Source organism: Enterobacter sp. DN (assembly GCF_046054285.1).
Taxonomy (GTDB): domain Bacteria; phylum Pseudomonadota; class Gammaproteobacteria; order Enterobacterales; family Enterobacteriaceae; genus Enterobacter; species Enterobacter hormaechei_C.
Genome location: NZ_JBJJTG010000009.1, coordinates 1 through 167,786, shown reverse-complemented (window position 1 = coordinate 167,786; position 167,786 = coordinate 1). Strand labels below are relative to the sequence as shown.

The 167,786-nt window shown below is 54.9% G+C and carries 163 protein-coding genes, 1 tRNA gene, 3 pseudogenes and 1 other annotated feature; of the genes and pseudogenes, 72 read left to right on the top strand and 95 right to left on the bottom strand.

Annotation, left to right across the window (positions count from 1 at the left end):
* Nucleotides 1-146 precede the first annotated feature (146 nt).
* Both yicI and ACJTMZ_RS19105 read right to left on the bottom strand, forming a co-directional pair.
* Nucleotides 147-2,465 (bottom strand): alpha-xylosidase, encoded by a 2,319-nt coding sequence (yicI, locus tag ACJTMZ_RS19110; protein WP_196358952.1) that lies wholly within the window; start codon nucleotides 2,463-2,465, stop codon nucleotides 147-149.
* Between the two features lie 12 nt (nucleotides 2,466-2,477).
* Entirely contained in the window at nucleotides 2,478-3,869 is a 1,392-nt protein-coding gene (locus ACJTMZ_RS19105; RefSeq protein ID WP_015570055.1) for a glycoside-pentoside-hexuronide family transporter, read from the bottom strand.
* Between the two features lie 287 nt (nucleotides 3,870-4,156).
* Here ACJTMZ_RS19105 and ACJTMZ_RS19100 point away from each other — a divergent pair.
* Nucleotides 4,157-4,251, top strand: a tRNA-Sec gene (locus ACJTMZ_RS19100).
* A gap of 161 nt (nucleotides 4,252-4,412) precedes the next feature.
* Nucleotides 4,413-5,591 carry a phage integrase central domain-containing protein gene (locus tag ACJTMZ_RS19095; protein ID WP_023323960.1) on the top strand — a complete coding sequence of 393 codons (1,179 nt, stop codon included), beginning with the start codon at nucleotides 4,413-4,415 and terminating at the stop codon, nucleotides 5,589-5,591.
* Nucleotides 5,592-5,607: 16 nt separating this feature from the next.
* Here ACJTMZ_RS19095 and ACJTMZ_RS19090 read toward each other — a convergent pair whose 3' ends face one another.
* The 5 genes from ACJTMZ_RS19090 to ACJTMZ_RS19070 form a co-directional block, all read right to left on the bottom strand.
* Nucleotides 5,608-6,252 (bottom strand): SLATT domain-containing protein, encoded by a 645-nt coding sequence (locus ACJTMZ_RS19090; protein WP_255343904.1) that lies wholly within the window; start codon nucleotides 6,250-6,252, stop codon nucleotides 5,608-5,610.
* A 191-nt stretch (nucleotides 6,253-6,443) separates the two neighbouring features.
* On the bottom strand, nucleotides 6,444-7,853 hold the full coding sequence (locus tag ACJTMZ_RS19085; protein WP_023323958.1) for a reverse transcriptase domain-containing protein: 1,410 nt from the start codon (nucleotides 7,851-7,853) through the stop codon (nucleotides 6,444-6,446).
* 331 nt (nucleotides 7,854-8,184) lie between these two features.
* A complete protein-coding gene (locus ACJTMZ_RS19080; protein ID WP_023323957.1) occupies nucleotides 8,185-8,748 on the bottom strand; it encodes a phage polarity suppression protein in 564 nt (187 codons plus the stop codon).
* 28 nt (nucleotides 8,749-8,776) lie between these two features.
* Nucleotides 8,777-8,995 (bottom strand): ogr/Delta-like zinc finger family protein, encoded by a 219-nt coding sequence (locus ACJTMZ_RS19075; protein WP_023323956.1) that lies wholly within the window; start codon nucleotides 8,993-8,995, stop codon nucleotides 8,777-8,779.
* Between the two features lie 2 nt (nucleotides 8,996-8,997).
* The gene (locus ACJTMZ_RS19070) at nucleotides 8,998-9,741 is read right to left on the bottom strand and encodes a hypothetical protein (protein WP_023323955.1); all 744 of its coding nucleotides are present in this window, start codon (nucleotides 9,739-9,741) and stop codon (nucleotides 8,998-9,000) included.
* 537 nt (nucleotides 9,742-10,278) lie between these two features.
* Here ACJTMZ_RS19070 and ACJTMZ_RS19065 point away from each other — a divergent pair.
* The 8 genes from ACJTMZ_RS19065 to ACJTMZ_RS19030 all read left to right on the top strand — a co-directional run bounded on the left by ACJTMZ_RS19065 (nucleotide 10,279) and on the right by ACJTMZ_RS19030 (nucleotide 16,803).
* Nucleotides 10,279-10,545 carry an AlpA family transcriptional regulator gene (locus ACJTMZ_RS19065; protein ID WP_023323954.1) on the top strand — a complete coding sequence of 89 codons (267 nt, stop codon included), beginning with the start codon at nucleotides 10,279-10,281 and terminating at the stop codon, nucleotides 10,543-10,545.
* Nucleotides 10,542-11,099 (top strand): host cell division inhibitor Icd-like protein, encoded by a 558-nt coding sequence (locus ACJTMZ_RS19060; protein ID WP_032627992.1) that lies wholly within the window; start codon nucleotides 10,542-10,544, stop codon nucleotides 11,097-11,099. The genes ACJTMZ_RS19065 and ACJTMZ_RS19060 overlap by 4 nt, the downstream gene beginning before the upstream one ends.
* Nucleotides 11,096-11,323 (top strand): hypothetical protein, encoded by a 228-nt coding sequence (locus tag ACJTMZ_RS19055; protein WP_017692848.1) that lies wholly within the window; start codon nucleotides 11,096-11,098, stop codon nucleotides 11,321-11,323. The genes ACJTMZ_RS19060 and ACJTMZ_RS19055 overlap by 4 nt, the downstream gene beginning before the upstream one ends.
* Nucleotides 11,320-11,640, top strand: coding sequence for a DUF5375 domain-containing protein (locus ACJTMZ_RS19050; protein ID WP_023323953.1), 321 nt, complete (start codon nucleotides 11,320-11,322; stop codon nucleotides 11,638-11,640). The genes ACJTMZ_RS19055 and ACJTMZ_RS19050 overlap by 4 nt, the downstream gene beginning before the upstream one ends.
* A gap of 14 nt (nucleotides 11,641-11,654) precedes the next feature.
* The gene (locus ACJTMZ_RS19045) at nucleotides 11,655-13,988 is read left to right on the top strand and encodes a primase-helicase zinc-binding domain-containing protein (RefSeq protein WP_023323952.1); all 2,334 of its coding nucleotides are present in this window, start codon (nucleotides 11,655-11,657) and stop codon (nucleotides 13,986-13,988) included.
* Nucleotides 13,989-14,367: 379 nt separating this feature from the next.
* Entirely contained in the window at nucleotides 14,368-15,066 is a 699-nt protein-coding gene (locus ACJTMZ_RS19040; RefSeq protein WP_023323951.1) for a hypothetical protein, read from the top strand.
* A 407-nt stretch (nucleotides 15,067-15,473) separates the two neighbouring features.
* Complete coding sequence (locus tag ACJTMZ_RS19035) at nucleotides 15,474-16,034, top strand: TIR domain-containing protein (protein ID WP_023315130.1); 561 nt, start codon at nucleotides 15,474-15,476, stop codon at nucleotides 16,032-16,034.
* 52 nt (nucleotides 16,035-16,086) lie between these two features.
* Entirely contained in the window at nucleotides 16,087-16,803 is a 717-nt protein-coding gene (locus ACJTMZ_RS19030; RefSeq protein WP_408626969.1) for a macro domain-containing protein, read from the top strand.
* A 133-nt stretch (nucleotides 16,804-16,936) separates the two neighbouring features.
* Here ACJTMZ_RS19030 and ACJTMZ_RS19025 read toward each other — a convergent pair whose 3' ends face one another.
* A complete protein-coding gene (locus ACJTMZ_RS19025; protein ID WP_032634623.1) occupies nucleotides 16,937-17,128 on the bottom strand; it encodes a toxin-antitoxin system HicB family antitoxin in 192 nt (63 codons plus the stop codon).
* 124 nt (nucleotides 17,129-17,252) lie between these two features.
* Here ACJTMZ_RS19025 and ACJTMZ_RS19020 point away from each other — a divergent pair, with 124 nt between their 5' ends.
* The 5 genes from ACJTMZ_RS19020 (at nucleotide 17,253) to ACJTMZ_RS19000 (ending at nucleotide 20,388) form a co-directional block, all read left to right on the top strand.
* Entirely contained in the window at nucleotides 17,253-17,594 is a 342-nt protein-coding gene (locus ACJTMZ_RS19020; protein WP_006812446.1) for a SymE family type I addiction module toxin, read from the top strand.
* A 58-nt stretch (nucleotides 17,595-17,652) separates the two neighbouring features.
* Complete coding sequence (locus tag ACJTMZ_RS19015) at nucleotides 17,653-18,681, top strand: virulence RhuM family protein (protein WP_071963934.1); 1,029 nt, start codon at nucleotides 17,653-17,655, stop codon at nucleotides 18,679-18,681.
* Between the two features lie 262 nt (nucleotides 18,682-18,943).
* Nucleotides 18,944-19,429, top strand: a complete 486-nt coding sequence (gene tssD, locus ACJTMZ_RS19010; RefSeq protein WP_017383637.1) for a type VI secretion system tube protein TssD — start codon at nucleotides 18,944-18,946, stop codon at nucleotides 19,427-19,429.
* A gap of 9 nt (nucleotides 19,430-19,438) precedes the next feature.
* Nucleotides 19,439-19,804, top strand: coding sequence for a tlde1 domain-containing protein (locus ACJTMZ_RS19005; protein WP_023302859.1), 366 nt, complete (start codon nucleotides 19,439-19,441; stop codon nucleotides 19,802-19,804).
* Nucleotides 19,801-20,388 (top strand): hypothetical protein, encoded by a 588-nt coding sequence (locus ACJTMZ_RS19000; RefSeq protein ID WP_225561440.1) that lies wholly within the window; start codon nucleotides 19,801-19,803, stop codon nucleotides 20,386-20,388. Before ACJTMZ_RS19005 ends, ACJTMZ_RS19000 begins: the two co-directional genes overlap by 4 nt.
* Before the next feature lie 32 nt (nucleotides 20,389-20,420).
* On the opposite strand, the gene ACJTMZ_RS18995 is transcribed toward ACJTMZ_RS19000, so the two are convergent.
* The 4 genes from ACJTMZ_RS18995 to ACJTMZ_RS18980 form a co-directional block, all read right to left on the bottom strand.
* Nucleotides 20,421-20,864 carry a GNAT family N-acetyltransferase gene (locus ACJTMZ_RS18995; RefSeq protein WP_017383639.1) on the bottom strand — a complete coding sequence of 148 codons (444 nt, stop codon included), beginning with the start codon at nucleotides 20,862-20,864 and terminating at the stop codon, nucleotides 20,421-20,423.
* 48 nt (nucleotides 20,865-20,912) lie between these two features.
* Nucleotides 20,913-21,683 (bottom strand): GlxA family transcriptional regulator, encoded by a 771-nt coding sequence (locus ACJTMZ_RS18990; protein WP_223230145.1) that lies wholly within the window; start codon nucleotides 21,681-21,683, stop codon nucleotides 20,913-20,915.
* Nucleotides 21,684-22,036: 353 nt separating this feature from the next.
* The gene (locus ACJTMZ_RS18985) at nucleotides 22,037-22,516 is read right to left on the bottom strand and encodes a hypothetical protein (protein ID WP_126340305.1); all 480 of its coding nucleotides are present in this window, start codon (nucleotides 22,514-22,516) and stop codon (nucleotides 22,037-22,039) included.
* A gap of 1 nt (nucleotide 22,517) precedes the next feature.
* Nucleotides 22,518-23,306 carry a winged helix-turn-helix domain-containing protein gene (locus ACJTMZ_RS18980; RefSeq protein ID WP_126340304.1) on the bottom strand — a complete coding sequence of 263 codons (789 nt, stop codon included), beginning with the start codon at nucleotides 23,304-23,306 and terminating at the stop codon, nucleotides 22,518-22,520.
* A gap of 834 nt (nucleotides 23,307-24,140) precedes the next feature.
* Here ACJTMZ_RS18980 and ACJTMZ_RS18975 point away from each other — a divergent pair.
* The 6 genes from ACJTMZ_RS18975 to ACJTMZ_RS18950 are packed head-to-tail and all read left to right on the top strand — an operon-like array spanning nucleotide 24,141 to nucleotide 30,176.
* On the top strand, nucleotides 24,141-24,743 hold the full coding sequence (locus ACJTMZ_RS18975; protein ID WP_015570068.1) for a helix-turn-helix transcriptional regulator: 603 nt from the start codon (nucleotides 24,141-24,143) through the stop codon (nucleotides 24,741-24,743).
* Between the two features lie 52 nt (nucleotides 24,744-24,795).
* Entirely contained in the window at nucleotides 24,796-25,380 is a 585-nt protein-coding gene (locus tag ACJTMZ_RS18970; RefSeq protein WP_015570069.1) for a fimbrial protein, read from the top strand.
* A 53-nt stretch (nucleotides 25,381-25,433) separates the two neighbouring features.
* Complete coding sequence (locus ACJTMZ_RS18965; RefSeq protein WP_032104018.1) at nucleotides 25,434-26,111, top strand: molecular chaperone; 678 nt, start codon at nucleotides 25,434-25,436, stop codon at nucleotides 26,109-26,111.
* Nucleotides 26,112-26,134: 23 nt separating this feature from the next.
* Complete coding sequence (locus tag ACJTMZ_RS18960) at nucleotides 26,135-28,660, top strand: fimbria/pilus outer membrane usher protein (protein WP_252011057.1); 2,526 nt, start codon at nucleotides 26,135-26,137, stop codon at nucleotides 28,658-28,660.
* Nucleotides 28,651-29,169, top strand: a complete 519-nt coding sequence (locus ACJTMZ_RS18955; protein ID WP_015570071.1) for a fimbrial protein — start codon at nucleotides 28,651-28,653, stop codon at nucleotides 29,167-29,169. The genes ACJTMZ_RS18960 and ACJTMZ_RS18955 overlap by 10 nt, the downstream gene beginning before the upstream one ends.
* On the top strand, nucleotides 29,169-30,176 hold the full coding sequence (locus ACJTMZ_RS18950; protein ID WP_017383645.1) for a fimbrial protein: 1,008 nt from the start codon (nucleotides 29,169-29,171) through the stop codon (nucleotides 30,174-30,176). The genes ACJTMZ_RS18955 and ACJTMZ_RS18950 overlap by 1 nt, the downstream gene beginning before the upstream one ends.
* Before the next feature lies 1 nt (nucleotide 30,177).
* Here the strand turns inward: ACJTMZ_RS18950 and ACJTMZ_RS18945 are convergent, their stop codons facing one another.
* Entirely contained in the window at nucleotides 30,178-30,702 is a 525-nt protein-coding gene (locus ACJTMZ_RS18945; RefSeq protein ID WP_015570073.1) for a lipocalin family protein, read from the bottom strand.
* Between the two features lie 117 nt (nucleotides 30,703-30,819).
* On the opposite strand from ACJTMZ_RS18945, the gene ACJTMZ_RS18940 reads away from it, so the two are divergent.
* The 4 genes from ACJTMZ_RS18940 to ACJTMZ_RS18925 all read left to right on the top strand — a co-directional run bounded on the left by ACJTMZ_RS18940 (nucleotide 30,820) and on the right by ACJTMZ_RS18925 (nucleotide 34,352).
* Nucleotides 30,820-31,545 (top strand): MerR family transcriptional regulator, encoded by a 726-nt coding sequence (locus ACJTMZ_RS18940; RefSeq protein ID WP_015570074.1) that lies wholly within the window; start codon nucleotides 30,820-30,822, stop codon nucleotides 31,543-31,545.
* A gap of 99 nt (nucleotides 31,546-31,644) precedes the next feature.
* Nucleotides 31,645-32,055: a hydroxyisourate hydrolase gene (gene uraH / locus ACJTMZ_RS18935; protein WP_017693985.1), complete on the top strand. Its 411-nt coding sequence runs from the start codon at nucleotides 31,645-31,647 to the stop codon at nucleotides 32,053-32,055.
* A 102-nt stretch (nucleotides 32,056-32,157) separates the two neighbouring features.
* Nucleotides 32,158-33,117, top strand: a complete 960-nt coding sequence (locus ACJTMZ_RS18930; RefSeq protein ID WP_252011059.1) for a DUF1722 domain-containing protein — start codon at nucleotides 32,158-32,160, stop codon at nucleotides 33,115-33,117.
* A gap of 146 nt (nucleotides 33,118-33,263) precedes the next feature.
* Nucleotides 33,264-34,352 carry an AAA family ATPase gene (locus ACJTMZ_RS18925; RefSeq protein ID WP_023295682.1) on the top strand — a complete coding sequence of 363 codons (1,089 nt, stop codon included), beginning with the start codon at nucleotides 33,264-33,266 and terminating at the stop codon, nucleotides 34,350-34,352.
* A 28-nt stretch (nucleotides 34,353-34,380) separates the two neighbouring features.
* Here the strand turns inward: ACJTMZ_RS18925 and ACJTMZ_RS18920 are convergent, their stop codons facing one another.
* From ACJTMZ_RS18920 to ACJTMZ_RS18855, 14 genes are all read right to left on the bottom strand, one after another.
* Nucleotides 34,381-35,334 (bottom strand): GlxA family transcriptional regulator, encoded by a 954-nt coding sequence (locus tag ACJTMZ_RS18920; protein WP_017383650.1) that lies wholly within the window; start codon nucleotides 35,332-35,334, stop codon nucleotides 34,381-34,383.
* A 25-nt stretch (nucleotides 35,335-35,359) separates the two neighbouring features.
* A complete protein-coding gene (locus ACJTMZ_RS18915) occupies nucleotides 35,360-36,139 on the bottom strand; it encodes an MBL fold metallo-hydrolase (protein ID WP_045338686.1) in 780 nt (259 codons plus the stop codon).
* Nucleotides 36,140-36,228: 89 nt separating this feature from the next.
* Complete coding sequence (locus ACJTMZ_RS18910; protein ID WP_017693988.1) at nucleotides 36,229-37,479, bottom strand: HlyD family secretion protein; 1,251 nt, start codon at nucleotides 37,477-37,479, stop codon at nucleotides 36,229-36,231.
* Between the two features lie 6 nt (nucleotides 37,480-37,485).
* Nucleotides 37,486-38,235: a hypothetical protein gene (locus ACJTMZ_RS18905; protein WP_017694789.1), complete on the bottom strand. Its 750-nt coding sequence runs from the start codon at nucleotides 38,233-38,235 to the stop codon at nucleotides 37,486-37,488.
* Nucleotides 38,232-40,328: a peptidase domain-containing ABC transporter gene (locus ACJTMZ_RS18900; protein ID WP_045339833.1), complete on the bottom strand. Its 2,097-nt coding sequence runs from the start codon at nucleotides 40,326-40,328 to the stop codon at nucleotides 38,232-38,234. Before ACJTMZ_RS18900 ends, ACJTMZ_RS18905 begins: the two co-directional genes overlap by 4 nt.
* Before the next feature lie 67 nt (nucleotides 40,329-40,395).
* On the bottom strand, nucleotides 40,396-40,581 hold the full coding sequence (locus ACJTMZ_RS18895) for a hypothetical protein (RefSeq protein ID WP_001196016.1): 186 nt from the start codon (nucleotides 40,579-40,581) through the stop codon (nucleotides 40,396-40,398).
* Between the two features lie 23 nt (nucleotides 40,582-40,604).
* Nucleotides 40,605-40,799, bottom strand: a complete 195-nt coding sequence (locus ACJTMZ_RS18890) for a hypothetical protein (RefSeq protein ID WP_013094846.1) — start codon at nucleotides 40,797-40,799, stop codon at nucleotides 40,605-40,607.
* Between the two features lie 73 nt (nucleotides 40,800-40,872).
* Nucleotides 40,873-41,526 (bottom strand): hypothetical protein, encoded by a 654-nt coding sequence (locus tag ACJTMZ_RS18885; RefSeq protein WP_047741041.1) that lies wholly within the window; start codon nucleotides 41,524-41,526, stop codon nucleotides 40,873-40,875.
* 6 nt (nucleotides 41,527-41,532) lie between these two features.
* Nucleotides 41,533-43,131, bottom strand: a complete 1,599-nt coding sequence (locus ACJTMZ_RS18880) for a hypothetical protein (RefSeq protein WP_032672168.1) — start codon at nucleotides 43,129-43,131, stop codon at nucleotides 41,533-41,535.
* Nucleotides 43,109-45,703 (bottom strand): CS1-pili formation C-terminal domain-containing protein, encoded by a 2,595-nt coding sequence (locus ACJTMZ_RS18875; RefSeq protein WP_015570084.1) that lies wholly within the window; start codon nucleotides 45,701-45,703, stop codon nucleotides 43,109-43,111. Before ACJTMZ_RS18875 ends, ACJTMZ_RS18880 begins: the two co-directional genes overlap by 23 nt.
* A gap of 6 nt (nucleotides 45,704-45,709) precedes the next feature.
* The gene (locus ACJTMZ_RS18870) at nucleotides 45,710-46,387 is read right to left on the bottom strand and encodes a pilus assembly protein (RefSeq protein ID WP_015570085.1); all 678 of its coding nucleotides are present in this window, start codon (nucleotides 46,385-46,387) and stop codon (nucleotides 45,710-45,712) included.
* A 45-nt stretch (nucleotides 46,388-46,432) separates the two neighbouring features.
* Nucleotides 46,433-47,056 carry a common pilus major fimbrillin subunit EcpA gene (locus ACJTMZ_RS18865; RefSeq protein WP_062938357.1) on the bottom strand — a complete coding sequence of 208 codons (624 nt, stop codon included), beginning with the start codon at nucleotides 47,054-47,056 and terminating at the stop codon, nucleotides 46,433-46,435.
* Between the two features lie 227 nt (nucleotides 47,057-47,283).
* Nucleotides 47,284-47,754, bottom strand: a complete 471-nt coding sequence (locus ACJTMZ_RS18860) for a hypothetical protein (protein ID WP_017383656.1) — start codon at nucleotides 47,752-47,754, stop codon at nucleotides 47,284-47,286.
* 18 nt (nucleotides 47,755-47,772) lie between these two features.
* Complete coding sequence (locus ACJTMZ_RS18855; RefSeq protein ID WP_015570087.1) at nucleotides 47,773-48,585, bottom strand: winged helix-turn-helix domain-containing protein; 813 nt, start codon at nucleotides 48,583-48,585, stop codon at nucleotides 47,773-47,775.
* A 374-nt stretch (nucleotides 48,586-48,959) separates the two neighbouring features.
* Between ACJTMZ_RS18855 and ACJTMZ_RS18850 the strand changes: the two genes are divergently transcribed.
* From ACJTMZ_RS18850 to ACJTMZ_RS18835, 4 genes and pseudogenes are all read left to right on the top strand, one after another.
* A complete protein-coding gene (locus tag ACJTMZ_RS18850; RefSeq protein WP_017383657.1) occupies nucleotides 48,960-49,544 on the top strand; it encodes a fimbrial protein in 585 nt (194 codons plus the stop codon).
* A 52-nt stretch (nucleotides 49,545-49,596) separates the two neighbouring features.
* Nucleotides 49,597-50,390 (top strand): annotated as a pseudogene (locus tag ACJTMZ_RS18845) (molecular chaperone).
* A gap of 15 nt (nucleotides 50,391-50,405) precedes the next feature.
* Entirely contained in the window at nucleotides 50,406-52,898 is a 2,493-nt protein-coding gene (locus tag ACJTMZ_RS18840) for a fimbria/pilus outer membrane usher protein (protein WP_252011061.1), read from the top strand.
* Between the two features lie 15 nt (nucleotides 52,899-52,913).
* The gene (locus ACJTMZ_RS18835; RefSeq protein ID WP_032103777.1) at nucleotides 52,914-53,978 is read left to right on the top strand and encodes a fimbrial protein; all 1,065 of its coding nucleotides are present in this window, start codon (nucleotides 52,914-52,916) and stop codon (nucleotides 53,976-53,978) included.
* A gap of 6 nt (nucleotides 53,979-53,984) precedes the next feature.
* Here ACJTMZ_RS18835 and ACJTMZ_RS18830 read toward each other — a convergent pair whose 3' ends face one another.
* Nucleotides 53,985-54,620: a LuxR C-terminal-related transcriptional regulator gene (locus tag ACJTMZ_RS18830; protein WP_015570092.1), complete on the bottom strand. Its 636-nt coding sequence runs from the start codon at nucleotides 54,618-54,620 to the stop codon at nucleotides 53,985-53,987.
* A gap of 570 nt (nucleotides 54,621-55,190) precedes the next feature.
* Here ACJTMZ_RS18830 and ACJTMZ_RS18825 point away from each other — a divergent pair.
* On the top strand, nucleotides 55,191-55,811 hold the full coding sequence (locus ACJTMZ_RS18825; RefSeq protein ID WP_015570093.1) for a LuxR C-terminal-related transcriptional regulator: 621 nt from the start codon (nucleotides 55,191-55,193) through the stop codon (nucleotides 55,809-55,811).
* 75 nt (nucleotides 55,812-55,886) lie between these two features.
* Nucleotides 55,887-56,567, top strand: a complete 681-nt coding sequence (locus tag ACJTMZ_RS18820; RefSeq protein WP_032646710.1) for an EAL domain-containing protein — start codon at nucleotides 55,887-55,889, stop codon at nucleotides 56,565-56,567.
* A gap of 33 nt (nucleotides 56,568-56,600) precedes the next feature.
* Here ACJTMZ_RS18820 and nlpA read toward each other — a convergent pair whose 3' ends face one another.
* The 4 genes from nlpA to ACJTMZ_RS18800 all read right to left on the bottom strand — a co-directional run bounded on the left by nlpA (nucleotide 56,601) and on the right by ACJTMZ_RS18800 (nucleotide 59,844).
* Nucleotides 56,601-57,401, bottom strand: a complete 801-nt coding sequence (nlpA, locus tag ACJTMZ_RS18815; protein ID WP_252011063.1) for a lipoprotein NlpA — start codon at nucleotides 57,399-57,401, stop codon at nucleotides 56,601-56,603.
* A 163-nt stretch (nucleotides 57,402-57,564) separates the two neighbouring features.
* Entirely contained in the window at nucleotides 57,565-57,963 is a 399-nt protein-coding gene (locus tag ACJTMZ_RS18810; protein WP_252011065.1) for a PIN domain-containing protein, read from the bottom strand.
* Between the two features lie 3 nt (nucleotides 57,964-57,966).
* The gene (locus ACJTMZ_RS18805) at nucleotides 57,967-58,227 is read right to left on the bottom strand and encodes an antitoxin (RefSeq protein ID WP_058677107.1); all 261 of its coding nucleotides are present in this window, start codon (nucleotides 58,225-58,227) and stop codon (nucleotides 57,967-57,969) included.
* A gap of 117 nt (nucleotides 58,228-58,344) precedes the next feature.
* Complete coding sequence (locus ACJTMZ_RS18800) at nucleotides 58,345-59,844, bottom strand: MDR family MFS transporter (protein WP_015570095.1); 1,500 nt, start codon at nucleotides 59,842-59,844, stop codon at nucleotides 58,345-58,347.
* 78 nt (nucleotides 59,845-59,922) lie between these two features.
* On the opposite strand from ACJTMZ_RS18800, the gene ACJTMZ_RS18795 reads away from it, so the two are divergent.
* Entirely contained in the window at nucleotides 59,923-60,570 is a 648-nt protein-coding gene (locus ACJTMZ_RS18795; RefSeq protein WP_032103773.1) for a TetR/AcrR family transcriptional regulator, read from the top strand.
* Here ACJTMZ_RS18795 and ACJTMZ_RS18790 read toward each other — a convergent pair.
* Nucleotides 60,567-60,986 (bottom strand): GNAT family N-acetyltransferase, encoded by a 420-nt coding sequence (locus ACJTMZ_RS18790; RefSeq protein WP_017383664.1) that lies wholly within the window; start codon nucleotides 60,984-60,986, stop codon nucleotides 60,567-60,569. The genes ACJTMZ_RS18795 and ACJTMZ_RS18790 overlap by 4 nt on opposite strands.
* A gap of 185 nt (nucleotides 60,987-61,171) precedes the next feature.
* On the opposite strand from ACJTMZ_RS18790, the gene ACJTMZ_RS18785 reads away from it, so the two are divergent.
* From ACJTMZ_RS18785 to ACJTMZ_RS18760, 6 genes are all read left to right on the top strand, one after another.
* Nucleotides 61,172-61,741 (top strand): TetR/AcrR family transcriptional regulator, encoded by a 570-nt coding sequence (locus tag ACJTMZ_RS18785; RefSeq protein WP_408626968.1) that lies wholly within the window; start codon nucleotides 61,172-61,174, stop codon nucleotides 61,739-61,741.
* A 148-nt stretch (nucleotides 61,742-61,889) separates the two neighbouring features.
* A complete protein-coding gene (locus tag ACJTMZ_RS18780) occupies nucleotides 61,890-63,011 on the top strand; it encodes an efflux RND transporter periplasmic adaptor subunit (protein WP_017383665.1) in 1,122 nt (373 codons plus the stop codon).
* Nucleotides 63,011-66,121, top strand: a complete 3,111-nt coding sequence (locus tag ACJTMZ_RS18775; protein ID WP_252011069.1) for an efflux RND transporter permease subunit — start codon at nucleotides 63,011-63,013, stop codon at nucleotides 66,119-66,121. The genes ACJTMZ_RS18780 and ACJTMZ_RS18775 overlap by 1 nt, the downstream gene beginning before the upstream one ends.
* The gene (locus ACJTMZ_RS18770; protein WP_017694001.1) at nucleotides 66,121-67,485 is read left to right on the top strand and encodes an efflux transporter outer membrane subunit; all 1,365 of its coding nucleotides are present in this window, start codon (nucleotides 66,121-66,123) and stop codon (nucleotides 67,483-67,485) included. The genes ACJTMZ_RS18775 and ACJTMZ_RS18770 overlap by 1 nt, the downstream gene beginning before the upstream one ends.
* 49 nt (nucleotides 67,486-67,534) lie before the next feature.
* A complete protein-coding gene (locus ACJTMZ_RS18765; RefSeq protein WP_045333530.1) occupies nucleotides 67,535-68,692 on the top strand; it encodes a multidrug effflux MFS transporter in 1,158 nt (385 codons plus the stop codon).
* Between the two features lie 82 nt (nucleotides 68,693-68,774).
* A complete protein-coding gene (locus ACJTMZ_RS18760; RefSeq protein WP_003861030.1) occupies nucleotides 68,775-69,071 on the top strand; it encodes a YicS family protein in 297 nt (98 codons plus the stop codon).
* A 48-nt stretch (nucleotides 69,072-69,119) separates the two neighbouring features.
* Here the strand turns inward: ACJTMZ_RS18760 and ACJTMZ_RS18755 are convergent, their stop codons facing one another.
* Nucleotides 69,120-70,070 (bottom strand): LacI family DNA-binding transcriptional regulator, encoded by a 951-nt coding sequence (locus ACJTMZ_RS18755; protein WP_003861033.1) that lies wholly within the window; start codon nucleotides 70,068-70,070, stop codon nucleotides 69,120-69,122.
* Nucleotides 70,071-70,363: 293 nt separating this feature from the next.
* Between ACJTMZ_RS18755 and ACJTMZ_RS18750 the strand changes: the two genes are divergently transcribed.
* The 6 genes from ACJTMZ_RS18750 to ACJTMZ_RS18725 all read left to right on the top strand — a co-directional run bounded on the left by ACJTMZ_RS18750 (nucleotide 70,364) and on the right by ACJTMZ_RS18725 (nucleotide 76,299).
* Nucleotides 70,364-70,678, top strand: a complete 315-nt coding sequence (locus ACJTMZ_RS18750) for a PTS sugar transporter subunit IIB (RefSeq protein WP_003861034.1) — start codon at nucleotides 70,364-70,366, stop codon at nucleotides 70,676-70,678.
* Between the two features lie 11 nt (nucleotides 70,679-70,689).
* On the top strand, nucleotides 70,690-72,015 hold the full coding sequence (locus tag ACJTMZ_RS18745) for a PTS cellobiose transporter subunit IIC (RefSeq protein ID WP_017694004.1): 1,326 nt from the start codon (nucleotides 70,690-70,692) through the stop codon (nucleotides 72,013-72,015).
* A 17-nt stretch (nucleotides 72,016-72,032) separates the two neighbouring features.
* A complete protein-coding gene (locus ACJTMZ_RS18740; protein ID WP_252011071.1) occupies nucleotides 72,033-73,409 on the top strand; it encodes a family 1 glycosylhydrolase in 1,377 nt (458 codons plus the stop codon).
* Between the two features lie 5 nt (nucleotides 73,410-73,414).
* The gene (locus ACJTMZ_RS18735) at nucleotides 73,415-73,717 is read left to right on the top strand and encodes a PTS lactose/cellobiose transporter subunit IIA (protein WP_014168006.1); all 303 of its coding nucleotides are present in this window, start codon (nucleotides 73,415-73,417) and stop codon (nucleotides 73,715-73,717) included.
* A gap of 136 nt (nucleotides 73,718-73,853) precedes the next feature.
* The gene (locus ACJTMZ_RS18730) at nucleotides 73,854-75,233 is read left to right on the top strand and encodes a carbohydrate porin (RefSeq protein WP_032103768.1); all 1,380 of its coding nucleotides are present in this window, start codon (nucleotides 73,854-73,856) and stop codon (nucleotides 75,231-75,233) included.
* Between the two features lie 160 nt (nucleotides 75,234-75,393).
* Nucleotides 75,394-76,299, top strand: a complete 906-nt coding sequence (locus ACJTMZ_RS18725; RefSeq protein WP_032103766.1) for an EamA family transporter — start codon at nucleotides 75,394-75,396, stop codon at nucleotides 76,297-76,299.
* A gap of 48 nt (nucleotides 76,300-76,347) precedes the next feature.
* Here ACJTMZ_RS18725 and nepI read toward each other — a convergent pair whose 3' ends face one another.
* From nepI to ACJTMZ_RS18710, 3 genes are all read right to left on the bottom strand, one after another.
* A complete protein-coding gene (nepI, locus tag ACJTMZ_RS18720) occupies nucleotides 76,348-77,538 on the bottom strand; it encodes a purine ribonucleoside efflux pump NepI (protein WP_023302830.1) in 1,191 nt (396 codons plus the stop codon).
* A 168-nt stretch (nucleotides 77,539-77,706) separates the two neighbouring features.
* Nucleotides 77,707-78,225 (bottom strand): SRPBCC domain-containing protein, encoded by a 519-nt coding sequence (locus ACJTMZ_RS18715; protein ID WP_017694007.1) that lies wholly within the window; start codon nucleotides 78,223-78,225, stop codon nucleotides 77,707-77,709.
* A gap of 97 nt (nucleotides 78,226-78,322) precedes the next feature.
* Nucleotides 78,323-78,775, bottom strand: a complete 453-nt coding sequence (locus ACJTMZ_RS18710; protein WP_017383675.1) for a DUF1198 domain-containing protein — start codon at nucleotides 78,773-78,775, stop codon at nucleotides 78,323-78,325.
* Nucleotides 78,776-78,874: 99 nt separating this feature from the next.
* Between ACJTMZ_RS18710 and ACJTMZ_RS18705 the strand changes: the two genes are divergently transcribed.
* Nucleotides 78,875-79,777: a LysR family transcriptional regulator gene (locus ACJTMZ_RS18705; protein WP_015570111.1), complete on the top strand. Its 903-nt coding sequence runs from the start codon at nucleotides 78,875-78,877 to the stop codon at nucleotides 79,775-79,777.
* On the opposite strand, the gene ACJTMZ_RS18700 is transcribed toward ACJTMZ_RS18705, so the two are convergent.
* The 12 genes and pseudogenes from ACJTMZ_RS18700 to ACJTMZ_RS18645 all read right to left on the bottom strand — a co-directional run bounded on the left by ACJTMZ_RS18700 (nucleotide 79,765) and on the right by ACJTMZ_RS18645 (nucleotide 91,034).
* Entirely contained in the window at nucleotides 79,765-80,769 is a 1,005-nt protein-coding gene (locus ACJTMZ_RS18700; RefSeq protein WP_032103764.1) for an alpha/beta fold hydrolase, read from the bottom strand. The genes ACJTMZ_RS18705 and ACJTMZ_RS18700 overlap by 13 nt on opposite strands.
* Nucleotides 80,770-80,958: 189 nt before the next feature.
* Nucleotides 80,959-81,423, bottom strand: a complete 465-nt coding sequence (locus ACJTMZ_RS18695; protein ID WP_032673080.1) for a hypothetical protein — start codon at nucleotides 81,421-81,423, stop codon at nucleotides 80,959-80,961.
* A 539-nt stretch (nucleotides 81,424-81,962) separates the two neighbouring features.
* Nucleotides 81,963-82,764 (bottom strand): annotated as a pseudogene (locus tag ACJTMZ_RS18690) (IS630 family transposase).
* Nucleotides 82,765-82,924: 160 nt separating this feature from the next.
* Nucleotides 82,925-84,316 carry a hexose-6-phosphate:phosphate antiporter gene (gene uhpT, locus ACJTMZ_RS18685; protein ID WP_006808805.1) on the bottom strand — a complete coding sequence of 464 codons (1,392 nt, stop codon included), beginning with the start codon at nucleotides 84,314-84,316 and terminating at the stop codon, nucleotides 82,925-82,927.
* A gap of 132 nt (nucleotides 84,317-84,448) precedes the next feature.
* The gene (locus ACJTMZ_RS18680; RefSeq protein WP_032103331.1) at nucleotides 84,449-85,759 is read right to left on the bottom strand and encodes an MFS transporter; all 1,311 of its coding nucleotides are present in this window, start codon (nucleotides 85,757-85,759) and stop codon (nucleotides 84,449-84,451) included.
* Nucleotides 85,752-87,257: a signal transduction histidine-protein kinase/phosphatase UhpB gene (gene uhpB / locus ACJTMZ_RS18675; protein WP_252011074.1), complete on the bottom strand. Its 1,506-nt coding sequence runs from the start codon at nucleotides 87,255-87,257 to the stop codon at nucleotides 85,752-85,754. The genes ACJTMZ_RS18680 and uhpB overlap by 8 nt, the downstream gene beginning before the upstream one ends.
* The gene (gene uhpA, locus ACJTMZ_RS18670; RefSeq protein WP_003861054.1) at nucleotides 87,254-87,847 is read right to left on the bottom strand and encodes a transcriptional regulator UhpA; all 594 of its coding nucleotides are present in this window, start codon (nucleotides 87,845-87,847) and stop codon (nucleotides 87,254-87,256) included. The genes uhpB and uhpA overlap by 4 nt, the downstream gene beginning before the upstream one ends.
* A gap of 125 nt (nucleotides 87,848-87,972) precedes the next feature.
* Nucleotides 87,973-88,260 (bottom strand): acetolactate synthase small subunit, encoded by a 288-nt coding sequence (gene ilvN / locus ACJTMZ_RS18665; protein ID WP_015570113.1) that lies wholly within the window; start codon nucleotides 88,258-88,260, stop codon nucleotides 87,973-87,975.
* Between the two features lie 3 nt (nucleotides 88,261-88,263).
* On the bottom strand, nucleotides 88,264-89,952 hold the full coding sequence (gene ilvB / locus ACJTMZ_RS18660; RefSeq protein WP_015570114.1) for an acetolactate synthase large subunit: 1,689 nt from the start codon (nucleotides 89,950-89,952) through the stop codon (nucleotides 88,264-88,266).
* Nucleotides 89,953-90,058: 106 nt separating this feature from the next.
* On the bottom strand, nucleotides 90,059-90,157 hold the full coding sequence (gene ivbL, locus ACJTMZ_RS18655; protein ID WP_057979964.1) for an ilvB operon leader peptide IvbL: 99 nt from the start codon (nucleotides 90,155-90,157) through the stop codon (nucleotides 90,059-90,061).
* Between the two features lie 146 nt (nucleotides 90,158-90,303).
* Complete coding sequence (locus ACJTMZ_RS18650) at nucleotides 90,304-90,723, bottom strand: type II toxin-antitoxin system HigA family antitoxin (protein ID WP_023302826.1); 420 nt, start codon at nucleotides 90,721-90,723, stop codon at nucleotides 90,304-90,306.
* Nucleotides 90,720-91,034, bottom strand: coding sequence for a type II toxin-antitoxin system HigB family toxin (locus ACJTMZ_RS18645; RefSeq protein WP_023302825.1), 315 nt, complete (start codon nucleotides 91,032-91,034; stop codon nucleotides 90,720-90,722). Before ACJTMZ_RS18645 ends, ACJTMZ_RS18650 begins: the two co-directional genes overlap by 4 nt.
* A gap of 486 nt (nucleotides 91,035-91,520) precedes the next feature.
* On the opposite strand from ACJTMZ_RS18645, the gene tisB reads away from it, so the two are divergent.
* The 4 genes from tisB (at nucleotide 91,521) to emrD (ending at nucleotide 94,377) form a co-directional block, all read left to right on the top strand.
* Nucleotides 91,521-91,610 carry a type I toxin-antitoxin system toxin TisB gene (gene tisB / locus ACJTMZ_RS18640; RefSeq protein ID WP_017383683.1) on the top strand — a complete coding sequence of 30 codons (90 nt, stop codon included), beginning with the start codon at nucleotides 91,521-91,523 and terminating at the stop codon, nucleotides 91,608-91,610.
* A 64-nt stretch (nucleotides 91,611-91,674) separates the two neighbouring features.
* The gene (locus ACJTMZ_RS18635) at nucleotides 91,675-92,121 is read left to right on the top strand and encodes a GNAT family N-acetyltransferase (protein ID WP_003861064.1); all 447 of its coding nucleotides are present in this window, start codon (nucleotides 91,675-91,677) and stop codon (nucleotides 92,119-92,121) included.
* A gap of 62 nt (nucleotides 92,122-92,183) precedes the next feature.
* The gene (locus ACJTMZ_RS18630) at nucleotides 92,184-93,017 is read left to right on the top strand and encodes a DMT family transporter (RefSeq protein WP_015570117.1); all 834 of its coding nucleotides are present in this window, start codon (nucleotides 92,184-92,186) and stop codon (nucleotides 93,015-93,017) included.
* A 175-nt stretch (nucleotides 93,018-93,192) separates the two neighbouring features.
* Nucleotides 93,193-94,377: a multidrug efflux MFS transporter EmrD gene (gene emrD, locus ACJTMZ_RS18625; RefSeq protein WP_015570118.1), complete on the top strand. Its 1,185-nt coding sequence runs from the start codon at nucleotides 93,193-93,195 to the stop codon at nucleotides 94,375-94,377.
* Here the strand turns inward: emrD and ACJTMZ_RS18620 are convergent.
* Both ACJTMZ_RS18620 and dsdC read right to left on the bottom strand, forming a co-directional pair.
* Nucleotides 94,283-95,368, bottom strand: a pseudogene (locus ACJTMZ_RS18620) (cellulase family glycosylhydrolase); the annotation flags it as partial. The gene emrD and the pseudogene ACJTMZ_RS18620 sit on opposite strands and share 95 nt — an antisense overlap.
* 84 nt (nucleotides 95,369-95,452) lie before the next feature.
* The gene (gene dsdC, locus ACJTMZ_RS18615) at nucleotides 95,453-96,379 is read right to left on the bottom strand and encodes a DNA-binding transcriptional regulator DsdC (RefSeq protein ID WP_023302824.1); all 927 of its coding nucleotides are present in this window, start codon (nucleotides 96,377-96,379) and stop codon (nucleotides 95,453-95,455) included.
* A 204-nt stretch (nucleotides 96,380-96,583) separates the two neighbouring features.
* On the opposite strand from dsdC, the gene dsdX reads away from it, so the two are divergent.
* On the top strand, nucleotides 96,584-97,921 hold the full coding sequence (gene dsdX, locus ACJTMZ_RS18610; protein WP_252011076.1) for a D-serine transporter DsdX: 1,338 nt from the start codon (nucleotides 96,584-96,586) through the stop codon (nucleotides 97,919-97,921).
* A 17-nt stretch (nucleotides 97,922-97,938) separates the two neighbouring features.
* Nucleotides 97,939-99,225 (top strand): D-serine ammonia-lyase, encoded by a 1,287-nt coding sequence (dsdA, locus tag ACJTMZ_RS18605; protein ID WP_252011078.1) that lies wholly within the window; start codon nucleotides 97,939-97,941, stop codon nucleotides 99,223-99,225.
* An 82-nt stretch (nucleotides 99,226-99,307) separates the two neighbouring features.
* Here dsdA and ACJTMZ_RS18600 read toward each other — a convergent pair whose 3' ends face one another.
* From ACJTMZ_RS18600 to ACJTMZ_RS18585, 4 genes are all read right to left on the bottom strand, one after another.
* Complete coding sequence (locus ACJTMZ_RS18600; protein WP_017383689.1) at nucleotides 99,308-99,655, bottom strand: DUF202 domain-containing protein; 348 nt, start codon at nucleotides 99,653-99,655, stop codon at nucleotides 99,308-99,310.
* Nucleotides 99,645-99,992, bottom strand: a complete 348-nt coding sequence (locus tag ACJTMZ_RS18595) for a YidH family protein (RefSeq protein ID WP_003861080.1) — start codon at nucleotides 99,990-99,992, stop codon at nucleotides 99,645-99,647. Before ACJTMZ_RS18595 ends, ACJTMZ_RS18600 begins: the two co-directional genes overlap by 11 nt.
* Before the next feature lie 92 nt (nucleotides 99,993-100,084).
* Nucleotides 100,085-101,407, bottom strand: coding sequence for a 6-phospho-alpha-glucosidase (locus tag ACJTMZ_RS18590; RefSeq protein WP_015570123.1), 1,323 nt, complete (start codon nucleotides 101,405-101,407; stop codon nucleotides 100,085-100,087).
* Nucleotides 101,404-103,026, bottom strand: a complete 1,623-nt coding sequence (locus tag ACJTMZ_RS18585) for an alpha-glucoside-specific PTS transporter subunit IIBC (RefSeq protein ID WP_252011080.1) — start codon at nucleotides 103,024-103,026, stop codon at nucleotides 101,404-101,406. Before ACJTMZ_RS18585 ends, ACJTMZ_RS18590 begins: the two co-directional genes overlap by 4 nt.
* A 222-nt stretch (nucleotides 103,027-103,248) precedes the next feature.
* Between ACJTMZ_RS18585 and ACJTMZ_RS18580 the strand changes: the two genes are divergently transcribed.
* Entirely contained in the window at nucleotides 103,249-103,995 is a 747-nt protein-coding gene (locus ACJTMZ_RS18580) for a GntR family transcriptional regulator (protein WP_017383690.1), read from the top strand.
* On the opposite strand, the gene ACJTMZ_RS18575 is transcribed toward ACJTMZ_RS18580, so the two are convergent.
* The 3 genes from ACJTMZ_RS18575 to ibpA form a co-directional block, all read right to left on the bottom strand.
* Nucleotides 103,963-105,624 carry a putative transporter gene (locus ACJTMZ_RS18575; RefSeq protein ID WP_252011082.1) on the bottom strand — a complete coding sequence of 554 codons (1,662 nt, stop codon included), beginning with the start codon at nucleotides 105,622-105,624 and terminating at the stop codon, nucleotides 103,963-103,965. The genes ACJTMZ_RS18580 and ACJTMZ_RS18575 overlap by 33 nt on opposite strands.
* 241 nt (nucleotides 105,625-105,865) lie before the next feature.
* Entirely contained in the window at nucleotides 105,866-106,294 is a 429-nt protein-coding gene (gene ibpB, locus ACJTMZ_RS18570) for a small heat shock chaperone IbpB (protein ID WP_100135028.1), read from the bottom strand.
* A 136-nt stretch (nucleotides 106,295-106,430) separates the two neighbouring features.
* On the bottom strand, nucleotides 106,431-106,841 hold the full coding sequence (gene ibpA, locus ACJTMZ_RS18565; protein ID WP_006177605.1) for a small heat shock chaperone IbpA: 411 nt from the start codon (nucleotides 106,839-106,841) through the stop codon (nucleotides 106,431-106,433).
* Nucleotides 106,835-106,909, bottom strand: a sequence feature (ROSE (Repression Of Heat Shock gene Expression) occurs in the 5'-region of heat shock genes and acts as an RNA thermometer to modulate expression.). (Overlaps the previous gene by 7 nt.)
* A 247-nt stretch (nucleotides 106,910-107,156) precedes the next feature.
* On the opposite strand from ibpA, the gene ACJTMZ_RS18560 reads away from it, so the two are divergent.
* Nucleotides 107,157-107,489, top strand: coding sequence for a YceK/YidQ family lipoprotein (locus ACJTMZ_RS18560; RefSeq protein WP_017383693.1), 333 nt, complete (start codon nucleotides 107,157-107,159; stop codon nucleotides 107,487-107,489).
* Here ACJTMZ_RS18560 and ACJTMZ_RS18555 read toward each other — a convergent pair.
* The 8 genes from ACJTMZ_RS18555 to ACJTMZ_RS18520 all read right to left on the bottom strand — a co-directional run bounded on the left by ACJTMZ_RS18555 (nucleotide 107,486) and on the right by ACJTMZ_RS18520 (nucleotide 115,710).
* Nucleotides 107,486-108,715: a DUF3748 domain-containing protein gene (locus tag ACJTMZ_RS18555; protein WP_252011083.1), complete on the bottom strand. Its 1,230-nt coding sequence runs from the start codon at nucleotides 108,713-108,715 to the stop codon at nucleotides 107,486-107,488. The two genes, ACJTMZ_RS18560 and ACJTMZ_RS18555, sit on opposite strands and share 4 nt — an antisense overlap.
* Nucleotides 108,716-108,766: 51 nt before the next feature.
* Nucleotides 108,767-110,104 (bottom strand): MFS transporter, encoded by a 1,338-nt coding sequence (locus tag ACJTMZ_RS18550; protein ID WP_015570129.1) that lies wholly within the window; start codon nucleotides 110,102-110,104, stop codon nucleotides 108,767-108,769.
* A gap of 117 nt (nucleotides 110,105-110,221) precedes the next feature.
* On the bottom strand, nucleotides 110,222-111,370 hold the full coding sequence (gene dgoD, locus ACJTMZ_RS18545) for a galactonate dehydratase (RefSeq protein ID WP_003861103.1): 1,149 nt from the start codon (nucleotides 111,368-111,370) through the stop codon (nucleotides 110,222-110,224).
* On the bottom strand, nucleotides 111,367-111,984 hold the full coding sequence (locus ACJTMZ_RS18540; RefSeq protein WP_023295663.1) for a 2-dehydro-3-deoxy-6-phosphogalactonate aldolase: 618 nt from the start codon (nucleotides 111,982-111,984) through the stop codon (nucleotides 111,367-111,369). Before ACJTMZ_RS18540 ends, dgoD begins: the two co-directional genes overlap by 4 nt.
* Nucleotides 111,968-112,846, bottom strand: coding sequence for a 2-dehydro-3-deoxygalactonokinase (locus ACJTMZ_RS18535; RefSeq protein WP_023295662.1), 879 nt, complete (start codon nucleotides 112,844-112,846; stop codon nucleotides 111,968-111,970). Before ACJTMZ_RS18535 ends, ACJTMZ_RS18540 begins: the two co-directional genes overlap by 17 nt.
* Complete coding sequence (gene dgoR / locus ACJTMZ_RS18530; protein ID WP_003861109.1) at nucleotides 112,843-113,532, bottom strand: D-galactonate utilization transcriptional regulator DgoR; 690 nt, start codon at nucleotides 113,530-113,532, stop codon at nucleotides 112,843-112,845. Before dgoR ends, ACJTMZ_RS18535 begins: the two co-directional genes overlap by 4 nt.
* A gap of 226 nt (nucleotides 113,533-113,758) precedes the next feature.
* Entirely contained in the window at nucleotides 113,759-114,571 is an 813-nt protein-coding gene (gene yidA / locus ACJTMZ_RS18525) for a sugar-phosphatase (protein WP_017383697.1), read from the bottom strand.
* Between the two features lie 113 nt (nucleotides 114,572-114,684).
* Nucleotides 114,685-115,710 (bottom strand): zinc-binding dehydrogenase, encoded by a 1,026-nt coding sequence (locus ACJTMZ_RS18520; protein ID WP_252011085.1) that lies wholly within the window; start codon nucleotides 115,708-115,710, stop codon nucleotides 114,685-114,687.
* Between the two features lie 113 nt (nucleotides 115,711-115,823).
* On the opposite strand from ACJTMZ_RS18520, the gene ACJTMZ_RS18515 reads away from it, so the two are divergent.
* Entirely contained in the window at nucleotides 115,824-116,759 is a 936-nt protein-coding gene (locus tag ACJTMZ_RS18515; protein WP_252011087.1) for a LysR substrate-binding domain-containing protein, read from the top strand.
* 29 nt (nucleotides 116,760-116,788) lie between these two features.
* Here the strand turns inward: ACJTMZ_RS18515 and gyrB are convergent, their stop codons facing one another.
* From gyrB to dnaA, 4 genes are read right to left on the bottom strand one after another with little or no spacing between them, the layout of a single operon-like run.
* Nucleotides 116,789-119,200, bottom strand: coding sequence for a DNA topoisomerase (ATP-hydrolyzing) subunit B (gene gyrB, locus ACJTMZ_RS18510; RefSeq protein WP_006808766.1), 2,412 nt, complete (start codon nucleotides 119,198-119,200; stop codon nucleotides 116,789-116,791).
* 28 nt (nucleotides 119,201-119,228) lie between these two features.
* Nucleotides 119,229-120,302 carry a DNA replication/repair protein RecF gene (recF, locus tag ACJTMZ_RS18505; RefSeq protein WP_000060091.1) on the bottom strand — a complete coding sequence of 358 codons (1,074 nt, stop codon included), beginning with the start codon at nucleotides 120,300-120,302 and terminating at the stop codon, nucleotides 119,229-119,231.
* Entirely contained in the window at nucleotides 120,302-121,402 is a 1,101-nt protein-coding gene (gene dnaN / locus ACJTMZ_RS18500; RefSeq protein WP_032672186.1) for a DNA polymerase III subunit beta, read from the bottom strand. The genes recF and dnaN overlap by 1 nt, the downstream gene beginning before the upstream one ends.
* Before the next feature lie 4 nt (nucleotides 121,403-121,406).
* Complete coding sequence (gene dnaA, locus ACJTMZ_RS18495; RefSeq protein WP_003861124.1) at nucleotides 121,407-122,801, bottom strand: chromosomal replication initiator protein DnaA; 1,395 nt, start codon at nucleotides 122,799-122,801, stop codon at nucleotides 121,407-121,409.
* Nucleotides 122,802-123,439: 638 nt separating this feature from the next.
* Between dnaA and rpmH the strand changes: the two genes are divergently transcribed.
* The 9 genes from rpmH (at nucleotide 123,440) to ACJTMZ_RS18450 (ending at nucleotide 130,959) form a co-directional block, all read left to right on the top strand.
* Entirely contained in the window at nucleotides 123,440-123,580 is a 141-nt protein-coding gene (rpmH, locus tag ACJTMZ_RS18490) for a 50S ribosomal protein L34 (RefSeq protein WP_000831330.1), read from the top strand.
* Between the two features lie 16 nt (nucleotides 123,581-123,596).
* Nucleotides 123,597-123,956 (top strand): ribonuclease P protein component, encoded by a 360-nt coding sequence (gene rnpA / locus ACJTMZ_RS18485; RefSeq protein WP_006808764.1) that lies wholly within the window; start codon nucleotides 123,597-123,599, stop codon nucleotides 123,954-123,956.
* Entirely contained in the window at nucleotides 123,920-124,177 is a 258-nt protein-coding gene (yidD, locus tag ACJTMZ_RS18480; protein ID WP_001307474.1) for a membrane protein insertion efficiency factor YidD, read from the top strand. Before rnpA ends, yidD begins: the two co-directional genes overlap by 37 nt.
* A gap of 2 nt (nucleotides 124,178-124,179) precedes the next feature.
* A complete protein-coding gene (gene yidC, locus ACJTMZ_RS18475; RefSeq protein ID WP_003861138.1) occupies nucleotides 124,180-125,823 on the top strand; it encodes a membrane protein insertase YidC in 1,644 nt (547 codons plus the stop codon).
* A 72-nt stretch (nucleotides 125,824-125,895) separates the two neighbouring features.
* Nucleotides 125,896-127,260 carry a tRNA uridine-5-carboxymethylaminomethyl(34) synthesis GTPase MnmE gene (mnmE, locus tag ACJTMZ_RS18470; RefSeq protein ID WP_015570136.1) on the top strand — a complete coding sequence of 455 codons (1,365 nt, stop codon included), beginning with the start codon at nucleotides 125,896-125,898 and terminating at the stop codon, nucleotides 127,258-127,260.
* A gap of 111 nt (nucleotides 127,261-127,371) precedes the next feature.
* Nucleotides 127,372-128,547, top strand: a complete 1,176-nt coding sequence (locus tag ACJTMZ_RS18465) for an MFS transporter (protein ID WP_045333542.1) — start codon at nucleotides 127,372-127,374, stop codon at nucleotides 128,545-128,547.
* Nucleotides 128,516-129,487 carry an HTH-type transcriptional regulator YidZ gene (gene yidZ / locus ACJTMZ_RS18460; RefSeq protein ID WP_006808760.1) on the top strand — a complete coding sequence of 324 codons (972 nt, stop codon included), beginning with the start codon at nucleotides 128,516-128,518 and terminating at the stop codon, nucleotides 129,485-129,487. Before ACJTMZ_RS18465 ends, yidZ begins: the two co-directional genes overlap by 32 nt.
* A 122-nt stretch (nucleotides 129,488-129,609) precedes the next feature.
* Nucleotides 129,610-130,356 carry a 4'-phosphopantetheinyl transferase superfamily protein gene (locus ACJTMZ_RS18455; RefSeq protein WP_032103312.1) on the top strand — a complete coding sequence of 249 codons (747 nt, stop codon included), beginning with the start codon at nucleotides 129,610-129,612 and terminating at the stop codon, nucleotides 130,354-130,356.
* A gap of 36 nt (nucleotides 130,357-130,392) precedes the next feature.
* Entirely contained in the window at nucleotides 130,393-130,959 is a 567-nt protein-coding gene (locus ACJTMZ_RS18450; protein WP_032103310.1) for an NADPH-dependent FMN reductase, read from the top strand.
* A gap of 88 nt (nucleotides 130,960-131,047) precedes the next feature.
* On the opposite strand, the gene adeP is transcribed toward ACJTMZ_RS18450, so the two are convergent.
* A complete protein-coding gene (gene adeP, locus ACJTMZ_RS18445) occupies nucleotides 131,048-132,385 on the bottom strand; it encodes an adenine permease AdeP (protein ID WP_137984248.1) in 1,338 nt (445 codons plus the stop codon).
* 165 nt (nucleotides 132,386-132,550) lie between these two features.
* On the opposite strand from adeP, the gene yieH reads away from it, so the two are divergent.
* A complete protein-coding gene (gene yieH, locus ACJTMZ_RS18440) occupies nucleotides 132,551-133,216 on the top strand; it encodes a 6-phosphogluconate phosphatase (protein ID WP_017383705.1) in 666 nt (221 codons plus the stop codon).
* A 44-nt stretch (nucleotides 133,217-133,260) separates the two neighbouring features.
* On the opposite strand, the gene phoU is transcribed toward yieH, so the two are convergent.
* The 20 genes from phoU to asnC all read right to left on the bottom strand — a co-directional run bounded on the left by phoU (nucleotide 133,261) and on the right by asnC (nucleotide 153,186).
* The gene (gene phoU / locus ACJTMZ_RS18435; RefSeq protein WP_003861153.1) at nucleotides 133,261-133,986 is read right to left on the bottom strand and encodes a phosphate signaling complex protein PhoU; all 726 of its coding nucleotides are present in this window, start codon (nucleotides 133,984-133,986) and stop codon (nucleotides 133,261-133,263) included.
* Nucleotides 133,987-134,012: 26 nt separating this feature from the next.
* Nucleotides 134,013-134,786 (bottom strand): phosphate ABC transporter ATP-binding protein PstB, encoded by a 774-nt coding sequence (pstB, locus tag ACJTMZ_RS18430; protein ID WP_003861154.1) that lies wholly within the window; start codon nucleotides 134,784-134,786, stop codon nucleotides 134,013-134,015.
* A gap of 47 nt (nucleotides 134,787-134,833) precedes the next feature.
* Nucleotides 134,834-135,724 carry a phosphate ABC transporter permease PstA gene (gene pstA / locus ACJTMZ_RS18425; RefSeq protein WP_003861156.1) on the bottom strand — a complete coding sequence of 297 codons (891 nt, stop codon included), beginning with the start codon at nucleotides 135,722-135,724 and terminating at the stop codon, nucleotides 134,834-134,836.
* Nucleotides 135,724-136,683, bottom strand: coding sequence for a phosphate ABC transporter permease PstC (pstC, locus tag ACJTMZ_RS18420; protein WP_015570141.1), 960 nt, complete (start codon nucleotides 136,681-136,683; stop codon nucleotides 135,724-135,726). Before pstC ends, pstA begins: the two co-directional genes overlap by 1 nt.
* Nucleotides 136,684-136,811: 128 nt before the next feature.
* Nucleotides 136,812-137,852: a phosphate ABC transporter substrate-binding protein PstS gene (gene pstS / locus ACJTMZ_RS18415; RefSeq protein WP_017383706.1), complete on the bottom strand. Its 1,041-nt coding sequence runs from the start codon at nucleotides 137,850-137,852 to the stop codon at nucleotides 136,812-136,814.
* A 277-nt stretch (nucleotides 137,853-138,129) separates the two neighbouring features.
* Nucleotides 138,130-139,959: a glutamine--fructose-6-phosphate transaminase (isomerizing) gene (glmS, locus tag ACJTMZ_RS18410; RefSeq protein ID WP_015570148.1), complete on the bottom strand. Its 1,830-nt coding sequence runs from the start codon at nucleotides 139,957-139,959 to the stop codon at nucleotides 138,130-138,132.
* Nucleotides 139,960-140,184: 225 nt separating this feature from the next.
* Nucleotides 140,185-141,555: a bifunctional UDP-N-acetylglucosamine diphosphorylase/glucosamine-1-phosphate N-acetyltransferase GlmU gene (gene glmU, locus ACJTMZ_RS18405; protein ID WP_023302808.1), complete on the bottom strand. Its 1,371-nt coding sequence runs from the start codon at nucleotides 141,553-141,555 to the stop codon at nucleotides 140,185-140,187.
* Nucleotides 141,556-141,693: 138 nt separating this feature from the next.
* A complete protein-coding gene (locus tag ACJTMZ_RS18400) occupies nucleotides 141,694-142,113 on the bottom strand; it encodes a F0F1 ATP synthase subunit epsilon (RefSeq protein ID WP_006177560.1) in 420 nt (139 codons plus the stop codon).
* A 20-nt stretch (nucleotides 142,114-142,133) separates the two neighbouring features.
* On the bottom strand, nucleotides 142,134-143,516 hold the full coding sequence (gene atpD, locus ACJTMZ_RS18395; protein WP_015570150.1) for a F0F1 ATP synthase subunit beta: 1,383 nt from the start codon (nucleotides 143,514-143,516) through the stop codon (nucleotides 142,134-142,136).
* Between the two features lie 31 nt (nucleotides 143,517-143,547).
* Nucleotides 143,548-144,411, bottom strand: coding sequence for a F0F1 ATP synthase subunit gamma (gene atpG / locus ACJTMZ_RS18390; RefSeq protein WP_003862364.1), 864 nt, complete (start codon nucleotides 144,409-144,411; stop codon nucleotides 143,548-143,550).
* Nucleotides 144,412-144,462: 51 nt separating this feature from the next.
* On the bottom strand, nucleotides 144,463-146,004 hold the full coding sequence (gene atpA, locus ACJTMZ_RS18385) for a F0F1 ATP synthase subunit alpha (RefSeq protein WP_003862367.1): 1,542 nt from the start codon (nucleotides 146,002-146,004) through the stop codon (nucleotides 144,463-144,465).
* A gap of 12 nt (nucleotides 146,005-146,016) precedes the next feature.
* Nucleotides 146,017-146,550, bottom strand: coding sequence for a F0F1 ATP synthase subunit delta (gene atpH, locus ACJTMZ_RS18380; RefSeq protein ID WP_015570151.1), 534 nt, complete (start codon nucleotides 146,548-146,550; stop codon nucleotides 146,017-146,019).
* A 14-nt stretch (nucleotides 146,551-146,564) separates the two neighbouring features.
* A complete protein-coding gene (gene atpF, locus ACJTMZ_RS18375; RefSeq protein WP_003862370.1) occupies nucleotides 146,565-147,035 on the bottom strand; it encodes a F0F1 ATP synthase subunit B in 471 nt (156 codons plus the stop codon).
* 48 nt (nucleotides 147,036-147,083) lie between these two features.
* Complete coding sequence (gene atpE / locus ACJTMZ_RS18370; protein ID WP_000429386.1) at nucleotides 147,084-147,323, bottom strand: F0F1 ATP synthase subunit C; 240 nt, start codon at nucleotides 147,321-147,323, stop codon at nucleotides 147,084-147,086.
* Nucleotides 147,324-147,372: 49 nt separating this feature from the next.
* Complete coding sequence (gene atpB, locus ACJTMZ_RS18365) at nucleotides 147,373-148,188, bottom strand: F0F1 ATP synthase subunit A (RefSeq protein WP_003862373.1); 816 nt, start codon at nucleotides 148,186-148,188, stop codon at nucleotides 147,373-147,375.
* Between the two features lie 8 nt (nucleotides 148,189-148,196).
* A complete protein-coding gene (atpI, locus tag ACJTMZ_RS18360; RefSeq protein ID WP_003862375.1) occupies nucleotides 148,197-148,577 on the bottom strand; it encodes a F0F1 ATP synthase subunit I in 381 nt (126 codons plus the stop codon).
* A 615-nt stretch (nucleotides 148,578-149,192) separates the two neighbouring features.
* On the bottom strand, nucleotides 149,193-149,816 hold the full coding sequence (gene rsmG / locus ACJTMZ_RS18355; RefSeq protein WP_017694037.1) for a 16S rRNA (guanine(527)-N(7))-methyltransferase RsmG: 624 nt from the start codon (nucleotides 149,814-149,816) through the stop codon (nucleotides 149,193-149,195).
* Between the two features lie 107 nt (nucleotides 149,817-149,923).
* Nucleotides 149,924-151,813 (bottom strand): tRNA uridine-5-carboxymethylaminomethyl(34) synthesis enzyme MnmG, encoded by a 1,890-nt coding sequence (gene mnmG, locus ACJTMZ_RS18350; protein WP_032668933.1) that lies wholly within the window; start codon nucleotides 151,811-151,813, stop codon nucleotides 149,924-149,926.
* 374 nt (nucleotides 151,814-152,187) lie between these two features.
* Nucleotides 152,188-152,637 (bottom strand): FMN-binding protein MioC, encoded by a 450-nt coding sequence (gene mioC / locus ACJTMZ_RS18345; protein ID WP_003862381.1) that lies wholly within the window; start codon nucleotides 152,635-152,637, stop codon nucleotides 152,188-152,190.
* Nucleotides 152,638-152,727: 90 nt separating this feature from the next.
* Nucleotides 152,728-153,186: a transcriptional regulator AsnC gene (gene asnC, locus ACJTMZ_RS18340; protein WP_003862383.1), complete on the bottom strand. Its 459-nt coding sequence runs from the start codon at nucleotides 153,184-153,186 to the stop codon at nucleotides 152,728-152,730.
* A gap of 151 nt (nucleotides 153,187-153,337) precedes the next feature.
* Between asnC and asnA the strand changes: the two genes are divergently transcribed.
* Nucleotides 153,338-154,330 carry an aspartate--ammonia ligase gene (asnA, locus tag ACJTMZ_RS18335; protein ID WP_003862385.1) on the top strand — a complete coding sequence of 331 codons (993 nt, stop codon included), beginning with the start codon at nucleotides 153,338-153,340 and terminating at the stop codon, nucleotides 154,328-154,330.
* Here asnA and viaA read toward each other — a convergent pair whose 3' ends face one another.
* Nucleotides 154,331-155,782 carry an ATPase RavA stimulator ViaA gene (gene viaA / locus ACJTMZ_RS18330; RefSeq protein WP_047364874.1) on the bottom strand — a complete coding sequence of 484 codons (1,452 nt, stop codon included), beginning with the start codon at nucleotides 155,780-155,782 and terminating at the stop codon, nucleotides 154,331-154,333.
* A complete protein-coding gene (ravA, locus tag ACJTMZ_RS18325; protein WP_214586686.1) occupies nucleotides 155,776-157,272 on the bottom strand; it encodes an ATPase RavA in 1,497 nt (498 codons plus the stop codon). Before ravA ends, viaA begins: the two co-directional genes overlap by 7 nt.
* A 222-nt stretch (nucleotides 157,273-157,494) precedes the next feature.
* On the opposite strand from ravA, the gene kup reads away from it, so the two are divergent.
* From kup to rbsR, 7 genes are all read left to right on the top strand, one after another.
* Nucleotides 157,495-159,363 carry a low affinity potassium transporter Kup gene (kup, locus tag ACJTMZ_RS18320; protein WP_006808744.1) on the top strand — a complete coding sequence of 623 codons (1,869 nt, stop codon included), beginning with the start codon at nucleotides 157,495-157,497 and terminating at the stop codon, nucleotides 159,361-159,363.
* Between the two features lie 196 nt (nucleotides 159,364-159,559).
* On the top strand, nucleotides 159,560-159,979 hold the full coding sequence (gene rbsD, locus ACJTMZ_RS18315) for a D-ribose pyranase (protein WP_003862392.1): 420 nt from the start codon (nucleotides 159,560-159,562) through the stop codon (nucleotides 159,977-159,979).
* A gap of 7 nt (nucleotides 159,980-159,986) precedes the next feature.
* Nucleotides 159,987-161,492 (top strand): ribose ABC transporter ATP-binding protein RbsA, encoded by a 1,506-nt coding sequence (gene rbsA, locus ACJTMZ_RS18310; protein ID WP_252011089.1) that lies wholly within the window; start codon nucleotides 159,987-159,989, stop codon nucleotides 161,490-161,492.
* A 4-nt stretch (nucleotides 161,493-161,496) separates the two neighbouring features.
* Nucleotides 161,497-162,462: a ribose ABC transporter permease gene (rbsC, locus tag ACJTMZ_RS18305; protein WP_003862395.1), complete on the top strand. Its 966-nt coding sequence runs from the start codon at nucleotides 161,497-161,499 to the stop codon at nucleotides 162,460-162,462.
* A 27-nt stretch (nucleotides 162,463-162,489) separates the two neighbouring features.
* Nucleotides 162,490-163,380: a ribose ABC transporter substrate-binding protein RbsB gene (gene rbsB, locus ACJTMZ_RS18300; RefSeq protein ID WP_003862397.1), complete on the top strand. Its 891-nt coding sequence runs from the start codon at nucleotides 162,490-162,492 to the stop codon at nucleotides 163,378-163,380.
* A gap of 108 nt (nucleotides 163,381-163,488) precedes the next feature.
* Complete coding sequence (rbsK, locus tag ACJTMZ_RS18295) at nucleotides 163,489-164,418, top strand: ribokinase (protein WP_015570155.1); 930 nt, start codon at nucleotides 163,489-163,491, stop codon at nucleotides 164,416-164,418.
* A gap of 3 nt (nucleotides 164,419-164,421) precedes the next feature.
* Nucleotides 164,422-165,414: a ribose operon transcriptional repressor RbsR gene (gene rbsR / locus ACJTMZ_RS18290; protein ID WP_074147639.1), complete on the top strand. Its 993-nt coding sequence runs from the start codon at nucleotides 164,422-164,424 to the stop codon at nucleotides 165,412-165,414.
* Here the strand turns inward: rbsR and mdtD are convergent.
* On the bottom strand, nucleotides 165,380-166,813 hold the full coding sequence (gene mdtD, locus ACJTMZ_RS18285) for a multidrug transporter subunit MdtD (RefSeq protein ID WP_048219301.1): 1,434 nt from the start codon (nucleotides 166,811-166,813) through the stop codon (nucleotides 165,380-165,382). The genes rbsR and mdtD overlap by 35 nt on opposite strands.
* Nucleotides 166,810-167,517, bottom strand: coding sequence for a FadR/GntR family transcriptional regulator (locus ACJTMZ_RS18280; RefSeq protein WP_045349586.1), 708 nt, complete (start codon nucleotides 167,515-167,517; stop codon nucleotides 166,810-166,812). The genes mdtD and ACJTMZ_RS18280 overlap by 4 nt, the downstream gene beginning before the upstream one ends.
* Nucleotides 167,518-167,786 lie beyond the last annotated feature (269 nt).

The following is a 167,786-nucleotide window of genomic DNA, read 5'->3' as shown; positions in this document are numbered from 1 at the left end:
ATCTTTAACGGAATAACGCTTGCGTACTACGACCGAAAAACCCAGAGTGTGCTCCGGATAGACTGAAAAGTGTTACCTATGTTCCCGGTCTGATCTGTCACCTATGTATCCGGTCATACAGAAGCGCCACCGGGCATTTTTCCAGCTCAGAGGTGAACCACCACCTCATCCCCCTCGGCTTTCACCACCACACCCCATTCGCTGCCCGCATGTGAACCGCCTTTTACGCCGCCGACCTTCTGCACGTTGCGCAAGCATACCGACCAGTTTTGCGCATCTCCCGCGCCGGTAAAGGTCACGACGTCGCCCTGACGTGACGCCTTCAGCGCAAACACTACAGAACCGTCCGCCGCAGGCACTTCACTCACCGCCGTTGCGCCATCGCTCAGGTTAAAGAGCTGGAAGGCCGTCCCCTCGTGCCACGCATAGTCCGGCTTCTGGTTATTATTGCCGAGCGCCAGCAGCGTGTTGTCGCGCACATAGACCGGCAGGCTCTGGAAATCGTGCTGCTGCTTATGCCAGCGGCTACCCTCGATTTCATCGTTGTGCCACAGGTGCGTCCAGCGCCCTTCCGGCAGGTAGAACTGCACGTCGCCCGCCTCGGAGAACACCGGCGCCACCATCATTGAATCCCCCAACATGTACTGGCGGTCGAGGTAATCGCACGCCGGATCGTCCGGGAACTCCAGCATCATCGCCCGCAGCATCGGCGTGCCGAACTCGTGCGCCAGCGCCGCCTGACGATACAGGTACGGCATCAGCTGGCATTTCAGCTGCGTGAAGTGGCGCACCACATCGCAGGACTCGTCATCGTACGCCCACGGCACGCGGTAGGATTTGCTGCCGTGCAGGCGGCTGTGGCTGGAGAACAGCCCGAACGCGCACCAGCGTTTGTAGACGTGCGCCGGAGCGGTGTTTTCGAACCCGCCGATATCGTGGCTCCAGAACCCGAAGCCGGACAGCCCAATCGACAGCCCGCCGCGCAGGCTTTCGGCCATCGACTCATAGTTGGCGTAGCAGTCGCCACCCCAGTGTACCGGGAACTGTTGCGCACCCACGGAGGCAGAACGGGCAAACAGCACCGCCTCTTCTTCTCCCACCGTCTCTTTCAGCACGTTCCACACCAGTTCGTTGTAGATGTAGGCGTAATGGTTATGCATCTTCTGCGGATCGGAACCGTCAAACCACTGGACCTCCGTCGGGATACGCTCGCCGAAGTCGGTCTTGAAGCAGTCGACGCCGCTCTCCACCAGGCCTTTCAGTTTGTCCGCATACCACCTGCACGCGTCCGGGTTGGTGAAGTCGTAGATCGCCAGCCCCGGCTGCCATTTGTCCCACTGCCACAGGGAGCCGTCCGGGCGCTTCAGCAGGTAGCCCTTCTCTTTCAGCTCCCGGAAGATCGGCGATTTCTGGCCGATGTACGGGTTGATCCACACGCAGACCTTCAGCCCTTTCTCTTTCAGGCGGCGGATCATGCCTTCCGGATCGGGGAAGGTCACCGGGTCCCACTCGAAATCGCACCACTGGAAGGCCTTCATCCAGAAGCAGTCGAAGTGGAACACGTGCAGCGGCAGGTCGCGCTCGGCCATGCCGTCGATAAAGCTGTTAACCGTCGCTTCGTCGTAGTTGGTGGTGAAGGAGGTGGTCAGCCACAGGCCGAACGACCACGCAGGCGGCAGCGCCGGACGGCCGGTGAAGCGGGTATAGCGGTTCAGCACTTCTTTCGGCGTCGGGCCGTCGATCACGAAGTACTCCAGATACTCCCCTTCCACGCTGAACTGCACTTTGGAGACCTTCTCGGAGCCGACTTCAAACGAGACATTTTCCGGATGATTCACCAGCACGCCGTAGCCGCGGTTGGTCAGGTAGAACGGTATGTTTTTGTAGGACTGCTCGGTGCTGGTGCCCCCGTCGCGGTTCCAGGTTTCGACCGTCTGACCGTTGCGCACCAGGGCGGTGAAGCGCTCGCCCAGGCCGTAGACCGTTTCCCCCACGCCCAGATCCAGACGTTCAAACACATAGTTGCGATCGGTATTGCTGTCCTGCACGTAGCCGTTGTTTTTCAGCTGGCTGCCGGTAATGCGCTGGCCGTTGCGCAGGAAATCCAGCCCCCAGAACTCGCCTTTGGCGACGCGCACGCTGACGCTGCCGCTTTTCAGCTCGGCAAATTCGGCGTTGTTTTCAATCTCAACTTTTACATCCTTCAGAACGTTCAGCGGATAGTGCGGGCCGTTGTTCAGCGCACCCTGGAAGTGCTCAATGCGCACCCCGACAATCCCTTCCTGCGGGGCAAACAGGCGCACCGTGAACATCAACGTGTCGAGCTGCCAGGTGCGTTCGCGCACGTCACGCGGCGCCACATACACCACCAGGTCATTGCCCTGCTGCTCCACGTCGAACACCTGCACCGGATAGGTCACATTCAGGCCCGGTTGAATAAGCCAGTTTCCATCACTGATTTTCATGCTTACGTCCTCTTAGTTCTGCAATTCTTTGCTGACCGGCAGGTTTTCAAACTCCTGCTGATTGCGGCGCGCGCCCTGCGCCAGCTCGCGCAGAATTTTGGTCAGGAAAGGGGTTTTCAGCGTGTAGTAGCGTTTGGCGATGATGGCGCTCAGCACGTAACAGATCGCCGGTGCCAGGGTAAACAGGCCGATGATGATGCTGATGGTCGCGCTGTTCTGGGTTTTGGCTGCCGCGTCGTAGCCGCCGCCTGCCAGCATCCAGCCTATCATCGCCCCGCCCAGCGCCAGGCCGAGTTTCAGCACGAACAGCGTGCCCGCAAAGCTGATGCCGGTCAGACGTTTGCCGTTGGTCCATTCGCCGTAGTCGACGGTATCGGACATCATTACCCACTGAATCGGCGTCACCAGCTGGTGCAGCACGCCGATAACGAAGATGAAGCCGAACATCAGGACGGTGGCATGCATCGGCACGAAGAACATCGCCACGCTGACCACCGCCAGCGCGGCGTTGGTCCACCAGAAGATGCTGACCTTGCACTTCCAGTCGGTGAGCGGTTTCGCCAGCGCGGAGCCAATCAGATTGCCGACGCAGTAGGTGGTGAGGAAGGCGACGAACACCTCCGGCGAGCCCATGATCCAGGTGCAGTAGTACATCATCGCGCCCCCGCGCACGCAGACGGCGAGAATGTTGAGGATGGTGAGCACGCCGACGATACGCCACTGGTCGTTTTGCCAGATATCGCGCAGGTCTTCACGCATGGAGGTGGTGCTCGGTGGCACCTGGATGCGCTCTTTGGTGGTGAAGAAGCAGAACGCCAGCATCAGAAACGCGACCACCGACAGCACGGCGATCCCGCCCTGGAAGCCGAACGCTTTATCGTCGCCGCCAATCAGGTTGACCAGCGGCATCATCAGCACCGTAGAGAGCATGCCGCCCGCCGTCGCCAGCACAAAGCGCCAGGACTGAAGGGAGATACGCTGCGTCGGGTCGTTGGTGATCACGCCGCCCAGCGCGCAGTACGGGATATTGACCACGGTATAGAGCAGGGTCAGCAGCGTGTATGTGATGGCGGCGTAAACCATTTTTCCGTTAAGGCTCAGGTCCGGCGTGGTGTAGGCCAGCACGCAGACGATGCCGAACGGAATGGCGCCGAACAAAATCCACGGACGGAACTTGCCCCAGCGGCTGCGGGTGCGGTCGGCAATCAGCCCCATGCACGGGTCGGAGATCGCATCCAGCGCGCGGGCCAGCAGGAACATGGTGCCGACAAACCCGGCGGGAATACCAAAAATATCGGTGTAGAAAAACATCATATAAAGCATGACGTTATCAAAAATGATATGGCTGGCGGCGTCTCCCATGCCGTAGCCAATCTTCTCTTTTACTGACAAGACTTCGCTCATATTTTTATCCTTCACGCTGTAGGGGGCGCTGAGACCGGTTACCGTTTTTTAAACCATTGTTTCAGGAGCGGGTATTGCGTTTTCTGGTTAAGAGATTACGTTTCTTGTTTTTTGTGATCGGGATAAAAGTTGATGAGCACGAAATGCTAACCTGAGGATTTTCTTAAGAATTAGCTGAAACAGGGGGATTCAGGTCAAAAGAGAGGTGAAAAAAGTGGTGTGGGGTATGTGGTAAATGCCTGAAAGTAGCTATAATGCGCCCCGCCTCCATGTAGCAATGCAGGCGCGGAAGATCGTCATCTCCGGTGAGGTGGCTGGACTTCAAATCCAGTTGGGGGCGCCAGCGTTCCCGGGCAGGTTCGACTCCTGTGATCTTCCGCCAAAGTTTTTCCACCACCATCCGAAAACGTCTAAAAAGCCTTTATTTTCAACACACATATTAAATCACTCATCCGGAACCGTCCGACAAGTTCTCCCTGAATCCATGAAAAAAATGTATAGTGATGTGTATAGATTTTTTATACATATTTTTGACTTATACACATGGCACTAACAGACATACAAATTAAACGAGCAAAGCCCCAAGACAAGCCATACACATTGAACGATGGGCAAGGCCTGTCATTGCTTATCAATCCCGACGGCTCGAAGGGCTGGCGCTTCCGCTTTCGTTTTGCCGGTAAAGCGCGGCTAATGTCATTTGGCAGCTACGACCTTGTGAGCCTCGCAGAAGCACGTGAGAAACGCGATACGGCCCGTAAGCAGGTCGCAAATGGCGTTGATCCAATCGAAGAACGTAAAGCCAAAAAGCTGGCACAGCAACTCTCAACAGAGAACTCATTCGAAGCCATATGTCGAGAATGGCACGCCAACAAAGCTGACCGCTGGACAGTGGCCTATCGCGAAGAAATCATTAAGACATTCGAGCAAGATGTGTTCCCGTTCATTGGTAAACGTCCTATCAGTGAAATCAAACCGTTAGAACTACTTGAAGTATTGCGACGAATAGAGAAGCGTGGAGCACTGGAGAAGACCAGAAAAGTGCGCCAAAGATGCGGCGAGGTTTATCGCTATGCGATCATAACTGGCCGCGCTGAATACAATCCAGCACCTGATTTAGCTATCGCTCTGACCGTACCTAAGCAAAAGCACCATCCTTTTTTATCCGCTGAAGAGATACCTCATTTTATTCGGGATCTTGAGAGGTATACCGGCAGCATCATCACTAAAAATGCGACTAAGATTGTTATGTTAACTGGTGTAAGAACGCAGGAAATGCGTTTTGCTACGTGGGATGAAGTTGACCTTGAGAAAGGGATATGGGAAATTCCTTCAGAAAGGATGAAAATGCGCAGACCTCACATTGTGCCTCTATCTGCTCAGGTGATTGACCTTTTCAAGCAGCTCAAGCCTATTACTGGCCATTATCCCTACATTTTTATTGGTAGAAATAATCGTAACAAACCTATATCCAAAGAAAGTGTGTCACAGGTTATTGAATTACTAGGCTACAAAGGTCGTGCGACAGGGCACGGATTTAGACATACCATGTCTACCATTTTGCACGAAAAGGGATTTGACAGTGCATGGATTGAAATGCAATTAGCTCATGTAGATAAAAACACTATTCGAGGTACATATAACCATGCTCAGTATTTAGAGAAAAGGAAAGATATGATGCAATGGTATGCGGATTTTTTATATAAGACATTGGAGCGGTAAACGCTCCAACTCATGATCAATACAGGGATGCTATTACCTTTAAAACTTTGAAGAAGAATATGGCAACAATTGACCAGATAATTAAGTATCCCCAAATACTACTAATGTAATAGTTAATTCTACCTTTTAACACTCGCCAAAAACTAAAGCTTTCAGAAGTATGGGCAATATAATATCTACTTTTTACTATTTTATGATACTCGTAGTCAACAGGGCTATGGTTGAAAGTACATGTTGATTTTATTTTTTCATACTCATCGCGAAGGTTATCTATGCATTTGTAATCGTCATTCGTTATTTCTTCTTTTAAGCAGTTTTTGAATAAAGAAATCTTCCTTTCATGCTCATTAAGCAACTCAGCATTTCTAAAGAGAGCCTCAGATTTAGCTCCTGATGCGACTCCCCATTCAATAAGGCTAATTATTATTAATAGCATGCTTAAGATAATGGAAAATGCAGTTATTAATATATTGAGCTTAGGATTTATATCTGTAATCCAAAAATATTGGATTAATGAGAGTATGATACCGGAAAGGCCAATTAAAGCGAGACTGATAGTCGAAAAAATCTCTCTAACCTTTAACCTACGGGATGCATTGTATCTTGCGCATGATGTTTCCCAGGCGGATTTGCTTAGGCTATCCAAAAAATCTTTCATCATAAGCTCCATGAATAGTATGAAGTGACGCAACGCCGGAGATATCAGTCCAATCCTCTTCACCAGCGGTTTCCCCCGATGAAGGTTTACTACCATTTTAGGTCAGGAGCACTTCTGCCCATCACGGCCTTACCGCGTGGGGTACGGCACCTGCAAGGCAAGTACCGTCGGCGTTGGTCAAGCTCAATATAGCATTACTTGGGATACACTTCACCTTCATCTGCATGCATGCTAGCTAAATTTTTAGCTTTATATCTTTCATAACGCTCTTCAACCTGTTCTTTAGTTAACCTCTCGCCTTCAGCAATCCTTCCACGTCGGTGCAAGAATTCAGTTTTTTGTTTAATAGTTTTAATCTGGTCATAATCTCTTATATAACCTCTATGTGGGCTAAACTTCATTTCATAATAAGCACGCGCTACCTTTTTCAATCCTTCTGGTGCACAATTATCAAAATCATCCAAGCGCTTAAACATTTCACTTATTATAAAATCTATTTTATGAAGAAGAGAAAGATCGTTAATATTTGAATAATAAGCTACCCACCCGTATCTTTTTTTCTCACTAATAGCTCCTGTTAACTTATCATTTAGCTCTTCCAGAAAAATGTCTTTTAGATCATTAGAGGTTAAATGTGTATACTTTTTTAACCTTTTGTTTTTATTGTGAAGATAATCACTGAACCTAGATGCAATTGATTTCATAAATGATTCAACAGTCGAATCTCGCACTGTTATAACATTTCCTTTAAAAACATATCCTAAAAAACTAAAGGACTCATTAAGAAAACCTAAATGTGTTTTTGGTGATGATGGCGGATGAGTGTTTAACCCCCTATACTTAAGCCTGCGCCTTAATGAATGATAAGCTGAGTTTACGTCATCATAATTACCATACATTAGTACATCATCAACATATCTATAGTAAGTCACATCAAATTTTAGCATTTCGTTATCTACACCTTGCAGATAAATCGCAGCTAAAATGTTAGATATTGACAAGCCTTGAGGTACTCCCTTTTCATTATCAAAAAACACCTTCCTCATTTTTTTATTAACATTATCACTTGTTGTTGGTGTTAAAAGAGAATGAACTATGAGATCTAGCGCCCTTTTACTTCTTATGTTTTTTGATAAGATTTTTTCAAGTCGATGTTTGTTTATGTTGTCATAAAAACCTTCGATATCACAACTACAAACATAAATATCCTCAGGAATCACGCCTTTTAAATCATCTGATATACTTCTAATATAAGTTGAAGCTATGCTTTTCGGTACACAACTAGGAAAAATCTCACAAAGAAAAACATTAAGCTGTTTTAATACAACGCGATCTCTAATGGTTGGTATAGAAATAACCCTGGGTTTTTTCCCTCTCCCTTTGCTTTTCAACTTCTCTAAGTAAGGAGTAAATCTAAAAGAACCGTTAAGACATTTTTCAGAGACTTTCTTTAATTCCTTTCTGGCTCTATTTGAATATTGCATGCCATTGATTCTATCGAGGCCTTTTGCTGCGGACTTACTAAATCTCTCGGTATATACATCAAATAAAGATTTTGGAGAGAAGAGTTTTTTAAATAACTTTTCTTGTGCTCGTTCATCCATTGCATCACCTTATATTGCGTCACGACTACTTCGCTTGGCTGCTTAACACCATTAATTCATCCAACTCTTATAGCAAAATTAAATAAAAACTGCATTAACCTTCCCAATTAATTTATCGCATTAAATTATTATGCGCGCAATGCTCTCCCCGCCCCGCCTGCCCGCTTAAGGGGGCGCTTTTAATGCGGGTGCATGACCGGCCTCAGGGCGTGCCAGTGCTGGCGCTGGCGGGGGATTCAGTGACGTTAAAACGCATGCAAAACCATGCACCTTATGCATGCATGGCTTTTATACGTAAAAATGGCGGGATTTTCGGGGATTTTTAAGCGAACTACTGCACAGTCAGTTCTGCACGGCGGCGGGTGTAATTCAGGTTCTGTGCAGGCGTGAATTTTTCACGACTATCATCGCACGAAGCCGCGTCAGGTCTGAATCCGATGGCCGTTAAAATGTCATTATCCTGCGCCGAATAATTAATTTTTTCACCGGCGACCAGCCAGAGCTGTAGCGCCTCACGCAGACAGTCGAGTGAGTGCTGCATGGCGCAGCGCTGAACGGCAGAGTGTTGCCCGGAATAATTCATCAGTTCAGGGGCAAGGGCGGCGGCCAGCTCCGCGCCGTGCACCTGCATAAAATCATTCAATCGGTCGCGGATGCTGATGCGCTGCACCTCCTCATGCGAACGGATATAGCGACCGGCAGCCTGATTGATTTCCCATTTTTTCACGTCGATAATCTCGCGCAGCGTTTGCAGGCTCCGGCCGCTGTGGCCGTTACCGGCAAGCTGTTCGCGGTATGCCTGTTCGGCCTGCTTCAGTTCATCCCGGCGTTGCAGCCATGCGGATTTGTTTGCCTGACAGGCCTCAAAGGCTTTCTGTAGCGTCAGTGTGGACACGTATGTTTCTCCTGATGTCTGGCCGTGCTCACGCACCGGCACGGTTAACGGTGGGCTCCGGTGCGGGTACAGGGATAACCGGCTCTGTCACCGGTGAACGAATAATCCCGTCGATGGATTCAAGCGTGCGGAACGTGGCCGAGCACTCGATGTTCATGCACTGGTGATAGCGCTGTTTGACGTTATCGGACAGATAGCGACTGGTGCGGGAATGCGCGCTGGTTTTGCAGAACGGGCAGTGAAACATGCTTACCCCTCCGCTTCTGTCTCGCCATTTTCAGCCAGCTTTCTGGCGAGCATCATTCTCTTCGCAGGGCTGCGTAACAGCTCCGTATCCACGCCTGTAATCTGCGGCCGGTGCATGCCCGTCACGGACAACACCGGCTCCTGCGTCATATCGAAGTGATACAGGCTGCCCTGACGGCTCAGCGCATCGCGCAGCTCGCCGGTGGCCACGGACTGAGGAGCGCTTTCTCCCTTCATTTCGAGGGCACGAATGCGCAGCAGGAAAGCGCGGATGAGGGCGACAGGAACCGCATTGACAGCCTGAGCCCATTCCGCACCGGCGTAAGCGGTAAAGGCATCTTCGTGCGCTGACAGGTATTTATTGCCGGTGGAGCAGGCATTCAGCATGGCGCGTGTCCGGTCAGTCTCCAGCTCCGCAATCAGGCCGGTGAACTCGTCGGCCAGCTCGCGACTGGCGATACGCCTGCTGTGCTCAGTTTTCATTTCAGGGGTGAGACTGCCGCGCAGGGTGCGAAAGCGGCTGCGCCAGTCCTGCTCCGCCTCAGTGCTCTCATCGAGGGCGGTCTGCCGCTCCTGCTTACAGCGTTCAATGGACGTATCAATCTCTTTCAGAACCTGCATGCTGGCCGCGTGGGTGTCTCTTGCCGCAGTGAATGCGCTCAGCTTGTCGGTGATGCGCTGGCTGTTCTCTGCGTACTGCCTGGCGGCAACGTCTTGCAGGGCGGTAATGACTGTTTCGGGTTTCATGTTCAGGCTCTCCGTTTATTCAACCTGAAATGATTCTGCCCTTCATCACACAACATCTCGATTCATTGCAGTTGTGGCAGTTCTGGCACAAACAGCACTCAAAACCCGGCTTGCCAGAAAAAGGTCTCAGCAAAACCTTACTCATCGTTTGTTTTTTTACTTATAACTGTTCACCACTGTTCACCTTAAATAAAAATATAAATAATACAGTAAGATAAAGGGTGAACAGTTGAGGACATGACTGTTCACCGTCTGTTCACCACTGTTCACCCTCCTGTTTTGCTCTGTCTATACCAATTAGACTTTATTTCGATTAAAAATGAAAAATATATAACTAAAAGAAATAGAAATTGCTGCATTGTAATGCAGTGGTTTGCATATCTTTGCCAGCGTTTGCCTTTGTTTGCCAGAGCGAAAAGTCAATGTTTGTTTCCCCGAAAATCTCACATGACCAGAGGAAAAATATAGACATAATAAGGAGCTACCCGAAGCCGGACGGACATGACCGGCACTGTATGGACTTTATGAGGTAGCCCGATGCACACCGCTTTTTCTTCCCCGTCTTCTGCCCCTGCCACCCCACTGATGCCGGTTTCTGATGCCGTTCAGGAGCGCTTTCTCCGCCTGCCCGAAGTGATGCATCTGTGCGGCCTGTCCCGGTCAACCATTTACGACCTCATCAGCCGCGAGGCTTTCCCGAAACAAATCAGCCTGGGCGGTAAAAACGTGGCGTGGGCGCAGTCTGAAATCACCGCATGGATGGCAGATCGCATTGCCGAACGCAACCGGGGCTATGACGCATGATGATGATCGTTCAGCAAACTGCCCCTTTTTCTGGCTTGCTTCCTGTCGCCGTTTCCAGGTATAGTTTTCCCGCTGTCGCAAAATCGGCAGCCGGAATTGGCGTTCCGTGTAACTTATTGGCGACTCCAGACGCGCCTTGCGTCTTTTTTTATGTCGTAGCTCAGGCACACCCATTTTCCGGGCTGTGGTGTCTATGTGTACACCATTGTTCCAGCAAGATAATGGCAGTCCGGGCGGGGCAGCCTTCGGGCTGGCCGGTTTCCAATAAGGCCGGTTACGCCAACCCCGTTCGGGCTGCCACCAGTGAAATTGGCGTTTCCGGTGGTAGCAGCAACCGCTACTTATTGGAGGCTGCCATCATGGCTACTACCCTCACTCCGTCACACCCGCAGTTTGTCTTTGTGTTTGCCGCCGTTCGTCGTGCAGACCGTAAACCCCGTATCTGTATGCTCCGCACCGTTGCCGGTGATGAACACGCCGCACGCCTGTCGCTCGTTCGCGACTACGTTCTGTCGTTCGCTGGCCGCCTGCCGGTTGCGGAGGTGCGTGCATGAGACATACCACCATTACCGCCCGTGACCTCGAATGTCTGGAGCATATGCGCAACGTCGGCCAGCTCGTCAATGAGCTGATGCAGGTGCAGGACTGCGCCACCGTTCGTCGTGACCCTGCGCAGCAGTCGCAACTCACCTCCGTGATTTACCTTATGACCGCCCAGCTCGACGGCGTGGTAGAGCGCTGCAATCAGCGCTGGCTGACCGGGGAGGGCAACGTATGAAAAAGCCATTACCGCCCGTATTACGCGCCGCGCTATATCGGCGCGCTGTCGCCTGTGCATGGCTGACGGTATGCGAACGCCAGCACCGCTACCCGCACCTCACCCTCGACGCGCTGGAAAGCGCCATTGCCGCCGAGCTGGAGGGCTTCTACCTGCGCCAGCACGGCGAGGAAAAAGGCCGCCAGATTGCCTGTGCACTGCTGGAAGATTTAATGGAAGCCGGACCACTCAAAGCCGCGCCGTCGCTGTCCTTCCTCGGGCTGGCCGTGATGGATGAACTCTGCGCCCGTCACATGCAATCGCCTGTTGTGCACTGAGGGAGAAAATAACGATGAAAATGAACGTAACAGAGACGGTAAAACAGGCGTGCGGCCACTGGCCGCGCATTCTCCCGGCGCTGGGTGTGAAGGTCATAAAAAACCGGCATCAGGCCTGTCCGGTGTGCGGCGGCTCTGACCGTTTCCGCTTTGACGATAAAGAGGGGCGCGGGACGTGGCTCTGTAATCAGTGCGGCGCGGGTGACGGGCTTAAGCTGGTTGAGAAAGTGTTCGGTATGACCGCATCAGAGGCTGCCGGGAAGGTGGACGCCGTGACCGGCAACCTGCCACCGGTTGCCCCCGAAGTGATTGCGGCCGCAGAGGCTGAAACCGAAGCAGACCGCAAAGCGGCGGCCGCGCTGGCCGTCAGACTGATGGAGAAAACCCGCACGGCCAGCGGCAACGCCTATCTGACCCGCAAGGGATTTCCCGGTCATGAATGTGTCATGCTGACGGCCACACATAAAACCGGCGGCGTGATGTTCCGCGCCGATGATGTGGTTGTCCCGCTGTATGACGATACCGGCGCACTGGTTAACCTTCAGCTTATCAGTTCTGAGGGGCTCAAACGCACCCTGAAAGGCGGGGCGGTAAAAGGAGCGAGCCATACCATCGAAGGGAAAAAACAGGCTGGAAAACGCCTGTGGATTGCAGAAGGCTATGCGACCGCACTCACCGTGCATCACCTAACCGGCGAAACCGTTATGGTGGCGCTGTCGTCCGTGAACCTCCTCTCTCTGGCGAGCCTTGCCCGTCAGAAACACCCGGCCTGTCAGATTGTCCTCGCTGCTGACCGTGACCTTAACGGCGATGGTCAGACAAAAGCCGCCGCGGCCGCAGAAACCTGTGAGGGCGTTGTTGCCCTGCCGCCGGTGTTTGGTGACTGGAATGATGCGTTTATGCAGAATGGCGGGGAGGCCACGCGAAAAGCGATTTATGACGCCATCCGGCCACCGGCACAAAGCCCGTTCGACACCATGAGCGAGGCGGAATTTACGGCCATGAGCGCCAGCGACAAGGCTCTGCGGGTGCATGAGCATTACGGCGAAGCGCTGGCCGTGGATGCGAACGGCCAGCTCCTGTCCCGCTATGAAAACGGCATCTGGAAAAATATCCCGGCAGCCACTTTTTCACGGAATGTGGCTGACTTATTCCAGCGCCTGCGCGCCCCGTTCTCATCCGGGAAAATTGCCTCGGTGGTGGAGACCCTGAAACTGATTATTCCGCAGCAGGCCGCACCGGCACGGCGTCTGATTGGTTTTCGCAACGGGGTACTCGATACCCAAAGCGGCATATTCAGTCCACATCATAAATCGCACTGGCTACGCACACTGTGCGACGTGGATTTTACCCCGCCGGTAGAAGGCGAAATGCTGGAGACTCACGCGCCGAATTTCTGGCGCTGGCTCGACCGGGCGGCCGGTAAAAATCCACAAAAGCGCGACGTGATACTCGCTGCGCTGTTTATGGTGCTGGCGAACCGTTACGACTGGCAGCTCTTTCTCGAAGTCACCGGTCCCGGCGGGAGTGGCAAAAGCATTCTCGCCGAAATCGCGACCCTGCTCGCCGGAGAGGATAACGCCACGTCAGCCGACATCGACACGCTGGAAGACCCGCGCAAGCGTGCATCCCTGATTGGCTTCTCGCTGATACGTCTGCCGGACCAGGAAAAATGGAGCGGTGACGGCGCAGGGCTGAAGGCCATCACCGGCGGCGATGCGGTCTCGGTTGACCCGAAATACCAGAACCCGTATTCAACACATATTCCGGCGGTAATTCTGGCCGTGAACAACAACCCGATGCGCTTTACCGACCGCAGCGGCGGCGTGTCCCGTCGCCGGGTGATTATTCATTTCCCGGAGCAGATTGCACCGGAAGAGCGCGACCCGCAGCTCAGGGATAAAATTGCGCGCGAGCTGGCCGTTATCGTGCGCCAGCTTATGCAGAAATTCAGCGACCCGATGACCGCGCGCGCACTGCTCCAGTTGCAGCAGAACTCCGACGAGGCACTCAATATCAAGCGCGATGCTGACCCGACGTTTGATTTTTGCGGTTATCTGGAAATGCTGCCGCAGACCAGCGGGATGTTTATGGGTAATGCCAGCATCGTCCCGCGTAATTACCGTAAGTATCTCTATCACGCGTATCTGGCCTATATGGAGGCCAACGGGTACAGAAACGTGCTCAGCCTGAAAATGTTCGGGCTGGGGCTGCCCATGATGCTGAAAGAGTACGGCCTGAATTATGAAAAGCGGCACACAAAGCAGGGGATACAGACCAACCTGTCGCTGAAAGAAGAAAGCTACGGCGACTGGCTGCCGAAATGCGATGAACCCGCAGCGACATAACCCACTCCAGACCGGCTAGAGCCGGTCTTTTTCTTTCCGGCAATTGCCATAAGGTGAACACTCCACTGTTCACCCTTCACCGTATATTCACCCCATATCATTATGAAATTATTGATAAAAAAAGAAAAGGTGAACAGTGTGAACAGTAAAACCGGAAAAAACTTTTTATCCCCCCGTGTATCGCCTGACCGGTCGCATTCAGAACGAGCAAAACAAACAAAGGTGAAGAGTCGACCGTTCACCCTTCACCAACTCATCACCACCTAACTACATGATATAAAATGATAAATAACCGAGGTGAACAGTGTGAACAGTTAAATGCAAAAAAAGTTTTTTTGCGTATGATGTCGGTATGAGGCTTCACAAGAGAATTTGAATAATGGATAAGACTAGAGACTTTATTCTTGGAGGGCTTTCTCGCTTTGGCTTAGCTGATTTGCCCGGCAGACCTTACGATTCTGCTTTTGAATTAATAGCCTCCCCACCTATACGCAAACGCCTCATTGTGATGGGCTTTAATGGTTCGTCAGCCGATTCCCATATGACCAACAGCCAGTCTATTATTCAGGATCATTCAAAGCCTCTTGTCTCGAATGTCCATTTAGGGACGCAAGGGGAATGGGGAATTACTCACCTAGCTAAGCGACTACAACAGATACCTATCAGCCTAGGTTACAGATGGGAAGACGTAGTATTTACGAATGCTCTAATGATGTGCTCAACCAATGCCTCAGAACTCAAACAAGAGGCGAGCCGGCACAAACTAACTGTCGAACAACTCGTAAAATACTCAACCAGATTTTTTGAGAATGTCACAATCCCTCTGTGTAAGCCTGAACTGATTATCGCTTATAGCAACAGTCTACAATCCCTTTCAGCAGCAAATATTTTGCTAAAATACTTCGGTGATCCAAGCACTCTCATCTATACGCAGCAGAAGGGTTATTACACAACTTTCGCTTTCTCAGCCGTACTAAATGATGTGAAAATCCCTGTAATATGTGTCCGTCATATGTCTAGATTTAAACCTTCAGAAGAGTTAATTGAAACAGCTCTAGAGACGATGAAGGAGCTTTAGCTTTATCCGTCAGATTGAACCTTACACTTGGAACAATGTGTATAGCGATGTGTATAACACAAACATCACCCTAAAATAAAATACAATAAAAACAGCAAGTTGAGACCAAACAAGAACTCCTGTGATCTTCCGCCAAAATCATTCTATTTTTCCTAATCTTGTTAATCCGTTCGGTTTATTAATTCCACTTACGTCTCTATGTTCCTTCTACTCTTAATGAAATTTAATATTTCCTATAATTGTTAAAAATGCACTATTTGTGCTCTTTTTTCACCCACCAGAATACAATATCAAATAAGCTTTGAAATTTTATTGGTAAAGGATTATTAATATCTATGCTCTGCTAACTGAACAGGACACGTAGCATTTAAAACAATCTGGTAACAGATTTAACATTAAGGTGAAATATGTCTCAGCAAAAAGGGAATTATTGTGCTTTTTATGTTTCTGAGCCTTTTAATCAGAGTTCATTAGGGGCACATGCAACTAAAGATTTTGTATATTATAATTTACTAAGATCATGGAAAGGTGCTGACGCCTCATTTCCATTTATTGATTCTCATAGCTCAACTTACAGTGTTCGGGATGGAAGTGATTGGGAAAAAACTCTTAAACCGAGATTACATCAAAGACTTAAAAATTCAAAAAACATAATTCTATTTTTAAGCTCTTCCACCATCAACTCAAGAGCGATAAGAGAAGAAGTTGATTATGCTATAAATGTTTTATCATTGCCTGTAATAGTAATATATCCAGAATTTGAAAATAAAGAAGATATACATGATGCTAATGGCTTCACGAAGAAAATAACTAATCTTTGGGATCTGCTTCCAATTTTCCGTGATTCTAAACACAAAGTTCCAGTAATGCACATTCCTCTAAAAAAGGAACTCGTACAATCAGCATTAAAAGATAAGGACTTCTTTTTAGGTAGCGCCGCTAAAAATATTGGATATTACTATAACTAATAACTTACCGCATTATGTTTTTATATAATGCGGTTTATTGGGACTCTTTATCATGAAGAAAGTAAAATTTTTCGATAGCAGAGTGAGAGATAAGTTCTCTAAGCATATATCAGCAATAAGTACACTCGCCTCTGTTTTATTAATTTTTTTTAATATACCGGAGAACAAAAAAATCATTTTATTCGCTGTTTTTTCGGCGTGTCTTTTTTTACTTTACTGCAAAATATGGTGGCACTTTAATAACCTTCAAGAGATTGAGTTGGATGTTGAAGGTAGTAAAGTTTCAATTAAGACTGGAGACTTATTTTTACAGCCCGGTTTGAAATGTATAGCATTTAACGAGTATTTTGATACCAAGGTTGACGAAAAAATCATATCATCAACATCTTTAAACGGCCAATATATTAATAAGTTCTTCCCTAACTCGGTTAATGAGTTAGACAAAATAATAACTGAGTATGAATTTGAAGAAGAAGAAAAAATAGGTATTAATGATGAGAGAAGAGTAGGGAAAAAAGTAAAGTACTCTTTAGGAACAACTTGCGTTATTGATGATTATTTACTTACTGCCTTCAGCCATTTTGATAAAAACAATAAAGCATATCTTTCTATGCCAGATTATTTATCTTTTTTAATAACCTTCTGGGATAAAGTAAATAAAGTATATGCTCAAAGGAATGTATCTGTTCCTATCTTTGGTTCAGGAATCACACGAATAAAAGAGCATAAGAACATTAGTGATGAAGAACTTTTGAAGATCATGCTTTGAACATTCAGAATAAGTGAAATGAGATTTAAATATCCAGCTAAACTTTCTATTATTATAAATTATGACAAGATAAAAACCATCAATTTATTAGATATCAAATCTGCACGAAATGGAATTTAATTACAGCTCGATATTATCCCTTTGGTTTGACACCTCGGGCGACTAGCGCCTCCCTCGCCAGTTCCTTCAACCAGCTGGCGAGACTCACTCCTTCCTCAGCCGCCACAGCATCCAACTGTTCCTTCAATGCCGGATCAATACGCATCTTAAACTGCGGAGACTGCCCGCCGCCTTTTGGTTTTTTTTCGCGCGATATGATTGACATGAGGCCACCTATCCATCTACTCTGATACATATAGGAGGCCACCTAAACCTCCTGTATTTCAACGCCCCGATGTGCGGGAACACAACCGGAGCGTCTAACCTCACCAACTATCAAGGAGTTGATTATGGCTGATTCGCATTCTACCCCAGACACCGACCAATCCGGAACCGAGCGTTCATTAATTGTGGGATACCGCCCGAATGTTTACGACAAATCTACGCCAAAAATCATCCTTTCCGGCAAGTGGCTGCGCGCGGCGGGGTTTGATACCGGACAGCAGGTCACGGTAAAGGTCATGAAAGGATGCATCGTTCTGGTGGCGTATAACGAGCAGGAGCAGCGTTTGCAAGATGATTATAAACGGACGAAAGCAAAGCTTATTGAGATAGAGGACGCGCTTGCAGCGATCCAAATTCCGCATGCTGGAAAGCGACTCGCAAAATCAAATACAAACCACCTGGCTTAGCGGCTGTTTCTGGCATACTACGAGCTTACAGGCATCAACCTTATGAAGCGGAGGCAGCATGACATATGAGGAATTAATAAATTCTCCAGCCGGTGAGTTCGTCATGTTTGCCAGCAAGGATGGAAAAGTTCGCATTGAATGCCGCTTCGAAAGCGATACCTTGTGGCTCTCACAGGCCACGATCTGTGAGTTATACGGCAAAGCCAAAGCTACGATCAGCGGGCATATCAAGAATATTTTTGATGAGGGTGAACTGGTCGAAAATTCAGTTGTTCGGTTTTACCGAACAACTGCCAGCGATGGTAAAGTATATAACGTTCAATACTTTAGCCTGCCCGTCATTCTCGCCATCGGCTATCGCGTCCGATCCACGCGAGGTACACAGTTCCGCCAGTGGGCCACCCAAACGCTACAGGAATACCTGGTTAAAGGCTTCGTTATGGACGACGAGCGCCTGAAAAATCCGCCTGTAGGATCTTCCGCCGTCCCTGACTATTTCGATGAAATGCTGGAACGCATTCGCGATATACGTGCCAGCGAACGCCGGGTCTATCTTCGCGTGAGGGAGATTTTCGCATTAGCTGCTGACTATCAGCCGTCGCTCAAAGAAACCACGCAATTCTTTCAGACCATCCAGAATAAACTGCATTTTGCCTGCACTGGGCACACCGCTGCTGAGTTGATTCACCAACGTGCGGACGCCACTCAACCGCATATGGGGCTGACCAGCTATAAATGCGAAGAAGTCCGTAAAAGCGATGTCACCACCGCAAAAAATTATCTGTCTCAGGATGAGGTGAGCGAGCTTAATCGCGTCGTTAATATGTGGCTCGATTTTGCCGAAGATCAGGCCAAACGCCGCAAGCAGGTATTTTTACGAGACTGGCAAACCAAGCTCGATCAGTTTCTGCAATTTAATGACCGGGACGTTTTAGAAGGAGCAGGCAAAATCAGCAAGAAAACGGCTGATGAAAAGGCGTGCTCAGAATACCTCGAGTTTGAAAAAAAGCAGCGCCTGCTGAAAGAAGCCGAAGGTAAGAAAGATATCGCCGGCTTATTAAAATGGGATAAGCAGGCTAAGCGCTAATCCCGGCATAGGTTCATTATTTAATGATATTCATCATTTCAATATTTGATGCTTTTTTAGTGACTATTATTCTTGCGATGGAAGAATAGTCATAAATCAACCTTATAAATTTTTAAACGTCAATTGATACCATCCATATCTCGCAACTACAACATTCTATTAAACCAACCAAAATTCTTTAACATTCCTGTTTTGAAATGAAAGTCACAATTTAAATCCATAATGAAGAGTAGTTTCCCTCAGTCTATAAAAGGAGATTGAGATGGCTATACCTGTTTACTTATGGCTCGAGGATGATTCAGGCCGGAGGATTAATGGATCTGTCGATATAAAAGATCGCGAAGGTTCAATAGAAGTGATTGAATTTATGCATTCTATAGAACAACCTATAGATAAATTCTCCGGTAAAATCACTGCAAAACGCATTTGTAGTACCTATGCATTCATGAAAGAGATTGATTCATCATCCTCTTATCTATACAAAGCCTTATGCACTGGGCAAACACTTAAAAAAGCAGAGTTCATATTTTACAGAATCAACTATAACGGACTTGAAGAGGCTTACTTTAAGACAACTTTAGAAAATGCAAGAGTAGTTCAAATTGAACCACTCATGTTTGACATTAAACTACCGCGAAACGAACGCTATACACATTGTGAATATGTAGATCTAACATATGAAAAAATAACATGGCATTACATAGATGGAAACATCATTCATTCTGATACCTGGAAGGAACGCGCTTAAGGAGAAAGTATGTCCTGGGAATATGATGTAAAAGAGCACAAATTTTATCTTGATGGTGTTTATCAGTTCGATGCAGATTATGCAGGAGCAAGTGGTTACAAAAACGATCCATCTCAAGAATGTGTAAAAAACAGTGGGCCTCTACCTCGAGGGAAATACACAATTGGTTCCCCTCATAATTCAGCCCACACCGGGAAATATACTCTCAGCCTCACGCCCTACTCGACAAATGAGATGTGTGGTAGAGACTCATTTAAAATACATGGTAAAAGCAGTTTGCACCCTGACGACTCTTCAGAGGGCTGCATCATTGCTCCTCTGAGTGCCAGAAGGAGTATCTGGAAAAGCAACGATACGGTATTGATAGTCAAATGAAGCGTTTATTTTGTTTATTGCCATTACTCGTTGCAGTCAGTTCGCACGTCTCAGCAACGGAAATGACCGGCTTCGCGACCGAGTATTACGATGAAGACGGATCATTGACGGAAATTTCTACAACAGTGCCCCTTTCACCGACCATCGCTATAGGCAAGCAAGCCGTACGAATGGAGGTTACTCACCTGTCAGATATCACCAGCACACCAGTTAACAAAGACAGCTCAGCACGCTGGGTCTGCCTTCATGACGACGATGGCACGAATTACTGGTTCATTTCTGATAACGAAATGGGTGCAGGATTGTTAACTGCGCTAGTTATTGCCAAAGATGGCATCCATAAAGAGTGTGCTAAAACAACGGAACCTGTCAGCGTCTCAGTCGCGAATGTTCCATTGTTGAATGCTACTCACAGGAATCTAATTGAAATGTTCGGCAAGAAAGGGATCGCCAAAAAGAAAGCGATACTTTTTTATCAGGAGACGCCAGTACAGAATGGATTCATCCAGAGTAATACGGTCTCGTATTACTTCGATGGCGAAAAAGTGCGTGGTGTAATCATCGGGCAAATTACCAGTAACTAGCTTGCAGACGCCCTCTCCAGAGGGAGAGGGCGTTAAGCCTGTCCACTCAACCGCATATGCAACAGCGGAAACGGATTCCCCTGCCCATCCAGTTCCGAGCGCCCGACCTGCTCAAACCCCATATGACGATAAAACGCCACCCCCTGCGGATTCTGCTCGTTCACATCCACTTCATTTACGCCGAATTCTGCAATGGCATATTGCAGCAGCATTTTCCCGATACCCTTCCCCCGGCTCGCATCATCCACAAACAGCATTTCAATGCGATTTTTATCCACGCCCAAAAAGCCGTGAATAATACCCACGTCATCCCGGGCAATCACAACCCTGAGATTAGGCAAATATGCGTTGAGCAATAACGGACGCAGCGCCGCGATATCGCTTTCCTGCAAAAAGCGGTGCGTGGCGCGAACGGACGACTCCCAGACTGCGACGAGGCGTTCAAATTGTGAAGGGTGTGCGGCTTCTATTTTCATGGTGATATTCCGGTTGAGTAAAGTTTCAGGGCAGCAATGTAATGATATTCAGCTCTGCGAAGTGCGCCACACGCCAGGCGTACAACCATACTCCGTCTGAAAATGACGAATAAAGTGCGCGCAGTCGCTGAACCCCATCCGCTGCGCAATATCCGTCACGCTTTGCTGTGAGTTCTTCAGCAGCCAGCAAGCATAGCGCAGTCTGGCGCTGCGGATAAATTCGCGGGCCGTTTTGCCGAATTCTGCGTGGAACAGACGGTTGAGCTGGCGTTCACTCAATGCCACTTCTCGCGCAAGCCCGGCGGTGGTGAGCGGCCGGGTCAGGAACTGTTCTATCAGCATGACGGCGCGGCGCAACCGCGAGTCAGGGATAAGCGCAAAATTCGCCGGACGCGGGGTGGCAATTTCATGCGGAACGAGCGACAAACGCTGACAGGTGGTGCTGGCGATATCATCCCCGGCATGGGCGCGGATAAGCTCAGTTGCCAGCGTCAGGGTGGAAATACCGCCCGGGCAGGTCAGCACATCGCCATCGTCGATGAAATCATACCCTTGCTCAGCATAAACCAGCGGGAAAGCCTGCCGAAATGCATCAAGGTGGAAAGGATGGATGGACGCTCGTCGTTCATTCAGCAATCCTTCCTGTGCGAGGACAAAACTGCCGGTGCCAATGCCAATGAGCGGAACCCCGGCATGGTGGGCATGTGCCAGATACGCTTTATCCCCCTGATACCCTAAGTCCAGATACTGCAATTCACCGCCGATAACAGCAAGGTAGTTAAAACTGTCCGGCGGCGCATGGGGAGAATCCGGTCTCATGATAATCCCCGCATTGCTGATAATCGGGATATCAGGAAATTCACTTATCAGGCTGATTTTAAATGCTAATTTATCCTGAGCTTTCGCTGCATAACGCAGCGCCTCCAGCAACCCGGAGACGGCCAGGAGTGAATAACGGGGCCATAATATCAACCCAATATGCAGACACTTTTCCGGTACTGATTTCCCCCCATCGGAGGAGTCAAATACACTTTTCATTTACTTGCCAAATTTAAAATTAATTACATTATCGCAACATGATCTGTCGCACTTTTTATTTCTAAGGTAATCCTGATATTTTAAATCAAACATAAATGAGACGGGAGGAAAATATAATGTTTTTCTCGTTTATATCATTCTTTTTTTGAACCACGACACACATATGTCGGTAATGTTCCTAAGGTAAAGATATAGTTACCATTATGTTGTTCATTGATCCGCATATAAATACTCTTGCCCGGATAGACAAAGAATTGCGGTTCATATTTTTCCAGCCAGCTGTCGTCGACATTATCGTCCGGGAACGTCATATTTTTTTCTGACGTCAGCAAATAGAGATGATCCTGTCTATCCACCCGAAAGGAAATTTTCCTGTCGATGGTTTTACCCGGATCGCTCTTTGCCCGGCCATTCATGCTCAGGGTGCCGAATTTCCCGTCGAAGATGTAATTGAGCCAGACCGTCAGCGTCTCATCCGGATGGTGCTGGACCAGATTAGCCTGGCATGAAAAAGGCTGAACGTAAGTTCGGTGCCACAGGTAATAGCCCGTCAGCACGCCTGCCGTGACGAGGCCCGTCACGATGATATACAGCATCTGCCGAAAACGAGTCATGCTAGCTATCCTTCAGGAAATAATCAGATATACAGCGGTTCGGTTCTTTCATTGGCCGGTCGCAGCGAATAACCGACGCACGAGGAAGCAGAGCGTACCAGCTGATGTAAACCCAGGGATATTGCGCGCATTCAGCCTTGAATTGTTCCACATAGGTCAGCGCTGAAGCGCGTTCAGCGTGAGTCTGAATGTCGTTCGCAAGATAAACGCGACAGGCTCCGACGGATGCCGCAAAACGGTAATCCTCAACAAAACGGTTTTCTGTGGCGTTCATATATCCCGTCACGCCTGCCCCGGCCAGGACGATCAATAGCCCCATGACGACAGCCAGCCAGCGCGTGGGCTTCCTGGCAACGGGCGTTGCTGGCTCGGAGGATGCAGAGACCTCCTCGATCGCTGGCGCCTCCCCACATTGTTCCTCTGCGGGTTGAGGCGCGACGGGTGAAGACTCTCTGACGGTTATTTGCGTGTCGCTTGCCAGCGTCAACCCAATCCGCGGAATGGTAACGATAGGGTCAGTTTCAAAACCAATCTTTTTGAGCCCTTTGCGCAGGATGGAGATGTTCTGGTAATAGGTATTGGAGGAGACAAGCATGCCGCGGCTTTGCCAGACAATATCAAGGAACTCTTGCTGAGTGACAATCGACCCCGCTCTGTCGATTAATAACAACAGGCATCGGCCTGCTGGCGAATTTAACACAACCACACGGTCAGGATTGTTGATATCACGTAACGTGCTGGCCGCAGGATGAAATTCGACGATATTATTTATAATGTAATGCTTATGCATAGGGGCAGTATGAATTCTCCGGTTAACAGATGTTGAACCTGGGTCACCGCATGTATGGGATGACATTCACGTCGGGATTAATGTGACTGATTAACGTCATGCTGTATATCTTCGCCATTGGCGAAAAATCTTAATTTATATTTCATCCCTTAAGCTTCACTGAACCTGCATAAGAACTCAACCCTTGTAGAATGCGGCTTGCAGAGCCGCTTCATCCGCGATCATCCTCATTATGATGTTTTGTGAAGTGAATTTCCGCTCCACAGAAGTATCTGACTACCGGCAGCATCTCATTTATCAGGGCCTCATCTTTTGGCGCACTCCTCGCCTCTTGACATTGACAAATATCTACATAAAAAAACATTGTACGCCACGGACATGCGTGTCTGAAATATTCAGCACCCTTAAGCCTTAAGTTTTCTCAACCTTACCAATATCAATAACTTACATGGTTTTTGTATGCTTTTAAGCCACCTTTCTATCAGTTTTTATCGATGATAACATTCGTAAATTGTTATTCCCCGTCAGCAACTTCACACCCGCACTGACACCAAAAGACAAACTCCTTACAAAACATTTATCAAAGCTAAATTTTCATTAAAAATAGCGGCTATCATAATTTACAGAAAGCGAAGCGGAATAAGACCAATCAGAGGGAAGCGTCGTAACCGGTCTCGATCTTAGTAATTAATACAATTTTAGATTAATTCAGATTACCTCTTTATTGGCCGACGTATAGTAGGCCTACAGTATGCAATACGTCATTGCTTCGAGAATACTGGCGATAACCTTATAAATAATTCGCCTGATTACTATTATAAATCGAGGAATAACATGACGAACAATAGCCAAATAACACAGCATATAACTGTTGCACTGATGGGCGGCGATCATTATGCAAGAAACGGCATTAAAACGTTATTAAGCAGCATCCGCGACGACCTTCACATCATTATCATCGAAGGAGGTTATCAGGAACTGGATAAGGCGCTGTCGTCGATTCGTATCGATATCTTATTTATATCCGGCGCAGAGAAATACCATACAGGGTATGACTCACTGAAATATTTAAAAAAAATCAAAGTCACGCAGCCTGAAGTGATTATCTGCCTGTACTCAACCTCTGCCCATTCCCTGTTATGGGTCCGGGAAGATATTGATGCCTATATCTCGCTACAGAACACGGTTTATCAGTGGCGGATAAAGCTAGCAAAAATGGTCGATAGCCATTATCGGCCCCAAAAGCAGCCAGCGGCGTTATCGCTGACGCCTGGAGAAAGGAGGGTATTAAAGGAACTCAGGAACGGACTGGATATACGTTACATCGCAGAACTGGAGAAACTTTCTTATCGCCGCGTGAGCGCCTTAAAAAGCTCAGCGATAAGGAAACTCGGGCTCAGGAATAAGACAGATTTGCTGGTCTTTTTAACCAGTTAGACCTGCCGCTTTCAGAGCAAATCTCGTAATAAAAAAATCAAGGAACTATGAAATGAAAGCACGCCTTACTTGCCATTCTCTGCTGGCATTAAGCATTGCCGCCCTGCTGCCAGCGGGCTCAGCACTGGCCGCCACCACCAGCGGCGGCACGGTTAACTTCAGCGGTAAAGTGGTGACCTCCGCCTGTGCCATCAGCGCCGGTAGCGCCAATATCGACGTCGACATGGGTGAAGTGCGTACCGCCACGCTGGCTGCCGCAGGCAGTGAAGCCAGTACCGCAAAAGCCTTCTCCATCACGCTGGAAGATTGCGAAATCGCCGATACCTCCGCGTCCACGGAAGATAACCCTATTGCCGCAACGACCGTGGCTATCACCTTCACCGGTACACCGGACAGTACCGATGTGAATAGCCTGGCCGCGGGAGTAAACGGCGGCGCGGGCTCGGCGCAGCATGTCGCTATCCGTCTTTATGACGAACAGGGCAACGTCGTCAGGCTGGGTGAGCCGGCAGCAGCGATCCCCCTGCGTGCAGGGGCGAACATCCTGAACTTCAGCGCGAAATATTACTCCCCACTGGGCAACGCCACGGCGGGTGATGCCAGCGCGGTCGCCACCTACACCGTGACCTATTCGTAATCTTCAGGCCCGGTCTGCTGGCCGGGTCTGACTCAGCTTTCAGGAGACGCACTATGCGCGTAAACACATGGATTTGTCTGGCTGGCACGTTATGTTCATCCGCCGTGTACGCAGGCGGCGTGGGGTTAGGCGCAACGCGGCTGATCTACACCGGCGCGGCTACGCAGACGATGATGCAGGTAAGAAATACCCACCCTGATGCCACGTTTCTGATCCAGTCCTGGATGGAAGACGAGAAAGGGAGCCGTACCAACGACTTCGTCATCACGCCGCCGCTGTACGTCATGAAGCCCGCCAGCGAAAGCGCGGTGAAAATCATGTTCAGCGGCGACGCCCTGCCAGCCGATCGCGAGACGCTGTACTGGATGACGGTCAAAGCTATCCCACAGCAGGTTAAAAACGGTTCCGGCAATTCGCTGCAATTCGCCTCTGCCAACCGCATCAAGGTCTTTTATCGCCCGGAGCGGCTCAGGGAAGGTGCAGGGGAGGCATGGAAAAACCTTGCCGGCGCCTACCGCGCGGGCAAGGTCACGCTGACCAACCCAACGCCATATTACCTCACCACCATTAACGTGAAAATTGATGGCAGGCCGGTGTCGCCCGTCATGGTGCCGCCGAAATCCAGCGTGACGCTGGCAGACACCTTCAGCCATGCGAGCAGCTTAAGCTACCAGACGATTAACGATTATGGCGCCTGGACGCCCGTTACCCGCACGTCATTGTCCCAATAATAAAAACAGTAAGGCGTGACCACATGAAAATTAAAATCCTGTGCGCCACGGCGATCGCCCTGGTGATTCGGCAAGCCGTGGCTGCCGAAAGCGAGCTGCAATTTAATCCTGCGTTTCTCAACGGCGAGCGCGCCAACAGCGCCGATCTCGCCTGGGTCAACGCCGGGAGCGCGTTGCCGCCGGGCGAGTACAATCTTAACGTGTACATCAACACCCAGTTCGCGTTCACAGGTAACGTCACGTTTCGCGTCGCTGAAAACACCGCCGGTGAAGCCCTGCCGTGCCTTACGCCTGCGCAATTCGCCGCACTTGGCATCGACAGCCGTCAGGCTAAAGGGGGTGAGCTGCCGCCTGCGCAGGGCTGCATTTTTTTAACCCAGTCATTCGCCGATACCCGGTTCGATTTTGACCAGAGGACGCTTACCCTCAACTTCACCGTACCGCAAAGCGCGATGCGCGCTCTGCCGCGCGGGTACGTCAGCCCGGAGAGCTGGGAATCCGGCATCCCTGCCGCGTGGCTGAACTATGTGGTCAATGGCGCGAATAATGACTACCGGGGCGAGACGCGCACGCGGGAACAACAGCTGTTTGTGAGCCTCAACAGCGGCGCCAACCTGGGCGCATGGCGGCTACGTGATTTCACCACGTGGACCAAAGAGAGTAACGAGCTCACCCACGTCCAGACCTGGCTACAGCGGGATATCCGCGCCCTGCGTGCCCAGGTTTATGCCGGTGAAACGTTCACCTCATCGCAGGTGTTTGACGCCGTTGGCCTGCGTGGGGTTGCCCTGAAGACCGATGACAATATGTTGCCCGCCAGCCTGAGCGGTTACGCACCCGAAGTGCGCGGCATCGCGCGCAGCAATGCCACGGTGACGGTTCGCCAGAACGGTAACGTCATCTATCAAACCTCCGTTCCGCCGGGGGCGTTTGTGCTGAAAGATCTCTATCCGACCTCTTCCGGCGGCGATCTCGCGGTCACCATTCAGGAGAGCGACGGTAGCCAGACGCAATACACCCTGCCCTTTGCCAGCGTGCCGAATCTGGTGCGTAACGGTCAGGTCAAATATGCTCTGGGTGCGGGGAAATACCGCCCTGCGGGCGATCAGATCTCGCCCTCCTTCGCGCAGGGCGAGCTGTTCCTGGGCTGGCGATACGGCCTCACGTTTTATGGCGGGGCGCAGTTTTCCGATCGCTACAACGGCCTGGCCTTCGGTATCGGGCAGAATCTCGGCCGCTTTGGCGCCTACTCCCTCGACCTCACCCATGCCCGCAGCCAGCTGGCTGATAACCAGCACTACACCGGTGATTCGGTGCGCCTGCGGTACAGCAAGCTGCTGAACAATATCGGTACGCGAGTCAATTTCTTCTCGCTGCGTTACTCAACGGCAGGGTTTTATACCCTCAGCGATACCACTTACAAAGGCATGGCGGGCGGAGCGCCAAAACAGACCGTGGAAGACGATGGCACCATCACCACCCACTACGACACGGTTTACAACCTGCATATGTCGCGTAAGGCAAAAAATCAGCTGCTGTTGTCGCAGCCGATGGGCGAATACGGCGCGCTGTCGCTGTCCTGGGATCAACAAACCTACTGGAATACGTCAAAAACCACGCAAAGTTTGCAGTTCGCGTGGAACGCGACGTTTCGTAACCTGTCGCTTGGCATCAGCGCCCAGCGTAGCTCTGGCCTGTACGACAACAAGAAAGACAATATCCTCGCGTTGTCCCTGTCGGTGCCGCTGGGTAACCCGGCGCTGTCGACCCGTCTCCGTTTTACCGCTACCCATGCGGATCCCGCTGCCACCACCGCCAGTACCGGTGTCAGTGGTTATCTGCCGGGGCAGGAGAATCTTTTCTATAGCGTCAACCAGCGCTACAGCGCGCAGCAGCACTACGGCGGCGATGCCGCGCTGCAATACGAGGGCGCGTGGGGAGACTATAACCTGGGCTACAGCTACGCCGGTGACTCCCGCAACCTCAGCTACGGGATGAGCGGCGGTGCGGTGCTGCATGAGGATGGTCTGACGCTGAGCCAGCCGCTCGGGAACACCAATATTCTGGTGAAAGCCCCGGGCGCCAGCCATGTCGCCGTGCTCAACCACAAGGGCATCAAAACCGACAGCCGGGGCTATGCGGTGATCCCATACGCCACGCCATATCGCGTTAATCAGGTTGCGCTGGATGTCACCACCGTGGGCAATGACGTGGAACTTGAGAACGCCATCGCCAATAAAATCCCCACCGACGGGGCACTGGTTCGCGCCACCCTCACCACGCGTCAGGGGGCAAAAGCGATGTTTATCGTACGTCACGCTAAAGACGTGCTCCCCTTCGGTACGCTGGTCTCGTCAGAGGATGACAAAGCCAGCGGTATCGTCGGCGATGGCGGCAGCGTGTATCTGACCGGCCTGTCAGCGGAGGGAACCTTGCATGCCGTATGGGGGCGCAACAGCGCCCAGCGCTGCACGATCCGCTATGCGTTGAACCCGCAGAATTATCACGCCCGCACCGGGCTTTATTCCCAGGAGGTCATATGTCAGTAACCATCCGGTTCCTCCCCCTGATCCTGCTGATGTTCATCACTGTTCCCGCGCGCGGCTATGACGTGCTGGTTTCCGTGACCGGCAACGTGATCGGCAATACCTGCATTGTCTCGGAAGATTCGAAGGAGCAAAACGTGCCGCTGGGCACCCTCGGCGTGAAGCAATTTAGCGAGGCGGGCGCGGTAAGCAATATCAAAACGCCCTTCACGCTCACCCTTGAAGCATGCGGCCCCACCTTTGCTGGCGTGAAAATCCGCTTCAGCGGTACGCCGGATGACGAGAACCCGCAGCTTCTCAAAGTCGCTGACGGCGGCGCGACCGGCGTGGCGGTGCAGATTCTGGATAAAGACAGCGTACTTATCCCGCTGGACACCCAAACCGCTGCTTACGGCGCGGCGGGGGATGACAGCGTAAAAATGACCTTCTATGCGCGACTGGCCGCCACGGGTGCGCCGGTCAATGCCGGAGACGTTTCGGCAGTGGCGACCTGGACGACGGAGTATCAATAATGCGTTTACTGTTTTTAGCCCTGTTTTTCATGTCCTCTCAGGCACTTGCCCTCTCCTGGACATCGGATATCACCCTTTCGCCAACGCCCATGTCGTGGTCCGGCCCGGCAGACTCCATCGTGCCTGGAAAGACGATCGGCTCTGAATGGAGCGCCTCTGCGAGCGTCTCGGAAGTGTTCTGGTGCGGCCTGGTATTTACCTGCTCCAAAGGGACGCTGGAGCCGAGCAGCAGTATAACCGCCACCGGCATCACGGTTATTCTTGATGGCGCAAATTACATGGTATTTGAAACGGGCGTGCCCGGCATCGGCTTCATTCTTGGGCTTAAAGATTATAACGGCACCACCTATGTCCCGATGCAGACGGGCATTACGCAGAGCTATCCGGCCGATGGGACTAACGGTTACGCCACCGCACTGGGCTGGTCGGCAAAAGTGACGTTTATCAAGACCGGCGTTCCGCTGAAATCCGGCGTATACCAGACCCCGACCATTAACGCGGCGATCCTGACGGCCTATAACAACGAAGTGAAAACCGCGCAGGTGATCATCAACCCCACCACCATCACGGTGACGGCAAGCGGCTGCACGGTAGGCACGAAAAGCGCCAACGTCGACCTGGGCACCATTGATATTCACACGCTGCCCAGCGTAGGCAGCACCTCGCCGTCGGGGGAGTTTAACGTCAGCCTGACCTGCGATGAGAACGTGGCGGTTAACGCAGTGATGACCGATCAGACCACACCGTCAAATACCTCGTCAGTCGTGACGCTGACCGGGGACTCCACGGCCTCCGGCATTGGCGTACAGTTTTTCTATAACGGTACCGGGCCGCTGATGATGGGGCCGGACAGCTCGTCCGCAGGTACGACGGGACAGTTTTTCATCCAGACCACCAGCTCGGCACAAACGCTGTCCCTGCCGTTCCAGGCGCAGTACATCCGAACCGGTGAACTGGTCCCCGGCTCGGCCAACGCCCTGGCAAGCATCACCTTTTCGTATCAGTAGGTTAGTGCTTCACCCACACCAGCTGATCGACCCGGAAGCCCAGCTCGCGTGCGGTGTTCAGGTAGTCCTGTTTTACCGCATCCGGAATGGTCGGGGTGCGCGATAAAATCCACAGATAGTCGCGGTTCGGGCCGCTGACCAGCGCGTACTGGTACTTATCATCCAGCTTGATCACGTTATAGCCGCCGTAGAACGGGCCGAAGAACGATACCTTCAGCGCAGCCGTGGTCGGTTCGCCGGTAAAGTACGCCTTTCCTTCGCTCTCATTCCATTTTTTCTTCACCGGATCGTAGCCGCGGTTCAGTACGCTGATACCGCCATCGCTGCGCTTGCCGTACGTCGCGGTGACCTGTTCCAGACCGCGCTCGAAGCGATTTTCCAGTCGGGCGACTTCATACCATTTGCCGAGATAGCGGCTGGCATCAAAGCCGGTAATGGGCTGCACGCCTTTCGGCGGCGTGGGAGATTTACAGGCAACCAGCGTCAGCGCAATGGCGACACCGGTAACGACAGGCCATAGCCTCATGAGAACTCCTTTCATTTACGCGGTTGGACGTTAAGTGTAGCGCACCCGTGCGGCGCTTCATCCCGTCGGGGAATATTCGTAGTATATTGAGACAACTCCTTCTCTTCGGATGCAGACATGGCTTACTCCATCGGCGAATTCGCCAGACTCAGCGGCATCACCGCCACCACGCTGCGGGCGTGGCAGCGACGCTATGGCTTGCTCAAACCCGAGCGTACGGACGGCGGTCACCGCCTGTACAGCGATGAGGACGTTCAGCAGGCGCTGAAAATCCTCGACTGGGTAAAAAAAGGCGTACCCATCGGTCAGGTAAAATCACTGCTGGAACGCCCTGCGCCGCGCCGCGCCAATAACTGGCAAACCCTGCAACAGGCCATGCTGCAAAAGTTGCAGGAGGGGAAAATTGAGTCCCTGCGTCAGATAATTTACGACGCCGGACGCGAATACCCAAGGCCAGAGCTGGTCACTAACGTGCTGCGTCCGTTGCGCAGCCAGATATCGGCCAACGTCGCCGCCGCCATGACGCTGCGTGAGATCCTCGACGGCATCCTCATCGCCTATACCTCGTTTTGCCTTGAGGGCGATAAAAAAGCGCCGGGCGATAACATCCTCATCAGCGGCTGGCATCTGAACGACCCCTGTGAGATCTGGCTTGAAGCTCTGACGCGCACCGGCCAGGGCCACCGCATCGACATACTGCCGGTTCCCCCTGCCGCGCTGGCCCCGGAAATTTTCCCGGACCGCAAATGGCTGCTGGTCACCAGCGGTAAACTTACCGCCGTGCGGAAAAAGCAGGTTGCGCAGTGGCAGCAGCAGGTTTCCCTTGAGGTGATTATCCTCTGATTATTTTCTGCTGAGGCAATCTTCACGAAAAGTTGAATATTTTTTCGCACAGCGAGTGCTAACGTTTTCCTGTCACCGACAACTCAACAGGAAAACACGATGAAAAAGACACTCCCTCTGATGATGCTCGCTGCAATGGCTTTCGCGCCTGCCGCGTTCAGCGCCCCGGCAGGCACCCTGAGCGTTCACGTTCTGGACCAGCAAACCGGTATGCCGCCAGCGGATGTGGCCGTCACGCTGGAGAAGCAGGAGCAGGACAAGTGGACCCCGATTGCCAGCGGTAAAACCGACCACGACGGGCGCATCAAATCGCTCTATCCGCAGGATCAGGATATGGCGCCTGGCGTGTATAAAGTGACCTTCAAAACCGCCGATTACTTCCACGGTAAAAAGCTGGACTCCTTCTTCCCGGAAGTGCCGGTGCTGTTCACCGTCACCCGCACCAATGAAAAACTGCACATCCCGCTTCTGCTCAGCCAGTACGGTTACTCAACCTACAAGGGCAGCTGATTGCTCTTGATTTTAAAGACGATTTAAAAATAATCCCGCCAATACTTGGACAAATACGCATTGTTGTGTAACTTTTAGGTATGAGATCGGGAGGTGCACACCATGACAACAAAACCTGTGCTGGGTATTAGCGGATGTTTGACCGGTTCCGCCGTTCGCTTTGACGGCGGGCATAAGCGTATGGGCTTTGTGATGGATGAGCTGGCGCAGTGGGTCGCTTTCCGTCCGGTATGCCCTGAAATGGCTATCGGCCTGCCCACGCCTCGTCCGGCGCTGCGTCTGGTGATGACCACCGGCGGCGAGACAGAAATGCGGTTCAGCAAAGCGCCGCACGATGACGTTACGCAGAAGATGGCCGCATTTACGGCAGATTATCTGCCGAAAATCGGCGATCTGGCGGGTTTTATCGTCTGTGCAAAATCCCCCAGCTGCGGCATGGAGCGCGTGCGGCTGTACGACGAAAACGGCAACCGGGGCCGCAAGGAGGGTGTCGGGCTGTTCACCGCCGCCCTCCTTGAAACTTTCCCCTGGCTGCCCGTCGAAGAAGACGGTCGCCTGCACGATCCGGTACTACGGGAAAACTTTGTTGAGCGCGTTTTCGCTCTCCACGAACTGAACGTAATGCGTAAAAATGGCCTGACGCGCCGTGCCCTGCTGGACTTTCACAGCCGCTATAAGCTTCAGCTTCTGGCGCACCATCAGGCAGGCTACCGTGAAATTGGCCCGTTCGTGGCATCACTGCACAAGTGGGACGATCTGGACGCGTTTTTCGTGGCCTATCGCGACAAGCTGATGACCATTCTGAAAAAACCCGCTTCGCGGAAGAATCACACTAACGTGCTGATGCACATTCAGGGCTATTTCCGTAACCAGCTGAACAGCCGCCAGCGTGGAGAACTGCGTGATGTGATCCTGCATTACCGGGACGGGCTGCTGCCGATCCTCGCGCCGCTGACGCTGCTGAAGCATTATCTGGCTGAATACCCTGACCGGTATCTGATGACGCAAAACTACTTTGATCCCTATCCTGATGATTTGGGTCTGCGTCTGGCCGTTACCTGATAAGAAAGAAGCGAAGGCCCTGTTGACCCACAGAGGCCCAAAGCAGTACCCCGTTTAGACGACACCCTCACTGTCGTCTTTTTTTTGCGCTCAGCGTAGAATACTGTAATTCTGTACAGGTTAAGCGTGCGCAGCGGAGTACCCCGATGATCAAAAATTTGCATATTCAGAACTACCGCTCAATTCGCGATATGTCGCTTGAGCTGGAACAGCTCAATATCGTGTTCGGCCCCAACGGCACCGGAAAATCCAATATTTATAAAGCGATTTATCTGATGCACAGCGCGGCGCAGGGGCAATTCTCCCAGGCGCTGGCGAACGAGGGGGGAATTTTGAAAGTGTTCTGGGCGGGCAAAACCCGCAGCGACCAGCTACGACGCATGAACCTGGCGGTGGAAACGGAAACCTATGAATATGAGCTTCAGGTCGGGTTCGTGGAAAAGCTGCCCTACCCCTCACAGTTTCAGCTCGATCCGGTGATCAAAGAGGAATCTATCTGGCTCGGCGGACAGCACCGTCGCCCGTCGTCACAGCTGATGAAGCGTAAGAATCAGGCGGTATTCCTGAACAACGTGCATCACGAAAAAGTGACCCACAGCGGTACGCTGTATGAGAACGAGTCGGTGTTCGGTCAGCTCGGTGAACCGCACCTCTACCCCGAAGTGTCGCAGATGCGCGAGTCACTGCGTAACTGGCGATTTTATCACGAGTTTTCCGTCTCATCCGGCTCGGCGATCCGTGCCCCGCAGGTGGGCTTTCGTTCCCCGGTGCTGGCCAGCGACGGCGCGAACCTGGCCGCCGCGTTTCAGACCATTGTCGAAATTGGCGACGAGCTGCTGCTGATGCGCATTCTCGACCAGGCCTTCCCCGGCTGCGTGTTTTACAGCGACAACACCGGCGGGCGCTTCCGCATGATGATGCAGCGCGAGGGGCTGAGCAGACCGCTGGAACCGGCAGAGTTCTCCGACGGCACGCTGCGTTTTTTGTGCCTGGCGGTGGCGCTGTTAAGCCCGCGCCCTCCCGCATTCATCGCCCTCAACGAACCGGAAAACAGCCTGCATCCGCAGATGCTGCCCGCCCTGGCAAGCCTCATTGCCGAGGCCAGCCGCTATTCGCAGATCTGGCTCACCAGCCATTCGCCGGAGCTGGCGCATTTGATTGAGAAGCACCGATCGTTTTCGCTGTATCAGCTGTCGATGGCGGAGGGGGAGACGAGGATGGAGAGGCTGGGGTAATTGCCAGGTGGCGCTACGCTTACCTGGCCTACTGGCGAGTACGAAACGTCTTGCGCCACTCCGCCGGGCTGACGCCAAAGCGCGCCTTAAACTGCTGCCGATACGTCACCGCTGATAAAAACCCCACCTGCCCGGCGACGTTTTCGATTGGCAGGTTGCCGGACTCCAGCAGGATCTGGCTGCGCCGCAGGCGCTCGGCGGTAAGCCAGTCGGCAACGCTCATGCCCGTCGCCTTGATAAAATGGCGGGTCAGCGTGCGCCGGCTCATCGACACCACTTCCGCAAGAGAGTCCAGGTTATGCGGTTCGGAAATATGCTGCTGAAGGTAGTCAATCAGACAGTTAATCCGCCCATCACGGGTATCTTTCGGCACAGGTTGCGCAATAAACTGCGCCTGCCCGCCCTCTCGGTGCGGCGGGACGATCATCCGGCGGGCAATCTGATTGGCGACGACGCTGCCAAAGCGCTGGCGGATGATGTACAAACAGCAGTCGAGCGCGGCGGCGGTACCCGCCGAGGTAATCATATTGCCGTCATCCACGTAGAGGGCGTTGATATCCAGTCGGACGTCCGGAAATAGCGACTGGAACTGGCGTTCAAACTCCCAGTGAGTGGCGGCCCGTTTGCCGCTGAGTATGCCCGCATAGCCCAGCACAAACGATCCCAGACACAGCCCAACAATTTCCGCCCCGTTGTCTCTGGCCTGAACCAGGCTGTCGAGCAGCGTCTGAGGCGGGCGCTCCAGAACGTGCTGCCAGTAGGGTACAACCACAATTTCAGCCGATGCGATCGCGGAAAAATCCTGCGTCGCATGCAGGGCAAAACCGTCTTTCGAGTTCAGGAATCCCGGTTTTTCAGCGCAGATCGTGACGTTAAAGCGCTTTTCCCCGGATACCGTGTCGCCAAACAGGATGCAGGGGACGGAGTAGTGGAACGGGCTAAACCCGTCCACCGCGACAATGGCAACGTTAATAAGCGGCATCTGTCTCTCCTGTCCCCTTTAACAGTCAGAATATAACGGTTTCGCCGTCCTGGGGAATGCTCACCGCGTCACCTGCCTCGTTGGCATCAACATACTCGCGCAGCGCGCGGCGGGTCAGCAGGCAGTGGTTGAGAGCTTCCATATGGGTCGCGACAAGCTGCGCCTGTGGCAGCTGGAAGTGGACGTTCAGCACATCTTGCTCGCCCATGATAATTGGCCCGAAGCCAATCACATGCGCATAACCGGCATTAAGCACCACCACATCCGGCTGGTGTTTTTGCAGGTCGGCGGCCACCTCTTCACGCCAGATCGTATCCCCTGCGATATAAAGCGTCTTCTCATCGGGATGACGGAACACCACGCCGCAGGCTTCCCCCAGAAACTCTGCCAGCTCCGGCACGGCGTAAGCGCGGTCAGTACCGTGCTGGCCGCCGTGGGTTTTCACTATCCGGATATCGCCGTACGTTGTTTCCCCGGTCATGATCGTCAGGTTGGTAAATCCCTGGCTGCGCAGCAGCGCGGCATCACTATCATTTTGCACGTAGATCGGCTTGCCTTTGGCGATCAGCTCAACGGCGTACTGATCCCAGTGATCGGCATGGGTATGGGTGACGATCACCGCGTCAGCATCCAGAAGCGTTTGAACGTCAACGGGAAGATCGACCATCGGGTTGCGAATATCAGCCCGCGCCGTGCCGGGAAAACCCGGATAAGTGCCTTTTGGCGCCAGCATTGGGTCGATTAAAAAGCGTTTTCCCGCGTAAGTGATCAGCTGGGTGGCATTGCGAATTTGCGTAATGTTCATGGGCTATCCTCCGGTTGGTATGAGAAGGAGAATAGCCCCAGGGTGCCGTTAAGAATGTGGGCTAAAGGGCGATGATCGATGAAATCGGGTCAATCGATAAACCGCTTGCGTACCCTTTCCAGCGGCGCAATCAGCAGATTGATAAGCGGCTTACGATCGATAACGATATCGGCGTTCACCGTCATTCCGCCCATCAGCATGCGCTTTTTCTTGTCCGGGTCGGTAAACCAGGAGGGGACGCGCACTTTAGCCAGGTAGTAGTTCTGCCCCTCCTGGAGCGGGATCAGCGCCGAATGGGCATCAATGTTTACCTCATAGAAATCGGACAACGTCGCCTCCACGGAACCGTATTTGTCTACGGGCCAGGAGTCGAAGCGCAGCTTGACCTTATCGCCTTTCGCCACGCGCCCCACCCCCGTTGCCGGAACATACAGGTACCCCTCCATCGTCGCCGCGGTATTTTTACGGATCACCACCACCACCTCGCTATTTTGCGTAATGGCCCGGCCAGGCGGGAAGTTAATCGCCACCACGTAACCGTCGGAAGGTGCCAGCATCGCCATGGTGGAACTTCCCCGGCTGGACAGGTTGCGGTCAATTTCGCTGATACGGTTTTTCACATACAGCTGCTCTTCGCTCAGAGAGTCAATTTGCGACTGGGTGCTGTCGGTCAGGCTGGTTTTTCGTGCCTCAAGCTCAAGAATAGTGCTCTCCTCCAGCGTCAGGTTGAGCTGCGCATTGAGCACATCGTTGTGGCTTTTATCGAGATCCACTTTGGAGACATAGCCCTTCCCGGAGACGGATTTCCACGCCTCGTAGGTGTCGGTGCTGTTTTTTAACAGCGCGCGCAGCTTCTTCACCTTATCGCGGGAAACGGCGATCTGCTTGTCGGTGAGAGCCAGCTGCTGCGCCAGATTTTTGCGATACGACGCAATCGAGTCCTCAATGGCCTGGATGCGCTGCTCGCTGCGCTTCTTCTCCGCTTCCATCTGCTGGCGGTCAAACTGCACCACCGAGCCCTGCTTGCCGCCATAGTCCTGTGACACGGTGAACAGCGGATCGTTTTCCTTCACGTACTGGCCCGGCCGTACGGCAAAATCCACAAGCGTACCGGACTCCCGGGCGCGCACTTCGACATCGCCCTGCGCCGGGATCAGCACCCCGCGTGCCAGCGTGGTTTCCGAAAAGTTAAAGACAATCGCAAAGACCAGCAGGCAGAGAAAAAAGGTGATGAACAAGGTCAGCACGGCTTTCAGCCGTGGCGCGTTGATGTGATAGCTTTTTGAGAAATGATGCGGGATCAGCGCCCGCCGCTGTCGGCTTCGGTTTTTTAATTTCACGATATGTCATCCATGATAAATCACTGAAAGATCGTCCCATGCACTCCAGAGCGTGGGGGTTTTACGCAGCGCGTTCAGCGTGTCGGCGGCGGCCTGACGGTAATCCTCTGGCGCATACGCCTGACTCTCCAGCCCAAACTCTGCCGCGTGCAGCGAACAGATCGGCAGCAGCGTTCGGACGCTGTAGCCATAGCGCGATAAAAACCGCGTTGAGACATCCGTTAACCACGCCTTTTGATCCCCTGCCTGGGTGGAGAACAGCGGCGCATCCGGCAGGCGTTCGTCCATCAGCAGCACCGTCACCAGGCGGTGAGGGGCAAAAAACGAGCTGGCGCGTCGGCCTTCGTGCGCGGCCATCAGCTTATGCAGCGCAGGGTGACGGGTAATAAACTGAAAGCGCACATCGGCTGGCGCGGTGGCAAGCAGCGCATCCACGATCAGACCAAAGCCCGCCCAGCGCATTCCCAGAAGCAGGGTGCGAGATGAACTGTAAAACGCCTGCTCCTGCGTCCACTGCGCCACGTACGCGTGCAGATCGAAGCGGACGTTGCGCGCCCAAAGCGCGGGCGGGAAGATCTGCTCCACGAAGTTAAACCCGCTCAGCTCATGGGCGTTCTGATGCAGAAAATCAGCCGGGACATCGGTCTCCGGGCAGCGCATAAACTGGCTGTAGTTTTGCGTGATCCGGTTTGCCAGCAGCGTGCGCCCGGCCTGGCGCGCGCAGAGTCGCGCATAGAGACGCGGCAGAAACATCATTGCTCACTCTCCCGCAGGGTGCCGTTTTCCATGGTATAGAGACGCCCCTGGCAGCCCACCACGTCCGGCGAGTGGGTGACAAACACCAGGCCAATCCCCAGGCTACGCAGGTTCGCCAGCACTTTCTGCGCGGTCGTTTTATCCAGGTTCGCCGTCACTTCGTCACAGAGCAGAAGCTTAGGCTGGCTGTACAGGGCGCGCGCCAGAACCAGACGCTGCATCTCCCCGGCAGAGAAAAAGGTGTTCCCCGGCAGCATCTCCGTTTCGTAGCCGTGCGGCAGCCTGGCGACGACGTGGTCCACCTCCGCCAGCCGACACGCGGCAATGACCTGCTCTTTATCCGGTGCGCTGTCAAAGCAGGCGATGTTGTCCAGAATCGAGCCGGTAAAGAGAATATCGTCCGCATGGACGATGCGGATGTGCTGACGCAGCGAGGAAAGATCGCACTCCTCAATGGGGATCTTATTGATCCGCAGCGTGCCAGACGATGCCAGCAGCATGCCGGAGATCAGACGCAGCAGCGTGGTTTTTCCCGACCCGCTCTGGCCCACAATCACCGCTTCTTCGCCCTGCTTCAGGGTCATATTGATATGCTGTAGCGTGGCCTCCCGGCCAGGATAGGCAAATGAGACATCCTCAAATTGCAGACAGACCGGCGAGGTGACAATCCGCTTCCCAAACTGGCTGGTTTCAGAGGGGGCAAACAGCAGGTCGCCCACGCGATCCAGCGGCCCCTTGAGGGCATTTTTGTCCAGCAGCTTCTGCGCCACCTGCACCATGGCATCGGAAAAATAGCGCTTATAGCTGATATAGGCGTAAAGCATCCCGATGCTCATCTGCCCTTCCAGGATCAGCCACGCACCAAAGCAGACCACCAGCAGCTGCTCGGCATTGATCACCAGCAGCGAAGCCACGTCAAAGCGGGCCAGCAGCCGCTCTTTACGCATCAGCCCGGCGATGTGTTCGCGCTGGGATTTATCCATCACCGCATCCCGGGCCTGCTCCATATTGTTCGCTTTGAGCGTAATGATCCCTTTCTGCGTCTCCACCAGCAGGGATTCATACTGGGCGGTGCGCTCGATGGAGTCATCCACCGCGCGTTGATAGGGGCCGATCAGCGAAAAGCGGATCAGGAAAAACACGCCCATCAGCAGCATCGTCAGCAGCGCAATTTTGACGTTATACAGCAGCATAAACAGCAGGCTGGTGACGGCGATCAGGCTGGAAAAGAGAATTTGCACGTAACCATTGCTGATGAACTCCGCGCAGGCGTGGAGCGATTTCTCAATAGCCAGCACGATGCCCGGCGGGCGCGAGCGGAACCAGCTGGTCTGGGTGCGCAGCATGTAGTGGCGCACGGACTGGCTTAAATCGTCATAGGCAATGTTACGCATCAGGATCTCAAGCAACTGCTTGAGGAATTTACCGATGACTTCAAAGATAAAGACAATAGCGAAGATCGCGGTGAGCAGGATCACCAGATCGCTGTCGCTGCGGGAAATGGCCTCATCCATAATCAGCTGCACGTAGGTGGGGCTTGCCAGCATGGTGATGAGGGTAAAAATACAGAGCACAAACAGCAGCAGCTGGCGCTGGAACAGGCTCGGGGATTTATTGGCTAACCGGCCAAGCGTGAGCTTTTCATCCGGGGATTTCTTTTTGAAGCACGGCGTGGGCTTAAGCTCAAGAACATAGCCGGAAAAGAGTTTTTCCGCCTCTTTCAGACGGTAACGACGCACGCCGCTGGCGGGGTCGTGAACGGTCACGCTGCGGCTGTCGATCTTCACGATGACCACGAAATGGTTGCCGCGCCAGAAGGCGATGAGCGGCAGCTCAGACGTTTCTATTTCAGTGATTTCGCCTTTAAGCACCCGGCCAGACATATTTTTATCACTGGCAAGGGTCATCAATTCCGCCATTGAGGTTCCCGCATCGGCGGAAACGGAAATCTCCCGGCGCAGCTGGCTGACGGAGACATGGTGGTCGTAGTGCCCCAACACCATCGCCAGGCAGGCCAGTCCACATTCGGTAAATTCATGCTGGCGAATAACAGGGGTCTTACCCTGTTTTTTATACTGAAAGAGCGAAAACATAATGATCCGTGACTGAAATAAAAAAATGGCCCGGCAATGCGGGCCATGCGTACAACGTGCTTCTCGCTTAGGCGCTGAAGAAACCGCCGATGAAGCCGCCCACCAGGCCGAACACGCCGCCGATGGTGCCGCCCAGCGCGCCTAACATCTGGCTGCCCGCGTTATAGCCCGCGCTTGCGCCCTGAATAGCGGCAGCAAACGGATCCCAACCACCGATGATGGCCTGTGCTTTTTTGAAATCGATAACTTGCATGAGTCTTTTCCTGTTAACGTGAATTAGTTGTAGCTACCAACCAGCGCACCCAGGAAGCCCATTGCGCCACCCAGAATTCCGCCAACCACACCGCCAACCATGCCCATGATGCTTGCGCCGGTGTCGTAACCCAGCTGTGCACCTTTAACCAGACCAGCGAACGGGTTTAACGCGCCACCGATAATGTCTTTCGCTTCTACGAATGAAATCGCTTTCATTTTTATCTCCTGTAGTGATGGATCTTTAGCATGATGCTAAAGGCTAATTTCCTTTTATGAAGGAAAGCGGTTGCTACGGGCAGGTGGTAAGCGGAATGATTTTATTGCCATAAATAATCATCCGTCTTGCAGCCTGCCCGGCATTATCTATTTCCAGCCGTTGCCCCGGCGGAATATATTTTGAATTGTTGTATTGCGTACTGCACCCGACCGAGGAAACATATTTAAAATAGGTATTCCCGGTATTACTCACCACCGCGTTGCTAAACGCATAATCAAAATGTCGTGTCCATGGACGGACAATCAAAATAGCCTCAAGCGAGACCACCACATCCGACTGGATGCGCTGGCCTTTGCGCGTGATAACCTTTGCCTGGAGCGGCGTCTCGGTGAATTTTACGCGATAGTATCGCTCTTTGTTGTCATGCGGGCCGGTATAATAAAATTTAAAACCCGCGCGTTCACCGCTCCCCAGCGTTAATTGCTTAGGCGAATACATGACTTCGCCATCTTTTATTTCGGTTTCTTTTCCCTTCTCTTTAGGAACGTCTACCTGAATAAGCGAAACGGTATAATTCTGACGCTCGCTGGTATCGTTTTTTATCGGCTGAAAAACAACTTCTCTTTCGGGAAGAAAATCAATATTAAGACTTTCGATAATTAAAGCATTTGCCCCTGTGGAAATGAAGCAATTTATTGCAAAAATAGCCAGGAATTTTCCAGTCATGGTTGATTAATTCCAGGATGCGCTAACATCTATTCTTCCCTGCGCGGTCACTTCGCCAAACCAGCTATTTCCGTCATAGGTGGTTTTCGATACCGGATTATCCATAACGAACTGGAGGATCAGCGGTGTTTTCCAGAGCCACATATCGGTCACGCCGGAACTCATTTTGTCCCACTCTTCCGCATGGGTGGCCGGCGCCGGGATCGACAGTACTTCGCCTTTACAGTTGTGCGCCATCAGCGTCTGGCTTTTCCCCACCAGCACGTTGCCCGGAATGGGAACCGTGAAGCCGTTGCCGCTAAAGGCGCAGTAGTCCACCCCATTCAGGCTTTGGGTAGGCCCGGTGACTTTTACCGTGACCGCAATCGCCGCATCTTTTTGCGCCCCGCTGTAGGTGATGGTGTAGGGGATCTCAATGGGCGCTTCGCCGATAATACCTTTCCCGGAGCCGCCCAGACCGTCAGGATCGAGGGTGTAATCCGGGTTGTCTGGCACAATCTCCAGCCCGGGCTCGATAGGGTTAATCACCAGGCCGCCCCCCGGCTGGAAGCAGAAATCCGCCGCCAGCGAGCTGTTGCCGGGCGTCAGACACAGGCTGACGATATTGCCAATGTTGCTGCCGTCCCCCGCCTGCGCCACGCTCAGAATTAACGCTTTCGGCAAAAAGATTTTAAGGGACGCTTTGCCGCCGTTTTTCTGCGGCGCTGCAAGGAAGGTGTTCGCCAGGACACGCGTATCGCTCAGGATACCGCCGGAGATACTGTACCAGGTGTTTTCATCGAAGGTCAGCTCGGCGGCAAGCCCGGTGCCGCCGCTCATGTGCGATTGCAGCACGCTGTTGACGCGGGAAGAGGTGAGCGCCAGCCCCCCGTTGTAACCGGAGATATCCTCCCCAACAAACGTGTATTCGAGCAGGTCGCACAGGACGCCAGAGACCGTGTTGCGGGTGTATTTGGTGCAGGTGGCCCCCGTTGATCCATCGACAATCGTCACCTCACCGCTGATCGGATCAATCCCAAGGTTAAGCGCCCTGGCGTTGGTCATGGTCAGCGTGCCCACCTTGTGAAGCGTATTGGTGGTGGTCACTTTGTTGATAGAGCTGATTTGCGGCGTGGAGGTGATGGTCACTTCATCCCCTGGCGCGGCGTTGAGCAGATAGTTAAAGAACGGATCGCCCAGTACCCAGCGCCCGTATGACGTGCCGGGCTCCATCACCGGCGGCTTAACCACCATCGACGTGTCGGTATAGCTGGTCGTCGGGGTGTACCCCGTGTTGCCGCAGGACGAGGAACACGCCGTCCCTTTGAAGAACGGAGAGGCGCTGGAACCGGTCACCGAAAAGTCGATGGTCAGCGCGCTGCCTGCCGGACCGCTGTAGCTGTTGTCCGGGATGTAAGTGGCGATACCGTTATTCGTTTTCGCACTCAGGGTCGGCCACTCGCGCGAACCGTGTAAAAACGCGGTCGACGTGCTGTTCAGACTAAACAGCCCCGCGCTGTTTCCCGTACCGTTATTGTCCGGGTTATTAATGGCTAAATAGGGCAGCTCCTGCGCCTGGGCCGCCGCGCTCATCAGCAGTAAATTAAGAGCGAATATCTTTTTCATCGTCACGTTCCTGCGTTCCTTTTGCTTCCTGCCAGACGAAATCGCCTTTGTCGCAGGAGATGTCCCCGAGCCACAGCGCACCGCGGTTAGACTCGATGTCCAGGCGCACTTCGCAGACGCTGTCGTCCGGCGTGGCGATACTCAGGACAGGGTTGTTCTTATCAACATCGATCACGAAGCGTCCGTCGTTTTCCGTCCGGGTCAGCCCGACGTGGTTTTTGATCTGCATGGCGCCAACCGGGGCCCCGTTTGCATCCACAAGACGACCAAACAGGGTGACGATTTTCTTCACCTGCGGCTTCATCACCACGGTATTACCCGGATAAACCGTGATATGGCGACGCGCATTCGCGCCAATCTCATAGCTTTCCGTACCGGTTTCACTGTTCATCACTTCCAGGTCATAAGCCTGGTATGCCGGCAGCGACAGCCAGGTCTTATCCCCTTTGATGCGTTCCGCCCGGCCGTTAAGCTTCAGGGTCAGTGCTTCATCAGATTTGAGACCGGTACTGACAATCACCCCTGCGCTTTCGGTACCTTTCCCGGCGGCGATGGCCTCTTTGGACCAGCCCACGCTGCCGTCACTGGTCAGCGTGGAGTTCCAGCCTTTACTCATGCCGCTCTGGACGCTGAGGATGTTGCTGTTCCACGGCGTGTCGAAGTTCACGCTGCCGCCGCCGCTTACGCTGCGATCCTGGCGGCTGTTAAAGGCTTTCGAGACGTTGGCGGTAGCCGATTTCAGGTAATCGCCCTCAAACTGGCGGCTGGCGCTGACGTTCAGCGCCGTGCCGGTATCGCGATTGTGGGAAACGCCAACCGACACGGTATTGCCGAGCGGTATGGCGAAATCGAGCATTACGTAACGATCTTTCTCTTCGTAATACCCGTCGTATTTGTTGCGCGACATCCCCACCCGCAGGCGCGCCGTACCGTAGCGACCGGCGTATAACCCCTGGGAGTAGTCCAGCTGATAGCGTTTATAGCGATAGAGGTCGTCTTCCTGACGCATCAGGCTCAGGTTGCCTGCCGAGGGCAGGCCGAATGACGGCAGGCTAAAGGAAGCGCCCCAGGTGTTGCCCTTGCTCTCATAGATATCCAGGAACTTGCCGCTGGAGAGCTGTTCATGGGAGTACCACACCGAGCCGATCTGCCACGGCAGGCTGAGATTCGCCCCATAGTTGGCGCGATACGTTCCGTCGGAGGCGGCCATGGTCTGGGTATTCACCGAGAAATAGCCCGTCAGGTTCAGGGAGGCCCACAGCTCGCTGACGATGTGTTCCCGCATCATGTAGGTAGAGGCGTTCCAGTCGACCATCCCGCTGCGCTTGCTGAACGAGGCCCCCACCAGCGACATGGTGTCTTTATGTTTGGTGTCGTAATCGTAGTAGTAGGTGTTGTCCTGCTCGTTTTTGCGTTTCGCGTATTTTTTATAATTGACGACGGATTTATCGCGGCTATACATCCCGCCCCACATCTGCCAGCGCAGCGTTTCCGACACGTTGCTGGAGAACGGCTTATTCACGGTGTACATGCTGCGCGACACGGTGCGGCTTCCGCTCACCACTTCAACTTCGACGCTGTAGATCCCGTAGGGCAGGCTGCTGGTGTCAATTTCATGGTTGCCGACGTCAAAGCGCTGAATGCCGATAAGCTGCCCGTCACGACGAATACGGGCCTCGCCCGCCGTGGGAAAATAGACCACCACCGGCGTCAGAGAGAGCGTGTTATCGCGCTTGCGGGAGTTGGCCTGGTTGCCCATGGAAACGCCGTAGACTTCACCGCCGGAAATCCCGCTGACGCTCGCCAGAGACTGCATCGCCCAGCCGTTCAGCATGCCCGCGGCGTAGCGCATCCCCTGATAGTCGCGCTCCCACATAACCGCGTTCATCTGGGTATCGCTGCTGTTCTCGTTGACGTAGCCAGAGCCGTCGATCAGCACATGATCGACGCCCATTGAGATCCAGTTTCTCGCGTTCAGATAGCCCGACGACCAGCTGTCACCGTAGCCGCTCTCGGTGTGATACGCTCCGAGGTTGTAGGAGAACGTGCCGCTCAGGTCGTCAGACTCCGGCGCATCAATGTCCACCTCACGCGGGCGAATATTCACCCCGTAGTCACTCTGCGAAAGATTCAGCAACAGGCGCATTTTTTTCTGATCCAGTTCGAACGCCGAACCCGCGCTAACCGGAATACGCATCTGGTCATCAAACTGCTTATCGTTAATGCTTTGCAGTAACGCCCGCATCTCTTTTGACAGACGAATGCCGTTATCAGACTCCTGGACCTGAACATCCCTCAGCCCCAGCTTCAGATCTTTTGCAAAGAGCGTCACGTCACCGATACGAACATATTCGTTCGCCGTGCCTTCGTGGTTCCCTTGTTGTGCTGAGTGTGGACGCGTATTCACCAGATAGACGGGAATTTTGATCCCCTGCTCCAGCAGTGCATAAAGCGAGTCGGGAAAACGGTAATTAGCGATAACCACGGAGCTTGAGGCTGCATGCGCAAGCGCGGGCAGCGTGCCGGATGCGCAAGCCATCATCACCGGCAACACTAATTTATTTTTCACCATGCATCCTTACTTAACAGGAATGAACTGTTTCAGGTCCCATATTCCGAGATGAAAATGGTTATCCGTAACGTTGATATCCTCGATAGCGCGCGAGGTCTCTGGCATCAGGTAGAAGTTTTTGCTACACGGCGTGCCGGGGGATTCCGGATTCGGCTTCAGGCAGGTCCCGGTCGCATTGACGCGAAACGAGGTGTTCCCTTTATTGGTTATTTTTCCCGCCACATAGACGAAATCAATCTTCTTATCCCGGGGCTGAACCACCAGAATGGTGCTCACCACCGCACGCGTCATCCCGGTGCCGTTTTTTGGCGAACCGCTGTCCACCTCTTCGCTTACCCCTTCATCCGTGAAGGTAATGCGGTAGTAACGCTCTTTGTTATCGGCGTTCCCGTGATAGTAAAATTTGACGATATTGCTGGTACCGGCGGGCATTACCATGCGCGTGGGCGTCAGCAACAGTTCGTCCACTTTCTCCGGATTAATGACGATCCCTTCATCCATTGGGCTGCTGATCCGCTGTGCGCGAACAGAAACAATACGCACGCTGTCTGCTTCGTTTTTTATTTCCTTGGCGGTGGAGTCAGCATCCGCAGAAATAATGGTGGTGACTTTTCCCACATTAATGGCCAGCGCGGAGGAAGAGATAAATAATAAAAATAAGAAGGTGGATTTGAGGTTAAACATGCTATTTCCCTAAACAGGGGCTTGCGCCCCTGGATCGATCAGGCCTTAGCCCCAGGTTGCGCGGAACGCAACAGACACGGTCCCTTCCCACAGGCTGTTGGTCAGGTCTTTGAACTCTTTCGCAGTACCCGCGTTGTCCTGAGCGGAGTCAACGTAGAAGACGAATTTGTCCTGGCCGGTAATTTCGGTATCTGCCGCCGCGCCTGCGCTGGTGGTCAGGTTCCACAGGCCAGAAGAGACGCCGGTGTTAGAAGAAGAATCAACCAGCGTGGTCCATGCGGTCGATTTCGCCCCCACGGTGCCACCGATAGAGCCCAGGTCGTTACCGCCCCAACGCGCACCCACTTTCAGCCTGGTCGCTTCACCACCCACGCTGAACAGCGTGTTGTTTGAATCGTCGAGGATAGCTTCGAGTTTGAAGCTGGTCGCCGTAGAGTGATCGCCACGGATAGCCACATCAAACAGACCGGTATCGGTGTTGAAAGATTTGGTATTGGCGCTGTAAACGAAGTTCAAAGCACGCGTTGGCGTAACAACCAGATCGGATTCGCTGTCTTTGGTCGCGGTTGCCTGCCAGGTGGCAGAAGCCGTCGTTTCAGCTGCATTAACTGCGCTCAGGGCAGAAACAGACAGCAGGGAGCCCAGAACGATAGCGTTCAGTTTGTTCATTTATTTAGTCCTTCAAAAAAGAATCCACGTGTATAAAAAGGGGAGCCCCTTTTTCGAGGCGGAGTATAGACAGCCGCAAAATAACGAGGCAATACAGAAAAATTCACTCGACGGAGAGCAACAATAAAAATATAAATAAATTCCTCGTATCTTATTGTTACGTATTGAGTAAATTACTCAATTCCCCGAATAATAGATAAATATCGATTTTTCAATAAAGAGAAATATCAGGATGTCGGGACAGCCACACACATCATTACAGGCAACACCAGCCCCTTAATTAACCACGCATGTTTTTTTACGCTGGTAATATAGAAGAAGTTGATATTATCAAGTAACATTTCGTTTACAACGCCATCCGGCGCCGCATCATCTTCAGATTTATTCAGCTTTTTATCCTTAATATAAAAGATATTGCTGCCGTCGACCTTTTCCACGCTGAGCGTGTAATTTCTGTCAATCAGGTAGCTTTTGCCCTCTTTCTTGAGTACGCCTTTATGAATAACCGTCACAACATCTTTGTTGTTAAACAGGAAAAGCGTGGTTAGCGACATATCGGTTGACTCACCCGTGGAATAGGTTTTCCAGGAAATGGTATCTGACTGGCAGCCAAACCCCTCATCCTGCGTTCTGGTAAAATAGACCCATAACAACGCGATGACAGACAGCGCCAGTACGATACTGAACAGTACACTCATTTTAGTCCTTGACATATTTTAACTCCCGGTCAGGCTTCTGTAAGAAATGCAGTTCTTATAATCGTCGATACTGTCCTGCTGATAACAGATGGCCAGGAAATAATTTTCTATCTGCGACTTTTTAAACCTGGAATAGTAAGCATCTGCAACCTGATGTTGACAGTCGATATGTTGACTGGCGATGACCTCTTTTACGTGATTAAAGTAGTGCTGTCGCGGCTGATACATATTCTTATCGATCAGGTATATCGTACACCTGTCCACTTTACCGAGCAGATGCATATCAGAATCTTTCAGGCTCTCGGCATAGGAATCCCGTTGGTGCAACAGTAAAACAGCGGTGCCGGTAACAATAATCAGTAATAACGTGCAGAGAGAGATAAAGAGTCTGTGCAGCGATATTATTTGTTTAGGCGGATCGGCATCTTTCTTATGCGCTAGCGTATCGAATGCTTCAGAGGCAGATTCTTCGCTAAGCGTTGAAATAACCGGCGGCCTGACCGTGTGATGTTCAATATGCGCGGCAAGGCTAAATCCCTTGCCACGTATCGTTTTTATCAGTAAAGGGTCGCATCCTAATGTACGAAATGCTTTTCTGATTTCACTTATGGCAACATTCAGACTTACCGAAGAACCAGAGAAACCATGATCCTCCCAGACCTTCTTTATCAGGTCGTCTCTGTCGAGTGTTTTACCATTATTGATGATAAGTTCATAAAGCAGACGACCCGCCTGGTTAGATAACTTAATGGATGACTCTTCCTCTCCATTAATCATGATCATACCGGTGTCGACTTCATAAAGCATTGTAAGATCAATGAGATACTTCATGTTATTATTACGCCATTGTTAAATTTTTGTGCATTTGCCAGGCAATAATAAGTCTAAAGTTTGTGTGGTCAAGTCGCGTGATATTAATTGAGGGATGAATTCATAAAGCTTCATTAATTAACGATTATTAAAGCATTAATAAAAATCTTCGAACCAACGCATTTAGGTTAAAACATTAAAAAAAACATACTGACAAGATTATAATCTTAAACTTTAGAAGTTGTTGGAATAATGTTTTGTTATGTACTTTTTTAGTGCAACATAATATCGTCAAAGCATTCTCCCGAGTCGCCATGCGTCTAGCCGGTACATCAGGGACATGTGTAGCCGATTAACATTCATTTTAAATAACACAAATCTTCATGGAGTTTATCATGTTCAAATCGATCATGACCGTATCACTGCTGGCCGCCGCTATTGCCTCTACCAGCGCAGTGGCCGCAGACAATTCGGCGGGTGGTATCATTAACTTTACCGGCGCTATTACCGATACAACCTGTACCATTAACGGCGGTAAAAGCGCGGACTTTACCGTTGCGCTTTCCCCTATTTCGGTAAAAGATGCGGGCACCACGGTTGGCCTGATCACCCGAAATAAAAAATCTATTGCGCTGACATTCTCTGGTTGCTCACCAGCAGCCGGAACGACCGGTACCCCGCTGAAAGTATATTTCTCCAGCGCGGATAATATTTCCACTGACGGTAAATACCTGCTGAATAACAGCGTGAACGAAAGCGATGCCAGCGTGGCACGTAATGTCGGCTTTGCGTTAGTGGAGCCAGGTTCGTCTACGCCTATTACCCTGAACCAGCCTTACACGACAAATATTATGGGTACAGCGACCGCGCCAGATTCCGAAACGCTGACGCTGGACGTTTATTACTATAAAACAAACGCCGCTGCCGCCACCGTGGGCGAGTTAAGCTCCAACGTAACGTATACCATTTCCTACCTGTAATAGTGATTATTCAGGCTCTGTTTTCGCAGAGCCTGTATTTAAGGTTGCAATCATGCGCAAGGCAATTTTGCTGGCAGGCTTACTGCTAAGCACGGGTCACTCATGGGCCAATATTGTCATTAATGGCACCCGTGTCCTTTATCCTGAAAATAACAAAGAGGTGATTGTCCAGTTAATGAATACGGGCGATGCGCCGGCTCTGGTACAATCCTGGATAGATGACGGTGATATTAATTCCACGCCGGAAACAGCCAATGTGCCGTTTCTGTTGTCGCCGCCGGTGATAAAGGTTAACGAACATAATGGTCAACAGCTTCGTATTAAAAAGCTGCCGTCCAGCTTGCCTGCGGATCGCGAATCCGTCTTTTTCCTGAATGTCCTCGACATTCCGCCCAGACCTGAAAATCTGCAAAACCAGAATACCGTTCAGCTGGCGATTAAATCCCGTATCAAACTTTTTTATCGGCCCGCTGCGCTGAAAGGCACGCTGGATGACGCGGTGGCGAAACTNAAAACCAGAATACCGTTCAGCTGGCGATTAAATCCCGTATCAAACTTTTTTATCGGCCCGCTGCGCTGAAAGGCACGCTGGATGACGCGGTGGCGAAACTGACGATCGCCGCCGACGGCGATCGCTTTCGCATTACAAATAACAGTCCGTTCCATATTACGGTCGCCAATATTTCGCTGGGTAAAACGAAATTGCTCCAGGAGTCCCCGATGGTTTCCCCGTTTGGGCAGCTGACGGTCGCCGCCAAAAATACGGTTAAGCGCGGACAGACCTTCCAGCTGATGTATGTGGACGATCTTGGCGCGTATAAAACCCGGACTTTCACCAGTCAGTGATCGGAAAGACTCACCATGAAAATGAAACAAAACAGACTCTGTCTGCTGGCAGTCTGCACGCTTCTGCTTTCGCATAAATCAGGGGCCGTCTCGTTTGATCCCTCCCTGCTTGCTGGCGCATCCGGTGAGTCCGATCTGTCTCGCTTTTCCGAAAACAACGCCATGCCTGCCGGCAGTCAGGAGATGGATATCTACGTAAACGGCAGCTGGAAGGGACGTTATACCGTCATCTACGGCGAGCAGCGTGACGACATCCGCCTTGCCTGGAAAGATGCCCGGTCGCTGGGCATCAACACCACGTCCGTGCCCGCGCCCGCCATTGCGCACGGGCAGGTCCAGCTGCGCGATCTGGTTCAGGGCGGTGAAGTCAAAACCGATACCAGCACCCTGAGTCTGGCGCTTACCGTTCCGCAGGCGGCCGTGCAGCGTACTGAAGAAGGTTACATTGCCCCCCAGTTCTGGGACGAGGGGATCCCGGCGCTGATGCTCTCGTGGAACACGACCTGGTACAACACCCGCGCGAAAGGCACTGCGAAAGACACAAATGATGATTTTTATGCCGGGCTGGATTCCGGCGCCAACCTGTTCGGCTGGCAGTTTCGCGACAGCAGCGTCTGGCGGAAAACCGCCAGCGGAGAGAGTAGCTGGCAGAATAATACCCGCTACCTGCGCCGTCCCCTGGCCTCGCTGAAATCCAACCTGACGCTGGGTGACTTTTATATTCCGGGCGATCTGTTTGATTCCCTGCGCGTGCGCGGCGTGTCGCTGGCGTCGGATATGAAGATGCGCCCAAATTCACAGCAGGGTTTTTCACCGGTGGTTCACGGCGTGGCACGGACGAACGCCCTGGTGAAAGTTATCCAGAATGGCAACGTGATCTATCAGGAGAACGTGCCGCCGGGCCAGTTTACCCTCGACAGCATTCAACCTACCGGGTCCGCGGGCGATTTGCTGGTGGTGGTGCGTGAAGCGGACGGTTCACAGCAGTCCTTCACGGTGCCGTTTTCCGCCGTGCCCGGGATGCTAAAAGAAGGGGTGAGCCAGTACAGCGTAGTGGCGGGTAAAGTGCATCAGAACACGCTCGATGCCGAACCCGCATTCATGCAGGCCACGCTGCGCTACGGGTTTAATAACCTCATCACCGGGTATACCGGGACGATTATTAGCGATAACTACCAGGCCGGGCTTGTCGGTACCGGGTGGAACCTTCCGTTTGGCGCGGTTTCGTTTGATGTCACCCACGCCAAAACCACCCTACAGGATCGCACCAGCAGCGGTCAGAGTTATCGCGTGTCGTACAGCAAATTTATCGATACCACCGCCACCAACTTCACCCTGGCGGCCTATCGCTATTCCACTAAAGGCTATTACAGCTTCAGCGACGCGCTCTATTCGCGCGAAGGGTATCAGCGCCTGAGAGCGCAGTACGACGACTATGAAGATCGGTTTGGCGTTGCGCCCGACATGTCGCTAAGCACCTGGGACGCCCTGCGCGCGGCGCAGCCCAAAAATACCTTTACGCTTAACCTTAATCAGCGCCTGCTCAATAACTGGGGCACGGTGTTTGTCTCCGGCACACAGCGCGATTACTGGAACTCACAGCAAACCACGCGCGAATATCAGATGGGCTATTCCAACGCCATCGGCCGCGCCAGCTATACCCTGTCGGCCAGCCGGGTACGGAACAGGGACAGTGAAGAAGAGACGCGCCTTTACCTCTCCCTCAGCCTGCCGTTCTCGCTGTTTGATAATAATGCGTGGATCACCTCCAGCCTGACGGCCAGCGATTCGCATTACGAACAGAGCAATATCAGCATGAGCGGGAACGCGCTGGCGTCGAACCGCCTGAGCTATACCCTCTCCGGCAGTAATGCGCGTGGGGGTAAAAATGCGGCAAGCGTTAACGCCGCGTACCGTTCGAACTTCGCGACACTCGGTGGCTCTTACAGCGAATCCTCCGACTACCGCCAGACCGGGCTCAGCGGGCGCGGAAGCCTGGTGGCCTACCCGTGGCACGTTCTCGCCTCAAACGAAACCGGCACAACCATGACTATCGTCGATGCGCCAAAGGCGGAGGGACTGATGGTGAACGGCGATGAAAGCATTATGACGAACCGCGATGGCGTGGCGCTGGTGCCTTACGCCACCCCGTATCGCAAAAACGCCATTACGTTAACCGAAACGGAAAACAGCGCTGGCGCGGAGGTGATCGGCAATATGGCTAACGTGGCTCCTTACGACGGGGCGGTGAGTTATATCCGCTTCGAAACCGATAAGCGCCAGTCATGGGTACTTCATGCGACGCGCGCCGACGGCAAACCGCTGCCCTTTGGCACTGAAGTGCTGGATGAACACGGTGGATCTGTCGGGTATGTCGGCCAGGCCAGCGTACTGTATATCCGTGCTGAACAGCCGCCACGCGCGCTCAACGTGCATCTCCGCAGCGGAAAGTGCGAAATCTCCTCCCCGGCCTGGGGGCTGAACAGCCCCTCATCGGTTTGCCATTAATTACGGATTATCAAAATGTTACGATCATTCATGTTCCTGCTCCTCACCAGCATTAGCGGGATGAGCTATGCCACCTGCTCCGGCAGCAGCATCGTTTATGGCACACCGATTACCATTGATTTATCGGATAAGCTGAGCCCGGCCACGCCCACATGGACCGGCAGCTTCAGCACCCAGTACAGCGGCTCGTTCAACTGTACGACGGGTAACAGTGAATTTTCTTACACGCCGATCCTCTCGACCGACAGCAAATACGCGACCATCCTCGGGTTCAGCAATAACAAGTATATGGTGCGGGCGGAGATCACCGATCCCCCGGCCAATAAAACCCTGTCTGCCAGCGGTAGCCATACGGCGTCTGAGCTGAACACACCGTTTACGGTTCGCTTCACCCTCGTTAACCAGAGCGGTACCACCCTGACGGGGGATACGGCGAACATGAGCGACGTTCTGTTCGTCAGCGACATGAGCGGGTTATCCATCTGGGAAATCATCACCTGGCCAATCAATCAGGTCATCAAGATAGCGCAGTGGTTATTCAGCGGGTTCAAGTGGCCTTACGACAACCGCGATATGTTTGGTCAGCCGATGATCATCAAATACGCGCCAAAACTGACTACCTGTTCCTTTGATAATGCGGGGCTGACCGTGGCGCTGCCGACGCTCGGCATTCCCCAGCTCAGTGCATCCTCACAGCCGGGGCTGACGCCTTTTTCACTGAACATGAGCTGTCAGAACGTCGGGGTTAATGGCAATTCCGATCGGGCAATTGAGATGTTTCTGTCCAGCACGCAGCTGCTTTCGACCGACAGCTCGGTGCTGATCGACAGCAGCAGTAGCGCGGCGCAGGGCGTGGGGCTCCGCCTGATAAAACGTGACGCCCCGCAAACGCCGGTGACCTTCTCTACCTCAACCACCAGCCGTGGCAACGCCACGATGATTTTCAGCGTGGCGGCTGGCGCGGCGCTGGACGAACATTTCACCCTTCCGATGGCGGCGTACTATTACGTGTGGGCGCCCGCCCAGGTGAGCCAGGGTAAGATCAATACATCGGCTACGCTGAATATTATCTATCCCTGATGTGAACTATTCCTCCATCTTTCCAACCGCTTGCACATACTTAATCAGTTCGCTGTGGTTGGAAAGATTCAGCTTTTTCATTGCATTGTGTTTCTGTGTCGCAATGGTACTGACCGAACGGTTTCGATGACGGGCAATCTCCGTCGTTGAAAATCCTTCCACGATAAGATGGAGCACCTCCCACTCTCTGGCCGAGAGGATGGAACGCGCCCGGGAGCCGGACCGCATTACCCGCCTGAGCCACGAAGAGATCGACGGTTTTTGCCCGTCCGCCATGAGCAACGCGGGTAATTCCTTTTTCAGTTCAGTCAATTCATCCTGCTGACTGATGGTTAATTCAAATTTCATCTCCAGAACTTTTTTTAACAGCCCGTAAGGCAGCTCGGGCACCAACAGAACACGCCTGACGTGATGGGTTTTACATAAAGATGTAAAACGGCTGCTGACCTCCGCACTCCACTCTTTATGATTAAGCAGATAATTAAATTCAGTGAAGAAAACATCCACGTTATTATCCGCCACCGCCGCCAGCGCCTGTTCTGTGGAATCGACCTGAGTAATGTTCAGTACGTAATCGGGTAAAAGATCCTGGAGCGCCCGGAATATTATCTCTTTAAATATATTTATTTTGTAAAACACCATTACCCTTACGATACGTTCAGTATTATTCATGTCTTTTCTAAATTCTCGTGACCGGAGGAAAATGATAATAGTTTATGTACTCACCACTCACAACCTCTTCGCGCCAGGATTTTATCCTTCTCAGGCTTAAAAATCTGAACAAGGACATTAAATTCATAGAAAAAATTCTATTTTATTCTGCACGCCGTTTCCCCTCGCAGATAAAGCCCTGTCGATAACCCTGCCACGATCACAATTTTTCTTACAGAAACAGCAGTAAATTACTGAAAAGGCGGTGGATTAACCCCATTAATCAATCTTCTGATGCTTATTAACCGCCCATTTACAGAATAAAAATCTGGTATGAATATTATTAGAAGATTAAAACAATTGCATATACCATTAAAACCATTTTTCAATTTTATCTTCCGCTAATAATTGGCTTCAGCTTTACTCGACGGTTTGTATTGGCTTACATTGATGCCATCGCATCGCGTTATTTAAAAAAGTGCTCGCTATTCTTTTAATAAGAGAGTGCGAACCGCCATTTTCTCTTATATGGACTGTTTACTCAGCGAAAGGAGAATGCCAATGCAAAATAAAAAAACAATTCACGTTGCCGTTGTTGACAGCTGCGAATTCACGATGATTGGCCTGCAATCGCTTGGAAAGCGTGAGCCTGATGAAAAACACGACGTTATTTTCCATGGATTTACCCATATCGAAGAACTTGCTATGAGTGAACAACTCTTTGATATCATCATTTATGATCCGTTGAATACGCGTCATTTCCGGGTGACGACGAATGACGACATTCTCTGTATTAAACAGAAACAAGTGACAGCGAAGATCTATATCTATTCGTTATCCGCCGGCTATTTGAAATTCAAACATGTTGATGGAGTCATCAGCAAAAGAGTCTCCCTGGGGGATATCAAAGCGCTGTGGCAAATACTGATGAGCCAGACGCCGCAAGAGTCTGGCCGTTACAACGTAGGCATGACGACCCGCTTACGCACCCCGGCGAGGCTGTCCAGCGAGGAGGCAAGCGTACTGCGCGGCTATTCCTGTAATCTCAAAACCAAGCAAATCGCCCGTCAGCTGGGGTGTAACGTCAGGCTGGTTTACTTTTATAAGAACAACGCCATGAACAAGCTTAAGGCCGTGCGTGGCCCCTCGTTTTACCAGAGCATTCGCTGGATCCTGAATTAAGAATTTGACCGTGTGTCGTTTGCCTTTTGTTCCCGTGTCCGCGGGAACCTTTTTTCATTTCCTGAAGGCTGTTCCATGTATACCGTTCTTCCCTCTCCCCTGTTGCAACGTATCTCAGGGCTGCGATTCCAGCCTCTTGTCGATCTTCATTCGGGCCAGGTGTTCGCGCATGAAGTTCTCGTGGAGATCCATAACGTCAATCTTGAGGTGCTGTTTGCCTCGCTGCCCTCGCGCAGCGCGCTGCAAATCTTCTTCTGGCAGGCCAACACCCTGTTACAGATACCCGCCCGGGACGCTTACTGGCTAAACCTTCCGGCAGAACACCTTCTCAACGAACGCGCTATCCGGTTGTTGCTGGCGTTACGCCATCAGCAGCGGTTAACGATTGAAATTCAGGATCCCCTCACCATCACACGGCTGGGCGAGGATGAGCAACGTCGCCTTCATGCCACGCTTGTTCGGTTAAAAGAGGCGGGATGGCAAATCTGGCTGGACGATTTAACCCGGGAGTTGGCGGAGGCGTTCGCGCGGCTTGCGCTGCCGCTGGATGGGGTGAAAATTGACCGCTCAGCGCTGCGCGAGCGCGCGCCGCTTGCCCCGTTTGTACAGGAGGTCAGGGCAGGTATCGCGCAATCAATTCTTATAGAAGGCATCGAAAACTCGCGGGATCTGGCGCGCGCCCGCGCGTCCGGCGCACAGTCTGGTCAGGGTTTTCTGTGGCCCGAAAGCCGAACCGATGCCCGCGTAACGCTTTGACGGCCAGCGGAGCGCTGGCCTTTTTACCGGGGCTTACCAGCCCGGCACCGCGCCACCGTTAAAAATGGTCTCCGCCGCTTTCGCCACTTCCGGCGACTGATAGGACTGGATAAATTCCTTCACGTTTTCGGCGTCTTTGTTCTCTTCACGCGTGACCACAATATTCACGTAGGGTGAGTTTTTGTCTTCGATAAAGACGCTGTCGTGTACCGGAGAAAGCCCCGTTTGCTGGAGATAGGTGGTACTGATGATGGCCACATCCACTTTCGGGTCGTCCAGTACGCGCGGCAGCTGCGCGCCTTCAAGCTCCATAATCTTCAGGTTCTTCGGGTTTGCCGTGATATCCAGCGCCGTTGGCAGCAGGCCAACGTCTGGCTTGAGGATAACCAGCTTCTCTTTTTGCAGCAGCAGCAGCGCGCGGCCGAGGTTGGTTGGGTCATTAGGGATGGCAACGGTTGCGCCGTCCTTCAGCTCAGACACCGCTTTAATCTTGCGGGAGTAGCCGGCCATAGGGAAAACGAAGGTGTTGGCAACTGCAACCAGCCTGTAGCCGTGCGCCTTGTTATCTTCTGCGAGGAACGGGCGATGCTGGAAGACGTTGGCGTCCAGTTCGCCCTGGTTGGTGGCATCGTTGGGTAGCAGCGAGCCGCTAAAGCCCACCAGCTCAACATCCAGACCGTATTTCTCCTTTGCCACCTTTTTGGCGACTTCCGCCACGTCCTGCTCGGCGCCATTTATCACGCCGACTTTAATGTGTCTGGCATTATTGCCGCCCTGGTCACAGCCCGCGAGCAGCAGGCCAGTCAGGAGAAGCGCACCCAATCGAAGTTTCACGAGACAGTTCCTTTTGATAGACGTTTTGAAGACTATATCGACAACGAGACGGCAGGCTAAAAAACGAAAAGGAATCAGTAAGACGGATAGGTTATATGCGGCCTGTTGCCGGGTGGCGCTGCGCTTACCCGGCCTACGTGACGGGGGAAGTGTGGGCCCGGTATCAGGCTACGGTAGTCCAGTCCTCAACCGTAAGATCCTGTACCATCCCGAACGCATGATCGTTCGTGACAATCGTCGTGCCCCGGCTGATAGCATGTGCGGCAATCAACTGATCGAGATCCCCCATCACTTTCCCTTTCTTTTCCATTGCCGCACGCAGTTCACCGTAGGTAGCTGCGGCTTCGCTATCCCAGGCGCAGATAGTGATGGTTTTAAGAAATTCCATTATGGTTTCGTGCAGCTTGTTGTTTTGCTTTTTGGCTACGCCGTAAAGCAATTCCGCTTCCGTTACGCTTGAAATACACATCTTTTCAGGCGTAATTTGCGAATATCGGTTTACTACTTCAGGATGCTGCCTCACCAGATGGCTTACGATGTTAGTGTCCAGCATATGCAGCATCTTCTACAGCCCTTCCAGAGGATTTCTTGTCGTATAGCTCTGATTACGCTCCTCTTTACTTAGAAAGGTATCAGGCACATGCGTTTCTTTTAGCATGCGCAAAAAGTTATCTCTGTGTCGTTCTTTCTCGGACCTTGCCGTCAAAACCACATTCCCCTCGTCATCCCGGCGGATATAAACACTCTCCGTTTCAAACGCAAATTCCGCTGGCAAGACCACGGCCTGGTTTCGTCCTTTTTTGAATAGTTTCGCTGTGCGTTCCATGGCAACCTCTGTCGGTTTATTGACCAGCCCACAGCATGCGCTAACGCCCCGGAAAGCGACAAGAGAGGCATTTAAAAATCAGAAAGCGACTCGCAATAAATAGCAGAACCGCTAACCTCATGCCTGCCGACGCAGCGGCGCTTCGCGCAAAAACCACGACAGCACAAACGCCAGCACCATAATCCCCGCCGCCAGCATGAATACCGCATGGATCGCCGAGCCGAACGCATCCAGATAGTCCAGACGCAGGGCATCAGGCAGATGGTGTATGGCAACGGGATTAAGTTCGCGCGGCAGTTCCGCCCCTTCCGGCAGCCTGTCGATCAGGCCTGATTGCAGAATATGGGTGAACACCGCGCCAAACAGCGCAACGCCAATCGCCCCACCGATGGAACGGAACAGCGTCACCCCAGACGTCGCGACGCCGTATTGATCGGCTGACACGCTGTTCTGCACCGCCAGCACCAGCACCTGCATCACCAGTCCCAGCCCCATGCCCAGCACGCCGGTAAACAGGTACAGCTGCCAGGTTGGGGAGGTGATTGAAATGCGCGTCAGTAATACCATCCCCACCACGCCGAGCAGCGTGCCGAGGATCGGGAACAGACGATATTTCCCGGTACGGCTGATGATGCGCCCGCTGATGATGGAGGTGAGCAACAGCCCCCCCATCAGGGGGATCAGCTGCAAACCGGCCTGCGTCGGCGTGGCGTCTTTTACCACCTGTAAATAGAGCGGCAGGAAAGTGACGGAGCCAAACAGCGACATGCCGATAATAAAACCGATCAGGCTACAGAGCAGGAAGCTGCGGTCGCGGAAGAGCGACAGCGGGATAATCGGCTCCCACGCCAGCCGCTCTTCGTAGATAAACCCGGCGATCCCCGTCAGGCCGAAGGCCAGAATGCACCACAGCTGCGGGTCGCTCCATTGGCGGATCGTCCCGCCCTCGGTGGTAAACAGAATGATGCACAGCAACGCCATGCTGAGGTAAATCGCCCCCAGGTAGTCAATCTCATGCTTGCTGCGCCGCGCGCTGCCGTGGAAAACCGCGCCAATCACCAGCAGGGCAAACAGCCCCAGCGGCAGGTTGATGTAGAAAATCCAGCGCCAGGATGCGTGCTGAACGATAAACCCGCCGATCAGCGGCCCTATCACCGTCGCCAGGCCAAACACGCCGCCAAACAACCCCTGATAGCGACCCCGATCGGCAGGCGGGATCACGTCCGCCACGGCAGCCATGCTGATCACCATCAGACCGCCGCCCCCCAGCCCTTGCAGGGCGCGCATCAGCACCAGCTGGGTCATGTTCTGCGCCAGACCGCACAGCGCGGACCCTACAAGAAACAGCACAATCGCGATTTGCAGAACGATTTTTCGGCCAAACAGATCGCCGAATTTGCCGTACAGCGGCACCACGATGGTCGAACTGAGGATATAGGCCGTTACCACCCACGAGAGCTTATCCAGCCCGCCCAGCTCACCGACGATGGTCGGCAGCGCGGTGGAGACAATGGTCTGATCCAGCGCCGAGAGCAGCATCACCAGCAGGAGTGCGCTGAACAGCAGCTTAATCGACGGCGCCTTTTTCGCAGGTTGAGTCATTACGTCGGACTCCATAAGACATCACTTGAAATTAATTAATCGTATAATTAATATTTGTGGAAGTGATGAATAAGATCAAGAGATACGGTGACCATGCCAGCACAAAAGGACAATTCTGAACCCCGCCGCCCCGGTCGGCCACGCGGCGGCAAGCGCGTTACCGCCAGCCGTGAACAGCTGCTGGACATCGCCCTGAACCTCTTTTCCCGCCAGGGGATCGCCAATACGTCGTTGAACGCCATCGCCCGCGAAGCAGGCGTGACGCCCGCCATGCTGCACTACTACTTCAACTCCAGAGAACAGTTACTGGATGCGATGATTGAGGAGCGCTTCCTGCCGTTACGCGAGCGGATCGGGGCGATTTTCGCCGACAACCGGGATTCGCCGGTGGATGCCCTGACGGAAATGGTCAGGGTGCTGGCCGAACTGGCGGAAAAGTATCGCTGGTTTGCCCCGCTGTGGATGCAGGAGGTGATTGGCGAGATGCCGGTACTGCGCACCCATTTGCAGGCACGCTTTGGCGATGAGAAATATCACACCACGCTGGCAACCATCAAAGGTTGGCAGCAGGAAGGAAAGCTGAATCCGGCGCTGGCCCCCGAACTGCTGTTCACTACGCTGCTGAGCCTGGTGCTGGTGCCGTTCTCCCGCATGCGCAATGACGAGAGGCTTAACGCCCTCTCGCCGGAGATCGTGGTGCGCCACGTGTTAGCCGTGATAGGCACCGGGATCGGCGGTTAAAGATTTTTGGACAGATAGTGTCTCTGCATTCCCTGATAAGGGTAATCCTGCAAGGACATCTGCACCTGATAACCCTGCTTTTCATAGAACGGGCGCGCCTGGAAGCTGACCGTATCCACCAGCGCGTGACGACAGCCTTTGCGACGGGCCTCCTCTTCAGCCGTTTTGATAAGCTGGCTTCCCACGCCCGTTCCCCGCACGCTGTCGCTGACCCACAGATAGTCGATGTTCAGCCAGTCGCCTTTCCGTACGCCGATTAACCCGCCCAGCATGACGCCATTGTCGTCTCGCATATATACGCCAATATCGCCGCCAAACGTCGACAGATCTAAAAACTGCGCGTTATAGGCTCTTAGCCCCGTTAATAATTCTTCTTTTTCTTCGGCTGTGACATTATCTGTAATGCTCAGATGCATAATTCTCTCCTTATTTTCAGCGCAATCTGAATATCTCACAGCTTAACCTTCATAAAAACTCCTTATTTTCTCCATTGTTTATACCTGGAAATATTCATTCAATATGTAAATAAAAAAAGCCTTTCCAATAGTCTCCGAAAACGTATAATGAGAACGATCATTCTCACTTTTTACGGTAGCCGACAATGAGTACAAAGCTGGAAGAACGACAAAAACTGCGGCAGGACGAAATCATTACCGCCGCGCGCCGCTGCTTTCGCGCCAGCGGGTTTCACGCTGCCAGCATGTCGCAGATCGCCAGCGAAGCCAGGCTCAGCGTCGGACAAATCTATCGCTATTTCAGTAACAAAGACGCGATTATTGAAGAGATGATCCGGCGCATTATCGACTCACGTATTGAAGAGATGCAGGGCAAAACCCTGGTGGAAGGGATGCCACAGGCGCTCGCATGGCGACAGACCCTCAACGAAGACGACGATGCGCTGATGCTCGAAATGTCCGCCGAGGCCACGCGCAATCCTCAGGTTGCCGCCATGCTGATCGAAGCCGAATCGCGCATGTTCGCCAACGCCTGCGAGCATCTGAAAAAACAGTTTCCCCACCTGAGCGACGAGCATATTCGCTGCTGCGTGGAGATTACCGCCGTGATGATCGAAGGGACGATTTACCGACGACTCACGCCGTTAAAAGTGCCGTCAGAACAATTAGAACCCCTTTATCAGGATATTTTAAATATGCTTTTCACTGCGAAGTAATCGCATATGAATAATTAGCGGGAATAAGTAATTCCCCTTTTTTACATTTCTGGCTCAGCCAGAGATGCGGTATCGCTGTGCCTTTAATTAGCCCTCCTTCCTGTTAAGCGATTAACAGGACAGGCATCGTTCACCCTGGAAAAAGATTATGAAAACCATAACAACCTCCATCGCGGCATTACTCCTCCTGACAGGGTGCGATAATGCGCAAACATCTGCTCCTCAACGTCCTCTTCCGGAAGTGGGGATTGTCACCCTCATGAGCCAGCCGGTCTCCGTCGTCAGCGAGCTGACCGGCCGCACCGCCGCCGCAATGAGCGCCGAAGTGCGCCCCCAGGTAGGTGGCATTATCCAGAAGCGCCTGTTCACCGAAGGCGATACGGTCAAGGCCGGGCAGGCGCTGTATCAGATCGATCCTTCCAGCTACCGCGCCGCGTATGATGAAGCCGCCGCCGCACTGAAACAGGCACAGGCGCTGGTGCAGGCCGACTGCCAGAAAGCCCGGCGTTATGCGCAGCTGGTGAAGGACGACGGCGTATCACGTCAGGATGCGGAAGACGCGAAGTCCACCTGCGCGCAGGACAAGGCCAGCGTCGAGTCAAAGAAAGCCGCGCTGGAAAGCGCCCGCATTAACCTCAACTGGACCACCGTCACCGCGCCGATTGCCGGACGTATCGGCATCTCCTCTGTGACCCCCGGCGCGCTGGTGACCGCCCAGCAGGATACCGCGCTGGCCACCATTCGCGGGCTGGACAGTATGTACGTCGATTTAACCCGTTCCAGCGCCGATCTGCTGCGTTTACGCAAGCAAACCCTCGCCAGCAACAGCGATACGCTGAACGTGTCGTTGATTCTCGAAGACGGCAGCAGCTACAGCGAAAAAGGCCGCCTGGCGCTGACCGAAGTGGCGGTGGATGAGTCTACCGGCTCAGTCACCCTGCGAGCCGTCTTCCCGAACCCGCAGCATCAGCTTCTGCCGGGCATGTTCGTCCGCGCCAGAGTGGATGAAGGCATCATGAATGACGCGATCCTCGCCCCGCAGCAGGGCATCACTCGCGACGCCAAAGGCACCGCCACCGCGCTGGTGGTGAACGCCAGCAACAAGGTCGAACAGCGTCAGCTGGAGACGGGCGACACCTACGGCGACAAATGGCTGGTGCTGAGCGGCCTGAAGGCGGGCGATAAGCTGATTGTGGAAGGCACCGATAAAGTCACCGCCGGGCAGGAAGTGAAAGCTGAAGAGATGAAAACCAACGGAGGAAACGCCTGATGTTTTCCCGTTTCTTCGTGCGTCGCCCGGTCTTTGCCTGGGTTATCGCCATTCTCATCATGCTCGCCGGAATGCTGGCGATCCGCACGCTGCCCGTTGCGCAGTACCCGGACGTGGCTCCGCCGTCGATCAAAATCTCCGCCACCTATACCGGTGCCTCCGCACAGACGCTGGAAAACAGCGTGACGCAGGTGATCGAGCAGCAGCTCACCGGGCTGGATAACCTGCTCTACTTCACCTCCACCAGCAGCTCGGACGGGTCGGTGAGTATTAACGTCACGTTTGAACAGGGAACCGATCCGGACACCGCTCAGGTACAGGTGCAGAACAAAGTCCAGCAGGCGGAATCGCGCCTGCCGACCGAGGTGCAGCAGTCCGGGATCACCGTCGAAAAATCCCAGAGCAACTTCCTGCTGATCATGGGCGTATATGACAAAACCGACACCGCCAGCAGCTCGGATATCGCCGACTGGCTGGTGAGTAATATGCAGGATCCGCTGGCGCGCGTGGATGGCGTCGGTAGCCTACAGGTGTTCGGTGCAGAATACGCGATGCGCATCTGGCTCGACCCGGCGAAGCTGGCGTCGTACTCGCTGATGCCCTCCGACGTGCAGAGCGCGATTGAAGCGCAGAACGTGCAGGTTTCCGCCGGTAAAATCGGCGCACTGCCCTCGTCGAACGCCCAACAGCTGACCGCCACCGTCCGCGCTCAGTCGCGTCTGCAAACGGTCGATGAGTTCAAAAAGATCATCGTCAAGAGCCAGTCCAACGGTGCGGTGGTGCGCATCAGCGACGTCGCGCGCGTGGAGATGGGCAGCGAAGATTACACCGCCACCGCGAAGCTGAACGGCCACCCGGCGGCGGGTATGGCGGTGATGCTCTCGCCGGGCGCCAACGCGCTTAACACCGCCACGGCGGTAAAAGATAAGATCGCCGAGTTCAAAAAGTCGATGCCGGAAGGCTACGATGTGGCCTACCCGAAAGACAGCACCGAGTTCATCAAGATCTCCGTTGAGGACGTGATTCAGACGCTGTTCGAAGCCATTATCCTCGTGGTGGTGGTGATGTACCTGTTCCTGCAAAACATCCGCGCGACGCTGATCCCGGCGCTGGCGGTGCCGGTGGTGCTGCTGGGCACCTTCGGCGTGCTGGCGCTGTTCGGTTACTCCATCAACACCCTGACGCTGTTTGCGATGGTGCTGGCGATAGGGCTTTTGGTGGATGACGCCATCGTGGTGGTGGAAAACGTCGAGCGTATTATGCGCGACGAAGGGCTGCCCGCCCGGGAAGCGACCGAAAAATCGATGGGCGAAATTTCCGGCGCGCTGATCGCCATTGCGCTGGTGCTCTCTGCGGTATTCCTGCCGATGGCCTTCTTCGGCGGCTCTACCGGGGTCATTTACCGCCAGTTCTCGGTCACCATTATTTCGGCGATGTTCCTCTCCGTGGTGGTGGCGCTGACCCTGACGCCCGCGCTGTGCGGCTCGATCCTGAATCACACCGCTCCGCACAAAAAGGGCTTCTTCGGCGCGTTTAACCGCTTCTACAGTAAGACCGAGCACGGCTATCAGAACAAGGTGCTGCGCGCCCTGCGCCGTTCCGGCGGCATGCTGGTCATCTACGCCCTGCTCTGCGGCGCGATGGGGTTCGCCATGCTAAAACTGCCGGGCAGCTTCCTGCCAACCGAAGACCAGGGTGAAATCATGGTGCAGTACACCCTGCCTGCCGGCGCAACCGCGGTGCGTACCGCCGAGGTAAGCCGCCAGGTACGCGAGTGGTTCCTCACCAAAGAGAAAGCCAATACCGACGTGATCTTCACCATTGAAGGCTTCAGCTTCAGCGGCAGCGGCCAGAACGCCGGGATGGCGTTCGTCTCCCTGAAAAACTGGTCAGAGCGCAAAGGCGATGAGAATACCGCCCAGGCCATTGCCCTGCGCGCCACGCAGGAGCTGAGCACCATTCGGGATGCCACAATTTTCGCCATGACGCCCCCGGCGGTGGATGGTTTAGGCCAGAGCAACGGCTTTACCTTTGAACTGATGGCCAGCGGCGGCACCGACCGCGACGCGCTGCTGAAACTGCGTAACCAGCTGATTGGCGAAGCCAACCAGGACAACTCGCTGCACGCCGTGCGCGCCAACGATCTGCCGCAGATGCCGCAGCTTCAGGTGGATATCGATAACAACAAAGCCGTGTCGCTGGGGCTCTCCCTGAGCGATGTTACCGACACCCTCTCCAGCGCCTGGGGCGGCACCTACGTGAACGACTTCATTGACCGTGGCCGCGTGAAAAAGGTCTACATCCAGGGCGACAGCGACTATCGCGCGGTGCCATCGGATCTTAACAAATGGTATGTGCGCGGCAGCGACAGCACCATGACCCCGTTCTCCGCCTTCGCCACCACCCGCTGGGAGTATGGCCCGGAAAGCCTGGTGCGCTACAACGGCTCGGCGGCGTATGAGATTCAGGGCGAAAACGCCAGCGGCGCCAGCTCCGGTACGGCGATGAGCAAAATAGAGCAGCTGGCGAATAACCTGCCGTCCGGCAGCACCTGGGCATGGAGCGGTTTGTCGTTGCAGGAAAAACTGGCGAGCGGTCAGGCAATGAGCCTCTATGCCCTCTCCATCCTGGTGGTGTTCCTGTGCCTGGCGGCGCTGTATGAGAGCTGGTCGGTGCCCATTTCGGTGATCCTCGTGATCCCGCTTGGGGTGCTTGGCGCAGCGGTTGCCGCCTCCCTGCGCGGCCTGAACAACGACGTCTATTTCCAGGTGGCGCTGCTGACCACCATCGGTCTGTCGTCGAAGAACGCCATTCTGATTGTCGAGTTTGCCGAAGCCAGAGTCGCCGAAGGCTACTCCCTGACGCGCGCCGCCCTGCGGGCCGCCCAGACGCGTCTGCGTCCGATCATCATGACCTCGCTGGCGTTTATCGCAGGCGTGACGCCGCTGGCGATTGCCACCGGCGCCGGGGCCAACAGCCGCGTGGCGATCGGTACCGGTATTATCGGCGGGACGCTGGCCGCGACGCTGCTGGCCATCTTCTTTGTTCCTTTATTCTTTGTACTGGTGAAACGTCTGTTCTCCGGTAAGCACGCAAACCGGAGGTCATAATGTTTCGTGTAACCGTATTAACGTTAGCGCTGCTGAGCGCGGGCTGTGTGTCATTAGATCCCACGTATCAGCGCCCGGACGCCCCCGTCCCGGCGACGTTGCCGGGCGCCCATGGCGAAGCCAACGCCGTGGTGAGCCAGTGGCAGCAGGTGATGAATGATGCGCGGTTGAAAAGCGTGGTGACGATGGCGCTCAACAGCAACCGCGACGTGCAAAAAGCGATTGCGGATATCGACGCCGCCCGTGCCCAGTATGGCGAAACGCGCTCGTCCCTGTTCCCGACGGTGGACGCGGAACTGAGCCACACCCGCAGCCGCACGCTGGCGAGCGGCGTCGCGACAAGTGACGAAGCCAACGGCGCGGTCTCCAGCTTCGAACTGGATCTGTTTGGCCGCAACCAGAGCCTGTCGCGTGCCGCGCGTGAAACCTGGCTTGCCAGCGAATTCACCGCGCAGAACACGCGCCTGACGATGGTCAGCGAGCTGACCACGGCCTGGGTGACGCTGGCGGCGGATAACAGCAATCTGGCGCTGGCGAAGTCCACCCTGGAGAGCGCCGCAAACTCGCTCAAGATTGTGAAGCGCCAGCAGGAAGTAGGCGTGGCAGCGGCAACGGACGTCAGTGAAGCGATGGCGGTTTACCAGCAGGCGCGCGCCAGCGTGGCGAGCTACCAGACGCTGGTGATGCAGGACAAAAACGCTCTCAACCTGCTGGCGGGCGATACGGTGCCCGAGAACCTGCTGCCCGGCACGCTGGAGAGCCTGAGCGACAACGCCATCACGCTGATCCCGGCGGGCGTCAGCTCCAGCGCGCTGCTGCGTCGTCCGGACATTCAGGAGGCGGAACATAACCTGCTGAGTGCCAACGCCAACATCGGCGCGGCGCGCGCCAACTTCTTCCCGACCATCTCGCTCACCGCCAGCGCGGGCGTCGGCAGCGATTCGCTGTCGTCCCTGTTCAGCCACGGGATGAAGGTCTGGTCGTTTGCACCTTCCATCACCCTGCCGCTGTTCAGCGGCGGCAACAATATGGCGCAGCTGCGCTATGCGGAAGCGGAGAAAAAAGGGTTAATTGCGACCTATGAGAAAACCATCCAGAGCGCGTTCAAGGACGTGGCCGACGCGCTGGCGCGGCGCGAAACGTTGAGTGAACAGCTTGATGCCCAGCGTGAATACGTGGCGGCGGAGCAAAAAACGCTGGATGTGGCGACGCGCAGTTACAAGGCTGGCGCGGGCGATTATCTGACGGTGCTCACCGCGCAGCGGTCGCTGTGGTCGGCGCAGGAATCACTGATTGCCTTGCAGCAAACCGACCTGGAAAACCGCATCACGCTGTGGCAGTCGCTGGGCGGCGGGATACAGTAACATCACTGCCGGGCGGCGCAACGCTGCCCGGCCATCAGAGTAAATACCTATGGCAAAACTCTCTTTTTCTTTCGCGGCCATCCTTGGCCTGCTGACGGCGATCGGGCCGCTGTGTTCCGATTTTTATCTTCCGGCGCTGCCGGAGATCGCCACCCAGCTCAACACCTCCACAACGCTGACGCAGCTTTCTCTTACCTCGGCGCTGATTGGCCTGGGGCTGGGACAACTTTTTTTCGGCCCGCTAAGCGATCGCATCGGACGTAAAACGCCGCTGCTGTTCTCACTTTTGCTGTTTGTACTGGCTTCAGTGCTTTGTGCCAGCACGCAGAATATTTACGCCCTGATCGGCTGGCGATTTGTGCAGGGCGTTGCCGGGGCGGGCGGCTCCGTACTTGCCCGCTCTATCGCCCGTGATAACTATCATGGCACGATGCTAACGCAGTTTTTTGCCCTACTGATGACGGTCAACGGCATCGCGCCCGTGGTGTCCCCGGTACTCGGTGGCTATATCGCGTCGCATTTCGACTGGCGGATGCTGTTCTGGGTAATGGCAGGGGCGGGTCTGGCGCTGCTGATCGCCAGCCAGCTTTTTATCCGCGAGTCCCTCACAGAGAAACAGGGCGGGGGATCGCTGACGCAAACCGCCAGGACGGTACTTAAAAATCGTCGCTTTATGCGCTACTGCCTGATCCAGGCCTTCATGCTGGCGGGGCTGTTCGCCTATATCGGGGCATCCTCCTTTGTGATGCAAAACGAGTATGGCCTGAGCGCCATGAAGTTCAGCCTGCTGTTCGGTGTGAACGGTATCGGCCTGATCGTCTCAGCGCTGATTTTCTCCCGTCTGGCACGCCGACACCCGGCGGAAGGGTTAATGCAAATAGGCCTGGTGTTGGCCGTAACCTGCGCGGGGCTGACGTTGCTCTTTGCGTGGATGCAGCTTTCCGTTCCGGCACTGATTGCACTCTTTTTCACCGTCGCATTTAACAGCGGGATCAGCACCATTGCGGGTTCAGAAGCGATGAGCGCAGTCGACGCGAAGGAGTCCGGCACAGCGTCAGCCATTCTTGGCATGCTGATGTTTTTATTCGGTGGGATCGCAGCGCCTCTTGCCGGTATCGGCGGAGAAACGATGCTGAAAATGAGTCTCGCGGTGTTAGTAAGCTATGGCATTGCACTGGCGATCGGATCTCGCACGCAGAATGCGTAAATTCATACTTTTGGCTTGAATCGCGTTGATGAATGTAACGATATATTTCAGGGGAAGCATGTGACTTTCAAAGGAGGTTTCGATGAAATCTGCACACCTGGTTTGCCTGCTCGTTTGCCTGATTTTCGCTGCGTTTGTTCACGCGCAGGAGAAGAGCGCTCCGGAGAAAGAGGCCCAGATAAAACAGCAGGTCCTGAAAGATGTGAAGAAAACCTGTACCCCGCAGAAAAAGCAGAGCGATAAGGCCTGGCAGGCGATGATTTTGTCGTCTGAGGCCAATCAGCTGCTGATCAAAAACGCCATCACCGCCGTGAAGCGTGACAACCTGGACGCCTACTGGGATGCAGTAAGTCAGGTGGATTGTATGGAAGATTACTGAGGGTTGAGCGCCGGGTGGCGCTGCGCTTACCCGGCCTACATCACACGTTTAACGCTTCCGCACATCCGGAATAATCAAATCCCCGCGCAGAACGTAGGACCCGAGCATCTGCGTTTTCTCTGTCAGCCAGCTCACGATGCGCGCCGCCATGGCGTCCATGGAATACTCAATGGCCGGGATCACCGGAATACCCGGCAGATGCAGCGAACCGCCGAGGCTGAAAACCATGATGTCTTCCGGTACCGATTTATTAAACGCCTGTAACTGCGGGATCACCCGCTGGGCTTCCTGCTCATCCGCCACCAGCAGCGCGTTGAAGTTCAGCGTGGACGCGTTGTTGAGTAATTCCTGAAGCGCAACGGACGATGAAGTCGCGTCCATAAACACGAGGTTGCGATTAAAGGGCAGGAAGTTTTTCTCCAGCGCGTGTTTGTAGCCCAGCAGCACCTGATCGGCAAAGCCGCTGCCGTGCGGGTGGATCAGCGCTATCTGGCGACGCCCCTGGCTGGTGAGATAGTTACAGGCCGTTTCAGCCGCGAACGCGTGATCGAACTGAATGCTGTTGGCGTTATCGGCTTCCATACAGTCGACCAGAATCACGTTGTCCATGTCCACGTCCAGCGGGAAACGCGCGCCAATCACCAGAATGTCATCACATAAGCCGCAGGAGAGTTCTTCAAGGGCGTTCATCACTTCTGTTTTTGTGTGTGCGAAACGCAGCAGCAGATGTTTTTGATGCTGGCTGAGGTGTTTTTCCAGCGCGTACAGGTAACCGGTGGTCTGGTTAATGTTTTCCTGCGCGCAAATCACCCCAATGCAGCCCGTCGACTGGCTGAGCAGCGACTGGGCGATCACGTTGGGACGATAGTTCAGCTCATCCACCGCTTTCAGAACAGCCTGGCGGCTGGCTTCTTTAACGCCACGCGACCCGCTCAACACCCGTGATACCGTGGCTTTGGACACCCCGGCCAGACGCGATACATCGTTGATTGTAGACATCTCTCTCCCCTGTCAGACGCAACTGGCGTCTGTAATTTCCATCACCGCTACGGCTCACATTATAGCCAGAACGGAGTATATCCGTTTCCGTTTTCCATGGAAACCGATTTTCCGTTTCCACTCAATTTGATGCCAAAACAGCCAAATTATGTGACCCACATCCGGTTAATTAGCCTCATAAGTAAGGGATCTTGATGGTTGTCACACTTCTGTCTTTTATAAATGGAAACCGGTTTCCGTATCATGTCCAATCATCCTCGCAATAACTTTTTACATTTTGAGGATGGTTGTCGATGTTCAAGATTATGCTGTGCTGCTCTGCCGGGATGTCCACCAGCCTGCTGGTCAGCAAAATGATCGATGTTGCAAAAGAACGGGGCTTGCCTGTGAAGATAGATGCGTATGGCGTATCCGAATTTGATACGCAGTTTCCGCACTATCAGGTGGTGCTTCTCGGACCGCAAGTGAAATACATGTTAAAGACGCTCTCAGACAAGGCAGCGACGCAAGGCATTCCGGTGCAGCCCATCGACATGATGGATTACGGCATGCAGCGTGGCGATAAAGTACTGGACTATGCTCTGTCGCTCATCGAAGCGGCACACTAAAAGGTGTTCACATGAGTTCGTTATATCAATCCATGGTCGCGGTGATTGAGCAGTCAATTACGCCGCTGGCCGCGAAGCTCGGTCAGCAAAAGTATGTGATTGCCATCCGCGACGGCTTTACCGCTGCGCTGCCGTTTATGATCATCGGCTCGTTTATGCTGGTGTTTATCTTCCCGCCGTTTTCGGCGGATACCACCAACAGCTTCGCCCGCGGCTGGCTGGATTTCTCCGAGACCTACCGCGAACAGCTGATGCTGCCCTTTAACCTCAGCATGGGCGTGATGACCTTCTTCATCTCGGTGGGGATTGGGGCAAGCCTGGGGCGTCAGTTTAACCTCGATCCGGTGATGTCCGGCCTGCTGGCCTTTATGGCCTTCCTGCTGGTCGCCGCGCCCTATGCCGATGGCAAAATTTCGACCCAGTATCTCTCCGGTCAGGGGATCTTCACTGCGCTTATCACCGCGATCTACTCCACTCGCGTCTATGCGTGGCTGAAACAGAACAACGTCACCATCCGCCTGCCGAAGGAAGTGCCGACCGGCGTGGCGCGTTCGTTTGAGATCCTGATCCCGGTGATGGTGGTGATCGGAACGCTGCACCCGCTGAACCTGTTCATTGAAGCGCAGACCGGGATGATCATCCCGCAGGCGATTATGCACCTGCTGGAGCCGCTGGTGTCGGCGTCTGACTCGCTGCCCGCCATTCTGCTCTCCGTGCTGCTGTGCCAGATCTTCTGGTTCGCTGGTATCCACGGGTCGCTGATTGTCACCGGCATCATGAACCCGTTCTGGATGGCGAACCTCTCTGCAAACCAGGCGGCGCTGGCGGCGGGCGCGGCGCTGCCGCACGTTTATCTGCAAGGTTTCTGGGATCACTACCTGCTGATTGGCGGCGTAGGCTCCACCCTGCCGCTAGCGTTCCTGCTGCTGCGTAGCCGCGTTACCCACCTGCGCACCATCGGCAAAATGGGCGTGGTGCCAAGCTTCTTTAACATCAACGAACCGATTCTGTTCGGCGCACCGATCATCATGAACCCGATGCTGTTTATCCCGTTCGTGTTTGTTCCGCTGGTCAACGCCTGCCTGGCGTACGGCGCAACCAAACTCGGCTGGCTGGCTCAGGTGGTTTCGTTAACCCCGTGGACCACCCCCGCGCCGATTGGCGCCTCGTGGGCGGCGAACTGGGCGCTGAGCCCGGTGGTGATGTGCCTGGTCTGCATGGTGATGTCCGCCCTGATGTACCTGCCGTTCCTGCGCGCCTATGAGCGTACGCTCATCAAAAATGAAGAGCAGAAAGCCCAGGCAACCGTCGGCACCGCTGAAACAGTCAGTAATTAAGTCAAAGAGGAAGGGTCATGAAATACGCATTTCCCGATAACTTCTGGTGGGGCAGCGCAAGCTCCGCTCTCCAGACGGAAGGGACACGAGAGGGTGAAACCACGTGGGATTACTGGTTTGCCCGCGAGCCGAACCGTTTTCACAACGGCGTGGGGCCGCAGCACACCTCCACGTTTTATCAGCACTGGAAAACGGACATTCAGCTGTTAAAGCAGCTGAACCACAACAGCTTTCGTACCTCGATTAGCTGGGAGCGCCTGATCCCTGACGGTATCGGTGAAGTGAACCCGGACGCGGTCGATTTTTACAATCAGGTCATTGATGAGCTGAATGAACAGGGCATCACGCCGTTTATCACCCTGTTCCATTTCGACATGCCGATGGCGATGCAGGAGATTGGCGGCTGGGAAAACCGTGACGTGGTGGACGCGTACGCCCGCTATGCGCAGATTTGCTTCGAGCTGTTCGGCGACCGCGTGCTGCACTGGTTTACCTTCAACGAGCCGATTGTTCCGGTGGAAGGCGGTTATCTGTACGACTTCCACTACCCGAACGTGGTGGATTTTCGTCGGGCAGCCACCGTGGCGTATCACACCGTGCTGGCCCACGCGAAGGCCGTTCAGGCTTACCGCGCCGGACACTACGCGGGTGAGATCGGCATCGTGCTCAACCTGACGCCGTCGTACCCGCGCTCCCGGAACCCGGCGGACGTGAAGGCGGCGCACATAGCGGATCTGATGTTTAACCGCAGCTTCCTCGACCCGGTGCTGCGCGGGGAGTATCCGGCGGACCTGGTGGCATTGCTGAAATCTTACGATCAGCTGCCCGCCTGCAAGCCGGAAGACGGTTTCCTGATTGCGGAAGGGAAAATCGACCTGCTCGGCGTTAACTACTATCAGCCGCGTCGCGTGAAGTGTCGCGACAGCGCGGTGAACCCGCAGGCGCCGTTTATGCCGGAGTGGTTCTTTGATAATTACGAGATGCCGGGCCGTAAGATGAACCCGTACCGCGGCTGGGAAATCTACGCGCCGGGTATTTACGATATTCTGGTTAACCTGCGCGATAATTACGGCAACCCTCGCTGCTTTATTTCGGAAAACGGCATGGGCGTCGAAAACGAGCAGCGCTTTATTGAAAATGGCCAGATTAACGATCAATACCGCATCGATTTTATTTCTGAGCATTTATCGTGGCTGCACAAAGGTATTAGCGAAGGCTGCAATTGCCTTGGCTATCATATGTGGACGTTTATTGATAACTGGTCGTGGTGTAATGCGTATAAAAACCGCTACGGTTTTATTCAGCTCGATGTAGAGACGCAGCAGCGCACCATTAAAAAAAGCGGAGAGTGGTTTGCCGCCACCGCCTTAAATAATAGTTTTGATAAAGAGTAATGATGATGATCGCACTAGAAGAAGCCGTAATGGAAATTATCGTCAACGCCGGCCAGTCCCGCAGCTTGTGCTTTGAAGCCCTGCACGCGGCGCGTCAGGGCAACCTTGACGAGGCCAAAAGCCTGCTGCGCGAAGCCGACGGCTACGCGCGCCAGGCGCACAAGATGCAGACCAAACTGATCGAGCAGGATGCGGGCGAAGCCCGCCAGCCGATGACCTTAATTATGGTGCACGCCCAGGATCATTTAATGAATTCCTTATTAGCGCGCGAGTTATCCGAAGAAATTATTCATTTATATCAGAGATAGTCTATGGCGAAATAATTACTGTAATACCTCTGTACCCTAAATAGAGATCCACTTGTTCTGATGATAGCGACATACTCTGTCAGATCGGAGCGGGATGGTTATTGTCTGAATAAAATTAAACTATATTGAGATAACCATGAATACGATTAAAAAACTTCCAGTAACCATGGCGGTTATCGCCGCGCTTTGCCCAATTTCCGTCCTCGCTCAGGAATTCACTCAGGAGCAAATCGACGCCATTGTGGCGAAAGCGGTGGATAAAGCCCTGGCCGAGCGTCAGGCCAAAATGGATGCTGCGGTCGCGAAAAAAGCGGACGTGGTGACCGAGCCGCAGAGCGCGGCGCAATCTCCGGATATGGCGATCCCGTTCGGGGTTAAATTTACCGGCTACGCCCGCTACGGCGCGCACTTCCAGGCCGCCGATCAGAAATACGTGGCGGTGGACGGCTCCTACAACGGCGCGTCCGCCATTGGTCGTCTGGGCAACGAAGGCAACGGCGGCGAGTTCCAGCTCTCTAAAGCCTTCAAGGGCGAAAACGGCGCCATCTGGGACATCAACGTGATGATCGACCACTGGGGCGACGAAGTTAACCTCAAGAAAGCCTACGCCGGCGTGACCAACATTATGGCCTCCAACCCGAACGCCTACTTCTGGGCGGGTCGCGACTTCCACCAGCGCCCGCAGCAGGGCATCAACGATTACTTCTGGATGAACCACGACGGTCAGGGCGCCGGGGTGAAGAACTTCGACATCGGCGGCGTGCAGTTTGACGTGGCCACCGTGGCGGCAGTGGAATCCTGTAGCCCGGAAGTGATGGAAGACGAAGCGAACCCGTCGCGCATCACCTGTACCGGCGGGTCCGGCACGGGCGACAAAGGCAACTACGCCGCGACGTCTAAAATCCACGGTATGAAGCTCGGTCCGCTGGATCTGGAGCTGTACGCCAACTACGGCTTTGACTCCAAAGCCGTTGAGAGCGACGAACGTCTGAACGCCTGGCAGGGCGGCGTGGTGCTGAGCCACACCAACGACAGCGGCGTGAACAAGGTGATTGCCCGCTACTCCGATAACGCGGACAACAGCGTGTTCAACAAAACCGAGGATCTGACCACAGTCTACGCCAGCTTCGAAGGGCTGTACAAATTCACCCAGGCGACGCAGGTGGAGTACCTCCTCGCCTTCCATGACTACGACAACAGCCGCGATAAGACCGACAACCGCAAGAACTACAACGCCATCGTGCGCCCGATGCACTGGTGGAACGACGTTCACTCCACCTGGCTGGAAGCGGGCTGGCAGCACGTGGATTACGACAACGGCGGCGACAACAAGGGCTGGAAGCTGACCCTGTCGCAGAACATGTCTATCGCCATGGGGCCGGAGTTCCGTCCGATGCTGCGCTTCTACGTGACCGGCGGCAAGGTGGATAACGAACGTACCGCGCGCGTGAACAACACCAAAGATGAAACGCTGGACGACTTCAACGTCGGCGCGATGTGGGAGGCGTGGTTCTAAGGTCAACAACATGCCGGGTGGCGCTACGCTTACCCGGCCTACGGTTTTCGGAGAGGGCCGGGGTGAGGGCATCAGGCAGTTTTGTAGGCCGGGTAAGCGTAGCGCCACCCGGCAAGATCCCATGTTATGCTACAAAAAAACCAACATAACAGGGGAGAACATGGGTTCCACACGCAAAGGGATGCTCAACGTCCTGATCGCCGCCGTTTTATGGGGCAGTTCCGGGGTTTGCGCGCAGTACATTATGGAGAAAAGCCACATCTCTTCGCCTTACCTGACCATGGTTCGTCTGCTGTTTACCGGCGTGATCCTGCTGACGCTCTCCTTCGTTCACGGCGACAAGATTTTCTCGGTCATCAAAAACCGCAAAGACGCCCTCAGCCTGCTGTTTTTCTCGCTGGCTGGCGCGCTTACCGTGCAGCTCACCTTCCTGCTGACAATTGAAAAATCCAACGCCGCGACGGCCACCGTGCTCCAGTTTCTGTCGCCGACCATTATCGTGGCATGGTTCGCGCTGGCGCGGAAAACGCGTCCCGGCATATTTGTCTTATCCGCGATTTTCACGTCGCTTGTGGGTACCTTCCTGCTGGTAACCCACGGCGACCCGACGTCGCTCTCCATCTCGCCGGCCGCGCTGTTCTTCGGTATCGCCTCGGCGTTTGCCGCGGCGTTTTATACGACGTACCCGTCGACGCTTATCGCCCGCTACGGCACGCTGCCGATTGTCGGCTGGAGTATGTTGATTGCGGGACTAATGCTGACGCCGTTCTACGCCGGACGCGGCACCACCTTCGTGATCGACGGCGGCCTGCTGCTGGCGTTTTTCTACCTGGTGGTGATAGGTACCGCGCTGACGTTCAGCCTGTATCTGAAAGGCGCACAGATGATCGGCGGGCCGAAGGCGAGCATTCTGAGCTGCGCCGAGCCGCTGAGCAGCGCGCTGCTGTCGGTGGTGTTGCTGGGGGTGGCATTCACCCTGCCGGACTGGCTGGGGACGCTGCTGATTGTGTCGTCGGTGGTGTTGATTTCGATGGATTCGAGAAGACGGGTTCAGACATCGGCGTAGCCTGATGCCCTCACCCCAACCCTCTCCCACGGGAGAGGGAGAAAAGCACTACTTCGCCTTAACCTTCCCCGCCACCAGCAGCGCGGTCAGCAGCATCAGCGTGCCGGAAATTACCAGCGGCGAGGTCAGCCCCAGGTGGTCGAGCGCTACGCCGCCCACCGCCGCGCCGCAGGTATTCGCCAGCTGGATCACCGCCACCTGAATCGACCCGGCTTTTTCCGCCTGATCGGCAAGCGAGCGGGTGATCCACGTCGACCAGCCCACCGGCACCAGCGCAAAGGCAAAGCCCCAGATAATCGCGATCGCCGAAGCCACCCACTTATCGCTGCCCCACAACACCAGCGCCGCGGCGCTGATCGCCAGCACCAGCGGGGCACCCGCCAGCGCGACCTTCAGGGAGCGCTTCAGGAACTGGGACGACAGCGAGGTGCCGACAAAGCTGGCGATACCGAAGCTCAGCAGCACCAGCGTCAGGCCGTCCACGTCAAAGCCCGCCATGGTCATATACACCGGGCGGATATAGGTGAAGAAAGCAAACTGCCCGGCAAAGGCCATGAAGATGGCGGTCATCCCCGCCAGCACGCCGGGGCGCTTCAGCAGCGCGAACATGTTCTGTTTGTGGTGCGCCGCTTCCCCCGGAAGGGACGGCAGCGCCTTCCACACCCAGATTATGCACAGCACGCCCATCACCGCCGCCGCGTTAAAGACGTTGCGCCAGCCGATAATTCCACCGAGGAAACTGCCCAGCGGCGCGGCGATCACCAGCGCGATCGAGACCGCACCGAAGATAACGGACAAGGCTTTTGGCACCGTACGCGCGGGCACCAGGCGCATGGTCAGCGAGGCGGACATCGCCCAGAAGCCGCCTAATCCCAGCCCCAGGCAGGCACGGCCGAGCAGCAGCAGGGTGAAGCTTTCAGCGAAAGAGACCAGCAGGCAGGAGAGCGTCAGCAGCACGCTGAACAGAATAACCACCTTGCGACGGTCAATGGTGCCGATCGCCTGCGTGATAAACAGGCTGGCGAACATCGCCACAAACGCGGTGACGGTCACGGACTGCCCCGCCACGCCCTCGGAAATGCCCAGATCCTGCGCCATCGGCGTCAGCAGGCTGACCGGCAGGAACTCGACGGTGATCAGGCAGGCGACGCAAAATGCCACGGAGAAAACCGCCGACCAGTTGGGGCGTGAAACCTCTTTGGCCTGCGGTGTAGTCGTGGGCTGGGTATGTTCTGTCATGGCATCACCTGAAGATAAAAACGTGCGGAAAAGTCGCGCAGTTTATCATCAAAAGTGTGACGAATTTAACGTTTCGACAACTTTTGTCGTTTTTTAATGCCGGGCGGCGCTTTGCTTACCGGGCCTACGGGCTTGTAGGCCCGGTAAGCAAAGCGCCACCGGGCAAAATTACCCGCGAGCCTTAAGAGCGGCATTCGCCAACCCGACAATCCACTCCTGATGCCCGTTAATCATTGGGTTCGGCACCGTGCGCGCTAATTCCTGCGCCGGCACGCCTTTCTGCGACTCCTGAGTCAGAATGCGCACGCGGTTTCCCGGCAGGTCTTCAAACAGCCAGGCGTGGATCACGTCCAGACGCGAATTTGCATCCCCTTCTACCCAGCCGTGCCACGCGATACGCGCGGCTTCGCCCTCCACGGGCGGAACATACTCCGTCACCTGCGCCTCAACCGGAAAGCCAAAGGTGGTGAAGCGGAAGCGGGCGTTGGCGCTCAGCGCCGGGCCGCTGCCGTCGTGAAAACGGATATCTTCGGCGTTGCTGTAGTAGTTCGGCCACAGGGTGGTGTCGTTGAGCTGCGCCCAAATCTCTTTTGCGCTCAGCCCGGCGACGATGATTTCGTTGGAGGCAAAGTTATCGGTGGTGCCGGGCAGGTAGTCGTTCGGCCAGATAATGGCGGATTGTTTCATGGTTCACCTCATCGGTTAGTTGATAAGGTGATGGTGCGCCTGCGGGTGATATAAATCTAATGACGATGCTTTATACTCTTCATCACGTTTTGTGATATCAGTGCAGGTAAAACACGCCCTCTTCCGGCAGGAAAAGCTGGTTGTAGCGCAGCTGGAAGGCGTTGAACTCCTGCGGGTCTGGCTCTATCTCGCGCATGAAGCCGAGCGCGAGGCGGATTTGCGCGTCGGTGATCGGCGCGGCCAGACGGGCTTTACGCAGCATGCGGTGCCAGGTATGCAGATTCTCTTCGCTGGCGTCGACGATGCAAACCTGCCAGATCAGCAGCACCTGGGCGGCATTTTGCAGATGCGCCTCGTCGGGGCGTTCAAGATAGCGGATAAACTCATTGCCCGGCGTTTTACCGAACTGGTCAATCATCGACTCGACCGGCATCGGGGTGATCCCCAGCCGCTCGCTTAAACGTTTGATGGCGCGGCGGGAGTCTGAGGTCAGGACACGAAATCCAACCACAAACACCACGGCAAGCGTTGCCAGCATTATCCAGACCATGCGTTCTCCTTAGACTAGCCGCCCATCATAGCGGGAAACGCAGTGCGTCAACAGCGGGCAGCGCCATAATAGTAAACGGAAAAGAGGTGTAAAAACGTCATGAAAGCGGATCTGCGCACGCTGGATCTTAACCTGCTGAAAACGCTGGATGCCCTGCTGGACGAACGCAGCGTCACCCGCGCGGCGGCGCGTCTTGCCCTGACCCAGCCAGCGGTAAGCGGCATGCTTAACCGCCTGCGGGATTACTTTGAAGACCCGCTGTTTATCCGCGCGCCGCACGGCATCGTGCCTACCACCCGGGCGGAAGCGATGGCGGCTCCCGTCAAACGCATTCTGGCAGATATCGACGAGCTGCTTCAGCCGATCGCCTTTGATCCGCTCACCGCAACGTTCACCTTCACGCTTGCCGCGACCGACTACGCCCTGCGCGCGGTCGTCGTGCCGTTTATCGCTGCGCTTAAGGTACAGGCGCCGGGTATTCGCGTGCGCGTGGTGCCTGTGGAATCTGACCGTCTGGTCAGCCAACTCGAACAAGGCTCTGTCGACGTGGCGCTGATCACCCCGCATACCACGCCTGACGAGCTTCACAGCCGGGCGCTTTATGATGAACGGTACGTTTGCATGATGCGTGCTGACCATCCGGATGCCGGACAGCCCATGACGTTAGACCGGTTTTGCGCCCTGGAGCATGTGCTGGTCTCTTACGAGGGCGACGGTTTTCGCGGCGTAACGGATGGCGCGCTGGAGAAGACTGGCCGAACGCGGCATGTTGGCTTATCGGTGAGTAACTTTTTAGTCCTGCCGGACGTGCTGGCCCTCAGCGATATGATTGCCGTTGTGCCATCACGCATAGCGGAAAAGCAGACGGGGATGTTCGTCTGCGAGACGCCGGTTCCCGTGCCCGGCTTTACCAAAAGCATGGCCTGGCACGGCAGAACGCACCGCAACCTCGCGCAGGCGTGGCTGCGCGGGCTGTTGCTGGAGACCAGTCAGCGCGCCTGAAGCCCTTTCAGCAGCGCCTCGTGGAAGCGGGCAGGATCCTGCATCTGCGGCGCGTGGCCCATGTCGTTAAATTCAATCAGCGTCGCGTGCGGAATGCGCTTCGCCGTCTCTTTGCCCAGCACCGCGTAATTGCCGAGCGTCTTGCGGATCTCCGGTGGGGCGAGATCCTTCCCGATGGCGGTGTTGTCCTTCGTGCCGATCATCAATAATACTGGCATCTTCAGCTCGTTAAATTCATAGACGACCGGCTGGGTATAAATCATGTCGTAGAGCAGCGCCGAGTTCCACGCCACCCGCGCTTTGCCCGGCCCGTTGTTTAACCCGGCAAGCATGGTGACCCAGCGCTCGTACTCCGGCTTCCACTCCCCGGCGTAGTAGGTGTTTTTCTCGTACTGACGAATACCGTCGGCGCTGACTTTCAGCTCGCGCTGGTACCACTGGTCGACCGTAATATGCGGCACGCCGCGCGCTTTCCAGTCTTCAAGCCCTATTGGGTTCACCATCACCAGTTGCTCCACCTGCTGCGGCCACATCAGCGCGTAGCGGGTCGCCAGCATGCCGCCGGTCGAATGGCCGATAACCGTGACGCGATCGACGCCCAGCGTTTTCAGCAGCGCGTGGGTGTTATCCGCCAGCTGCTGGAAGGTGTACTGATAATGCTCCGGCTTGGTGGATTTGCAGAAGCCGATCTGGTCGGGTGCGATCACGCGATACCCGCTGGCTGAAAGCGCGCGGATCGTGCCGTCCCAGGTGCCGGCGCAAAAGTTTTTGCCGTGCATCAGCACCACGGTGCGGCCGTTGGGTTTTTCCGGCTTCACGTCCAGGTAAGCCATATCCAGAGGCTGGTTCTGCGAGGTAAAGGTAAAGTGTTTTACCGGCCAGCCGTAGTCAAAACCTTCCAGCTTCTCGCCGTAGGTGGGGGCATCCGCGGCCATTGCGGGGGAGGCCAGCGCCATCAACAGCGCCAGGCAGGACAATCGTCGGGTCAACATGCAAGCTCTCCGTTAGCAAAAAGGGCTAAGGCTGCACGAAAGGCGGCAGCAAAAAAACTGTAGAGCATGGAGAGGGGCGGGTGTGTAAAGCGGGGTAAAGGTAAGTGCCTTGTTGATTCATACTGGTGTGTTTTACAAGTTATTACCGGAGCGGCGGACATTGCCGCCTGCCGCTCATCTTCAGTAAAATCAGAGCATATTCTGTCGCTGAATATAGGGTTCCTTCACAAAATCAGCCAAGAGATAGACGAGATCATGCAAAAGCCCCGCTAACGCTTTTGCTAGTGAGTCAGGCAGATTATTACTTAGCAAAGATTGTGTAAGTGCAACGGCGTAAGAAACGGGTATATCAGTGTCCTGCCAGCATTCAGGCATAATAGAAACGGGTATTTCTTCCGCAGTAAGCTGGTCGATTAAATGCACAGGCAGATCATTTTCGCAGAGTCTCTCCATGTGCATAAGCGCATTCAGTAAGCGTCCGCATAAGGCATTGCGTTCTGCGGCATCGTCCGTTTCGATAAGCACACTCGCAAACGCGGCACAGAAATCAGCAACCTCAAAGAGGTCCGCAGAAGATGGAAGCGGATGGGCGATTAACTGCTGGGTGAATTTTTCGTTATGCTCAGAAAAAATAAGGGTTGGGATAGTAGCCATAAGGCAGCCTCTTTGCGCAATTTTGGTAATTATCACCACCTGGGTTCCTACGCCCGAGGGTGGTGACGCTGACGAAGGTAGGAAGTACCGATGCACAAAGAAACCGGCCAGTCTTTCGACTGCTCCGTCAGCGCCACCATGATTCTATCCAGATGTGCGCTGCCCTGACAAAAAAATCGTCATTTTGTGCATTTTTTCGGGTTCCTACGCCCGGTTGCAGGTTTGCTGCAACGAGGGCAATTTATGCCTTGAGAAAGAGTTGGTAAAGGGGTGTAGCTGATGGCTGACAAAGTAATTTCATTTTTTCGAGGTAGATTCCAAATCATGAAAGCCTATGCTAATTGGTGTGTTTTAATTTACTTAAGTTATTATAAATATCAACTTAATACTTACTAAGTATTTTCATTTATTTAACAACCACATTGTTTGTATCAATTCATAGGAAAGAAAAAGACATAACATGTAAAACTACCTTTTAATTGGTCCATTCAAGCAGAAGATTTAATTTCTGATCTGCTAAATAGCTGCATCTAATATCGCTACACTTTTGCCAGCCCATGTTCACCTCCGGGGAATGGGCTGACGGTTTCCATAAAATGACGAACCTTTTTTCAGTAGTTGACACATTGAACGGCACTGATGATTAAGTGTTATCGTGACGGGAAGCGTCAGCCATAACCGTTCAACATGATTCATCCATGGTGAGTAAACCGGCTGATCAATTACCCTGAACTTCGGATTTTCCTTCAGCTAGCACTGCGCTTCCCGGCTTTGGTGGATAATGTAATTGTCCTCAATGAGCGTTATCGTTTTTCCCGCCGGTACGTCGTCTTCAGATTCTTTAAAAGACTGATAAATAAGGCTGAAATTTTGTTGTTACCACCCACATAGCTGACCTTGCCCGTTCCGCTGTGTAACGCGCCAGACGGATAATATTTATCATTCTGACCGGGCGTCACTACACGTTTTTGCTGTCCGAGCAGTTGCCAGTCCGCACCGATTTTGGGATTGAGATGAATATCCACTTTATCTTCATAAAATACCGGGTGCTCTGTGCTGAATTAATCCTGCTCCTTGTGGATTGCCGCCATCTTTTCATCCTTAAGCGGTCCCGGATACGCAGGGTTAATGCAGCGCTACGCTATACCAGCCCCGCAGACGGCTTCCAGTGGCGAGCGGTTCCAGCATGTATAAGTGTTCTGGCAACGTCGATAACGCGACTGCTCCAGTGAAGCATCAACATGTCGGTCAGCCTACGCGCATAATTTTTATCGTGCGTTTTATGGATTGCTTCTGCATCAGGCATCGTTCGTCACGGGGAATTGGTGCTCTGATCGGCATCGCTCAGTCCGGATGGTGATTTGTTTGATTTGGCGATTGATCAGATCGTACTATCCGGGCTGAGTTCCCTCAAAGTGATCAACTATTCGGCACAGTTATTAAGTCTAAAAATAAAAAAAAGCCCGGCATCACACACCGGGCAAAGAAGTTACCTGCACACTCAGGCTACTTTTAATTTCTGCGCACGATTCTCGCGGCGGATCTTACGCTCTTCCAGCACCGCAACCATCGCCATCAGGACGATACAGCCAATCGCTGCCGCATCCAGCGCGGCAAAGGTGCCCGCCCAGCCGGTGAGGCCGAAAATCGGCGTACCGTCGGCGATCATGCCCAGACCGAGCTTGGCGAAGCTGTCGCCGATCAGGTAGGCGAAGGTGCCCTTAATCCCATCGGCTGCGCCGATCGCTTTTTTCGGCACAAAGCCAACCGCCGCCACGCCGATCAGCAGCTGCGGACCGAACACCAGGAAGCCGAGCGCAAACAGCGACGCCAGGTAAACGTACTGGTTGCTGGCGTGCTGGTAAACGCCGAGTGTGGCGATAATCAGCGCCAGCGCGACGCAGGCCACCAGCGCGCGACGGCCGTTGGCGAGGTCCGAGAGCCAGCCCCACAGCAGGGTGCCGACCAGCGCGCCCACCTCGAACAGAGTGAAGCCCTGAATCGCCACCTCTTTCGAGAGCTTCAGCTCCTGGAAGGCATACACGGTGGACCACTGGTCGATACCGATACGCACCACGTACAGGAAGATGTTCGAGAAGCAGAGCAGCCAGATCACTTTGTTTTTCAGCACGTACTCAACAAAGATCTGCCATTTGGACATCTCGTTTTCTTCGGTCTCTTTGTCCTCCTCGCTGATCTCCTCCCCGAACAGCTCTTCAGCTTTGCCGAGGCCGTACGATTCCGGGGAATCACTGCCGTAGCGCAGGCCGATAAAACCGACAATCAGGGCGATAATCGACGGGAAGATAAACATGCCGATCACGTGACCGTCGAACAGGTAGTTCGCACCGAACAGCGCCACGCCAGCCGCGCCTGCTCCGCCGAGGTTGTGGGAGATGTTCCACATGCCGAGGTACGAACCCCGCTTGCGGCGCGGCGTCCATTTGGTGATGGTGGAGTAGCTGCACGACCCACCGGTGCTCTGGAAGAAACCGCTCAGGGCGTAGAAGGCGATCATCAGGAACAGGCTGACGGAGCCCGCGCCCATGCTGGCGCTGAAGCCAAGCATACAGATGGCGGAGAGGATCAGCATAAACGGCAGGAACTGCTTGGTGTTTTTGCCGTCCGCGTAGTAGGACACAACCGTTTTCCCCACGCCGTAGGTGATGGAGAAGCCCAGGCCAATCATCCCCAGCTGCGTCATGCTCAGCCCGTAGGTTGAGATCATGTCGTTCTGCGCGATGTTAAAGTTTTTGCGGATCAGGTACATGGTCAGGTAGCCGATGAAGACCACCAGATAGGACTGCATGAACGGTTTGAACCACATCTTGCGCCGCACGTCGAGCGGCAGATCCAGGGTCGGCTTGCGCACCTGATTTAAGAAGGCCAGCATGACTGAGTTACTCCTGAGCTGATTTTTGCAGCATTGTAAAAATCAGCCGGGAGAGATGCCTGAGACAGCGTCCAGGTAAAACCGGGAAAATTTCTTAGTTTTGCGCGTCTCGGCAGCAAAAGGTGAGGCGCGTCACGCTTCGCGCGGTGCCTGCGCGTGCAAAAACGGCAGCAGCAGCAGGGCGGAGATGCCCGCCGCGATGGCGATCACCGCGAAGAACCCGCTCCAGTGCCAGACGTCGATCACCCGCGCCAGCGGCCAGCCGGAGAGCGATGCGCCGAGGTAGGCAAACAGCCCGACAAAGCCCGTCGCCGCGCCTGCCGCCTCTTTGTGGGAACACTCCGCCGCCGCCATGCCGATCAGCATCTGCGGGCCAAAGACGAAGAAGCCGATGGTGAAGAAGCACGCCGCCTGCATCACGTAGCTGGCGAACGGCATCAGCCACAGCGAGCCGACGGAGAGTAAGATCCCGGCAGCAAAAATCAGGTTCATCGGACCACGGTTGCCGTTGAACAGCTTATCCGAGCCCCAGCCCGCCACCAGCGCGCCGATAAACCCGCCCAGTTCAAACATGGTCACCGCCGAGTTGGCGGTCACCAGATCCACGCCGAGCGTCTCGGACATGTACAGATTGCCCCAGTCGTTGATGGCCGCACGCACCACGTAGACCAGCACGTAGCAGAGCGACAGCAGCCAGATGTAGGGGTTTTTCAGCACGTATTTGGTGAGGATCTCCTGGCGGGACAGCCCGGCGCCTTCCTGCTGCTGGGCGATCTCCATCTCGTCGTGCCGCCAGTCGCCCACCGGTGGAAGGCCGACGGTTTGCGGCCTGTCGCGCAGGCGCCAGCAGAGGTACAGCCCGGCGACAATCGCGAGGCCACCGGCAATCATCATCCCCGCGCGCCAGCCGTAGTGCAGCGCCGCCGCGCCGACCACCATCGGGATCAGCGCCCCGCCGACGTTATGCGCGGTATTCCATATCGCCCACCAGCCGCCGCGCTCGTTGCGTGAGTACCAGGCGGTGAGCAGGCGGGCGCAGACCGGCGCGCCCCAGCCCTGGAAAAAGGCGTTCAGCGCCCACAGCAGGGCGAAGGCCCACAGCGAGGTGGAGAAACCAAACAGGATGTTCACCACGCCGGTGGCGATCAGCCCGACGCCCATAAAATAGCGCGCGTTGGAGCGGTCGCTGACGATGCCGGAGAAGAACTTCGACAGGCCGTAGGTGATGTAAAACAGCGTCGCCAGCAGGCCGATATCGGTGCGCGTCATCACGCCGCTGGCGAGGATTTCCGGCGCGGCGGCGTTGAAGCTTTTGCGGGTGAAGTAGAACAGCGCGTAGCCGAGCCAGATGGTAATCAGGATATGGCGACGCCAGTAGCGGTAGCGGGCATCGATTTCCGCTTTGTTGCTTAGCGGGGCGGCGCTGGCGGGGGTTTTAAACATGGTGCGTCCTTAACGGCAAACTGACGCTGACGCGCGTCCCGTGGGTGCAGGAGATGCTCAGCGTGCCGCCGAGCGCCTTCACGCGCTCGCGCATGCCCGCCAGGCCAAAGCCCTGATGGCCGGAACCCGGCGGCAGGCCGCAGCCGTCGTCTTCAATCACCAGCTTCAGGCGCTCGTCCTGCTGCCAGCCCTGGATCGTCACCGCGCTGGCGCTGGCGTGCTTGACGATGTTGTTCAGTCCTTCCTGGCAGACGCGAAAAAGGGTCACGCGTTGGCCTTCGCTCAGCGCAGGTTCGTTAATGCGCCAGTCGAGATGGCTGACAATTCCGCGGCTCTCCAGCTCCATCTCGCGCATCAGAGAGCGTATTGCCTGCTCGAGCGAGAGATCGTCAAGCTGACGCGGGCGTAGCCGTCCTAACAGGCGACGAACGGAATCATAGACGCCCAGCGAAAGCTGTTCGATATGCGCCCCACCCTGCTTCACGCTCGCGTTTTCCGCCGCCAGGCGCTGAACAATGCCCGCCTGGGTGCGGATGGCGGTGATGGTCTGGCCGATGTCATCGTGCAGCTCGCGAGCAACCTCCTGGCGCACGCTCTCTTCCGTCTCCAGCAGACGCTCCGCCAGACGGCGGTTGCGCGCCAGCTCGGCTTGCAGAGACTGGTTCAGCTCGCGCAGGCGCTGTATGCCCGCGCCGAGCAGCAGCCCGGTCAGGCTCTGGGCCAGCAGCGAGAGCAGCAGATCTACCGGGTGATCGTGCCAGGTCTGGCTGGCAATCAGCGCGATGGCGTTCATCAGCGTGGCGATCAATGCGCCCTGCCAGCCGTAATGCCAGGCAAGGGCGATGATCGGCAGCGCCAGACAAAACGGCGTGAAGCGTGATAATTCAGCGGGCAGACCAAGCTGCAACCACAGGCTCACCACAAACAGCAGCAGATACCAGATCAGGTGCCGGGCGCGCCAGTTCACCGGCTGGGAGACCAGCGCCGGGCCGAGCGGCTGCCAGACGGTGCTGGTAAGGTAATGCCAGATCACAAGGCAGGTCGGGGCCAGCGTCAGGCCGCCGGTGAGGGTCAGCAGCAGGGCGTTGAGCCCCTCCTTTTCACCCACCCACGGCAGGGACTGCAACAGCGCGGCGGCAATCAGCGCCGCACCCTGACGCAGCAGCGTGCGCCAGTCGCGCTGGTGACGGTAGCGGGAAATCAGGGCGACCGGGATAAGCGTGAGCAGGCTTCCGGTCATCAATAAAGGCAGGTGCGCGAGGTCCACTTCCTGCGCCAGCCAGATCAGCATCAGCCACTCTGCGCCCAGCAGCACCGGCCAGTAGCCGCGCGGGCATTGCAGCATTAGCCCCAGCCGCAGGCCAAAGGGGAACAGCAGCACCGCCAGCTCCGGGCGCTCGACAAGATGCAGGCTGATACTCCACAGACAGAACCACGCGGCGGAGAAGATGAAAAAGCTGGCAACAACGGCGATCAGCCGCGAAAACAGGGAGTTCATTGCCAGCTGTCAAACATACGGCGCGCCAGCTCGACATCGTTACTGACGTTGAGTTTTTCCATCAGGTTGGCGCGATGAACGTGAACGGTCTTTGGCGACAGCCCCAGCTCTACGGCAATCTCTTTCACCGACATGCCCTGGGCAAGTTTCTCTGCCACCTGGCGCTCGCGTCTGGTGAGCGGATCCTGCCGTCCCGCCGCCAGCTTGATGGCAATATCCGGCGTCAGGTAGCAGCCGCCGGTGGAGACGGTACGCACGGCGGCAATCAGCTCGTCCGGGCTACAGCGTTTAGAGAGAAACCCGCGCGCCCCCGCGTTGAGCGCCTGCTCGACCAGCGCCGGGCTGTCGTGGACCGAGAGCATAATCGTCGCCATCCCTTTCGGCAGCTGGCTTAACAGCTCCAGCCCGGAGAGGTCCGGCATTGAGATATCGCAGATACAGACCTGCACCCCGCGTCCCGGCAGGCCCGCCAGCGCCTCGCGTCCTGAGCCAAACTCGGCCACGACCTGAAAATCCGGTTCGAGGTTTAAAAGCTGGGCAAAGCCGGAGCGAACGATAAGGTGGTCGTCGATAAGGGCGATGGTGGTCATGGTTTGATCCTGATGCGTGAACGCGCCGGATGGCGGCGCAAACGCCTTATCCGGCCTACGTGTAACGTCCTTGCAGGCCGGATAAGCGCAGCGCCATCCGGCAAAAGCCTCTTACCTTAAGTGATTTACTCAAAAAACACCGCAATTTTGTTAAACATGGTGGGATCGGACTGGTTGCGTGCCACTTTGGTGACGTCCTCCAGCTTGTCGATCTGCGCCATCATCTGCTCCAGACGCTGGTCGTCGTTCACCAGTAGCCAGATGCGGCTGTGCTCGCTGCCCTGAATCGGCAGGCACAGAATGCCTTCCACGTTAAACGCCCGACGGGCAAAGAGCCCACAGACGTGGGTCATGACGCCTGGGTGGTTGCGGACGGTGAGTTCCAGAATGACGTTATCACATTGTTTCTGCATGGCTTATTCCCCCACCATCTCAGTATTTGCCGCACCCGGCGGCACCATCGGATACACTTTTTGTTCAGGGTCGATACGCACGTGGATCAGCGCCGGGCCAGGGCGAGAAATCGCATCCTGCAACGCCGCGTGGGCATCTTCTTCGGCGTTCAGATCGCAGGTGTGCAGGCCAAAACCAGCGGCAATCTGCATGAAGTTGATCATCCCCGGATAGGTCGCCGCAAACACGCCCTGCTTGTAGAACAGGCTCTGCTGCTGGTGCACCAGACCCAGCGCCTCGTTGTTCATCAGAATGATTTTAACGTCTAACTGGTTTTCGGCCGCCGTCGCCATCTCCTGAATATTCATCATCAGGCTGCCGTCACCGGAGAAGCAGATCACCTTGCGGTCCGGGTTGGCGAGCGCCGCGCCAACCGCTGCTGGCAAGCCGAAGCCCATGGTGCCAAGGCCGCCGGAGGTCAGCCACTGGCGCGGGCGGTTCAGCGGATACGCCTGAGCGGTCCACATCTGATGCTGGCCGACGTCGGTGGTGATAATCGCGCTGTCATCCACGCAGGCGGCGACGGCGTTGATAAGACCATAGTGGCTCAGCGGGTCGCCCTCGGTTGGGATAGCGCCCGGGAACTCCCGTTGCAGATCGGCCACCAGCTGGCGCCAGTCGGCGCGGTCGGTTGCCTCCGTCTGCGGGATCAGCTGCGCCAGCACCTCGGCCACGTCGCCCTGGATCGCCACGTGCGGCTGCTTGATTTTACCCAGCTCGGCGCGGTCGATATCCACGTGAATGATTTTGGCGTTCGGGCAGAACTGCTCGGTTTTGCCAATCGCCCGGTCATCAAAACGCGCCCCCATAACTATCAGCAAATCCGCCTCTTGCAGGATATAGTTGGTGCTGCGCGCGCCGTGCATGCCCAGCATGCCGAGAGAGAGCGGGTGCGCTTTTGGCAGCATACCCAGCGCCATCAGGGTCATAGTGGTGGGCAAATTAGCTTTTTCAGCGAACTGGCGGATTTCATCCGCGGCGTTGATCGTCCCGCCGCCCAGATAGAGCACCGGGCGTTTGGCGGCGTTGATCATCGCCGCCGCATCGCGCACGCTCTCAGCGCTGAATTCTGGCGCGGGGGCACGGTCACCCGGCTCAGGCAGAACGTCGATCTCAATTTCTGCGGTCTGGACATCCTTAGGAATGTCTATCCACACCGGGCCCGGGCGGCCAGACTGCGCAATGCGGAACGCATCGCTGATAACCTGAGGCAGCTCGCTGATATCGCGAACTAAATAGTTATGTTTGGTGATGGGGATAGAGATGCCGTAGGTGTCGACTTCCTGGAACGCATCGGTGCCGATCATCGAGGACGGCACCTGGCCGGTAATGCAGATCAGCGGAATGGAGTCGAGACGCGCGTCGGCGATGGCGGTCACCAGGTTAGTGGCGCCCGGCCCGCTACAGGCCATACAGACCGCCGGTTTACCCTGGGTACGCGCCATGCCCTGGGCGATAAAGCCTGCGCCCTGCTCGTGGCGCGCCAGCACGTGGCGGATCTGTGTGCTTTGGCTTAACGCATCATACAGCGGCAGTACGGTCCCACCCGGGATGCCCGCAACGGTGGTGATGCCCTGTCGTTCCAGTAAATGAACAATCAGCTGCGCGCCTGTAAAACGCGTCTTTGTGGATGTTGTGCCCGAACTTGCCATGCTCCAGTCCTTTTCTTCTGAGCCAGCTTTCCGGGGAGGGTGCTAAACGAAAAACCCCGCCCGGTTTGCGCCGGCGGGGTTTTGGATTCGTGTGTTGATCCAGTCCCTACGGCGCATTGCCGACGACCACCACCACACGCACGACGACCACTGCGGCAGGTTGCGCAGTTTTTAGTAGGGTCGAAGTGAAGATGGATGAAGTCATTGGGGACCTGTGTTTGGAATCATTGATTGAATTTATACAAACACAGGTTTTCGGATGTGACAATGGAAATATTTTCATCTGCGCAAAAATGCGTCAGGGATCACGTTTTGTTTGTTGGGTGGTGACACTCAATAAAGGTTTTTTACTCACTCAATAAATAACGCAGGTGATACCCCAAATCTGGCCGCCAGCTTTTTAATATGGTTCAGGGTAAGCTGTCTCTGACCATTCAGAACCCGTGAAACCATCGATTTACTACCAATTTCATCCTTAAAATCCGATATCGTCAGATTGTATTGATCCATCAAGGTTCTTAAAACTGCAATTCCGACGGGAACGGACTCCATCTCCTTGCGTAATGCGACTATCTCTGGCCCATTAGCTTCGTAATGGCTAATTCTGGCGCACACAATATCCAGCAAAGGACTATTGGGCTCGTTCATAAGGAGATACTCAACCAGCTCAAGCGCATCCTTATAATCTTTCTCGCTCGGCTGTTCACCCAGTAAAGGAACGGCCGCAACAAGGGCGTGCGTAGCTTTCATTGCATCAGCGACGATCATCATTTCTTCCCCTTAGTGCGATGTTTCTCCGTAAAACGGTCATATTCCTTATGAGTAAAAACATGGCGCACATAAAACTTTTGGCTTTCAAAGAATATGAGAGCCACTACTCTGAGATTGTTATTTGCAATATCAATAACATAATGCTTATCAAGATACTTGAAGTTATCCAGCGTTGGGAAAAGTTTTCTCAGTGCAGCGGGCGTCGGGCAGTGGCTCTTTTCAATAACTCGTCCTAAAAAGAGAAGCTCTTCTCTGTGTTGCGGGAACTGGCTTACCGCATCCAAAATTGCCTTCATTGAGATTAAATGCATCCTGCTTGCCTGCCGCGTCCATTGCCATTATGGCAACGATAACACCTGTTGCCAATAAGTCAACGAAGGATACTATTTTCACTTCGTCAGAAAACAAAAAACCCCGCCTAAGCGAGGTTTTTATCAGGGTTTTGCGGTTGGTTGCCGCAGAACACACTGTGTTACGTCAACGCGAAAAGTATACGCGATCGAAGACGAACGCGCAATTCCGGCACGGATTTTGACGTTTTTGAGTATGGATCGCCTTCCAAATTTTGTCCATAAAATACTGTTCATGCATACAGTATTTATCTATACTGAGGGTGTTCGCAGTGAGCGAGGGGGCCGCAGTTTACCGGCGCAACGAAGTCCTGGCTGAAACGGGTGGTGCCGTCAGTGCCTTAACCCCTGAAGTGAGCACACTGTGTTACGTCAATCCAGGTGCTGGCCACAGGCGGCGGAAAGGTACGCCAGCATCGTGCTCCTTTTAACCAAAAGGAGACGCGTATGAGCGTCGTGGATATGGTCATACTTGTCCTCAAACTCATTGTTGCTGTATTGCAACTGCTTGATGCTGTCCTGAAATACGTTCGGTGATTCAGGTTCAAGTCGCACCTGAGAGGGGCGGGCAACCGCCCCTCTTTAATAACGAGGGAATGCTATGTCGCGTCTGTTAATTGAGCCCGTCACGCCCGATGAACCCGGGTATATCGCCCTGAAGGCGGAGAGTATCGCGTTGAATTTCAATATGCTGCGCAGGCTGGAAGAGAACTGGCAGCGGGGTGAAAACCGCTTTAACGCGCCGGGTGAAAAACTGCTGGGGGCGTTTCTTAACGGCAGGCTGGTGGGCGTGTGCGGCCTTAATCGCGATCCGTTCAGCCAGCAGCCGCGCGCCGGACGTATTCGTCATCTCTACGTCAGCGAGAAGTGCCGTGGGCAGGGCATAGGCAAACAGCTTTTGACCGTGGTGATGGCGGATGCCAGCATCTGGTTTGATTTTCTTAATACCCATGCGCCGGAAACCGCGTACGGATTTTACCATCGGGCGGGCTTCAGGCTGGTGTCAGACGAACCCCGGGTGACGCACCGCCTTTTTTGCGCAGTGTAAGCGGCTGGCAGCATCGACGGGTGAATGTTACAGTTGGATGACATTTCACCAACCGATACGCCATGACCATCACCGTTTTCTGCATTTTACTGTTCGCCGCACTGCTGCATGCCAGCTGGAACGCCATCGTTAAAGCCGGAACGGATAAACTCTACTCGGCGATCGGAGTCAGCGGTTCAGCCGCGCTTATTGCCCTGATTTTACTGCCCTTCTCTCCTCAGCCAACTGCCGCAAGCTGGCCATATTTGTTCGTCTCCTGTGCGTTACAGGTGGTGTACACCGTGCTGGTAGCGAAGACCTATCAGGTCTCCGACATGAGCCAGACCTACCCCCTTATGCGCGGGACGGCTCCTCTGCTGGTGGCGCTGATCAGCGTATTGGTGCTCGGGGATCATCTCTCCTGGCTTGCCTGGTCCGGCATTGGGGTCATTTGTCTGTCGATTCTGGCCATGGCGATGAACGGCCGCATGCAGTCACGCAAGGGGATCTGGCTGGCGCTGCTGAACGCCTGTTTTATCGCCGGGTATACCCTGGTGGACGGCACCGGTGTGCGACTCTCGGACACTGCGCTGGGCTATACGCTCTGGACCTTCTTCATGAACGGTTTCTGCCTGCTGAGCTGGGCAATGGTGGCGCGGCGTCGCGAAGCGTCCAGCTACCTGCGCCTGCACTGGAAAAAAGGGCTGCTCGGCGGTGTCGGGACGATGGGATCTTACGGTCTGGCACTCTGGGCGATGACCCAGGCACCGCTGGCTGTGGTCGCGGCACTGCGTGAAACCTCTATTCTCTTCGGCGCATTAATCGCATTTGTGCTTTTAAAAGAGAAGGTTGCCGGCCTGCGCATCGCGGCGGCACTGGGTATTGCTGCCGGTGCGGTCCTGCTGCGCCTGGCGTAATTCGCTGGCAACATTAGTTGCCGATCTTGTTTACAAATCCTGCCTTCACGCCTTCTGTCATTCATCACAGTAATGCTTAAATTGTCATCTCTCTGTGGTAGATTCCTCGCGCATTTATGGGAATGCGTAGTCACTTATTCTTTATTTATCTCTTTTGGCAAAAGTATTCAGCGACATGAAAAAGCAACGGAACGTGAACTTATTGTTGATGCTGGTGTTACTGGTGGCCGTCGGGCAGATGGCACAAACCATCTACATTCCGGCGATTGCCGATATGGCAAAAGATCTGAGCGTCCGCGAAGGTGCAGTCCAGAGCGTGATGGCAGCCTATCTGCTGACCTATGGCGTTTCACAGCTGGTTTATGGTCCCCTGTCCGATCGCGTCGGGCGTCGTCCGGTCATTCTGGTGGGCATGAGCATTTTCATGGTAGCAACGGTGATTGCCATTACCACGCACAGCCTGACCGTCCTGATTGCCGCCAGCGCCCTCCAGGGCGTGGGCACCGGCGTTGGCGGGGTTATGGCGCGTACCCTGCCGCGTGATATGTACCAGGGCACACAGCTTCGTCACGCCAACAGTCTGTTAAATATGGGTATTCTGGTCAGCCCGCTACTGGCCCCGCTGATTGGGGGTCTGCTGGACACCGTCTGGTCCTGGCGCGCCTGTTACGCCTTCCTGCTGGTGCTGTGCATTATTGTCACCTTCAGCATGGCGCGCTGGATGCCGGAAACCCGCCCAAAAGACGCGCCGCGCACGAAGCTCATCGCCAGCTACAAAACGCTGTTCGGTAATGGGTCCTTTACCTGTTATCTGTTGATGCTAATCGGCGGCCTGGCGGGCATTGCGGTGTTTGAAGCCTGTTCCGGCGTGCTGCTGGGCGCAGGCCTTGGCCTGAGCAGCATGGTGGTGAGTATTCTGTTTATTCTGCCGATCCCGGCGGCGTTCTTCGGTGCATGGTTCGCCGGACGTCCGAACAAGCGTTTCTCCACGCTGATGTGGCAGTCGGTGATCAGCTGTCTGCTGGCCGGGCTGATGATGTGGATCCCGGGGCTGTTTGACGTGATGTCGGTCTGGACGTTGCTCATCCCGGCGGCGCTGTTCTTCTTCGGCGCGGGCATGCTGTTTCCCCTCGCCACCAGCGGCGCGATGGAGCCGTTCCCGTTCCTCGCAGGCACGGCAGGCGCGCTGGTGGGCGGTTTGCAGAACATCGGTTCCGGCGCGCTGGCCTGGCTTTCGGCTATGATGCCGCAGACCGGGCAGGCGAGTTTAGGCTTGCTGATGACCCTGATGGGGCTGCTGATTTTGCTGTGCTGGCTGCCGCTGGCGTCGCGTGTCTCGCATCACGAACAGCCGGTTTAACCGCATGATGGCCCGGCTTCTCGCCGGGCTTTTCACAGACGGGCGCAATCATCGCCTGCAATAGCCGCTCTGGGGCAGGCCGCCACGCCCCCTCTTCCCCGTCATAAAACTGAACATCGGCGTTTATTGCATACGGGATGTTGGCCTGTTTCAGCTCGCACGCCATAAACGTGGTAAACGCCATCTGCGAGGCGGTTGGCATCAGGCTTTTCGATTCGCCCACCCCCCAGCCGCCAACCCAGCTCACATGCCCGGTTTTTTGTTGCCAGTGCAGCGCGGCGTTGATTCGGTTACGGATAGCCGCTTTCTCAGCCGCAGTTCCGGACGTCCACGGGTATTTACCGTTCGTTTTCAGCGGGCCCCAGGGGAAAATATGCCACTCCGCCAGCAGGTAATTCTGGCTGTGCGCGGGCAGCTTCAGGCTGGATAAATCCTCCGGCGCGGCGCGCAGACGAGGGGCGATAAAAATCATGCGGCTGGCATCAATGGCGTGAATGTCTTTGATCGCTTTCTCATACACCCGGTTGAGCGAAGCAACGTTGTGGTTGAGCTTGTCCGCCGGTTCGTAGATCAGGTCAAAGCCCAGCAACGGCGAGCGCTGACCAAAATAGTGCGCCACGGCAATCCACCAGTTGATCACCTCTTTTTCGGTATCCGCTTTCGGGTCGTTTTTATATTCATCGGCCTGATAAGCGATGATGGGGATGACGCCGTATTGCTCGCAGGCCTCCACCAGCTTACGCAGGTGAATCAGCCGCGCTTCCGTCGGTTCGCCCGCCACCCGAATACGGACATGGTGTATGCCTTTCACCTGAAAATCACGGACCACCAGCGGGTCGAACTCGCGGATACCGCGCTCGGTGCGTGCCCAGTCGACATCCATTCCGACGCCCAGCATCTGCGCGTAACGGGCAGCCGTCAGCGGCGGCTCAGCGGCAATCGCCCAGCCGGAAGAGAGTAAGATCGCAGTGGCAATAAAAGGCTTTAACACGGTTTACCCTGGATAAATCAAAAGCATTACCTGTATTTAGCACGCTTTTTCACATTTGGTGTAGAGCGAAAGCGTAATAATTCTTCAACCCGCCAGCTCTCTTAGCCAGCCGATAAAGGCGTCAATTTTCGGCCACTGACGGCCGGGAAGCGTTGAGACGTAATAATGCTGATGGCACTTGAGGGTTTTCCCATCAAAGGGTGCGATCAACTCCCCTCGTTCGAGACGTTTTTGCACCAGCCGCTTTCTCCCCATCGCCACCCCCACATTATTCATGGCCGCGATAATGGCTAAATCAGAGCGATCGAAGCCAATACCCGATGATAACGGCATATTCGCCGCGTAATGCTGCGCCCAGCTCAGCCACTCATCCGTACCGGAATCATTGCTCCAGGCCTGACGGTCGTGCAGTAACGTGCAGTGGCTGAGGTTATGGGGGTTTTTCAGCAGTTCATGCTCCCGGGCATACGCCGGCGAGCAGACGGGCAAAATCTCTTCATCCATCAAAAAGTGATGAGAAAGGTGGTTTGGCGGCGTATCGTCGAAATAGAGCGCCAGATCGATGCCGGTTCGCTGCATGTTGACGTAATCATTACCAGTCAGAATAGTAAGTGAAATCGACGGGTAGCGGCGGGTAAAATCCCCCAGCATCGGCACCAGCCAGCACTGGGCGATCGACGGCCGGGAGTACACCGTTAGCGTACCTGACAGCGCCTGGTTTTTAATATCCAGGATCTCCTGATTCAGGGTGTCGAGGGACGATTTCAGCGTCCAGTAAACGCGCTTGCCTTCCTGCGTCAGCTCCACTTTACGGTGTGAGCGGACAAACAGCTGAATGCCCAGCTCCTCTTCCAGCAGATTTATGCGGTGGCTCACCGCGCTGGGGCTGAGCGACAGCTCCGCCGCCGCCAGCGCGAAGGACTCATGCCGGGCGGCCACTTCAAAGGTGTACATTTTCGACAGCTGCCAGCCGTTTAACAGCCGGTTTCTGCCTTCATTCGCATCGGTCATCACAATTCCCATACGTAATTTCTGCGTTCAGCATACCGCTCAAGAATGAATTTATGTGAACCTAATACGAGTTAAGTGCGCTTTTTAGAGTCCAGTCACTCAGTTGATCCAATCTGGCTCATCTGAACGCCAATTTATATCGTTTGTCAGCCCACGCCGTTTTTTCGTCCAATACCCCCAGATGACATAAGGGTGAGGTGAGATATGGGATCTCAGGTCTGGGTTGTGGCAACGCTGCTTGTCAGCATCGTATTGATTGTTTTAACCATCGTAAAACTGAAGTTTCACCCGTTCCTCGCGCTGCTGCTGGCAAGCTTTTTCGTCGGCGCGATGATGGGGATGAGCCCGCTGGATATGGTGAACGCCATTGAGAGCGGGATTGGCGGTACGCTGGGCTTCCTGGCGGCGGTTATCGGTCTTGGCACTATTCTCGGCAAAATGATGGAAGTCTCCGGCGCGGCAGAGCGCATCGGGATTACGTTGCAGCGCTGCCGCTGGTTGTCGGCGGACGTGATTATGGTCCTGGTCGGCCTGATCTGCGGCATTACGCTGTTTGTGGAAGTGGGCGTGGTACTGCTGATCCCGCTGGCGTTTTCCATCGCCAAAAAGACCAACACGTCGCTGCTCAAGCTGGCCATTCCGCTCTGTACCGCACTAATGGCAGTGCACTGCGTGGTGCCTCCGCATCCGGCCGCGCTGTTTGTCACCAATAAATTAGGGGCGGACGTCGGGACGGTGATTGTCTACGGTCTGATGGTGGGCCTGATGGCGTCTCTGGTTGGCGGCCCGCTGTTCCTGAAGCTGCTCGGCGATCGTCTGCCCTATAAGCCGGTTCCGGCGGAATTTTCAGACCTGAAGGTGCGGGAAGAACACACGCTGCCGTCGCTGAGCGCCACGCTGTTCACCGTGCTGCTGCCGATTGCCCTGATGCTGGTGAAAACCATTGCCGAGCTGAACATGGCAAAAGAAGGCACGCTTTATACCCTGCTGGAGTTTATCGGCAACCCTATCACCGCGATGTTTATCGCCGTGTTTGTCGCCTACTACCTGCTGGGGATCCGCCAGCACATGGGCATGGGCGCAATGCTGACCCATACGGAGCACGGCTTTGGCTCTATCGCCAACATTTTGCTGATTATCGGTGCGGGCGGCGCGTTCAACGCCATCCTTAAAACCAGCGGTCTGGCGGAGACGCTGGCGCATATTCTCTCGAACCTGCATATGCACCCTATCCTTCTCGCCTGGCTGGTGGCACTGGTGCTGCACGCCGCCGTGGGTTCGGCAACGGTAGCGATGATGGGTGCCACGGCGATAGTGGCGCCGATGCTGCCGCTCTACCCGAACGTAAGCCCGGAGATCATCACCATTGCCATCGGGTCCGGCGCTATTGGCTGCACGATCGTGACCGATTCTCTCTTCTGGCTGGTGAAGCAATACTGCGGCGCGACCCTGAACGAGACCTTCAAATACTATACGACGGCGACGTTTATCGCCTCGGTGCTTGCACTTGGCGGCACATTCCTGCTTTCTTTCATTATCTGAGCGCGAAGAGACGTATTATGGAAAACGCAACTATCACTACTTTAACCGCACAGTTTCCTCTGGTTGAGGATCTGATTGCCCTGAAAGAAACCACCTGGCTTAACCCGCGCACCACGACGCTGGCGGAAGGGTTGCCGTATGTCGGGCTGACCAAAGCCGACGTGGACGACGCGCACGCGCGCCTGAAACGCTTCGCGCCGTATCTGGCGAAAGCGTTCCCGGAAACGGCGGCAACGGGCGGGATTATCGAATCCGACCTGGTCGCGATCCCGGCGATGCAGGCGCGGCTGGAGAAAGAGTCCGGTAAGGCCATTCCAGGCACGCTGCTGCTGAAAAAAGACAGCCATCTGCCGATTTCCGGCTCGATCAAAGCGCGCGGTGGCATCTATGAGGTGCTGACCCATGCGGAGAAACTGGCGCTGGACGCCGGGTTGCTGAGCCTCGAAGACGACTACAGCGTTCTGCTGGAGCCGCGCTTTAAAGCCTTCTTCAGCCAGTACAGCATCGCGGTGGGCTCAACCGGCAACCTGGGGATGTCCATCGGCATTATGAGCGCCCGCATTGGCTTTAAGGTGACGGTGCATATGTCCGCCGACGCCCGCGAGTGGAAGAAAGCCAAACTGCGCAGCCACGGCGTGATCGTCGTGGAATATGAGCAGGATTACGGCGTGGCGGTGGAGCAGGGACGCAAAGCGGCGGAAAGCGATCCGAACTGCTTCTTTATTGACGATGAGAACTCACGCACGCTGTTCCTGGGCTATGCGGTTGCTGGCGAGCGCCTGAAGGCGCAGTTTGCCGAGCAGGGCCGCGTGGTGGATGCCGATCATCCCCTGTACGTCTACCTGCCGTGCGGCGTCGGCGGTGGTCCCGGCGGCGTGGCGTTTGGCCTGAAGCTGGCCTTTGGCGATAACGTCCACTGCTTCTTCGCGGAGCCAACGCACTCACCGTGCATGCTGCTGGGCGTTTATACCGGGCTGCACGATGAGATTGCGGTGCAGGATCTGGGCATTGATAACGTCACGGCAGCGGACGGGCTGGCGGTAGGACGCGCCTCCGGCTTCGTGGGCCGCGCGATGGAACGCCTGCTTGACGGGTTCTACACCCTCTCCGATCAAAGCATGTACGACATGCTCGGCTGGCTGGCGCAGGAGGAAGGGATTCGCCTCGAGCCGTCGGCGCTGGCGGGCATGGCCGGGCCGGTGCGCGTGCAGGCGGATGCCAACCCCACGCACCTGGTGTGGGCAACCGGCGGCGGCATGGTGCCGGAAGACGAGATGGCGAAGTATCTGGCTAAAGGGAAGTAATTATGCCGGGTGGCGGCTGCGCCTTACCCGGCCTACAGTTCGCGGCAGCTGTAGGCCCGGTAAGGCGTAGCCGCCACCGGGCTTATAAGCTCATAATTTGCTGAATGTGAGTAACTGCAAAGAGTAAAGACAGAGACAGCACAGCCAACGCAATCAGGAACTTATCCCGCACCGCTTTCGGCTGCGCAAAGTCGTTCTGCGCCACGTCCATCAGGTTACGGCTGCGGGTGTAGCGCCATAAAATGACGGCTACCAGCGCCAGCACAACAATGGAGATCCAGAATGGCGCCCCCGTGCGGTGCCAGTTGTGCTTAATGGCAAGAGCGATCAGCGCGCCATACCCCAGTAGCGTGCGCAGCCAGGCCAGCGAGGTTCGCTCCGGCTGAAGCCCGGGGTCCGCTTCCCGCCGCGCTTTGCGGCTATCCGGCATACAACACCAGTAACATCACTACGCCCGCAACCATCAGCAAAATCGTACTAATGATGAGCAAGCCGCGCGTGTAGGGGAGATCCTGCTTCAGACGCATCGCCTTTTCATTTCTCAGCCAGCGCAGATAGCCATAAATCGCCAGCACGCCGGCAATCAGGCACAGCAGCAGGGCCAGCACTTCGCGAATCAACGGGGTGGCAAAATCGGGGGCGAGCTGATCAAGGCCGACACCTGCGGCCAGAAAGCCCAGGGCGGTGCGGATCCACGCTAAGAACGTGCGTTCGTTAGCCAGTGAGAAGCGGTAGTCCGGTGCTTCACCGAGGCGGGAAATGTTCATGAAGGTTCCTTGTCGTGCTGCATGCAGGCTTCAGCATAGCGTAATTCAGCCAGGACAAGGAGACCGGCATCTGGCGATGCCGGTCAGGAAAATTAATGCAGTTCCGGCCAGTACTCTTTGTTGGCTTCAATCAGATCGTCCAGAATCGCCTTCGCCACCGACGCGCTCGGTACGGTTTTCGACAGGGTAATCGCCTGCCAGAGTTTCTGATACGAGCGCTGCTCCCAGGCGTCCACCACCAGTTTTTCCACCGCCACCTGCTGGCTCATGAGCCCTTTCTGGAAGTGCGGAATATCACCCACGGTCAGCGGCTCCGGTCCGTTGTGGCCGACCAGACACGGAATTTCTACCATCGCGTCGGCGTCAAAATTATGGATAGCCCCATTGTTAGGCACAATCAGCAGCATGCGTTCCTGGGTATTAAAGGCGATCGCGGTCGCCAGATCGACGATGTACGACGCATGTTCGTCGATTTCCAGTTCACCGGCAGAAGAATGACCGGCTTCGATAATCGCCCGGCATGAACTGAATACATGCTTCTCACGGTGATCCATCACTTCATTGGCGCGGGTACGCTCCGGGTTGGAATGGGCGACCACATAGTCCGGGAACAGGTAATACTTCAGGTAGGTGTTCGGCATGGTGTCCGGATCCAGCGCCTGTACGTCTTTAGCCTTGGCGAAAGTATCATTCCAGCTCGCTTCAGTATGCGCATCTTCCGAAGGCGGAACATAACCGTTTTTCGCCACGTATTCGCGCAGTTTCGGCATCAGATCGTTGCCGTTCAGATCTTCAATCGACGTCCACCAGCCGAAGTGGTTCAGACCGTAGTAGCGCACGCGCATCTCTTTGCGGTCTTTCAGGCCGACGATTTGCGCCATACGTCCTTCAATGCCGATCGGCATGTCGCAGATGTTGAGAATTTTCGCGTTCGGACGCAGGCGGCGCGTGGCTTCCGCGACAATCGCCGCCGGGTTGGAGTAGTTCAGCATCCACGCGTTCGGGGAGTACTGCTCCATGTAATCCACCAGCTCCAGCACGCCGCCGATGGAGCGCATGCCGTAGGAGATGCCGCCCGGCCCGCACGTTTCCTGGCCCAGCACGCCGTGGCGCAGCGGAATTTTTTCATCTTTTTCACGCATGGGGTATTTGCCAACGCGAATATGCGCCATCACGAAATCCACATCGGTAAAGGCCGCTTCAGGATCGGTGGTGTAACTAAATTCAATCTCCGGCGCCTGCTCCTTAAGGATGATTTTGCACGCCTCGGCGATGATCTCCTGACGTGCTCCGTCATTGTCATAGAACTTCAGCGCACGCAGCGGGAAACGGTCACGGTTGGCTAACAGCATCAGGACGATACCAGGCGTGAATGTACTGCCGCCGCCTGCAATAACAACTGAGAATTTTTTCATGATATAGCCTCTGTCAGAGTGGTTTGTTCGTTTGTTAAAGGGGTTTTCATCAGCGATTCCAGCTGGTCGCGCACCTGAGGAACGTGCAGACCGACAATCACCTGTATGCCGTTGCCGCGCCGCACCACACCGTGTGCGCCCAGGGCTTTGAAGACGTCGTCGCTTTGGGTTTTCGTCATATCCACCAGGGCAATACGCAAGCGGGTGGCGCAGTTATTGATACTTTCGATGTTTGCTGCGCCGCCGAGCGCCTGTAAGAACCCAGCAGCCTGCCCGACCTGCTGGCTGGCTGCCGCCGGGGCGGTGGTTTGCCCACGCGCGGCCTTATAGTCGGCTTTGTTGTAGAGTTTGATTTCGCTCTCTTCCCGGCCCGGCGTTTTGAGATTCAGACGTTCGATAAGCGTTCTGAAGACCAAGAAGTAGATCCCGGTGAAGCAGAGGCCGATGCCAATCTGGGTGAATACCGTCGAGGCGTGGTTATGGAACATCGGGATCCAGTTTTGCGGCAGGAACTGGTCCAGCAGACCGCCCCCCATGTTCCCCACCACCCCGAAGGTATACATCACCGTCGCCATCGTTGCGGCCAGCACGGCGTGGATGGCAAACAGCAACGGCGAGATAAACAGGAAGGTGAACTCCAGCGGTTCGGTAATGCCCACCAGCACGGCGGTAAGCGTGGCCGGGATCAGCAGACCTGCCACTTTGACGCGGTTCTCCGGCGACGCGGTATACCAGATAGCCAGCGCAATACCGACTGAGCCAAACACCTTAGAGTTGCCGTGCAGCGCGAATCCGCCCTCCGGAAACAGCGTTTTCAGCGGCACAGTGCTCTGGCTGAATTCCTGAAGGTGCTGTGCCCAGTAGACCTGAATGCCGCCTTCTACCGCAGCCGGGCCGAAGATAAACGGGCCGTAGACAAAGTGGTGTAATCCGGTTGGGATCAGAATGCGTTCCAGGAAGGTATAAACCCATACGCCCAGCGCGCCAGCGGTACGTAGAAAGGCCTGCAACGACTCAATGCCCATCTGCACTTTCGGCCATCCCAGCAGCGTCAGCCAGGCGCAAGGGATCATGACGAAGAACGCGAGGATAACGACAAACGAGGTGCCCTGGAAAATCCCCAGAAAGACCGGCAACGGCTTGTCGAAAAATCGGTTGTGGATGGCGGTGACGAGCCCGGAAATGATAATCGCCCCGATGATGCTGGTATCAAGCGTTTTGATTCCGGCAATCATCGCCAGCCCGCTGCCGGCAGTGGGTTCAGCAGAGAAGTCGACGCCAAAGAAGTGACCCCAGGTCATCCCCATCGCGTTGATAAAGTAGTTCCAGGTCAGGAAGCTAATCAGCACCGCCAGACAGGCGCGGCCCTGCGCCTGCTTTGCCAGGCCAATCGGTAAGCCGACAGCAAAAATCAGCGGCATATTACGGAACACCGCCCAGCCGCCCTCTTCGATGATGTGAACAATTTGCGCGAACAGATTATCCGGCGCGGTTAAGGCCTCACCGACAAACAGCGGATTGCGAAGCATGATGGCGATCCCAACCACGATCCCGGCAAAGGGAAACAGCAAAACCGGGGTGAACATGGCGCCGCCAAAACGTTGTATTTGACTGAGCATTTTTAAATCCTCATGAAACAACCTGTAGGGGATAGAGGCCTTTATGGTTTTTTACTGGCCTGAGGTGAGCATAAGAACTTACTGATGCAGCAACATGGTATGCCGCTGCGATTCGTGATCGCATTCATGGTTTTAATTTGACCAATAAGGTCTACTTTTTAAACTAAACATAGACAAGTTAAGACGTAATCCACGCCATGATGTGTGCAGAGAGGTCTACTGGTGATCTACAAATCAATTGCCGATCGGCTGCGGCTGCGGCTGAATTCCTCGGACTACAACATTGGCAGTCCGTTACCCGGAGAAAAAGCGCTGGCAAAGGAGTTTGGCGTAGCCCGGATGACCATCCGCAAGGCGCTGGATCTGCTGGTAAGCTGGGGGCTGGTTGAACGTCGACACGGCAGCGGGACGTTCGTGGCGCGCAAAGACGTTCATCATGAAACGACTAACCTGACCGGGCTGGTGGAGGTGCTGCGCCAGCAGGGGAAAGAAGTGCAGAGCAAGGTGTTGCAGTTTGAAGTGATGCCCGCGCCGCCCGCCATCGCCAGCCAGCTGCGGATTCAGGTTGATGAGCGGATCTATTTTTCAAGGCGGGTGCGTTACGTGGACGGAAAACCGCTGATGCTGGAGGACAGCTTTATGCCGGTGAAGCTGTTCCGCAATCTTTCCCTGGCGCATCTCGAAGGGTCTAAGTTTGATTACATCGAGAAGGAATGCGGGATCACCATCAGCGGCAACTACGAGAGCCTGACGCCGGTGCTGGCAGATAAACAGCTGGCCGGTTATATGAATGTGCCGGAACAGACGCCGCTGCTGCGCATCACCTCCCTTTCCTACAGCGACAGCGGCGAGTTCCTCAATTATTCCGTGATGTTCCGGAACACCAGCGATTACCAGGTGGACTACCATTTGCGGCGTATCCACCCGGAAGACTTGTTAGCCCATCCCCCAGAACAGCACCGCCAGTAGCTGCGGGGTGATGATGCGCAGAAACATCACCAGCGGATAAACCGTGGCGTAGGACAACGCCGCCGCGCCGCTGGTGGCGTGCAGGTTGTTGGCGAACGCCAGCGCGGGCGGATCGGTCATGGAACCGGCCAGCATGCCGCACAGCGTGAGATAGTTCATTTTAGCGAAGATACGTGCCAGTAATCCGACCGTTATCAGTGGGATAGCGGTAATAAATATGCCGTATCCTACCCAGCTTATCCCTTCGCCGTTCACCAGAGTATCGACAAAATCGCCGCCGGATTTCAGCCCCACCACCGCCAGAAACAGCACGATGCCCAACTCCCGCAGCGCCAGGTTAGCGCTCGGCGGCATAAACCAGTAGAGCTTACCGATGGAGCCGATACGCCCGAGGATCAGCGCCATAATGAGTGGCCCGCCTGCCAGACCCAGCTTCAGTGCTACCGGGAAGCCGGGCACGTACAGGGGGATGGAGCCAAGCATGACGCCAAGCCCGACGCCGATAAAGACCGGCAGCATCTGCACCTGCTGGAGTTTTTGCTGGGCGTTGCCCACCATGTCCGCTACGGCATCAATGGATGAGGGACGTCCGACGAGGTTGAGAATATCACCGAATTGCAGGCTGGCATCCTGGCTGGCCACCAGCTCGACACCGGCGCGGTTAAGCCGGGAGATCACCACGTCATAACGCTCTTTAACCTGCAAATCGCGTATTTTCTTGCCCAGGACCTTCTCATTGGTCACGACCACGCGCTCCACGCGCATGTCCGTTCCACGGGTTGAGAGTGAGGTATCCACCTCCTGACCGATCACCAGCCGGGCATTGTTTAAATCCGCCGGTTGCCCTACCAGATGCAGGAGATCGCCGTGCTGAATAAGGGTATCCGGTGAAGGCACCATCAGCGTGTCATCACGTTTCAGGCGGGAACAGATAATGGTCGCGCTGTTCAGAATGGGAACATCCTGTATCGCCATATTGTTCAGGTTGGGGTTTTCGACGCGAATGTTGATGGTTTTAATGAGCGCATGGCCGTTGGTCAGCGTGCTTTCATGCTCTTTTGCCTCCTGCTCGACGTTAACGCGGAACAGCACGCGCACCAGCCACATCGAGAGCAAAATACCGCAAATGCCAAACGGATAGGCCATGGCGTAGCTCATCCCCATCTGATCGACGACATTAGCAGGGATACCCAGATCGCGCAGAATTTGCTGGCCCGCCCCGAGCGCGGGCGTATTCGTGACGGCGCCGGAGAAGATGCCCAGCACAACGGGCAGCGGAATCGCGAAGAATTTATGCAGAATGGCGGTAACCAGCCCACCCATCACGACGATGCCGAAGGCAAAGAGATTAAGGCGTAAACCGGAGACGCGCAGGGAAGCGAAGAAGCCCGGCCCCACCTGAATACCGATGGTATACACAAAGAGGATCAGGCCGAACTCCTGGATGAAATGCAGCATATCGGCGCTGAGCACCCACCCAAGCTGGTCGGCAAAATGGCCGACAAAAATCCCGCCGAACAGCACCCCGCCGATCCCAAACCCGACGCCGCGGATTTTGATATTCCCCAGCCATAGCCCCACTACCGCGACAAGGGCCAACACGCTAACGGTTAACGCGATATCACTCATGATCCACATCCTGTGTATAACCATAGTTATGCTAAGGATTCTCTCAGAGCTGACGGCGGCTGTATGGGCGATGGCGCACAAAAAAGCCGAAGGTAAAAGCAAAACGGTCACCCGAAGGTGACCGTTTTTAGTGTTTGCACCCTCTCCCTGTGGGGAGAGGGGCGGGGTGAGGGCACCAGCCCGCACACGATTCGTTTTGTAGGCCGGGTAAGGCGTAGCCGCCACCCGGCAAAAACGTGGTTTAGCTGTTCAACGCCGGGCGTTCGCTAATGGCGATGCGCTGAGGCGCAATGGCTTCCGGCACGTTACGGGTGAGGTCAATGTTCAGCAGCCCGTTAGTGAACGTCGCGCCAGAAACTTCCATATGGTCTGCCAGGGTAAAGCTCAGGCTAAACGGCTGAGTGACAAGCCCCTGATGCAGCCATTTGGTCTCGGTGTCGGGTTTTTCCGGTGACCCTTTCACGGTCAGGCGCGTACCCTCAAGCTGGATGTCGAGATCATCCTGGCGGAACCCGGCCAGCGCAAGCGTGATGCGGTAGTGGTTATCATCGCTTTTTTCGATGTTGTACGGCGGAAAGGTCTGCTGTTCGGTTGCGCTTTGCAGCGCGTTAGCCAGTTTGTCAAAACCGATCCACTGACGCAGCAGGGGGGATAAATCGTAGTTACGCATACTAAATCTCCTTCTGAGAAGCGAGTTCGGCACAGTTTAATTTTGTGCACAGTTGTACCTGCAAACCCTTGCGGATTCGCATATGCTCCCGTTACGGCAAGCAAGTTCGGGTGGGCCGCTCACGCGACCCGCGTAATTAGTTGATTTCGATACGACGCGGTTTTTTCTCTTCCGGAATCACACGTTCCAGTTCGATAAACAGCAGGCCGTTCACCAGGTTCGCGCCCTTGACGTGGATGTTCTCAGCCAGCTGGAACTTGCGCTCAAAGTTGCGCTCTGCGATGCCCTGGTAGAGGTAGGTTCGTTCTTTTTGCTCGGCCGTATGGGAGCCTTTCACCACCAGCAGATTGTCCTGCGCGGTGATCTCCAGTTCGCTCTCTGCGAAACCGGCAACAGCAATCGCAATGCGATAGTGGTTTTCGTCAACCAGTTCAACGTTGTAAGGAGGATAGCCGTTGCTCTGGCTCTGGTTGTTTTCTAAGTGGTTGAACAGACGATCGAAACCAATGGCAGAACGGTATAGCGGAGAGAGATCGAAATTACGCATGGATAAATGCTCCTGAAATCAGCGAGAAAATGTAGCCTTCCACCATGGACAGGCTTCTGCTTCCCCGAACACCCATCAGGCGTGTCCGTTATCGGGTTACATTCTTAAAATGGGTCTGGATACGGCCTTTTCAAGACTGTTGATGTGAGATTTTTTTGCACTTTGCTGGTTGTCGCATAGACTCAGGGGCACAGCACAAAGGGTTAAATTGCGATGACGACCACAGTGCGGGAGTTTTGAGCTATCCATTTTGGACGCGCCTCGCTATAACCCTGAGTTGCAGGTCAATGCCGTGCTACTAAAGATGACTGAGTGATGATGAGAAATGTTCTGATTAAGCTGGCGTCGTTCAGCGGGGTTGTTTTACTTTGCGGGTGTTCGAGCGTGATGTCGCACACCGGCGGTAAAGAAGGAACATATCCGGGGACGCGCGCCAGTGCCGCAATGATCTCTGATGATGAGACAAACTGGGGTACCAAATCTCTGGCGATTCTTGATATGCCGTTTACGGCGGTTGCCGATACGCTTCTGCTGCCGTGGGATATGTTCCGCACCGACAGCTCAGTGCGTTCGCGCGTTGAGAAAAGCGAGCAGGAAAAGCTGGCGACCAATTCCGTCATCCCGCCCGCAGAGATGCCTCCACGCTAATTCTGTGCGGTTTCCGTTAGCCACAGCTGGCGGAAACCGTCCTTCTCTTCCATCCATGTAATAAATCGTCCGTCCGGGGAAAACACCACAGCGTCAGCAGACGGCGGATTGCCGTGATCGGACGTCAAAAACGTCACCTCTCCGGTCTGCGCATCGCAGCAGGCAATGCGGCCTGCAAGCACAAATCCCAGCCCGTTGCCGGAAGGATGCCAGTTAAAGGCCGACTGAATATCACGCTCATTGTGGGTTAGCTGACGCGGCTCGCCGCCCTCAGGGGAGATAAGCCACAGCTGCACAACGCCGTTATCGTCCCGCATTAAAAACGCAATCTGCGTCCCCTGCGGATTGCTGCGCACCCAGTGGCGCGGCACGTTCACCAGCCCCGGATACGCCTTCTGATGGGTGAAGGTTAAGCGACGTTGCGTTACGCCCGCAGGCGGCGCGGGCATTGTATCAGGCGTTCCCTGCAACGGCGCATCGCCCGCCCGTTTCCAGCCCTGCTCGTCTTTGGGGAGGTCCACAATAAACAGTTCGGGCACTTTCTCGCCTTTCGCAGACACCGTATCGCCGATAAACGCCAGCCTGTCGTTGCCCACCCAGCCCTCTTCGTAGGCGCGGTTTACCTCATCGCTGCCCGGTTTCGGGTTCGGCGTTGTCCGGCTTACCAGTACGCTCCAGAAGGTGCCGGCATATTCCCGCGGATGGTTCCCCTGTGGGTTTACCGGACCAAAAGGTGCCGCCACCCCGACGTTACGCAAGTCCAGCTGCGGATCGCGCGCGTGCAGCACATGGTCGTTGTAGGTAAAGCTGACGAACTGCCCGTTCGGGCTAAAAACGTGGACGTGGCTGCCGCCACGCAGCGCGCCTGCGGTGTAAGGCGCGGTGATATCCATCGCATCAAGATTGCTCGCCTGACCATTGTGCGCAATCACCCCCTGACGATGGTGAAAATCATACTGCCAGTCTGCATCCGGGTTTTTCGGGCCGTGGATAAAAACATATTTTTCCTGCGCCGGATGAACGGTTACCACGCCGACATGCGCGCCGTCAGTCGCACGGTAGATCGCCTCAACCTCGCCCGTACTAACATTGACCCGCTCAATGGTTTCACCGGTAAACGACGCGCCGGACGGGCGGACATCATAGACAAGCCACTGGCTGTCTGGCGTCCAGGTGTTGATGTTGGTGAGCTGGTGGTTGCGGGAAGCGAAGGTGATTTGTTTCATGAAAATACCCTGATGCGCGGTTATCGCATCAGGGTAAAACATCCGAAGGGATTAGCCTACTCGTTTAACGTCGCCGACCAGCAGGATGTAGGAGAGCGCCCCGATCAGCGCCACGGCAGAGATATACACCAGAGCCGGACCAAAGCCGTAGTCCTGCGCCAGGTAACCGATGACCAGCGGTACGGTGATCCCGCCCAGGCCGCCAACGAAGTTAAACACACCACCAGTCAGGCCGATCAGACGCATCGGCGCCAGGGACGACACCAGCGACCAGGTGATGGAGGCAAAACCGTTTCCGAAGAACGCTACCGCCATCAGGGTCATGATCCACACCGGATCGTTGGTGTAGTTCGCTCCCATGATGCAGGTAGAGATCAGCAGTCCGCAGATAATCGGCGTTTTACGCGCAACGCCCAGCGAGAAACCTTTTTTCACCAGCTTATCCGCCAGCCAGCCCGAGAGCAGGACGCCGAAAAACGCCGCAAGGAAGGGTACGGTGGTCATAAAGCCTGCCTTCAGCGCGGTAATACCTTTTTCCTGGGTCAGATAGTTCGGGAACCAGGTGAGGAAGAACCACAGCGTGGAGGTCACCGCGAACTGTCCCAGATACACGCCCACCAGCTTACGGTGGAAGACCAGCTTCCAGTCCGCTCTGGTCAGCGGCTGGCGCGCCTCTTTTTTCACGGGCGCATCGCCATCCACCAGGCCACCGCCGTCGCGGATGTAGTCCAGTTCGGCTTTGGTGATGCTTTTGGTCAGGCGCGGCGGCTGATAAACCTTAAACCAGATGAGCGACCAGATAATGCCGATCCCGCCGGTGACGATAAACACCCAGTGCCAGCTCAGCAGCTCCTGGATCCAGATTAACAGCGGCGTCAGAAACGCCAGACCAACAAACTGCCCGGAGGTGTAAAAACCAACAGCGGAAGCGCGTTCGTGTTCAGGGAACCAGCTGGTCACCATGCGGTTGTTGGTCGGAAACGCCGGCGCTTCAAACACCCCGGTGATGGCGCGCAGGCCAATCAGCGACATCAGCCCGGTCGCGAAGCCCTGGAACAGGGTCGCGACGGACCAGCCAAAAATAGCGATAAAGTAGGTCAGACGTGACCCCACGCGGTCAAGGAACCAGCCACCGGGGATCTGACAGAGCGTATACAGCCAGGCAAACGCCGAGAAGACGTAGCCCATTTCCGCTTTGGTGATGCCAAACTCTTCCTGAATATGGGCCGATGCCACGGCAAGGTTGGCGCGGTCGACATAACAGATGACCACGGTAATAAAGATCATGATCAGCGTCAGGTAACGACGACGCCCGGTTTTTGCAGCAGTAACTGGAATATCCATCGCAATCTGTCTCCAGATTTTGGGCATAGCGAAGCCGCTCACCATGCCCTGTAATTTACAGAGGGTTATATTTTTTCTATGTACGTTTTTTTTGCCCGGTGGCGCTTCGCTTACCGGGCCTACGAGAGAGTAGGCCGGATAAGCGTAGCGCCATCCGGCGATTTACCACTCGGCTACGGAACCGTCTTCATGACGCCACAGTGGGTTACGCCAGTCCGGCGCACTTTTACTCAGCTCAATGACTTTGGCTTCGTCGATCTCCACGCCAAGGCCCGGCTTCGTTAACGGTTTAAAGAAACCACCTTCCATGCTGAAGTCTTCTTTGTTTTTCACAAAGTCGAGCAGCTCCGCGCCCTTGTTATAGTGAATGCCCATGCTTTGTTCCTGGAACACCGCATTGCGGGAGACGAAGTCGACGTGCAGGCAGGCCGCCAGCGCAATCGGCCCAAGCGGACAGTGCGGCGCCAGCGCCACATCGTAGGCTTCTGCCATTCCGGCAATTTTGTAGCATTCGGTGATGCCGCCCGCGTGGGAGAGGTCCGGTTGCAGGATCGCAATGCCGCCCGCTTCCAGCACGCGTTTAAACTCGAAGCGCGAGAACATGCGTTCCCCCGCCGCGATGGGAATGTGCGTCTGTTCAGCCAGTTTCGGATAGTATTCCGCCTGCTCGGCCAGCACCGGCTCTTCGATAAACAGCGGGCGATACGGTTCCAGCTCTTTAATCAGCACTTTAGCCATTGGCGCACTGACGCGGCCGTGGAAATCCAGACCAAACTCAATCTCGTTGCCGAAAGCCTCGCGGATTTGCGCCACAGTGTTCACCGCCCGGTCTACCGCGCGCGAGTTGTCGATAACGCCCATCTCTTCGCAGCCGTTGAGTTTGAAGGTGTCAAAACCGATGTTGCGCAGTTGCCGGATACCGTCGATCACTTCCGCAGGGCGGTCACCGCCCACCCAGCTGTAGGCTTTGATTTTGTCGCGCACCAGGCCGCCCATTAATTGCCAGACCGGGGCATTCAGCACTTTGCCTTTGATATCCCACAGCGCCTGATCAATACCGGCGATGGCGCTCATCAGAATCGGCCCCCCGCGGTAGAAGCCCGCGCGGTACATCACCTGCCACAGGTCGTTGATGCGTGCCGGATCCTGGCCAATCAGATATTCGCCCAGCTCGTGCACCGCGGCTTCAACGGTGCGCGCACGGCCTTCAATCACCGGCTCGCCCCAGCCAACCACGCCTTCGTCGGTTTCGATTTTCAGGAACATCCAACGCGGGGGTAAACGGTACGTGGTAAGTTTGGTTATTTTCATTGCACTGCCTCTCGATACGCTTTCACAAATGCTGCCGCCTGCTGTGCGGTACGCTCAACGGGCTGACCGGCACGATAGAGATCGCTGCCCAGCCCCGCGCCCACACAGCCCGCGCTCATCCACTGGCCCAGGTTTTCCGGCGTGACGCCGCCCACGGCAAAGACCGGCACGCTGGCGGGTAAGACCGCTTTCAGCGCTTTGATGTAATCCGGACCAAAGGCCGACGACGGGAAAATTTTGAGAGACTGTGCGCCCGCATCGAGGGCGGCAAAGGCTTCTGTGGCCGTGGCGCAACCCGGGCAGACGGTCATGCCGTAATCCACCGCCCGGCGGATCACCTCGGGGTTGATATTCGGTGTGACGATAAGCTTGCAGCCCATCTTCGCCAGTTCATCCACCTGCTCCGGCTGTAATACGGTGCCAGCGCCAATCAGCGCCTTATCACCAAACGCCTTCACAATTGCCGGAATGCTTTTTTCCCACTCCGGGGAGTTGAGCGGGATTTCCACCGCGTCGAACCCGGCGTCGATCACCGCGCCAACGTGCGCTAAGGCCTCACCGGGCGTGATACCGCGCAAAATCGCGATCAGGGGAAGTTCAGTTTGCCACTGCATGAGCGATGCTCCTTATGCCTGCCTGAAATGCCGTGTCGCCTTCCACCGCAGCAACATCCCGTCCGATAGCGTGGAACGCCTGGCGGTAACGAGACGTCAGCGATGAACCCGCGACGAGCGTGATGGCCTGCTGCCCGGCGAACGCGTCGCTCAGAGTGGCGACTTCTGCGCCAATCAGCAGGCCGGACAGAAATTCGCTGACCTGTTCGCGCGGAAGATTTCCCAGCACGTGCGAGGCGCGAACCTCAAAAAGTTGCGGCAAAACGGCAAGGGATGCGATCCCGCGCTCAAGCCCGGCGGCAAACGCTTCCGGCGAAGGGGTCTGCTCCGGCAAACCGGCCCCCACCAGCGAATGCTTAAGCAGCAAGTGGTGCAGTTCGCCGGTCATCACGGTGCGGAAATCATGAATTTGCTCAGCATCCGCCTGGACCCATTTGCAGTGCGTCCCGGGCATGACGTAGACAGAAGAAGGAGAAAGGGTGCGCGCCCCGAGCAGCTGCGTCTCTTCGCCGCGCATCACATTATGGTTATCGTCGCGAGAGACGCATAAACCGGGAATAATCCAGACATTGTCGCCAACGGACGTTAACTGCTCGCCAACGGCGGTGAAATGCACCGGAACTGACAGGTAAGGCGCGACCTTCCACCCCACGTTACTGCCGACCATTCCGGCCATCACCACTGGCGTAGTACCGTCGCGCCAGTTTTGTGTCACTTCTGCTAACACCGCTGCGGGGGATTTACCGTTCAGGCGCGTCACACCTGCTTCTGATTGCCTGCTTTCCAGGCACTGCTCACCCTGGTAGAGCCAGGCGCGCAGATTGGTCGATCCCCAGTCAATTGCGATGTAGCGTGATGTCATGTGATTTCCTTCAGCCTTCGTGTCGAGCTGGCGATCATGGTCAGCGCCGCCTGCTCTGCCGCATCGCCGTCCTGATGCCGTATCGCATCGAACAGCGCTTTATGTTCCTGAAGCGTTTTCGGCATGTTGGCCTCATCGCCCATCCAGGTACGTTCAAATACTGCTCGCTGTAGTGAGCTGATCGCCACGCTAAGCTGCTGTAAAACCGGGTTATGCACCGACTGCAATACCGCTTCGTGGTAACGAATGTCCGCTTCGTTGAACGCCTCCCGATTCTGGTTATTGGCGATCATGTCGTTTAAAGCCGACTCAATCTGTGCCAGGTCACCTGACGTTGCGCGCTCTGCCGCCCAGCGGGCGATGGCCGGTTCCACCAGATTTCGGACTTCGCTCATCGCGCCGATGAGCCGTGGGTCGTAGTCGTTTTCCAGCACCCATTGCAGAACATCGGTATCGAGGTAGTTCCACTGGTTACGCGGCGCCACAAACGCGCCGCGATAGCGCTTCATTTCAATCAGCCGCTTCGCCATCAGCGAGCGGAACACTTCCCGAATGATGTTGCGCGAGGTTTCAAACTCCTCGCACAGTTCCGCCTCTGCTGGCAGCGGCGAACCGGGAACGTATTTGCCACCCACAATCTGAGTGCCCAGCGTGATGACAATGCGATCGGTTTTATTGAGTGTCATGGAGAGTCCTTGTGCTCTGTAAGTCCATCACTACTTTACCGCGACCGCTGAATTTCGCCTCACTTTTGCAGTACAAACGTGAGGCCTTTCGTCTTTGCTGTGGTGACAATGTAGTACAATCAGTTAATGTTGTACTACAATCAAGATCACAAAAAGAACAATTTGATAAATTCAGGGCCAAAAAAAGCCCCGGTTAATAACCGGGGCTAATCTTTCAAAGCACTTGTTACGACAGAACGAATTTCTCGATCGCCCAGGCAACGCCGTCTTCCAGGTTAGATTTAGTCACGAAGTTCGCCACTTCTTTTACCGACGGGATGGCGTTATCCATCGCCACGCCCATGCCCGCATATTCGATCATCGCAATATCGTTTTCCTGGTCGCCCAGCGCCATGATCTCCTCAGGCTTGATGCCCAGCGCATCGGCAAGCGATTTGACGCCCGTGCCTTTATTGACGCGTTTATCGAGGATTTCGAGGAAGTACGGCGCACTTTTCAGCACGGTGTATTTCTCTTTTACCTCAGCCGGAATGCGTGAAATGGCTTTGTCGAGGATCGCGGGTTCGTCGATCATCATTACTTTCAGGAACTGGGTTGCCGGGTCCATGTTTTCCGCTTCGCAGAACACCAGTGGAATGGTTGCCACGTAGGACTCGTGCACCGTGTAGTAGCTGATATCGCGGTTGGCGGTGTAAAGCGTATTGCGATCGAGCGCGTGGAAGTGAGAGCCCACGTCGCGGGAGAGTTTTTCCAGGAAACGGTAGTCATCATAGCTCAGTGCAGTTTGCGCCACCGTGCTGCCATCGGCTGCCTTTTGCACCAGCGCGCCGTTATAGGTGATGCAGTAATCGCCAGGCTGGTTCATGTGCAGCTCTTTCAGGTAACTGTGCACCCCGGCATACGGGCGTCCGGTGGTGAGCACCACGTTCACGCCTTTTTCGCGTGCGGCGGCGATCGCATTTTTAACGGCAGGAGAGATAGTGTGGTCTGGCAGCAGCAGCGTGCCGTCCATATCGATTGCAATGAGTTTGATGGCCATGGGGTCCCCGGGATAAATGAGTGCTACTTCATGCTAACGCGATTAAGCACACAAAAATAGAGCTACCTTGCGCAACAAAAAGCCCCTTTTACGTTTATCCCGGGAACGGGAACTCACTCGCGGGTGAGAACGATTTTGCCAAACGCACCGCGATCCAGATGTTCAAGCGCCTTTTCCAGCTCGTCAAAGCGGTAGCGATGCTCAATCACCGGTTTTAACTCCGTGATATCAACAGCACGGACAAAATCTTCCAGCGCCCGGCGATGTCCAACCCCAATCCCCTGAATGACGGGAGATTTCAGCAACAGCTCGCTTGCAGGCAGAGAAATTTCTGTCCCGGCCAGCACGCCAATGACCGATATCCGCCCATGAACGGCAACGGCGCGCAGGGAATGTCTCAGGTTCTCCCCACCCACCGTTTCGATAATATGGTCGATGCCGCGATCCTGCGTCAGTGCCAGCGTATTTTCAGCCCAGTCGCCTTTCAGTCGGTTGATGCCCTGGCTGGCCCCCAGTTTTTTGGCCTGCGCCAGTTTTTCATTGCTTCCCGAAGTGACAAACACCTCTGCGCCGTGCGCTTTTGCGATTTGCAAAGCAAAGAGCGCCACGCCGCCCGTGCCCTGTACCAGCACCGATTGCCCGGCGCGTAAATGACCGCGCTCCACCAGCGCGAACCATGCGGTAAGCCCCGCGCAAGGAAGCGTGCTGGCCTCAGCGTCATCCAGGCTTTCCGGGGACGCCACCAGCGCGTTTTCACTCACAATCACATATTCGGCCAGCATGCCCTGGAAGTATCCACCGGACGTTTTATAGGGCAAATCGCGCGCGTCTGCCTGCGGCTTGCCGTCGATCCATTCCGGGAAGAAGGTTGAGATGACGCGTGCGCCGGGCTTGAAACGCGTAACGCCTTCGCCGATGCTGTCCACCACGCCTGCCATGTCAGATGCTGGGGTAAACGGGAAGGAAAGCGGAATCGGCATCGTGCCTTCAATCACCATTTTATCCCGGTAGTTGAGCGCAACGGCATTAACCCTTACGCGAACCTCACCCGGGCCTGGCTGTGGAACAGGCTCCTGAACGAGCCTGAGGCTTTCACGACCAAGGGCATCCATTGACCAGCGTTGCATTGTTTCAGTCATTTTTTTCTCCTGTCATCAGATGATTTTAAGTTCTGACAGTCTACCGTTGACTCAGCGTCGCCAGTGGCGATAAGTTTTCCCTTCATTGATGACCAAATTGACACAATCCGTCCATGACCGATACGCTGAAAGATATCCCCATTTTCGTTGCCTCCGTTGAGGCAGGAAGTTTTGCCCAGGCCGCCGTCCGTCTGCATTTGTCGCGCTCGGCGGTAGGAAAAAGCATTGCTCGTCTTGAAGAGAGGCTGGGGGTTCGTCTGTTTCATCGGACCACCCGCAGTCAGAGGCTGACCGATAACGGCGCGCTTTTTTATGAACGCTGCCTGCGCGCGCTGGAGGAGATCCGTGGCGCTGAATCGCAGCTTGAAACCGGAAAACATCAGGTCAGCGGTCGGCTGCGTGTTGCCGTGCCGGTGCTGTTTGGTCGCCAGTGTATCGCCCCGCTGCTAATAGAGCTGGCGCAGGAGCATCCCGGGCTTGAGCTTGAAATGTCCTTCAGCGACCGCGTCGTGGATCTCGTGGAAGAAGGGTTTGATATGGCGGTGCGCAATGGCGCTCTGGCTGACAGCAGCGTGCTGGTCGCCAGAAGGCTGGGGGAGCACCGGATGATTCTGTGTGCCGCGCCGGATTATCTGCTTAAGAATGGCCAGCCGCAAAGCGTTGATGATTTACGCCAGCATACGGCCATTAACTACACGCGTGCGGGCAGAGTCCTACCCTGGCAGCTGATGGATTACGATGGCACGTCGCGCACGTTTATTCCCCGCTCATCGCTCAATATGGATGATTTGCAGGCGATCTGCGACGCGGCGCTGGCCGGCCACGGCCTTGCATGGTTACCCTGCTGGATGGTCATCAAAGAAATTCAGCAGGGGAACCTTGTCCCGCTCTTAGATCAGGCCCCGGATGTACGCTTCGACGTTCATGCCGTCTGGCAGCAGACGCCACACCTGCCGCTAAGGGTAAGAATTGCCATAGATATGCTGGTCAAACGTTTACCGGCAGTGATGTCGCTGGAGCTTCCTGCGCCCATAAAAAAGCCGCGCTAAAGCGCGGCTTTTATCGCAGTGTCACGATATTAAATATCGATATTCGCCGCCTTCAGGGCGTTCTCTTCGATGAAGGCGCGACGTGGTTCAACCGCATCGCCCATCAGGGTCGTGAACAGCTGATCCGCTGCGATTGCGTCTTTAACGGTGACGCGCAACATGCGACGGCTTTCCGGATCCATGGTGGTTTCCCACAGCTGATCCGGGTTCATTTCGCCCAGGCCTTTATAACGCTGAATAGAGAGACCACGACGGGACTCTTTTACCAGCCACTCCAGCGCCTGTTCGAAGCTGGCTACCGGCTGACGACGTTCGCCACGTTCGATAAACGCATCGTCTTCGATCAGACCGCGCAGCTTCTCGCCGAGGGTGCAGATACGGCGGTATTCCGGACCGGTCACAAATTCGTGCTCCAGCGGGTAGTCGGTATCGACGCCGTGGGTACGCACGCGGACGATCGGCTCGAACTGCTGCTCAGCGTTCTGCTGGACGTCGAACTTCCACTGGCTGCCGTGCTGCTCTTTCTCGTTCAGCTCGCTCACCAGGGTGTTCACCCAGCGGGTGACGGTCTGCTCGTTGCTCAGATCGGCTTCGGTCAGGGTCGGCTGGTAAATCAGCTCTTTCAGCAGCGCTTTCGGATAGCGACGCTCCATACGGCCAATCATTTTCTGCGTGGCGTTGAACTCGGAGACCAGACGCTCCAGCGGCTCACCGGCCAGCGCTGGCGCGCTGGAGTTTGCGTGCAGGGTCGCACCATCAAGGGCGATCGCGATTTGGTACTGATCCATCGCGTCGTCATCTTTAATGTACTGTTCCTGCTTGCCTTTCTTCACTTTGTACAGCGGCGGCTGGGCAATGTAGACGTGGCCGCGCTCAACGATTTCCGGCATCTGACGATAGAAGAAGGTCAACAGCAGCGTACGAATGTGCGAGCCGTCGACGTCCGCATCGGTCATGATGATGATGCTGTGATAGCGCAGTTTGTCCGGGTTGTACTCGTCGCGACCAATGCCGCAGCCGAGCGCGGTGATGAGCGTCGCCACTTCCTGAGAAGAGAGCATCTTGTCGAAGCGCGCTTTCTCAACGTTAAGGATTTTACCCTTCAGCGGCAGAATCGCCTGGTTCTTGCGGTTACGGCCCTGCTTCGCAGAACCGCCCGCGGAGTCCCCTTCCACAAGGTACAGTTCAGACAGCGCCGGGTCGCGTTCCTGACAGTCAGCCAGTTTGCCCGGCAGGCCTGCCAGGTCCAGCGCGCCTTTACGACGGGTCATTTCACGCGCTTTACGCGCCGCTTCACGGGCACGCGCCGCATCGATAATTTTACCCACCACGATTTTCGCGTCGGACGGGTTTTCCAGCAGGTATTCGCTCAGCAGTTCGTTCATCTGCTGTTCAACCGCCGATTTCACCTCAGAAGAGACCAGCTTGTCTTTGGTCTGTGAGGAGAACTTCGGATCCGGCACCTTCACGGAGACCACGGCAATCAGGCCTTCACGGGCATCGTCACCGGTGGCGCTGACTTTCGCTTTTTTGCTGTAGCCTTCTTTGTCCATGTAGGCGTTCAGGGTTCGGGTCATCGCCGCGCGGAAGCCCGCCAGGTGCGTACCGCCATCGCGTTGTGGAATGTTGTTGGTGAAGCAGTAGATGTTTTCCTGGAAACCGTCGTTCCACTGCAAGGCCACTTCCACGCCGATACCGTCTTTTTCAGTAGAGAAGTAGAAGATATTCGGGTGAATTGGCGTTTTGTTCTTGTTCAGATACTCAACGAACGCCTTGATACCACCTTCGTAATGGAAGTGGTCTTCTTTGTTGTCGCGTTTGTCGCGCAGACGAATCGACACGCCGGAGTTCAGGAACGACAGTTCACGCAGGCGTTTCGCCAGAATGTCGTACTCGAATTCGGTGACGTTGGTGAAGGTTTCGAGGCTCGGCCAGAAACGCACCATGGTACCGGTTTTATCGGTATCACCCGTGACGGCCAGCGGAGCGTCAGGCACGCCGTGCTGATAGATCTGACGGTGAATTTTGCCTTCGCGCTGGATAACCAGCTCCAGCTTCTGCGACAGGGCGTTAACCACGGAGACGCCTACGCCGTGCAGACCGCCGGAAACTTTATAGGAGTTATCATCGAACTTACCGCCTGCGTGCAGAACGGTCATGATGACTTCCGCAGCAGATACGCCCTCTTCCGGGTGAATACCGGTTGGGATACCACGACCGTCATCGGTAACGGACACGGAGTTGTCCGCATGGATCGTGACCACGATGTCTTTACAGTGACCCGCGAGCGCTTCGTCGATAGCGTTATCTACCACCTCGAATACCATGTGGTGCAGACCGGTGCCGTCATCCGTGTCGCCGATATACATACCCGGGCGCTTACGCACCGCATCCAGCCCTTTCAGGACTTTGATACTGGAGGAGTCATAAGAATTCGACATCAACGTTTCTCGCTCATTTCAACTTGGGTTAATCCGTTATTTTACCCTTTTCCACGGTAAACATCTTCGAATTTTCGTCCGACATGTCTATAACGTGTTCAGCGCTAATGGCGCTGACGAAAACCTGCGACTGCGTGGCTTTTAAGCGGCTGGCAAGCAGCCCGCGCCGCGCGTCGTCAAGTTCCGAGGCAAAATCATCTATCAAGTACAGGCAGCGTCGCCCGCTCTCTCGAGTGAGGAACTCCCCCTGCGCCAGGCGCAGCGCGCACATCAGGAGCTTCAGCTGCCCGCGCGACAGCGTGTCTTCCACCGGCGCACCGTCGGCACGAATGCGGAAATCCGCCTTGTGCGGGCCGTGCGCGGTGTAGGTCAACATGCGATCGCGCTCGAAGCTTCTCTCTAACACCTCGGCATAATCCGTCTCTTTTTCCCAGCCACGCTGAAAAGAGAAGGTGAGAGAGAACTCGGGTAAAAACTGTTTGCAGGTGTCGGCCATGTCTTCGGCGATACCTGCGCTGTATTCGGCACGCCAGCGGCTGATTTGTTCCGCAAGAGGGATGAGTTCCATGTCCCACGGACGCAGCTGAGCGTAGCGCGTGACCTGGCGCAATGCGGCGTTACGCTGTTTAAGCAGACGCTTCAGGTTGCTCCAGGCGTTAAAGAAACCGGCTTCATTGTGAAAGCATCCCCAGTCGAGGAACGCTCTTCTGTATTTGGGGCCGCCGTTGAGTAAAGTAAACCCCTCGGGCGTAATCAGCTGCATCGGCATCAGCAGCGCCAGCTCCGCCACTTTGTGGCCATCGGTGCCGTCGATACGCACCTTGCTGTCGCCCTGCTTGTCTTTGGTCAGGCCGATGGCGGTTTCCCGCTCTGCGCCCTGCAAACGCCCGTGCAGAACAAAAGATTCCTGCTCGTGGCGAATCACGCGACCAATCTGCAAACTGCGAAACGCCCGGCCATGGCCGAGCGTATAGATGGCTTCCAGCACGCTGGTTTTGCCGCTGCCGTTCGCGCCAACCAGGAAGTTAAAGCCAGGGGATAAAGCGAGATCCGCGCTTTCGATATTGCGAAAGTCGCGGATCAACAGACGGGTGAGCGACATTACAGTCTCATTGGCATGACAACATAAGCAGCCGACTGTGATGCGGCATCTTCAATCTGTACGCTCGAAACGGAGTCAGTCAGCAGGATGCGAACGTTCTCGCATTTCAGTGCATTCAGCACATCCAGCACATAGCTGACGTTGAAGCCGATTTCCATCTCAGCCCCGGCGTAGGTGACGTCCAGAATCTCTTCTGCCTCTTCCTGCTCCGGGTTGTTGGCGGTGATTTTGATCTGGTTTTCACTCACGTACAGACGTACGCCGCGGAATTTCTCGTTGGAGAGAATAGCGGCACGCGCGAACGCCTGCTTGAGGATGTCGCAACCCGCCTCCAGCGTTTTATCCGGGTTCTTCGGCAATACGCGGCGATAATCCGGGAAACGACCGTCTACCAGCTTCGATGTGAAGACAAAATCGCCCACGTGGGCACGAATATTGTTGCTGCCGATCTGCACGCGCAGCGGCGTTTCACCGCCGTCGAGCATACGCATCAGTTCAATTACGCCTTTACGCGGTACGATCACCGAATGGTTTGGCAGTGAATCGCCAATCGGCATGGAACAAACCGCCAGACGGTGACCGTCGGTAGCCACGGTACGCAGCTCTTCACCTTCGGTTTCGAACAGCATGCCGTTTAAGTAGTAACGAACGTCCTGATGCGCCATGGAGAACTGCGTGGCTTCAATCAGACGCTTCATCGTCACCTGCGGCAGGGTAAATTCAACTTCGCTCTGCCAGTCATCCAGGTTCGGGAAGTCCGCAGCGGGCAGCGTGGAGAGGGAGAAACGGCTACGGCCAGAGCGCACCAGCATGCGGTCGCCCTCCAGCTGCACGGCGATTTCAGCGCCTTCCGGCAGCCCACGGCAAATATCAAAGAATTTACGTGCCGGAACCGTGGTCGCGCCCGCGTCGTGCGGCTGAGTCAGCGTAACGCGCGCGATCATTTCCATTTCCAGATCTGTGCCGGTCAGCGACAGCGTACCGTCCGCGACCTGAAGCAGCAGGTTTCCAAGAATAGGCAGCGTAGGGCGGCCGCCTAATGGGCCACTCACCTGTTGCAGCGGTTTTAATAAATGTTCACGTTCAACGGTAAATTTCATAGCGTCACGATGATAATGTTCTGATTAAATTGGAAAAATCTTCTTTTATGTCGTGGCTTTCTTCGCGTAACTGCTCGATCTTGCGACAGGCGTGCAGCACGGTCGTATGGTCACGGCCACCAAACGCATCACCGATTTCCGGCAGGCTGTGGTTGGTTAGCTCTTTTGCCAGCGCCATCGCCATCTGACGCGGACGCGCCACCGAGCGGGAACGACGTTTAGACAGTAAATCTGCCACTTTGATCTTGTAGTACTCAGCCACCGTCTTCTGAATATTGTCGATAGTGACCAGTTTTTCCTGCAAAGCCAATAAATCGCGCAGCGCTTCACGCACAAAATCGATGGTGATCGCCCGACCGGTGAAGTTGGCGTTGGCGATAACGCGGTTCAGCGCCCCTTCCAGCTCACGCACGTTGGAACGCAGGCGCTTGGCAATGAAGAACGCCACTTCACCCGGCAGGCGAATGTCGTTCTCGTCGGCTTTTTTCATCAGGATCGCGACGCGGGTTTCCAGCTCCGGCGGCTCGATCGCCACGGTCAGGCCCCAGCCAAAGCGGGATTTGAGACGATCTTCAACGCCGTTGATCTCTTTTGGATAACGATCCGAGGTCAGAATGATCTGCTGATTGCCTTCCAGCAGGGCGTTAAAGGTATGGAAAAACTCTTCCTGCGATCGTTCTTTATTGGCAAAGAACTGAATGTCATCGATCAGCAGCGCATCAACGGAACGGTAGTAGCGTTTAAACTCTTCGATCGCATTGTTTTGCAGGGCTTTTACCATGTCCTGAACGAAGCGTTCGGAGTGCATATACACCACTTTGGCATTGGGCTTACGCGCCATAATGCCGTTGCCCACCGCATGCAGCAGGTGCGTTTTACCGAGACCCGTGCCGCCATACAGGAACAGCGGGTTGTAAGCGCCACCGGGGTTATCGGCAACCTGACGAGCCGCCGCACGTGCCAGCTGGTTCGACTTACCTTCAACGAAGTTATCGAACGTGTGTTTCACGTTAACGTTAGAGCGGTAGGTAGGCTCAGCGGGGGCCGGAACGTTATCCCAACCCTGACGAGCCGGTGCAACGCGAGGCGCTGGCGCGGGCGCCGCCTGTGCAGGGGCTGCCACATTGACAACTTCACGAACGGTTTGGGTGACCGGCTTTGTGCCCACTTCAAAACGCAGCTGTGGGGCATCTGACCCGCAGAAATCGTTCAGCAGTCCATTGATGTTATTAAGGTATTTATCCCTTACCCAATCGAGCACGAAACGGTTTGGCGCATACAAAGCCAGCGTGTTATCGCTCAGTTCCGCCTGCAACGGGCGGATCCACATACTGAATTCTGTGGCTGGTAACTCATCCTGCAATCGGGCAAGACACTGCTGCCAAAGCGAAAGTGACACGGCGGACTCCACTCGAACAATAAAAGAAAACTATTGAATATTCATGATTGTTGGCGCACATCGACATGACCCCATCAGGGTGATGTGCGAACCGCTATCTGCGGTTATACACGCTATCGTTGATACAACCTGAACGATGTTGTGTTTATGCCCGACCAGGATCGCTGGATCCCGATCGGGACCGCGGATCATAGCCTAAACTGAGCCAGAGATCTTCTGTTTCTCACAGATTCTTCCCGATTTATCCACAGGAAGATCCGGAATCGGGTAAGTGTAAACGATCCTGACGCGAGTGCCTCGCGATTTAGGCCGCATATTGGAAAATTTAATGAGCACAGACAATTTTTGGCTTAAATGATCTAACGAAGATCCGGGACGATCCTTGCGCTTTATCGTTGAGCCCGTATAATCCTCGACCCGGCGCGTGATGCTCATCTTCCTGCGTCGTCCGCTGCTCATTTTCCACGCGAAAACGTGCGGAAATACACAGGGATTTAAGGAAAGAGAATTGACTCCGGAGTGTACAATTATTACAATCCGGCCTCTTTAATCACCCACGGCTTCGGCGTCCGTCATTCGAAACTCGGTCGGGCATCCGCAAAAGTCATGAATTTTTTCAAGTTTAGGTAGAAATCGCCATGAAACGCACTTTTCAACCGTCTGTACTGAAGCGCAACCGTTCTCACGGCTTCCGTGCTCGTATGGCTACTAAAAATGGTCGTCAGGTTCTGGCACGTCGTCGTGCTAAAGGCCGCGCTCGTCTGACCGTTTCCAAGTAATAAAGCTAACCCCTGAGTGGTTAAGCTCGCATTTCCCAGGGAGTTACGTTTGTTAACTCCCACTCATTTCACTTTCGTCTTCCAGCAGCCATTACGGGCTGGCACGCCGCAAATCACCATCCTCGGCCGCCAAAATTCGCTGGGGCATCCCCGCATCGGTCTCACAGTCGCCAAGAAAAACGTTAAGCGTGCGCATGAACGCAACCGGATTAAACGTCTGACGCGTGAAAGCTTCCGTTTACGTCAGCACGAACTGCCTTCAATGGATTTCGTGGTGGTGGCTAAAAAAGGGGTTGCCGACCTCGATAACCGTGCTCTCTCGGAAGCGTTGGAAAAATTATGGCGCCGCCACTGTCGCCTGGCTCGCGGGTCCTGATAGCCCTCATTCGGGTCTATCAACGCCTGATTAGTCCGCTACTCGGGCCACACTGCCGTTTCACGCCAACATGCTCAAGCTACGGAATTGAGGCATTGCGCAGGTTTGGAGTGATAAAAGGCAGTTGGTTGACGGTGAAACGCGTATTAAAATGCCACCCTTTACACCCAGGTGGAGACGACCCCGTCCCTCCAGGACCTTTTGATACCAGAGAACACTAACGATGGATTCGCAACGCAATCTTCTTATCATCGCTTTGTTGTTCGTGTCTTTCATGATCTGGCAGGCATGGGAGCAGGATAAAAATCCTCAACCCCAGCAGCAGACCACGCAGACCACGACCACCGCAGCGGGTAGCGCCGCCGACCAGGGCGTACCGGCCAGTGGCCAGGGGAAACAGATTACGGTTAAGACCGATGTGCTTGAGCTGACTATCAACACCCGTGGTGGTGATGTTGAGCAGGCGCTGCTGTTGACCTACCCGAAAGAGCTGAAGTCTACCGAACCGTTCCAGTTACTGGAAACCACGCCTGAATTTATCTACCAGGCGCAGAGCGGCCTGACCGGTCGTGATGGCCCGGATAACCCGGCTAACGGTGCGCGTCCACTGTATAACGTCGAGAATGACACGTTTGTGCTGGCTGATGGTCAGAACGAACTGGTTATCCCGATGACCTACACCGACGCGGCAGGCAACACCTTCACCAAAACCTTCACCCTGAAACGCGGTGAGTATGCGGTGAACGTGGGCTACAGCGTACAGAACGCCGGTGCGAAACCACTGGAAATCTCTACCTTTGGTCAGTTGAAGCAGTCCATCAATCTGCCGTCTCACCGTGACACCGGAAGCAGCAACTTTGCGCTGCATACCTTCCGTGGCGCGGCTTACTCCACGCCAGATACCAAGTACGAGAAATACAAATTCGACACCATTGCCGATAACGAAAACCTGAACGTCAGCTCTAAAGGCGGTTGGGTCGCAATGCTGCAACAGTATTTCGCGACGGCGTGGGTACCGAATAACGACGGTACGAACAACTTCTACACCGCGAACCTCGGCAACGGTATTGCAGCCATCGGCTACAAATCTCAGCCAGTTCTGGTGCAGCCGGGTCAAACCGGTAAGCTGGCAAGCACCCTGTGGGTCGGCCCGGAAATCCAGGACAAAATGGCTGCCGTTGCGCCGCACCTGGATCTGACCGTCGATTACGGTTGGTTGTGGTTCATCTCTCAGCCGCTGTTTAAGCTGCTGAAGTTCATCCACAGCTTCCTGGGTAACTGGGGCTTCTCCATCATCGTTATCACCTTTATCGTTCGTGGCATCATGTACCCGCTGACTAAAGCGCAGTACACCTCCATGGCGAAGATGCGTATGCTACAGCCGAAGATTCAGGCTATGCGTGAGCGTCTGGGCGATGACAAACAGCGTCAGAGCCAGGAGATGATGGCCCTGTATAAAGCAGAGAAAGTGAACCCACTGGGTGGTTGCTTCCCGCTGCTGATTCAGATGCCAATCTTCCTTGCGCTGTACTACATGCTGATGGGTTCCGTTGAGCTGCGCCACGCGCCGTTCGCTCTGTGGATCCATGACCTGTCCGCACAGGACCCGTACTACATCCTGCCGATCCTGATGGGCGTGACGATGTTCTTCATTCAGAAGATGTCTCCGACCACCGTGACCGACCCGATGCAGCAGAAGATCATGACCTTTATGCCGGTCATCTTCACCGTGTTCTTCCTGTGGTTCCCGTCAGGTCTGGTGCTGTACTATATCGTCAGCAACCTGGTGACCATCATCCAGCAGCAGCTGATTTACCGTGGTCTGGAAAAACGTGGCCTGCATAGCCGCGAAAAGAAAAAGTCCTGATTCGGTAACTTAACGCTAAAATAAGGGCGGTCGATTGACCGCCTTTTTTATTTGTATTGAACGAGAGCAACCATGAGCCATAACGACACTATCGTCGCCCAGGCAACCCCACCGGGACGCGGTGGTGTAGGCATTCTGCGCATCTCCGGCCTGAAGGCGCGTGAGGTGGCCGAAGCGGTGCTGGGTAAACTGCCAAAGCCGCGCTACGCTGATTATCTGCCGTTTAAGGATGCCGACGGCACACCGCTGGACCAGGGCATCGCGCTGTGGTTCCCCGGCCCAAACTCCTTCACCGGCGAAGACGTGCTGGAGCTTCAGGGTCACGGCGGCCCGGTGATCCTCGACCTGCTGTTAAAACGTATTCTGACCCTGCCTGGCCTGCGCATTGCAAAGCCGGGTGAGTTCTCCGAGCGTGCTTTCCTCAACGATAAGCTCGACCTGGCGCAGGCCGAGGCGATTGCCGACCTGATCGACGCCAGTTCCGAACAGGCAGCCCGCTCCGCGCTGAACTCGTTGCAGGGGGCATTTTCCGCACGCGTGAATCACCTTGTGGAAGCACTTACTCACCTGCGAATCTATGTCGAAGCGGCTATCGACTTCCCGGACGAGGAGATCGACTTCCTCTCAGACGGTAAAATTGAAGCTCAGCTCAACCAGGTGATGAACGATCTCGATGCCGTTCGCGCCGAAGCGCGCCAGGGCAGCCTGCTGCGTGAAGGAATGAAGGTGGTGATTGCTGGTCGCCCCAATGCCGGAAAATCGAGCCTGCTGAACGCCCTGGCGGGCCGTGAAGCGGCGATCGTGACCGACATAGCCGGCACCACCCGCGATGTCCTGCGCGAGCATATCCATATCGACGGCATGCCGCTGCACATCATCGACACCGCTGGCCTGCGCGATGCGAGCGATGAAGTCGAGCGTATCGGTATCGAACGCGCCTGGCAGGAGATCGAGCAGGCCGACCGCGTGCTGTTTATGGTGGACGGCACCACAACCGACGCCGTTGACCCGGCTGAAATCTGGCCAGACTTTATCGCCCGTCTCCCGGCTAAACTGCCGATCACCGTGGTGCGCAACAAGGCCGACGTTACCGGCGAAACGCTGGGCATCAGCGATGTGAATGGTCACTCACTTATTCGCCTGTCGGCCCGTACCGGTGAAGGCGTGGAAGCCCTGCGTAGCCATCTCAAACAGAGCATGGGCTTCGACACCAGTATGGAGGGCGGCTTCCTGGCACGTCGTCGTCACTTGCAGGCGCTGGAAGAGGCGGCTCGCCACCTTGAGCAGGGTAAAGCCCAGCTGATCGGCGCGTGGGCCGGTGAACTGCTGGCGGAAGAGCTGCGTCTGGCGCAGCAGAACCTGAGCGAGATCACCGGGGAGTTTACGTCGGACGATCTGCTGGGACGGATTTTCTCGAGCTTCTGCATTGGTAAGTAATTCCCATTAATACAGGGTGATTTCCTCCAGGGAAATCACCATTGTCCAAATGGCAACTCGCTTAATCCCTCCACGCCCCCTATCCTGCTTGCCTGCATCTATGGGGGATTTATGGCTCGTTTTCTGTTCTGTAGTTTTGCGCTGGTTCTGCTGTATCCGTCCGGCATTGATATGTATCTGGTGGGGCTACCGCATATTGCCCGCGATCTGGGCGCCAGCGAGGCGCAACTGCACATCGCGTTTTCGGCCTACCTCGCGGGAATGGCGTCGTCGATGGTATTTGCCGGGAAAATCGCGGATAAAGCAGGCCGTCAGCCCGTCGCCATTACGGGTGCAGTTATCTTTGCGCTGGCATCAGTACTGTCTTCAGTAGCTCAGGAAAGCACAATGTTCCTGTCAGGCCGTTTTATCCAGGGCATTGGCGCGGGTGGCTGTTACGTGGTGGCGTTTGCTATTCTTCGCGATACCTTAAGCGCCCAGCGCCGCGCTAAAGTGCTGTCGATGCTGAACGGCATTACCTGCATCATCCCGGTGCTGGCACCGGTTGCTGGCTACCTGATTATGCTTAAATTTCCGTGGCAGAGTCTTTTCTGGACCATGGCCGCAATGGGCGCCATCGTCTTTATCCTGTCCGTGACGGTGCTGAAAGAGACCCATCCCGGTTCGCAACAGCCATATCACACCGCAACCCTCCATCCGGCTGAAAAGCTGATGAATCGCTTTTTCCTGAGTCGGCTGACAATCACCACGCTTAGCGTGGCGGTGATCCTCACCTATGTAAACGTTTCCCCGGTGTTGCTGATGGAGACGATGGGCTTCGATCGCGGTGAGTATTCGACGGTGATGGCGCTAACCGCGATGGTGAGCATGGCGGTTTCATTCTCCACGCCCTTTGCGCTCAACATCTTCCGCCAGCGCACGCTGATGCTCACCTCACAGACGCTGTTCCTCGCCGCAGGCGTGATCCTGGCGACCGCCACCTCACACGCTGTAATGCTGGTGGGCATTACTCTGATCTGCGCCGGATTCTCCGTCGGCTTTGGTGTGGCGATGAGTCAGGCACTTGGCCCGTTTTCATTGCGGGCAGGCGTGGCAAGCTCGGTGCTGGGCATTGCGCAGGTCTGCGGTTCGTCACTGTGGATTTGGCTGGCGGCGGTGATCGGCCTTAACGCGCTGAATATGCTGATCGGGGTTCTGATTGGCTGTAGCATACTCTGCATTACCTTACTTATGGTCATCCAGCCCGCGGCGCACTATGAAGAAGCCCATCAGCAGTCTCGATCTTAATCTTTTACTTTGCCTGCAACTTTTGTTGCAGGAGCGCAGCGTCACCAAAGCCGCGAAGCGGATGAACGTGACGCCGTCCGCGGTGAGTAAATCGCTGGCGAAGCTGCGCGACTGGTTCGACGATCCGCTGTTTGTGAAAACGCCTTTAGGGCTATTGCCCACGCCGCTGACGGTGAGTCTGGAACAGGATTTGGCCGACTGGATGCAGATTGGCAACCAGATCCTCGATAAATTCCACCATAGCTCTCCTGGCGGGCTTAAGTTTGTGCTCGCCGCCGAAACACCGCTGATGCTGATCCGCTTTAATACCCTGCTGGAGCAGGTGAATGAACGCTACCCACAGGCGACGGTGAAGCTGCGCCAATGGGATTACGATTCGCTGGACGCCATTACGCGCGGAGAAGTGGATCTGGGCTTCACCGGGCGTGAAACGCACCCTCGCTCGCGCGAACTGCTAAAGCTGATGCCGTGGTTTATCGACTACGAAATCCTGTTCAGTGACCGTCCGTGCGTGTATTTGCGCGAGGATCATCCCGCGCTCCAGGAAGTGTGGGATCTGGAGACGTTTCTGCGCTACCCGCATATCAGCATCTTCTGGGAACGCAGCGACACCTGGGCGCTCGACGAGGTGCTAAGAGAGATGGGTCGGGAGCGTAACATCGCCATGAGTTTGCCCGGTTTTGAACAGTCGATGTTTATGGCGGCCCAGCCGGATCACAACTACATTGCCACTGCGCCGCACTACTGCCATCACTACAATCAACTCCACCAGCGTAATCTGGTCTGTCTGCCCATTCCCATCGATGAGGCGCAGGCAGAAAAGCTCACCGTCCCCTTCACGCTGATCTGGCATAAACGGAACAGCCATAATCCGAAAATCCTCTGGCTGCGCGAGACGATCAAAGCGCTGTATACCGCACCAGGTCAGGTTTTTGCCTAAGATAATGTAAAGTTCGGTGCTCAGGCTTCTCTTATTTCCATTTACTGATTAAAACAGAAGCTGAGTTAAGCGATAATCATGTAACCGTTTAACCGACTACGACCATTATCAAGGAGCGAAAAATGGCTACGCACTTTGCACGAGGAACATTAACGGAAGGGCATCTCGTATCGGCCAGACTTTCTTCAGCCTGTCACAATGAGGCGCTCAAACTACCTGAACACCGCAGGACGCGGTTTTTAGCTTCCAGAGCGCTCCTCGCAGAACTGCTTTTTATGCTGTACGGCACCAGCGAATTACCGGACATACTCACCCAGCCAGAAGGTCGTCCGGTTTTTGCGGACCCGGCACTCCCCCATTTTTCCATTGCGTACACCGGCAACATTGTTGGCGTCGCGCTGACGACGGAAGGTGATTGCGGCCTGGATATGGAGCTACAACGCGTCACGCGCAGCTTCCATGGTGCTAACGCGCTCGATGAATACCCGCTCTCCAGCAATGAAAAGCTGTGGATACGTAACCAGAACGACCCCGTTGAAGCCAGAGCGCAGCTCATCACCCTTCGCCAGAGCATCCGCAAACTGAGCGGCGCGGCGTCAGACGACGCCAGCCTGTTGCAGCTGCTCCCCGGCTCCGGACGCCTGCGCGCGACAAAAGCCTCGCTGGTAGAGGCGCTCTGCGACGCTGAGGACGTACTGATCTGGTCCGTTGCGGTGACCCCCGCCATCGAACGGCTGAAAATCTGGGAGTTTGACAGCACTCGCGGTTGGCGTAGTCTTCCGGATGTACCTGAGCGCGCCAACGAGCCCGCCGCGCGCCTGATGCGATTAACCAGTTTACCGGCAGAAAAAGCATACACCCATAGCTGATCCGTCCAGGATCATCATGATGAAACAGGAGTAATCATGTCTGATACGTTGAAAGTTGTTACGTTACTGGGAAGCCTGCGCAAAGGTTCTTTTAACGGGATGGTTGCCCGTACGCTGCCGCAGCTGGCGCCTGCGGGAATGGAGATCAGTGACCTGCCGTCCATTGGCGACATCCCGCTTTATGATGCTGACGTTCAGCAGGAAGAAGGGTTCCCGCAGGGTGTGGAAGCGATAGCCGAGCAAATCCGTCAGGCTGACGGCGTGGTGATTGTGACGCCTGAGTATAACTACTCGGTGCCGGGTGGTCTGAAGAACGCCATTGACTGGCTGTCCCGTTTACCGGAGCAGCCGCTGTCTGGTAAACCTGTGCTGATCCAGACCAGCTCAATGGGCGCCATCGGCGGCGCGCGCTGCCAGTATCACCTGCGTCAGATCCTGGTGTTCCTGGATGCGATGGTGATGAACAAGCCGGAATTTATGGGCGGCGTGATTCAGAACAAGGTCGACCCGCAGACGGGTGAAGTGGTGGATCAGAGTACGCGTGACCATCTCTCTGGCCAGCTGACCGCGTTTGGGGATTATATTAAGCGGGTGAAGGCCTGATAAAAAAGCCCGGTGGCGCTAGCGCTTACCGGGCCTACATTCGTCAGTAGGTCAGGTAAGCGAAGCGCCACCTGACACCACCAGCATCTTAGTGTGCATCAATAAACACAATCTTCAGCACAAACAGCAGCGCCACAATAATCACGCACGGGCTAAGTTCGCGGAAGCGGCCGGTACCTATCTTCATCACGCAGTAAGAGATAAAGCCCAGCGCGATACCTTCGGTGATCGAGAAGCTGAACGGCATCATCACCGCGGTAATAAATGCCGGAACGGCTTCCGTCAGATCTTCCCACTTCACGCGCGCCAGGCTTGAGGTCATCAGCACGCCGACGTAAATCAGCGCGCCGGCTGCCGCGTATGGTGGCACCATCCCCGCCAGCGGAGAGAGGAAGATCACCAGCAGGAACAGCAGACCCACAACTACCGCCGTCAGGCCGGTACGACCGCCCACGGACACACCGGAAGAGGATTCAATGTAAGCGGTAACAGACGAGGTACCGATGAAAGAGCCTGCAACGGAAGAGATGCTATCCACATACAGCGCCTGCTTCATGCGCGGGAATTTGCCTTTTTCATCTGCCAGACCCGCTTTGTCGGTCACGCCAATCAGCGTACCGGAGGAGTCAAACAGGTTGACCAGCATGAAGGAGAAAATCACCCCGGCCAGTCCCAGGTTCAGCGAGCCCGCCAGATCAACGTGGCCAATCACGGTAGAGACGCTCGGTGGCGCAGAGACGATACCGCTGTAATGCACGTCACCCAGCATCCAGCCCAGCAGCGTGGTCACAATGATAGAGACCAGCACCGCAGCATGGATGTTGCGCGATGCCAGGATCGCGATGATAAAGAAGCCCAGCACGCCCAGCAGCACGCTGTGAGAGGTCAGGTTACCAATGCTCACCAGCGTTTCCGGGTTCGCCACGATAACGCCAGCGTTTTTCAGCCCCATCATGCCGATGAACAGACCGATACCGCTGGTGATGCCCACGCGCAGGCTCACGGGAATGTTCGCAATCATCCAGTAGCGCACGCGGAAGATGGTCAGCAGCAGCAGGCCGACCGCGCCCCAGAAAATAGCGCCCATCCCAACCTGCCACGGCAGGCCCATCGCCTGAACCACCACGAACGCAAAGAACGCATTCAGGCCCATTGCCGGGGCCAGCGCCACGGGCAGATTAGCGAAAACGCCCATCAGGATGCTGCCAAGGGCCGCGATCAGACAGGTGGTTACAAAGACGGCGCTGGTGTCCATGCCAGCCACGCCCAGAATTTGTGGGTTAACGAAAACGATATAGACCATCGTCAGGAAGGTAGTAAAACCGGCGATCACTTCGGTGCGTGCCGTTGTGCCGTGCTCGCGCAGTTTGAACACGCGCTCAAGCAGCCCCTGACCAGACGTCTGGGTAGTGTGTTGTTGACTCATCATCAATTTCCGAACAAGGAGGGAAAATTCGTCGCTATCCTATACCAAAATGCGACAATAGTGGCGGTTACGGGATACTTTTTTCATTGATTTTGCTTATACGGCAACGATTGCGTCCCGGTGAACTGCCGTACGAAAACGTTAAACTTGTTAAAAGGGAAAGGCATGTCCGGAATTGAAGCGGTATTTTTCGACTGTGACGGTACGCTGGTCGACAGTGAGGTCATTTGTTCCCGCGCGTATGTCGCCATGTTCCAGGAATTTGGTATTACGCTCGATCTCGAAGAGGTATTTAAACGCTTTAAGGGCGTGAAGCTGTACGAGATCATCGACATCATTAACGAAGAGCACGGGGTGGATCTGGTGAAAGCGGATCTGGAACCGGTGTACCGCGCCGAGGTCGCACGCCTCTTCGACGCCGAGCTGGAAGTTATCGCCGGCGCTAACGCGCTGCTGGATGCGATGACGGTGCCGATCTGCGTAGTCTCTAACGGACCGGTCAGCAAAATGCAGCACTCGCTCGGCAAGCTGGAGATGTTGCACCACTTCCCGGAAAAACTGTTCAGCGGCTACGATATCCAGCGCTGGAAGCCCGATCCGGCGCTGATGTTCCACGCGGCGAAGGCGATGAACGTCAACGTGGAGAACTGCATTCTGGTGGATGACTCATCTGCCGGCGCGCAGTCAGGGATTGATGCGGGGATGGAGGTGTTTTACTTCTGCGCCGATCCGCACAACAAGCCGATCGACCATCCAAAAGTGACAACCTTTACCGATCTGGCGCAACTGCCAGCGTTGTGGAAGGCGCGCGGGTGGGATATTACGCGTTGAATTAACGTAGGGCGGGTAAGCGTTAGCGCCACCCGCCACACATATCACTCTTTCGGATCTTTACCCGCCAGCAGCTTGTCCAGCTCGTCGCCGCCCACGTGTCGGAAATCCTGCCCCTTCACGAAATAGAAGATGTATTCGCAAATGTTCTGGCAACGGTCACCGATACGCTCGATGGAGCGCGCACAGAACAGCGCGGTCAGTACGCTTGGAATGGTACGAGAATCTTCCATCATGTAGGTCATCAGCTGACGCACAATGCCTTCGTATTCCTGGTCAACTTTCTTGTCTTCACGGTAGATACGGACCGCTTCGTCCAGATCCATGCGCGCGAAAGCGTCCAGCACGTCGTGCAGCATCTGCACGGTGTGGCGCCCGAGAGACTCCAGGCTCACCAGCAGCGGCTGGTGCTGCTGGGAGAATTTCTCCAGCGCGGTACGGCAGATTTTATCCGCCACGTCACCGATACGCTCCAGCTCGGCGATGGTTTTGATGATCGCCATCACCAGACGCAGGTCGCTCGCCGTCGGCTGACGCTTCGCAATGATGCGCACGCAGGCTTCGTCGATGGCGACTTCCATCATATTGACGTTGTGGTCGCCTTCAATAACGCGCTTCGCCAGCTCGCTGTCCTGGTTGTGCATCGCCGTGATCGCATCAGAAAGCTGCTGCTCGACCATGCCGCCCATGGTCATCACCTGGGTGCGAATGCTTTCCAGCTCTGCGTTAAACTGGCCGGAAATGTGTTTATTAAGATTGAGGTTGTCCATGGTTTCTCCACATGCACTAAGGCAAATCAACCGTAGCGGCCAGTAATATAATCTTCGGTTTGTTTCTTCGCCGGACGAGTGAACAGCGCGTCCGTATCGCTGAACTCAATCAACTCGCCCAGATACATAAACGCCGTGTGGTCAGAACAACGTGCAGCCTGCTGCATGTTGTGGGTCACGATCACCACGGTGTAATCCTGCTTCAGCTCGGTGATCAGCTCTTCGATACGCCCGGTTGAGATCGGGTCCAGGGCTGAGCACGGCTCATCCAGCAGCAAGACTTCCGGGCGAATGGCGATACCGCGCGCAATGCACAGACGCTGCTGCTGACCACCGGAGAGAGAGTACCCACTCTGGTGAAGTTTATCTTTGGTTTCGTTCCATAATGCGGCCTTGGTCAATGCCCACTGCACGCGCTCGTCCATATCCGCACGGGAGAGCTTCTCAAACAGACGCACACCAAAGGCGATGTTGTCATAGATCGACATCGGGAACGGCGTGGGTTTCTGGAATACCATCCCCACTTTCGCACGCAGCAGGGCGATATCCTGGGTATTGGTCAGGATGTTGTCACCGTCCAGCAGAATTTCACCTTCTGCGCGCTGCTCCGGATAGAGCGAATACATTTTGTTAAAGGTGCGCAGCAGCGTGGATTTGCCACAGCCGGACGGACCGATGAATGCCGTTACCTGGTTCTTTGCGATATCCAGGTTGATATTCTTCAGGGCATGGAATTTGCCGTAGTAGAAGTTCAAATCACGAACCTGAATCTTACCCGGGGCAGTATCAACCATACTCATTGACTCATTTCCTCATTCGGCGCCGCGATGTGCCGCGCCGTAAAAATTTAACCGTGTTTCTTCTTCGCGAAAATGACGCGCGCCAGAATGTTCAGCAACAGTACGCAAAGGGTGATGATCAGCACCCCGGCCCAGGCCAGCTGCTGCCATTCCGCGAATGGGCTCATCGCAAATTTAAAGATCGTCACCGGCAGGTTGGCGATCGGCTGCATCATGTCCGTGCTCCAGAACTGATTGGAGAGGGCGGTAAACAGCAGCGGTGCGGTTTCACCGGCGATACGGGCGATAGCCAGCAGGATACCGGTCATGATCCCCGAGACGGACGCTTTCAGGGTGATCGCCGAAATCATCTTCCATTTAGGCGTACCCAGCGCGTAAGCCGCTTCACGCAGGCTGTCCGGCACCAGTTTCAGCATGTTTTCAGTGGTACGAATAACGATAGGCACCTGCAACAGCGCCAGCGCAATCACACCCGCCCAGCCGGAGAAGTGTTCCATTTGCGCCACTACGATGGTGTAAACAAACAGACCTACCACAATCGACGGGGCAGAAAGCAGAATGTCGTTAATGAAGCGGATGACTTCAGCGATCCAGGACTTGCGGCCATACTCCGCCAGATAGATACCCGCCATGATGCCCAACGGCGTACCGAAAACGGTCGCCCACAGGATCAGCAGGCCGCTGCCCGCCAGGGCGTTTGCCAGACCACCACCCGCCGTGTTCGGCGGCGGCGTCATCTCGGTGAACAGCGCCAGGGACATTCCATCAATACCCCGGGTGATGGTGGACATCAGGATCCAGATCAGCCAGAACAGGCCGAACGCCATCGTCGCCATGGAAAGCGTCAGCGCAATGCGGTTTTTAATCCGGCGCTTTGACTGCATTTTGCGACGGGATTCCGCAAGCTGAGCGGTGTTTTGCATGTCGAGAGTCGCCATTAGCGTGCCCCCTCGTTTTTAGCCAGACGCATAATCATCAGCTTGGAGATAGCCAGCACAATAAAGGTGATAACAAACAGGATCAGACCCAGTTCCATCAGCGCGGCGACGTGCAGCCCGGATTCCGCTTCGGCAAATTCGTTCGCCAGCGCAGAGGTAATACTGTTCCCCGGCATATAAAGCGAGGCGCTGTCGAGCTGGTAGGTGTTGCCGATGATAAAGGTGACCGCCATGGTTTCACCGAGCGCGCGGCCTAAGCCCAGCATAATGCCGCCAATCACCCCATTTTTGGTGAACGGAAGGACGATGCGCCAGATAACTTCCCAGGTGGTGCAGCCGATACCGTAGGCCGACTCTTTCATCATCACCGGGGTTTGTTCGAAGACATCGCGCATGACCGCCGCAATGTACGGAATAATCATGATGGCGAGGATCACACCTGCCGCCAGAATGCCGATACCGAATGCCGGGCCGGAGAACAGCGCCCCCACAAACGGAATGGCAGAGAGAACGTTACCGACCGGCTCCTGGAAGTACGTCGCAAACAGCGGCGCGAAGATAAACAGGCCCCACATGCCGTAAACGATACTTGGAATGGCCGCCAGCAGTTCAATGGCGATACCCAGCGGACGTCGCAGCCAGCCTGGCGCCAGTTCCGTCAGGAACAGGGCAATACCGAAGCTCACCGGAACCGCAATCAGCAGGGCGATAAAAGAGGTCACCAGCGTGCCGTAAATCGGCACCAGCGCACCGTAAATATCGTTCGGCGCATCCCACTCTTTGGTCCACAGGAAGGCGAAACCAAATTTTTGAATGCTCGGCCAGGAGGAGAAAATCAGGGACACGATAATGCCGCCCAGCAGCAATAGCACAATCAGCGCAGCCAGTTTCACCAGCGCGCTGAAAATCATGTCACCTTTTTTACCCGGAGGGTTAAATGCAGGCTTGGTTGCAGCCATAAATTACTCTTCTTTTTGAGACGTTTTTACGAATATGCCCGGTGGCGCTGACGCTTACCGGGCCTACAGAGTAAACCGTAGGGCGGGTAAGCGCAGCGCCACCCGCCATCTTCGTTAAATATATCCTGTTAGTACAGCGCTTTACCGCTGCTGTCTTTCACGTTGGTTTTCCATGCAGCACGGATCTGCTCAACCACGCTGTCTGGCAGGCTGGCGTAATCCAGATCGTTAGCCTGTTTGCCGCCATTTTTATATGCCCAGTCGAAGAACTTCAGCACTTCAGCACCCTGCTCAGGCTTCTTCTGCTCTTTGTGGACCAGAATGAAGGTGGTAGACGTGATAGGCCATGCATCGTCGCCTTTCTGGTTGGTCAGGTCCTGCGCGAAGGATTTGCTCCAGTCAGCGCCTTTCGCGGCGTTGGCGAAGTTCTCTTCGGTCGGGCTAACCGGTTTGCCGTCGGCAGAAACCAGTTTGGTGTAAGCCAGGTTGTTCTGCTTAGCGTAGGCGTACTCTACGTAGCCGATAGAGCCAGGCAGACGCTGTACGAAGGCTGCGATACCGTCGTTGCCTTTACCGCCCAGACCGGTTGGCCAGTTAACGGTAGAGCCGGAACCGACTTTAGATTTCCACTCTTCGTTCACTTTCGCCAGGTAGCTGGTGAACACGAAAGAGGTACCAGAGCCGTCAGCACGACGAACCACCGCGATATTCTGCGAAGGCAGCTTAACGCCCGGGTTCAGCTTAGTGATGGCTTCGTCATCCCATTTTTTGATTTTGCCCAGGTAGATGTCACCCAGGGTTTTGCCGTCCAGCACCAGCTCGCCTGATTTCAGGCCAGGGATGTTAACAGCCAGCACAACGCCGCCGATCACGGTCGGGAACTGGAACAGGCCTTCCTGATTCAGTTTCTCATCAGACAGCGGAGCGTCGGATGCGCCGAAATCAACGGTATTCGCGGTAATTTGTTTTACGCCACCGGAGGAGCCGATACCCTGATAGTTGACCTTGTTACCGGTCTCTTTCTGGTAGGTATCCGCCCATTTGGCATACACCGGCGCAGGGAAGGTTGCACCAGCGCCAGTCAGGCTTGCTGCTGCAAAGGCAGAGAAAGCGCTCATCGATAAGGTCGCGGCGACAACAGTTGCGACAGTGGTACGCATAACTTTCATAATGTCTCCTGCAAGGATTTCGTAAATCATTGTTTAAGTGGCTACGATGAGCAAAATAGGACAAACAGGTGACAGATAAATGTACGAAATATGACAGTTTTATGACAAAGAAAGTTTCACTTAAAGAAAACCAAAAAGATCTTTAATTCTCATCCACTTAAATGGGAACGTGACGGCAGGATTTCAGTAATATTTTCTTTATGTGACACTGAAAAAATAGCTGAAAATGACAGGTTGTCATAAAAAAAACTCCACCCGAAGGTGGAGTCTGAAGGAGTTATTCTACGGTAACAGACTTCGCCAGATTTCGCGGCTGATCAACGTCGGTGCCTTTGATCAGCGCGACGTGATAAGCCAGCAGTTGCAGCGGAACGGTATAGAAGATCGGCGCAATCACCTCTTCCACATGCGGCATCTCGATGATGTGCATGTTGTCGCTGCTGGCGAAACCGGCATCTTTATCCGCAAAGACGTACAGAACACCACCACGGGCGCGCACTTCTTCGATGTTAGATTTCAGTTTTTCCAGCAGTTCGTTGTTCGGTGCCACCACGATAACCGGCATATCCGCGTCGATCAGCGCCAGCGGGCCATGTTTCAGTTCACCTGCCGCGTAAGCTTCAGCGTGAATGTAAGAGATCTCTTTCAGCTTCAGTGCGCCTTCCAGCGCAATCGGATACTGATCGCCACGCCCCAGGAACAGGGAGTGATGTTTGTCAGAGAAATCTTCCGCCAGCGCCTCAATGCGTTTGTCCTGAGACAGCATCTGCTCGATACGGCTCGGCAGCGCCTGAAGGCCATGCACAATGTCGTGTTCAACGGAGGCATCCAGACCTTTCAGACGCGCCAGTTTCGCCACCAGCATCAGCAGAACGGTTAACTGAGTGGTAAACGCCTTGGTGGAAGCCACGCCAATTTCAGTACCGGCTTTGGTCATCAGCGCCAGATCGGATTCACGTACCAGCGAAGAGCCCGGCACGTTACAGATGGCCAGCGAGCCCAGGTAACCCAACTCTTTAGACAGACGCAGCGCCGCCAGGGTATCAGCCGTTTCGCCAGACTGAGAAAGGGTGATCATCAGGCTGTTACGACGCACCGCAGATTTGCGGTAGCGGAACTCAGACGCGATTTCCACATCACACGGCACGCCCGCCAGGGATTCAAACCAGTAGCGCGAGACCATACCGGAGTTATAAGAGGTACCGCAGGCCACGATCTGAATGTGCTCGACTTTGCCCAGCAGTTCGTTGGCATTGGCGCCCAGCTCACTCAGATCCACTTCGCCGTGGCTGATGCGCCCGGTCAGGGTGTTTTTAATGGCGTTTGGCTGTTCGTAGATCTCTTTCTGCATGTAGTGACGGTAAGCACCTTTGTCGCCCGCGTCGTATTGCAGGTTTGATTCGATCTCCTGACGCTTGACCTGCTCGCCTTTCGTGTCGAATACGGTCACGCTGCGACGTGTTACCTCGGCAATGTCTCCCTCTTCCAGGAAGATAAAGCGACGGGTAACCGGCAACAGCGCCAGCTGGTCGGAAGCGATAAAGTTTTCACCCATGCCCAGACCAATCACCATCGGACTACCGGAACGCGCGGCCAGCAGCGTGGACGGGTCGCGGGAATCCATGATCACCGTACCGTAAGCACCACGCAGCTGAGGGATAGCGCGCAGCACCGCATCACGCAGTGTACCGCCCTTTGCCAGCTCCCAGTGCACCAGGTGAGCAATCACTTCGGTGTCGGTTTCAGAGACGAAGGTATAGCCGCGCGCTTTCAGTTCTTCACGCAGCGGTTCGTGGTTTTCGATAATGCCGTTATGCACCACCACAATGTGTTCAGACACATGCGGGTGTGCGTTGCCTTCAGATGGCTCACCGTGGGTCGCCCAGCGGGTATGTGCAATACCGGTGCCACCGTGCAGCGGATGTTCTTCCGCAGCCTGGGCCAGCATCTGCACTTTACCGAGACGACGCAGACGGGTCATATGACCTTCTGCATCAACGACAGCCAGACCGGCTGAGTCGTAACCACGGTATTCCAGACGACGTAAACCTTCGAGAAGGATTTCAGCAATATCACGCTGCGCAACTGCGCCAACAATTCCACACATAGTTAGATTTCCTGATTATGGCATTATGCCATGCGTTGTCGCTGACCTGTATTTGCCCTTTCCGGGCGCCCCGAGCCTTGTAGAGAGTGGGGTTATTTTTATGGGTACTGCTTGTGGGGGGAGATATATATTTATCTCCTCTCCCGGGTTTGCCTGATGTCGGCTACGCCTTATCAGGCCTACTCAATCGTAGGGCGGGTTAGCATAGCGCCACCCGCCTTGTTGTTACTTCTTCTTCACCGGGCGTTTCCAGCCCTGCTTGCTGACCTGCGGCACACGGCTTAACACCAGCTCGTTCTCGGCCACATCGCGCGTAACGGTTGTCCCGGCGGCAATGGTCACGCCTTTGCCCACGGTGACGGGCGCCACCAGCTGGGTATCGGAGCCTACAAACACATCATCACCGATGATGGTTTTAAACTTATTGGCACCGTCATAGTTACAGGTGATGGTTCCAGCACCGATGTTTACGTTGTCGCCAATTTCCGCATCGCCCAGATAGGTCAGATGACCGGCTTTCGAGCCCTTACCCAGACGCGCTTTTTTCATTTCCACAAAGTTACCTACGTGAGCGCCTTCCAGCAGCTCAGCGCCCGGGCGCAGACGCGCAAACGGGCCGATGGTACATGCCGCCTCAAGATGGGCATCTTCCACCACGCTGTACGGGCTGATTTCGCAGTCGTCACCGATCACGCTGTTTTTAATCACGCAGCCAGTGCCGATTTTGACGCGGTTGCCCAACGTGACGTTACCTTCCAGGATAACGTTAGTATCTATTTCAACGTCGCGCCCGTGGGTCAGCGTGCCACGCAGATCGAAACGCGCCGGATCGCGCAGCATAACGCCCGCGAGCAACAGCTTTTCTGCCTGCTCGGACTGGTAAATACGCTCCAGGCGAGAAAGCTGGAGACGGTTGTTTACCCCGTCCGTTTCGCTGATGCGAGCCGGGTGAACGGCGGCAATTTCACGCCCTTCGTGGTACGCCATCGCAATAATATCGGTGATGTAGTATTCACCCTGCGCGTTGTTATTGTTGAGTCTGGACAGCCAGCGCTTCATATCCGCACCGTTCGCAATCAGGATGCCGGTGTTGATCTCCTGAATCTGGCGCTGTTCGTCAGTGGCATCTTTATGCTCAACAATCCCGGTTACCTTGCCGTTTTCACGCGTAATGCGGCCATAGCCGGTTGGATCGTCCAGCACGACGGTCAACAAACCGATGCCGCCCTGCGGTTTGGCTTCACGCAGGCGAGTGAGGGTTTCAACGGAGATCAGCGGGACGTCGCCGTAGAGCATCAGGATATCTTCATCATCAGCGAAGAAGGGTGCAGCCTGCTGCATCGCATGGCCTGTACCCAACTGTTCTGCCTGTAGCACCCAGTTGAGATTGTCATCACGCAGCGTTTTTTTCAGCAGGTCGCCGCCATGTCCATAAACCAGATGCACCTGGCTGGCGCCTAATTCATTCGCTGCATCAATAACATGCTGAACCATTGGCTTTCCTGCCAGCGTGTGGAGCACCTTAGGCAGATCGGAATACATGCGGGTACCTTTGCCTGCGGCAAGGATCACCACGCTCATCGCACTGTTTAACATACGCATCCTGACGGTAGTTTGTGTGAGAAGTAAAAACGTTTGATGCTTAAAATTCTACATCTTTTTCATCATGAATTAAGGCCGAAAAAAAAAGCCAGTCTGGGATCCAGACTGGCTTTTGTGCTTTTCAAGCCGGTGTTACATCGCTTTTTTGGTCAACTCGATAACGCGCAGTTTCGCGATCGCTTTGGCCAGCTCCGCAGACGCCTGAGCGTAATCCACGTCACCATGAGAGCTGCTAATGTGCTCTTCAGCCTTACGCTTCGATTCCAGGGCTCGCGCTTCGTCGAGATCCTGGCCACGAATAGCGGTATCGGCCAGAACGGTCACACTGCCTGGCTGCACTTCAAGAATGCCGCCGGACAGATAGATAAACTCTTCATGACCGAACTGTTTAACGATGCGGATCATACCAGGCTTAATGGCGGTGAGCAGCGGTGCGTGACCCGGGAAAATACCCAGTTCACCTTCACTACCCGTTACCTGGATTTTCTCGACCAGACCAGAGAACATTTGTTGCTCTGCGCTGACGACGTCCAGGTGGTAAGTCATTGCCATATCACCCTCCGATTAAGGCGTTAAAGTTTTTTGGCTTTTTCCACGGCTTCTTCGATGGAACCAACCATGTAGAACGCCTGCTCTGGCAGGTGATCGTATTCGCCTTCCATGATGCCTTTAAAGCCACGGATGGTGTCTTTCAGGGAAACGTATTTACCCGGAGCACCGGTGAATACTTCCGCAACGAAGAACGGCTGGGAGAGGAAGCGCTGGATCTTACGCGCACGTGCTACCACCAGTTTGTCTTCTTCAGACAGTTCATCCATACCCAGGATGGCGATGATGTCTTTCAGTTCCTGATAACGTTGCAGCAGGGACTGTACGCCACGCGCGGTGTCGTAGTGCTCCTGGCCAACAACCAGTGGATCCAGCTGACGGCTGGTGGAGTCCAGCGGGTCAACGGCCGGGTAGATACCCAGAGACGCGATCTGACGGCTCAGTACCACGGTTGCATCTAAGTGAGCAAAGGTGGTGGCTGGGGATGGGTCAGTCAAGTCATCCGCAGGTACGTATACCGCCTGAACGGAGGTGATAGAACCGGTTTTGGTAGAGGTGATACGTTCCTGAAGAACACCCATCTCTTCCGCAAGCGTAGGCTGATAACCTACCGCTGAAGGCATACGACCCAGCAGTGCAGATACTTCAGTACCGGCCAGGGTGTAACGGTAGATGTTATCAACGAACAGCAGAACGTCACGACCTTCGTCACGGAACTTCTCAGCCATGGTCAGGCCGGTCAGCGCAACGCGCAGACGGTTTCCTGGTGGCTCGTTCATCTGGCCGTAAACCAGGGATACTTTATCCAGAACGTTGGAGTCGGTCATTTCGTGGTAGAAGTCGTTACCCTCACGAGTACGTTCACCCACGCCCGCAAACACGGAGTAACCGGAGTGCTCGATCGCGATGTTACGGATCAGCTCCATCATGTTTACGGTTTTACCTACACCCGCACCACCGAACAGACCGACTTTACCGCCCTTCGCGAACGGACACATCAGGTCGATAACTTTGATGCCGGTTTCCAGCAGTTCCTGAGAGCTGGACAGCTCTTCGTAGGAAGGTGCCGCGCGGTGGATAGCCCAACGCTCTTCTTCACCGATGTCGCCTTTCATGTCGATTGGTTGACCCAATACGTTCATGATACGACCCAGCGTTGCTTTACCTACCGGGACTTCGATCGGGTGCTCAAGGTCTTTTACTTCCAGACCACGACGCAGACCGTCGGAAGAACCCATGGCGATGGTACGCACGATACCGCCGCCGAGCTGCTGCTGAACTTCCAGCACCAGGCTCTCGTTACCATTCTGTACCTCAAGCGCGTCGTACACGCGTGGTACGGCGTCCTGAGGGAACTCGACGTCCACCACGGCGCCGATTACCTGGACAATCTTTCCAGTAGCCATCTTGAATCCTCTACGTAATTCGTAAACCTGGTTAAACCGCGGCGGCCCCCGAGACGATCTCGGTGAGTTCCTGAGTAATGCTGGCCTGACGAGCTTTGTTGTAAACCAACTGCAGCTCTTTAATCAGGCTGCCGCCATTATCGGTCGCGGCTTTCATCGCCACCATTCGTGCGGCCTGCTCGCTGGCCAGGTTTTCTACAACGCCCTGATAAACCTGAGATTCAACGTAACGACGCAGCAGGGTATCCAGCAGCGGTTTCGGATCGGGTTCATACAGGTAATCCCAGGCTTTCTGTTTCAGCTCGTCATCTTCTGATGCCGGTAACGGCAGCATCTGAGTGAGCGTAGGCACCTGAGACATGGTGTTAATAAATTTGTTGCTGACAACGTACAGTCTGTCCAGACGGCCTTCATCGTAGGCCTGCAACATCACTTTAACCGGGCCGATCAGTTCGGACAGGGACGGGTTATCACCCATACCGGTCACCTGAGCGACAATGTTGCCGCCAACGGAGTTAAAGAAAGAGACGCCTTTAGAGCCAATCAGTGCCAGATCGCACTGAACGCCTTTATCGGACCAGCCTTTCATATCCGCCAGCAGTTTTTTGAACAGGTTAATGTTCAAGCCGCCACACAGACCACGGTCAGTCGACACCACCAGGTAGCCCACGCGCTTAACGTCGCGTTCTTCCAGGTAAGGGTGCTTATATTCCAGATTACCGTTCGCAAGGTGACCAATCACTTTGCGCATGGTCTCTGCATAAGGACGGCTGGCCGCCATGCGATCCTGCGATTTACGCATTTTGGAAGCGGCGACCATCTCCATCGCTTTAGTGATCTTTTGCGTGTTCTGGACGCTTGCGATCTTACTACGTATCTCTTTTGCGCCGGCCATGAGCTTCTCCTCAATGCCAGACGGCTTGTCCTGAGACAAGCCGCCGGACGATTACCAGGATTGGGTTGCTTTGAAGGAATCGAGGATAGCTTTCAGCTTGCCTTCGATTTCGTCGTTATAGCCACCGGTCTGGTTGATCTCTTGCATCAGCGGAGCGTGATCACGGTCGACGTAAGCCAGCAGAGCGGCTTCGAAGCTACCGATTTTCGCCAGTTCCACATCTTCGAGGTAACCGCGTTCAGCCGCGAACAATACCAGGCCCTGCTGAGCAACAGACATTGGCGCGTACTGTTTCTGCTTCAGCAGCTCGGTCACTTTCTGACCGTGGCTCAGCTGTTTACGGGTTGCTTCGTCCAGATCGGATGCGAACTGAGAGAACGCAGCCAGTTCACGATACTGTGCCAGCGCGGTACGGATACCACCGGACAGTTTCTTGATGATCTTGGTCTGAGCAGCACCACCCACACGGGATACGGAGATACCCGGGTTAACCGCCGGACGAATACCGGAGTTAAACAGGTTGGTTTCCAGGAAGATCTGACCATCGGTAATGGAGATTACGTTGGTCGGAACGAACGCAGAAACGTCACCCGCCTGGGTTTCAATGATCGGCAGAGCGGTCAGAGAACCTGTTTTACCCTTCACTTCACCTTTGGTGAAGTTCTCGACGTATTCCGCGTTAACGCGGGAAGCACGCTCCAGCAGACGAGAGTGGAGGTAAAATACGTCGCCCGGGAATGCTTCACGTCCTGGTGGACGACGGAGCAGCAGGGAAACCTGACGATAAGCAACGGCCTGTTTAGACAGGTCATCGTATACGATCAGCGCATCTTCACCGCGGTCACGGAAGTATTCGCCCATTGCGCAACCGGCGTATGGCGCCAGGTATTGCAGTGCAGCAGATTCAGACGCGGTTGCTACCACAACGATGGTGTTAGACAGTGCGCCGTGCTCTTCCAGTTTACGAACCACGTTGGAAATGGTGGACGCTTTCTGGCCGATAGCCACGTACACACATTTGATGCCGGAATCACGCTGGTTGATGATGGCGTCGATTGCCATCGCGGTTTTACCGGTCTGACGGTCACCGATGATCAGTTCACGCTGACCACGACCGATTGGGATCATGGCGTCAACGGACTTATAACCCGTCTGCACTGGCTGATCAACGGACTGACGGTCGATAACGCCTGGTGCGATAACTTCGATTGGGGAGAAGCCATCGTGCTCAACCGGACCTTTACCGTCGATTGGCGCACCCAGGGTGTTAACAACGCGACCCAGCAGGCCACGGCCAACCGGTACTTCCAGAATACGGCCAGTACACTTAACCTTCATGCCTTCGGCAAGGTCAGCGTATGGACCCATCACAACGGCACCTACGGAGTCGCGCTCCAGGTTCAGTGCGATAGCGTAACGGTTACCCGGCAGGGAAATCATCTCACCCTGCATACAATCGGCCAGGCCGTGGATGCGGATAACACCGTCACTTACAGAAACAATAGTACCTTCGTTGTGAGCTTCACTCACAACATTGAACTGAGCAATGCGCTGCTTGATCAGTTCGCTGATTTCGGTGGAATTCAGTTGCATGCTCCAGTCCCCTTAAGACTGCAAGACGTCTGCAAGGCGCTCAAGACGGCCGCGTACGCTGCCATCAATGACCATATCACCCGAGCGGATGATTACGCCTGCCATTACAGACTTATCGATTTTGCAATTCAGCTTAACTTTGCGTGACAGACGTTTTTCCATCGCGGCGGTGATTTTCGCAAGCTGTTCGTTACTCAGTTCAGTCGCAGAAGTTACTTCAACTTCAGCGGTAGCTTCACTAAGGGCACGTAAGTGCTCAAACTGCTCGAGAACATCCGGGAGCACACGGAGACGACCATTTTCCGCCATCACCTTAATCAGGTTCTGGCCGTTGGCATCCAGTTGCTCTCCGCACACGGCGATAAACGACGCGGCGAGGGTTTCAGGCGCTAACGCACCAGAAAGCAACTCGGCCATTTGTTCGTTTTTCGTCACCTCAGCGGCAAACGCCAGCATATTCTGCCAGCGATCGACATTTTGGTGTTCGACAGCAAAGTCAAAAGCTGCTTTGGCGTAGGGGCGAGCTACCGTAACAAATTCAGACATCAGCCCCTCCCTCCTTACAGTTCAGCGACAAGTTTGTCCACGATGTCGCTGTTAGCAGCTTCATCCACGGAACGTTCGATGATCTTCTCGGCGCCAGCAACAGCCAGAATCGCAACCTGCTTACGCAGTTCTTCACGAGCACGTTTACGCTCAGCTTCAATTTCAGCCTGAGCCTGTGTCACGATCTTAGTACGTTCCTGTTCTGCTTCAGCTTTGGCTTCGTCCAGGATCTGAGAACGGCGTTTGTTAGCCTGTTCAATGATTACCTGAGCTTCAGCTTTCGCTTTTTTCAGCTGGTCTGTCGCGTTGGCCTGTGCAAGGTCCAAATCTTTCTTAGCGCGTTCTGCGGAAGCCAGACCGTCAGCAATTTCTTTCTGACGTTTTTCGATGGCAGCCATTAAAGGCGGCCATACATACTTCATGCAGAACCAGACAAAGAGAATAAACGCGATGGCCTGGCCGAGGATTGTTGCGTTCATGTTCACAGCACAATACCTCTTAAATTTCTGTGGCTTGGGGTTTTAAAACAACTACTACGCGACAGCAAACATCACGTACAGACCCAGACCTACAGCGATCATTGGGATTGCATCCACCAGACCCATAACGATAAAGAACTGAGTACGCAGCAGAGGAATCAGATCAGGTTGACGCGCTGCGCCTTCCAGGAATTTGCCCCCGAGGATGCCGATACCGATCGCAGCACCGATAGCCGCCAGACCCATCATCACAGCGGCAGCCATGTACAGCAGATCCATATTCAGGTTTTCCATGACAGTCTCCAGTTTGTTTCAATTAAAACGTAGTAGTGTTGGTAAAAAATCAGTGCTCTTCAGACGCCATCGACAGATAGACGATCGTCAGAACCATGAAGATAAAGGCTTGCAGCGTAATGATCAGGATGTGGAAAATGGCCCATGGCACATTCAGAATCCACTGTGACCACCACGGCAGAAGACCCGCGATCAGAATGAAAATCAGCTCACCCGCATACATGTTGCCGAACAGTCGCAGACCCAGTGAAACAGGTTTGGACAGCAGGCTAACGCCTTCCAGGATCAGGTTGACCGGAATAAACGCCCAGTGGTTGAACGGCTGCAAGGTAAGCTCTTTCACAAAGCCGCTTACGCCTTTCATTTTGATGCTGTAGAACAGAATGAGGATAAATACGCCCAGCGCCATCGACAGGGTGATGTTCACGTCGGCAGACGGAACCACGCGCAGTGCAGGCAGGCCGAGTACGTGCTCACCGATCCAAGGTAAGAAATCGATAGGCAGGAGGTCCATCAGGTTCATCAGGAAGACCCAAACGAACACGGTCAGGGCCAGCGGAGCAATCAGTTTGCTCTTACCATGGTACATGTCTTTCACGCTGCCATGGACGAAGCCGATGATCATCTCGATGAACGTCTGGAATTTCCCTGGAACACCGCTGGTCGCCTTTTTAGCAACGCTGCGGAACATGGCCAGGAACAGAAGACCCAAAACCACCGAGAAGAACATGGAGTCGATGTTGATCGTCCAGAAGGTGGCCGGGGGGTTATGTGGATCCACCAGCGAGAATGTACGCAGGTCCAGCTGAAGGTTATTCAGATGGTGACCTATGTAATCCTGCGGCGTCATATTTTCTGAAGCCATGATGCCTTTTACCCTTTGTTATTGATTACAGCTGGAGCCAGAACTTGTACCACCAGCACCAAAACCCACGTTGCTATCAGCGGCATGAATACCACTTTCAAAACCGCCAGCGCCATCACCAGTAGAGCAAAGGTCAGCAACACCTTACACACTTCGCCGAGAGCGAAGGACCAGGCCACGCGGCCTTTGGCGGGTGTATGCGCCTGATGACGCCAGGCAAAAATCATAAACAACACGTTTGGCAGAACCACCGCCAAACCTCCGCACGCGGCGGAGATGCCCCAGAAGGGGTCTTTGAGGCTAAACAGCAGTCCACTTGCTATCACAGCCAGAAACTGAATGAACAGAAGCTTACGAGCAACGTTTCTACTCAAGAGCGACACAGACATCACGTTTTTACTCCTGCTCCCTTCGAGGTATGCCGCGTGTCGTATAAAACGTCCTTTAAGGCTCAGAGTCAAGCATCAAAAAGCGGTCAAATTATACGGTGCGTACCCGTGATTTCAAACATTAAGTAGCGAAAAGGTGAATAAATGTTTAAATATTTTTCCCCAGTCCTATTTTTCAACTTTTGACCTAAGTGCCGACCTTCAGGCAAAACTGCAAACAGCGCGGAAACGTTGGTGATAAAGCGTGCACGAGATCACAAAATACACATTTGCGATAAAGTGGTATTTATCAAAGACGTAAAACGATTTATTTCATCTGTATGAAATTAAAGCAAAAAAATCGCAACTATTTTTAAAACAGAGCCGTATACAACAAAAACCTTTTATTGACATTCTTAATAAATATTTAACATTCCATTCTTGTTGCCTTTACCCACTTTTAGCAGGCTGATATTTTCATGGTTGATTATCCTCAGAGTGAACAACTCACTTCAGGTTAACCATAAGAAAACCCATGGTAACAACAAGGTTAAATTAACAACGGCCAAAACAGACGGGATGTGCTGCTTTTTAACACGATCAGAACAGCACAAATTCCACATTTTTTATTAATTTTTAAAAAGTGTTTGGCTTAATTATCACCAGATGACGCTCACCTTCGAGCTGAGGGATCTGAAGTTTCTCAATGGATTCGACAGCAAAACCGTCCGGAAGCTGCTCGATTTCGTCCCCCGGAAGTTGCCCTTTCAGCGCATAAAAACGCCCCTTCTCCGCCGGCAGGTGTTTGCACCAGCTCACCATGTCATTGAGTGACGCAAATGCGCGGCTGATAACGCCGTCAAACGGTGGCTCAGCCGGGAACTCCTCTACCCTGCTCTGCACGGGCGTGATGTTTTCCAGCTTCAGCTCATGCTGGACCTGGCGTAAAAAGCGTACGCGCTTACCCAGGCTGTCCAGCAGCGTGAATTGACTCTCCGGTCGAACAATAGACAACGGAACGCCCGGCAAGCCCGGGCCGGTGCCCACGTCGATAAAACGTTCCCCGTTCAGATATGGCGCCACGACGATGCTATCGAGAATATGACGAATCAGCATCTCGTTGGGATCGCGTACGGAGGTGAGGTTGTACGCTTTATTCCATTTGTTCAGCATATCGACATAGGCCACCAGCTGATTTTTCTGGTGATCGGTGAGCGAAATACCTGCCTGTTCCAGCAGACGAGAGAGTTTATTGAGCACGGTGGATACCTGTTGAGAAACTTAAGTGGCGGGTGGCGCTTCGCTAACCCGCCCTACGGGTTCAGTAGGCCCGGTAAGCGCAGCGCCACCGGGCAATTTTCAGAGCATTACGCGCTGCGGCGCAGCATACCCTGCTTTTTCAGCCACACCAGCAGAATCGAAATCGCGGCAGGTGTGACGCCGGAGATACGTGAGGCCTGGCCAATCGACACAGGTTTGTGATCGTTTAGCTTAGCGATCACTTCGTTGGAAAGGCCCGTCACCTGACGATAGTCCAGCATTTCCGGCAGCAGCGTGTTTTCGTTGCGCTGCTGTTTTTCGATCTCATCCTGCTGACGCGCGATGTAGCCTTCGTATTTCACCTGGATCTCGACCTGTTCAGCCGCTTCCGCGTCTTCAAGGCCCGGCGCGAACGCGGTCAGTTTGACCAGATTCTCGTAAGTGACTTCAGGACGACGCAGCAGATCTTCCCCGCTGGCTTCGCGCGACAGCGGTGCTGTTAAGTGAGCGTTTACTTCGGCAGCGGTTTCCGCCTGCGGATTCACCCAGGTGGTTTTCAGGCGCTGACGTTCCTGTTCGATACGCTCCAGCTTCTCGTTGAAGCGCGCCCAGCGTTCGTCATCCACCAGACCCAATTCACGGCCCACCTCAGTCAGACGCAGATCGGCATTGTCTTCGCGCAGCATCAGGCGATATTCCGCACGAGAAGTAAACATGCGGTACGGTTCTTTGGTCCCCAGCGTGCAGAGATCGTCGACCAGAACGCCCAGGTAAGCCTGAGAACGCGCCGGTGCCCAGCCCTCTTTCTCGGCAGAGAAGCGAGCGGCGTTCAGACCGGCCAGCAGACCTTGCGCTGCGGCTTCTTCGTAGCCGGTAGTACCGTTAATCTGGCCCGCGAAGAACAGACCCTGGATGAATTTGCTTTCCAGGGTTGGCTTCAGGTCACGCGGATCGAAGAAATCGTACTCAATAGCGTAGCCAGGGCGAACGATTCTTGCGTTCTCCATGCCCTGCATTGAGCGAACAATTTGCATCTGTACATCGAACGGCAGGCTGGTGGAGATGCCGTTCGGGTAAATTTCATTTGAGGTCAGCCCTTCCGGCTCCAGGAAGATCTGGTGCTGGTTACGATCGGCAAAGCGCATCACCTTGTCTTCGATCGACGGGCAGTAGCGCGGGCCGATCCCTTCGATCACGCCAGCATACATTGGGCTGCGATCGAGGTTATTGCGGATCACGTCATGGGTTTTCTCGTTGGTATGCGTGATGTAGCACGGTACCTGCTGCGGATGCTGAGCCGCATTGCCCATGAACGAGAACACCGGCATCGGATTATCACCGTGCTGTTGCGCCAGCACGCTGAAATCAATGGTGCGCGCGTCAATACGCGGCGGTGTACCGGTTTTCAGACGGCTGACGCGCAGCGGCAGTTCACGCAGACGACGTGAAAGTGGGATAGACGGCGGATCGCCAGCACGGCCACCGCTGTAGTTATCCAGGCCGATATGAATTTTTCCGTCCAGGAATGTCCCGACGGTCAGCACAACCGCTTTTGCGCGGAACTTGAGCCCCATCTGGGTTACGGCACCCACGACGCGATCGTTCTCGACGATAAGATCTTCAACTGCCTGCTGGAAGATCATCAGGTTCGGCTGGTTCTCCAGCGCGGTGCGCACAGCCTGACGGTAAAGCACGCGGTCTGCCTGTGCGCGGGTCGCACGAACAGCAGGCCCTTTACTCGCGTTTAGTATCCTAAACTGGATGCCTGCATGATCGATCGCTTTCGCCATCAGGCCGCCAAGTGCATCCACTTCTTTTACCAGGTGTCCTTTCCCAATGCCGCCAATCGCCGGATTACAGGACATTTGTCCCAGCGTGTCGATATTGTGTGTCAAAAGCAGGGTCTGCTGACCCATTCGCGCTGCGGCCATTGCGGCCTCAGTGCCTGCGTGACCCCCGCCAATGATGATGACGTCAAAAGGATCCTGATAAAACATGGTGGTCTGCCTCGCGTAAAGCGGTATGAAAATGGATTGAAGCCCGGGCCGTGGATTCTACTCAACTTTAGTCTTTCGAGAAAGCATTGGGATCCTGGGCTATTAAAAAGAAGATCTTTTTATTTAGAGATCTGTTCTATTGTGATCTCTTATTAGGATCGCAGACCTCTGTGGATAAGTCCGATCCCATAAATAAGATCATGCAGTTAGGAAGGATCGTTTGCTGTGAATGATCGGTGATCCTGGACCGTATAAGCTGGGATCAGATCGCCACTTTATACACAGGTCAAAAACTAAACCAACGTTGTTCTTTGGATAACTACGGCTTAATACGAGCTTTTAACCAGAGTTATCCACATCTGATCGCACGATCTTTAATCGTTTTTGAGTAAATTTTTCCATTCCGCGAGCCAGATCTCGGCTGGATCTTCGGGAATATCATGATCGAGGATGTTGATCTTTAGCGTTTCACCCAGCTGTTTTGCTCCGCAGGCGGTCACCGCAGCTTCTACTTTCTCTATGGCGCCACAGAAAGTGTCATATTCACGGCTGCCGATCCCCACAGCGCCAAACCGGACGTTTGACAGATCGGGCTGTTGTTCCAGCAGTTCGTCATATAAAGGTTGCAGGTTATCCGGCAGATCGCCCGCGCCGTGCGTGGAGGTGATCAGCAGCCAGACCCCGTCAGTCGGGAGATCTTCCAGCAGCGGTCCGTGCAGCGTTTGTGTAGAAAAGCCCGCATCTTCCAGCTTCTCAGCCAGATGTTCCGCTACATATTCCGCACCGCCCAGGGTGCTGCCGCTGATAAGAGTAATGTCCGCCATTGATCGCTCGCTCAGATAAAGAGGCGGCCATTGTACGCTGTGAACGAGCTGGGATCTACCTGTGGAAAATGTGGGAATGAAATTGCCCGATCACGGGCGGATAGTACGCATGATCGGGTTTTGCAGGGAGATCAGGGTTTCAGTGGACTGAATTTCATCGATTGTTTGGATCTTGTTGATAAGTACCTGCTGGAGGGCGTCAATGGATCGGCACATCACCTTTATAAAGATGCTGTAGTGCCCGGTGGTGTAGTACGCCTCGGTGACTTCATCCAGCGCGTTCAGTTTCTCCAGCGCGGAGGGGTAATCTTTGGCACTTTTCAGAATAATGCCAATGAAGCAGCAGACGTCGTAGCCAAGTTGCTTCGGGCTGACATCAATGCGTGCGCCGGTGATGATCCCGGCCTGCTTCATTTTCTCGACGCGAACGTGAATGGTCCCCGGGCTGACGCCAAATTGTTTCGCCAGTTCGGCATACGCGGTGCGTGCGTTGGCCATTAGCGCTTCCAGAATGCCGCGGTCCAGATTGTCGATCTGATAATTTTCCATAGGTTTTTCTTATGAAGATTAATGATTCCCTCTATTCTAGCGTCTTATTTTAACGAATCAAAAGTGAAGGCGGCTTTTTGTTGATGGGTTATTGAATTAAGCGCCTGTTCTGTTGCTTAATCAGTATCAACAGGACGCAGGAGTATAAATAATGAAAACCGCTTACATCGCAAAACAACGCCAGATCAGTTTCGTAAAATCCCATTTTTCCCGCCAGCTGGAAGAGAAGCTTGGCCTTATTGAAGTTCAGGCGCCGATTCTGAGCCGCGTGGGTGACGGGACGCAGGATAACTTGTCTGGTTGCGAAAAAGCGGTACAGGTAAAAGTGAAAACACTGCCAGACGCCCAGTTCGAAGTGGTTCACTCCCTGGCGAAGTGGAAGCGTCAAACCCTGGGACAACACGACTTCAGCGCGGGCGAAGGGCTTTACACGCACATGAAAGCCCTTCGCCCCGATGAAGACCGCCTTTCCCCGATTCACTCTGTCTACGTTGACCAGTGGGACTGGGAGCGCGTAATGGGAGATGGCGAGCGTCACGTCGGTACGCTGAAATCCACCGTTGAGGCGATCTACGCCGGGATCAAAGCAACCGAAGCGGCCGTGAGCAAAGAGTTTGGTCTGGCACCGTTCCTGCCGGAAACGATCCACTTTGTTCACAGTCAGGAATTGCTGAGCCGTTTCCCGGATCTGGATGCCAAAGGCCGTGAACGCGCGATCGCCAAAGAGCTGGGCGCGGTATTCCTTATCGGCATTGGCGGGAAATTGTCTGATGGTAAACGTCACGACGTCCGTGCGCCGGATTACGATGACTGGAGCACCGTGGGCGAAAGCGAATATGCCGGTCTGAACGGCGATATTCTGGTCTGGAACCCGGTTCTGGAAGATGCGTTTGAACTCTCTTCGATGGGGATCCGCGTGGATGCTGAAGCACTGAAGCGTCAGCTGGCCGTGACCGGTGATGAAGATCGTCTGCAACTGGAGTGGCACCAGGCACTGCTGCGCGGTGAAATGCCGCAGACCATCGGCGGTGGTATTGGCCAGTCTCGTCTGACCATGCTGCTGCTGCAACTCTCTCACATTGGTCAGGTACAGTGTGGGGTCTGGCCGCAGCAGGTACGTGAGAGCGTCGGTTCTCTTCTTTAATTAACGTCGCCAGCGTCTGAGCAGGCGGCTACGCAACCCGGTATCAAAGCGCCAGATGTGATCGAAGATGCGCATGATGCCGGGTTTTCCATGTGCAGACATCGCCACGGCATGGAAACGGTGCTGGTGCACGCGCTGCATCTCCTTCACTTTATTCACGACGTCGTCCGGCAGCCGCTGGGCGATAAAATCGGAAATCACCACCGCATCCGCGTCGTACCAGTCTCCGCCCTGCATGCGCTCAATGATGCTGCGAAAACAGCTGGCCAGATCGGTGCCGCCGCGAAAGCGCTGGCTTAAAAAGCGGATCGCCTGCTCCAGCCCCTGTGGGCTGGTCAGTTCATACCCCACCACTTCGCTGGAAAATAACATGATGTAGCAGCGACGACGATCGGCGAGCGCCACGCGCATCAGGGCCAGGCAGAGCGCTTTTGCACACTGTTCATTAAAGCTCCCCATCGATCCGGACGTATCGACGCAAACAATAAATGGGCCGCGCGGTTGCTCATCAAAATCCTGGTGCACTACCGGACGCTGGCTGATCTTCTCGCGCCAGGCTTCGCCATGCAGTCGATAGGTAATGAGCTGTTTTTCCACCAGCCGACGATAAAACTCATACTCCAGTTCGGTCATTCCCAGCGTGCTGAGTTCCGTGGGCAGCAGGCGCAGGATGTCATCGCTTTGCTGTAGCCCGTCCACCTGCTCCGGTACGGTGGAGGGTTCGCGTACCAGCGTACGGAAGGTCTCCATCGGCGCATCTTTCTTTGGGACCGACCGGGCCTCCCGGGAGCGGCCGAGCTGTTCTGCAAGCTTCATCAGCTCCGGCTGTTGCGCCAGAAAGTCGCCGTACTTCACGATCAGCTGATAATCACCCCGCTTTAGCTGGCCGGCACTCATATCCCAGAGTCGACCGGCGGCGTTTTCATTCTCCACCAGCACCTGTTCTAACTGGCCGCTCAGGGTCATTCGCTCCTGGACCTCACTGAGCAACTGTTCGCGCTCTTCGTCCAGCAACTGCTGATTAAGGGCCGTGGCCTGGACCACAAGGCTCAGTCGCCAGCGCTGTAAAAACAGCGTATGCAGGGCGGGAGTGAAGCTGGGGTTATCCGTGACCAGCGCTCTGGCCTGGCTGGCAAACGGGGAGTGAACGTTATCAAGTAGCGTCAGGGTTTGCTGTAGCTGGGCAATAAACTGCGGCGTTGAAAGCCGCTGGCACTGCTGGTAACCAGCCACTTCCTCTGTCAGTTCCGGCGGGACTTCCGTCTCCTTAAACCGCTGTCGCAGGTTATCGCGCCAGCGGGGCAGATCGTCCGTCATTGCTTTTCGGAGCTTCGGGAATTTTTCAAAGAAGGCCGCCAGCTGCGGTGAAGCGAGCAGGGTAATGACGACCTCTTCGATCAACCCTTCTTCGCTAACCGCCAGCATGACGTTAAGCGTGTCCAGCGTTAGCATTGACGCGCCTGTTTGATCTGCGCGCTGACATCCTGCAAGCTGGCTTCAATGCGACCTAACCAGTCGCTATGGATAAAGAGGCATTTCTGCTGCTCGCTGAAGCGCGTGTGCTGCTGATGCCATTCGTTATCCAGCGCGTCGAGCTGCTGTTTGATCTCCTCCGGAACAGTATCGGAGGCCGTGCCCGGCAGCGCCAGGCGCGATCCCTGAAGGCTGACGTCACGGATCACTAGGTGCTGGCTGCTGTCGACTTCCATCGACAGCGGCTGTGCAAAGCCGATACCGTTGAGTTTACCGCGGATCTCACCGCCTTTATCCAGCCACTGAACCAGCACAACGCGTTCGATCGTCACGTGCACAACCTGCATATCATGAAGCTTCAGCGGTTGCTGAAGAAGAAGCGTGAGCGAGGCGTCAGTCAGCCCGGCGGGCAGTTCATAGTGCGGTTTACGGGCAAACATCCCGCCAAGACGGTTCACCTTCAGCGCGGTTTTGTCACTTTGCTGCTGCTGGAGCTGAAGGCGACGTTGGGCAATCGCGCCCAGTTGATTAAGCATCGACTGTTGACCCCACGCGTGTCCGGTCATCAAAACGTCCAGCTGCTGTTGCATCAGATTCATCCCTTCTGCGTCGTGCCACAGGCAGTCTTTCAGCAGGATCAGATCGATTGGGGCGACAGCATCGCGGCCGCTAAACAGCGCGCTTGCCTGGAGCAGGCGAATGGCTTTTTTCCAGCGACGATCGGAGACGTACGGCGCGGAAGGCAGCAAATCAAGCTGCTGGCGCAGCATGAAGATCAGCTCAAAAACGGGATCGGGCAGTTTTATCTTGCCGATCTCCTCCTGCCACTGGTGGTATTCCTCGTCCGTGACCTGCAATGACGCTGCCACCGGGTTTTCGTTTTCATCCTGCTGGCTTACCAGCATGGAACGGAAGTTTGATTTATCCTGGACTTTATCCAGCCACAGGCGGATCAGCATACGGTCATACAGCGCTTCCAGGCTGCTGTCGGCTTCGGGCAATTCGTTAGACGCGGCCACCAGCAGGCGCATGGGGATCTTCTCTTCGCTGGCGCCGTTGCGGAAGCGGCGTTCGTTAATTGCCGTCAGCAGGGTATTCAGAATGGCCGGGCCGGCTTTCCAGATCTCATCAAGAAAGACGATTTCCGCTTCCGGAAGATAGCCCGCCGTCAGACGTTCATAGCGTCCCTCATCTTTTAACGCCTGAATGGAGAGTGGGCCGAAAACTTCTTCCGGCGTGGAGAAGCGCGTCATCAAATACTCGAATGCGCGCGCGTTCTGGAAAGCGAATTTGAGGCGGCGTGCGATCAGACTTTTGGCAATGCCCGGCGGGCCCAGCAGAAATACGCTTTCCCCACTCAGCGCCGCCAGTAAACAGAGGCGAATGGCGTGGCTACGCTCGTAAAGGCCTTTCTCCAGCGCACTGCTGAGGCGGGAAATTCTTTCTGCTAATAAATGTGAGTGAGCCATAATAGTTTTGCATCCTTTCGCCGTCGTGGCGGCTAATTGAAGCGAGTATAGACGTTTCGGTCTGGCCTGGTAATAGGCTGAAGTGCGGCGCTATTTTCTTTGCGCTACATTAATGCGGCTGCATTTAGGGGTACGATTTTGCATTGAATCGTGCATACTGTGCGCTTTTTGTGGGCCAAGGGACTAAGCACACATTTGTTATTCAAACGAAAAGACTAGTCTATGAGCACTGATAATAAGCAATCATTACCCGCTGTAACGCTTGCGGCGATCGGGGTTGTCTACGGTGATATCGGCACCAGCCCGCTTTATACGCTTCGTGAATGTCTGTCCGGTCAGTTTGGTTTTGGTGTAGAGCGTGACGCCGTATTTGGTTTCCTCTCGCTCATCTTCTGGCTGCTGATCCTGGTGGTCTCCCTTAAGTATCTCTCTTTCGTAATGCGGGCTGATAACGCGGGCGAGGGCGGTATTCTGACCCTGATGTCCCTTGCCGGGCGCAATACGTCCGCAAGAATGACCTCCGTGCTGGTCATCATCGGCCTGATTGGCGGCAGCTTCTTCTATGGAGAAGTCGTGATTACGCCGGCGATTTCTGTAATGTCGGCCATAGAGGGGCTGGAGATTGTCGCGCCACAGCTTGATACGTGGGTGGTGCCACTCGCTATTATCGTGCTGACGTTGCTGTTTGCCATACAAAAACACGGTACCGGGCTGGTGGGTAAGCTGTTCGCGCCTATTATGCTGGCCTGGTTCCTGATCCTGGCGGCGCTGGGCTTACGCAGTATTATCGCCAACCCGGATGTCCTGCACGCGCTGAACCCAATGTGGGCGGTGCATTTCTTCCTTGAATATAAAGTGGTGTCGTTTGTGGCGCTGGGCGCGGTGGTGCTGTCCATTACCGGTGTTGAAGCGCTGTATGCGGATATGGGCCACTTCGGGAAACTCCCTATTCGCGTCGCCTGGTTTAGCGTGGTCTTGCCTTCACTGGTGCTGAATTACTTCGGTCAGGGCGCGCTGCTGCTTGCACACCCTGAAGCGATTAAAAACCCGTTCTTCCTGCTGGCGCCGGACTGGGCGCTGGTTCCGATGCTGATCCTGGCGACGCTGGCGACGGTCATTGCCTCTCAGGCTGTCATTTCCGGCGTATTCTCCCTGACGCGTCAGGCCGTGCGTCTGGGATATCTCTCCCCAATGCGCATTATCCATACCTCGGAGATGGAGTCTGGCCAGATCTACATTCCCTTCGTCAACTGGCTGCTCTATTTCGCGGTGGTGATTGTTATCGTCAGCTTTGAGCACTCCAGTAATCTGGCGGCGGCGTACGGTATCGCGGTAACCGGAACGATGGTGTTGACCTCTATTCTCTCCACTACCGTGGCGTACCGTAACTGGCACTGGAATAAGTTCCTCGTGGGGCTGATCCTGGTTGGCTTCCTCTGCATCGACGTGCCGCTGTTCTCTGCGAACCTCGACAAGATTGTCTCCGGCGGCTGGCTGCCGCTGACGCTGGGTCTGGTGATGTTTATTGTGATGACGACGTGGAAGAGCGAACGTTTCCGCCTGCTGCGTCGTATGCACGAGCACGGTAACTCTCTTGAGGCGATGATCGCCTCGCTGGAGAAGTCCCCACCGGTGCGCGTGCCGGGCACGGCGGTGTATATGTCTCGCGCGCTGAACGTGATCCCGTTTGCGCTGATGCATAACCTCAAGCACAACAAAGTGCTGCACGAACGCGTGATCCTGCTGACGCTGCGTACCGAAGATGCGCCGTACGTTCACAACGTGCGTCGCGTACAGATTGAGCAGCTATCGCCAACCTTCTGGCGCGTGGTGGCAAGCTACGGCTGGCGCGAAACGCCGAACGTGGAAGAGGTGTTCCACCGCTGCGGTCTGGAAGGCCTGAGCTGCCGCATGATGGAGACGTCATTCTTTATGTCCCACGAGTCGCTGATCATCGGCAAGCGCCCATGGTATCTGCGCCTGCGCGGCAAGCTGTATCTCATTCTGCAACGTAACGCCCTGCGTGCGCCTGACCAGTTTGAGATCCCGCCTAATCGCGTGATTGAGCTGGGGACGCAGGTCGAGATTTAAGTCCTTCTAAAAATGCCGGGTGGCGCTGCGCTTACCCGGCCTACCAGATCCTCAACATACCCGCCAAAATCACCTCAATATTTCACTTAGCGAAACGTTTCGACGTTGATCACAAATCCGTTACGTCATGATGGTTTTCTGAACACTTCTGCGGCTACACTGTTTTTAGCGAAACGTTTCGCTAGTGGAGCAAAAAATGAAGAAAGGCACAGTACTCAACTCAGAAATCTCATCGGTGATCTCCCGTCTTGGGCATACCGATACGCTGGTGGTTTGCGATGCAGGCTTACCGGTTCCGCGCAGCACAACCCGTATCGATATGGCGTTAACGCAGGGCGTACCCTCGTTCATGCAGGTACTGGAAGTGGTCACCGCGGAGATGCAGGTTGAGGCGGCCATTCTCGCGGCGGAAATCAAACAACATAATCCGCAACTCCACGAAACGTTGCTCAGCCATATTGAGCAACTGCAACAGCACCAGGGAAACACCATAGAAATTCGTTACACAACGCACGAGCAGTTCAAACAACAAACCGCAGACAGTCAGGCGGTGATTCGCAGCGGGGAGTGCTCCCCGTATGCGAATATCATTCTCTGTGCTGGCGTCACCTTCTGAGGCCATCATGGACGCATTACTGCAACTCAAAGGGATCGATAAGTCGTTCCCGGGCGTAAAAGCCCTCTCCGGTGCGGCGCTGAACGTCTATTCCGGGCGCGTCATGGCGCTGGTGGGCGAAAACGGCGCCGGCAAATCCACCATGATGAAAGTGCTGACCGGTATCTACCAACGCGATGCCGGTTCGCTGCTGTGGCTGGGTAAAGAGACCACCTTTAACGGCCCGAAATCCTCTCAGGAAGCGGGCATCGGCATCATCCACCAGGAGTTGAACCTGATCCCGCAGCTCACCATTGCGGAGAACATCTTCCTCGGCCGTGAGTTCGTGAACCGGTTTGGCAAAATCGACTGGAAAACCATGTATGCCGAAGCGGACAAACTGCTGGCGAAGCTGAATCTGCGCTTTAAGAGCGACCGACTGGTGGGCGACCTTTCCATCGGCGATCAGCAGATGGTGGAAATCGCGAAGGTGCTGAGCTTCGAGTCGAAGGTCATCATTATGGATGAACCGACCGACGCCCTGACCGATACCGAAACCGAATCCCTGTTCCGCGTGATCCGTGAGCTGAAATCCCAGGGCCGCGGCATTGTCTATATCTCACACCGCATGAAAGAGATCTTCGAGATCTGCGACGACGTCACCGTCTTTCGCGACGGGCAGTTTATTGCCGAGCGCGAAGTGGCAACCCTGACCGAAGATACGCTGATTGAAATGATGGTGGGACGTAAGCTCGAAGATCAGTATCCGCATCTGGAGAAAGCGCCGGGAGAGATCCGCCTGAAGGTGGATAATCTCTGCGGGCCGGGCGTGAATGGCGTCTCCTTTACTCTGCGCAAGGGCGAGATCCTTGGCGTCGCGGGCCTGATGGGCGCGGGGCGCACCGAACTGATGAAAGTGCTCTATGGCGCACTGCCGCGCACCAGCGGCTACGTTACCCTCGACGGCCATGAGGTGGTCACCCGCTCGCCTCAGGATGGCCTGGCGAACGGCATTGTCTATATTTCTGAAGACCGTAAGCGCGACGGCTTAGTGCTGGGCATGTCGGTGAAAGAGAACATGTCCCTGACTGCGCTAGGCTATTTCAGCCGCAGCGGCGGCAGCCTGAAACACAAAGATGAGCAGCAGGCGGTCAGCGATTTTATCCGTCTCTTTAACGTTAAAACCCCGTCTATGGAGCAGGCGATTGGCCTGTTGTCCGGCGGGAATCAGCAGAAAGTGGCGATTGCCCGCGGGCTGATGACGCGCCCAAAAGTGTTGATCCTTGATGAACCTACCCGCGGCGTGGACGTGGGCGCGAAGAAAGAGATATATCAGCTGATTAACCAGTTCAAGGCCGACGGTCTGAGCATCATTCTGGTCTCTTCCGAGATGCCAGAGGTATTAGGCATGAGCGATCGCATTATCGTCATGCATGAAGGGCATCTCGGCGGTGAATTCACTCGCGAGCAGGCCACCCAGGAAGTTCTGATGGCTGCCGCTGTGGGCAAGCTTAATCGCGTGAATCAGGAGTAAGAAGATGACTACCCAGGCTGTTTCTGGTCGCCGCTATTTCACAAAGGCATGGCTGATGGAACAAAAATCGCTGATTGCCCTGCTGGTGCTGATCGCGATTGTCTCGACCATGAGCCCGAACTTTTTTACCGTCAATAACCTGTTCAACATTCTTCAGCAGACCTCCGTCAACGCCATTATGGCGGTGGGGATGACGCTGGTGATTTTGACCTCGGGTATCGATCTGTCCGTCGGTTCCCTGCTGGCCCTCACCGGCGCGATCGCCGCGTCGATTGTCGGTATTGAGGTCAACGCGCTGGTGGCCGTTGCCGCTGCGCTGGCGGCTGGTGCGGCAATTGGCGCCGTAACCGGCGTGATTGTGGCGAAAGGTCGCGTTCAGGCGTTCATCGCCACGCTGGTGATGATGCTGCTGCTGCGCGGTGTGACCATGGTGTACACCAACGGCAGCCCGATTAATACCGGTTTTACCGATAACGCCGATCTGTTTGGCTGGTTCGGTATCGGTCGCCCGCTGGGTGTCCCGACCCCGGTCTGGATCATGGCTATCGTCTTCCTGGCGGCATGGTACATGCTGCACCATACCCGTCTGGGTCGTTATATCTATGCGCTGGGCGGTAACGAAGCGGCAACGCGCCTGTCCGGTATCAGCGTTAATAAAGTCAAAATTATCGTTTACTCCCTGTGCGGCCTGCTGGCGTCTCTGGCGGGCATCATCGAAGTGGCGCGCCTCTCCTCCGCGCAGCCAACGGCGGGTACGGGCTATGAGCTGGATGCCATCGCGGCAGTGGTTCTGGGCGGTACGAGCCTTGCGGGTGGTAAAGGTCGCATTGTTGGGACATTGATCGGCGCACTGATCCTCGGTTTCCTGAATAATGGTTTGAATTTGTTAGGTGTTTCCTCCTATTACCAGATGATCGTTAAGGCAGTGGTGATTTTGCTGGCGGTACTGGTAGACAACAAAAAACAGTAACTGACGACACTACAGGACATCTTAGATATGAACATGAAAAAACTGGCTACCCTGGTTTCTGCTGTCGCGCTGAGCGCAACCGTAAGTGCTAACGCCATGGCGAAGGACACCATCGCGCTGGTTGTCTCTACCCTGAACAACCCGTTCTTCGTCTCTCTGAAGGATGGCGCGCAGAAAGAAGCAGATAAACTGGGCTACAACCTGGTGGTGCTGGATTCTCAGAACAACCCGGCGAAAGAGCTGGCTAACGTTCAGGACTTAACCGTTCGTGGTACCAAAATCCTGCTGATCAACCCAACCGATTCCGACGCGGTCGGTAACGCCGTGAAGATGGCAAACCAGGCGAAGATCCCGGTCATCACCCTTGACCGTCAGGCAACGAAAGGGGATGTGGTCAGCCACATTGCGTCTGATAACGTCCTGGGCGGTAAAATCGCCGGTGACTACATCGCGAAGAAAGCAGGTGAAGGCGCGAAAGTGATCGAGTTGCAGGGTATCGCCGGGACTTCCGCAGCCCGTGAACGTGGTGAAGGCTTCCAGCAGGCTGTAGCGGCGCACAAATTCAACGTGCTGGCGAGCCAGCCGGCAGACTTCGACCGTACAAAGGGCCTGAACGTCATGCAGAACCTGCTGACCGCGCATCCTGATGTGCAGGCGGTATTCGCACAGAACGACGAAATGGCGCTCGGTGCGCTGCGTGCGCTCCAGACTGCGGGTAAATCAGATGTGATGGTTGTCGGATTTGACGGCACGCCGGATGGTGAAAAAGCAGTAAATGATGGCAAACTGGCTGCGACCATCGCTCAGCTGCCTGAGCAGATTGGCGCGACTGGCGTGCAAACTGCCGATAAAGTGCTGAAGGGCGAAAAAGTTCAGGCCAAATATCCTGTTGACCTGAAACTGGTCATTAAGCAGTAAAGGCGATTCAGGCAGTCGCTGGCTGCCTGAGGGACACCAAATAAAAGAAAAGTGTGGCATACGCCACCGGGTAATACCGGTGGCGCTCTCAGATGGACACCTCAATACATGAAAACCGCAGGCAACCTCGTCGTCCTTGGCAGTATCAATGCCGATCACATTCTTAACCTTGAAACGTTCCCCACTCCGGGCGAAACCGTCACTGGCAATCAGTATCAGGTGGCGTTCGGCGGTAAGGGCGCAAACCAGGCGGTTGCCGCCGGACGCAGCGGGGCGAATATCGCGTTTATCGCCTGTACGGGTGATGACGATACCGGCGAGCGCGTACGCAAACAGCTGGCAAGCGACAACATCGACATTGCACCCGTCAGCGTGGTTGCAGGGGAATCTACCGGCGTGGCGCTGATTTTCGTCAATGCGGAAGGTGAGAATGTCATCGGTATTCATGCAGGGGCTAATGCCGCGTTAACGACTGAACGCGTCGAAGCGCAGCGTGGAATCATCGCCGGAGCGGAAGCCCTGCTGATGCAGCTGGAGTCACCGGTTGAAAGCGTGCTGGCCGCCGCGAAAATTGCGCATGAAAATCATACGTCTGTCGTACTTAACCCTGCGCCTGCCCGTGTATTATCAGATGAGCTGCTGGCGCTGGTGGATATCATCACCCCGAACGAAACCGAAGCGGAAAAGCTGACGGGTATCCGTGTCGAAAATGATGACGATGCCGCGCGTGCCGCGCTTGCACTGCATGAAAAAGGCATCGGCACCGTAATCATCACCCTCGGCAGCCGTGGGGTGTGGGCTAGCGTCAATGGCGAAGGCCGTCGCGTACCGGGCTTTAAGGTCAAAGCCATTGATACCATCGCCGCAGGAGACACCTTCAACGGTGCACTGGTAACGGCGCTGCTGGAAGGAAAAGCAATGGATGACGCGATCCGCTTCGCGCATGCCGCCGCTGCGATTGCGGTGACGCGTAAAGGCGCTCAGCCTTCTGTTCCATGGCGTAAAGAGATTGATGAATTCTTAAGTCAGCAGGGGTAACGCTTGGCCACAATGAAAGATGTCGCCCGTATGGCGGGCGTTTCTACCTCGACTGTCTCCCACGTAATCAATAACGATCGCTTCGTCAGCGAGGCGATTCGGGAGAAAGTTGACGCTGCAATTAAAGAACTCAACTATGCGCCGTCTGCGCTGGCCCGCAGCCTGAAGCTCAACCAGACGCGCACCATCGGCATGCTGATCACGGCCAGTACCAACCCTTTTTATTCTGAACTGGTGCGCGGCGTGGAGCGCAGCTGCTTCGAGCGCGGCTACAGCCTGGTGCTGTGCAATACCGAAGGCGATGAGCAGCGCATGAACCGTAACCTGGAAACGCTGATGCAAAAACGCGTCGACGGGCTGCTGCTGCTCTGTACCGAAACGCATCAACCTTCGAAAGAGATCATCCAGCGTTACCCTTCTATTCCCACGGTGATGATGGACTGGGCGCCGTTCGACGGCACCAGCGATCTGATCCAGGATAACTCGCTGCTGGGCGGCGATATGGCGACTCAGCATCTGATCGATAAAGGTCATACCCGCATTGCCTGTATTACCGGCCCGCTGGATAAAACCCCGGCGCGCCTGCGTCTGGAAGGCTATCTTTCGGCCATGGAACGGGCGGGGCTTGCCATTCCTGATGGCTATCGCATCACCGGCGATTTCGAATTTAACGGTGGATTTGAAGCAATGCAGAAACTGCTGGCGCAAGAGCCGCGTCCGCAGGCGGTGTTTATCGGTAACGATGCGATGGCATTCGGAGCTTATCAGGCGCTGTATCAGGCGGGATTACGTGTTCCGGACGACATGGCGATCGTCGGTTACGATGATATCGAACTGGCGCGCTACATGACGCCCCCACTGACCACCATCCATCAGCCGAAGGATGAACTGGGCGAGCTGGCCATCGATGTGTTGATCCACCGCATGGCCCAGCCCACGCTGCAACAGCAACGTTTGCAGCTTACTCCTGTTCTGATGAAACGCGGTTCGGTTTAGCCTTCTCTTTGTGACGCTCTTTAATCAGGTTCCGGCCGTCTTTTGGTTTTAACAACATAAAGACCACCGCCGATACCACGGTAAGCGCGCCCATAGTGATAAAGGTATAGTGGAACTGCTCAACGGTATTTGTACCGTCAAACCCTTCATAAAACCGCAGTACCGCCGCGCTCACGGCAACCCCGAGGCTGATCGACAGCTGTTGAGTGACCGCCAGTACGCTGTTGCCGCTGCTGGCATTCTCGTCGGTGAGGTCCGCAAGGGTGATGGTGTTCATCGACGTAAACTGCGTCGACATGGCCATACCCAGCACAAACAGCGGCAGGATCAGCATCCAGATTGGTAACGCCGCAGATTGCAGGGAGAACTGCGCAATCATCAATCCGATAAAGATCGTCACGCCAACCAGCGTCTTACGATAGCCAAACCAGCGCAGCACCTGCGTGACCGTCGATTTTGCCAGAATCGAGCCCATCGCCGTGGGCGCCATCATGCAGCCAGCAATCAGGGCCGGATAGCCGAAACCGACCTGGAGCATCAGCGGCATCAGGAACGGTACGCAGCCCGTGCCCAGACGCGAGGCAATATTGCCCGCGATCCCGACGGAGAACGTTCGGGTGTTAAACAGAGATAAAGAGATAAGCGGTGTCGGATGGCGACGCGCATGACGTATATATAGAAGGAACAGCAGAATACCGCTGAGGATGACGGCCAGCGCCAGCCACGTCGCTACGATTTTCTCGCCAAACAGCTCCATCCCGCTGGAGAACAGGACCAGGCTCAGGCCAAACAGGAAGAAACCACCCATATCGAAGCTGCGTCTTGGCGTGGTGAAGTTCGGCATATATTTGCGGGCATAAATCAGCCCTGCCACACCAATCGGAATATTAATCAGGAAGATCCAGTGCCAGCTAGCCCAGGTCACCAGTACGCCGCCGAGAACCGGGCCAAGTATCGGGCCGACCAGCCCCGGCATAGTCACAAAGTTGAGCACCGGGAGCAGTTCGCTGCGCGGATAGGCGCGTAATAACGCCAGACGCGCGACGGGCATCATCATCGCGCCGCCTATCCCCTGTAGAACGCGGAAGATAACCAGTTCCGTCAGAGAGGTGGAGAGGGCGCAAGCCAGAGAACCGAGCGTGAACAGCGTCACCGCCAGCATGAACACTTTGCGTGTGCCGAAACGATCGGCCAGCCAGCCGCTGACCGGAATAAGCATCGCCACTGTCAGGGTGTAGCTGATGATGGCGGATTGCATCGCCAGCGGGGAGCGGTTAAGGCTTTGGGCTATGGCGGGAAGGGCGGTATTGAGGATAGTGGCATCCAGTGCCTGCATAAAGAACGCCATGGCTGCAATCCACGGCAGTCCGGCCATACTGCGTGCTTTTTTCTCTGTCATTTATTTACCTGCTGGTGGGTTGGCGCGACCAGCAACGCCTGGCACGCACTCAGGGCTCGCTGCCCGTCGCTCTCCTGAATGGCATCGACTATCGCCTGATGCAGATCCAGCTTCACCACCTCATCCTGCGTGATAGAGGTAAAGTAAGTGTGGTACACAGAATGGAATAAAGAAGCAAAGGAGGTCAGGAAAGGATTTCCGCTCATATTATAGATATGTTCATGCCAGGCCATATCGACCGCTATCCAGCGCTCGCGGTTAAAGTGCTTTTTCAGATCCACCATCTCTTCCATCAAAGTATTGAGCTGCGCTTTTTGCTCGGCTGTGCCGAGCGTGGCGGCAAGCAGGCAGGCCTGAGGCTCAAGACTGCTGCGCATGACCAGAAAGTGATCGACGACCTGATTAAAGTTATCTTCGGTCATCCACCAGGTGAGTAACTCCTGATCGAGAAAGTTCCAGTTTCCCTGAGGCATAACGCGGGTGCCAATGCGCGGGCGTGGAAGCACCATCCCTTTCGCCGTTAATGTTTTTACCGCTTCGCGAACGGCGGTACGGCTAACGCCAAACTGATCTCCCAGCTCCATCTCGCTGGGCAGGATGCTACCTGGAGCATATTTACCCGCTAAGATCAGCTGCGCCAGTTTCTCTGCCAGCACATAGGACAGGTTTTTTTGAGCTGCCAGCTGTTGTGCGCTTAATGGCATCGCTTTTATTCCTTAAATATTGATGCGGTTAATTATGCCATCTCAGGTGTGATTGTGGTTGCAGATACATCAAATAGAACAATTTGTAGCTTGAACTCATCGCTTTTGGTGAAAAAAAACACGGTCAGAAACTTTTTTTAAATTTCCTCTTGTCACTTCAGAAGAACTCCCTATAATGCGCCTCCACTGACACGGAACAACGGCACGCAAGCCGCCGGGTCAGCAGAGAAAAGCAAAACAAACGCTTGACTCTGAAGCGGGAAAGCGTA

Excerpts from the sequence above, each read along its gene's own strand:
- ACJTMZ_RS19105 (WP_015570055.1), bottom strand. The coding sequence starts at position 3,869 with ATGAGCGAAGTCTTGTCAGTAAAAGAGAAGATTGGCTACGGCATGGGA.
- ravA (WP_214586686.1), bottom strand. The coding sequence starts at position 157,272 with ATGGCTCACTCACATTTATTAGCAGAAAGAATTTCCCGCCTCAGCAGT.
- recF (WP_000060091.1), bottom strand. The coding sequence starts at position 120,302 with ATGTCGCTCACCCGTCTGTTGATCCGCGACTTTCGCAATATCGAAAGC.
- dsdC (WP_023302824.1), bottom strand. The coding sequence starts at position 96,379 with ATGACCGATGCGAATGAAGGCAGAAACCGGCTGTTAAACGGCTGGCAG.
- ACJTMZ_RS19000 (WP_225561440.1), top strand. The coding sequence starts at position 19,801 with ATGAAGCGTTTATTTTGTTTATTGCCATTACTCGTTGCAGTCAGTTCG.
- rbsK (WP_015570155.1), top strand. The coding sequence starts at position 163,489 with ATGAAAACCGCAGGCAACCTCGTCGTCCTTGGCAGTATCAATGCCGAT.
- ACJTMZ_RS18875 (WP_015570084.1), bottom strand. The coding sequence starts at position 45,703 with ATGGTGAAAAATAAATTAGTGTTGCCGGTGATGATGGCTTGCGCATCC.
- ACJTMZ_RS18870 (WP_015570085.1), bottom strand. The coding sequence starts at position 46,387 with ATGTTTAACCTCAAATCCACCTTCTTATTTTTATTATTTATCTCTTCC.
- ACJTMZ_RS18280 (WP_045349586.1), bottom strand. The coding sequence starts at position 167,517 with ATGCCATTAAGCGCACAACAGCTGGCAGCTCAAAAAAACCTGTCCTAT.
- ACJTMZ_RS18770 (WP_017694001.1), top strand. The coding sequence starts at position 66,121 with ATGTTTCGTGTAACCGTATTAACGTTAGCGCTGCTGAGCGCGGGCTGT.
- ACJTMZ_RS19060 (WP_032627992.1), top strand. The coding sequence starts at position 10,542 with ATGATGATGATCGTTCAGCAAACTGCCCCTTTTTCTGGCTTGCTTCCT.
- ACJTMZ_RS18725 (WP_032103766.1), top strand. The coding sequence starts at position 75,394 with ATGGGTTCCACACGCAAAGGGATGCTCAACGTCCTGATCGCCGCCGTT.
- glmU (WP_023302808.1), bottom strand. The coding sequence starts at position 141,555 with ATGTTAAACAGTGCGATGAGCGTGGTGATCCTTGCCGCAGGCAAAGGT.
- ACJTMZ_RS18465 (WP_045333542.1), top strand. The coding sequence starts at position 127,372 with ATGGCTCGTTTTCTGTTCTGTAGTTTTGCGCTGGTTCTGCTGTATCCG.
- ACJTMZ_RS18705 (WP_015570111.1), top strand. The coding sequence starts at position 78,875 with ATGAAAGCGGATCTGCGCACGCTGGATCTTAACCTGCTGAAAACGCTG.
- gyrB (WP_006808766.1), bottom strand. The coding sequence starts at position 119,200 with ATGTCGAATTCTTATGACTCCTCCAGTATCAAAGTCCTGAAAGGGCTG.
- ACJTMZ_RS18535 (WP_023295662.1), bottom strand. The coding sequence starts at position 112,846 with ATGACATCACGCTACATCGCAATTGACTGGGGATCGACCAATCTGCGC.
- emrD (WP_015570118.1), top strand. The coding sequence starts at position 93,193 with ATGAAAAAGCAACGGAACGTGAACTTATTGTTGATGCTGGTGTTACTG.
- ACJTMZ_RS19090 (WP_255343904.1), bottom strand. The coding sequence starts at position 6,252 with ATGATGAAAGATTTTTTGGATAGCCTAAGCAAATCCGCCTGGGAAACA.
- rpmH (WP_000831330.1), top strand. The coding sequence starts at position 123,440 with ATGAAACGCACTTTTCAACCGTCTGTACTGAAGCGCAACCGTTCTCAC.
- uhpA (WP_003861054.1), bottom strand. The coding sequence starts at position 87,847 with ATGACCACCATCGCCCTTATCGACGACCACCTTATCGTTCGCTCCGGC.
- ACJTMZ_RS18735 (WP_014168006.1), top strand. The coding sequence starts at position 73,415 with ATGATCGCACTAGAAGAAGCCGTAATGGAAATTATCGTCAACGCCGGC.
- atpD (WP_015570150.1), bottom strand. The coding sequence starts at position 143,516 with ATGGCTACTGGAAAGATTGTCCAGGTAATCGGCGCCGTGGTGGACGTC.
- ACJTMZ_RS18540 (WP_023295663.1), bottom strand. The coding sequence starts at position 111,984 with ATGCAGTGGCAAACTGAACTTCCCCTGATCGCGATTTTGCGCGGTATC.
- glmS (WP_015570148.1), bottom strand. The coding sequence starts at position 139,959 with ATGTGTGGAATTGTTGGCGCAGTTGCGCAGCGTGATATTGCTGAAATC.
- dnaN (WP_032672186.1), bottom strand. The coding sequence starts at position 121,402 with ATGAAATTTACCGTTGAACGTGAACATTTATTAAAACCGCTGCAACAG.
- ACJTMZ_RS18940 (WP_015570074.1), top strand. The coding sequence starts at position 30,820 with ATGGCTTACTCCATCGGCGAATTCGCCAGACTCAGCGGCATCACCGCC.
- ACJTMZ_RS19085 (WP_023323958.1), bottom strand. The coding sequence starts at position 7,853 with ATGGATGAACGAGCACAAGAAAAGTTATTTAAAAAACTCTTCTCTCCA.
- ibpB (WP_100135028.1), bottom strand. The coding sequence starts at position 106,294 with ATGCGTAACTACGATTTATCCCCCCTGCTGCGTCAGTGGATCGGTTTT.
- ACJTMZ_RS18865 (WP_062938357.1), bottom strand. The coding sequence starts at position 47,056 with ATGAACAAACTGAACGCTATCGTTCTGGGCTCCCTGCTGTCTGTTTCT.
- ACJTMZ_RS18560 (WP_017383693.1), top strand. The coding sequence starts at position 107,157 with ATGATGAGAAATGTTCTGATTAAGCTGGCGTCGTTCAGCGGGGTTGTT.
- ACJTMZ_RS19045 (WP_023323952.1), top strand. The coding sequence starts at position 11,655 with ATGAAAATGAACGTAACAGAGACGGTAAAACAGGCGTGCGGCCACTGG.
- ACJTMZ_RS18990 (WP_223230145.1), bottom strand. The coding sequence starts at position 21,683 with ATGAGACCGGATTCTCCCCATGCGCCGCCGGACAGTTTTAACTACCTT.
- pstA (WP_003861156.1), bottom strand. The coding sequence starts at position 135,724 with ATGGCGACTCTCGACATGCAAAACACCGCTCAGCTTGCGGAATCCCGT.
- ACJTMZ_RS18970 (WP_015570069.1), top strand. The coding sequence starts at position 24,796 with ATGAAAGCACGCCTTACTTGCCATTCTCTGCTGGCATTAAGCATTGCC.
- ACJTMZ_RS19065 (WP_023323954.1), top strand. The coding sequence starts at position 10,279 with ATGCACACCGCTTTTTCTTCCCCGTCTTCTGCCCCTGCCACCCCACTG.
- yicI (WP_196358952.1), bottom strand. The coding sequence starts at position 2,465 with ATGAAAATCAGTGATGGAAACTGGCTTATTCAACCGGGCCTGAATGTG.
- ACJTMZ_RS18800 (WP_015570095.1), bottom strand. The coding sequence starts at position 59,844 with ATGGAGTCCGACGTAATGACTCAACCTGCGAAAAAGGCGCCGTCGATT.
- ACJTMZ_RS18455 (WP_032103312.1), top strand. The coding sequence starts at position 129,610 with ATGGCTACGCACTTTGCACGAGGAACATTAACGGAAGGGCATCTCGTA.
- ACJTMZ_RS19030 (WP_408626969.1), top strand. The coding sequence starts at position 16,087 with ATGAAGAAAGTAAAATTTTTCGATAGCAGAGTGAGAGATAAGTTCTCT.
- pstC (WP_015570141.1), bottom strand. The coding sequence starts at position 136,683 with ATGGCTGCAACCAAGCCTGCATTTAACCCTCCGGGTAAAAAAGGTGAC.
- kup (WP_006808744.1), top strand. The coding sequence starts at position 157,495 with ATGAGCACTGATAATAAGCAATCATTACCCGCTGTAACGCTTGCGGCG.
- yidZ (WP_006808760.1), top strand. The coding sequence starts at position 128,516 with ATGAAGAAGCCCATCAGCAGTCTCGATCTTAATCTTTTACTTTGCCTG.
- ACJTMZ_RS18965 (WP_032104018.1), top strand. The coding sequence starts at position 25,434 with ATGCGCGTAAACACATGGATTTGTCTGGCTGGCACGTTATGTTCATCC.
- mnmE (WP_015570136.1), top strand. The coding sequence starts at position 125,896 with ATGAGCCATAACGACACTATCGTCGCCCAGGCAACCCCACCGGGACGC.
- ACJTMZ_RS18585 (WP_252011080.1), bottom strand. The coding sequence starts at position 103,026 with ATGCTCAGTCAAATACAACGTTTTGGCGGCGCCATGTTCACCCCGGTT.
- ACJTMZ_RS18885 (WP_047741041.1), bottom strand. The coding sequence starts at position 41,526 with ATGACTGGAAAATTCCTGGCTATTTTTGCAATAAATTGCTTCATTTCC.
- ACJTMZ_RS18645 (WP_023302825.1), bottom strand. The coding sequence starts at position 91,034 with ATGCATTTAATCTCAATGAAGGCAATTTTGGATGCGGTAAGCCAGTTC.
- rbsB (WP_003862397.1), top strand. The coding sequence starts at position 162,490 with ATGAACATGAAAAAACTGGCTACCCTGGTTTCTGCTGTCGCGCTGAGC.
- dgoR (WP_003861109.1), bottom strand. The coding sequence starts at position 113,532 with ATGACACTCAATAAAACCGATCGCATTGTCATCACGCTGGGCACTCAG.
- ACJTMZ_RS18960 (WP_252011057.1), top strand. The coding sequence starts at position 26,135 with ATGAAAATTAAAATCCTGTGCGCCACGGCGATCGCCCTGGTGATTCGG.
- uhpB (WP_252011074.1), bottom strand. The coding sequence starts at position 87,257 with ATGAACTCCCTGTTTTCGCGGCTGATCGCCGTTGTTGCCAGCTTTTTC.
- ACJTMZ_RS18680 (WP_032103331.1), bottom strand. The coding sequence starts at position 85,759 with ATGTTTAAAACCCCCGCCAGCGCCGCCCCGCTAAGCAACAAAGCGGAA.
- dsdX (WP_252011076.1), top strand. The coding sequence starts at position 96,584 with ATGGGATCTCAGGTCTGGGTTGTGGCAACGCTGCTTGTCAGCATCGTA.
- ACJTMZ_RS18740 (WP_252011071.1), top strand. The coding sequence starts at position 72,033 with ATGAAATACGCATTTCCCGATAACTTCTGGTGGGGCAGCGCAAGCTCC.
- ACJTMZ_RS18930 (WP_252011059.1), top strand. The coding sequence starts at position 32,158 with ATGACAACAAAACCTGTGCTGGGTATTAGCGGATGTTTGACCGGTTCC.
- ACJTMZ_RS18450 (WP_032103310.1), top strand. The coding sequence starts at position 130,393 with ATGTCTGATACGTTGAAAGTTGTTACGTTACTGGGAAGCCTGCGCAAA.
- dgoD (WP_003861103.1), bottom strand. The coding sequence starts at position 111,370 with ATGAAAATAACCAAACTTACCACGTACCGTTTACCCCCGCGTTGGATG.
- atpB (WP_003862373.1), bottom strand. The coding sequence starts at position 148,188 with ATGGCTTCAGAAAATATGACGCCGCAGGATTACATAGGTCACCATCTG.
- ACJTMZ_RS19040 (WP_023323951.1), top strand. The coding sequence starts at position 14,368 with ATGGATAAGACTAGAGACTTTATTCTTGGAGGGCTTTCTCGCTTTGGC.
- ACJTMZ_RS18790 (WP_017383664.1), bottom strand. The coding sequence starts at position 60,986 with ATGCATCTGAGCATTACAGATAATGTCACAGCCGAAGAAAAAGAAGAA.
- asnA (WP_003862385.1), top strand. The coding sequence starts at position 153,338 with ATGAAAACCGCTTACATCGCAAAACAACGCCAGATCAGTTTCGTAAAA.
- atpH (WP_015570151.1), bottom strand. The coding sequence starts at position 146,550 with ATGTCTGAATTTGTTACGGTAGCTCGCCCCTACGCCAAAGCAGCTTTT.
- ACJTMZ_RS18595 (WP_003861080.1), bottom strand. The coding sequence starts at position 99,992 with ATGAACATTTCCCGCCTCGGTGAAGCACCGGACTACCGCTTCTCACTG.
- ACJTMZ_RS18825 (WP_015570093.1), top strand. The coding sequence starts at position 55,191 with ATGCAAAATAAAAAAACAATTCACGTTGCCGTTGTTGACAGCTGCGAA.
- uraH (WP_017693985.1), top strand. The coding sequence starts at position 31,645 with ATGAAAAAGACACTCCCTCTGATGATGCTCGCTGCAATGGCTTTCGCG.
- ACJTMZ_RS19070 (WP_023323955.1), bottom strand. The coding sequence starts at position 9,741 with ATGAAACCCGAAACAGTCATTACCGCCCTGCAAGACGTTGCCGCCAGG.
- ACJTMZ_RS19035 (WP_023315130.1), top strand. The coding sequence starts at position 15,474 with ATGTCTCAGCAAAAAGGGAATTATTGTGCTTTTTATGTTTCTGAGCCT.
- ACJTMZ_RS18635 (WP_003861064.1), top strand. The coding sequence starts at position 91,675 with ATGTCGCGTCTGTTAATTGAGCCCGTCACGCCCGATGAACCCGGGTAT.
- yidD (WP_001307474.1), top strand. The coding sequence starts at position 123,920 with ATGGCGCCGCCACTGTCGCCTGGCTCGCGGGTCCTGATAGCCCTCATT.
- ACJTMZ_RS18575 (WP_252011082.1), bottom strand. The coding sequence starts at position 105,624 with ATGAGTGATATCGCGTTAACCGTTAGCGTGTTGGCCCTTGTCGCGGTA.
- atpA (WP_003862367.1), bottom strand. The coding sequence starts at position 146,004 with ATGCAACTGAATTCCACCGAAATCAGCGAACTGATCAAGCAGCGCATT.
- ACJTMZ_RS18995 (WP_017383639.1), bottom strand. The coding sequence starts at position 20,864 with ATGAAAATAGAAGCCGCACACCCTTCACAATTTGAACGCCTCGTCGCA.
- mioC (WP_003862381.1), bottom strand. The coding sequence starts at position 152,637 with ATGGCGGACATTACTCTTATCAGCGGCAGCACCCTGGGCGGTGCGGAA.
- ACJTMZ_RS18550 (WP_015570129.1), bottom strand. The coding sequence starts at position 110,104 with ATGGTGAGCGGCTTCGCTATGCCCAAAATCTGGAGACAGATTGCGATG.
- ACJTMZ_RS19025 (WP_032634623.1), bottom strand. The coding sequence starts at position 17,128 with ATGTCAATCATATCGCGCGAAAAAAAACCAAAAGGCGGCGGGCAGTCT.
- atpG (WP_003862364.1), bottom strand. The coding sequence starts at position 144,411 with ATGGCCGGCGCAAAAGAGATACGTAGTAAGATCGCAAGCGTCCAGAAC.
- ACJTMZ_RS18945 (WP_015570073.1), bottom strand. The coding sequence starts at position 30,702 with ATGAGGCTATGGCCTGTCGTTACCGGTGTCGCCATTGCGCTGACGCTG.
- atpE (WP_000429386.1), bottom strand. The coding sequence starts at position 147,323 with ATGGAAAACCTGAATATGGATCTGCTGTACATGGCTGCCGCTGTGATG.
- ACJTMZ_RS18810 (WP_252011065.1), bottom strand. The coding sequence starts at position 57,963 with ATGCTGCATATGCTGGACACTAACATCGTAAGCCATCTGGTGAGGCAG.
- viaA (WP_047364874.1), bottom strand. The coding sequence starts at position 155,782 with ATGCTAACGCTGGACACGCTTAACGTCATGCTGGCGGTTAGCGAAGAA.
- ACJTMZ_RS18715 (WP_017694007.1), bottom strand. The coding sequence starts at position 78,225 with ATGAAACAATCCGCCATTATCTGGCCGAACGACTACCTGCCCGGCACC.
- ilvB (WP_015570114.1), bottom strand. The coding sequence starts at position 89,952 with ATGGCAAGTTCGGGCACAACATCCACAAAGACGCGTTTTACAGGCGCG.
- asnC (WP_003862383.1), bottom strand. The coding sequence starts at position 153,186 with ATGGAAAATTATCAGATCGACAATCTGGACCGCGGCATTCTGGAAGCG.
- ACJTMZ_RS18520 (WP_252011085.1), bottom strand. The coding sequence starts at position 115,710 with ATGACTGAAACAATGCAACGCTGGTCAATGGATGCCCTTGGTCGTGAA.
- ACJTMZ_RS18915 (WP_045338686.1), bottom strand. The coding sequence starts at position 36,139 with ATGAACATTACGCAAATTCGCAATGCCACCCAGCTGATCACTTACGCG.
- ivbL (WP_057979964.1), bottom strand. The coding sequence starts at position 90,157 with ATGACTTCATCCATCTTCACTTCGACCCTACTAAAAACTGCGCAACCT.
- ACJTMZ_RS18820 (WP_032646710.1), top strand. The coding sequence starts at position 55,887 with ATGTATACCGTTCTTCCCTCTCCCCTGTTGCAACGTATCTCAGGGCTG.
- ACJTMZ_RS18710 (WP_017383675.1), bottom strand. The coding sequence starts at position 78,775 with ATGGTCTGGATAATGCTGGCAACGCTTGCCGTGGTGTTTGTGGTTGGA.
- mdtD (WP_048219301.1), bottom strand. The coding sequence starts at position 166,813 with ATGACAGAGAAAAAAGCACGCAGTATGGCCGGACTGCCGTGGATTGCA.
- ACJTMZ_RS18730 (WP_032103768.1), top strand. The coding sequence starts at position 73,854 with ATGAATACGATTAAAAAACTTCCAGTAACCATGGCGGTTATCGCCGCG.
- ACJTMZ_RS18860 (WP_017383656.1), bottom strand. The coding sequence starts at position 47,754 with ATGAGTGTACTGTTCAGTATCGTACTGGCGCTGTCTGTCATCGCGTTG.
- ACJTMZ_RS18760 (WP_003861030.1), top strand. The coding sequence starts at position 68,775 with ATGAAATCTGCACACCTGGTTTGCCTGCTCGTTTGCCTGATTTTCGCT.
- rbsD (WP_003862392.1), top strand. The coding sequence starts at position 159,560 with ATGAAGAAAGGCACAGTACTCAACTCAGAAATCTCATCGGTGATCTCC.
- adeP (WP_137984248.1), bottom strand. The coding sequence starts at position 132,385 with ATGAGTCAACAACACACTACCCAGACGTCTGGTCAGGGGCTGCTTGAG.
- ACJTMZ_RS18630 (WP_015570117.1), top strand. The coding sequence starts at position 92,184 with ATGACCATCACCGTTTTCTGCATTTTACTGTTCGCCGCACTGCTGCAT.
- ACJTMZ_RS18745 (WP_017694004.1), top strand. The coding sequence starts at position 70,690 with ATGAGTTCGTTATATCAATCCATGGTCGCGGTGATTGAGCAGTCAATT.
- ACJTMZ_RS19020 (WP_006812446.1), top strand. The coding sequence starts at position 17,253 with ATGGCTGATTCGCATTCTACCCCAGACACCGACCAATCCGGAACCGAG.
- ibpA (WP_006177605.1), bottom strand. The coding sequence starts at position 106,841 with ATGCGTAATTTCGATCTCTCTCCGCTATACCGTTCTGCCATTGGTTTC.
- ACJTMZ_RS19005 (WP_023302859.1), top strand. The coding sequence starts at position 19,439 with ATGTCCTGGGAATATGATGTAAAAGAGCACAAATTTTATCTTGATGGT.
- mnmG (WP_032668933.1), bottom strand. The coding sequence starts at position 151,813 with ATGTTTTATCAGGATCCTTTTGACGTCATCATCATTGGCGGGGGTCAC.
- ACJTMZ_RS19055 (WP_017692848.1), top strand. The coding sequence starts at position 11,096 with ATGAGACATACCACCATTACCGCCCGTGACCTCGAATGTCTGGAGCAT.
- ACJTMZ_RS18850 (WP_017383657.1), top strand. The coding sequence starts at position 48,960 with ATGTTCAAATCGATCATGACCGTATCACTGCTGGCCGCCGCTATTGCC.
- ACJTMZ_RS18650 (WP_023302826.1), bottom strand. The coding sequence starts at position 90,723 with ATGATGATCGTCGCTGATGCAATGAAAGCTACGCACGCCCTTGTTGCG.
- ACJTMZ_RS18400 (WP_006177560.1), bottom strand. The coding sequence starts at position 142,113 with ATGGCAATGACTTACCACCTGGACGTCGTCAGCGCAGAGCAACAAATG.
- ACJTMZ_RS18700 (WP_032103764.1), bottom strand. The coding sequence starts at position 80,769 with ATGTTGACCCGACGATTGTCCTGCCTGGCGCTGTTGATGGCGCTGGCC.
- ACJTMZ_RS18805 (WP_058677107.1), bottom strand. The coding sequence starts at position 58,227 with ATGGAACGCACAGCGAAACTATTCAAAAAAGGACGAAACCAGGCCGTG.
- ACJTMZ_RS18985 (WP_126340305.1), bottom strand. The coding sequence starts at position 22,516 with ATGACTCGTTTTCGGCAGATGCTGTATATCATCGTGACGGGCCTCGTC.
- yidC (WP_003861138.1), top strand. The coding sequence starts at position 124,180 with ATGGATTCGCAACGCAATCTTCTTATCATCGCTTTGTTGTTCGTGTCT.
- ACJTMZ_RS18695 (WP_032673080.1), bottom strand. The coding sequence starts at position 81,423 with ATGGCTACTATCCCAACCCTTATTTTTTCTGAGCATAACGAAAAATTC.
- rbsA (WP_252011089.1), top strand. The coding sequence starts at position 159,987 with ATGGACGCATTACTGCAACTCAAAGGGATCGATAAGTCGTTCCCGGGC.
- ACJTMZ_RS18775 (WP_252011069.1), top strand. The coding sequence starts at position 63,011 with ATGTTTTCCCGTTTCTTCGTGCGTCGCCCGGTCTTTGCCTGGGTTATC.
- atpI (WP_003862375.1), bottom strand. The coding sequence starts at position 148,577 with ATGTCTGTGTCGCTCTTGAGTAGAAACGTTGCTCGTAAGCTTCTGTTC.
- dsdA (WP_252011078.1), top strand. The coding sequence starts at position 97,939 with ATGGAAAACGCAACTATCACTACTTTAACCGCACAGTTTCCTCTGGTT.
- rbsC (WP_003862395.1), top strand. The coding sequence starts at position 161,497 with ATGACTACCCAGGCTGTTTCTGGTCGCCGCTATTTCACAAAGGCATGG.
- ACJTMZ_RS18975 (WP_015570068.1), top strand. The coding sequence starts at position 24,141 with ATGACGAACAATAGCCAAATAACACAGCATATAACTGTTGCACTGATG.
- ACJTMZ_RS18515 (WP_252011087.1), top strand. The coding sequence starts at position 115,824 with ATGACCGATACGCTGAAAGATATCCCCATTTTCGTTGCCTCCGTTGAG.
- ACJTMZ_RS19075 (WP_023323956.1), bottom strand. The coding sequence starts at position 8,995 with ATGTTTCACTGCCCGTTCTGCAAAACCAGCGCGCATTCCCGCACCAGT.
- ACJTMZ_RS18840 (WP_252011061.1), top strand. The coding sequence starts at position 50,406 with ATGAAAATGAAACAAAACAGACTCTGTCTGCTGGCAGTCTGCACGCTT.
- ACJTMZ_RS18795 (WP_032103773.1), top strand. The coding sequence starts at position 59,923 with ATGCCAGCACAAAAGGACAATTCTGAACCCCGCCGCCCCGGTCGGCCA.
- ilvN (WP_015570113.1), bottom strand. The coding sequence starts at position 88,260 with ATGCAGAAACAATGTGATAACGTCATTCTGGAACTCACCGTCCGCAAC.
- ACJTMZ_RS18980 (WP_126340304.1), bottom strand. The coding sequence starts at position 23,306 with ATGCATAAGCATTACATTATAAATAATATCGTCGAATTTCATCCTGCG.
- ACJTMZ_RS18835 (WP_032103777.1), top strand. The coding sequence starts at position 52,914 with ATGTTACGATCATTCATGTTCCTGCTCCTCACCAGCATTAGCGGGATG.
- yieH (WP_017383705.1), top strand. The coding sequence starts at position 132,551 with ATGTCCGGAATTGAAGCGGTATTTTTCGACTGTGACGGTACGCTGGTC.
- tisB (WP_017383683.1), top strand. The coding sequence starts at position 91,521 with ATGAGCGTCGTGGATATGGTCATACTTGTCCTCAAACTCATTGTTGCT.
- phoU (WP_003861153.1), bottom strand. The coding sequence starts at position 133,986 with ATGGACAACCTCAATCTTAATAAACACATTTCCGGCCAGTTTAACGCA.
- ACJTMZ_RS18555 (WP_252011083.1), bottom strand. The coding sequence starts at position 108,715 with ATGAAACAAATCACCTTCGCTTCCCGCAACCACCAGCTCACCAACATC.
- ACJTMZ_RS19050 (WP_023323953.1), top strand. The coding sequence starts at position 11,320 with ATGAAAAAGCCATTACCGCCCGTATTACGCGCCGCGCTATATCGGCGC.
- ACJTMZ_RS19095 (WP_023323960.1), top strand. The coding sequence starts at position 4,413 with ATGGCACTAACAGACATACAAATTAAACGAGCAAAGCCCCAAGACAAG.
- ACJTMZ_RS18955 (WP_015570071.1), top strand. The coding sequence starts at position 28,651 with ATGTCAGTAACCATCCGGTTCCTCCCCCTGATCCTGCTGATGTTCATC.
- ACJTMZ_RS18600 (WP_017383689.1), bottom strand. The coding sequence starts at position 99,655 with ATGCCGGATAGCCGCAAAGCGCGGCGGGAAGCGGACCCCGGGCTTCAG.
- tssD (WP_017383637.1), top strand. The coding sequence starts at position 18,944 with ATGGCTATACCTGTTTACTTATGGCTCGAGGATGATTCAGGCCGGAGG.
- ACJTMZ_RS18950 (WP_017383645.1), top strand. The coding sequence starts at position 29,169 with ATGCGTTTACTGTTTTTAGCCCTGTTTTTCATGTCCTCTCAGGCACTT.
- ACJTMZ_RS19015 (WP_071963934.1), top strand. The coding sequence starts at position 17,653 with ATGACATATGAGGAATTAATAAATTCTCCAGCCGGTGAGTTCGTCATG.
- ACJTMZ_RS18925 (WP_023295682.1), top strand. The coding sequence starts at position 33,264 with ATGATCAAAAATTTGCATATTCAGAACTACCGCTCAATTCGCGATATG.
- pstB (WP_003861154.1), bottom strand. The coding sequence starts at position 134,786 with ATGAGTATGGTTGATACTGCCCCGGGTAAGATTCAGGTTCGTGATTTG.
- ACJTMZ_RS18920 (WP_017383650.1), bottom strand. The coding sequence starts at position 35,334 with ATGCCGCTTATTAACGTTGCCATTGTCGCGGTGGACGGGTTTAGCCCG.
- yidA (WP_017383697.1), bottom strand. The coding sequence starts at position 114,571 with ATGGCCATCAAACTCATTGCAATCGATATGGACGGCACGCTGCTGCTG.
- ACJTMZ_RS18750 (WP_003861034.1), top strand. The coding sequence starts at position 70,364 with ATGTTCAAGATTATGCTGTGCTGCTCTGCCGGGATGTCCACCAGCCTG.
- ACJTMZ_RS18765 (WP_045333530.1), top strand. The coding sequence starts at position 67,535 with ATGGCAAAACTCTCTTTTTCTTTCGCGGCCATCCTTGGCCTGCTGACG.
- ACJTMZ_RS18905 (WP_017694789.1), bottom strand. The coding sequence starts at position 38,235 with ATGATGTTTCTGCCGCGTCTCTATGCGCGACTCTGCGCGCGCCAGGCC.
- ACJTMZ_RS18895 (WP_001196016.1), bottom strand. The coding sequence starts at position 40,581 with ATGCAAGTTATCGATTTCAAAAAAGCACAGGCCATCATCGGTGGTTGG.
- ACJTMZ_RS18590 (WP_015570123.1), bottom strand. The coding sequence starts at position 101,407 with ATGAAAAAATTCTCAGTTGTTATTGCAGGCGGCGGCAGTACATTCACG.
- pstS (WP_017383706.1), bottom strand. The coding sequence starts at position 137,852 with ATGAAAGTTATGCGTACCACTGTCGCAACTGTTGTCGCCGCGACCTTA.
- ACJTMZ_RS18755 (WP_003861033.1), bottom strand. The coding sequence starts at position 70,070 with ATGTCTACAATCAACGATGTATCGCGTCTGGCCGGGGTGTCCAAAGCC.
- ACJTMZ_RS18855 (WP_015570087.1), bottom strand. The coding sequence starts at position 48,585 with ATGAAGTATCTCATTGATCTTACAATGCTTTATGAAGTCGACACCGGT.
- ACJTMZ_RS18830 (WP_015570092.1), bottom strand. The coding sequence starts at position 54,620 with ATGGTGTTTTACAAAATAAATATATTTAAAGAGATAATATTCCGGGCG.
- ACJTMZ_RS18890 (WP_013094846.1), bottom strand. The coding sequence starts at position 40,799 with ATGAAAGCGATTTCATTCGTAGAAGCGAAAGACATTATCGGTGGCGCG.
- ACJTMZ_RS18780 (WP_017383665.1), top strand. The coding sequence starts at position 61,890 with ATGAAAACCATAACAACCTCCATCGCGGCATTACTCCTCCTGACAGGG.
- uhpT (WP_006808805.1), bottom strand. The coding sequence starts at position 84,316 with ATGCTGGCCTTCTTAAATCAGGTGCGCAAGCCGACCCTGGATCTGCCG.
- ACJTMZ_RS18880 (WP_032672168.1), bottom strand. The coding sequence starts at position 43,131 with ATGAAAAAGATATTCGCTCTTAATTTACTGCTGATGAGCGCGGCGGCC.
- ACJTMZ_RS18900 (WP_045339833.1), bottom strand. The coding sequence starts at position 40,328 with ATGTTTTCGCTCTTTCAGTATAAAAAACAGGGTAAGACCCCTGTTATT.
- ACJTMZ_RS18785 (WP_408626968.1), top strand. The coding sequence starts at position 61,172 with ATGAGTACAAAGCTGGAAGAACGACAAAAACTGCGGCAGGACGAAATC.
- nepI (WP_023302830.1), bottom strand. The coding sequence starts at position 77,538 with ATGACAGAACATACCCAGCCCACGACTACACCGCAGGCCAAAGAGGTT.